Origin of the sequence: Halopseudomonas pertucinogena, from assembly GCF_014646575.1 — a bacterium.
GTDB classification, from domain to species: Bacteria; Pseudomonadota; Gammaproteobacteria; order Pseudomonadales; family Pseudomonadaceae; genus Halopseudomonas; species Halopseudomonas pertucinogena.
Genome location: NZ_BMNN01000005.1, coordinates 1 through 226,868, shown reverse-complemented (window position 1 = coordinate 226,868; position 226,868 = coordinate 1). Strand labels below are relative to the sequence as shown.

Genomic DNA, 226,868 nt, shown 5'->3' with positions numbered 1-226,868 from the left:
CCCTTGGCGCTCTGCCAGGCCCAGCTGCTCTTGCTCTTCTCGTGGCTTTCCTGGTGCAGGTCCTTGACGCCTTCGAAGCTGATGGCGCCGCCGCTGACCAGTTCCAGATCGGCGCCGCTGCGCAGTGTGGCGGCCTGGTAGGTCTGGTCACCTCCGCTGATCAGCGCCAGGTCACCCCCTGTGGTGATCTCGGTGCCCTGCTGAGTGATCCGGGTAACCTGGTCGCTACGGAAAGATTTGCGCCCGAAGGAGCCTTTGCTCTTCTTTTCGTAGAAGCTGTGATCCAGGTCTTCAGCCGCCAGCAGGGCCATCTGGTCGCCCGCCACCAGATAGGCTTCGCCGCCTGCCTCCAAGCGGCTGGACGAAGCGATCAGGTTGTTACCGGAGAGTATGGTGAGATCACCACCAGCCTGAATCTCACTCTGCTGCTGGGTGATCCCGCTGGTTTCACGGGTAACCTTCTTGTCGCTGCGCCGGTAGCGGTAGATGTCGTGCTGTTCGTTGGCAGCACTGGCGATCAGCACATCGCCTCCGGCCGCAAGGGTAAGGTCATCCCCGGCCTGAACCTGGCTGGCGATGATGGCCAGATCGTTGTCGGCGCTGGCCTGCAGGCTGCCCCCCACGGTTATCTCACTGCCGTGCTGGGTCACGCTGCCACGTTCTATGAAATGGCGGCGATCCTGACGCATCAGGTCGCTGCGTTCCTCCACGGCGCTGATGATCAGATCATTACCGGCGCTCAGCTGAGCATCGCCGCCAGCTTGCATCGCCCCGCCGATATTCAGCAGGTCGCGCCCAGGCGCCCCATCTGATCTACCAACTGCTCCAGTTCGCGCAGATTGAGCGGTTCATCCACCCGTCCTGGGAAGGCCATCGCCAGTTCGCGATCACTGGCCAGTGCCGAGCTGTCCAGTCCTTCCAACACCCCCTCGATGACGATGATCCGCAAGATGCCACTACCCAGGTCCTGCTCCGGCAGGTAGGCGCGCGCAGTCACATAACCGCGATCCAGATAGAAAGCGGTGACGGTCTTGAGAATATCGTTGAGCTGGGTTGTACCGAGGCAGCGATTGAGGAACTCGCCGAGCAGTTTCTCCTGCTCGGCTGGTGACATCAGCGTGGCGCCGGGGAGATGTATCTCATGAATATCGAAACAGACCGGTGGCTGTCCCTCGTCCCGTGGCAGGGGGGAGGCGCGCTCCCCCGGCAGGTTCTGCAGCGCTTCCAGGCGTCGGCGTTGCTCTTCCAGCAAGCGCTGCTGGCGGTCCTGGGCCAGATCACGGTCGGAGGGCAACGTTTGTGCTACGGCAGGACCTGTGGCCAGTGATATCAGCAACAGCGCGAGAAGACGCATAAACATGGTCACCCATCCTTGGGAATATAGTGAAGCCGCGGATTATACCCAGCCGTTATATCAAGGCAATACACCCCAAAAGAGTGTCTGCTGCTTCACTCGCTGGCAGCCACAACGGTTTCGGCACCGCTGCGCTGCAATATCGCCTGCAACCGTTCCAGCGTACTGCTCAACTGCTCTTCCTGTTCCATGCTGGTCAGCTGCAGGGTGTCGTTTTCGTCGCGCAGTTGCGCCAGTTCGCCTTCCAGCCGGCTGATGGTTTCCTGTTGGGCGCGGTTCTGCTGCAGCAGATCGTCGATCAGGCGTTCGAGTTGGGTGAGTGTGGTTTCAAGCATGCTTATACCCCCGGCAAAAAGCCGCAGAGGATAGCCGAAAGCGCCGCCGCCAGCCAGTTGCGGCACAGCGCCAGCTGCATCAGCCTGGGCTGGCACCATATAGATGAAGGAACAGGTCAACCACTACGTCCACATGCTGCCGGCGTTCGTGCTCGGTCATCCGCTCGCCATAGCCAACCAGCAGCCGGAAGTGGCTGTCCCCCTTGAGCAGGGTGAAGAACTGCCTGGCTGCTTCCAGCGGTTGATCGATGCTCAGCTCGCCCCGCGCGCAGGCCTGCGCCAGGATCACCACCATGCCATCGCACACTCGCTGCGGCCCTTCTTCGTAGAACAGCCGTGCGAGCCGCACATCCTGCCCGGCCATGCTCACCAGCAGCCGGTGGAGCGCGATGGATTCCTCGCTGTTGATGAGCACGCAGAAGGCATTGCCGATGCGCCGCAGTGTGCTGCGGATGTCGTCATGCTCCCGCTGGCCGAGGTACAGGTCGGGCAGCTGCGCTTCGCATACGGCGCGGATGGCCGCCGCGTAGAGGGTTTCCTTGTCGGTGAAGTGGCTGTACACCGTGAGCTTGGACACGCCGGCCTCGGCGGCAATGGCGTCCATGCTGGTGCCTTCGAAACCGCTGCGCAGGAACAGCAGCTGGGCGGCCTGCAGGATGGCCGCGCGTTTGGCCGGGTCTTTCGGGCGGCCCGGTCCCGGGCTGGTGGTCGTCTTTTCGGTCATTGCATTCAATACTGGACTGGCGAGTTCACTATTCATACTATACTCGCCAGTACACTTATTCCACCCGCTGATGGGACCGATCATGTTTCGCACCATTCTGCTTCCAGGCCTCGCCCTGCTAACCCTCCCGCTGCTGACCGCCTGCAGCGACCCGCCACCTGCCGAGCCGCCGCCGCGCCCGGCGCTGGTGGTTCAGCCCCAGCCGGCCACCGAGCGGGTGCAGAGCTATCCCGGTGAAGTCCGGGCACGAATCGAGCCGGAACTGGCCTTCCGCATCGGCGGCAAGGTGAGCAAACGTCTGGTGGATGCGGGCGACCGGGTGCGGCGTGATCAGCCACTGGCCGAGCTGGACCCCGAGGATGCACGCCTGCAACTGGAAGCCGCACGTTCTCAGGTGGCAGCCGCCCAGGCCAACCTGAACCTTGCGCAGGCAGAGCGGGACCGCTACCGGGCCCTGCTCGACCGGCAGATGATCAGCTCCTCGCAATATGACAATGCCGAGAACAGCTTCCGCTCGGCAGCAGCCCGACTGAAACAGGCCCGGGCCGAGTTCGACGTGGCGGAAAACCACGCTACCTACAGCGTACTGCGCGCACCGCGCGACGGGGTGATTGCCCGCCGCAGCGTGGAGGTCGGTCAGGTGGTGGCGGCCGGGCAGACGGTCTTCACCCTGGCAGCTGATGGCGAGCGCGAAGTGCTGTTCAGCCTGCCGGAAAAGAGCCTGGCTCACCTGCGTATCGGCCAGCCGGTGGAAGTCGAATTGTGGTCCCGTCCGGAACAGCGCTTTGCCGGCACCCTGCGTGAACTGTCGCCGGCGGCCGACCCGCAGTCGCGCACCTTTGCCGCCCGGGTCAGCTTTGATACCGACCAGCCAAACATCGAGACCGGCCAGAGCGCACGGGTGTTCATCCGCCAGGCCGATCAGGTCACGCTGGCGGTGCCGCTGGCGGCGGTCACGGCCGAGGCCGGGCAGAGCTTCGTCTGGGTGGTGGACCCAGAGAACCACCTGCTGCAACGCCGGCCCGTGACGCTGGGCGCCTATCACCAGGACCAGGCCACCATTACGGATGGCCTGCGGCCCGGCGACTGGGTGGTGGCCGCGGGCGTCCATATGCTGCGTGAGGGTCAGCAGGTGGTGCCGGTGGACCGGCAGAACCGCCAGCTCGACCTGGACGGAGAGTGACCGATGGCTTTCAACCTTTCCGCCTGGGCCCTGCGCAACCGCCAGCTGGTGCTGTATTTCATGCTGGTGCTGTCCGTCGCCGGGTTCATTTCCTACGGCCAGCTGGGCCAGAGCGAGGACCCGCCGTTCACCTTCAAGGCCATGGTGATCCGCACCGTCTGGCCCGGCGCCACCGCCGAGGAGGTCGCCCGCCAGGTGTCCGACCGTATCGAGCAGAAGGCGATGGAGACCGGTGCCTACCAGCAGGTGGTGTCCTACTCCCGGCCGGGCGAGTCGACCATCACCTTCATCGTCCGGGATGACCTGCCGCCGGCCGATATTCCCGAGCTCTGGTATCAGTTGCGCAAGAAGATCGGCGACATCCGCCACACCCTGCCGCCGGATATTGTCGGCCCCTTCTACAACGACGAATTCGGCACCACCTTCGGCAACATCTATGCACTCACCGGCGATGGCTTTGATTATGCGGTGCTCAAGGACTATGCCGAGCGCCTGCAGCTGCAGCTGCAACGCCTGCCGGACGTTGGCAAGGTGGAGCTGATCGGCGTTCAGGAGGAGAAGATCTGGATCGAGATCTCCAACCTGAAGCTGGCGACCCTCGGGCTGCCGCTGGCTGCGGTGCAGCAGGCCCTCCAGGAGCAGAACAGCCTGCGCGAGGCCGGCTTCTTCGAGACCCCTGCCGAGCGGGTGCGACTGCGGGTATCCGGGCAGTTCGAGAGCCTGGAGCAGATCCAGCAGTTCCCGATCCGGGTGGGTGACCGGACCCTGCGCATCTCCGATGTGGCCGACGTGCACCGCGGCTTCAACGATCCCATGGCGCCGCGCATGCGCTACATGGAACAGAACGCCCTGGGGCTGGCGGTGGCGATGAAGCACGGTGGCGATATCCTGCGCCTGGGCGATCGACTGGAATCCGAGTTCGAGCGCCTGCGTCAGACCCTGCCGCTGGGCATGGAGCTGCACAAGGTGTCCGACCAGCCTGAAGCCGTCCGTGACAGCGTGGGTGAGTTCGTCAAGGTGCTCGCCGAAGCGGTCGCGGTGGTGCTGCTGGTGTGCTTCTTCTCGCTGGGGCTGCGCACCGGCTTCGTCGTGGCCCTGTCGATCCCGCTGGTGCTGGCCATGACCTTTACCGCAATGAACTACTTCGGCATCGGCCTGCACAAGATTTCGCTGGGCGCGCTGGTGCTGGCGCTGGGCCTGATGGTGGACGACGCCATCATCGCGGTGGAGATGATGGCGATCAAGATGGAGCAGGGTTACGACCGGATCAAGGCAGCCAGTTTCGCCTGGACCAGCACCGCCTTCCCCATGCTCACCGGCACCCTGATTACCGCTGCCGGCTTTCTGCCGATTGCCACCGCCGCCTCGGCCACCGGCGAGTACACCCGGGCGATCTTCCAGGTGGTGACCATCGCCTTGCTGCTGTCGTGGATCGCCGCGGTCATCTTCGTTCCCTGGCTCGGCCACCGGCTGCTGCCGGACATGGCGGCACTGCATGCGAAAAAGCATGGCGGCAATCCCGCCGGCCATGATCCCTACTCCACCCGTTTCTACCAGCGGGTCCGTGGCACGGTGCGCTGGTGCGTCGAGCATCGCTGGCTGGTACTGGTATTGACCGCCGCCCTGTTCATCAGCTCGCTGCTGGCGTTCCGGCTGGTGCCCCAGCAGTTCTTCCCACCCTCCGCCCGGCTCGAGCTGATGGTCGATCTGACCCTCACCGAGGGGGCCTCGCTGCAGGCAACCGAGGCCCAGGCACTGCGTCTGGAGGAACGTCTGCGCGATCATCCGGGAATCGACAACTTCGTCGCCTACATCGGCACCGGCTCGCCCCGTTTCTACCTGCCGCTGGACCAGCAGCTGCCGGCCACCCGCTTCAGCCAGTTCGTGATCAAGGCCAAATCCATCGAGCAGCGGGAGGAAATCCGCAGCTGGCTGATGGAGCTGCTGGCCACCGAGTTCCCCGACCTGCGCGCACGCATCTCCCGGTTGGAGAACGGGCCGCCGGTGGGCTATCCGATCCAGTTCCGCCTGTCCGGCGAACATATCGACGAGGTTCGCCGCCTCGCCCGCGAGGTCGCCGAGCGGGTGCGGCAGAACCCGGCGGTGAGCAACGTTCACCTGAACTGGGAGGAGCCGAGCAAGATCGTCTATCTGGATATCGACCAGGAACGCGCCCGCGCCCTCGGGGTAAGCACCAGCGATGTATCGCGCTTTCTCGCCAGCCAGCTCACCGGCAGCCCGGTCAGCCAGTTCCGTGAAGGTGACGAGCTGATCGAGATCCTGTTGCGCGGCACCCCGGGTGAGCGTGAGGCGCTGGAGTTGCTGCCCAGCCTGGCGATTCCCACCGGCAGCGGGCGCAGCGTTGCGCTGGAGCAGGTGGCCACACTCGAATACGGCTTCGAGGAAGGGGTGATCTGGCGCCGCGACCGACTGCCGACGGTGACAGTGCTGGCGGACATTCCCGGCGCCGAGCAACCCGCTACCCTGGTGCAGCAGATACTGCCGACCCTGCAGCCGATCCGGGACCAGCTGCCCAGCGGCTTCCGCTTCGAGATCGGCGGCACCATGGAGGATTCGGCCCGCGGTCAGAAGTCCATCATGAAGGGGCTGCCGCTGCTCGGGCTGGTGATCATGACCCTGCTGATGATTCAGCTGCGCAGTTTCTCGCGCTCGATCATGGTCTTTCTGACTGCTCCGCTGGGGCTGATCGGCGTGACCCTGTTCCTGCTGATATTCCAGCAGCCGTTCGGCTTTGTTGCCATGCTCGGCACCATTGCCCTGTCCGGCATGATCATGCGCAACTCGGTGATTCTGGTGGATCAGATCGAGAAGGACATCGCCGCCGGGCATGACCGCTGGACCGCCACCATCGAGGCGACGGTGCGCCGGTTCCGGCCCATCGTGCTGACGGCCCTCGCCGCCATCCTGGCGATGATTCCGCTGTCGCGCAGCGTCTTCTTCGGTCCCATGGCAGTGGCCATCATGGGCGGTCTGACGATCGCTACCGCGCTTACCCTGCTGTTCCTGCCGGCGCTCTACGCCGCCTGGTACCGGGTGCGCCCGCCGCAGCAGGCGGCCCGCTGACAGCAAGGGGGCGCTGCGGGGCGCCCCCTTGCGGTCTCAGTGCTCCAGCGCGTACAGCCGGTTGCCCCGATGCTCCACCTGCTCGCCGATGCCGAACCCGGCCTTCGGCGAGCGCACTGTCCGGATCTGGCCGTCGTCCCCCCGGACTTCATAGGCGCGCTCCTCCAGGCCAACGGCCTGCTGCACCACCTTGCCCAGCAGCCAACCAGCTCCCGCGCCGGCCAGAGCGCCCAGCGGGCCGCCGGCTGCCCCGCCGATCATCAACCCGGTCGAGGCACCCACGCCTGCGCCCGCCGTGGTGTCCGCCGCCTCGCCGACCACCTCCGCTGCGCTCACCTTCGCAGCCCCCAGCACCACGCCCAGTACCACAACCGGAACCAGCATCCCTTTCAGGTATTTCATGTACACCTCTGCTCTGTGAATGTGCCGGTAAGCAATTCATGAAGTGTGCCAGCAGCGCAATTGACGGAAATCAAGGACCCGGCGCCCGCCAGTCGTCACATTAACAACCTGAAACCGGGTACAGACGCCCCGGGCGATGTGAAAACGACGACAGATGACTCCGATACCCCTCACCACCCTGCTGCCGCTGCTTGATGACCTGAGCCGGGACCTGCCCCAGGCCGAGCGCTACCAGCGGTTGCTGCAGACACTGCACAACTGTCTGCCCTGCGATGCACTCGCCCTGCTGCGGCTGGACGGGCAGCGGCTGGTGCCGGTGGCGGTACTGGGGTTGAGTGCCGACACCCTTGGTCGGCGCTTCCCGCTGGATGAGCATCCGCGCCTGCAGCGCATTCTCGGCCAGCAGCGCGCCACCCGGTTCGCTGCCGATTGCGACCTGCCAGACCCCTACGACGGTCTGATTCCCGGTAACAGTGGCCCGCTGCAGGTGCACGACTGCCTGGGTTGCCCGCTGTACATCGACGATCAGCCCTGGGGCGTGCTGACGCTCGACTCGCTGGACCCGGCGCGCTTCGGCCGCATCGACCTCGCCACACTGGAAGCCTTCGGCCATCTGGCGGCGGCCACGGTGAAGGCGAGCGAGCGCCTGCAGCAGCTGACGCATGCCGCCGAGCAGCAGCGCCGGTCCGCAGAGACCTGGCGGCGGGCGGCGGTACAGGTGCCGGGGCCGGAGCTGATCGGTGACAGTGCCGCTCATCAGCACCTGTTGGGCGAGATTGCCCTGGTCGCCCGCAGCCCGCTGACCGTGCTGATCTGCGGCGAAACCGGGACCGGCAAGGAGCTGGTGGCCCGGGCGGTGCATCGCCAGTCTGCGCGCCATGACAAGCCGCTGATCAGCATCAACTGCGCTGCCTTGCCGGAGTCGCTGGTGGAAAGTGAGCTGTTCGGCCATGTCCGCGGCGCGTTTTCCGGCGCCACCACAGCGCGGGCAGGCAAGTTCGAACTGGCCGACGGCGGCACGCTGTTTCTGGACGAAGTCGGTGAGCTGCCGCTGTCAATCCAGGCGAAACTGCTGCGGGTACTGCAGAGCGGCCAGTTGCAGCGTCTCGGCTCGGACCGGGAGCACCACGTGGACGTGCGCATCATCGCCGCCACCAACCGGGACCTGGCCAAGGCGGTGCGCGATGGGCGTTTCCGTGCGGACCTCTATCACCGCCTGAGTGCCTATCCGCTGCAGGTACCGCCCCTGCGCGAGCGCCAGCATGACATCCTGCTGCTGGCCGGTTATTTCATCGAGCAGAACCGCAGCCGCCTGCAGGTGCGCAGCGCCAGTCTTCGGGACGATGCGCAGCAGGCGCTGCTCGCCCATGACTGGCCCGGTAACGTGCGGGAACTGGAGCACCTTGTCAGTCGCGCTCTGCTTCGGGCACGCGCCCGGCACGGCGCGACACCGGCAATGCTGCAGCTGAACGCCGCGGATCTGGGCCTCTCCTCCGATGCTCGCCCTGCGCAGGCGTACCCGCCTCTGGAGTTGGCACCCCCTGGCTGCGGACTGCGTGAGGCCGTTGACAACTATCAGCGGCAGCTCATCGAAACGCTGATGAAGCGACACCGTGGCAACCTGTCAGCCACGGCCCGCGCACTGCAGATCGACCGCGGCAACCTGCATCGCCTGGCACGCCGGCTCGGCCTGGCCAGCCAGGCAAGGCCCGATCGCCAGGGAAAGATACCCGGATGATGCGCTTCGCTGAATCAGAACGCTGATTTGACACCCGTTTGATCGTGATCAAGTCTTGAAACCACTGGGCCATATTAAATTTACAACGCCCTCGATACGGAAGCTGCCATGATGTTGTCGAAAATCACCGGGGTTGTCAGCAGGGTACTGCTGGCCGCGGTGCTGATATCTGCCACTTTATTCCTCTCGCCCGCCTTCGCCGATCAGGCCCTTATCGAAGAGCGTATCGAGCAATTCTTCCCCCGTGCGACGGTGATTTCCGAGCCGGAAGGAGACTACGGCGTACGCACACTGACTGACGGCGTGGGCACCATTTACGGCTACGCCTTCGAGAGCATCAACGTCATCAATATCCCGGCCTACTCCGGCAAGCCGGTGAACATGCTGATCCTGATGGATACCGAGGGCGTGATTCAGGACGCCTATGTGCTGGAGCACCACGAGCCGATTCTGCTGATCGGCATTCCCGAACAGCGCCTGCATGACTTCAACGCCCTGTATCACGGCATCCGCGCCGACCAGCGGGTGGTGGTCGGGCGCTCCCGTGACCCCGGCGCCGTCACCGTGGATGCGGTATCCGGTGCCACCGTGACCGTCATGGTGATCAACGAGATCGTGATGCGCGCTGCCCATGAGGTTGGCGCCTCCCTCGGTCTGGTGCAGACCAACGTGGCCGCCCGCGGCCGGCCCTCCACCGTGCGCGAGGAGGTCTACGAGCCCGCCAGCTGGGCGGAACTGACCGGTGACGGCTCCATCCGCCGACTGCTGCTGACCAATGCCGATATCAACCGCGCCTTCCAGGGCACCGAGGCCGAGGGCATTGATGAGGCCCCCCCCGGAGCAGGCCGATGCGACCTTCATCGACCTGTACGCCACCTACCTCAACGTACCCACTGTGGGGCGCAACCTGCTTGGCGACAACCAGTACCGCTTCCTGATGGAGGACCTCAAGCCCGGCGAGCATGCCTTCGCGGTGCTGGGCAGCGGCCAGTATTCATTCAAGGGCTCGGGTTACGTACGCGGCGGCATCTTCGATCGGGTGCAGATCCGCCAGTTCGGCAATATCCACAGCTTCCGCGATCTGGACCATATCCGCCTGTACGACGTGATGGCCGAGGGCGCTCCGCGCTTCCAGGAAATGGCCATTTTCATCCTCCGTGAGGATGCCAATTTCGACCCCGGCACGCCCTGGGCCCTGGAGCTGCTGGTGCGCCGGCAGACCGGCCCGGTGGACAGCATCTTCGTCAGCTTCGAGCTGCCCTATGAAACGCCGGAGCAGTACATCGACCGGCCGGTACCGACACCGGAGGAGCTGCGCGCCATCGAGGAGGCCAACCGGCCGGTGTGGGTGAACATCTGGTATCAGAAGAGTTTCCAGGTGGGTGTCATCCTGGTTGCGCTGCTGCTGCTGACCATCATCCTGTTCTTCCAGGACAACTTCGCCCGCCACCCGAACTTCCTGCGCTGGCTGCGCCACGGCTACCTGACCTTCACGGTGGTCTTCATCGGCTGGTACGCGCTGGGCCAGCTGTCGATCGTCAACGTGCTGACCTTCGTCCACGCGCTGTTCACGGAATTCCGCTGGGAGCTGTTCCTCAGCGATCCGGTGATCTTCATCATCTGGACCTTTACCGCCGCCAGCATCCTGCTCTGGGGCCGGGGCGTTTTCTGTGGCTGGCTGTGCCCCTTCGGTGCGCTGCAGGAGCTGATCAACGAGATCGCCCGCAAGCTGAAGATCCCCCAGTACGAACTGCCCTTTGCCGTGCATGAGCGGCTGTGGGCGATCAAGTACATCATCCTGCTGGTGCTGTTCGGCATCTCGCTGGAGTCGATGATGCTGGCGGAAAAGGCCGCCGAGGTGGAGCCCTTCAAGACTGCCATCACCCTCAAGTTCGACCGTCAGTGGTGGTTCGTGCTGTACGCGGTGATCCTGCTGGTGGTGAACATCTTCACCCGCAAGGTGTTCTGCCGCTACATCTGCCCGCTTGGCGCGGCCCTCTCGGTATCCAGCCGGGTCCGGCTGTTCGACTGGCTCAAGCGCCGCAAGGAGTGTGGCAACCCCTGTCAGCTGTGCGCCAAGGAATGCGAGATCCAGGCCATTCATCCCGATGGGCACATCAACCACAACGAGTGCCACTACTGCCTCGACTGTCAGATGACCTATCACAACGAGAACAAGTGTCCTCCGCTGATTCTGAAGAACAAGCGCAAGACACGCGGCAAGAAACAGCCGGATGATCAGCTGATCCCGGTAGTGCAGGTAGTTGAACCCTGACCCCAAGGTCAACCAAGTGTGCAATCAAGGAGCTTGACTATGAGCGACAAGAGCAACAACCCTCCGGCCCTTCCGGAATCCAGAGGCATGAGCCGCCGGGGCTTCCTCGGCGCTGGTGCCGTGACCGGTGCAGCCGTGGCCGCCACCGCCTTCGGCGGTGCGGTCATGACCCGCGAGAGCTGGGCCCAGGCGGTCAGCGAGGCCCAGAAGAATGCCATGTCCAAGATTCACGTCGGTCCCGGTGAGCTGGATACCTACTATGGCTTCTGGTCCGGCGGTCACCAGGGAGAGGTACGGGTGTTCGGTGTGCCCTCCATGCGCGAACTCATGCGTATTCCGGTATTCAATATCGATTCGGCGACCGGTTGGGGGCTGACCAACGAGAGCAAGCGGATCATGGGAGACAGCGCCCGCTTCGCCAACGGCGACTGCCACCACCCGCACCTGTCGATGACCGATGGCAAGTACGACGGCAAGTATCTGTTCATCAACGACAAGGCCAACAGCCGCGTCGCCCGTATCCGTCTGGACATCATGAAGACGGACAAGATGGTCACCGTGCCCAACGTTCAGGCCATCCATGGGCTGCGTCTGCAGAAGGTGCCGCATACCAAGTACGTCTTCGGTAACGCCGAATTCATCATCCCGCATCCCAATGACGGCTCGTTCTTCGATATGGAGAACGAGAACAGCTACACCATGTACAACGCGATCGACGCGGAGACCATGGAAGTCGCCTGGCAAGTGATCGTCGAAGGCAACCTCGACAATACCGACATGGATTACACCGGCCGGTTCTGTGCCTCCACCTGCTACAACTCGGAAAAGGCGCTGGACCTGGGCGGTACCATGCGCAACGAGCGCGACTGGGTGGTGGTATTTGACGTGCATGCCATCGAGGCCGAGGTAAAGGCCGGCAACTTCATCACCCTGGGCGATTCCAAGGTGCCGGTAGTGGATGGCCGCCGCAAGGACGGCAAGAACAGCAAGGTCACCCGCTACATTCCGGTGCCGAAGAACCCCCACGGTCTGAACACCTCGCCGGACGGCAAGTATTTCATCGCGGCGGGCAAGCTGTCGCCTACCGTCTCCATCATCGCCATCGACAAGCTGCCCGACCTGTTCGACGACAAGTTCGAGGATCCCCGTGAGGTGATCGTCGCCGAGCCCGAACTGGGCCTCGGGCCGCTGCACACCACCTTCGACGGTCGTGGCAACGGCTACACCACGCTGTTCATCGACAGCCAGATCGTCAAGTGGAACATCGAGGAAGCGATTCGCGCGCACAACGGCGAGAACGTCAACTACATCAAGCAGAAGCTGGATGTGCACTACCAGCCGGGCCACACCCATGCCTCGCTGACCGAAACCAGCGAAGCCGATGGCCAGTGGCTGGTGGTGCTGTCCAAGTTCTCCAAGGACCGCTTCCTGCCGACCGGACCGCTGCACCCGGAGAACGACCAGCTGATCGACATCTCCGGCGACGAGATGATCCTGGTGCACGACGGCCCCACCTTCGCCGAACCACACGACTGCATCATGGCCCGCCGCGACCAGATCCGTACCAAGAAGATCTGGGATCGCGACGACCCCTTCTTTGCCGAAACCGTGAAGATGGCCGAGGCAGACGGCATCAACCTGACCACCGACAGCAAGGTCATCCGCGACGGCAACAAGGTCCGGGTATACATGGTCTCCATGGCGCCGTCCTTCGGGCTCAACGAGTTCACCGTCAAGCAGGGCGATGAGGTCACCGTGATCATCACCAACATCGACCAGATCGAGGACGTGACTCACGGCTTCGTTGTGGTCAACCACGGTGTGAGCATGGAGATCAGCCCGCAGCAGACATCGTCCATCACCTTCACCGCCGACAAGGCCGGGGTGTACTGGTACTACTGCAGCTGGTTCTGCCATGCTCTGCATATGGAGATGTGCGGCCGCATGCTGGTCGAGCCGGCCTGATGGCTACGTCCGGGGCGGACGCACCGCCCCGGACGCACGCGGCCTCGAGAACACCCACAACCTGCATCAAAGGAGCAGCATTGTTCACGCATCAGGCCAGACGCCGCCGGCTGGCGGCCACCATGCTACTGTGCGGTCTCTCCGCTACCATCCATGCATCACCCCAGACAATCGACAGCCTGCCGCTGCGGGCTGACGGCAACACCATGATCCTCCCCGCCGGGGACTATTCCGGCCAGTTCCTGCTTGACGAGCCGGTGCACCTGCGCTGCGAGCCCGGTGCCGTGCTGGACTCCGCCGGCAAGGGCAGCCTGCTGACCATCCGCGCCGCGGATGTGACCATCGAGGGTTGTACCCTGCGCAACTGGGGCGCCAACCTGACCGACATGAACGCCGGTATCTTCGTCGAGCCCAGCGCCACTGGCGTGACCCTGCGCAACAACGATCTGAGCGGGCCGAGCTTCGGCATCTGGTCGGACGGCACCCGACATCTGACGGTCGAAGGCAACCAGGTGGAAGGTGACCGCAACTATCGGTCCCAGGACCGCGGCAACGGCATCCACCTGATCAACACCAACGAGGCCCGCGTGGTCGACAACCAGGTACGCCATGTGCGTGACGGCATCTACCTGGGCAACTCCAACAACAACCTGATCGAAGGCAACCTCATGGAGGATCTGCGCTTCGGCATCCATTACATGTTCTCCCAGAGCAACCGGGTCATCGGCAATACCACCCGGCGCACCCGCACCGGCTACGCCCTGATGCAGAGCCGCATGCTCACCGTGGAGAACAACCGCTCCGAGGATGACCGCAACTACGGCATCCTGATGAACTTCATCACCTACTCGACCATCACCAACAACTTCGTCTCCAACGTGCAGCGTGGCCAGACCGGGGATGACAGCATGATCAAGGGCGGCGAAGGCAAGGCGCTGTTCATCTACAACTCGCTGTTCAACACCATCGAGCACAACCACTTCGAGCGCAGCAATCTTGGCATCCACCTGACCGCAGGCTCGGAGAACAACAAGATCAGCCACAACGCCTTCGTCGGCAACGAGCAGCAGGTCAAGTATGTCGCCACCCGTACCCAGGAGTGGTCGGTGGACGGACGGGGCAACTTCTGGAGCGACTATCTGGGCTGGGACCGCAACGACGACGGCCTGGGCGACGTACCCTATGAACCCAACGACAACGTCGACCGGCTGCTGTGGATGTATCCCCAGGTGCGCCTGCTGATGAACAGCCCGGCGATCCAGGTGCTGCGCTGGGTGCAGCGCGCCTTCCCGGTCATGAAGATGCAGGGCGTGCAGGACAGTCATCCCCTGATGCAGTTGCCCACCACCCATCTGATTCAACCTACACAGGAAGCCAATTGATGAATGCGGTTGATATCCAGGGCGTCAGTCTGCGCTACGGCAGGATGACTGCGTTGCGCCAGCTGAACCTTCATCTGGAAAGTGGCGAGGTACTGGGGCTGTTCGGCCACAACGGCGCCGGCAAGACCACCACCATGAAACTCATCCTCGGCCTGCTTGCCCCCAGCGAAGGCCAGTTGCGCGTGCTCGGCCAGGAACCGAACAACGCCGACGTCCGCCGCCGGATGGGCTACCTGCAGGAGAACGTGATGTTCTACCCGCAGCTCAGCGGCCGCGAGACCCTGCACCACTTCGCCCGGATCAAGGGCGCCGCCCGGCAGCAGGCCGACCAACTGCTGGAACAGGTAGGCCTGGCCCATGCCGCCGACCGCCGCGTGAAGACCTACTCCAAGGGCATGCGTCAGCGTCTGGGTCTGGCCCAGGCACTGCTGGGCGAGCCCCGTCTGCTGCTGCTGGACGAGCCCACCGTCGGGCTCGACCCGATTGCCACCCAGGACCTGTATGTGCTGATCGACAAACTGCGCCAGCAGGGCACCAGTGTGATTCTCTGCTCCCATGTGCTGCCCGGGGTGGAGGCGCATATCAACCGGGCGGCGATTCTCGCCGGCGGCCAGCTGGAAGCGGTGGGTACCCTGGCCAGCCTGCGCAACGAGGCTCAGCTGCCATCCCGCATCCGCGCCAGCGGTCTGCAACAGCGCGAACAGGTGCTGCAGAGCCTGAGCGTCAACGGCAGCACCTCGCGCCCCCTGGGCAGCGACAGTATCGAGTTCACCGGCAGCTCCGCCGTCAAGGTGCAACTGCTGCGCCAATTGCTGAATCAGGATCAGCCCAGTGATATCGAGATCCTCCAGCCGTCACTGGAGGACCTCTATCGCTACTACACCGAGCGCGCCGGTGCGGCCAGGGCAGCGGAGGATAAGGCATGAATCAGGTATGGAATATCGCACGCAAGGAACTCAGCGACGGCCTGCGCAACCGCTGGTTGCTGGCCATCAGTGTGCTGTTTGCGGTATTGGCGGTAGGCATTGCCTGGCTGGGCGCCGCGGCCTCCGGTCAACTGGGCTTCACATCGATTCCGGCGACCATCGCCAGTCTGGCCAGTCTGGCGACCTTCCTGATGCCGCTGATCGCCCTGCTGCTGGCCTATGACGCCATCGTCGGCGAGGACGAAGGCGGCACACTGATGCTGTTGATGACCTACCCCATCGGTCGCGGCCAGATCCTGCTCGGCAAGTTCGTCGGCCACGGGCTGATTCTGGCGCTGGCGGTCCTGATCGGTTTCGGCTGTGCCGCGCTGGCCATCGGGCTGCTGGTAGAGGATGTCGAGGTCAATCTGCTGGTATGGGCCTTCGGTCGCTTCATGCTGTCCTCCACGCTGCTGGGCTGGGCGTTCCTGGCGCTGGCCTACCTGCTCAGCAGTCTGGCCGGTGAGAAGTCCAGCGCCGCAGGGCTGGCACTCGGGGTGTGGTTCGTCTTCGTGCTGGTCTTCGATCTGGCATTGCTGGCCCTGCTGGTATTCAGCGAGGGCAAGTTCAACCCCGAGGTGCTGCCCTGGCTTCTGCTGCTGAACCCGACCGATATCTACCGGCTGATCAACCTCGGTGGCTTCGATGGGGGCAACGCCATCGGCGTGCTGTCTCTGGCCGAGGATCTGCCGGTTCCCGGTGCGGTGCTCTGGCTGTGCCTGCTGCTGTGGGCGGGCGTGGCTCTGCTGCTGGCCTACGCCGCCTTCCGGCGTCGCTCTGCCTGACATAACAAGAGGATAGAAAAACTGTCATGAAAAACCGTTACAACTTCCATCTGGGTTTTCTGCTGGTACTGCTGTTCGGCCTTTCCCTGGCGGGATGCGGAGACGATGAACAGACGCGGATTTCCTACGATCCGGTGGCCTTTCACGGCGATGACGAGTGCCATATCTGCGGCATGATCATCGCCGACTTCCCGGGGCCGAAAGGCCAGGCCGTGGAGCGCGATGGCGTACGCAAGTTCTGCTCCACGGCGGAAATGTTCAGCTGGTGGCTGCAACCGGAAAACCGCATCCTGGATGCGCGCCTGTACGTGCATGACATGGGCCGCAGCCACTGGGACCAGCCGGACGACGAGCATCTGGTGGATGCCACCCAGGCCTGGTATGTCAGCGGCACGCCGCTGAAGGGAGCGATGGGCGCCTCGCTGGCCGCCTTTGCCGACCGTGCCGCCGCCGAGGAGCTTGCCGCGCAGCATGAGGGCGCCGAGATCCTGGCATTCGACGATATCGACGAGGCATTCCTCGCGCAGGCCGCCGCAGCACAGCATGGAGGCATGGATCACATGCACCCGCCGATGGATTCACATGACAGTCACTCCGGTCACTAAAGGCCGGAGCACAGAGGAGTAGAGCAATATGATGGGCATCAGTATCTGGCAACTTCTGATCATCCTGCTGATCGTGGTGATGCTGTTCGGCACCAAGCGTCTGCGCGGTCTGGGCAACGACGTGGGCAGCGCCATCAGCGGCTTCCGCAAGGCGGTACACGAGGGCGAAAACACCGCGCCGGCGGTGGAAAACGAGAAGCTCAAGAGTCAGCAGTAGGGATTGATGCAGGCAACCAACCACAGCCGGTGGATGTCCAAAGGACACAGTCCTCTCGACGGAGCCCACCATGTCCAGCATCTGGCCGGTTGCCTGGCGACCTGATCCGCAATACCGCCGAGCGGTGGCGTACTTCTCGATGGAGTATGCCATTGACCATGCGCTGAAGATCTATGCCGGCGGCCTCGGCTTTCTTGCCGGCTCGCACATGCGCAGCGCCCACGACCTGCGCCAGAACCTGATCGGCGTCGGCATGCTGTGGAAGTACGGCTACTACGACCAGGTGCGCAATGATGACCAGACCATGCGGGTGCAGTTCCAGAAGAAGTACTACCCCTTCCTCCAGGAAACCGGCCTGCGCACCGAGGTGCTGGTCAACGGCCACCGGGTGGTGGTCAAGGCGCTGCTGCTGCCGCCGCAGGTATTCGGCACCGCGCCCATCCTGCTGTTGACCACCGACATTCCCGAAAACGATTACCTGGCCCGCACCATCACCCACCGGTTGTACGATACCGAACCTTCCACCCGGGTGGCACAGAGCATTGTGCTCGGCCTGGGCGGCGCGCAGCTGGTGGACCAGCTCGGCGGCGTCGCCACCTACCATCTGAACGAGGCCCATGCCCTGCCCCTGGCGTTCCACCTGCTTGCCCGTCTCGGCAGCGTGCAGAAAGTGCGCAAGCAGGTGGTCGTCACCACCCACACACCGGAGAAGGCCGGCAACGAGGAAAGCCCGTTCCGCTTCCTGCATGACATGGGCTATTTCGGCGGTCTGCCCGAGGCGGCCGTGCGGGAGGCTACCGGGATGCACGGAGAGACCTTCAGCCATACGCTGGCCGCATTGCGACTGGCCGGCCGTGCCAATGGCGTATCGCAGCTGCACGCCCGGGTCGCCACAGACATGTGGGCTGACCACCCGGGGGTGTGCCCGATCATCGGCATCAGCAATGCCCAGCATGCCGGCTTCTGGCAGGATCCCCTGCTGCGGCAGGCCCTGGACGACGGCGATGATGACGGCCTGGTCGATCGCAAGCGGGAGCTGAAACGACGCCTGTTCGAGGTGGTTGCCGATCAGACCGGCAAACTGTTCGACCCCCAGGTGCTGACCATCGTCTGGGCCAGGCGCTTTGCCGAGTACAAGCGCGCGGACCTGCTGCTGCATGACCTGTACCGCTTCAACCGGCTGATGGAGCAGCGGGAACTGCCGGTGCAGATCATCTGGGCGGGCAAGCCCTTTCCCTTCGATGCCAAGGCCGTCGAGCTGTTCAACAGTCTGGTACGCCTGTGCTGGAAGCACCCGCGTCTTGCGGTGCTGACCGGATACGAGATGTTGCTGTCGCGGCAGCTCAAGCAGGGGGCGGATGTCTGGCTGAACACACCGCGGCGGCTGCGTGAGGCGTCCGGCACCAGCGGCATGACCGCCGCCATGAACGGCGCAGTCAATCTGTCGATCAGCGATGGCTGGGTGCCGGAATTCGCCCGCGATGGCGAGAACTGCCTGCTGATCCCGCCGGCGGACCCGCAGCTGGATGCCGCCGACCAGGATGCCGAGGATTATCGTCAACTGATGGAGATCATCGAGGGCAGGTTGCTGCCGACCTATTACCGTCAGCCCGCCGCCTGGCTGCGACTGGTCAGGCAGGGCATGAGCGACGTGCTGCCCCACTTCGATTCCCATCGGCTTGCCCATGAGTATCATGTTCTCATGTACCAGTAGAAAACCGGAGGTGACCATGGCTACCGGATGGGCGCAGGACGGCGCCGTACAGGATCAGATTGATGATACCGTCAGCGACGCGGTGGAACGAGCCCGCAGCCGGCTGCCCGCCGGCGAGAGCCTGACCCACTGCGAGGAATGTGGCGCGGCCATCGCCGAGGCACGACGCCAGGCTCTGCCGGGCGTTCGCCTGTGCATTGCCTGTCAGAGCGAACGGGACAAGGAGCAGCACAACAGCGGCTATAACCGCCGCGGCAGCAAGGACAGCCAACTGCGCTGACCATCGCCCGCCATATCCGCCGAAGGAGCCACCGTGCCATCCAGTCCTGCCGCCAGCCCCTCTGCACGCTCCGTTCAGCTGACCGGCGCCGAAACCCTGTTCATGGTGATGAACAGCGGTTCGGGCAGGCGCAACTGCGAGGCGACACAGCAGGCGATCCGCGCCGCCTGCGCTGAAGCGGGCCGCCAGTGCGAGCTGATCGTGGTCGATCGTGGCGCAGACCTGCCGGGAGCCGCGGCGCGGGCGGTGCGGATGGCGCGCCAGACCTCCGGCGTGGTGGTGGCGGTGGGCGGCGACGGAACGCTGAACGCCGTGTGCCAGGCGGTGGTCGGCCAGGGCATCCCCTTCGGCGTCCTGCCCCAGGGGACCTTCAATTATTTCGGCCGCACCCACGGCATATCCCAGGACACCGAGCAAGCCGTGCACGAGCTGCTCTCCGCCCGCCTGGAGTACGTCAGTCTGGGGCGGGTGAACGACCGCTATTTCCTGGTCAATGCCAGTCTCGGGCTGTATCCGCGGCTGCTGGAGGACCGCGAACTGTACAAGCAGCGCTTCGGTCGCAGCCGCTGGGTGGCGCTGCTCTCGGCGCTGGTCACCCTCGCCCGCGCCCACCGTCAACTGGACATCCAGCTGGACCATGGCGGCCGGCATCAGCGCCTGCGCACGCCGACCCTGGTGGTGTGCAACAACCCGCTGCAGCTGCAGCAGATCGGCATTGATCCCGAGCCAGCAGACGACAGGGATCACCTGATTGCGCTGGCCTCCCGGCCGGTCGGCACCGGTGCGCTCTATCTGTTGCTGCTGCAGGGCATGCTCAGCCGCATGGGCGAGGCGGAGAATGTCATCAGTATCTGCTTCGAGAACATGACCACCTACCTGGGCAACCGCCCGCGCTGGGTCAAGGTGGCGGTCGACGGGGAAATCCTGCGGATGCGCACGCCGCTGCAGTTCAGTATCGAGCAGCAGGTACTGCCCCTGCTGATCCCGCGTACCGCCGAACCGCTGGAGCATCCATGACGCGCATCCTGCATCTGTCGGACCTGCACTTCGGCACCGAGAACCCTGCAGTGACCGAGGCGCTGTTGCGACTGGGGGAGGAACTGCAGCCCAGCCTCTACCTGCTCAGCGGGGACATAACCCAGCGCGCCCGCCGGAGCCAGTTCGCGGCGGCCAGGGCCTTCGTCGAACGGCTTCAGGTGCCCGTGCTGGCGGTGCCCGGCAACCATGACCTGCCGTTGTTCAACCTGCCCGCCCGGCTGCTGAACCCCTACGGCAATTACCGCCGGGCCTTCGGCAGCCAGCTGGAGCCCGTGCTCGAGACCGATCAACTGCTGGTGGCCTGCGTGAATACCACCCGGGCGGCGCGTCACAAGAATGGTGAAGTGTCTGCGGTGCAGATCCGGCGGGTCGAACAGCAGCTGCGCCAGGCCCGCAGCGCCCAGCTGAGGATAGTGATGATGCACCACCCGGTACGGGCGGTGGAGGAAACAGACGTGGACAACCTGCTGATCGGCCGGGATCAGGCGGTGCCCGCCTGGGTGGACGCCGGCATGGACCTGCTGCTGGCGGGGCATATCCACCTGCCCTATCAGGTGCTTCTGGGCGGCAGCCACCCGGAGCGCAGGGCCTGGGCCATCCAGGCCGGCACCGGCATCTCGGAACGGGTGCGCGGCGCCATTCCCAACTCGGTGAATGTCATCGAGTATTCACCCGGCACGCCCCGTCGCTGTCGCCTGACCCGCTGGGATCATGCTGCCGACCAGGGCCGCTTCATCCCCTGGCAGAGCATCGAGCTGGCGCTGGGCCCCTGAGCCGGGCGCGGCAACCGATTCCTAGAGTTCTGCGTTGTGGTAGATGTTCTGCACATCGTCCAGATCGTTGAGCATGTCGACGAACCGCTCGAACATCGGCCTGTCCTCGTCGCTGATCGGGGTGGAGGTCTGCGGCAGGAACTGGATCTCGTCCACCTCGAAGTCGATATCCCCCAGCGCATCGGTCAACGCCTGACGCGCCCTGGCATATTCGGTGTTGGGGGTGAACACGGTGATCAGACCGTTCTCGTTCTCGATGTCGGTGACATCCACGTCAGCCATCATCAGGGCCTCAAGCACCGCTTCCTCGTCATCACTGCGGAAGGCCAGGATGGCGCAGTGGTCGAACATGTGGCTGACACTGCCGGGGGTGCCCATCTTGCACCTGGTCTTGGTGAAGCAGTGGCGCACGTCGGCAATGGTACGGTTGGGGTTGTCGGTCAGGCACTCGACGATGACGATGCAGTTGCCCGGGCCGAAGCCCTCATACCGCGCAACGGCAAAATCCTCGCCGCCGCCGCCCGAAGCCTTGTCGATCGCCTTCTCGATCACGTGCGCCGGCACCTGATCCTTCCTGGCCCGCTCGATCAGCCCGCGCAGCGCCAGGTTGCCCGCTGGGTCGGTTCCGCCCGACTTGGCGCATACATAGATCTCCCGAGCGTACTTGCTGTAGATCTTGGTCTTGGCGTCGGCCGTCTTGGCCATGGATTCCTTGCGATTCTGATAGGCGCGTCCCATCGTGCAGTCCCGTTGATTGGAAAAGACCGGATTTTACGTCAGTTGTCCGGCCGGCTGGTGGTCTTTTTCCACCGGCTGGCAGCAACCGCCGGGCGGTCACGGATTGCCTGAACTCCCGCATCGGTTATCAGGTCTGAGTCTGTACCCCGAAGAGGTAGAGATGATGTTGGTTCGTTTTCCTGTATCCGCCTTCACCACAGCCGCTGCGCTGGCTCTGCTGCTGGTGTTGTCGGGCTGTGACCGCTGGCCGGATGATCCCCGCGACTCGCTGGCCGCTGCCGAGCAGCGTGGCGCGCTGAGAGTGGGGGTCGTCGCCAATCCGCCCTGGGTCGAACCGAACCCGCCAGGCGCACCCGGCGGTATGGAGAGTGAACTGATCAGCGAATTTGCCGACCAGCTCGGGCTGCAGGTGCAATGGCATCACGCTGGTGTGGAGCAGCAGATCGAGGCACTGAAGAACTTCGACCTGGACTTGCTGATCGGCGGCTTTTCGGCAGCCCATCCATGGCAGGCCGAGGTCGGCCAGACCTTCCCCTACTTCATCGACAATCGTCAGGACGGCGCGCGCGGCAAGCATCTCATCCTCAGCGCCCCGGGCGAAAATGCCCTGCTGATGGAGCTTGAGCGTTTCCTGTTCGACCATCGGGATCCACAGCGCTTCCTGCCCCGTCTGCGTGAGGCGTCGCCGCCATGAGAGTACGTCAGGGATACCGGCTGCCGCCCGAGAAGGAACGGCTGCTGAGAAAGGCGATCCGCCTGGAGTGGATCTCGATCTTCTTCGTGCTGAGTATCGTGCTGGCCATGTATCTGTCCATGGGCGCCTCCCAGGCGATGAAGATGGCCATGCTGGAGGACCTGCTGGCACTGATTCCACCGGTGGTGTTCCTGCTCGCCATGCGCGTGCGCCACCTGCCTCCCGACGAGCAACACCCCTACGGCCACAGTCGGGCGATATTGCTGGCCTTTCTTGCCGCCGCCGCGGCCATCCTGATGTTCGGCCTGTTCATGCTGACCAGCTCGCTGGGCAGCCTGCTCAGGCAGGAGCACCCGAGCATCGGCCACTTCCAGCTGTTCGACTGGCAGTATCCGATCTGGGGCGGCTGGGTCATGATCGCCGCGCTCCTCTATTCCCTCACCCCTCCGCTGATCCTCGGTCGGCTGAAACTGCCGCTGGCCAGGGCACTGCATGAGCGCACCCTGTACGCGGACGCAAACATGAACAAGGCCGACTGGATCACCTCCGCCGCGGCCATCGTCGGTGTGCTGGGCATCGGCATGGGCTTCTGGTGGGCCGACTCTGTGGCCGCGGCCATTATCTCGCTGGATGTCCTGAAAGACGGTGTCATGCAGTTGCGTACAGCCATGCGTACCCTCATGGATCAGCGACCCACCGACATCTTCAGCGGCGAACCGCTGGGTCTGGAACAGGCCATTGCCGAGTCGCTGCGCAGCGAGCCCGACATTCTCGACGTGGAAGCGCGCCTGCGCGAGGAGGGCCACCTGGTCGGAGGTGAAATCTTCGTGGTATTCGCGCCGGAGCAGCAGGTCGCCCATCGGGCACAGCAGCTGGTAGCCCAGGCGGCCGCACTGGACTGGCGGCTCTACGATCTCATCGTCATGCCGGTGGAGAAGATCCAACGCTGAACAGGAGTCCTGTCATGTGGAAACCGAACCCTGCACGAATGCAGACCCCGAGCAGCAGCTCGACCTTCTGGTGGTGCCGCCCCTTTGCGGTGCCCGAACAGTCCGTATGCAACTCGGCGCGCCGGCCTCCGTTGCCCGCCTGGCGACAGAAGGCCCAGCTCAAATAGCAGCAGGCACCGCACAACACGAAGGGGGCGGCGTGCTACCATGCGCGCCCGAGGCGGAACCCACCGTCTTTTTGTTGATATCGACACGGATACACAGTGCAAGTCTCCTCCCTCTGCTTTGATGTGGTGATCATAGGCGCCGGTGCCGCCGGGCTGATGTGCGCAGCCACCGCCGCCCAGCGTGGCCGGCGGGTGCTGGTGGTGGAAAAGGCCAACAGGCCGGGCAAGAAGATTCTCATGTCCGGCGGGGGGCGCTGCAATTTCACCAACTATCAGGTGGAACCGTCGAACTTCATTTCCGGCAACCCGCACTTCTGCAAGGCCGCGCTCAAGCGTTACACCCAATGGGACTTCATCGGCATGGTCGAGCGCCACGCCATTCCCTATGAAGAGCGCAAGCATGGCCAGCTGTTCTGCCGGGACTCGGCAAAGGACATTCTCAACATGCTGTTGGATGAATGCGCCCAGGCGGGTGTGGAGATCCGCATCCACTGCGATATCCTGGGTGTGGAGCCGCTGGAGGACCCACCCCTGCGCTACCGACTCACCTGTCACCAGCAGGAACGGCCACTGCGCATCGATTGCCAGTCACTGGTAGTTGCCAGCGGTGCGCTGTCGATCCCGACTCTGGGCGGCAGTGGCATCGGTTACCAGATAGCCGAACAGTTCGGGCTTCCCCTGATAGCAAGGCGCGCGGGTCTGGTGCCCTTCATGTTCACCGATCAGCTCAAGGGGCTGTGCGAGCGGTTGTCGGGCCTGGCTCTGGAGGTCACGGTGAGCTGCAACGGCCAGAGCTTCACGGAGAACATGCTGTTCACCCACCGGGGCATAAGCGGCCCGGCGATCCTGCAGATCTCCAGCTACTGGGAGGCCGGCGACCGGATCACCATCGACCTGCTGCCCGGTACCGACGCCCGGACCTGGCTGCGAGAAGCCAAGCAGCATCAGGCACGCCAGTTGCTCAGGACGGTACTGGCCGGGAAACTCGGGCGCGCACTGGTGACCGAGCTGCAGGAGCTGTGGTGGACCGAGGCGGGGGAACGGACACTGGCGGAGTTCAGCGACAAGCTGTTGATGGGCATCGCCGATCAGCTCAACGGCTGGGAGCTGAGGCCGTCAGGCACCGAGGGCTACCGCACCGCCGAAGTCACCCTCGGTGGCGTGGATACCGATGCGATCAGCTCCCGCACCATGGAGGCCAGACACTGTCCCGGGCTGTATTTCATCGGCGAAGTACTGGATGTCACGGGCCACCTGGGCGGGTTCAATTTCCAGTGGGCCTGGTCATCGGGCTACAGCGCCGGCCTGGTGGCCTGATCGGTCCGGCGACGCCACAGCGCATACAGCACCAATCCGGCCAGGATTGCATAAACCGTGTTGATGAAGGCGCCCGGATAGCGGCTGAAGAAGCTGCCCCCTGAGGCACTGTCGAAGGGCACCCTCACCAGCAGCTCTGCCCGGTTGAAAGCCGGCCCCCGGGCCAGCACCCGGCCGTTGGGGGCGGTCGCGACCGACGGCCCGTTGTTGATCAGGTGAACCATGGGCAGACGGTTCTCCACCCCGCGCAGGATCGACATGTTCCCGTGCTGCAGGGGCTGCGAGCTCTCACCGAACCAGTTGTCCTGGGACAGGAACAGCAGCACCTTGCCCGCCCCGTCATCGTCCACCGCCCCTGCGACGAAATCGTTAAAGGCCGCCTCGTAACAGACCATCGGCATCACCCGCATGCCGTTCAGCACAAACTCCACATGCTCGTCACCGGCGCCGAGCGGCCGCAGGAACTCGCCGAACACACGGTCGTTGATCGACCGCAGCAGCGGCCATGACCAGGGCTCGGGCAGATACTCGCCGAAGGGCATGCGCAGCATCTTGCGATAGCGGGCAGCGAGCTCGCCCTGGCCATCCAGCAATGCCACGGTGTTGTAGCTGGTCTGTTCGGCGTTCAGCCAGCGGCGCTCCACGTCATGGAAAATGAGCGGTACGCCGGTGCGGGCCACTTCCCGCCCGTAGCGCTGGCGCACCGAGTAGTTGTCGAAATAGCCCTTGTAGCGCGCTTCGGGCCAGGCCACCCACTCGGCGCCGGCTGCCACCAGCCGTTCCGTCGCTTCCATTTCCCAGGGGTACTCGCGGCTGTAGCCCGGGGGCGGCTCGGGTATGTCCAGAGTAATGGCGTCGTCGGGCTGCACCAGGCCGATGCGGCGGGTATCCCATTGCTGAATGCGCTGATCCCAGCTCTGTACCGCGACCAGGCCGTAACCCAGCCAGCCCAGCACCAGCAGCCAGGCCAGACGATTGGCAACGACCGACTGGGGGCCGGTGCGTACCGCACGCTTGATGACAAGCCGGTACAGCAGCACCGCAAACAGCGCCATCACCGCGTCCAGACCCGCTGCACCGGTCAGCTCGACCGCCTGCAGGGCGGGCAGGAAGTTGACCTGGCCATCGGCGAAGTGGGTCTTGAACAGCATCGGATAGAGCGCCATGACCGCCACCAGGCTGAGCGGGAAGGCCAGCAGCTCCCAACCGCCGAGGCGCAGCAGCAACCAGCGGTAGAGCATGCAGGCAAGCCCTATGCTCAGGCCGAGGTAGCCCCAGAACAGGGCGGCGAGCAGCACGCTGGTGGCTGGGCTGATCTGCTTGAGGTTCACCATGAACCCGGCCAACCAATAACTGCCGCCGGCGAAACAGACTGTACCGGCCACCCAGCCCAGCAGCAGCGCAGCCCGCGGCCCGGTGTCGCGCAGCGCCCAGAGCACAGGCAGCCAGGCGACCCAGCCAACCCAGTACAGCTGCGGGTGAAGCCAGGGTACACAGAGCATGAAACCGCCGAGACCGGCCAGCAGCAGGCGTGCCAGCATCAGCTGCTGGCCGACTTCCGGCTGGTCCACGGCCATCTCGCCGGTGCAGGAACCCAAGGTGCCGCGGGTCATGGCTCAGCTCCCCTCTCCTGATGGTCGATGCCCCCATCCTTTAATGTAATGGCCTGCACTTTCAATACCCTTTCCGAGTGAAGCCGCACCACCGGCAAAAGTCGTTTATGCTTGGGGCCGATTTGTCGCTTGAGGACTGATATATGCCCCACTGGATGACCGGCACCCTCACCTGCCTGCTCGTTCTGCTGAACACCCTGATCGGTATCGGCCCCATGATGGTGCTGGCCGTGATCAAGGTTGTGGTCCCGCACCAGGGTGTCCGCCGCTGGAGCTCCCGCTGGGTCATGTGGATCGCCGAGACCTGGGCCGAGATCAACAAGGCCATCTTCCGTCTCATGCTGCCTACCGTCTGGGACATACGCTATGACGCCGAGCTACATCGGGACCACTCGTACCTGGTGATCAGCAACCACCAGTCCTGGGTGGACATCCCGGCGCTGGTGCAGTCGTTCAACCGCCGGACGCCGTATTTCAAGTTCTTCCTGAAGAAGGAACTGATCTGGACCCCATTTCTCGGTCTGGCCTTCTGGGCTCTGGATTACCCCTTCATGAAGCGCTACAGCAAGGCTCACCTGGCAAGGCACCCCGAAGACCGCGGCAAGGACCTGGAAATCACCCGCCGGGCCTGCGAGAAGTTCCGCAACCTGCCGGTCACGGTGGTCAACTTCCTTGAAGGCACGCGGTTCACCGAGCAGAAGCATCGGGCGCAGGGCTCTCCCTACCGCCATCTGCTGCGGCCCAAGTCCGGCGGCATCGCCTTCGTTGCCGCCGCTCTGGGGGAGCAGATGCGCTCCCTGCTGGATGTCACCATTGTCTATCCGGAGCAGTCGCCGCCCGGCTTCTGGGCGCTGGTCAGCGGCAGAGTACCCAGGGTCCTGGTGGACATCCGCTCCCAGACATTGCCAGCCGACCTGTTCCACGGCGATTACAGCGAGGATCCCGCGTTCCGCAGTTACTTCCAGGGCTGGGTCAACAGCATCTGGGAGGCAAGGACCAACGTATCGCCGAACTGAAACGGGAGCTGCAGACCGTCTCGCCGCGGCATGATCGCCGATCCGACGAAAGGTAGCAAAATAAAGAGCCGCACCGCCCATTCTGTCGCAAAAGAATCACAGCATTGTTGAGCGCTTGGCAAAAAACATATAAATGAACCATTATCGGCCAGTTGCCTCAAAGCCCTTTGCTGGGCTGGAACGAAACCATCCTGAGTTGGCCATGGCACAAGGAAGAGTCGGAGTCGCAGGTGAGTGGTCACCGTGCGAGTAGTCCCTGCCCGTATTAGTCATTGGGTCCCGTGACCCCGAAACAGGCAGTGAGAAGATGAGCAACCGCGAGAAGAGCTGGCGCTGGGCCTACCAGAAAATACGCAGCTACCATGTATCCCCTCTGCAGGCCTGCTACAGGGCGACCCGCTACTGGCTGACGGGTGATACCGGCTCTTTCACCTCCCATGGCGGCTTTCGCAAGTCCCGCATCAGAAACTGACAATCCGCGATACCGCCAAAGCCATCTGTTACACTCTGCTGCCCTTTCCCTGCAGGTCCCTGATGTGAGCCATTCCCCGTTTGCCACCCTCCCTCTCCCCGCCGCGCTGCTGGACAGCATCAAGCGCCTCGGATACGAGCAGATGACGCCCGTGCAGAGCGCGTCCCTGCCCGTCATCCTCGCCGGCGGGGACCTGATCGCCCGCTCGCGCACCGGCAGCGGCAAGACCGCCGCATTCGGTATCGGCCTGCTGGCACCGCTCAACCCTGCATTCCTCGGCTGCCAGGCGCTGGTGCTGAGCCCCACCCGGGAGCTGGCCAGCCAGACCGCCGATGCCCTGCGTGCGCTGGCCCGGGGCATCGGCAACGTGAAGATCCTGACCCTGTGCGGCGGCACGCCCTTCGGTCCGCAGGCGGCCTCCCTTGAGCAGGGCGCGCAGATCATCGTGGGTACACCGGGGCGGGTGCGTGACCATCTGCAACGTGGCACGCTGGCACTGGACCGGCTCAACTGCCTGGTACTGGATGAAGCCGACCGCATGCTCGACATGGGCTTCATCGACGCCATCAGCGAAATCATCGAGGCCACGCCGGCACGGCGGCAGACGCTGCTGTTCTCCGCCACCTACCCGGCCGGCATCGAGAGCCTGGCCGGTCGCTTCATGCGTGATCCGCAGCAGGTGGTCATCGAGGACGCCGTTGTGGAGAACCCCATTTCCCAGCGCTTCTACGAGATCGATCCGGCCGAGCGCGCCCGGGCGGTACTGCGCCTGCTGGCCGGGGAACGTCCGCAACCCTGCATGGTGTTCTGCCAGACCCGGCAGCAATGTCAGGAACTTCAGCAGCTGCTCAACAGCAATCGGGTCAGTGCCCTGGCGCTGCATGGCGACATGGAACAGCGCGAGCGCGACCAGGTGCTCGCGCTGTTCGCCAACCAGAGTTGCAGCGTACTGGTCGCCACAGACGTGGCCGCAAGGGGGATCGATATCGAAGGGGTGGCTGCGGTGATCAACGCCGAGCTGTCGCCAGACCCGGCCGTGCATACCCACCGCATCGGCCGGAGCGGCCGGGCCGGTCAGCCGGGCCTGGCCCTGAGTCTGGTCGCACCTGCCGAGCAGGGCCGCGCGCGGCGCATCGAGGAAGCCCTGGGCGAACCGCTGGAATGGCATGCGCTGGATCGGCTGCCGGAGCGGCTGGACCCGCCGCTGCTGCCGCCCATGCGCACCCTTGCCGTGGCTGGTGGCCGCAAGGACAAGGTCCGCCCCGGCGACCTGCTCGGCGCCCTGACCGGCGACGCCGGCCTGCCCGGGGATGCCATCGGCAAGATCAGCATCAGCGATTTTCAGGCGCTGGTGGCGATACGCTGGGACCTGGCAAATACCGCGCTGGAGCGGCTGGAGGCCGGAAAGATCAAAGGCAGAAAGTTCAAGGTGCGGTTACTGTAACCCGGGAGCGTCGAACTCCACCTCCACGCAACGCATTCCCAGCAACCCCAGCGGCCGGGATGGAACCCGGCCCTCCGGAAAACCAGGATCGTCGAGTTCCGTCTCGACGCAGCGTACTCGCCGGCAACCCTGTGGCCGGGATGGAACCCGGCCCTCCTTGGGCGCGCCTCAGCCCAGTACGCGCAGTCCGCGCCGGGCTCTGGGCCTGGTCAGGTGGCCGAACAGCCAGCTGCCGATGGCAACCGCTACCAGTACCGCTGCCCATTGCCAGCCCTGGCCAGGCGTGGTGACGGCCAGCTGTGGCAGAAAACCATCCACGACCCTGTACGCAGCCCAGAGCCCCGCCGCTCCGGCCACCCCGAACAGCAGCCAGCGCCAGGGCCGGAATATCCGTGCCAGCGCTTCGGCGATCGGCAGGGTAATGATGAAGGCCGCCGCCAGCATCGCCGCCAGCGTCGGCAGCAGCTCCGGCAGCAGTTGCCAGGTGGCCGCGAGCCGCTCGCCAAAGGTGGCGGGTGCGTCGGCCAGGCCGGCCAGCTCTATCTGAGCCTGGGCCAAGCCCCCGAGAATGGTCGCCAGCAAAACCGCCAGCAAATAGAAGAGCGCTACGCGCAGTATCGCAACAGGTGACATCGCTTATTCCTTGTCAGGCAGATCCGGCAGATTGCGCAGGGATCGCTCATAGCCTTCCAGATCGAAGGGAGCGTCCTGCTCAAGCATCCGGTTGATATGAAAGGCCAGCACCTGGGCCATCAGATCCAGACTGTCGGCGCGCTCATAGCCCACCAGCGTCAGTTTGTTCAGGGTAGCCTGGGCAGCAGCGGGTGCACCCTCCGCCAGCTGGTTCTCTACCGCTTCCAGCAGCTTCTCGTGGGTGAATGCCGCGTCGGCATCGTCGTCGGATTGGGACATGTGTGGTCTCTGGTTTAACGGCCGGCGAGAGATCGCCGGCATGGGCGTTGTGTCAAAGGTTCCCGGGACGGCTGGAAGGCCGAGTTCCATCTCGGCCACCGGCGGTACCGGCGCGCACGCTTCGTCGAGATGGAACTCGACGATCCCAGACAGCTGGAAGGCCGAGTTCCATCTCGGCCAGCGGAGGTGCCGGCGCGCACGCCTCGTCGAGATGGAACTCGACAATCCCAGACAGCTGGAGGGCCGAGTTCCATCTCGGCCAGCGGCGGTGCCGGCGCGCACGCTTCGTCGAGATGGAACTCGACGGTCCCGGACAGCTGGAGGGCCGAGTTCCATTTCGGCCAGCGGCGGTACCGGCGCGTACGCTTCGTCGAGATGGAACTCGACAATCCCGGACGGCTGGAAGGCCGAGTTCCATCTCGGCCAGCGGCGGTGCCGGCGCATACGCTGCTTCGAGATAATCCCCGGCCCTTTCCGATGTCCCGATCCTCAGATCAGTTGATCTTCGGGTCCAGCTCGCCGCTCTCATAGCGCTGGTACATGGCTTCCAGGCTGATCGGCTTGATTTTCGATGCATTGCCGGCGGTGCCAAAGGCTTCGTAACGGGCAATGCAGATGTCACGCATGGCCTTGACGGTTTCGCTGAGCACCTTGCGCGGATCGAATTCGCTGCGGTTGTGAGCCAGGAAGCGGCGCATGGCACCGGTGGAGGCCAGACGCAGGTCGGTGTCGATGTTGACCTTGCGCACGCCGTACTTGATGCCTTCAACGATTTCCTCGACCGGCACGCCGTAGGTTTCCTTGATGTCGCCGCCGTATTCGTTGATCACCGCCAGCCACTCCTGGGGTACCGAGGAGGAGCCGTGCATCACCAGGTGGGTGTTGGGGATGCGCTCGTGGATCGCCTTGATGCGGTCGATGGCCAGGATGTCGCCGGTCGGCGGACGGCTGAACTTGTAGGCGCCGTGGCTGGTGCCGATGGCGATCGCCAGGGCGTCAACCTTGGTCTGCTTGACGAAGTCGGCGGCCTCTTCCGGATCGGTCAGCATCTGCTCCAGGTCCAGTGTACCTTCGGCACCGATGCCGTCTTCTTCACCGGCCTGGCCGGTCTCCAGGCTGCCCAGGCACCCCAGTTCGCCTTCGACCGAGACGCCGCAGGCATGGGCCATCTGTACGGTGCGACGGGTCACGTCGACGTTGTACTCGTAGCTGGTCGGCGTCTTGCCATCTTCGCCGAGCGAGCCGTCCATCATGACCGAGGAAAAGCCCAGCTGAATGGAGCGCTGGCATACCGCAGGGCTGGTGCCGTGGTCCTGGTGCATGCACACCGGGATGTGCGGAAACTCTTCGATGGCGGCAAGGATCAGGTGGCGCAGAAAGGGCGCACCAGCGTACTTGCGGGCACCGGCAGAGGCCTGGACGATCACCGGGGAGTCGGTCTTGTCAGCCGCTTCCATGATCGCGCGCATCTGCTCGAGGTTGTTGACGTTGAAGGCCGGGACGCCGTAGCCGTACTCGGCAGCGTGGTCCAGCATCTGGCGCAAGCTGATCAAAGCCATGATTGTATTCTCCGGTTAACTGAACTCATGAATCCGTGGTGTAGCCTGCCGCAGCAGACCATGTGCTGCAAGTGCCCGGGGTGGCCGGGCACTGCGTTGGCGATCAACTGCGTTGCTGCAGGATCTCTACCGCTGGCAATACCTTGCCTTCGACAAACTCGAGGAAGGCGCCACCGCCAGTGGAAATATAGGAAATGCGCTCGGCGACGCCGTACTTGTCGATCGCCGCCAGGGTGTCGCCGCCACCGGCGATGGAGAAACCTTCGCTGTCGGCAATGGCTTCGGCCAGCACCCGCGTTCCCTCGCCGAACTGGTCGAATTCGAACACCCCGACCGGGCCGTTCCACAGGATGGTACCGGAGGACTTCAGCAGCTCGGCAAAACTGGCCGCGGTCTGCGGGCCGATGTCCAGGATCATGTCGTCATCGGCCACATCGGCCACCCGCTTGACGGTGGCTTCGGCATCCTCGGCGAAGGCCTTGGCCACCACCACATCCACCGGCAGCGGCACGCTGACCTTCTCGGCAATGGCCCGGGCGGTGTCGACCAGCTCGGCTTCGTACAGGGATTTGCCCACCGGCAGGCCGGCAGCGGCAAGGAAGGTGTTGGCGATACCGCCGCCGACGATGAGCTGGTCGCACTTCTCGGACAGGGCGTTGAGCACGTCCAGCTTGGTGGACACCTTGGAGCCGGCAACGATGGCCGCCATGGGCTTGGCCGGCTTGTCCAGCGCGCGGGCCAGGGCGTCCAGCTCGGCGGCCAGCAACGGACCGGCACAGGCCACAGGGGCAAACCTGGCCACGCCATGGGTGGAACCCTGGGCGCGGTGGGCGGTGCCGAAGGCGTCCATGACGAAGACGTCGCAGAGCGCGGCATATTGTTTTGCCAGCTCGTCGGTGTTCTTCTTCTCGCCGTTGTTGAAGCGCACGTTCTCCAGCAGCACCACCTGCCCCGGCTGCACCTCGACGCCATTGAGGTAGTCACGCACCAGCGGTACCTCGCGGCCCAGCGCCTTGCTCAGGTAGTCGGCGACCGGGGCCAGGCTGTTCTCTTCACTGAACACGCCCTCTTCCGGACGGCCAAGATGCGAGCAGACCATCACCGCCGCGCCCTTTTCCAGCGCCAGCCTGATGGTGGGCAGGGAGGCAACAATCCGGGCGTCGCTGGCAACCTGACCGTTCTTCACCGGCACGTTGAGGTCTTCGCGGATCAGGACCCGCTTGCCCTCCAGGTTCAGTTCACCCATGGTCAGTACCGACATCTGCAGCTCCTTGTCAAAATCGAAATAGAAATAATCAGGAATTGGCCGGGTTGTCCTTGCCATCCAGCTTCCGCAGCCAGTACTGCGCCACATCCAGCATGCGGTTGGCAAAGCCCCATTCGTTATCAAACCACACCAGCAGGTTGACCAGCCGCGGGCCGGACATGCCGGTCAGGCTGCCATCGACGATCGCCGAATGCGGGTCATGGTTGAAATCACAACTGGCATGCTGCAACTCGGTATAGCCCAGCAGGCCGAAATACTCAGACTCAGATGCCTTTTCCAGCAGTCGGTTCACTTCTGCCACGCTGGTATCGCGGGTGGTCTGCAGGGTGATGTCCAGTGCCGAGACGTTGACCGTCGGCACCCGCATGGCCTTGGCCTGTACCCGGCCGGCCAGCTCCGGCAGCAACCGCTCGATCCCGCGCGCCAGCCCGGTAGAAACCGGGATGACCGACTGGAAGGCAGAGCGGGTGCGGCGCAGGTCGGCGTGATGATAGGCATCGATGACCGGCTGATCATTCATCGCCGAATGGATGGTGGTGATCGACACCTGCTCCAGACCCAGCTCGCGGTTGAGCAGATTCAGCACCGGCACGCTGGCGTTGGTGGTGCAGGAGGCGTTGGAAATCAGCCGGGCGTCGGTCGGCAGCAGGTCGTGGTTGACCCCGTACACCAGAGTGGCCTCCACCGCCTCGGCATTGGCCATCGGCTGGGAGAACAGCACCCGTGGCGCCCCGGCCTGGACAAACCGTTCGGCATCATCGCGTGTGGTGTACTGCCCCGAGCATTCCAGCAGCAGGTCGATATTCAGCGCCGCCCAGTCGATGTCTTCAGGCTGCGGTGCACAGAGCACCTGGACGCAGTGGCCGTTGATGTGCAGGCAGTCGCCGTCCACCCGCACCTCGCCGGGGAAGCGCCCGTGGGTGGAGTCGAACCGGGTCAGATACTCGACGCTGGCCTGGTCGGCCAGGTCGTTCAGGGCGACGATCTGCATGTGCTCGCCACCGCGCTCATGCAGGGCGCGCAGCACGCACCGCCCGATCCGGCCGTAGCCGTTCAGGGCGATGCGATAGGGTCGGGCGGCGGGCATGCTCACTCGTCTTCGAGCAGCTCTTCAGCCACCAGCAGGATGTTCTCCACGGTGAAGCCGAACTCCTCGAACAGCTGACCGGCCGGGGCCGACTCGCCGTAGGTGTGCATGCCGATGATGCGGCCGTCCAGACCCACGTACTTGTACCAGTAGTCGGCGTGGGCAGCTTCGATGGCGATGCGCGCGCCCACTTCCAGCGGCAGCACCTTCTGGCGGTACTCGGCGTCCTGCTGGTCGAACACGCTGGTACAGGGCAGGGACACCACGCGCACACGGCGGCCCTGCTCGTTCAGCCTCTCCCAGGCCTGCATGGCCAGGCCGACTTCCGAGCCGGTGGCGATCAGGATCAGTTCCGGCTCGCCGGCGCAATCCTTGAGGATGTACCCGCCGCGGGCGATGGCCGCTTCGGTCTCGTTGTCGCGGATATGGCACGGCAGGTTCTGCCGCGAGAAGATCAGCGCGCTGGGGCCGTCCTTGCGCTGCAGCGCGTGCTTCCAGGCCACTGCCGATTCGACGGTATCGGCCGGGCGCCAGGTGTCCAGGTTCGGCGTGGTGCGCAGGCTGGTCAGCTGTTCGACCGGCTGGTGAGTCGGGCCGTCCTCGCCCAGACCGATGGAGTCGTGGGTGAACACGTAGATCACCCGCTGCTTCATCAGCGCCGACATCCGCACCGCGTTGCGCGCGTATTCCATGAACATCAGGAAAGTCGCGCCGTAGGGGATCAGACCGCCGTGCAGGGCCACACCGTTCATGATGGCGGCCATGCCGAACTCGCGCACGCCGTAGTACATGTAGTTGCCGGAGGCATCTTCCTCGACCACCGGCTTGCAGCCGTTCCACAGGGTCAGGTTGGAGCCGGCCAGGTCGGCGGAGCCGCCCAGCAGCTCGGGCAGCAGCGGGCCGAAGAAATTCAGGCAGTTCTGGCTGGCCTTGCGGCTGGCGATGTTCTCGCCCTTCTCGGCCACTTCACGGATGTAGGCGCTGGCCTTCTCTTCGAAGTCCGCCGGCAGGTCACCGGCCATGCGCCGCTTGAACTCGGCGGCCAGCTCCGGGAATTCGGCCTCGTAGGCGGCGAACTTCTCATTCCACTGCTGCTCGGCGCGGGCACCGGCTTCGCGGGCATCCCATTCGGCGTAGATATCAGCGGGAATCTCGAACGGACCGTGGCTCCAGCCCAGCGCCTGGCGGGTCAGCGCGATCTCCTCCTCACCCAGCGCAGCGCCGTGGGAGGACTCCTTGCCCTGCTTGTTGGGCGAACCAAACCCGATGATGGTCTTGCAGCAGATCAGGGTCGGCTTGTCGCTCTTGCGCGCAGTCTCGATGGCGGTCCTGATCTCATCGGCGTCATGGCCGTCGACGTTGCGGATCACCTGCCAGCCGTAGGACTCGAAGCGACGCGGGGTATCGTCGGTGAACCAGCCGTGGACTTCCCCGTCGATGGAAATGCCGTTGTCGTCGTAGAAGGCAGTCAGCTTGTTCAGCCCGAGGGTGCCGGCCAGGGAGCAGACCTCGTGGGAAATCCCCTCCATCATGCAGCCGTCGCCGAGGAACACGTAGGTCTCGTGATCGACAATCTCGTGGCCGGGACGGTTGAACTGGGCGGCCATGATCTTTTCCGCCAGGGCGAAGCCCACAGCGTTGGCAATGCCCTGCCCCAGCGGTCCGGTGGTGGTCTCCACGCCGGGGGTATAGCCCAGCTCGGGGTGCCCCGGGGTCTTGCTGTGCAGCTGGCGGAAGTTCTTCAGATCGTCGATGGACAGGTCGTAGCCGGTCAGGTGCAGCAGCGAGTAGATCAGCATCGAGCCATGGCCGTTGGACAGCACGAAACGGTCACGGTCGGCCCACTGCGGGTTGCTCGGGTTGTGCTTGAGGAAGTCCCTCCAGAGCACTTCGGCGATATCCGCCATGCCCATTGGCGCACCCGGATGACCACTGTTGGCTTTCTGCACGGCATCCATGCTCAGGGCACGAATGGCATTGGCTCGGTCACGACGACTGGGCATGAACAACTCCTGTGATTTGCAAGACTGAGGGCGGAATCGGGCCAGGCCCGACGCGCCGGAAAGTGAAAGGACGGCATTTTCGCCCAAACCGCCGCGCCGGGCAATGAAAACCCGGCCGGCCCTGGCGCGGGACCGCCAATACGTGACGAGCGGGCCACTTGAACGACCGTATATCAAAATATTTTGATATAGCCATTGCAGCCCGCCCCGGCTACCTCTAGAATCCTCCCCCATGACCCACAGCGCCCCACTGCTTCTGGCCACCGACTCCGACACCGCACGCCTGGCAGCCTTTCTCAAGGCCGCCGGTGATCAGCTGCGCCTGGATATCCTGCGGGTGCTGCGCAGCGACTCCTTCGGGGTGCTGGAGCTGTCGCAGATCTTCGACATGCGCCAGTCCGGCATGAGCCACCATCTCAAGGTGCTGGCCAACGCGGGGCTGGTGAGCACGCGGCGCGAGGGCAATTCGATCTTCTATCGCCGCAGCCTGCCGGACACCGGCAGTCAGTGGCACGGGTTGCACGAGCAGTTGCTGGGTGAGCTGGATGCGCTGCCGATGGATGCGCAGCTGACAGCGGCGATTGCCGCCGTGCACGGCCAGCGTGGGGACATCTCCCGGCAGTTCTTCGCCCGCTTTACCGATGGCACACCGGCCCAGCAGGACCTGATTGCCCATTTCGGACTGTATCGCGAGCCGCTGCTGGGGCTGATCGACAGTCTCGAGCTGCCGGACCGGGCGCTGGCAATCGAGGTGGGGCCCGGCGAAGGCGGTTTTCTACCGGACCTGGCCGCCCGCTTCCGGCGCGTGCTGGCACTGGATAACGCACCGGCTATGCTGGAACGGGCGCAGCAGCTGTGCGCCGAGGCCGGGCTGGGCAATGTCGAGTGTCTGCTGGCCGATGCCCTGCAGCCACAGGCGCTGCCGGCGGCGGATTGCCTGGTATGCAATATGGTGCTGCACCACATGCCGGCACCGGCGGAGGCGCTGAAGCGCTTTGCCGATCTGCTGAAACCGGGCGCCAGCCTGGTGCTGACCGAGTTGTGCAGCCACGATCAGAGCTGGGTACGCGATACCTGCGGCGATCTGTGGCTGGGCTTCGAGCAGGATGACCTGGCCCGCTGGGCCGCAGATGCAGGATTAAGAACGGGTGTCAGCCTCTATCTGGGGCTGCGCAACGGATTTCAGATTCAGCTTCAACAATTTTCCAAGGACTAGAACCATGAGCGAATACGCTATCTTCACCTCCGAATCGGTCTCCGAAGGCCATCCGGACAAGCTGGCTGATCAGATTTCCGATGCCGTGCTGGATGCCATCCTCGCTGAAGACAAGCTCGCCCGCGTCGCCTGTGAAACCATGGTGAAGACCGGCGTGGCCATCATCGGCGGCGAGATCACCACCAGCGCCTGGGTTGATCTTGAGGATCTGGTCCGCCAGGTGATCAAGGACGTCGGTTACACCTCTTCGGATGTCGGCTATGACGCCGATACCTGCGGGGTGATCAACATCATCGGCAAGCAGTCCCCGGACATTGCCCAGGGCGTCGACCGGCAGAAACCCGAAGATCAGGGCGCCGGCGACCAGGGCCTGATGTTCGGCTATGCCAGCAACGAGACCGACGTGCTGATGCCCGCCCCCATCACCTTTGCCCACCGTCTGGTGGAACGCCAGGCCGAGGTGCGAAAGAACGGCATGCTCAACTGGCTGCGTCCGGACGCCAAGTCCCAGGTGACCTGCCGTTACGATAACGGCAAGGTGGTGGGTATCGACGCCATCGTGCTGTCGACCCAACACAATCCGGAGATCGAACAGGCGGACCTGCGTGAAGCGGTGATGGAAACCATCATCAAGCACGTGATTCCGGCCGAACTGCTGCATGCCGACACCCAGTACCACATCAACCCGACCGGCAAGTTCGTCATCGGCGGACCGGTGGGCGACTGCGGCCTGACCGGACGCAAGATCATCGTTGATACCTACGGCGGCATGGCCCGCCACGGTGGCGGCGCATTCTCAGGCAAGGATCCGTCCAAGGTCGACCGCAGCGCCGCCTATGCCGGCCGCTATGTGGCGAAGAACATCGTTGCCGCCGGCCTGGCCGAGCGCTGCGAGATCCAGGTCTCCTACGCCATTGGGGTGGCCCAGCCGACCTCGGTATCGATCAACACCTTCGGTACCGGCAAGGTGAGCGATGAGCGGATCGTGCAGCTGGTGCGCGAGCATTTCGACCTGCGTCCGTACGCCATCACCCGCATGCTCGACCTGCTGCATCCGATGTACCGCGCCACAGCAGCCTATGGCCACTTCGGTCGCGATCCTTACGAGATGACGGTCAAGGGCGAAACCTTCACGGCCTTCCCGTGGGAGATGACCGACCGGGCCGACGCCCTGCGGGCTGACGCAGGGCTTTAACGGCGATAGCTGTCGTGGCAGCCCTTGCAGCTCTGCTGCACCGCTGCCATGGGCTGGGCGACCTGCTCGGGAGTCTCAACACCCTCGCGGGTAACGGCCACCAGATCGGCCACCGCAGTGCGGTACTGGTCGATGGCACGCTGGAAATTCTCAGGATGTTTCCAGATCTCCGGGCGGGCCGCGTTGCGCTGTTTGGAATCGCCCGGCTCGGGGAAATGCTCCCACGGCAGCTCGACGGTCTCGGCCAGACCCTCGGCATGGGCAGCAAAGGCTTCGCCATCAAAGGGCAAACGCTCCGCGAGCATGCCACCCATCGGCTCGCTGTGGTGGAGGAACTGCTTGAACGCAGCCTGGCGTTTGCCTTCCGGCGAGTCAGGGTCGGCAGGACCGCCGCCGCAACCGGCCAGAACAAGGCCCAGGGTAGCGGCCAACAGAATTCGGGGATATGGAACTGACAACAGGTTTCTCCCTCGTTGAACACATTGAAAGGGTTATGAAATGACCCGCATAGCTTACATCCAATGGAGAGAATCATGAGCGCAGTCATGCAAGCAGATTTTTCCGACTACAAGGTAGCGGACATCACCCTGGCCGACTGGGGCCGCCGCGAGATCATCATCGCCGAGTCGGAAATGCCGGCACTGATGGCCATGCGCCGCAAGTACAAGGCCGAGCAGCCGCTCAAGGGTGCGCGTATCCTCGGCTGCATCCACATGACCATCCAGACCGCGGTACTGATCGAGACCCTGGTCGAGCTGGGTGCCGAAGTGCGCTGGTCCTCGTGCAACATCTTCTCCACCCAGGACCACGCTGCGGCGGCGATTGCCGCTGCCGGCATCCCGGTGTTCGCCTGGAAGGGCGAGACCGAGGAAGAGTACGAGTGGTGCATCGAGCAGACCATTCTCAAGGATGGCAAGCCGTGGGACGCCAACATGGTACTGGACGACGGCGGCGACCTGACCCTGATCCTGCACGAGAAATTCCCCCAGGTGCTGGAGAACGTCCACGGCGTGACCGAGGAAACCACCACCGGCGTGCACCGCCTGCTCGACATGCTGAAGAAAGGCACGCTCAAGGTACCGGCGATCAACGTCAACGACTCGGTCACCAAGAGCAAGAACGACAACAAGTACGGCTGCCGCCACAGTCTGAACGATGCCATCAAGCGCGCTACCGACCACCTGCTGTCCGGCAAGAAGGCACTGGTCATCGGCTACGGTGACGTGGGCAAGGGTTCGGCCCAGTCCCTGCGTCAGGAAGGCATGGTCGTACGGGTTACCGAGGCCGATCCGATCTGCGCCATGCAGGCCTGCATGGACGGCTTCGAGGTAGTCTCGCCCTACATCAACGGCGTCAACGACGGCACCGAGGCCTGCATCGATCGCGAGCTGCTGGGCAACACCGACCTGATCGTCACCACCACCGGCAACGTCAACGTCTGTGATGCCAACATGCTCAAGGCGCTGAAGAAGCGCGCCGTGGTCTGCAACATCGGCCACTTCGACAACGAGATCGATACCGCCTTCATGCGCCAGAACTGGCACTGGGAAGAGGTCAAGCCGCAGGTGCACAAGATCCACCGCACCGGCAAGGACAACTTCGATCCGGCCAACGATGATTACCTGATCCTCCTGGCCGAGGGCCGCCTGGTCAACCTGGGTAATGCCACCGGCCACCCCAGCCGCATCATGGATGGCTCCTTCGCCAACCAGGTGCTGGCTCAGATCCACCTGTTCAGGCAGGGCTACGCGAATCTGGACGCTGCGGCCAAGGCCGAGCTGCTGCGCGTGGAGGTGCTGCCCAAGGAGCTGGACGAGGAAGTGGCGCTGGAAATGGTCAAGGGCTTCGGCGGCGTGATTACCCGCATGACCCAACAGCAGGCCGACTACATCGGCGTACCGGTCAACGGCCCGTTCAAGCCCGACACCTATCGCTACTGAGGACGCACCCACATGGCCGGGATGGAACCCGGCCCTCCATTGGCCCGCGCCTTCTGGATACAGAGACAGAATATGAACAGCAACAACAGGATTCCCGTCAGCTTCGAGTTCTTCCCGACCAAGACCGAAGCCGGCCATGAAAAACTGATCGCTGCGGCCCATGTACTGGCCGAGCAGAAACCCGAGTTCTTCTCGGTCACCTACGGTGCCGGCGGCTCGACCCGCGATCGCACCCTCAATACCGTGCTGCAGCTGGATCAGCAGGTTAAGATCCCCACTGCACCGCATCTGTCCTGCGTCGGCGACAGCAAGGAAGAGCTGCGCAAGCTGCTCGACCAATACCGCGAAGCCGGCATCAGACGCATCGTCGCCCTGCGCGGCGATCTGCCCTCGGGCATGGGGCGCGCCTCCGGCGAGCTGCGCTATGCCAACGAGCTGGTGGAGTTCATCCGCGAGGAGACCGGTGATCATTTCATCATCGAGGTGGCTGCCTATCCGGAAGCCCACCCGCAGGCGCGCAACTTCGAGGAAGACCTGCAGAACTTCGTGCGCAAGGCCAAGGCCGGTGCGGACAGCGCCATCACCCAGCTGTTCTTCAATGCCGACTGTTATTTCCACTTCGTCGACCGGGTACGCAAGGCGGGGGTGGATATTCCGATCGTGCCGGGCATCATGCCGATCACCAACTACAGCGGTCTGGCGCGCTTTGCCGATTCCTGCGGTGCGGAAATTCCCCGCTGGATCCGCAAGCAGCTGGAGTCCTATGGTGACGACACGGCGAGCATCACCGCCTTCGGTACAGAGGTCGTCAGCGACATGTGCCGGCGACTGATAGACGGCGGCGCGCCGAGCCTGCATTTCTATACAATGAACCAGGCTGAATCCAGCCTGGCCATCCTGCGCAACCTGTAACAGCGCAGGCGATGGCGGCTGAAAAAGGCGTAGCGCCAGTGCGCTGCGCCCGCCCGCCGCAGCATTTTTCTCCGCGGTGAGTGACGTTTTCTGTTAGACTCGCCGCTCTCATCTTCATTTCGGCCGGACGGACAGCCCCTGTTCGCAAACGGCCATCACAGGGTTTATCTGAATGTCCTTTGCTTCTCTCGGCCTGTCCGACGCGCTTGTGCGTGCCGTGGCTGCCACCGGCTATACCACTCCTACCCCCGTCCAGCTGCAGGCCATTCCTGCGGTACTCGAGGGCCGCGACCTGATGGTTGCCGCCCAGACCGGCACCGGCAAGACCGCCGGCTTTTCCCTGCCGATCCTCGAACTGCTGTTCCCGAACGGCAAGCGCCCGGCTGACTACAAGCGGGTACCAAAGAAGGTCCGAGCGCTGGTGCTGACTCCGACCCGCGAGCTGGCCGCGCAGGTCCATGACAACATCCGCTCCTATGCTACCGAGCTGCAGCTGCACAGTGCCTGCATCTTCGGCGGCGTCGGCGCCAACCCGCAGATCAAGGCTCTGGCCCCCGGGCTCGACATCCTCGTCGCCTGCCCCGGCCGGCTGCTGGATCTGGTCGGCCAGCGTGCGGTGGACCTCTCCGCCGTTGAATATTTCGTCCTCGATGAAGCCGACCGCATGCTCGACATGGGCTTCATCCACGACGTGAAGAAGGTCATCGCCAGGCTGCCAGCCAAGCGTCAGAACCTGCTGTTCTCCGCGACCTTCTCGGCCGAGATCACCGAGCTGACCAATCGTCTGCTGCACAACCCGGCGCGCATCCAGGTCACCCCGCTGAATACCACCGTGGAGCGCATCGAGCAGCGCGTCTATCGCGTTCAGGCCGGTCACAAGCGGGCACTGGTCGCTCACCTGATCACCATGGGTGCCTGGGAACAGGTGCTGGTGTTCACCCGTACCAAGCATGGCGCCAACCGTCTGGCCGAGTATCTGGAAAAGAACGGCCTGCCTGCCGCTGCCATCCACGGCAATAAGAGTCAGAGCGCACGCACCAAGGCGCTGGCCGACTTCAAGGCGAACAGGATCCGGGTACTGGTTGCTACCGATATCGCCGCCCGCGGGCTGGATATCGACCAGCTGCCGCATGTGGTCAACTTCGAGCTGCCCAACGTGGCGGAAGACTATGTGCACCGTATCGGCCGTACCGGTCGCGCCGGTCGCAGCGGTGAGGCGGTATCGCTGGTCAGCCCCGACGAAGAGAAGCTGCTCAAGGCCATCGAACGTCTGACCCGGCAGAAGTTCGAGGAAGGTGATCTGCAGGGATTCGTGCCGCCGGCGCAGGCCGAGCTGAACAGCGATCGCCCGGAGCGTCCGCGCAGCAACACCGGTGGACGCGGCCGCAATCAGCGTCCGGCCGCTGCGGCGCCCCGCAGCCAGGGCCGCAATGACAAGCCCCGCAGCAACAGCGGCGGCAAGCCCCGCCGCCCGCAGCAGACGATGCCGGGCATCGCCGTACCGGAGGACGCAGTCGCCCGTGAGCGTCGCCTGCAAGCCATGGGTAACCGTGCGATACCGGAAACAGCTCCGGCCGCCGCGCCAAAGCGCCAGCGACCCCGTCGCGAAAAGCCCGCGCTGTTGAGCAACTGATTCACCCGGGCTCCGGCGATCGCCGGAGCCCATCCTTCTCTTCCCGCCTCCCTCTCTCCAGCTTCCTCAGTCCAGTTCCGAGCGGAAAAATCGTCGCGCCGGCACCCGATGGCCAGATAGTAGCCCGTAGCCGTCATACGAAATAATGTCAAAAGAAAATCGTGCACATTCGGGTTAACCAGCTATAGTCAGTATTCAAATATAAAAGTTCCCCAACTCACACAACAGGAGGATTCGGAGATGAAAAGCGCCTTTTCCATTTTCGCGCTTGTCACCATCATCAGTCTGCCTGTGCAAGCCCACCATCTGCAGCCTGTTCCCGAGGCGGGACTTTGGCGGAGCGAGAACAGGATACTCAACGGTTACAACGACCCACACAGGGTGACGGGCGATCTTCAGCCTGCAGAATTGACCAACGCCGACTACCAGGCGCTGATGAACTCAGCGGTCATCAAGACAGTTCCCGAAGTCACCATGGAATGCATGTCTGTCGCTCAGGCTGCCGGTCTCGGCCGTCTGGACAGCATGCAACGCATCATTCAGCGCAAGCTGCCGGATTGCCAGTTCGACCTGAAACAGACTGACCGCTCGACCCTGCGTATTCTCGGCCGCTGCGATAACAGTCAGGGGGCCACCGGAGAACTGCACGGGCTGGTGCAGATCATCAGCACCCGTGAAATCCACGCGTCCTTCATGGTGGAAGATCGGCTGCGCCCCGCCGGTGGCCTGCCGTTGAAACCCAATGCGAATCGCCAGCGCCATGAGATACACCGCTGGACTTCATCCGATTGCGGGCTGGCTCCAGCGCATGAACGGATTACCTTCTGAATTAGCTCATTCATGAGCGTCGGCTAGACTGGTAACCAGATCATAAAAGAAGGGCCAGTCCATGCTGAAACACTGCATTCTTGGTTTCGACTATTCGGAAAGCTGGGATAAGACCCTTGATCGCCTGCCGCCGATACTCGGACTGGCAGGCGTTGAGCGGCTGACGCTGGTGCACGCGGTAGATGCCACCCGCCGGGTCAACATAGAGGACAGCGAGGCCGTAGCGGCCGGGCATCTGGAAAAGCTCTCAGGCCGGCTGTCCGCGGAGCTGGGTATCCCCACCGGGTTCGAGGTGCGCCGGGGCTTCGCCGCCACCGAGCTCCACGAGGTGGCACGCCGGCTCAAGGCCGATGGCCTGATCGTGCTGAACCAGAGCCACTCGGCGGGGCGGGCACTGTTTTACGGCAACACAACCCTCAACCTGGCTCGCCTGACCCGGCTGCCACTGCTCATCATTCCCGCAGACGCCGCAGCTATCGAGCCTGAGGGCCTGATCATGCTCGCCACCGATGGCTCGCGCCCGGCGCAGGTGGCGCAGCGGGCGTTCGAACATTTCATCACCCCGGGTCGCCCCGGCCTGGTGCTCTGGGTCGAGACCGATGAATATGACAACAGGGCAGTGATTGATGAGCAGGTGTCCGCCCTCGTCAGCCGCCACGAACAGCTAGCGGTGCGGCATACAAAGGGCTCGGCGGTAAGGGAGATCGTCAAGACGGCCGCCGACGAGCAGGCGTCACTGCTGATCATCGGCAAGCGCGGCACCACGCCGATCCAGGACCTGATGATCGGCAGTACTGCCGAAGGTGTCGCACGGGAAAGTCGCCAGCCCGTGCTGCTGATCCCGGTCAACAGCGAACTGTAACGTAGAAGGCCCCGCTATCGGGGCCTTCGCATATCACGCCTCTGTGCAGCTCCGAGGGGGCAAATTACCTTGCAGGAGCCTCGGCTTCGGGGCGATTACTGCTGTAGTCAGAAAAACGCCTGCAACCCTGTCTGCGCCCGGCCCAGAATCAGCGCATGCACGTCATGGGTCCCTTCATAGGTGTTGACCACCTCCAGATTGACCACATGCCGGATCACGCCGTATTCATCGGAAATGCCATTGCCGCCCAGCATGTCGCGGGCCATCCGGGCGATATCGAGCGCCTTGCCGCAGGAGTTGCGCTTCATGATAGAGGTGATTTCCACCGCGGCGGTGCCCTCATCCTTCATCCGGCCGAGGCGCAGACAACCCTGCAGCGCCATGGTGATCTCGGTCTGCATGTCTGCCAGCTTCTTCTGGATCAACTGGGTCTGAGCCAGCGGGCGGCCGAACTGCAGACGATCCAGGGTGTACTGCCGGGCGGTGTGCCAGCAGAACTCGGCGGCGCCCAGTGCGCCCCAGGAGATGCCATAGCGGGCGGAGTTCAGGCAGGTGAAGGGGCCGCGCAGACCGGTCACACCCGGCATCAGGTTCTCTTCCGGAACGAATACATCCTCCATCACGATCTCGCCGGTGATCGAGGTACGCAGCCCGACCTTGCCCTTGATCGCCGGTGCGCTCAGGCCTTTCCAGCCCTTTTCGAGAATGAAGCCGCGGATCACGCCGTCCTCGGTCTTGGCCCAGACCACGAATACATCCGCGATAGGGCTGTTGGTGATCCACATCTTGGCGCCCTTGAGCAGGTAGCCACCCTCGACCTTCTTCGCCCGGGTCTCCATCGAGCCGGGATCGGAGCCGTGGTTCGGCTCGGTCAGCCCGAAGCAGCCGATGTATTCGCCGCTGGCCAGTTTCGGCAGGTATTTCTGCTTCTGCTCCGCGGAGCCAAATTCATTGATCGGCACCATCACCAGCGAAGACTGCACGCTCATCATCGAACGGTAGCCGGAGTCGACACGCTCCACTTCCCGGGCTATCAGGCCGTAGCAGACATAGTTCAGACCACTGCCACCGTACTCCGTGGGGATGGTCGCACCCAGCAGGCCCAGCTCGCCCATTTCGCGAAAGATATCGGCATCGGTCTGCTCATGGCGAAAGGACTCCAGCACCCGTGGCATCAGCTTGTCCTGGCAGTACTGCGCTGCCGAGTTGCGCACCATGCGCTCTTCTTCGGTGAGCTGTTGATCCAGCAACAGCGGATCCATCCAGTTGAAACTTGCTTTGGTATTAGCCATGGGTTCTCCGATCAATATTCGCATTCGAGCCTGGAGCGGCCCCTTCAGACCTGACACAGCCTAGTCTGCCCGACCTGTCGAGGCAAACGCGTTTTTTTCAGCCATCTGTGCTAATTTGGAATTCCGAAAAATGAAAGCCAGGCAATATCCATGCGCCGCAAGATTCCCCCTACCCAGGCTCTGATCTGTTTCGAATCTGCCGCCAGGCATGAAAGTTTTACCCGTGCCGCCGAGGAACTGGCCATGACCCAGAGCGCCGTCTGCCGTCAGATCGCCAATCTGGAGCGTTTCCTCGACGTTGACCTGTTCCGACGCACCCGCAGAGGCGTGCGGCTTACCGAGGCCGGTCAGACCTACAGTCGGCGCATCGCTAACCGACTTGACGCAGTGGAGCGCGACACCCTTTCGCTGATGGGCAACAAGGGTAGCGCCACCCTGGAGCTGGCCACAGTACCAACCTTCGGCACCCAGTGGCTGCTGCCACGGATGGGCCAGTTCGTTGTGCAACATCCGCATGTCACGATCAACATGACCAACCGCACCAGGCCCTTCCTGTTTGCCGATACGGAGTTCGACGCGGCCATCTATTTCGGCGATGGTGACTGGTCGGGAACGGAAGTGCACTTCCTCATGACGGAGTCGCCGGTGCCGGTATGCAGCCCGCAGCTGCTCGGTGGCCGGCCGGGATTGACACCGGAGCAGATCAGCCAGCTGCCGCTGCTGCAGCAATCCACCCGGCCCTATGCCTGGCGCCAGTGGTTCGAATCATGCGACATGCGCATCGAGCATGACCTCAACGGTACCCGGCTGGAACTGTTCTCCATGCTCGCCCAGGCGGCCATGCACGGCATGGGGGTGGCATTGATACCGCCCTTTCTCATCCGCAGCGAGCTGGAAAGCGGCCGCCTGGTGATTGCCAACCCGCACAGCTTCGACAGCAGCAATGCGTACTATCTGGTGATCCCCGAGCGCAAGGCCGAGTCAGCCACCCTGCAGGGATTCAGGGACTGGGTAATCGAGGAGGCCAGAGCCTACGTTCAGAGCCGGACCGGCTCCTGATCGGAGCACCTGGAGGAGCGAGTTCCATCTCGCCCCTCCTCGCGCGGGCGGATACGCCACTGGCCGGGATGGAACCCGGCCCTCCAGGGGGAGTGCTTTCTGGGCTAGCCTGCCTTTGAGCGGAGCCCAATGCACAAGAATGGTTAAAAAGACCAGAAGTGGCTGGGAGGGGCGAGTTCCATCTCGCCCATCCTCGCGCGGGCGGATACGCCGCTGGCCGGGATGGAACCCGGCCCTTCCGGGGTGGGTTCCGCGATGGGCTTACGGGGTGGCTGGCCTGGCGCTGCGTTACACGGCTGATGCCGTGGCGGGCATGCGGAAATAGACGCAGATCCGCTGATCATTCACCTCATGCACCCGGATATCCATCTCGTACAGGTCGCGCAGCACCTCATCGCGGATGATCTCGGCGGGGGTGCCCTGATAGGCCGGTCTGCCCCGACGCATGGCGATGATATGGTCCGAATAGCAGGAAGCGAAGTTGATGTCATGCAGCACCACTACCACCGTCTTGCCCTTCTCGTCGGCGGCGCGGCGCAGCAGCTGCATCATGTCCACGGCAAAGCGCATGTCGATATTGTTCAGCGGCTCGTCCAGCAGCACATAATCGGTGTCCTGACACATCACCATGGCCACATAGGCGCGCTGGCGCTGCCCACCGGACAGCTCGTCGATTGGCCGGTCGCGGTATTCGTTGAGCTGCAGATAATCCATGGCCTCATCCACATGACGCAGATCCGCGGCGGTCAGCCGTCCCCCGGAATGGGGAAAGCGCCCGAAGGCCACCAGATCCCGCACGGTCAGGCGCAGGGAGGTCTGATTGTCCTGACGCAGAATGGATAAACGCTGGGCCAGCACATTGCCGGGCGTACGGGTCACATCCATACCATCAACCAGTACCGTGCCGGCACTCATCGGCGTCAGCCGGCTGATCATCGACAGCAGGGTCGACTTACCCGCCCCGTTGGGCCCGATGATGGAGGTGAAGCCGCCCCTGGGAATGGTCAGGCTGACATCGTCCACCACCAGGGTGTCGCCGTAGCGTTTGGATACTCCACGGGTTTCAATCATTGTCTTACTCCGCGCAACAGCAGCGCTATGAACAGCAATCCACCGGCCAGCTCGATCACCAGCGCCAGCGGCAGGGTTGAGGACAGCAGGTGTTCCAGCAGCACCTGACCACCGACCAGACAGATGATGCCCGCCAGCACACTGGCCGGCAGTGTCCAGCGGTGGCGCTGGGTACCGGTAAACCAGTAGGCCAGGTTGGCAATTAGCAGACCGAAGAACAGGGTCGGCCCGACCAGTACCGTGGCCACCGAGACCATGATGGCTACCACCGCCATGATGCCCAGTACTACCCGACCATGGGCCACGCCCAGGTTGATGGCGATGTCCCGGCCCAGCGACAGTACATCCAGATAGCGCCGCCAGCGCAGCAGCAACAGCCCGGCCAGCGCCAGACCCAACGAAGACGCCCAGAGCAGGGAGGTATTGACTCGATTGAAGCTGGCCTGACGTACGCCACTGCTGATGCCGAATTCGCTGGGGTCAAGCACCCGCGCGCCCAGTTCAGCCAGCTCCCGGAACAGCATGCCCGCCAGCATGCCCAGCAGGATCATCAGGTGCAGACTGCGCACCGAGCCGGAAAATAGCAGGCGGAACGCCAGCAGCGCCACCGCCACCATCACCAGTACCTGCACGGCAAAGCGCAGTGAAGGCGGCCAGGCCGCCAGCTCCGCGCCACCCCACACCAGCAGCACCAAGGTATTGACCAGCACGAAGAGCACATCGAAGCCCATCAGCGCCGGGGTCAGCAGGCGGCTGTGGGTAATGGTCTGGAACAGCACGGTGGAGACGCCAATGGCGCAGGCGGTCAGCAGCAATGCCAGCAGGCGGCTGCCCCGGTGTTCGAGGATGAAGACCCAGTCGGTCTGCACATTCAGCGTCATGAAGCCGATCACGCACAGCACCGCCACCACCGCCAGCAGCCCAACCCGGGCCGCCGGTTGACGCCAGAGGCTCATGACCATTTCGCCCTCCCATGCAGCAGCACTGCAAGGAACACCGCACAACCGGCGATCGACAGCAGATTGGAGGACGGCACTTCGTAGGGATGGATCAGCAGCCGACCGAGCAGGTCGGCGGCCAGCAACAGCGCCGCGCCCAGCAGCGCGACCATGGGCACCGCCCGGCGCAGATTGTCACCGGCCAGCAGCCGCACCAGGTTCGGCGCGACCAGCCCGATAAAGGGGATCACCCCCGCGGTGACCACCACGCTGCCGACGATCATGGATACCAGCGCCACGCCGATGGCCATCAGCAGCGCGTAGTTGACGCCAATGTTGGTGGCAAAGTCGCGGCCCATACCGATCACGGTAAACCGATCGGCCAGCAGCATGGCCGCCACGGTCAGCCCGGCGGCAATCCACAGCAACTCATAACGGCCACGCAGCACGGCGGAAAAATCCCCGCTGTTCCAGGCCCGCAGGGATTGGGACAGATCGAAGTGATGGGCAATCAGCCCGCTCCCCGCGTGAATCACCCCGGCAATCACCAGCCCGACCAGCGGTACGATCAGCGCCGAGCGCAGCGGCATGCGTTGCAGCACGCCGAGAAACAGCACAATACCGCCTGCGGCAAAGGCGCTGACTGTCAGAAAGCGTGCCCACAGCGGCAGCCCGTTCGGCAGCACGATCGCCAGTGCCAGCATCCCCAATGCGGCGGCCGCCATGGGCCCGGTAGTCGAGGTGTCGACCAGCCGGTTACGCGCCATCATCTGCAGTATCGCCCCGGCCACTGCCAGCGCCGCACCGGCGAGGATCAGCGCCAGGGTGCGGGGCAGGCGGCTGGCAAACAGGATCTTCGACACCCGGTCATCCGGGTCAGCGGTCAGTACGTTGAGAAGGTTCATGCGGCTGGCACCGACGTTCAGGCTGCACAGCCCGAGCACCACTACCAGTACCAGCAACAGAAACGGCCAGAGGGCGCTCCCCCGGGAGGCCCTCTGTAATGAAGCGATGGAATCAGTCATGCATCCTGCCTGAACAACCTGCGAACGGAACAGCGCGAACCCGAATCCGCCCTGGATTCCCGCTGTGCGGGAAAGGTATCAGCGCCGCCTTCAGAGAGGGGCTATTCAGCGCGCAGCAGCAGCGGAGAACACCTTGATCAGTTCATCAACGCTGCGCTGCATTACGCCGATACCGCTGTTATCCAGCAGGTACCAACTGGCCGGGTCCAGATAGACGATCTGGCCCTTGCTGCCAGCGCTGGTCGCGGCAACCAGTTCGTTGTCCATCAGCTCGGCAGCGGCGGTGCCCTCGCGGCCGATGGCAGCATCACGGTCCATGACGAACAGCCAGTCCGGATCGGCTTCCAGCAGGAACTCGAAGGAGACCGACTGACCATGGCGGCCGGCCTTCAGCTCATCCACCGCCTGCTCGACACCGAACACATCGTGAATCAGACCGAAGCGCGTACCCTTGCCGAAGGCAGCCATCTTGCCACCGGTGGTCAGAATCAGCAGACCATCGCCCTGCTCCCTGGTCAGCTGACGCAGCTCCGCGACCGACGCCTTCAGCTGGGCCACCAGCTCGGCCGCCCTGTCCTGCTTGCCGAAGATCTCCCCCAGCAGCAGGGTATTGCGCTCAACGCTGCCCAGCAGATCGTTCGGATCCGGTGTCAGGTCGATGGTGGTGCCGAAAGCTGACACTTCTTCATATTTGCCCTGGGCCCGCCGGCCGAGAATGATCAGCTCCGGCTGAGTGTTCTTCAGCACTTCCAGGTCCGGCTCGAACAGCGAGCCGGCACGAATGAACTGGCCATCGCGGTACTGTTTCAGCATCTCAGGCGGGTTGGAGGAAGGGATACCTGCCACGGTCACGCCCAGCTGAGCCAGGGTGTCCAGTGTCGACCAATCCAGCACCACGACCTTCTGCGGCTGCACGGCCACCTCGGTCTGGCCGCTGGAATGCGCGATGGTCACGCTCTCAGCCTGAACGGCAGCGGCGCCCAGCATCATGCTCAGACACACGCAGGACACTGCGGCATAACGGGATACGGCTGACAGCATGACAACTCCTGAAAAGACGATGAGTGAGAATAGTTATTGTTTGCGATGCTATCAGAGCGAATCGCCAGGAGGCAATCGGCAGGCATGAAAAAAGCGAGCCGGAGCTCGCTTTTTTGCCATCGCGGCAACGTCTTACTTGCGGACGCCTTCGATGGTCAGGTCCAGCTCGACCACAGCAGAAGCCGGCCCGAGGTCCATGGAAACATCGTAGTCTGCCAGCTTGATGCTGGTAGTGCCGACAAACCCGGCGCGATAGCCGCCCCAGGGGTCCTCGCCTTCACCGATGAAGCGGGCGTCGATCACCACCGGCCTGGTCACACCGTTGAAGGTAAAGTCGCCAGTGACCTTCGCAGTGTCCTCACCGGTCACTTCCACGCCGGTGGAAACAAAGGTCGCCTGCGGGTGCTTGTCCACGTTGAGGAAGTCTGCGCTGCGCAGATGCTTGTCACGCTCGGCATGGTTGGAATCGATACTGGCGGTGTTGATGACCACCTCGACCCTGCTCTCTTCCGGCTTGTCGGCATCCCAGCTGAAGGAACCGTCAAAGTCGTTGAAGCGGCCGTGCAGCATGCTGAAGCCCATATGCCCGGTCTTGAAGTTGATGAAGGCGTGCTGGCCTTCCTTGTCGATTGCATAGTCAGCGGCGAACAGCGAACCGGAAACGGCCATCAAACCACCCAGCGCGATACCGGAAATGATCTTTTTCATGCTTGCTTCTCCTTTGAAGAGTTCAGTTGTCGCGACCGCAGACCGAGCATACGGCGCAGCGTGTCATCACGGTCGATGAAGTGGTGTTTCAACGCACCCAGTGCATGCAATGCAGCCAGCCCCAGCACCAGGATCGCAGCCCAGTAGTGAACGGCTCCGGCCCGGTCCGCCTGAGCGGGGAGCCCGGTCAACGTGGCCGGCACCTCAAACCAGCCGAAGAAGCTGATCCCCTGCCCTGTGGCCGTGGAGATCAGGTAACCGCTGATTACGATCACGAACAGCAGGAAATACAGCAATCCGTGGACCAGCGCCGCCAGGTTAAGCTCCCAGCGCCTGTGGTTGGGTAGTTGGCCCGGGCGTGGGTTGAAGCAACGCCAGAACATTCGCAACAGCAGCACGGCGAACAACGCCAGTCCTACACTCCGGTGCCAGAAAGGCGCGCTGCGGTACCAGGGGCTGTAATAACTCAGATCCACCATCCACAGACCCAGGATGGCGAGCCCGATCACCGTCAACGCGACCAGCCAGTGCAGCGCGATCGCCACCAGGCCATAGCCGCTGCGCGTATTTTTCCACTGCATTGAGGCGCTCCTTGTCAGTTGGTGCGGCCATCATACATCTGATATCAGACACTAAAAGCGCAAATAATGGCTCATATTGATCAGTAAAACAGATGTTTTCGAGCGGAAAGGGCGGAACAAGTCAGAAATGGGGGCACGGCTGACACCCACGACGGGTGTCAGCTCTGCCGCAGCGGTCAGCTGGGGAAGAACAGCCGCTTGAGCTCGGCACCCGGGTCAGGCGCACGCATGAAAGCCTCACCGACCAGGAAGCTGTAGACGCCGTTGTCCAGCATCAGCTCCACATCGGCGCGGCTGAGGATACCGCTTTCGGTAACGGCCAGACGGTCGGCAGGTATCTTCTCCAGCAGATCGAGGGTGGTATCCAGCGATACCTCGAAATCGTGGAGGTTCCGGTTGTTGATGCCGACCAGCGGTGTATCCAGCTGCAGGGCACGATCCAGCTCGGCGCGGTCATGCACCTCCACCAGCACATCCATTCCATGCTCAATCGCGGTGGCGTTCAGCTCCGCCATCTGCCCGTCTGCCAGCGAAGCCACGATCAGCAGCACGCAGTCGGCTCCCATGGCCCGGGCTTCGACTACCTGATAAGGATCCACCAGAAAATCCTTGCGGATCACCGGCAGGTTACAGGCGGCGCGGGCCTGTTGGAGATAGGCCGGGCTGCCCTGGAAGAAATCGATGTCCGTGAGCACCGAGAGGCAGGCGGCGCCACCCTGCTGATAACTGACGGCGATCTCGGCCGGATTGAAGTTCTCGCGAATGACGCCCTTGCTCGGCGAGGCCTTCTTCACCTCGGCAATCACCGCCGGGGTCTTCGCCTCGGCACGCTGGCGCAGCGCCTGGGCAAAGCCACGGACCGGACCGGCCTGAGCGGCCAGCCGTTGCAGTTCATCCAGACTCGTCCGGGCACGGTTTTCCTTCACTTCTTCGTACTTGCGGGCAACGATATTTTCCAGAATGGTTGGCAGGCTCATTTCTGCTGCGCCTCCTCGCGAAAGATTTCGGTGAACGAGGCGAGCTCGGCCATCTTTTCCCGGGCCATGCCGGAATACAACGCATCGGATGCCAGCTCCACGCCCTCCTTCAGGGTGGAGGCGACGTCGGCCGCGTAGAGCGCAGCGCCGGCGTTGAGGATGATCATGTCCGCAGCCTTTTCGCCATTCTCGGTCTCACGCTTGCCGAGCGCATCGCGAATCAGCTTCAGCGAAGCCTCGGGGCCGTCCACGGTGAGGCCGATCAGGCTGCGGCTCTTGATTCCCAGATCCTCCGGGCTGACTTCATACTCGGTGACCTTGCCGTCCCTGAGTTCAGCGATGTGCGTGGGGGACGCCAGGCTGATCTCATCCAGGCCATCGCGCGAGTGCACGATGAGCACATGTTCACTGCCCAGGCGGCCCATCACCTCGGCCATCGGCCGGCACAGCGCCTGGCTGAACACACCGATCACCTGGTGCTTGACCCCGGCCGGGTTGGTCATCGGCCCGAGCATGTTGAACAGCGTCCGCATGCCCAGTTCGCGGCGGGGGCCGACTGCGTGCTTCATCGCCCCATGGTGCGCAGGTGCAAACATGAAGCCGACGCCTACATGCTCGACACACCGTGCCACCTGCTCGGGGGTCAGGTCGAGATTGATGCCGGCCGCTTCCAGCAGGTCGGCGCTTCCGCTCTTGCCGGATACCGCCCGGTTGCCGTGCTTGGCAACCTGGCCGCCGGCCGCTGCCACGACAAAAGCCGCCGCAGAGGACACGTTGAAGATGTTCGCACCATCACCGCCGGTGCCGCAGGTATCGACCAGGTGATCACCCGGAATGGCCACGCTGGACGCCAGCTCGCGCATGGCCAGGGCCGCGCCGGTAATCTCGTCCAGGCTTTCGCTCTTCATGCGCAGCGCGACCAGCATGCCGCCGATCTGCGCATCGGTGCACTGGCCGGTCATGATCTGCCGCATCACGTCCTGCATCTCTTCGGTGGACAGGTCGATATGGCTGACGACCCGTGCCAGTGCTGTGGTGATATCCATTTAGTCTCTCCTGATCTTCAGCTGCGCATTCCGCCCTGCTGTTTGAGAAAGTTGGCCAGTAGTTCATGGCCCTGTTCGCTGAGGATGGACTCGGGGTGAAACTGCACCCCCTCGATCATGTACTGGCGATGGCGCAGGCCCATGATCTCGTCCATCGAGCCGTCGGCATGCTGCGTCCAGGCGGTGATTTCCAGGCAATCCGGCAGGCTGTCCCGACTGACCACCAGCGAATGGTAGCGGGTGACAGTGAGGGGGTTGGCCAGCCCGCGGAAAACGCCCTCTTCCCGGTGGTGCACCGGGCTGGTCTTGCCATGCATCGCCTGACGGGCGCGGATCACCTCACCGCCAAAGGCCTGGCCGATGCTCTGGTGGCCCAGGCACACTCCAAGGATCGGCAGCTTGCCGGCGAAGTGCTGCAGCACCTCGACCGACACGCCGGCTTCACTGGGCGTGCAGGGGCCTGGCGATATGACGATGCGCTCGGGCCGCAGCGCGGCGATCTCGTCCACGGTCAGTTCGTCGTTGCGCACCACCTTGATCTCGGCTCCCAGCTCGCCGAAATACTGCACCAGATTCCAGGTGAAGGAATCGTAGTTGTCGATCATCAGTAACATGACGCTCCCTCACTCCATGGTCTGTTCGGCAAGCGCCACCGCACGGAACATGGCACGTCGCTTGCTTATGGTCTCTTCCCACTCGGTCTCAGGAACCGAATCGGCGACGATGCCGGCACCGGCCTGAACGTGCAGCTCGCCGTGCTTGATCACTGCGGTACGGATGGCGATGGCGGTGTCCATGTTGCCATTCCATGCCCAGTAACCGACGGCCCCACCATAGACGCCGCGCTTGACCGGCTCCAGCTCGTCGATGATCTCCATGGCACGGATCTTCGGCGCACCGGAGAGCGTACCCGCCGGCAGGATCGCCCGCAGCGCATCCATCGCCGTCAGCTCAGGGCGCAGGCGCCCCTGCACATTGGACACGATATGCATCACGTTGGAGTAGCGCTCGATGACCATCTGCTCGGTCACCTGCACCCGGCCGATCTCGGCGACCCGACCAACGTCGTTGCGCCCCAGGTCGATCAGCATCAGGTGCTCGGCAAGCTCCTTTGCATCGGACAGCAGGTCCCGCTCCAGCGCCAGGTCTTCCTCTTCGGTGGCGCCACGGGGACGGGTTCCGGCGATGGGCCGCACCGTCACCTCGCCGTCCTCCACCCGGACCAGCACTTCGGGGGAACTGCCTACCACATGGAAATCATCGAAGTTGAAGAAATAGAGGTAGGGCGTGGGGTTCTGGCTGCGCAGGGCGCGATAGAGATCGATGGGGGCGGCGGTGAAATCGATGCTCATGCGTTGCGAGGGCACCACCTGCATGCAGTCACCGGCGAGGATGTAGTCCTTGATCCGCCTGACCGCTTCCTGATAGTTCTCGCGGGTGAAACTGGCACGGTATTCCGGCTCGCGCCCGGCAGCGCCGGCGAGATTCAGCCCGGGGCGCGGCGTGAAGGGGGCGGATAGGCGCCCCAGCAGATCATCCAGCCGCTGATTGGCCTGCTCCCACGCGGTGCCCGCGGCAATACCAGCGGCGGTGTCCGCCAGCACGATGACGTGCAGCTTGCCCGCCAGGTTGTCGAATACCACCACCTCGTCGGACACCATCAACAGGATGTCCGGATTGCCCAGCGGGTCGGGATTGGGTGACCGGCTCAGGCGAGGCTCGACGTAGCGCACACAGTCGTAGCCGAAATACCCCACCAGCCCACCGTTGAAGCGCGGCAGACCGGGCACATCCGGCACCCGGTAACGGGCCTTGAACTGCTCTACAAAGGCCAGCGGATCCTCGCACTCATGGGACTCGGTCTCGACCCCGTCCACCTGCACGCTGGCGGTGTGGCCATGGACCTTCAACAGCGTGCGCGCCGGCAGGCCGATGATCGAGTAACGCCCCCACTTCTCGCCTCCCTGTACCGACTCCAGCAGATAGGAATAAGGCGCATCCGCCAGTTTCAGATAGATGGACAGCGGGGTATCCATATCCGCCAGCACCTCACGGACTACGGGTACGCGGTTATGATCCTGGGCGGCCAGGCGGAGAAATTCTTCTTGGGTCATGATCAGCCTCACGGGCGGGTAGTTGTCACACACAAACCGAGGGCCTGCGCAGACGGCAGGCAGGAGAATTTCAGGTACGCCAACGCCAGCGGGCGAGCGCCTTCATCATTCCCATCAGTATGCGGTTGCTGACAAACACGGGCTGATCCATCGATTGAAGTAACTGTTCAAGACTATATGAGCGCATCGAGTGAATCAACCAGCAGGTCCGGCTGCTCTTCTTCGATGGGCCGGCCATGGTTGTAGCCGTAGCTGACCGCTACCACCTTCACACCGGCGGCCCTGGCCGCTTGCACATCGTTGCGCGAATCACCGACGAACAGGCTGTGCTGCGGGGCGACCCCAGCCTCCTGCATCACCCGAATCAGGCCGGCGGGGTCCGGCTTCTTCACCGGCAGAGTGTCGCCACCGATGATCCAGTCGAAGCTCCCCAGCCCCTTTTCTTCCAGCAGCGGAGCGACAAAGCGCTCCGGCTTGTTGGTGATCACTGCCAGCCTGACGCTGCGGCTGCGCAGCCATTGCAGCAGCTCGCTCACGCCGGGATACACGGTGGTGGCGTCGTGGCTGCCATCGTATGCCCGGAGAAAGTCCTGCAGTGCGAGCGCGGCCTCGTCGTCATCCACCCCTTCGTGTTCGATCGAACCCGCCAGCGCCCGGCGCACCAGCATGGGCGAGCCATTGCCGACCCATTCACGCACCCGCTCGACGCCTGCGGGCGGCCTGCCCCGCATTGCCAGCATCTGGTCAACCGCTGCCGCGAGGTCCGGCACCGAATCAATCAGCGTGCCATCCAGGTCGAACATCACCAGCTGCGGCAGCCCGCCGCCGAACAGCGTTGCAAGCATGTCAGCGGCTGACCTGGGCGAGCTCGGCGCGCATCTGGTCGATCACCGCCCTATAGTCCGGCGCATTGAAAATCGCCGAACCGGCAACAAAGGTATCGGCCCCGGCCTGGGCAATCTCGCGGATGTTCTGCGTATTGATGCCGCCGTCCACCTCCAGACGGATGTCGCGGCCGCTGGCGTCGATCAACGCCCGGGCTTCGCGTACCTTGTCCAGCGTGGCGGGGATGAATTTCTGCCCGCCGAAACCGGGATTCACGCTCATCAGCAGGATCATGTCGACCTTGTCCATCACATACTTCAGCGCATCCAGCGAGCTGGCGGGGTTGAATACCAGACCGGCTCTGGCACCACCGGACTTGATCAGCTGCAGCGAGCGGTCGACGTGATCACTGGCCTCGGGGTGGAAAGTGATATAGGAAGCGCCCGCCTCGAGAAAGTCGCCGATGAGTCGATCCACCGGGCGCACCATCAGATGCACATCGATCGGCGCCGTCACGCCATACTTGCGCAGCGCCGCGCAGACCATCGGACCTATGGTGAGGTTGGGGACATAGTGGTTGTCCATTACATCGAAATGGACGATATCGGCACCTGCCTCCAGCACCCGGTCGACCTCCTCACCCAGGCGAGCGAAATCGGCGGACAGGATGGAGGGGGCAATAGCGTAATCAGGCATGACAGACCTCAGGGGGATGATCGGAACCTGCTCATTCTAACCCGCTGGAGCCCTGCTGTGGGACCGCGGTCAGCGAATGCCGTGGTAGCGGCGCAGCCGCTCGTAGGCCTGCTGGATCTGATGAACCCGCTCGCTGGCGGTGGCCAGCTCGGCCGGGCTGGCTCCGGAGGCCACCAGCTTGTCCGGATGATAGCGGCTGAGCATGCGCCGGTAGGCCCGCTTGATCTGTTCCGGGCTGCTGTTCAGCTCCACACCGAGCAGGGTCGCCGCCTGCTGCAGTCTGCTGGTGGTCGGGACCGCAGCCGAGCCGCTGGCGGGGCGCCGCTGGTGACGCTGGCGCAGCCGCTGCTGCTCGGCCCTGCCCAGGCCGGCCCATTGGGCCCACTTTTCCAGCAGCTGCAGGGCCTCGCCATGGCGTGGCTGTACCAATGCCATGCGCCAGCACCCATCCAGCAGCTCGGCGCTGCGCTGCGGCTGCTGGCGGAACACTCGGCGAAGGCGTCGCTCCATGGCGGCACCAGACGCCTTGCCGGTATTGAAGTCAGCCATCGCCGCCAGCCGCTGCCCCTCGTTCAACCGATACTGCTGCATCAGTTCACGCGCCAGCTGAAGATGCTGCTCGGTGACCCGACCGTCCGCCTTGGCCACCCGGCCCAGGCACTGGAACAACATCTGCTCGAAGCCGGGGCGCATTCCCAGCCGCAACAGCAGATCGGACCATCGCGCCAGCCGCCAGTGCCGATCCAGCGCGTGACCCAGTACGCCGCCGAGGATGGCCGTCGGCACGCCGGCAATGAAGCCACCAAGCACCACACCGAGGAGGGTCAGCGGCCAGACCATGTCAGCCCCGCTCGGCCTGGATGCTGGCCTGCTGCAGGCGCTCCGGGGTGCCCACATCGATCCACTGCCCGGCGTGGATCTCACCGCTGACCAAACCCTGGTCAGCCGCCGTCCGCAGCAGGGGTGCCAGCGGCCGCGGCCCCCCGGGGAGCCCTTCGAAAAGAATCGGGGACAGAACCGATATGCCGCTGAAGGTCTGCGCCCGGCCCCGCTCGTCGTCGGTGGGATTGCTCACTGCGCCACCTTCCAGCAGGAAGTCGCCGCCCTGCTTGAACGGCGGGTTGGGCACCAGAACGAGATGGGCAAGCTTGCCCGGGGGCAGCCGCAGGTCGGCAAAGTCGACGTCGCACCAGATGTCGCCGTTGACCAGCAGAAAGGGCTCGGAGCCAAGTAATGGCAAAGCGCGGACAATGCCGCCAGCCGTTTCCAGCGGCTGCTCCTCGGCTGACCAGCTGATGCACACGTCCAGCGCCGAGCCGTCACCGAAGGCTTCCTCGAGCTGCTCGCCCAGCCAGGCGTGATTGATCACCAACTGGTCGATACCGGCCCTGCGCAGCGCTTCGATATGCCACTGGATCAGCGGCTTGCCGGCCACCGGCAACAACGGCTTGGGTGTATGCAGGGTCAGCGGTCGCATCCGCTCGCCCTTGCCGGCAGCGAGGATCATGGCTTTCATGGCCTACAGCTCCAGCCCGTCGAGCAGCCGTTGCAACGGCGCCAGTCGCGCCTCTCGCTCGCAGGCATCACGCAGGTAACCGATGAAGCGCGGAGCGTCTTCCAGGTAGCGTGGCTTGCCGTCGCGATAGCGGATACGGGCGAAGATGCCCAGCACCTTGAGGTGGCGCTGCACGCCCATCAACCGCGACTGGCTGATGAATGTCTGGAAGTCATCGGGCACCGGCACACCGGCGGCCAGTGCCGCTTCCCAATAACGCCTGACCCATGCCTCCCGCTGCTCGACGGGCAGATTGAAGAAGGCGTCGGCAAACAGGGAGGTCACGTCGTAACTGACGGGCCCGTACAGTGCGTCCTGGAAGTCCAGCACCCCCGGCTCCCCCGCCGAGGTCATCAGGTTGCGCGGCATGTAGTCCCGGTGAACGAACACCTGGCCCTCGGCCAGATGGCTCGCCAGAAGTACGCGGCAGAGAGCATCCCAATCCTCCTGTTCCGCCGCACTGAATCGGCGTTGCAGGTGCTCACCGACGTACCAGTCGGGAAACAGCTGCAGCTCGCGACGCAGCACCGCCTCGTCATACTCCGGCAGTACCCCGGGCCGACTGCGGGCCTGCCAGCGCACCAGCACCTCGATGGCCCCGGTGAACATGTGCTCGAACTGCTCTGCACTGATGCCGTCCTGGATACTCTCCAGATAGGTGCGCGCACCGAGATCCTCCATCAGCAGGAAACCCTGGTCCGGATCGGCTGCGAGGATCTCCGGTGTGTGCACACCGGCCTCGGCCAGCAGCTCGCCTATGCGCAGGAAGGGGCGCACGTCTTCCTGGGGCGGCGGCGCATCCATGATGATCAGGCTGCGCTCGCCATCGGACCAGCGGAAGTAGCGCCGGAAGCTGGCGTCCGTACTGGCGGGCAGCAGGCGCGCGCTGCGCACTTCTCCCCATCCCTTCTGCCGGTGAGCCCGGGCCAGGGCCGACGGCAGCCAGTCCTGCAACAGTTGCTGTCTCGCATCCATCAATTCGGTTCCTCGATGCCTTGGTGCCAGCGCTGGCTCTGGCGGCCAACAATGCTTTATTATCCACGATCTCTATTCAGAAACAGCACCCATATTGCAAATTGCCTCGCCGTTCACCTAGCGAGCCTGCACGCCGACTGGAAGACCGGATAATTATAATGCTCAACGCAAAACCTCCGTTTCGCCCCAAGCTCCCCCTGTTGCTCGCCAGTGGACTGCTGTTGGCACAACCCGTCAGCACCATTGCCAACCAGGTCGAATGCCGCCCCGGCGCCGACGGCGGCTGGGTCTGCAACCCGCTTGAGACCACCGGCAAGCTTCCTCCGCGCCCGGACAAACCGGTGGTTCGCAGTGACGAGCCTGCAGTGGAGGCAACCGTCCAGGCGCCGAGCCAGCGGGCAGCGCGTGAGGATGCGGAGCGCGCCGCCGAAGTGGACTTCAGCGAACTGGACTGGGTACCCCGGGACCGGCTGAGCGAAGCCCAGCGGGCAGCCATAGCCCCCTACTGCGGCGGTGACTACATCGAGCCCGAACGCATCGGCTACGACGACGACACGCCGTTCGACGAGCTGCCCATCTATGCCACCGCCGACTCCAGCAGCTTTGAGCAGAACCGCGACACCGGCACCCTGGAAGGGGATGTGGTGCTGCGTCAGGGGCGCCTGCAGGCCCAGTCCAACCAGGCCAGCTACGACCGGAACAATAATCTGGTCCGTCTGGAAGGTAACGTGCGGCTGCGGGATCAGGGCGTGCTGGTGCTGGGCAACGACGCCGAGATGCATGTGGATACCGGCGAAGCCAGGGTCAACAGCGTGCGCTATGTCGTGCATGAGGCCAGTGCCCGCGGCACCGCCGACAGCCTGCGGCGCCGGGATGATGCGGTCATCGTGATGACCGACGGCTCCTACACCACCTGCGAGCCCGGCAGCAACGCGTGGAGCCTGCACAGCGACGACATCGAGCTGGACCGGGAGAAGGGCTGGGGTGAAGCGCGGCATGTGACACTCAGGGTGAAGGACTTCCCGGTGTTCTATACGCCCTACATCTACTTCCCGATCGACGACCGCCGCCAGAGCGGCCTGCTGGTACCGAGCCTGTCCTACAGCAGCGACTCGGGCACCGAGTACACCCAGCCCTACTATTTCAACCTGGCGCCGAACTACGACGCCACGCTGTACCCGACACTGATGACCGATCGGGGCCTGCAACTCGAAGGCGAATTCCGCTATCTGACACCGCGCAGCGAGGGGCAGATCGGCGCGTCCGTCCTGGACGACAGGGAGGACGAGCGCGAGCTGCAGTCGGGCTATGAAGACCAGCGCTGGATGTACAGCTGGCAGCATGTCACGGATTTCACCCCGCGCCTGCGCGGCGAGGTGGATTACACCGACATCAGCGATTACTACTACTTCCAGGACCTGGACACCTTCCTCGGCATCAATCAGGGCGACTTTCTCGACCAGCGGGGCAGTCTCGCCTGGCAGGGCAACCACTACCGTGCCGCGCTGAATGTACAGGCCTTCGAACGTGCCACCATCACCGACATCACACCCTACGAGCGCCTGCCGCAGCTGACCCTGAACGGCACCCTGCCCTATCAGCCCGGCGGCCTGCGCTTTGACTACGGCACGGAGTTCGTCAGCTTCAAGCGCGATCTCATGAGTGGTTTCACCACGGACCGTGACGGCAATACCGGCACCCCGGCACACCGCTGGTATGACGACCGTCTCACCGGGCTGACCCGTGCCGAGGGCGAGCGGTTGCACCTGGAGCCGAGTGTCAGCCTGCCCCTGGACTGGGACTGGGGCTTCGTCAAGCCGACCGCCAAGTACGCCTATACACGCTACGACCTGTCGCTGGACAACACCGGGCGGACCACTCTGGGCCAGAGGGACGGGGTCTTCTACGAGAGCTTCGACAGCAACCAGGATCGCAGCGTGCCGATCTTCAGTGTCGACAGCGGGCTGTATTTCGACCGCCCCACCCAGTTGTTCGGTCAGACCTACAACCAGACCCTGGAGCCCCGGCTGTTCTACCTGTACGTGCCAGAGGAAGATCAGCGTGACATTCCGATCTTCGACAGCAGCGAGCCGGCCTTCAGCTATGCCTCGCTGTGGCGGGACAACCGCTTTTCCGGCCGGGACCGCATCGGTGATGCCAACCAGATCTCGCTGGGGCTGACCAACCGCTGGATCGACTCCAGGGGAGTGGAGCGGCAGACCTTCAGCATCGGTCAGGCCTACTATTTCCGGGACCGTGAAGTCCAGCTGCGCGGTATCGATTACCGCGACCGCCGTGAAGCCCAATCGTCGGAATCACCGGTTGCGCTGGTCTATCAGTACCGTCACAACGAAGACTGGCGTTTCACCTCGACCTTCAACTGGGATACCGACCAGAGCGAGACCCGCAGCGGCAGCGCCATGTGGCACTATCAGCCGGCGGACAACCCGCGCAAGATCCTCAACGTCGGTTACCGCTATCGCAACGAGACCATGCGTTTCGACCGCAATCAGGGTATCTGGACCACCAACCCGGATTACGGCCAGCCCGGCGACCCGGACTACATCGCCAACTACTACAAGACCGACCAGCATGACATTTCCTTCATGTGGCCGGTCTCCAACCAGTGGAGCCTGATCGGCCGCTGGCAGCGTGACTATGGCCGCAACCGCACCGTGGAAGCCTTCGGCGGTTTCGAGTATGACAGCTGCTGCTGGAAGCTGCGGGTGATCAACCGCTACTGGATCGACTACGATGAAACCAGCCTCAACCCGCGCCTCAACGACGAGCCGGATCGGGGTATTTTCCTGCAGGTTGTCTTCAAGGGCCTCGGCAATGTTGCCGGCGGCAGCATGGAAACGCTGCTTGAAGAGAGCATTACCGGTTACCGAGAGCGAGAATCCAATGCATTTTAAGCTACATCCGAAACTCATCGGCCTCTGCGCCGGGCTGCTGCTCAGTACCGGCATCCAGGCCCAGATGGTGGAACTGGACCGGGTCGCTGCGATCGTCGACAACGACGTGATCATGGCCAGCCAGGTCGAGCAGCGGATGAACACCATCCGTGCCCAGCTGGCCGAGCGTGGCGCCGGCGAGTTGCCTTCGGACGAGGTCATGCGCAACCAGGTGCTGGACCGCCTGGTACTGGAAAGCATCCAGCTGCAGATGGGCGAGCGGGCCGGCATCCAGATCGATGAAGGCACCCTGAACCAGACCATGGCGCAACTGGCCGAGCGTAACGGGGTGACCCTGGAGCAGTTCCGCGCCGCACTGGAGCGCGACGGCATCGATTATGGCCTGGCCCGCGAGCAGGTTCGCCGCGAGCTGATCATCAACCGGGTCCGCCAGCGCCGGGTTGCCGAGCGCATCCAGGTCAGCGACCAGGAAGTGCGCAACTTCCTCAATTCGGAGATGGGCCGTTACCAGACCGCCGCGGACTACCGCCTGGCCATGATCGTGTTGCCGGTTTCGGAGAATGCGACCAGCGAGGAGGCGCGCCGTCAGTCCGAGGCCGCCGATGAAATCTACCGTGAGCTGCAGGCCGGTGCCGACTTCACCAGCCTCGCGGTCAGCCGCTCCGGTGGCGAGCACGCTCTGGAAGGCGGCGAGCTGGGCTGGCGCAAGGCGGTGCAGCTGCCCCCCGCCTTCGTCAATGCAGTCGACGAGGTGGGCGTCGGCGGTATCACTCCGCCCCTGCGCTCCCCTGCCGGATATCACATCCTGAAATTGCTGGACAAGCGTGGTGGCGACAACCTGATGGTCAACGAGTACCGGGTTCGCCACATCCTGATCAAGCCCAGCGAGATCCGCAGCGAGGCAGAAGCGGCCCAGCTGATTCAGCGCCTGTACGAGCGGATCGGCAACGGCGAGTCCTTCGAGAACCTGGCCCGCGCCTTCTCCGAGGACCCCGGATCGGCGCTGAACGGCGGCTCGCTGGACTGGGTCATGCCCGACGCCATGGTCCCGGAATTCCGCGAGATGATGGTGGCAACGCCCCAGGGCCAGGTGTCCGCTCCGTTCCAGAGCCAGTTCGGCTGGCACATCCTGCAGGTCATGGATCAGCGGGAAGTGGACATGACCGACGAGATGCGCGAGCAGCAGGCCCGCAATCTGCTGCAGAACCGCAAGTTCGATGAAGAGTTGCAGACCTGGCTTCAGGAAATCCGCGACGAAGCCTACGTAGAGATAAAGAGTTAAGTGAGTGTCCTGTCCATTGCCCTGACTGCCGGCGAACCCGCCGGCATCGGGCCCGATCTGTGTCTGCAGCTGGCCACCGAGCCCTGCGCCCATCAACGCGTCATCATTGCCGACCCCGACCTGCTGGCCGAGCGCGCCAGCCTGCTGGGCCTGGATATCGAGTTGCTGCCCTACGACGCCGCACAGCCGGCCCGCGCCCAGCAGGCCGGACAGATCAGCGTCCTGCCAGTGCCGCTGACGGCCTCCTGCCAGCCCGGCAAGCTGAACCCGGCGAATGCCCGCTATGTCCTGGAGACCCTGCGCCTGGGCGGCCAGGGCTGCCTGGACGGTGAGTTCGCCGCCGTGGTGACCGCCCCCGTGCACAAGGGCGTGATCAATGATGCCGGCGTGCCGTTCTCCGGGCACACCGAGTTCTTCGCCGACCAGACCGGCACCCGGCAGGTGGTGATGATGCTGGCCTGCCCCGGTCTGCGAGTAGCCCTGGCCACCACTCACCTGCCGCTGCGTGAAGTGGCGGATGCCATCAACACCGAGTCGCTGGAGCGGGTGATCCGCATTCTTCAAGCTGATCTGCAGGACAAGTTCGGCATTGCCGAACCGCGCATCCTGGTCTGCGGACTCAACCCGCACGCCGGCGAGGGCGGTCATCTGGGTCGGGAGGAGATCGACATCATCATCCCGCTGCTGGAGCGTCTGCGCGGCGAGGGGATGGCTCTGGAAGGTCCGCTGCCGGCGGACACCCTGTTCACCGCGAAGCATCTGGACCACGCGGACGCAGTGCTGGCCATGTATCACGATCAGGGTCTGCCGGTGCTCAAGCACAAAGGCTTCGGCCAGGCGGTGAACATCACGCTCGGCATGCCCATCATCCGCACATCGGTGGACCACGGCACCGCCCTGGACCTGGCCGGCACCGGCCGCGCCGATGTCGGCAGTCTCAGGGTCGCGCTGGATACCGCCATCAGCATGATCGAAGCCCGGAGCAGACAATGAGTGAATTCGCTCCCCACCGCGCGCGCAAGCGTTTCGGTCAGAACTTCCTGCATGACCACGGCGTCATCAATCGCATCCTGCGTGCCATCGGCCCGCGCGAGGGTCAGCATCTGGTGGAGATCGGCCCCGGCCAGGGTGCGTTGACCGCCGGCCTGGTCGACAGCGGTGCACGTCTGGATGTGGTGGAGCTGGATAATGACCTGCATCCCCGTCTGCTGGCCATGTTCGGCCACAAGCCGCTGTTCACCCTGCATAAGGGCGATGCGCTGAAGTTCGACTTTCGCAGCCTGGTGCAGCCCGGCGAGAAACTGCGGGTGGTCGGCAACCTGCCCTACAACATCTCCACGCCGCTGATGTTCCACCTGCTGTCCCAGGCCGACTGCGTGGCGGACATGCACTTCATGCTGCAGAAGGAAGTGGTGCAGCGGCTGGCTGCCACCGCCGGCATGAACCATTACGGTCGGCTCGGTATCATGGTGCAGTACTGGTGTGAAGTGGAGCACCTGTTCGACGTCGGCCCCGGCGCGTTCAATCCGCCGCCCAAGGTCGACTCGGCGATCGTCCGGCTGACCCCCCACGCCCGCCTGCCGCATCCGGCCGACGATGTGGAGATGCTGGAGATCGTGGTACGCGAAGCCTTCAACCAGCGCCGCAAGACCCTGCGCAACACGCTCAAGCCGCTGATGGACGCCGATGCCATCGCTGCGGTCGGTATCGACCCGACCACACGCCCCGAGCAGGTCGATCTGGCCGGCTGGGTGCGCCTGGCCAACCAGCTGGCGCAGGCACGCCCACAGACCGCGCCGCCATCGAGCTGAACCATGACCGTCTACGCCGTAGGTGATATCCAGGGTTGCCTGAAGCCCCTGAAATGCGTGCTCGACAAGGTCGGGTTCAACCCCTCGCAGGATACCCTGTGGTCGGTTGGCGATCTGGTCAACCGAGGCCCCGCCTCGCTGGACACCCTGCGCTTCATCGACGGGCTCGGCAATGCCTGCATCAGCGTGCTGGGCAATCACGACCTGCATCTGCTGGCCTGCGCCCATGACCGCTCGCGGCTGCGCAAATCCGATACCCTGCTGCCCATCCTCAAGGCGCCGGACAGCGAGCAGCTGCTGGCCAACCTGCGCCAGCGCCCGCTCGCCCACCTGGACCGCAGCCGCAATATCATCATGACCCATGCCGGCATCCCGCCCGTCTGGAGCCCCGAGGAGACCCGCCAGTACGCCGCCGAGGTGGAAGCCGTCCTGCGCTGCGATCAGCAGCTGCCCGGTTTTCTCGCGGAGATGTACGGCAACGAGCCGGCTCGCTGGAATCCGCAGCTGGAAGGGACACCGCGCCTGCGGCTGATCACCAATTACCTGACCCGCATGCGCTTCTGCAAGGCAGACGGCACCCTGGAGCTGAAATCCAAGGACGCCCCCGATGAGCCACCCAAGGGGTATGCCCCCTGGTACCGCCACCCGCGCCGTGAGCCGGACGTACAGATCCTGTTCGGCCACTGGGCTGCCCTGGAAGGCAAGGTCGGGATACCCGGCATCCATGGGCTGGATACCGGCTGCGTATGGGGCAACCGGCTGACGCTGATGAACCTGGATACCGGTGAGCGGCTCCACTGCAAGTGCCGCCCCTGACCGTTCAAGGTAAATATTTTCTCCCTTTCCTGTCACCCTCGCCCAAAGCAACTATCCTGAAGTCAAGGCAATTAGAAAAAGCAGAGCCGGTCCGCCGGCTTCCGATAAAAGGGGAGCAGGCCGAAGCGCATCCCAGCTGCCTTCGGCACTTCTCCCGGGCCTTGTCTGACAAGCGGTAACGGGGGATTGCACATGTCGAGATCTTCGCCCTTCACTGCGTGGCAGGTGGGTTCCTACCCGGAAGCCCCGGACCTCAACCCTGGTAACAGCGAGGTCATGCCATGAGCATATTCAGTCACTTCCAGAATCGTTTCGAGACCGTTCAGCAGGAGGAGATGTCCCTCCAGGAATACCTTGAACTGTGCAAGGCCGACCCTTCGACCTATGCGTCGGCCGCCGAGCGATTACTGATGGCGATCGGCGAGCCGGAGCTGATCGATACCTCGCTTGATCCGCGTCTGTCGCGCATCTTCTCCAACAAGGTAATCAAGCGCTACCCGGCCTTTGCCGACTTTCACGGCATGGAGGATGCGGTGGAGCGCATCGTGTCCTTCTTCAAGCACGCCGCCCAGGGGCTGGAAGAGCGCAAGCAGATTCTCTACCTGCTCGGGCCGGTGGGCGGCGGCAAGTCCTCCATTGCCGAGAAGCTCAAGGCGCTTATGCAGCAGGTGCCCTTCTATGCGATCAAGGGGTCGCCGGTGTTCGAATCGCCGCTGGGGCTGTTCAACGCCGCCGAGGATGGCCACATCCTCGAGGAGGATTACGGCATCCCACGGCGCTATCTCAACAGCATCATGTCACCCTGGGCAGTCAAACGCCTGCACGAGTACAACGGCGACATCAGCCAGTTCCGCGTGGTCAAGCTGTACCCGTCGATCCTGCAGCAGATCGCGGTGGCCAAGACCGAGCCGGGTGACGAGAACAACCAGGACATCTCTGCGCTGGTGGGCAAGGTGGATATCCGCAAGCTGGAGGAATTCCCGCAGAACGACCCGGATGCCTACAGCTATTCCGGTGCGCTGTGCCGGGCCAACCAGGGCCTGATGGAATTCGTCGAGATGTTCAAGGCGCCGATCAAGGTGCTGCACCCGCTGCTGACCGCCACCCAGGAAGGCAACTACAACAGCACCGAGGGCCTCGGCGCACTGCCCTTCAACGGTGTGGTCCTGGCCCACTCCAACGAATCGGAGTGGCACACCTTCCGCAACAACAAGAACAACGAAGCCTTCATAGACCGGATATACATCGTCAAGATCCCCTACTGCCTGCGGGTCAGCGACGAGATCCAGATCTACCGCAAACTGCTGGCCAACAGCTCCCTGTCCAGCGCCCACTGCGCGCCGGACACCCTGAAGATGCTTGCCCAGTTCAGCGTGCTGTCGCGCCTGAAGGAGCCGGAAAACTCCAACGTCTACTCGAAGATGCGCATCTACGATGGCGAGAACCTGAAGGACACCGACCCCAAGGCCAAGTCCATCCAGGAGTACCGTGACGCCGCTGGCGTCGACGAGGGCATGAGCGGACTGTCCACCCGTTTCGCCTTCAAGATCCTTTCCAAGGTGTTCAACTACGACAACACCGAGGTCGCGGCCAACCCGGTGCACCTGCTGTATGTGCTGGAACAGCAGATCGAGCAGGAGCAGTTCCCGGCCGAGGTCAGCGAGCGCTACCTGCGCTTCATCAAGGAATACCTGGCGCCGCGCTACGTCGAGTTCATCGGCAAGGAAATCCAGACCGCTTATCTGGAGTCCTACAGCGAATACGGTCAGAACATCTTCGACCGCTACGTGCTGTATGCCGACTTCTGGATCCAGGACCAGGAATACCGCGATCCGGACACCGGCGAGATCCTCGATCGCAGCGCCCTCAACGAGGAACTGGAAAAGATCGAGAAACCGGCCGGCATCAGCAATCCCAAGGACTTCCGCAACGAAATCGTGAACTTCGTGCTGCGTGCCCGCGCGCACAACAACGGCAAGAACCCGACCTGGCTCTCCTACGAGAAGCTGCGCGTGGTCATCGAGAAGAAGATGTTCTCCAATACCGAGGATCTGTTGCCGGTCATCAGCTTCAACGCCAAGGCATCCACCGAGGATCAGAAGAAGCACAACGACTTCGTCACCCGCATGGTGGAGCGGGGCTATACCGAGAAACAGGTGCGTCTGCTCTCGGAGTGGTACCTGCGGGTACGCAAGGCGCAGTAGTCTGAGGTTATCGGGAGAAGCCCATGAGCTATGTGATTGACCGTCGACTGAACGGCAAGAACAAGAGCACGGTCAACCGCCAACGCTTTCTGCGGCGCTACAAGGCGCACATCAAGAAGGCGGTGGAAGAGGCGGTCGGCCGGCGCTCCATCACCGATATCGACCATGGTGAGCAGATCAGCATTCCGGCACGGGATATAGACGAACCCATCTTCCACCACGGCCCCGGCGGCCGGCAGACGCGCGTGTTCCCGGGCAACCGGGAGTTCGCTACCGGCGACCGTATCCCCCGCCCCGAGGGAGGCGGGGGCGGCGGCGCGGGCAGTCAGGCCGGCAACAGCGGTGAAGGGGAAGACGATTTCGTGTTCCAGATCACCCAGGAGGAGTTCCTCGACTTCATGTTCGAGGATCTCGCCCTGCCCAACCTGATCAAGCGCCACCTGACCGGGACCGATACCTTCCGCACCGTGCGTGCCGGGTTCAGCCAGCAGGGCAACCCGTCCCGGATCAACGTGGTGCGCTCGATGCGCGCCGCCCAGGCGCGGCGCATTGCCCTGTCCGGCGGCAGCCGCGCGCGATTGCGCGAGGCGGTGAAGGAGCTGGAGCAGCTGCGCCAGCAACAGCCGGACAACCTCATCGACATCCGCGAGCTGGAGCTGGAGATCGAACAGCTGCGGGCGCGCATCGACAAGGTGCCCTTCCTGGACACCTTCGACCTGCGCTACAACCTGCTGGTCAAGCACCCCGACCCCAGCTCCCGTGCGGTCATGTTCTGCCTGATGGACGTCTCCGGCTCCATGACCCAGGCCACCAAGGACATGGCCAAGCGTTTCTACATCCTGCTGTACCTGTTCCTGCAGCGCAGCTACGAGCGGATCGAGGTGGTATTCATCCGCCACCACACCAGTGCCAAGGAGGTGGATGAAGAGGAATTCTTCTATTCCCGGGAAACCGGCGGCACCATCGTCTCCAGCGCCCTGCGGATGATGCAGCAGATCATCGCCGAGCGCTATTCGCCGGCGGAGTGGAACATCTACTGTGCCCAGGCCTCGGACGGCGACAACTGGAACGACGACTCGCCGATCTGCCGGGAACTGCTGGTCCGCCAGCTGATGCCCGCCATGCAGTATTACTGCTACGTGGAGATCACGCCGAGGGAACATCAGGCCCTGTGGTACGAGTACGAGAAGGTTGCCGAGCTGTTCCCGGACAGCTTCGCCCAGCAGCAGATTGTCGATGCCGGTGATATCTATCCGGTATTCCGCAAGCTGTTCCAGAAGAGGATGGCCACATGAGTCGACAGCCCATTTCCAGCGGGTCGGAATGGACCTTCGAACTGATCCGCGAGTATGACCGCGAGATCGGGCGCATCGCCCACGATATCTACGGCCTGGACACCTACCCCAACCAGATCGAGGTGATCACCGCCGAGCAGATGATGGACGCCTATGCCTCGGTGGGCATGCCGCTGGGCTATCACCACTGGTCCTATGGCAAGCACTTCCTGCATACCGAAAAACACTACAAGCGCGGGCAGATGGGCCTGGCCTACGAGATCGTGATCAACTCCGATCCGTGCATCGCCTATCTGATGGAAGAGAACACCATGACCATGCAGGCGCTGGTGATCGCCCACGCCTGCTACGGTCACAACTCCTTCTTCAAGGGCAACTACCTGTTCCGCAGCTGGACGGATGCGGGCTCGATCATCGATTACCTGGTGTTCGCCAAGCAGTACATCACCCAGTGCGAGGAGCGTTACGGCATCGACGCGGTGGAAGACCTGCTGGACTCCTGCCACGCGCTGATGAACTACGGCGTGGACCGCTACAAGCGCCCTGCTCCCATTTCGGCGGAGGAGGAGCGCCGCCGCCAGCAGGAGCGGGAGGAATATCTGCAGCGCCAGGTCAATGACCTGTGGCGCACCATCCCGGTCAACCCCGACACCCATGACCGCCGCCAGCAGGAATCACGCTATCCCAGCGAGCCGCAGGAGAGCCTGCTCTACTTCATCGAGAAGAACGCGCCGCTGCTGGAGCCCTGGCAACGGGAGGTGGTGCGCATCGTGCGCAAGGTGGCGCAGTATTTCTATCCCCAGCGCCAGACCCAGGTGATGAACGAGGGCTGGGCCACCTTCTGGCATTACACCCTGCTCAACCACCTCTATGACGAGGGCAAGGTCACCGACGGCTTCATGATGGAGTTCCTGCAGTCCCATACCAGTGTCATCTACCAGCCGCCGTTTGACAGCGACTGGTTCAGCGGCATCAATCCCTATGCGCTGGGCTTTGCCATGATGCAGGACATCCGCCGCATTTGCGAGAATCCCACCGCCGAGGACCGTCTCTGGTTTCCCGACATCGCCGGTGGCGACTGGCTGGAAACCCTCAAGTTCGCCATGCGTACCTTCAAGGATGAGAGCTTCATTCTGCAGTACCTGTCGCCGCGGGTAATCCGCGAGCTCAAGCTGTTCGCCATTGTCGACGACGAAAAGGACGATCACCTGCAGGTGGCCGCCATCCACGACGACGCCGGCTACCGCCGCATCCGCGAGCTGCTCGCCGCCCAGTACAACCTGGGCAACAACGAGCCCAATATTCAGGTCTGGGAAGTGGATCGCCGCGGCGACCGCTCCCTGACCCTGCGCCACCAGCGTCACGAGGGCAAACCCCTGGGGCAGACCACCGAGCGCATGCTCAAGCACCTGCACCGCCTGTGGGGCTTCGACATCCATCTGCAGAGCTGGGATGGCGATACCCTCAGGGACGAACAACACATGCCGCCCCGCCCAGCGGCCGAAGAACAGAAACTGCCCCGCTTCGACATGAATATCCCACCCATCTGACCGGAGGCCGCGGCCCCGCGGCCTGCCCCCACACAGAACTTCTCACACAGACGCGCTGTTCCCTACCCTATATGCACCTCCCGTGTTACCTGACGGGCCCCTGTCCACTCCCTGTGGGAGCCGCGACCCCGCGGCGATCGGCGCGCACCGCGCGCCCGGCCAACCCAGCCATCTTGCGACAACCCCACCTCACCCCCTAAGCTTGCCCGATGAAAACAGACTTCCATACCTACCTGGTCGGCGGCGCCGTGCGCGACCAGCTGCTTGGCGTGCCCTGGCACGAGCGTGACTGGGTAGTGGTCGGCGCCGCCCCAGAGCAGCTGCTGAACCTCGGCTTCCGCCCGGTCGGCCAGGACTTCCCGGTATTCCTTCACCCGCAGACCGGAGAGGAATACGCCCTCGCCCGAACCGAACGCAAGAGCGGTCGCGGCTACGGCGGTTTCACTTTCCATGCCACCCCCGAGGTTACGCTGGAAGAGGACCTGCAACGCCGCGACCTGACCATCAACGCCATGGCCATGGACGACCAGGGCAAAATCATCGACCCCTATGGAGGCCAGCAGGACATCGCTGACCGCCTGTTGCGGCATGTATCGCCGGCTTTTGCCGAAGACCCCCTGCGGGTGCTGCGGGTTGCCCGTTTCGCCGCCCGCTATGCGCCGCTGGGCTTTCGCGTGGCTGACGAGACGCTGCAGCTCATGCGCGAGCTGGCCGAGTCCGGCGAGCTGCGGGAGCTGACACCCGAGCGCAGCTGGAAGGAAATCAGCCGGGCGCTGATGGAAGATCGCCCGGACGTCTTCATCCGGGTGCTGCGCGATTGCGGAGCCCTGGCAGAGCTGCTGCCGGAAGTCGACTGCCTGTTCGGTGTACCGCAGCCGGAGGCCCATCATCCGGAGGTCGATACCGGCGAGCATGTGCTGCTGGTGCTGCAACAGGCTGCACGCATGCAGCTGCCACTGGCGGCGCGCTGGGCCTGCCTGCTCCATGATCTGGGCAAGGGTCGCACGCCGGAGCGTTTCTGGCCGAAACACCATGGTCACGAGAGCAAGGGGCTGGCCGCGGTCAAGGCGGTAAACCAGCGCAGCAAGGCGCCGCGCGAATGTCAGGAGCTGGCGCTGCTCACCTGTGAGTATCACACCCACTGCCATCGGGCCCTGGAGCTGAAGCCGGGCACGCTGATGAAGCTGTTTCGCGCCTTCGATATCTACCGGCGGCCGGAACGCTTCGAGCAGTTTCTCGGCGCCTGCGAAGCCGACGCCCGCGGGCGGACCGGGCTGGAACAACGTGAGTATCCGCAAGCCGATTTTCTGCGCGGAGCCGCCGCAGCGGCGCGCTCGGCGCAGGTGCAGCGGCTGCTGGAGCAGGGCTACCAGGGAGCGGAACTGGGGAAACAGATGGAGCAGGAGCGGTTGCGGCTGGTGAGTGCGTATTGTCAGGCCAGTCGCTCGGCGGTGAAGCCTGAGTGAGGGGCCAGCGCCGATACTGTGCCGGGCCCCCGGGGCCGCTGACGCGGCCCGATCGCCCCGAGGTCGGGGCTCCTACCGATGGGGCGCGAGACAGCAAATTCTTGAACACCTGCACGAAACCCTGGCTTTGCGTAGGAGCGGCGACCCCGCCGCGATTGGCGTGCAACGCACGCCCGCCCTGTCAGGCAGCACCACTGCCTGGTATTACCTCCGTCTCCGGCAGTGCCTGCCGCAACAGCCAGTCCGGCGTCAACGGCTGTTGCCGCCAGTCAAAGGCGACCGGCCAGACCTTCTGACGACCCTGCCAGCCCAGCCACACCGACGCTGCGCTCTGCCCGCTGTCGGGAATGCTCAGCTGCGGGGCCAGCAGCGCCAGCGGCCACAGAACAAAGGCGTTGCGGTAGATTTCCGGGCGCGGCAGCTGGATGCCGTCATGGCAACCGGTCAGTTCACCGTATAGCAGAATATCGATATCCAGCGTGATGCGCCCCGGCACTGTCTGCTCACGGCGACCGCAGGCGGCTTCGATGGCTTTCAGGGCGGCGTTCAGGTCCGTCAGCTCCAGGGCGCAATCAGCCGCCACCGCCATGTTATAGAAGCGCGTGCCGAGAATGCCGACCGCATCACTCTCGAATACCGGCGAGAGCTGCAACGGCCCCAACAACTGCTCCAGCGCATCCAGCCCGCGAGCAAGATAATGTTCGCGGTTGGTATTGCTGCCGATGCCGAGGTAGACCCGCGTCATGCGCGGCACTCCCCCCGTTCAATGACCACACCCACGCCGCCGGTCGCCTGGGTAACGGCTCCGGGCTTGTTGATCCTCAGGCGCACCCAGGGCACATGGAATTCGGACATCAACAGCGTGGCCAACCGCTCGGCCAGGGTCTCCACCAGTTCGAAGCTGCTGGCGCGGACATATTCCAGCACGCGGCGACTGACCGAAGCGTAATCCAGCGCCAGATTCAGGTCATCGGTTTCGGCTGCCGGGCGAATGTCCCACCCCATTTCGAGATCAACCACCAGCCGCTGCCGGATGGTCCGCTCCCAGTCGTAGGCGCCGATCACCGCGTCGACCTCCAGCCCTCTGATAAAAACCTGATCCATTGTTTGCTCCTGTATGACTACAATGGCCTTTCACCCAAAGCGGCAAGGTACCATGAGCCTCGAATTCATCCTGCTGTCGTGTGCTGCCTACCTGCTCGGTTCGATCTCCTTCGCCGTGCTGCTGGCCCGACTGAGCCGCCAGCCGGACCCGCGCAGCTTTGGCTCACGCAATCCGGGCGCCAGCAACATGCTGCGGCTGGGCAAGCGCTGGCTGGCCATTGCCACCCTGCTCGGTGACACGGGCAAGGGCGCGCTGGTGGTATGGCTGGCCGCCCGACTCGGCTTCGAGCCGGTACAACAGGCCTGGGTAGGGCTTGCTGCCCTGGCCGGCCACATACTGCCGCTGTATCACCGCTTCCATGGTGGCAAGGGCGTTGCCACCGCCGCCGGCGTCCTGCTGGTGCTGTCCTGGCCTGCCGCCGCTCTGACAGCGCTGGTCTGGGTCGGCGTTTTCGCCCTGCGGGCCACTGCTTCGCTTGCGTCACTGGCAGCCTGCGTCGCCCTGCTCCCCTGGACGGCCTGGCACAGCCCCGAACTGCAGATCCCGATCAGCCTCATGGCGCTCGTCGTGGTACTGCGCCACCGGCTGAATATCGGCCGGCTGATAGCCGGCAACGAGAACCGCTTCAGGTTCTGAGCCGTCTAGCTGACGATAGCCGGCAACTGTTCCAGCGGCCAGCGCGCCCGCGGCGACAGTCCCTGCTCATCCTGCTGACCTGCCATGAGACGCTGGCAACCGGCGTAAGCGATCATCGCACCGTTATCCGTACAGAATTCAGGACGCGCATAGAAGAGCTCCCCGCCCAGGCCCCCCGCCATTTTTTCCAGCGATGCCCGCAGGCGCCGGTTGGCGCTGACGCCTCCGGCAATCACCAGGCGCTTGAGCCCGCTCTGCTTCAACGCCCGTCGGCACTTGATGGTCAGGGTGTCGACAACGGCCTGCTCAAAGGCAAGGGCGATGTCGCTGCGGGTCTGCTCCTGGGCATCGCCGGCCTGCACACAGCTCTGCCAGGTATTCAGGGTGAACGTCTTGAGGCCGCTGAAACTGAAGTCCAGGCCGGGACGGTCGGTCATCGGGCGGGGAAACACGAACCGCCCCGGCGCTCCCTGCTCGGCCAGCCTGGCAATCTCGGGGCCGCCGGGATAGCGCAGCCCCATGAGTTTGGCGGTCTTGTCGAAGGCTTCGCCGGCGGCGTCGTCCAGCGACTCGCCAAGCAACTGGTAATGGCCGATGCCGTCTACCCGCACCAGCTGGGTATGACCGCCGGACACCAGCAGCGCAACGAACGGAAACTGCGGCGGACGCTCTTCGAGCATGGGCGCCAGCAGGTGGCCTTCCATGTGATGCACCCCAAGCGCCGGCACCTGCCAGGCGTAAGCCAGGGCACGGGCGAAGGCACCGCCTACCAGCAGCGCGCCGACCAGTCCCGGTCCGGCGGTATAGGCGATGCCGTCCACATCCTGACGCTGCACGCCGGCGCGCTCGAGCACCTCGCGCACCAGCGGCACCATGCGTCTGACATGGTCGCGGGAGGCCAGCTCGGGCACCACGCCGCCGTAGATGCGGTGCAGATCGATCTGACTGAACAGGGCGTCCGCCAGCAGGCCGCGCTCGCTGTCATACAGCGCAACGCCGGTTTCATCACAGGAAGTTTCAATACCCAGAACACGCATGGAATCAGGAGGGCCGGTCAGCTTGGAAAGAGGCGTGCATGATAATCCCCATGCCCCCCTCAGACCAGCCCTTCCTGTCAGCTGCTCAGCGCATGTCCTGGAATCGGTGGGGTGCCGCAGCCAGAGCCAGCCCTGCGCCGCCGGGTCCGGCGTATATGTTGCTGGTGATGTTGGCAGGTGAAGCCAGCAGGGTTACGCCATGATCCCGACAGGTCTGCTGCAGCCGGTCGAAGCCCGGCAGATCTGCCATCTCCTGCTCCTCCATCCCCGCAGAGAACACCACATAGGGCGACAACAGGCCCTTGCGGATACAGCCACAGGCATAGTCGATCATTCTTTCCACCGCCGCTTCGAAACTGCGGGCGCGGAACACGGGCCCGCCCTGATGGCCCTGCCCCCAGATCACCGGAGTCACCTTGAGATGCCGTGCAAGAAATGCCGATACCGCCGACACACTCTTTTCACCCCGCGACAGGCTGCGCTGGCGGATGTAGTCCAGATCCCGCGGGATCGCGCAGCCATATATATGCTGGGTAAAGTCATCCACCTGCTGACGCAGGGCATTCTTGCCCACGCCCTGCCTGATCAGATGGACGGTGTGCGCCGCCAGCAAACCCTGACCGGCGAACACGGTACGGCTGTCAACGACACGCATGGCGAAGCGCCCGCTCAGCCCGGCCGCTTCCCGGTACGGCTTGTAGCCGGCGATGATGCGGTGCATGGCCTCGTTGGCATTGTCATGGATATCGCTACGCGCCCGGGCAATGGTCTCGAGGAACGCGAAATCGTACTGGGTGACCACCTCGCGCATGAACAGATCGTGAATCTGCTCGGGAGTGAACGCCGCCGTTTCGGCCTGATGGCCGAGGGACATGCGACCGCTGGTATAGAAGCGCCGGGTAGTGACCGGGTCGTGGTCGTCGACGAACGTCTCGCCATCAACCCGGACGGTCACCGGCAGAATGAAGATATTGTTTTCCTGGATGAAGGAGTACGGCAACTCGCATGCCGAATCCACGATCAGACCTACGCGCATCCCACTCTCCCTGGTGACTGCCGATGCTGGATTCCATCGATAGATTTCTGTTGCTGCCTCGTATTCTGTTTCAAAGCTGAGACAGCCTCAAGAAGCTCCTGATCACCCATAAGGGTGACGCATAGGAAGGCGAACAAGGATACCGGCGACCCGGGGATTCACCCATCCATACCCTTTGCATTTCGCCGACAAAGAAGGTAATATCCGCTCCCCTTGAAATGCGATTGCTCTGACTCGCTCAGGGCTATTAACCACAGTTTCCGAGAAAGGTACGAAATGCCTGCCGTCAAAGTTAAAGAGAACGAACCCTTCGACGTCGCCCTGCGTCGTTTCAAGCGCTCCTGCGAAAAAGCCGGCGTTCTGGCTGAAGTCCGTCGCCGCGAGTTCTACGAGAAGCCCACCACCGAGCGCAAGCGCAAGGCAGCTGCAGCCGTCAAGCGTCACGCCAAGAAGCTGCAGCGCGAGAACCGTCGCCGCGAGCGCCTGTACTGAGTTCAGTTACAGCGTCCTGCCGGGCCTGATCGCAGGCCCGCCGAGCACGACCTTCCGCGCTGGACGCCTGAACCTGCATTGATAGCCATTATCTCCGGCCTTCCTTTCAACAGGGAAGCAGCTGGATTTTCGTGTTTCCTACGTATGCTATCATTCCGCCCCTGATTCACTCACCAACCTTCGCAAGGCAGGATGCATGGCCGGGCTGATCCCGCAGGGCTTCATTGACGATCTTCTTGGACGCACCGACGTGGTCGAGGTGGTCGGCTCACGGATCAAGCTGAAGAAGACCGGCAAGAACTGGTCCGCGCTGTGCCCGTTCCATAACGAGAAATCCCCCTCGTTCAGCGTCAGCCCCGACAAGCAGTTCTATTACTGTTTCGGCTGCGGCGCCGGCGGGAACGCCATCGGCTTCCTGATGGATTTCGAGCGGCTGGATTTCCCGCAGGCGGTGGAGGAGCTGGCTCGCCAGGCCGGTGTCGAGGTACCCAGGGAAGAGCGAAGCGATCGTCGCGGGCCCCGCCCCAGTCGTCAGGACAGTCCGCTGTACCCGGTGCTGGAAAATGCCGCCGCGTATTACCGTCAGCAGCTCAGGCATCATGCCCAACGCCGACGCGCGGTGGACTACCTGCAGCAACGGGGCCTGTCGGGGCAGATCGCCAAGCTCTATGACCTGGGCTTTGCTCCACCCGGCTGGAACAACCTGATGAGCCACCTGGCCACGGATAATACCGAGGAGAAGGTACTCATCGAGGCCGGGCTGGTAGTGGAGAACCCGGACAGCGGCAAGCGCTACGACCGCTTCCGCGACCGCATCATCTTCCCCATCCGCGACAGCCGCGGGCGGGTCATCGGTTTCGGCGGCCGGGTGCTGGGCGACGACAAGCCCAAGTACCTGAACTCCCCCGAAACGCCGGTGTTCCAGAAGGGCCGGGAGCTGTATGGCCTGTACGAGGCCCGCCGCCAGAACCGTCAGCTGAACGACATTCTGGTGGTGGAAGGCTACATGGATGTGATCGCACTGGCCCAGCACGGCGTCACCAATGCGGTCGCCACACTCGGCACGGCCACCAGCGAAGAGCATCTCAAGCGGCTGTTCCGCGTGGTCAACACCGTCATCTTCTGTTTCGACGGGGACAATGCCGGTCGCCAGGCAGCCTGGCGTGCGCTGCAGTCCTGCCTGCCGGTACTGGAGGACGGGCGTCACGTGCGCTTCATGTTCCTCCCCGAGGGCCAGGACCCGGACAGCCTGATCCGCCATGAGGGCCAGGACGCCTTCCGGGCCCGGATGCAGCAGCAGGCTCAGCCCCTGACGGAGTACATGTACCGCCACCTTGCCGAAGAGGCGCCGCCGACCAGTCTCGAAGGCAAGGCGCATCTGGCCACACTGGCCCTGCCGCTGATCGAGCAGGTGCCGGGCAGCCTGTTGCGGCGCCTGCTGCGTCAGGCCCTGCAGGAACGCACGGGCATGGCGCTGGATGATCTGGCCCAGCCTGCCCCGCCACCGGCAGCTGTCACAGCGCCGCCGGCGGTGGACGACGAGTACGATCCGGGCTACGCCGACCCCGGCGACTATCGTCATTACGACGAGGCGCCGGACTGGGACAGCCGGGCGGCCATCAGCCGCTCCAGCCCTGCCCCGCGCGCGAAGCGGCCCGAGGCCAGCCGATCGGTGGAAAGCCCGGTAATGAGCGCTGCCCGTATTCTGCTGCACAACCCGCACCTGGCGGGGCTGGCGCAGCAGGCCAGTTCGCTGGCCAATGAAGGGGACGAAGAGGCCCAGCTGCTGATCGCGCTGATCGACACCCTTCAGAAAAACCCGAAACTGACGACAATAGAGTTACTGGCGAGGTGGCACGGGACGGCTCTGGGAGTGGAGCTGAACCGCCTGGCGGAAAAGGAGTGGCTGCTGAATATTCCCACTGCCAACCTTGAACAACAGTTTTTCGACACTATAAATAGATTGATGGCGGGGCAAATCGACCGCCAGATTCAGCACCTCCTCGACAAGTCGGCTCAGACCCCACTCACCAACGAGGAGAAACAGCAGCTGCGGGAGCTAATCGCCCACCGGCATACACCAACTGCCGGTAGCTGACAATACGTCAACTGGCCAGGCGACCCTGTTTCAGGGTATAATCCGCAGCTTACTTTTTTGCACACCAAGGCATCCACATAGGGTTGTTATGTCCGGAAAAGCGCAACAGCAATCCCGTCTCAAAGAGCTCATCGCCCGCGGTCGCGAGCAGGGCTACTTGACCTACGCGGAGGTCAACGATCATCTGCCGGAGGATATCTCAGATCCGGAGCAGGTTGAAGACATCATCCGCATGATCAATGACATGGGAATCACCGTCTTCGAGACTGCACCTGATGCAGATGCCCTGCTGCTGGCAGACAGCGACGCCGACGAGGCCGCTGCCGAAGAAGCCGCCGCCGCGCTGGCTGCGGTAGAGAGCGACATCGGGCGCACCACCGACCCGGTACGCATGTACATGCGTGAGATGGGTACTGTCGAACTGCTGACCCGCGAAGGCGAGATCGAGATCGCCAAGCGCATCGAGGAAGGCATCCGCGAGGTCATGGCGGCCATCTCCATGTTCCCCGGCACGGTCGACGGCATTCTCACCGAATACCAGCGCATCGCCGAGGAAGGCGGGCGCCTGACCGATATCTTCAATGGCTACATCGACCCGGATGACGATGGGCTCTCCGGCACCGATAACGCGGTGGTCCCCGCCGCTGCGGCCAAGCCGAAGGACGAGAAGAAAGCCTCCGACGATGACGAGGAGGAAGAGGAAGACACCGAGGACGATACCGAGGAAGAGACCGATGGCGGTCCCGACCCGGAGATCGCCCGCCAGCGTTTCGGCGCTGTGCAGGAGCAGCTGGAGAAAGTCCGCAAGGTACTCAAGGCCAAGAAAGGCGACCGCAGCCACCCCGACGTGGTGGCGGAGATGGAAACCCTCGCCCAGCTGTTCATGCCGATCAAGCTGGTGCCCAAGCAATACGACGCACTGGTGGCCCGTGTTCGCGGGGTGCAGGATGATATCCGCGCCCGGGAACGTGCCATCATGCAGCTCTGTGTGCGTGATGCCCGCATGCCCCGCGCCGACTTCCTGCGCTCCTTCCCCGGCAACGAGACCAACGAGAAGTGGATCGACGAGGTGCTCGCCAAGAAGCCTGCCTACGCCGACGCCCTGGCTGCCCTGCAACCGGACATTCTCCGCCAGCAGCAGCAACTGATCGCCCTGGAACAGGACGCTCAGTTGACCATCGCTCAGGTCAAGGACATCAACCGTCGCATGTCGATCGGTGAAGCCCGCGCCCGTCGCGCCAAGAAGGAGATGGTCGAGGCCAACCTGCGTCTGGTGATCTCCATTGCCAAGAAGTACACCAACCGCGGCCTGCAGTTCCTCGACCTGATCCAGGAAGGCAACATCGGCCTGATGAAGGCGGTGGACAAGTTCGAATACCGTCGTGGCTACAAGTTCTCGACCTATGCCACCTGGTGGATCCGCCAGGCGATCACCCGCTCGATCGCCGACCAGGCACGCACCATCCGTATTCCGGTGCACATGATCGAGACGATCAACAAGCTCAACCGCATCTCCCGGCAGATGCTGCAGGAGATGGGCCGCGAGCCCACTCCGGAAGAGCTCGGCGAGCGCATGGAAATGCCCGAGGACAAGATCCGCAAGGTACTGAAGATCGCCAAGGAGCCGATCTCCATGGAGACCCCGATCGGGGACGACGAGGATTCGCATCTGGGCGACTTCATCGAGGACAGCACCATGGAATCGCCGATCGACTCGGCCACCGTGGAAAGCCTCAAGGAAGCCACCCGCGAAGTACTTTCCGGTCTCACCGCACGGGAAGCCAAGGTACTGCGGATGCGCTTCGGCATCGACATGAACACCGATCACACCCTGGAAGAGGTCGGCAAGCAGTTCGACGTCACCCGGGAGCGGATCCGTCAGATCGAAGCCAAGGCCCTGCGCAAGCTGCGCCACCCCACCCGCAGCGACCATCTGCGCAGCTTCCTCGACGAGTAAGCTTGCCTGCACCATCGAACGCCCGGCTCTGCCGGGCGTTCTCGTTTCTGCCCTGCCACCATAAAACCTGTGCTGCGCCTCGATTTTCTCCTATCCTGCTTCGACCACCCGAAAGTGTGGCCAACAATAATAAGAGGAACGGAACATGCGGCAGTATCTGCAGCGTAGAAGTCTCGTACAACTGGGCCTGATCGGCACCGCCCTGATGCTGGGCGCCTGCAAGCTGGGCGGAGGCGGCGGCAGCAGCTCATCTCCCGCCCCGGACAGGGGCTACCAGGCGACCATCGAAAGAACCACCTATGGCATTCCGCACATCACCGCAGAGGATTTCGGCGGTGCAGGGTACGGCCACGGTTACGCCATCGCCGAGGACAACCTCTGCGTGCTGGCCGACGCCTTCGTGACCTTCCGCGGAGAGCGCTCACGCTTCTTCGGGCCCGATGCACCGGCCTCGGAGATGAGCACCTTCGGCACGCCTCCCAACCTGGAGGCGGACTTCTTCTTCAGGTTCATAGTGAATGACCAGCAGGTGGCCCGGTTCAGAGAAGCCCAGTCCGCCGATGTGCTGGAACTGCTGAGCGGCTTCACCGCCGGTTACAACCGTTACGTTCGGGAGATCCGCGACGGCATGCACCCGGGCCGCCATGAAGCCTGCCGGGATGAAGAATGGTTGGCGACCACCACCGAAGACGACCACATGCGCCGCCTCGTGAGCCTCAACCTGGCCGCCAGCAGCGCCAACTGGGTCGAGGAAATCGCCAGCGCTCAGCCGCCGCAGGCCGCCGCTGCCACCCGCAGCCTGATGCGCAGCGCCCCGCCCCAGCCGGATATCGATCCGGAGCGTTTCAGGCTGGGCCGCAAGGAAGGCATCGGCAGCAATACCTATGCCTTCGGCAGTGATACCACCGAAACCGGTCGCAGCCTGCTGTTCGCCAACCCCCACTGGTACTCGTCAGGCATCGACCGCTTCTACCAGGTCCATATGACCGTGCCGGGCAAGATGGATATCTTCGGTGCATCGATCATGGGCTCGCCCATGGTGCAGATGGGCTTCAACAACAATATTGCCTGGGCCCATACGGTCTCCACCGCCTACCGCTTCACTCTCTACCAGCTGCAGTTGGTCAGCGGCGACCCGACCCGCTACGTCCATGATGGCGTGGAAAAGGCTCTGGAAGCTGTTGAGCTGACGGTGCAGGTCAGACAGGAGGACGGCTCGCTGTCACCCGTTACACGCACGCTGTATCGGTCCGTATACGGGCCGATGATCAACCTCGCGGCCCTGGGCCTGCCGGCATGGAACGAACAACTCGCCTTTACCTTGCGTGACGTGAACCTGGAGAACACCCGCGCGTTCGAGAACTTCTTCGCGTGGAACCAGGCCGAGTCACTGAACGAGTTCTTCGACATCATCCAGCAGCAGGTGGGCATCCCCTGGGTGAATACCACAGCGATCGGTCGTGATGACTCTCGCGCTCTGTATTCCGATATCACCGCAGTGCCTAACGTGCCTGACAGCATGCTCGCGGAATGCCTGGCGCAACCTCTGGGGCCCATCGTGATTCAGGTAGTCCCCGGCCTGCCCCTGCTCGATGGCAGCCGCAGCGCCTGCGACTGGCGTACCGACGCTGATTCCCGGCAGCCCGGGGCGTTCGGCCCGAGCAACCTGCCCCACCTGTTCACTACCGATTACGTCGCCAACATGAATGACAGTTACTGGCTGAGCAACCCTGACCAGCGGCTTACCGGCTTCGACGGCATCATCGGGCGGGAGGACTACCAGCAGACCCTGCGTACCCGCCTGGGGCATATCATGGTCAGGGAGCGGCTGGCCGGTCTGGACGGCCTCCCTGGCGATCGCGCCAGCAGCGAGAACATCCGCAAGCTCGTGTTGAACAGCCGGGTCTACAGCGCAGAGTTGCTGAAGGACGACGTACTGGACACTGCCTGCACGGGCGCGCTGACTGCCAGCGAACGGCAGGCATGCGACATCCTTGCCAACTGGGATAACACCGGTGAACTGGATGCCGTCGGCGCCCATATCTGGACCCGCTTCTGGGAAACGGTTCAGGAGCAGCAGTTGAACCTGTACGCCACCCCCTTCGACCCGGCCCAGCCTCTGGACACACCCGCCGGGCTGAATCCCGCCATATCCGCCGACATCCGCTCTGCCTTCTCGGCTGCGGTGGCGGACCTGGTGGCCGATGGCGTTCCCCTCAACGCCCGGCTGGGTGACCTGCAGTTCTTCCCGAAACCCGACGAGTCCATTCCCCAGTTCGGCGGCGAGGGCAGCGAAGGCTACTTCACCGTGCTGCGTAACAGCCACCTGCATGTGGTGGATTTCCCGGAGGACGGGCCCGTTCGCGGATACACCCTGTTGAGCGGCTCCCAGTCCACCGACCCGAACAGCCCCCACTACGCCGACTACAGCAAGGCCTATTCGGAGAAGCAGTGGCATGCGCTGCCCTTCACCCGGGAACAGATAGAGACCGCACGCATTTCATCGATCGAGATAGAGGAGTAGCACCCGCCCCGCAAGGCGCCCATGGGCGCCTTGCATTCCTCCCCGTGCGGATGCACAGCAGCCTAGCCACAGCCCACCGCAGCCCGTATAATTCGCGACTGTTGCAAATCGGGGGCCTATAGCTCAGTTGGTCAGAGCAGTCGACTCATAATCGATTGGTCGCAGGTTCAAGTCCTGCTGGGCCCACCATTCCTGCTATAAGCGAATACATCACTCGCTTATTCGAAAGCCCTTACACTCCTTGCCTGCCCCCTCAGGGAAAAAGTATCCAAACCCACCGCTACGCGACATCTGAGCGACCTGCTGGAAAAAGACTGTCTCGTTCGGCTACCGGGCGGCGGTCGCAGCACGCGGTATCAGATCAATCACACCTCGTGAAACAACTAGTCGACTGATCAATTCCCGACTAGCCTGCTATGACACGGCGCCAGCCCGTGTCGCCGAAAAGGAGCAGGCCCATATGAAAGCCACACTGTTGCTGCTGTTGAGTTTCCTGTCACTGTCCGTACATGCGCTGGAAATGGGCGAGAGGCTGGATCGCTGGACGCTGCCGGACCAGTTTGACCAGCCCTTCGAGCTGAACGATGGGGTGAAGGTCATTCTCGTTGCCAGCAGCACCGGCGCGGCGCGCGTGGTGGACGCGGCAATCAAGACGGAGCCCGAGGGGTATCTGGAAGCGCGGCAGACAATCTATATCGCCGACATTACCCATATGCCCAGGCTGGTGGCCAACCGGGTGCTGGTGCCCTCCATGCGTGATGCCAACTATCGCATTCTGCTGGACCGTGAGGGCCAGGTGGCCTCAGGCTACAACCCTGACCGGGGTGAGGTGCTGTGGCTGAGACTGGAGAACGGCGCGCTGCGCGAGCGGCGACAATTCGCTTCAGCGGACCAGCTGAAGGATGCGCTGGATCAGTTGGCGTCGACGAGGCAGTAGTCATCAGACGATATGCGGCCTATCCCATGGGCAACCGAGCAGGTTTTCAATGAGCATCGCTATTAACACACTGGTTTTCTTTATCACTCTGGCCGGAATGGAAGCCTTTGCCTGGTGGGCGCATAAATATGTGATGCACGGTTGGGGCTGGGGCTGGCACAGGTCGCACCATGAGCCCCGCGAGGGCTGGTTTGAGAAGAATGATCTGTATGCGGTGGTATTTGCAGCTGTGGCGATAGCGCTGATCGCGTTCGGTACGGGCGGTTGGCATCCTCTGGAGTGGGTCGGCGCGGGGATGACGGCTTACGGTTTTCTGTACTTTCTGGCCCATGACGGGCTGGTGCACCGCCGCTGGCCGTTCCGCCATGTGCCGCGCAGCGGCTACCTTAAACGCCTCTACCAGGCGCATTTGATGCACCACGCGGTGCGTGGGCGTGAGGGCTGTGTTTCCTTTGGTTTTCTTGTCGCGCCGTCGGTCGCCACGCTGAAAAGGCAGTTGCGTGAATTGCACGACGGGCCGCTCAACAAGGCGGCTGGCGAGGCCGTGTCCAGAGAGCCCCACGGGGTCTGATCTGGAACCGACGGGAGGCCAGCGCCTGTACCGCGCCCGCCGTCACCAACCGCAGTTTGTCCCCCTTGCTGGTCGACACGCGCTGATCCCACGCGGCGGCGCCTCTGGCTTTCACCTTGATTCCGATCTCCCGGTAGACGCCCCGCGCGGTGGCGATGGCCCAGGCCGAGCGCAGCGGCAGCGCCGGCAGGCCCTGGTTGGCGGAGGCGTAGTAGGGCTCGGCCAGGTCGACCAGGCGTGCGGCCAGTCGGGCCACCGCTGGACGGTGTGCCGGCAGTGCAAGCTCTTTTCGGGGCACGCCTTCTTCACTCAGCCACTGCGCCGGTAGATAGCACCGATCGTTTCTGGCGTCCTCGACGATATCCCGGGCGATGTTGGTCAGCTGAAATGCCAGCCCGAGGTCGCAGGCGCGATCGAGCGTGGCTTCGCCCTTCGCGCCCATGATCACGGCCATCATCAGCCCGACCACCCCGGCCACGTGGTAGCAGTACTCAAGGGTGTCGTCGATGGTGATGTATTCGCGTCCATGCACATCCATGGCGAAGCCCTGCAGATGCTCCTGCGCATATCGTTCGGGCAACGCATGCCGCTGTGCCACTTCCTGCAACGCGGCGAACGCGGGGTTGCTCATCGGCTCGCCAGCGTATGCCCGGCGGGTCAGTTCGACCAGTTCGGCCAGCCGTTGCTCGCTGCCCTCGGCGCTGCCTCCGGTCTGGCCGAAGCCCAGCTCCTGGCCATCGACCACATCGTCGCAGTAGCGGCACCAGGCGTAGAGCATGATTGCGCTGCGACGGGTAGCCGGATCGAACAGCCTGGCCGCCGCGGCGAAGCTTCTGGAGCCCACCTGGATTGTATGAGCAGCGTGTTCCACCAGCGCGTCGGTCATGCGTTCAGTTGCTCCATCATCAGTTCAGCGGTGGCCTTGGCGGAGCCGACGACTCCGGGCACCCCCGCACCGGGATGTGTACCCGCGCCCACCAGATACAGGTTGGTGATTGTTCCGTCGCGGTTATGCGGTCTGAACCAGGCGCTCTGGGTCAGGATCGGCTCCAGTGAAAAGGCCGATCCCAGATGCGAGTTCAGCTCATCGCGAAAATCCACTGGCGTAAAGAAGCTGCTGGTGACCAGATGCTCGCGCAAGCCGGGAATGTAATGCTCCTCCAGGTAGGCCAGAATGCGATCACGATACCTGGGCCCCTCCACTTCCCAGTTGATGGGCGCGTTGCCCAGATGCGGTACCGGTGCGAGTACGTAATGGGCACTGTGACCGGGCGGCGCCAGTGACGGGTCCGTCACACAGGGCGCATGAAGATACAGGGAAAAGTCATCGGCCAGGGTGTCGTGATTGAAGATTTCCTGGATCAGCTCACGGTAGCGCGGCCCGAAACACACCGTATGGTGCTGCAGGTTCCCGGGCACCTTGTTCAGGCCGAAATAGATGACAAACAGCGACATGCTGAAGCGCTTGGACCTGAGGGATCTGGCCTTGCTCACGCCGCGGGGATGATGGCCCAGCAGGCGCTCGTAGGTATGCACCACATCGGCATTGGATGCGAGAGCGTCTGTGCTGAAAACGCGCCCGTCCTTCGCCTCGACGGCCTTGACCCGGCCATCCTCAACATCGATGCGCGCCACTTCGGCATTGAGCTCGACGGTGCCGCCCAGCTCCTCGAACAGCCTGACCATGCCCTGCACCAGCGCGCCGGTACCACCCCTGGGAAACCACACGCCCCACTTGCGTTCCAGCGCGTGGATCAGGGTGTAGATGGATGAGGTTGCAAAGGGATTGCCGCCCACCAGCAGCGAATGGAAGGAGAACGCCTGACGCAGATGTTCGTCCTTGATAAACCGCGAGACCATGTCGTACACGCTGCGCCAGGCTTGCAGTCTGGCCAGCTGGGGACCGGCGGCGACCATATCGCGGATGGTCAGAAAGGGCACAGTGCCAAGCTTGATATAACCCTCCTGAAATACCGCCTGGGAGTACGCCAGAAAGCGGCGATAGCCTTCTACGTCGTCCGGGTTGCGTTGCTCAATCTGCCGATCCAGTGCCTGCTGATCATTCAGGTAATCGAAGGGCGGCGCGTTCTCCCAGCAGAGCCGGTAGAAGGGCTCGACCGGCAGCAGTTCGACATAATCGCTCATCGCCCTGCCGGCCAGCGTGAACAGTTCTTCCAGCGCTGAAGGGTCAGTGATGACGGTAGGGCCTGCGTCGAACACAAAGCCCTGATCCTCGTAGACATAGGCCCTGCCGCCGGGCTTGCCGCGCTTTTCCAGTACCGTGACCTGATAGCCGCCGGCCTGTAGTCTGATGGCCAGAGCCAGCCCGCCGAAACCGGCGCCGACCACCACTGCGCGCTTGGGTTGGGTCATGCACTGATCCTGATTTTCCGAGGTTGGGTAAGACCGGCTGCCCTGATGGCCTGGCCAAGGGGGACCGGCGGCTTGCCGGAAACGATGCGCAGCTTGTCCAGCGGTGTCAGGCGTCCGGCGTAGAAGCGACTGATAAGACCTGCCTGCAGCCCGTAGAAACGCTGCATGACCTTCCAGCGGTCACCGGGCTTGCCGGCCAGAAACAGCATGCGGTTAAGCAGCCGGAAGAAGCCCTGACGCCGCCACTCCCGCTCTGCTTCAAGCGCCACAATGCGCGCCAGCGCAGCCGCGCTGAGGTCCGGCGCGGAGGCGATGCGCTCGGCCAGCCGCACGGCGTGGGGCAAGGAGTACCCGGTGGTCGGGTGAAACAGACCGGCACGCAGGCCGCTGACCGGCTGGCCGGCGTGATCATGCCAGAAGGCCGAGAGGTCTCCGGCAAGGGTGATCGGCAATACGCCCTGCTCCTCGCGCAGCACCTCGACAGTCGACCAGCCCCGCGCCTGCGCGTAAGCGCTTATATTCCCGCGCAATCGGGCCGCGTCGATGACCGGACCGTCGACATAGTGGGTGTCTTCAATCAGCAACGTATCGGCGGAAAACGGCAGCACGTAGACAAAGCGATAACCCTGCCCCTGCTCGACGCTGGCATCCATCAGGATCGGCTCGGTCAGCCCGTGGGGACGCGACAGCCGGACCTCCTGGCCGACAAAGCCCTGGTATCCCAGCGCCAGATGCGGGCTGGATTGCGCGCCACGCCCGTCGATGACTGCACCGGCCTCGAGCACCTCGCCATCCTCCAGCGTCACCGAGGTGGGGGTCAGCTGGGTTATGCGCGCCCCGGTGCGTACCTGCCCGGCCAGCGTCCGGCTGAGCACGCGGGCGAAGTCATGCGCTGCGATGCTCATGTAACCGCCGGGCAGCCGGCGTCGGCGCTCCGGAAAGATCACCTGATACCCATCCCAGCGATGGCTGACAAGCGGAGCCAGCCAGGCATGCTGCGCGGGGGTCAGGTCGGCCTCATGGAAGGACCAGGTATGATTACCACCGAGCCTGTCACCCTGCTCCAGCAGCAACACCTTCAGGTCCGGGCGCTGCTGATGCAGGCGCCAGGCAATCAGTCCATTGGCCAGCCCTGCGCCGGCCAGCATGACATCGTAGCGCACCGTCACCGCCGGCCCTCCGCCAGCACCGGCCTGCCGGTGCGCATCACTGCTTCGACAATATCGGCGGCGACCGGGGTGCCGCCCGCCGCCTCAACCTCAGCGCCGAGCCGGGCCAGATTGCCGGCGAAGCCGGTATCGTTCAGCAACCGCTGCAGCAAGGTACTCATTGCCGCGCTGGAGCAGAAGCGTGCCGAAGCCCTGAGACCGACACCCGCGTGGCACACCCGCGCGGCAACGCCGGCCTGGTCGAAGGCAATCGGCAGAGCCAGTACCGGCGTGCGGGCCACCAGGGCGTCCATCACCGTATTGAGCCCCCCGTGGGAAACCACCGCATCGGCCCGCGCCAGCGCCGCGCGCTGCGGCGCGAAGTCCGTCACCCAGGTAGCACCTTCCCGTTCCAGCACGCGGGCCTGTGCTGCATCCAGCCCGTTGCAATGGGCCAGCAGCAATTGCACATCCAGCCTGCGGCAGGCCCGTGCGATACGCCTGAACACTCCGTAGCGCTGGCCCAGAAGAGTGCCGAGCGAAGCAAACACCATGGGTTTGCCCGCTGTCACGGCGTACGGCAGCGGTGGTTCGGCGCCAATGTCAGCACGCAGCGGGCCCACGTGATGGAAATGCGCGGGCAGCGCAACGCGGGGAAACTCGAAGCCCGGCACTGTCTGGCTTATCTGGGCCAGCGGCGAGAGACACTGGTGCAAGCCGTCGCGGGGAGACAGACCCAGCGCCGCTGCGTGCTCGGCAATCACCCGACGGTGACGCCTCATTATCCAGTCGTAAACCCGGGTACTGCCCTGATACATCTGCCGGGAGCGCTCATCCTCGCCGTAGGCCATGGGCATTACCGGCAACGGCACGCCGGGCTCGCGGTTCACCGGCAGGGCGCAGGCCACCGAGACGTACGGCAGGTCCAGTGCCTCCGCCACCATGCCGCCAGCCGCCTCCATCTGGTCACAGATCAGCGCGTCGACCTGCAGGGCTGACAAGGCGGCGGGCAACTCCCGGCAGAGCATATCGGTTGTGCGCGCCATGTCGGCGATCAGCCGTCTGAGTCCGGTCAGGCCGCCTGGATTGGCCGCGTAGCGCAGCGTCTGCGCCAGACTGCCCGCCGGGTGCGAGGTCAACCCAACCGCATGAAAGTGGATCAGCGGTGAATCCAGCCAGGCCGCCGCGTCCTGCTGGTGAACGAAGGTGACCCGGTGCCCGCGGCTGACCAGCTCCACGCCCAGCGCCTGCAGCGCACGGAAATGGCTGGGCAAGGCCGGGGCAACGACCGCGAAATGCGTCATGCCGGACCGCTCAGCGGCACGCCGTCCAGACTCAGGGGCGCACGTCGCAACGCAGCCAGGTCGGCGCTGCCGGTGCAGAAGCAGGCGATGCGCAGCTGCCGGATAAGCACCTCGAAATGGGCGATCACCGCCTCGGTGGACCGGGTAGCGCTGTGCAATACCGCAGCGGCCTGGCCGACCATGTCCGCGCCCAGACGGATGGCCTTGGCCGCGTCCACCCCGTTGCGAATGCCGCCGGAGGCGATCAGGGGCGTGGCCGGCAGGGCCTGGCGCACCTGCACTATGGCCTGGGTGGTCGGGATTCCCCAATCGGCGAAGGCCATGGCCACCTGCCGATCCGCCTCACTGAGCGCCCGCTCGGCCTCTACCTGCGCCCAGCTGGTGCCGCCGGCGCCCGCCACATCGATTACCGACACACCCACCTCCACCAGCGACCGCGCCACCGCAGCGGAAATACCGGCGCCCACCTCCTTGACGACCACCGGTACCTGGCAGCGCTGCACGACTGCGCCGATCGCCTCAAGCACCCGGCGCCAGTCCCGATCTCCGCCGCCTTGCACCGCTTCCTGCAGCGGGTTGAGATGGATGATGAGGGCATCCGCGCCAATCATTTCCACCGTCCTGCGCGCCCAGTCCGTACCGGACCCATCGGCCAGCTGGGCCGCGCCGATGTTGGCCAGCAGGGGCACGTCGGGTGCAAGGCTGCGCAGCTCCCGGGTCAGGCCGTGATCGATTCCGGACTGCACAGCTACTCTCTGGGAACCTATCGCCAGAGCGATACCCAAAGCCTGGGCGGCCTCGGCCAGATGGCGGTTGATGCCCTCGGCCCGCGCGGCACCGCCGGTCATCGAGCTGATCAGCAAGGGGGCACGGAGGGTTCGGCCCAGAAACCGGGTGCTGAGATCCACCGCGTCAAGGTTCAGCTCGGGCAGCGCACAATGCTCGAGCTGATAACGAGCGAACTGGTTACCGGAAGGTGAGGGAGTTCTGTGCGGGTCGAGCACGATGTCCAGATGGTCGTTCTTGCGGCTAACCAGATCACCATCGCTCATGCCAGGCATAGCTCCGAAGGAAGGATTATTGTGAGCGAATCCATGCAGGATTCCGATTGCACGGCTTTAATGGCTGATGGCAGCGCCCTGCTCTGTCGGTCGCCGCCGTTCAGATTGACCAATTACAGTCCAGTAACCCGCAAGACGCAAACAGGAAGCTGCCCGGGAGCCTTCATATGAACCAGTTATCTGCGGCAGTCAGCTCTGACCATGATTGCAGTATTCGGACGATCAGAGCCAGGATCGATGCGCGCCTGGCGGAAATGCTGGCCGGCGAGGATCTGAACACCCCTGTCAGTGCCGCCATGCATCGAGGCACGCTTCCTGCCGGCAAGCGCGTGAGGCCCATTTTACTGATCCTGGCCGCGCGGGATCTGGGCCATGACTCCGCGGCGCTGATCGATCTTGGCTGCGCCATCGAGATGGTGCATGCCGGCTCCCTGATCGTCGACGATCTGCCGTGCATGGACGACGCCTCCCTGCGCCGCGGGCAGCCCACCATACACCGGCGCTTCGGCGAGGATGTGGCGATACTGGCGACGGTCGGGTTGCTCGCCAGGGCATTCGCAACGGTGGCCTCGCTGGAGCCGGTTGACTCCGGTGTCCGCGCCAGACTGGTCAGCTGTCTGCCCGAGGCCGTCGGCACCCAGGGGCTGGTACGTGGCCAATATGAGGATCTGCACGAGGGGCTTCGGGCGCGTTCCGCCAGCGCCATCACGACCACCAATGAATTGAAGACCGGTGTGCTGTTCAGCGCCACGCTGCATATGGCCGGCCTGATCGCCGGGGCAAGTGAGGCACAGCAGCACAATCTTCATCGCTTCGCCATCGAGCTGGGCCACAGTTTTCAGCTGCTGGATGACCTGACCGATGGCGAGCCGGATACGGGCAAGGATGCAAACAAGGACCTGGGCAAATCGACACTGGTGGGCTTGCTTGGGGCGGAGGCCGCCCGCCAGCAGCTGGTTGGCCACCTGACCCGGGCCGACGCCTGGCTCACCCGGGTGTACGGTGCGGACGGCCAGGTCAGCCGCTATATCCGATCATTGTTTGCCGCGGCGCTGCCAGCCCCGCAGCAGAGCAGCCGAGCCTATTTCCACGACGGTGGCATTCGCTGAAAAGGACACTGCCCGGCTCAGCTGGACAGCTCTGCTGCCGAGCCTGGCAGTTCTCGGGTGCCGGCCTCCACACCCGGCCTCTTGAGGGCCCAGGTCATGACCATCACCACCAGTGCCCCCGCCACCATGCACACCCAGGCCCACTCCAGCGCCCCCAGGCTGTCGCGGATGACCCCCGCCAACAGAGGCATGAGTGCGGCGATGGTGTAGCCGCCGCCCTGGACGAAGGCCAGCAAGGCGCCGGCCCGCGCAGGCGAGTCGGCGTGGTCGAGAGTGACGATCAGCTGCAGCGGGAACAGCGCGCCGATACCCAGGCCCACCAGAATGACGGCGGGAAGCATGAGCGATACCGGTGCCAGGATCAGGCACCCCAGTCCGCCGAGAATGAGGCAGATGACCCCCGACAGCAGCGGCCGCCGGTCGGGAAAGCGATGAACCAGTGCGGACACCGCCAGCCCGGCCACCACTTCCATTGCGGAGACGGCGCCAAGCAGGTAGCCGCCGTGGGCAGCGGGAAAGCCCAGATCGATGTAATACACCGGCAGCCAGGCAAGAACCAGCGTGTAGGCGCTGGTGCCAATACCGAAATACATCAGCAGCATCCAGGCCTTGCGGTCGCGATAGGGCAGTAGCGGTACTTCGCTGTGACGCTGGTGCCCGCCGGCGAAGCGCAGCCAGGCGAGCAGCGCCAGCAGTGCCGGCAACATGGCAGCCCCCAGCACCAGCTTCCAGCCGCCCAGCTCTGCCGCCGGCGCCGCGCCGGCCGCGGCCAGCACCGCGCCGCCCATGATGCCGGTAGTGAACAGCCCCATCAGCGACCCGGCCCGTTCGGGGTGATGGCGTTTCAGCCAGGCCGGCATCAGTGCCTGCACCATGGCGATGCCGGTGCCGGCCACGGCGGCCGAGACGATCATCGGGCCGGTGGAGTCGATCACAAAGCGCGCCGCACTGGCAAGCACGATCAGCAGCATCCCCAGCGCGATCCCCCGCACCTCTCCGATGTTGCGCTGCAGCCAGGGGCCGGCCAGTGCGCAGACACCCATCAGCACCACCGGCAGGGTGGTGAGAAGGCTGGCCTGGGTGCTGTTGAGACCGAGATCGCCCTGCAACATGCCCAGCAGGGGGCCAACCGCCGCCATGATCGGGCGCAGGTTCAGACCAATGAGCAATGCAAGCACGGCGACGAGCGCGTACCGGGGAGTATGAGACATGAATATTCCGGGGAGGGAGTGAAACAGCGGCCGATTTTAACATATTCGCCCGCTGCGCGCCGCCCGTCAGAAGCTGAGGGTAGCCGAGACCCAGTAGCGCCGGCCCTCGTCGACCATCCAGTTGCCATCCAGGCCATCGAAGCGGCCCCGCTCATCCACCGCCACGATCCGGTCGCTCAGATTGAGCACGGCGGCGCTCAGGCTGACATCTTCCGTCACCCTGTAAGTCGCGCCCAGGTCCACGGTGGTACTGGCGCTCCGCTCCCGGCTGCTCACCGCACCGTTACGAAACCCGGTGTAGTACTGCCTGCCCTCATAGTTGGCGCGAATGTAGGTGCTCAGCTGTGCCAGCGGGTTCCATTCAAGCCGCAGGTGCGCCATGTGCTCCGGCGTCTTGTCCAGTGGCTGACCGTCCAGCGAGCTGCCGTCAAAGGCGGGCTCGCCACCCCCGCGGCGCTCGGAATCGGTATAGGTATAGTTGCCGCTGAGCAGCCAGTCGGCGTGCAGCGGCAGGGCAGCACTGAGCTCCACCCCGCGGATGCGTACCTCGTCGATGTTGTCGTAGACATACAGCGGCCGGGCCGGATTCCCCGGGTCGGCCTGGCCCGAATCGTAACTGACCACCTTGTTCTCGAAATCGTTGTTGAACAGGGTCAGGCCGAAGCTGCGGGCCATCGCTGCCGTCGTAGCGGATGCCCAACTCCTGAGTGGTGCTCTCTTCCGGCTCCAGATCCGGATTACCGCACAACGGACCACGGGGCAGCGAGCTGCCGCCAGTGGTCATGCAGTACTCGGCGGTGACCTGACGCAGAGTCGGCGCCTTGAAACCGCGGGCCAGGCCGGCGCGCAGCGTCCACTCCGGGGTCAGGCTGTAGTTGGCGTAGAGGCGTGGCGTGATGTACTGCTGCACAAGGCAGGGATCGATAACATCATCATCGAAAGACAGTCCGCTGACTACGTGCAGAGCCGTATCCGCGCCGGCATTCTGGAGCAGGGTATGGTTGATCTGCTGCGCGAAGCCGGTGTCAGCGAGCGCATGGAAAGCGAAGGGATCGAGCATGACGGCTTCGAGATGGCTCTGGATGGTCGCCGCGTGCGTATCGACCTGAAGCGGCTCACCTCCGGCAAGTCGGTCATGGTCTATGGCCAGACCGAAGTCACCCGGGACCTGATGGCGGCCCGTGCCGCCAGCGGCCTGACCACCCTGTACGAAGTACCGGACGTGGCGCTGCATGAGCTCAAGGGTGAGAGCCCCTACCTGACCTTCACCCACGAAGGCCAGCCGGTGCGCCTGGATTGCGATTACGTCGCCGGCTGCGACGGTTTCCACGGCATTGCCCGCCGCTCCATCCCGGAGGATTCGATCAAGACCTTCGAGCGGGTTTACCCGTTCGGCTGGCTGGGCCTGCTGTCCGACACCCCACCGGTGAGCGAGGAGCTGATCTATGCCACTCATGAGCGCGGCTTCGCCCTGTGCAGCATGCGTTCACCGACCCGTTCGCGCTATTACCTGCAGGTAAGTCTGGACGAGAAGGTCGAGGACTGGAGCGACGAGCGTTTCTGGAGCGAGCTGAAAAGCCGTCTTCCTGCTGAAACGGCCGCCCGGCTGGTAACCGGACCATCGCTGGAGAAAAGTATCGCCCCGCTGCGCAGCTTCGTGGTCGAACCCATGCAGTACGGGCGCCTGTTCCTGGTGGGTGACGCTGCGCACATCGTGCCGCCGACCGGCGCCAAGGGACTGAACCTGGCCGCCAGCGACGTGAATACCCTGTACCGGATCATGACCAAGGTCTACCAGGAGGGCCGTATCGGCCTGGTGGAACGCTACTCCGAAATCTGCCTGAAGCGGGTCTGGAAGGCCGAGCGCTTCTCCTGGTGGATGACCTCGGTGCTGCACCGCTTCCCCAGCATGGACGGCTTCAGTCAACGCATGCAGAGCAGCGAACTGGACTATTACGTGGGATCACCCGCAGGGCAGACGACCATTGCCGAGAACTACGTCGGCCTGGCCTACCAGCAGGTCGAGTAACCACCGCTGGCCGGCCCCACCATCAGGCGGGGCTGGCCGGAACTCAGTGCAGCTTCATCCGCGGATTGGTTCGTTTGCCGATGCGGTCGTTGAGGATCAGCAGGCCGGTGCGGAAGATGCCGTACAGCGCCATCTGGTGCATGCGGTACAGCGACACGTAGAACACCCGCGCCAACCAGCCTTCGACCTTGACGTTACCCATGACACTGCCCATCAGGTTGCCCACGGCACTGAACCTGGCCAGGGATACCAGCGAGCCATAATCCTTGTACCGATACTCCGGCAGCGGCTTGCCTTCCAACCGGTTCCTCAGCGATTTGGCCAACAGGGTGGCCTGCTGGTGGGCCGTCTGTGCCCGCGGCGGTACATTCCTGTCACTGCCATCACCCATCGGGCAGGCCGCACAATCGCCAAGTGCGAAGATGTTCTCATCCCGGGTTGTCTGCAGGGTCTGGCTGACCACCAGCTGATTGATCCGGTTGGTTTCCAGACCGTCGATGTCCTTCATGAACGACGACACGCGAATACCGGCGGCCCAGACTTTCAGGTGCGCCGGGATCAGCGTGCCGTCAGCGGTGATCATGCCTTCGGCTGTCACCTCTCTGACCGGCGACGAGGTGCGCACCACCACGCCGAGCTTTTCCAGCTGTGTGTGCACAGCGGTGCCAATGCGTTCGGGCAGCGCGGGGAGTACCCGAGGCCCTGCCTCGATCACGTTGATATTCATGTCCTGCGGCTGGATGGCACTGAGCCCATAGGCCGCCAGCTCTTCCGAGGCATTACGCAGCTCCGCCGCCAGCTCCACGCCGGTGGCCCCGGCGCCGACGATGGCAATATCCAGGCGGTTACCGTCTCCCTTTCGGGCATGGGCGCTGAGGTAATGGCCGAGCAACTGGCGGTGCAGGTTCAGCGCCTGACCGGTCTCGTCGAGGAAGAAGCAATGGTCGGCAGCGCCCTTGGTGCCAAAATCATTGGTCACACTGCCGATCGCCAGCACCAGGGTGTCGTAACCCAGCGTGCGGGCCGGCACCAGCTCGCGGCCTTCCTCATCCAGCGTGGCCGCCAGGCTGATCTCTCTGGCCGCCCGATCCAGTCCCTCGAAGCGGCCGAGCTGGAATTCGAAGTGATTCCACTTGGCCTGAGCCAGGTAGTTGAGCTCGTTATCGGTACTGTTGAGCGAGCCGGTGGCCACCTCATGCAACAGCGGCTTCCAGATATGGGTGAGATGCGCATCCACCAGGGTGATATGCGCCTTGCGTTTTCTGCCCAGGGCGCGGCCGAGCCGGGTAGCCAGTTCCAGACCACCCGCGCCGCCGCCTACGACGACTATCCTATGTAACATCAGAACCACTCTAGCTGAGAGATGGCCGCCCGCTCACCGGGCAGCCAATCAGAAAACCCGCGACTGGCTGACACGCCAGCAGGCTGGTCAGTCCAGTACCTTTTCCGTACCCGCATCCCGTGGCGTCAACAGCAGATACAGCGCCGGCACCACGAACAGCGCCAGCACCGAGACGGAGACCAATCCGAATATGATCACCAGAGTGAGCGGCCGGTAGAACGCACTGCTGATCGCCAGAGGTATCAACCCGACGATGGTGGTGATGGCCGTGGTCAGCAGCGGGCGCAGTCGCCGCGCCGAGCCGGCCGCAGCCGCTTCGGGAATGCTCATGCCATCCTGAATGAAACGGTTCATGGTATCGACCATTATGATCCCGTTGTTGATGGCAATGCCGATCAATGATACCAGACCGATCATGGCGAAGAACGAGAAGGTGATGCCGAAGATCCAGAATCCCAGGGCAGTCCCTATGATCGCCAGGGGCATGGTGGCAAAGATGATGAAGGCCTGACTGAAACTGTTGAACAGGATGACCAGAACGCCCACCACCAGGACGATGGCGATGACCAGGGCGATCAGCGCCGAGCCGAAGGTCTCGCTGGTGTCCGCCGCTTCCCCGCCGATAACGCTGCGGTATTCCGCGGGCCATTGCTGCTGCAGTTCATTCAGCCGGGGCTGGATGTCGGCGATGATCTCGCCGACGGTGCGGCCCTCGTTCTTGCCCATGACGGTGATGGCCCGCTCGCCGTTGACGTGGGAAATGGCAATGGCTGCCTCTGAATGGGTGGGCTTGAGCAGCTGCTGCATGGCGAAGGAGCGGCCATCCTGGGTGAATACCCGCACCCGCGACAGCTCCTCGGTGTTGCGCGGTCCTCCTGCTTCTCCTGGACGGCTTGGCCACTCGGTGCCCAGACGTATGTCGATATTGTCATCGGCGTCATCGGTGACGAAGGTACCAATCTCGTCGGAACTGAAGGCAATGCGCAGTTGCGACGCCAGATCCCCATGATCGATGCCGAGGAAGTTGGCCGCCTCACGGTCCGGCTGCAGAGCCAGCTGCGGCTTGAGCATGCCGATGTTGTCCCGCACGTCCACCACTCCGGCGGTCTCCGACAGCAGCGCCTGCACCTGACGGGACAGTTCCTGCAACCGATCCATGTCCGGGCCGATCAGCTGGATCTCGATCGGGTCGCCGGAGGTGGGGCTGGCTGACTCGGAAACCACCAGCAGCTGCGCCGCGGCGACCCGCTCCCGCAGGAATGCCGACAGCTCCCGACGCAGCTCGTCAGCCAGTTCGAAGGATTGCGCATCACGCTCTTCCTCCGGGCGGAAGATGGCGGAAAAACCGATGAAGTTCTCCGCCTCGCTGGGCTGCAGATTCGCCGCCATCGAGCCACCGGCAAACGGGCTCTTGAGGCCGACCAGCTTGACCACACTTTCCAGGTAGGGCTTCTCGCGCAGGATCGCTCCCACCTCGTCGGCAATCTCCTGGGAGGTGGCCAGTTGCACGGTTGGCGGCAGTTCGATGTTTATACCCAGGCGCTGGCCATCGGTGGGCGGAAACAGCTCGACCCTCGCCTGACTGAATGCCAGCATGGACACCACGAACAAGGCCAGTGCCCCGATCACCCACAGCCAGGACTGACGGCGACTGCGCACCACCCACCGGGCATTCCAGCTTTCCAGCGCGTTGACCGCCCGGGCGGTGACGCGGTCGGAATAGCCCTGCTTGCTGCGCTCCGTCGCACGCTGCCTGCCCAGCAGTACCCGCGACAGCGGCAGCGAGCACAACATGGCGACGATATAGGCGAGCACCAGACAGACCACGGTCGTGGTCGGCAGCACCCGGATGAACTCACCTACCGTGCCGCTGATCGACATCAATGGTGCCAGCGCGAGGATGGTGGTGATCTGCGCGGCAAAGGCCGCCAGCCCGTAGCGCTCGACCGTCGCCAGCACGCCCTGGCCGAAGGTCTTGCCGTTGTTGTAGATCTCGTCGTGCAGGCCCTCGAGCAGGATGATGAACACGTCGACAATCATTACCAGCGCAATGACCATGCCGATGACCACCAGCTCGTTGAGCGAATAGCCCATCAGCAGGATCACCAGCAGCACCCCGGCAAAGGTCACCGGCACCGACAGACCGGCGATGACGGCTTCGCGCCAGGCGATGGTCAGCAGCAGGATGGCGAACACAACGAGCATGGTCTGCAGTGCACTGACAAACACGTCGGAAAGCGAATCCCAGATCTGTTCGGCCTCGTCCTGGGTGATGGTGTAGTCCAGGCCCGATGGCCAGGAGCCCTCGTTGCGCATGCTCTCCAGGGTGCTGCGCAGCGTCTCGACCAGACCGACCGTGTCGCCGCCGGGTGACTTGCGTACCGACAGCTCCAGCGACTCGGCATATTCACCGCCTTCGGCACTGAAGAACGCGCGGGTCGTTTCGGTTTCCTGCATGCGCCGCACGGTAGCCACCTCATCAAGACGCACCGGGCGCCCGGCTCCCACGCCACTGAGTCGCGCCACCGGCAGCGCCCGCAAATCGTCCACGTCACGGAAGCGCCCTTCAAGCCGAACCACCGCACCGATATCATCGCTGCGTATCTCGCCGAACGGCTGCTCCACGTTGGCCTGCTGGACGGCGTTGCGTACCGCCGAGGGCGACAGTCCCAGCGCCAGCATGCGCTCCGGCCGCAGCAGGATCTGCACTATCTCCTCCCGCTCGCCACCGATGTTGACTTCATCAATGCCCGGCAGACGCTCCAGCTGATCCTGGACGCGGCGGGCCTGCTGATTCATGGTCGCCGAGCCGGCATCGCCGTGCAGGGTAAAGGTCAGGATCGGCAACATATCCACAGACGCCTGTTCGATGGCGGGCCGCTCCACGTCCTCCGGGAGTTCCGCTTCGGCATCGGCCACCGCCGCGCGCAGCCGGGTCATGGCGTCCACCGGATCAGCCGAGGCATCAAACTCCACCGAGACCACGGAAAACGAATCGTAGGAGGCGCTATCCACCTTGCGCACGCCCTCCAGGGTGGTGACCTCATCCTCGATGATGTCGGTGACCTGCTCCTCCATGGTGCGTGGGTCGGCGCCGGGCCAGGCGGTGGTGATGGTCGCCTGGGGGATGTTCAGGTCCGGCAGCGATTCCTTTACCAGTTGCAGGTAGGCCATCCAGCCGCCGAGTACCAGGGTGATCAGCAGCAGGATGCCGAAGATCGGCTGCAGGAAGAAGAACCTTGCCAGGCGGTGGGCGTTGCGCACCTCTTCGGTTTCCACCGGACGCTCCCGTTCCGGCCGGTCCTCGCGGTCAGGGGCTGCGGTCATGGCTGCTGCCCGTCCGCACCGAGAACATGTACCTGCTGGCCGTCGTGCAGGGCGGCGCGGCCGTCCGTCACTACCTGCTCGCCCTGCTCCAGACCGTTGAGGATGGCGCGATACCCGCCGGCCTGCTGACCCAGCTCGACCCGACGCTCGGTGGCCCGCGACGTGTCACGATTGACCACCAGGACGAAGGCCTGGTCATGGCGGAAACGCAGTGCTTCCTGGGGTACGGCAAGCACATCGGGCTGTTCCGGCATGGCGATCCATACGGCGACGAACTCCCCGTCCTGCAGACGCGGATTTTCGCCCTCGGTATGCACGATCACTTCGAAGGTGCGGGTCTCGGGGTCCAGCGAGGGGCTGACCGCATGCACCCGACCACGCACGTGGTCCTGCGCCAGCAGCGGGTCGAGGTTCTGCCCGTCCCGCGGTGGCGCGTCACCGATCACCGCGTCGGCTCCGACGCTGATCCTGCGGTAGTCGTAGGATGGGAGGTCGACCCGGATCTCGAAGCGGTCGGGGTCTATCACCAGCGCCGGCACGGTCCGCAGCGCGTTCTGTTCGGTGTTGGTCTGCACCACGCTGGGCATGAAGTAGCGGCCCTTCTCGACGTTCAGCCGTGCCAGCACGCCATCGATCGGCGATACCAGCCGGGACTCGTTCACCGTCAGCCTGGCCTGCGCCAGCTGGGCGCGACTGTTGTCACGGATGGCCCGCGCCTGCTCGACCTGAACTACCGCCTGGTCCAGCTCCTGCTGCGACGCGGACCTCTGCTCGACCAGCGTTTCATAACGCCGCTGGGTGACCTGCGCCAGCGACAGATTGGCCTCTGCTTCGGCAAGGCTGGCACGGGCGGCCTGCAGCTCCGCTTCCACGCGATCCGGTGCCTGATGGGCGATCACCTGCCCGGCCCTGACCGGACTGCCGACTTCCAGATCTTCATCAACGAAGGTGACCATGCCCTGCTGGGTAAAGGTGAGGAACTCCCGCTGGCGGGACCGGGCCGTGCCCTGGCTGTACACCCAGGCCTGCAGCTTACGGGGCTCCACTGCCACCACGTTGACACTGACCGGCTGGGTCTGACCGCTGCGCTGTTGCCCGGCAGCAGCCTCTCCCGTGGAATCGGGCTCGCTGTCGCCGCCGCAGGCGGACAGCCCCAGCAGGCAGATGAATAGCAGAGGAAGAAGCGGCGCGGAACGGGTCTGGGATCTGATCATGGCGTGGCGGCTGTCCTGGCGGTGGTGTCCTGAATGGGGTGGTGCTCGGTTGTGATCGGGTATTGCTCGAAACCGCCGCCCAGCGCCAGATGCAGGGCGATGCGGTTTTCGATGCGGGCGTGGCGTGCGGTGAGATAGGCGCTACGGCCGTCCAGCGCCCGCTGCTGGCTTTCCAGCACATTGAGGAAAGGGTCGATGCCCTGCTGATAACGGTTGAATGACACCCTTACCGCTTCCTCGGCGGCACCGGCGGATGCATCCAGACTGTCTTCCCGGCGCTGCAGGACGGTATCCACCGCCAGCAGGCTTTCCACTTCGGCAAGGGCGTTGAGCGCGGTTTCGACATAGCCTCCCAGGGCCTCGGCCTGCTGCCCTTCGGCGATGTCCACCTGGGCGACGAGACGCCCGCCCTGGAACACCGGCTGCATGACCTGACCGGCGATGGACCAGACGAAATTGCTGCTGTCGAACAGACCGTCCCACTCGCTGCTGGCATACCCTGCCGAGCCGTTGAGCGAGATGGACGGAAGGAAGGAACGCTCGGCCGCGCCGAGCTGATAGCCGGCGGCCAGCAGGGCCAGCTCCGCGGCGCGTACATCGGGGCGTCGTTCCAGCAAGCGGGCGGGCACGCCTGCGCTTGGCGCCGCAGGCACATCCGGAAGCGTGTCGGCAGTGCGGCTTTCGCCATCGGGGTAATATCCCAGCAACACGTCCATCTGCCGCAACGCGCGCGCCAGCGCCTCGTTACGCTGCTCCAGGCCGGCCCGGGCGGATTCCAGATTGGCCTCGGCCAGCATGCCGTCTGCGGGCGAGGCGATGCCGGCAGCCACGCGGTTGCCGATCTGCCGGGACATCTCGGCCAGCGACTCGACGGTACGCTCCGACAGCTCCACCTGGGCCCGCGCATGGACGATCTCGTAATACAGCGGTGCAACCTGCGCGGCGACCGACTGACGTACCCCGCGCAGCTGTTCGGCGCTGGCGAGGAACTCGGCGCGGGCAGCAGAGTCGAGCGCCGACAGCCGCCCCCACAGGTCCAGCTCCCAGCTCACGTCGAGCGATGCATTGTGATTATTGCTGATGAAGGTCATGTCATCGGCCAGTTCGCCCAGCGGACCGGCCATGGCGCCGAGGTTCTGCCGCTGGCGGGCGCTGCTCAGGCCGACACCGGCCTGCGGCAGCCGGTCCGCTCGGCCCTGACGGATCCGCGCTTCAGCCATCCGCGCCCGGGCCACAGCCTGGGCTATGGCGGGATTGCGCACCAGCGCGGTTTCCACGAGCTGGTCCAGCTCGGCATCGCCGAACTCGCGCCACCAACGCTCGTTCCGCTCAAAGGAGGCGGACAGATCGGCCTGGAAGGTTTCCGGGAGGGCGAAGGGCAGCTCCGGCTCGGCGGGCGGCGAGACACTGCAGGCGCTGAACAGTACTGCCGAAGCGGTGAGGATAATGCGGGGGAGTGCCCTGTTGATGCTGGAACCCATTCGCCGTCCTTTTTCTGGCATCTGAATGAATCTCTCTCAGCCATTGAGAGTGGCATTTGTGTCAATAGTTCTGCAGCGCTCCGGGGCAGTCGCTCCCCTTGTCGGTCAGCGCCGCCGCAGCTGCCTGTACCAGGGGCGCAGTGTCTGCTGTTCCGGTTCCGGCCAGTTGATCTTCTTGCTCTCGCATTCCACGATACCACTGGCGCCCAGCCGCAGTCGCCAGCGCTGGGCCGAGGTGTGCCGCGCACCGGGTTCGTTGAAGATCAGCAACAGATTGTAATCGTGCTGCTTCTCGATCGGGTGGGCTTCGATGCTGGCAAAGGGCTCCTCTGCGTCGGCTGAAGCGAACAACCGATTGCGGGTGGGTTCGATCAGTTCGCACAGCGGTTCACAGTCCAGATTGAGCCGCTCCTGGATCTCGTTCTGTTCCAGCGCATCACGGGTCATGTTGAGCTGGGTGCGATAGCAGACGATATGCCGCTCCTCCGTGGCCCACTTGCCGGCGTTCTCCAGTATGTCCCGGGGCAGGTCGTTGACCTTGCAGTAGTCCAGCCAGACCGCCTGCTGAGCCATCAGCTGATTGGTGTAGGGCATCAGCAGACGGTTCTTCCAGCGCGGGCGGCCCTTGCGCAGCCAACGGGTCACCATGGTAATGAGGTCATCGCGCAGCAGGTCGCGGATGCCGTAGATCATGGCGATACCCAGCAGCAGCGTTATCGACAACTGGCTGCCCGTGCGGGCATTGAACAGTATGTAGGTGAACAATCCCATGATCAGGGTGGTAGTCGCGGCCTTCACCAGTTTGCGGGTGCCCTCGCCCAGCTCGGTGCGCTTGGAGCGCAGCAGTACGGGATATTCGAGCAGCCGGTGATAGAGGCTCATGCGGTTCCATACACGGGTCGGCTTGCCATGGAAGTCCGCCAGATACTCGCGCTCCTTGCGGATCCGGTACTCCTCCAGCAGAAATTCCTCGATGGACTCGCGCAGGTCGGCATCCAGCTCCTCATAACCCGCGAGGGTCATGCATTCAAGCAGGAACTGCTCGGCATACCAGGAGAAGTAGATGTCCATCTGCCGGAAATAGCGTTGCTGCCCGGTCTGCTCCGGAACGGTACGGCGCAGCCGCGAGGCATAGGTCTCGGTCAGGCGCAGGGCCCGGGCAATGGGCTCGGAAGCGGCTGCACCACTGCTCTGCAGCTGCTGGCGCAGCCGATCCATCGAGGCGGTATAGCGGAACAGCCAGGAACCATAGGTGATTTCATAATGTGGCGATAACAGCGCGAAGGTGCTGTCTTCCTTGCTGGCCCGCTCCTGGGCCGGCAGTCCGAGCAGACCGAAGCGGTGCAGCAGGGCACTGAAGTAGAACTGCTGCTCGGTCATGGTCCAGGCCGAGAAATTGCTTTCGTGGGGTGTGAAGAGATACAGCTCGATCCGGTAACGACCCGGCTTCTTCAGGGTACGGGTCAGCTGCACACGGTAATCACCCTTGCGCTTGAGCGAGAACAATCGCAACCCTCCCCGGCCGGACTCTGGAACACCTTGCAGGCGCTCATTCTATCACGGCGGCGGGCCGCTGACCCCGACGGGCGGGTGGCGCAGCGTTGACCAATAAAGAAACCCCTGCAAGCAAGACCGTATGGTCTCCCTTGCAGGGGTTGCAGTAACGTCCTGGTCGTCCTTAACGTCTGCTACATCCTGTAGCTCGTCCCTGTCCCTTCCTTTCTGCGTCGCTTCCTGCGGTGCGTCCCTACGATTTGAATAGTACGCAGGCAACCGGGCGTTACCTAGAGGCGATCACCGCCGGCTGCTGTAGGTTATGGCCTACAGCAGCTCAAAGTGTCTCAGAACTGAGACGCATCCATCTCGAACAGCACCTCGCTGCCGGCGCGGACCGATTCACTCAGCGAGTGGATGCGCGGCAGCAACCGCTTGAAGAAGAACCGGGCGGTGGACAGTTTGCCCTGGTAGAAACCGTCGTCTTCTCCAGCAGCCAGCGCGACCCGGGCCATGCGAGCCCACATGTAGGCATAGGCCGTATAACCGAAGGTGTGCAGGTACTCCACCGAGGCGGCACCCACTTCGTTGGGGTTGCTGGCGCTGCGTTCAATCACGTATGCGGTCAGCTCCCGCAGATTGGTCAGCGCCGCCTGCAGCGGCTGGACAAATTCGGCCAGCTCGGCGTCACCGTTGGCGTCGATAAAGCCCTGAATCTCGTCGGCAAACACCTGGAAGAAGGCGCCGCCATTGGCGACGGTCTTGCGGCCCATCAGGTCCAGCGCCTGGATGCCGTTGGTGCCCTCATAGATCTGCGCGATGCGCACGTCCCGCACCAGCTGCTCCTGGCCCCATTCACGGATGTAGCCATGGCCGCCGAACACCTGCTGGCCATGGACGCAGCTTTCGAAGCCGATATCGGTGAAGAAGGCCTTGGCCACCGGCGTAAGCAGTGCCACCAGGTCCTCGCCCTTCTTGCGGATCGCCTCGTCCTCGGCAAACTTGCTGATGTCCAGCTGCATGCCGACGTAGGTCGAGAACGCACGGCTGCCCTCGGTCATCGCCTTCATGGTCAGCAGCATGCGGCGCACATCCGGATGCACGATGATGGGGTCGGCGGCCTTGTCCGGTTGCACCGCGCCGGTCGGGGCACGGCTCTGGATACGCTCGCGGGCGTATTCCACCGCGCTCTGGTAGGACGCCTCGGCGCTGCCGATGCCCTGAATGCCGATCGACAACCGCTCGTAATTCATCATGGTGAACATGGCGTTGAGGCCCTTGTTCAGCTCGCCGATCAGATAGCCCCTGGCACCGTCGAAGTTCATCACACAGGTGGCCGAGCCCTTGATGCCCATCTTGTGCTCGATGGAGCCGCAGGTGACGCTGTTGCGCTCACCCAGGCTGCCGTCTTCGTTGACCAGGAACTTGGGCACCAGAAACAGCGAGATGCCCTTGGGCCCGGCCGGAGCATCCGGCAGCTTGGCCAGAACCAGGTGGATGATGTTCTCGGTCAGATCATGCTCGCCGCCGGTGATGAAGATCTTGGTACCGGTGACCGAATAGCTGCCGTCAGCTTCCGGCACCGCACGGGTGCGGATGATGCCCAGATCGGTACCTGCATGGGGCTCGGTCAGGCACATGGTACCGGCCCAGGTACCGGCGTACATGTTGGGCAGGAATTTGCGCTTGAGTTCTTCGCTGCCGTGGGCATCCAGCGCCAGGGTGCTGCCGGCGGTCAGTGCGATATAGAGGGCAAAGCTGCTGTTGGCGCCGTAAAGCATTTCCTCCACCTGCACCCCCAGCGTCTTGGGCATGCCCATGCCGCCAAACTCGGGATTGCCGCCCAGCCCTACCCAGCCGCCTTCGGCGTAGGTGGCGTAGGCTTCCTTGAAGCCGGTGGGGGTGGTAACGACGCCGTCCTTCCATACTGCGCCTTCTTCATCGCCGCTGCGGTTCAGCGGGGCGATCGTCTGCGAGGTGATCTTGCCGGCTTCTTCCAGCATGGCGTCGGCCATTTCCGCATCGATGGCACCATTCAGGCCGGGCAGGCTCTGCCACAGCTTGTCGGCTTCGAAAACCTCATTCAGCACGAAACGGATGTCACGCAGGGGGGCTTGGTACTCGGCCATGGGAACTCCTCAGCAACAATCAATAAGCCGGATCAACCGGGTCAATGGGCTTGATTGTAGACTGAGAACATTTCCATGGATAGCGTCTTGTTGTGACTTTTATTCTTATATCAGTCACATCCAAGACCAGCCAGCAAGACGGATCCAGCGGTTGGGGTTCCGTTGCGTCAGGATGAGAGGCGACGGAGCTTGCCGGCTGGGCCGTCACGACACGCCGCAAGTACGTCCCTGTAAGCTCATTGATGCCATCCCTGGCATCAAACGGTCGTGCCAGCCCAACCGGCAAGCTCCTCCACTATATTTCGTGCTGCGGCGCGCATGCTCACAGCCACTCCGAGTTTCTGGGCCGGAGGGTTCTGCGCCTCTTCGGGACCGTCTGCGGCCAGGGATGGCCGTAGACGAGCGCCATGGATGGCGGGTTGCGAGTCCCGAAGAGGCGCAGCACCCTTCGGAACCCTGCACAAAATGCCCCACCACTCGAAGAGATCAGAACTGCTCGGCACTCAACTGCATCAGCGTATCCGCACCCGCCTCCAGCGCTGCGACATGGGCCTGAGCACGGGGCAGAAGACGCTTGAAGTAGAACTCTTGAGTAGCCAGCTTGGCCTGATAGAACGCGGTCTCCGAGGTGCCGGCGTCCAGCTTCTGCTGGGCGACGACCGCCATTTTCAACCAGAAGAAGGCATGGATGACGTAGCCGGAGAACATCAGGAAGTCCATGGCCGCCGCGCCGACCTCCTCGCGGTTCTGCATGGAGCGCACGGCGATCTGCTGGGTCAATTCACCCCACTGTCTGTTCAGCTCGGCCAGCCTGGCGACGTAGGCATTGAGCTGCGCATGGCCTTCATTGGCCTGGCAGAACATGTGAACCTGTTTGGAGAACGCCCGCAGCAGTTTGCCCTGGCTCATCAGCACCTTGCGGCCCAGCAGGTCCAGCGCCTGGATGCCGTTGGTGCCTTCGTAGATCGGCGCGATACGGCAGTCGCGCACCTGCTGCTCCTGACCCCACTCGCGGATGTAGCCATGGCCACCGAACACCTGCATGCCCAGCAAGGTGGCTTCCAGCCCGGTCTCGGTCATGAACGCCTTGCAGATCGGTGTGAGGAACGCCAGCTGGTCCTCGGCAGCGCTACGTACGGCCTCGTCGCTCGAATAGTGCGCATCATCCAGCAGCTGCGCGGTGTAATAGGCCAGCGCGCGGTTGCCCTCGTTGAAGGCTTTCATGGTCAACAGCATGCGGCGCACGTCCGGGTGGACGATGATGGGGTCGGCCGCCTTTTCCGGCTCTGCGGGGCCGGACAGCGAACGCATCTGCAGGCGGTCTTTGGCGTAGGCGACGGCGTTCTGGTAGGACACCTCGCCGTGGCAGAGGCCCTGCATGCCGGTACCCAGCCGGGCGCTGTTCATCATGGTGAACATGCAGTTCAGCCCCTTGTTGATCTCGCCGATCAGGAAACCGGTGGCGCCGTCGAAGTTCATCACGCAGGTGGCGGAAGCCTTGATGCCCATCTTGTGCTCGATGGAGCCGCAGACCACGCCGTTGCGCTCACCCTTCTCGCCGTTGGCGTCAGGCAGGAACTTGGGCACGATGAACAGCGAGATGCCTTTGGTACCGGCCGGTGCGTCGGGCAGCTTGGCGAGTACCAGGTGCACGATATTTTCAGCCATGTCGTGCTCGCCGGAGGAGATGAAGATCTTGGTTCCGGTGACGGCGTAGGTGCCATCCGGTTGTGGCACGGCGCGGGTCTTGATCAGGCCCAGGTCGGTACCGCAGTGGGGTTCGGTAAGGCACATGGTGCCGGTCCAGTGGCCCGGTACCAGCTTGTTGAGATACAGCTCCTTCTGCTCCTGGGTGCCGTGGGCGCGAATGGCCGCAGCGCAGCCGTGGGTCAGGCCCGGGTACATGTTCCAGGCATAGTTGGCCGAGGCGGTCATCTCGTTGACCACAAGGCCCAGCGAGGCCGGCAGACCCTGACCGCCGAACTCCACCGGACCGCTCATCGCCGCCCAGCCGTTATCCACGTATTGCTGGTAGGCTTCCTTGAAGCCCTTCGGGGTGGTCACGACGCCGTTCTCGAAATGGCAGCCCTCCTCGTCCCCGGTGCGGTTCAGCGGTGCCAGCACTTCCGCTGCGAACCTGGCGCTTTCTTCGAGAACCGCGTCCACCACATCCGGGGTCGCATCTGTCAGGCCGTGGGTCGCATAGGTGCCAGCGAAATCGAACACTTCATCCATGAGAAAGCGCATGTCGCGCAGGGGGGCTGTGTAACTGGGCATCTCGGTACTCCGGAAGATTGGGGCAGTTTCATACGGACGTTTGACCCTAATGGCCCATTGACCGACCAGTCAATGGAAATGTCTTTCCATCAAGTCGCTTGATAGAGGGGCATAACACAGGCAGCATGAAACCGACATTCACTCATTCGGGTGCTCCATGACCTCTCTGGCCGATCTGCATTTCGATAACCGCTTCGCGCGTCTGGGCGACGTTTTCTCCAGCCGTGTGGTACCCGACCCGTTGAACAATCCGCGACTGGTGGTCGGCAGCGCCGATGCCGCGGGGCTGCTCGGGCTCAACCCCGCCGAGATGGAAGATCCGCTGTTCACCGAGCTGTTTTCCGGACAGAAGATCTGGAAGGAGGCAGAGCCGCGGGCGATGGTCTATTCCGGCCACCAGTTCGGCGTGTACAACCCGCAGCTCGGCGATGGCCGTGGTCTGCTGCTGGGCGAAGTGGTCAATCCCGGTGGCGAGCACTGGGACCTGCATCTCAAGGGCGCGGGCAGCACGCCCTTTTCGCGCATGGGTGACGGCCGCGCGGTGCTGCGCTCGTCGATCCGGGAATTCCTCGCTTCCGAGGCGCTGCCGGTACTGGGCATTCCCAGCAGCCGGGCGCTGTGCGTGACGGTGGGTGACAACCCTGTCTACCGGGAACGCAAGGAACGGGCCGCCATGCTGGTACGGCTGGCCCGTTCGCATATCCGCTTCGGCCATTTCGAGTTCTTCTATTACAACGACCGGGAGGACGACCTGCGACGGCTGGTCGATTTCACCCTGCAGACCTGCTACCCGTATTGTCAGCATGAACCGCAGCCGGTACTGGCGATGTTCCGGACGGTGGCCGAGCGCACCATGCACATGGTCGCCCGCTGGCAGGCCTACGGCTTCTGTCACGGAGTGATGAATACCGACAACATGTCGATCCTGGGCATCACCTTCGATTTCGGCCCCTACGCCTTTCTCGATGAATATGATGCCGGTTACATCTGCAATCACTCCGACCACGCGGGGCGCTACGCCTTCAACCGCCAGCCGGTGATTGCCCACTGGAACCTGGCGTGCCTGGCCCAGGCCCTGGTGCCCTTTATTGATGTGGAAGTTCTCAAGGCCGAACTGGGCAACGCCATGCCGTTGTATGAAGCCGAATACCGTCGGCTGATGAACGCGCGGCTGGGCTGGGCCGGCCAGCGGCCGGAGGATGACGAGCTGCGCAACGAGCTGCTGGCCCTGATGCAGGGCAGCGCGGCGGACTACCATATTGCCCTGCGGCTGCTGGCCGAGGACGACCCGCAGGCCCGCGACCAGTTCATTGACCGGGAGGCCTTCGATCGCTGGCTTGTCCGTCACCGGACCCGGCAGGCGGTCGACGAGTCCGCCATGGCCGGGCGGCTGGCCTGCAATCCGGTATATGTCCTGCGTAACTATCTGGCGCAGCAGGCGATCAGCGCTGCCGAAGAGGATGACTTCAGCGAGGTGCGGCGGCTGCATCAGATCCTGCGCGAGCCCTTTATCCGCGTGCCGGGGCAGGAAGCGTATGCGGCGCCCCCTCCCGATTGGGGTCGTCGGCTTGAGATCAGCTGCTCATCCTGAACATCTTTCTTATATCAATCAAGAATAAGAAAATCATTTTACGGTCTTGGACAGACTAAGGCCCACCCGTTAGCGTATACCCCCATCGAGGTTCCCCTCCGCGGAACCGATACCTCAAGCGAGATTCTGGTACCGATGAGCTGGGATACCCTTTCCATGGCCGGCGTGGCTGCACTGCTGTGCTGGGTGATGTACGCATTCGTACGGGAGAAGCACAGCCCCGATGTTGTGGTCGGCATCGCGGTGGCCGTGCTGCTGGCCACCACACTGCTGACCCCCGGCGAGGTGCTGAGCGTGCTGTCCAACAGCGCCCCGGTGACCATCGCCTGCATGTTCGTGCTCTCCGCCGCGCTCGAGCGCACCGGCTGTGTTGACCGTCTGGGCAGTATCCTGGCACGCGTGGGTGGCACCAGTCCCACGCGCATGCTGTTCGCGCTGCTGCTCACCGCGATGCTGCTGTCGTCCTTCATCAACAATACACCGGTCGTTGCGATCCTCACGCCGGTCGCCGTCACCCTTGCCGCCCGGGTGGGCAGCAAGGCATCGAAGATGCTGATCCCGCTGTCCTACGCCACCATTCTCGGCGGCACCATGACCATGATCGGCACCTCGACCAACATCCTGGTCGACGGTGTCGCACGCCAGCATGGCATGGCGCCCTTCGGCATGTTCGAGATCAGTCTGGCCGGCGCGCTCTTCGCCGGGCTTGGTCTGGGGTTCATCATGCTGTTCGGCAACCGTCTGCTGCCCGACCGGGACAGCCTGTCCGAGCGCCTGCGCCCACAACGCAGCCGTACCTTCATGACCGAGCTGCTGGTGCCCCAGGGCTCGCCGGTGATCAACCGCAGCCTGGCCGAGGCCCAGCTCAATGGTGACAGCGGTATCCGGGTGCTGAAGATCTTCCGTGGGGACGACGAACTGTCCACTCCGCTGAACACCACCACGCTCAGTGCAGGCGACCGGCTGATCCTGCATGCGGGCATGCGCGACTTCGTCGAACTGCGCCAGAACGGGGTGCTGGAGTTCAACCGCGACCAGAACTTCGAGACCATCTCCACGCGGGACGTAGTGCTGGCAGAGGCCGTGGTGGCCCGCAGCTCACGCTACATCAACCGCCCCATGCGCGACCTCAACCTGACCGCGCGCTATGGCATTCATGTGCTGGCCGTACACCGTCAGGACGAGCACATTCAGGACAACCTGGACGACTTCGAGCTGCAGTTCGGGGATGTGATGCTGGTCGAGGGCTCTCCGGCGCAGATCCGCAAGTTTGCCGATAACGGAGACCTGATCAGTCTGAACACCGTGCAGGAACGCGCGTACCGTCGCAACAAGGCGCCGATCGCCATCGTCTCGGTGCTGGCGGTGATGGTACTGGCAGCGTTCGGCGTGATGCCCATCGAAGGGCTGGCAATCATTGCCGCTGCGGTAGTGGTGGCTACCGGCTGCCTGGAAATCGAAGATGCCTACAAGGCTATCGACTGGAAGATCCTGGCGCTGATCTTCGGCATGCTGGCCATCAGTATTGCCATGAACAAGGTCGGTCTGGTCGATAGCATCGTCGCCCAGGTGATGAGTCTGTCACCGCTGCTGGGACCGTTGTTCATGCTGTCGTTTATTTACCTGCTGACCTCGATCCTGACCGAAATCGTCAGCAACAATGCGGTGAGTGTCTTGCTGACTCCCATTGCCATCGGTGTCGCCCTGCAATTGGGTGCCGACCCGCGGCCCTTCGTTGTCGCCGTCATGTTCGCCGCCAGCGCCAGCTTCGCCACCCCGATCGGGTATCAGACGAATACCTTCGTCTACAGTGCGGGGGGGTACAAGTTCATCGACTTCGTACGTATCGGCATGCCGATGAACCTGATCATGTGGGCGGCCGCAACACTGGTAATACCGCTGATCTGGCCGTTGTTCCCGGCCTGAAGCTGCGCTCCATCTGCAGCATGGGAAGCCAACCGCAAGCCGCGTTGGCCGGGATGGAACCCGGCCCTCCCGGACAGTTGCGGAGGCGCTCATGCCGGGAAGGTCGAGTTCCATCTCGACCGTTCGGGGTCAGCGGCAAACCCGGGCGGCCGGAAATTCGGCCCTCCCAGGTCGCCGGTCAGACCTTTGCCGCTTCCAACGCCTGCTCGAGGTCGGCCAGAATGTCATCGATATGCTCGATACCGATCGACAGGCGCACGAGATCCCGCGGCACGCCGGCCTTCTCCAGCTCGTCGTCATCCAGCTGACGGTGGGTGGTCGAGGCCGGGTGACAGGCCAGCGATTTGGCGTCGCCGATATTCACCAGCCGCAATACCAGTTTCAGAGCATCAATGAACCGGGCGCCGGCCTCCTGACCGCCCTTGATGCCGAACGACAGGATCGCTGCCGGCCTGCCGCCCAGATAACGCTGGGCCAGGTGGTGGTCCGGGTGATCCTTGAGCCCGGCATACTGGACCCACTCCACCTGCGGATGCTGCTGCAGGTACTCGGCGACCTTCTGCGCGTTCTCGCAGTGACGCTCCATGCGCAGGCTCAGTGTCTCCAAGCCCTGCAGAATCAGGAAGGTATTGAAAGGCGACAGCGCCGCGCCCATGTTGCGCAGCGGCACTACCCGGCAGCGGCCGATGAAGGCCGCCGGGCCGAAGGCTTCGGTGTAGACCACACCGTGATAGGAGGGATCCGGCGTGTTCAGCAGCGGGAAACGGTCCTTGTGCTCGGCCCAGGGAAACTTGCCCGAATCCACTATCATCCCGCCGATGCTGTTGCCATGACCGCCGATGTACTTGGTCAGCGAGTGCACCACGATATCGGCACCATGCTCGAAGGGCCGGCACAACACCGGCGTCGCCACGGTATTGTCGACGATCACCGGCACACCGTGACGGTGCGCCACGTCGGCCAGCGCCTGCAGGTCGACGATATTGCCCGCCGGGTTGCCGATCGACTCGCAGAACACCGCCTTGGTGTTCTCGTCGATCAGTGCCTCCAGCGCAGCAATATCATCGTGGGGAGCCATGCGAACCTCGATACCCTGACGCGGCAAGGTGTGCGCGAACAGGTTGTAGGTACCGCCGTACAGCTTGGCAATGGAAACGATATTGTCGCCGACCCCGGCAATGGTCTGGATGGCATAGGTGATTGCCGCCATGCCGGACGCCACCGCCAGGGCACCCACCCCGCCTTCCATTGCCGCCACCCGCTCTTCCAGCACCGCGTTGGTCGGGTTGGTGATGCGCGTGTAGATGTTGCCGGGCACCTTGAGGTCGAACAGGTCAGCGCCATGCTGAGTACTGTCGAAGGCGTAGGAGGTGGTCTGATAGATTGGCACCGCCACCGCCCTGGTGTTCGGGTCAGGGCTGTATCCAGCGTGTACTGCCAGGGTTTCAAGTTTCATTATTGTTTTCTCCCTCGGGTAACGCGGTGTCAGATCACCGCGTTTGGATCATGGTACTTGGCGGACAACTCGTGCACGGCCTCGATGAACGCACCGGCATGGGCCGGGTCGACTTCAGGGGTGATGCCATGGCCCAGGTTGAATACGTGGCCATTGCCCTTGCCGTAGCTGGCCAGGATGCGCTCGACCTCGGCGCGGATGGTCTTCGGACTGGCGTACAGTACCGACGGGTCCATGTTGCCCTGCAGCGCCACCTTGGAGCCCACCCGCGAACGGGCCACGCCGATATCCATGGTCCAGTCCAGGCCCACGCCATCGGCTCCGCAGTCAGCAATGCTCTCCAGCCACAGGCCACCGTTCTTGGTGAACACGATCACCGGTACGTGGCGACCGTCATGCTCGCGGATCAGGCCGCTGATGATCTTGCGCATGTAATCCAGCGAGAAGGTCTGGTAGGCATCCCAGGACAGGTTGCCGCCCCAGGTATCGAAGATCTGCACCGCCTGGGCGCCGGAGCGGATCTGCTCGTTCAGGTAGGCGGTCACCGACTGCGCCAGCTTGTCCAGCAACAGGTGCACGGCCTCGGGCTGGTCGTACATCATGGCCTTGATCTTGCGGAAGTCCTTGGAACTGCCGCCCTCGACCATGTAGGTGGCCAGCGTCCAGGGGCTGCCGGAGAAGCCGATCAGGGGTACCCGGCCATTGAGCTCGCGGCGGATGGTGCTGACCGCATCCATCACGTAACCCAGGTCCTTGCGCGCATCGGGGATCGGCAGGGCTTCGATATCCGCTGCGGTGTCGATGCGCTTGCGGAACCTGGGGCCTTCACCGGTCTCGAAATAAAGGCCCAGGCCCATGGCATCCGGGATCGTCAGAATGTCGGAAAACAGGATGGCCGCATCCAGCGGGTAGCGCTCCAGCGGCTGCAGGGTAACCTCGCAGGCCATCTCGGGGTTCATGCACAGCCCCATGAAATCACCGGCCCGGGCGCGGGAGGCGCGGTATTCCGGGAGATAACGACCGGCCTGGCGCATCATCCACACCGGGGTCACATCCACAGGCTGGCGCATCAGCGCACGCAGAAAACGGTCATTCTTCAATTCAGACATGAAATCGGTATCCAGTTGCGAAAATGGCGACCATTGTAACCGTTATCGCAACGAAGATAACGTGGCGGGCGCCAAACGGGTGCGACGGCTTGTCTCGGGTTGTTTCCGGGAGCGTGGCCGGTTGGGGCGGGAGCTGCGATCAAAAACGGGCGGCCGGTGGCCGCCAATCGCCCCGGGGCCGAGGCTTCCCACCATCGAGGTTCGACAGCAGACAATCGAAGTTCAACGGCAGGAGGGTGCGCTCACCTGCCGGCAGCGCCGCTTGCGCAACCGGCACATGGGTGACATCTCAAACCGGGAACATGGGTTACACCTCCCCTGCTTGCCAATAGCATGGGCTGATCTTCCTCGCCCATACCGTAACTTATGTAACCCGGTCGCCGGTCTGGTCTGTTACCCATGTTGCCGGTTTGCATACCCCTCTCCCCTTGCGGGAGAGGGGTCGGGGGAGAGGGGGGCGGTCAGACGCCGAGGTAATCCAGGATGCCTTCGGCAGCCTGCCGGCCTTCCCAGATGGCGGTGACCACCAGGTCCGACCCTCGAACCATGTCTCCCCCGGCAAATACCCTGGGGTTGCTGGTCTGAAACCTGTAGCGCGACTGCTCGGGGGCGATGACCCTGCCCTGGCTGTCCACCTCCACCTGCACGTCTGCGAACCAGTCCGCCGGGCTTGGGCGAAAGCCGAAGGCGATGATGACAGCATCGGCGGGGAGAATCTGCTCCGAGCCGGGGATCGGCTCGGGGCTGCGACGCCCCCTGGCGTCGGGCTCACCCAGTCTTGTTTCGATGACCTTGATGCCTTCGACCCTGCCGTTACCGACGATCGCCAGCGGCTGGCGGTTGAACAGAAACTTCACGCCTTCATCCCGGGCGTTCTTCACCTCCTTGCGCGAACCCGGCATGTTTTCCGCATCCCGGCGATAGGCGCAGGTAACCGATTCGGCGCCCTGTCGGATCGAGGTGCGGTTGCAGTCCATGGCGGTGTCGCCGCCGCCCAGCACCACCACGCGCTTGCCCTTCATGTCGATGAAGTCGTCCGGCGACCTTTCGAAACCCAGATGGCGGTTGACGTTGGCCACCAGAAAATCCAGCGCATCGTGGACCCCCGGCAGGTCCTCGCCGGGGAAGCCACCTTTCATATAGTTGTAGGTGCCCATCCCCATGAACACGGCGTCGTAATCCTTGAGCAAGCGATCAATGCTGATATCCCGGCCGACCTCGGTATTCAGCCGGAACTCGATACCCATCCCGGAGAACACCTCGCGCCGGCGTGACATGACGGTTTTCTCCAGCTTGAATTCGGGAATGCCGAAGGTCAGCAGACCGCCGATTTCCGGATTGCGGTCGAATACCACGGGGGTGACCCCGGCACGCACCAGCACATCCGCACAGCCCAGTCCGGCCGGGCCCGCACCGATAATCGCCACTCGCTTGCCGGTGGGTATGACGCGGGACATGTCCGGACGCCAGCCCATGGCAAAGGCGGTATCGGTGATGTACTTCTCCACCGAGCCGATGGTCACCGCGCCGAAGCCGTCATTCAGGGTGCAGGCGCCCTCGCACAGCCGGTCCTGCGGGCACACCCGGCCACAGACCTCCGGCAGGGTATTGGTCTGGTGGCACAGTTCGGCGGCTTCGATGATGTTGCCTTCGGACACCAGCTTCAGCCAGTTGGGAATGTAGTTGTGGACCGGGCACTTCCATTCGCAGTAGGGGTTGCCGCATTCCAGACATCGATGGGCCTGCTCGGTCGCCTCCTGCGGCTTGAACAGTTCGTTGATTTCGATGAAGCGGGTCTTGCGATGACGCAAGGGACGCTTCTGCGGCTCCTGGCGGGCCACTTCGACGAACTGGAAGTCATTGTTCACACGCTCACCCATGTTGCACCTCTCGATAAATTCGTATTCCTGCGCGGCGTCCGGTGCGCCGACCCCGTTATGCCCGGGTGGGGTGTCTGGAAGGTCGAGTCCCATCTCGACCATTCGGAGCCAGCCGCAACCCCAGCTGGCCGGGGCGGAACCCGGCCTTCCATGTCCCTACTGCGGGTTGGCCAGGGTGGTTTTCAGCAGCGCCCGCAGGCTCGCGGCCTTGGGCTTGACCAGCCAGAAGCGGCGTATGTGGTTGTCCAGATCCTCCAGCACCTCGGCGCCCCATGCGCTGCCGGTTTCCTCGACGTATTCGGTCAGCACGCCGGTCAGGTGATTGCGGTAGGCTTCCATGGCTTCGCCACTGATGCGCTGCAGCTCCACCAGTTCATGGTTGAGCCGGTCGAACAGGCTGTTGTCCAGATCCAGCACGTAGGCGAACCCGCCGGTCATGCCGGCACCGAAGTTGTAACCGGTCCTGCCGAGCACGCAGACCATGCCGCCGGTCATGTACTCGCAGCAGTGGTCACCGGCACCCTCGATCACCGCGTGGCAACCGGAGTTGCGTACGGCAAAGCGCTCGCCTGCCACCCCTGCTGCAAACAATTTGCCGCCGGTGGCACCGTACAGACAGGTGTTACCCATGATGGCGGTCTGCTCGGAGCGGAACGGACTGCCCGCCGGCGGTACCAGCACCAGCTTGCCACCGGTCATGCCCTTGCCGACGTAATCGTTGGCATCGCCTTCCAGGTACATGTGCAAGCCTCCGGCGTTCCATACCCCGAAGCTCTGCCCGGCGGTGCCGCTGAAGCGGAAGGTGACCGGGGCGCAGGCCATGCCCTGGTTGCCATGGCGGCGGGCAATCTCTCCGGAGACCCGCGCACCGATGGAGCGATCGCAGTTGGTGAGCGTCATCTCGAACTGCGCCCCGCTGGCGGCCTCGATCGCCGGCCGGGCCAGCTCGACCATGCGCTCGGCGGTCGCTCCCTTGTCGAACGGATCGTTGCCTTCGACCTGGCAGTACTGGGGCCGGTCTGCCGGCACCGCATCGCTGAACAGCAGCGGCCTGAGATCCAGCCCGCGCTGCTTGCCGGTGGCGCCGGGCAGAATCTCCAGCAGCTCGGTGCGGCCGATCAGATCCTGCAGCCGGCGCACGCCCAGCTTCGCCATCCACTCGCGGGTTTCGCTGGCGACGAAGGTGAAGAAACTCATCACCATCTCGACGGTGCCAATGTAGTGGTTGTCCCGCAGATTCCTGTTCTGCGTGGCAATGCCGGTGGCACAGTTGTTCAAATGGCAGATACGCAGGTACTTGCAGCCCAGCGCAATCATCGGCGCGGTGCCGAAGCCGAAGCTTTCCGCGCCCAGGATTGCCGCCTTGACCACATCCAGCCCGGTCTTCAGCCCCCCATCGGTCTGCACCCGCACCCGTCCGCGCAGGTCGTTGCCGCGCAGGGTCTGGTGAGCTTCGGAGAGGCCGAGCTCCCAGGGGGAGCCTGCATACTTGACCGAGGTCAGCGGCGAGGCGCCGGTGCCGCCGTCGTATCCGGAGATGGTGATCAGGTCGGCATAGGCCTTGGTCACGCCGGCGGCGATGGTGCCTACCCCCGGCTCGGCGACCAGCTTGACCGAGACCAGCGCCCGGGGATTGACCTGCTTGAGGTCGAAGATCAGCTGGGCCAGATCTTCGATGGAATAGATGTCATGGTGCGGCGGTGGGGAGATCAGCGTCACACCCGGGACGGCATAGCGCAGCCGGGCGATCAGGTCGTTGACCTTGCCGCCGGGCAGCTGCCCGCCTTCCCCCGGCTTGGCGCCCTGGGCCAGCTTGATCTGCAGCACCTCGGCATTGACCAGATATTCCGGCGTGACCCCGAAGCGCCCGGAGGCGACCTGCTTGATCTTCGAGTTGCGCGTGGTGCCGTAACGGGCAGGATCCTCCCCACCCTCCCCGGAATTGGAGCGGGCACCGAGGCGGTTCATCGCCTCGGCAATCGCCTCATGCGCCTCGGGTGACAGGGCCCCCAGCGAGATCCCAGCCGAATCAAATCGCGGGAACAGCGATTCCAGCGGCTCTACATCCTCCAATGGTATGGGCGTGCAGTCGGTGCGCAGTTGCAGCAGGTCGCGCAGCATGGCCACCGGGCGCTGGTTCACCAGTGCTGCATAGTCGAGATAGCGCTGGTAGCTGCCACCCTGCACCGCCTCCTGCAATACCTTGACCACGTCCGGGTTGTAGGCGTGATACTCGCCGCCGTGCACATACTTGAGCAGCCCTCCCTGGCCGATGGTCTTGCGTGGATTCCAGGCCGCGGCGGCGAGCAGCGCCTGGTCAGCCTGCAGATCGGCGAAGCCGGCACCCTGAATACGGCTGGGTACACCGCGGAAACACAGATCAACCACCTCATCCGCCAGACCCACCACTTCGAACAGCTGGGCGCCGCGGTAGGACGCCACCGTGGAAATGCCCATCTTCGATAGTATCTTCAGCAGGCCCTTGGCGATGCCCTTTCGATAGTTCTTGAACACCTCATAGAGGTCGCCGATGACTTCTCCGGTGCGCACCAGGTCGGCGAGCACATCGTAGGCGAGCCAGGGATGGACGGCGGACGCACCGAAGCCGATCAGCACGGCAAACTGGTGGGGGTCGCGGGCCGTCGCGGTTTCCACCAGGATGTTGCAGTCGCAGCGCAGCCCCCGTTCGATCAGATGATGGTGTACCGCGCCCACCGCCAGCGCCGCATGAACCGGCAGCCGGCCCGGTGCTACGGCCCGGTCGCTGAGTACCAGCAGGGTCTTGCCGGCACGCACCGCAGCCTCGGCCTGTTCGGCGATACCGGTGACGGCAGCGGCCAGCGGCACCTGTTCATCGACGTTGAGGTCTATCAGATGATGGTCGAACCCGGGGCGGTCCAGCTGCAACAGGGTGCGCCACTTGGCCGGCGAGATGATCGGGCTGTTGAGAATGGCCCGGTTGGCATGGTCCGGGGTCTCCTCAAACACATTGCGCTCGGCACCCAGGCAGGTTTCCAGTGACATGACCACCGCCTCGCGCAGCGGGTCGATGGCCGGGTTGGTCACCTGGGCAAACTGCTGCCGGAAGTAGTCGTATACCGAGCGAACCCGACTGGAAAGCACAGCCATGGGCGTGTCATCGCCCATTGAACCGACCGCCTCCTGGCCGTTTTCGCCGAGCGGCCGCAGGATCTGGTCCCGCTCCTCGAAGCTGACCTGAAACATCTTCATGCATTGCTGCAGGTGTTCCGGCTCGAGAAACTGCTCGCCGCCGGCGCTGTCGTCCAGAGTGCCCTGGATGCGCAGCGCCTGCTGCTTCAGCCACTTGCGATAGGGGTGCCGGGATTTCAGGCGGCTGTCCACATCATCGGTATGCAATACCTCGCCGGTATGTGTATCCACCGCGAGGATCTGGCCCGGGCCAACCCTCCCCTTGCTGATCACGTCCTCGGGGCGGTAGTTCCACACCCCGATCTCCGAAGCCAGGGTGATATAACCGTTGCGGGTAATCACATAGCGCGCCGGGCGCAGGCCGTTGCGATCCAGCAGGCAGACGGCGTGTCGGCCTTCGGTGAGCACTATCCCCGCCGGGCCATCCCAGGCCTCCATATGCATGGAATTGAATTCGTGGAAGGCGCGCAGATCGGCGTCCATGGTTTCCATGTTCTGCCAGGCAGGTGGCACCACCATGCGTACGGCACGGAACAGGTCCATCCCCCCGGTCAGCAGCAGTTCGAGCATGTTGTCCATGCTCGAGGAGTCCGAGCCTGTGGTGTTGACCAGCGGCGCCAGGCTTTCCAGATCCGGCAGCAACGGGTTGGCGAACTTGTTGCGCCGCGCGTGGGCCCAGTTGCGGTTGGCAGTGATGGTGTTGATCTCGCCGTTATGCGCCAGCAGGCGGAACGGCTGTGCCAGCGGCCAGCGCGGCAGCGTGTTGGTGGAAAAGCGCTGATGAAACACGCAGATCGCGGTTGCCATGCGCTCGTCCCCGAGGTCGGGGTAGAAGCGGGTCAGGTCAGCCGGCATCATCAGACCCTTGTAGGAAATCACCCGACTCGACAGGCTGCAGATATAGAAGTCGCCGTCCGACTGCATGGCGATTTCTGCCTTGCGACGCACATGGAACAGGCGGATGGCGAACTGCTGATCGTCCAGACCTTCCCCGCCCAGGAACACCTGGTGTATCGCCGGTCGGCAGCTCTGCGCGAGTGGACCCAGCACCTGGTCGTCGACCGGTACAAGTCGCCAGCCGAGCACGGCCACCTGCTGATCGGCACAGACCTGTTCAAAGGCGGAGCGCGCGCGCTGCTGCGCCGCGTCGGTTACGCCGGTGAACACCATGCCCACCGCATATTGCTCAGGTAACTCCTTTCCCAGATCGTCCCGGGCCACGGCACGCATGAACTGATCCGGCATCTGCAGCAGCAGACCGCAACCATCCCCGGTCCGCCCATCGGCATTGATCCCACCGCGGTGGGTCATGCAGGTGAGCGCCTCGATGGCAGTCTGCAGCAGATGACGACTGGGCTGACCCTGCATCTGGGCGATCAGTCCGAAGCCGCAGTTATCCCTGAATTGGTCCGGTTGGTAGAGGCCTGCTTGCATAAATACGCTCTCGGTATACGTCATTTTCGCGATGTCCGAAAACGAGTTTACACAGGCATATTCCGCCTAACAACGATTTTTGTCCGAAAAATATATGCAAATGTCGTCACCAGGAAAGCATTTTTTAGTTTACACGATCCGTTTTGAACCAAAAAAGGGCATAAGAGGGCACTCTGCCCTCCAATGGTGCAAAGAACGGCTCAGAATGGGGAATGAAAAGAATGCGGAGTATCTTGAAGCGACGGGAGCGGTCGGCCTTCGCGCCCCGGATAGCCGGGACGCAAAGGCGTGATCAGCGCAACGAGCGGGAAGTGAAGATCAGCGCAGGGACTGCTGAATGCTGGCCATGCTTCGTGGCCACGGGTTCTGCTTCTGCAGCGCCGCTGGCAGCGCGGCGATGCCCTGCATCGCCTGCGTGCGAGTACTGTAGGCCCCTTGGGTGACTACAAACCACGGCTTGCCTTCATGTTCGGTTTCGAACAGACCGAGATCAGCCACACCGGCCTGGCGGCTGACAAACTCCAGGGCAGCCTGACGCGATCGGGTGCCCAGCAGCTGCAGGGCATATTCTGTCGCTGGACGCTCCCGGTACCAGCCGGCCTTATGATACTGCCCCGCGCCTGCCTGGCCAGCGCCCGTCGCAGCCGCCGCAGGGGGCGTCACCGGGGCTGGCGGCGGCGCGTCAGCGGCCACGCGTGCGGTTTCCTGCTCAGCTGCAGGGGCTGACGGCTCGGCTGGCTCAGCCGGTTCAGTGGAAGGGTCCGGTGCACGCTCTGCCTGGGCCGCCGGAACCGGAGAAGGAGCCTCCACCAGCTGAGGAGCATCCCGCTGTGGCGGCTCGGGCAAGGCTACCGGTGCGGGCAGTTCGCCCTCTGCTGTGGCCGCAGGTGCACGGGTCACCTGCGCGGCTGCCAGCGGCTCGCCATCCGGCTCCTCGACTATGCGCTCCAGCGCACTGGAGGAATCTCCCGGCATCTGCAGAACAGGCGCTCGGGCGCTATCGGTCACATCTACCGTGGCAACCTGGTCGGGCAGAGTCAGAACCGTACGGGTCGGCTCCGGCTCGTCCCCTCCCATCATCCAGGCAATCCCGACACCCGCGCCAACCAGTACCAGCGCGACCAGCGAGCGCACCGGCAATACCACACCGCGCGGGCGCTCGGCACGCAGGGGTTGCTGCACCTCCTCCAACATCACCTGGCGTGCGACACGGTTGATATCTGCGGGCCAGCCTGCGCTCTGCTCATGGATACGCGCGACCTGCCCATCATCCAGTAATTCGATGCCCTGCCCGGCGGCCTCCAGGCGCTGGCTCAGGTAGCCGCGGGTTTCTTCCAGGGTAAGCGGCTGCAACTCGACCAGATGCAGCCAGGCACTGTCACCGGGTAGTTCCACCGCTTCCAGCGCGGCAACGATGGTCTCCTCGGCGAACAGGAACACCCGGGGCGCGGCGCGACCGGACTGGCTCAACTCGGCCAGCATCTGCACGGCCTCCTGCTCCAGGTGATGCGCATCATCAATCACCAGATAGAGCTGCATCCCGGTAGCATGCAACTGCTCTGCCCGTTCGAGCAGCGACGGCATGTCGGAACAGCCCATGGCCTGGCATATCAGGCGCTCCAGTCCCGCTGCGTCGGCATATTCGCGGCCGGAGCTGACCACGCACTGAACCTTGTCCCGGTTGCAGCTGGCGACCATGGCCTGACGCAAGAGCGTCTTGCCTGCCCCCTCCGGCCCTACCACCACCTGCAGCTGCTCGGAAAAATGAGCCATGTGATGCAGCTGGGCCAGGACCGGCTTGCGGCCAGGCGTGAAGAACCGGAACCCTGCCGGACGCGGAACAAAGGGATCATGTTGCAACTGATAATGCAGGAGAAACTCTTCGGCATCTGCCATGTCATCGACTTCCATCGCCGTACGCCCCATCACTGACCCACCCCGGCCAGAATCCCGTCCAGTACCGCCGCCTCGAAATCAGCAGTCACCACTGCCTCCCCCAATTGCCGCAGCAATACCAGACGCAGCTGCCCGTCGAGTACCTTCTTGTCTACTGCCATCAGTTGCCTGAAGTCATCTGCCAACATCCCGCGCGGGGGAGCGGTCGGCAGCCCGGCTCTGGCAATCAGATCAATGCCTCGCCGGCAATCCTCAGCCGGCAGCCAGCCCAGCTCGCGGGACATTTCCAGCGCCATGACCATGCCGGCCCCCACTGCCTCGCCGTGCAGCCAGGTACCATACCCCTGATGCGCCTCGATGGCGTGTCCGAAGGTATGTCCAAGGTTGAGGATGGCTCGCACACCGCCTTCGCGCTCATCGGCCGCGACGACTTCAGCCTTGATGGCGCAGGAGCGGGCGATGGCTTCGGTAATCAGCGCCGGGTCCAGCTTACGCAGCGACGGCATGTGCTCCTCAAGCCAGGCGTGAAAACCGCTGTCTCGGATCAGGCCATATTTGATGATCTCGGCAAGCCCGGCGCTGACCTCCCTGTCGGGCAGCGTTTTCAGGCTGTCGGTATCGATCAGCACCGCCCTGGGCTGGTAGAAGGCGCCGATCATGTTCTTACCAGCAGGATGGTTGATTCCGGTCTTGCCACCCACCGAGGAGTCGACCTGGGACAGGAGCGTGGTGGGAATCTGGATGAAGTCGACGCCCCGCTGATAGCAGGCTGCAGCGAAACCCGTCATGTCACCGACCACCCCTCCCCCGAGTGCAATCAGCGTGGTTCGACGATCATGGCGCGCGTTCAGCAGCGCATCGAAGATCTGCTGCAGGGTAGACCAGTTCTTGAATGCCTCGCCGGTGGGCAGAATCACTGGCAGCAGCGAATAACCGGCCAGCGTCTGGCACAGGCGCTCGAGGTAGAGGGGAGCAACGGTGTCATCGGTGACGATGCATACCTGCTTGCCGGCAATGTGCGGAGCGAGCAGATCGATCTGGTCGAGCAGGCCGGCGCCTATATGGATGGGATAACTGCGATCATCGAGATTAACGGTCAATTGCTGCATGGAACTCTCCCTGACAATGCCGCTAGGATACAACAGTCGCGCCTCTGACGGGCACAAAGCGGATATCAGTCGGACTCGCGTTCCAGCTGGGCAACGATGGTGTTGACGACGACCTTGGGGCCGCGCTGGTCGGTATCTATCACCAGATGGGCGATTTCACGATAGAGGGGTTCGCGCCTTTCCATGAGCTCACGCAGGACCTTTTCCGGGTCGGCCGTCTGCAACAATGGCCGCTGGCGGTCCTTGGCTGTTCGTTGCAGCTGCTGTTCAACGCTGGTGCGCAGGTAGACCACCAGACCGTTGGACGCCAGCGCCCTGCGATTGGCCTCACGCATGACGACACCGCCGCCGGTGGCAAGAACGATGCCTCGCTCCTGCACCAATTCGGAGATCATGGCTTCTTCACGTTGCCGGAAGCCCTCTTCCCCTTCCACATCGAAGATCCAGGGAATGTCGGCTCCGGTTCTGGCTTCGATCTCCCTGTCGGAATCCTTGAAGGGATAATGAAGCTCCTTTGCCAGCAGGCGCCCGATGGTACTCTTTCCTGCCCCCATCGGGCCTACCAGAAACACATTACGCAAAGGGATTACCTGGCAAGACTGATAGCTCCGTTGTTGATGATACGGGGGGTCAGGAATACCAACAGCTCGGTCTTGCTCTCGAAGCTGATATCCCGACGGAAGGCTCGACCTACCACCGGCAGGTCTCCCAGGAAAGGCACCTTTTCCTGACTCTTTTGCGATTCACTGGAAAATACCCCACCGATCACAATGGTCTCGCCGTCGGACACAAGAATTTTGGCAGTCACTTCATTCTTGCGAATCATCGGCACACCATTCACATCGCGACTGAAGTCCGGCTCGTCCTTGGTTACGATAACATCCATGATTACCTGATTATCAGGAGTAATTTGCGGTGTAACCTCAAGCGAGAGCACAGCTTCAGCAAAGGCGGTAGTAGTCGCCCCGCTGGAGCTTGCTTCCTGGTATGGGATCTCGGCGCCCTTGAGGATCCGAGCTGTCTCCTTATCCGAGGTTACCACCTTCGGTTGGGAAATAATTTCGCCGTTACCAGAACTTTCCATGGCGGAGAGTTGCAGATCGAGAATCGCATTATCGGTGATAAAACCTATGCCAATACCTGAAGTGGCCCCGAGAACCCCCATATCAACAAAAGGCGTATTGAATGGCACCTCCGGTATTCCCAGGAAACCCGCCGTGGTACGAGACACTTCGGTCGTGCTGCCGTCCGGATTAGTCACCGTGACGGGGTTAGGATCATCAACAATTCCGATACTGCTGTTGCGCGGCTGACCACCGTAGGTATTGAACCGGCTCCCCAGATTCACGTTACCGCCCCAGCGAACACCCAGTGCCTTGTCGAAGCCGACGTTGGCTTCGACGATGCGCGCCTCGATCATGACCTGACGCACCGGAATATCCAGCTGGGTCACGATGCGGCGCAGCTCATCCAGGCGATCCTGGGTTTCCAGCGCGATGATGCTGTTGGTGCGGTCGTCGACAGTGATGGACCCGCGCTGCTCGCCACCGCTGGTGACGGAGGCAAACAGAGTGGCGATGTCCGACGCCTTGGCGTAGTTCACCTGAATCAGCTCACGGCGCAGCGGTGCCAGCTCGGCGATCTGCTTCTGGGACTCCAGCTCCTGGCGCTCGCGCGCAGCAATTTCTTCGGCCGGAGCAACCAGCAGTACGTTGCCGACCTGACGCTTGTCCAGACCCTTGGTGCGGAGCACCAGATCCAGCGCCTGGTCCCATGGCACGTTCTGCAGGCGCAGGGTGATGCTGCCCTGCACGGTGTCACTGGCGACCAGGTTGAGGTCGGTGAAGTCGGCAATCAACTGCAGGACCGAGCGCACCTCGATGTCCTGGAAATTGAGGGAAAGCTTTTCGCCGGTATAACTGAAGGCGTCAGCGCGGCGCTGTTCGACCTCGGTCTGGGTCAGCGGCTTGAAACTGACGATCAGCCGGTTGTCGGTCTGATATACCAGATGCTCGTAGAAACCGGTCGGCTCGATATTGATGGTCGCATCCGCACCGGAGGTATTTGCATTGACGAAGTTGACCGGTGTGGCGAAATCCTTCACGTCCAGCCGTACGCGCAGCTCGTCAGGCAGCTCGGTGGAAGGGAACACCAGCCGCACACGGCCGCCCTGCTCCTGCACATCCACGCGGATGGATGGATCCGACAGATCAATGATGACGTTGCCTTCGCCCTGCTCGCCACGCTGAAAGTCGAGACTGCGGATGGCACGGGCACCGGTGACAGCCGCCGGGCTGGATACCGCCGGCTCATCCGCTCCACGCCAGGCGCTTCTGCTGGCCTGGGACTGGCTGCCAGTTGCGGTTGGCGCCGCTGCGGTATAGCCGGGCGCCTCACCGGCGCCGACCAGAATATACAGATTGTTACCCTCGGCCCGGGTAGCGTAAGGGGCCAGATCGGTCAGATTGATGATCAGGCGGGTACGATCATTCGCTTCGACAACTGTTACGCTGCGGGTATTGCCCAGGCCCAACTCGCGATTGCGCTCGCCCAGACGGTTCTTGACACCCGGCAGGTCGATGGCGATACGCGCAGGCTGATCGATGGTGTAGCCTTTCGGCGCAGCGGTTACCGGCTCGTCGAAGGTCAGCTTGAGTTCTACCCGCTCCCCGGGCAGCGACGCCACATCAAGCTTCTGAAGGTCTGCGGCCAGGGCCAGCGGGCTGAGCAGCGCAAGCACGGCTGCTAATGAAAACTTCCTGGTTAGAGGCATTTGATTGCGTTCCACGCGCGACTGTTTACAGTTCATGTTATCTCTCCCTGGTTGACCTTATCCGCGCTCAGGCAAGCTGAGGGTTCGCGGTCGCTCCAACCAACCACCTTCACCATCCGGGACTATCTCAACGACATCGACACGACCTTCCTCGATGCTGGTGACCCGGCCGTGGTTGCGGCCCAGGTAGTCGCCGATCTTGACTCGATGCACGCTGCCCGCACCGCGGATCAGCGCCTGCATGCCTTGTTGATTGCTGAGCACGCCGACCATTTCGAAGCCTTCGATATTGAAGCCTTCGAGGAATTGTCTCGGGCGGTCCTCATCCGGTTTTATATCCTGCGAACCACGCTCGCGCTGCGACAGGTCGATACGGACCGGTGGCTGGAACGGGCTGCGCAGGGAACTGGCACTGTAGGTGAATGCCTCATAGGGTCTGACCTGGGGCAGCGGCTCGATGGCCCCCGCCGGTCGCGCCCTGGTTTCTTCCATGAACACCTGCAGATCATTGAACTCGTTGCTGCCGCAGCCGGCGAGCAGGCTCGCACCCACCACCAGCACGGCACCCGCGAACGGTCTGAATACGCTCATTGCTGACCTCCCGCTTCGTTGTAACGGTAGGTCTTGGCGACGATGTTCATCTTCAGCAGATCAGGATTGCCGGCACTGATCGGCTCGATATCGAAGTCGTGCAGCGTGACGATGCGCGGCAGGCCGGCGACGCTGCTGACGAAGGTGGCGATATCATGGTAGTTGCCCTGCACCACGATGTGGATCGGCAGCTCGATATAGAATTGCTGGGCCACTTCCGGCTGCAGCGTGATGGACTCGAACTCCAGGCCGCTGTTGAGACCCATCTGGGTAATATCCTCAAGCAGACCGGGAACCTCGGTGTCGCTCGGCAGTTGCTTCAGCAGGGTGCCGAAACGCTCCTCGATCTCCACCAGCTGTGCCTTGTAGGCTTCCAGATTGGCAGCCTTGAAGGACTTGTCCGCAAATTCCTTGCGCAGGGTCACTTCCTGGCCCTCGGTCCGCTCCAGGCGGGCCTGCAGATCCTTGAGATGGAAGTGATAACCGAGGAACAGCAGCACCGCGAATACCACGACGGCGACGATGACCTTCAGTGCTCCCGGCCAGGACCCGATATTGTTGAAGTCAAGGTCGTTGATATCGACCTTCTTCAGACTCTCCATGGATTGAGCAAAACTCATTGCTGCTGTTCTCCCTCAGCGGCTTCCGCGCCCGGCTCGGTCTGACGGACCGACATCTCGAACACGTTGGCCTGATCCAACGCTCCCTGGGTGACCGCCTTCACCGCAGTCAGGTTCGGCGCCGTCAGCCAGTCAGAAGCATCCATCTGACGCATCAGGTTGGATACCCGGCTGTTCGACTCGGCACCGCCCTTGATATTCACTACCGACCCCTTCATGTTGACGGAAGTGAAATACACGCCATCGGGCATGGTACGCACCAGCTCATCGAAGACCCGCACGATGATCGGACGGTTGCCCTGCAGGTCCTGGATGATCTTCATCCGGTCCAGCAGTTGCGTTCGACGCGCCTGCAGCTGTTCGATTTCCTTGATGCGGCCATCCAGCAACTGGATTTCCTTGCGCAGGAAGTCGTTGCGTGCGTTCTGGTGGTCGATCTTGCCGTTCAGATTGCGGTCGGCCAGGAAAACCAGCAGCCCGGCAACGATCACTATCAGGACAAGAATGGAGAGAAACTGCTTCTTGCGCTCTTCCCTGAGCTGCTCGCGCCAGGGTAACAGGTTAATGCGAGCCATCAGTCGAAACTCCTCATTGCCAGACCACAGGCGATCATCAGCGCCGGCGCGTCATTGCTCAGCGCAACTGCGTTCACCTTGTTCGAGAGGGTCATGTTTGCAAAGGGGTTTGCCACCAGCGTGGCAGTGCCGAGCTTCTGCTGAACCAGCTGATCCAGCCCCGGAATCGATGCGGTACCCCCTGCCAGCAGGATGTAGTCGACGTCGTGGTACTGCCCCCCGGCGAAGAAGAACTGCAGCGAACGGGATACCTGCTGGACCACCGCTTCCTTGAACGGGCGCAGCACTTCGGCTTCGTAGTCGTCCGGCAGACCGCCCTGCTTCTTGGCGAGACCGGCCTCCTCCTGGGACAGGCCGTAGCGGCGCTGAATCTCGTCGGTAAGCTGCTTGCCACCGAACAGTTGCTCGCGGGTGTAGATGGTGCGGCCACCGCTCAGCACGCTGAGGGTCATCATGGTGGCGCCGATGTCGATGACCGCAATGGTCATGTCCTCGGCGTTACCGTCGAGCTGATCGATGACCAGTTCACAGGCCCGCTCCATGGCATAGGCTTCGACTTCCACCACCTTGACGTCGATGCCCGCCAGCGCCAGGGCGGCTTCGCGGATATCCACGTTTTCCCGACGGCAGGCGGCAAGCAGCACCTCGACGCGATCGGGGTTGCGCGGCGCGACGCCCTGCACCTCGAAGTCGATGGCCACTTCATCAAGGGGATAGGGAATGTACTGATCGGCTTCCAGCGCGATCTGTTCTTCCATCTCGTTGTCATCGAGACCGGCGTCCATCTCGATGATCTTGGTGATCACCGCGGATCCGGCTACCGCCACCGCCGCCTGTTTCAGCGGCGTGCGCGAGCGGGCCAGAACCTTTTCCAGGGTCTGACCGACGGCTTCGAGCTCGACGATATTCTTTTCTGCCACCGCACCGGGGGGGAGAGGTTCAACCGCATACGCTTCCACCTTGTAGCGGTTCCCTGTTCTGCTGAGTTCCAGCAACTTCACTGTCGTGGAGCTGATATCGATACCCAACAGCGTGTTCGATTTTTTCTTGAGGAGCCCTAGCACAAGCCAATTTCCTATCAGCATCCGCCACTTACGGGCGGTTCGTATTTGACCACATTAAATAACAGTCCTTGTCCCAGCGCAAATGGCTAATTGGAAAAAAAAGAGCTTATAATGCGGACTGTTAACCCGTTCTCAACCCTTCATCCGTAAACAGTTTCATTTAACAGGGAAATGATCAATCCCTCATGCGCCTTCTAATTGTTCTTTTCTGGCTGCTGGTTGCCGCAGCAAGTGGTCCGCTGCTCGTCCTTAGCGGCGTTGCCCTGGCCCTCAGCCCCAGCCTTCCAGATGTAGATACACTGCGCGATGTCAAATTGCAAACCCCTTTGCGCATTTACAGCAAAGATCACAAGCTGATCGCCGAATTCGGTGAAATGCGTCGCCTGCCCATCAGCTTCGAGCAGATTCCCCAGGGGTTCATCGACGCCCTGCTGGCTGCCGAGGACGACAACTTTCTCCACCATCACGGGGTCGATCCGGTCAGCCTGCTGCGGGCTGCCAGTGAACTGGTGAGCACCGGGCAGATTCAGACGGGCGGCAGCACCATCACCATGCAGGTGGCGAAGAACTTCTTTCTCACCAGCGACCGGGTATTCTCGCGCAAGCTGAACGAGATCCTCCTGGCGTTGCAGATCGAGCGTCAGCTGAGCAAGCGCGAGATCTTCGAGCTGTATGTGAACAAGATATATCTGGGCAATCGCGCCTATGGTATCGAAGCGGCCGCACATGTCTATTACGGCAAGCCCATTGCCGAACTCCCGCTGGCCGAGCTGGCGATGATCGCCGGCCTGCCGAAGGCGCCCTCCGCCTTCAATCCGGTAGCCAACCCCGAACGCGCCCGCATCCGCCGTGACTGGATCCTGTCGCGCATGCTGCAGTTGGGCAGCATCGATCAGGCTACCTACGAGGAAGCCATTGCCGCTCCGGTCAGCGCACGCAATCACGGCGCCAATCCCGAGCTTGAAGCGCCCTATGTAGCGGAAATGGCCCGCCTCGAGATGATCGAACGCTTCGGCACCGCCGCCTATACCGACGGCTACCACGTCTACACGACTGTCGACAGCAAGCTGCAGGAACAGGCCAACCGGGCGCTGCGCAAGGGGCTGATCGATTACGACCGGCGTCATGGCTACCGCGGCGCGGAAGCCAATCATGCGGATGTCGCCCCTGCGGAATGGCCGCGCCTGCTGCGCGGCTATCCGAGCCTCGGCGGTCTGCGCGCGGCGATCGTCAGCGAAGTGGGTGCACAGGGAGCCAGCATCGTTCTGCGCAATGGCGAGACCAGCACCATCGCCTGGGAGGACATGCGCTGGGCCCGTCCCTATCTGAGCGCCAACAGCATGGGGCCCCAGCCGGGCAAGCCGGCCGACGTGGTGCAGCCCGGCGATGTGATCCGGGTGCAGTCAGCCGGCGAGCCCGGCAGCTATGTGCTTTCCCAGCTTCCCCAGGCCCAGAGCGCACTGGTGAGCCTGTCGCCGCAGGACGGCAGCATAGTGGCCCTGACCGGTGGCTTTTCCTTTCTGCAGAGCAACTACAACCGGGTAACCCAGGCCCGACGCCAGCCCGGCTCGGCATTCAAGCCGTTTCTCTACAGCGCGGCGCTGGATCATGGTTATACCCCTGCCAGCCTGACCAACGATGCCCCCCTGGTATTCAATGACGGTCATCAGGAAGAGGACTGGCGCCCGCGCAACTCCGGCGGCGACTTCCTCGGCCCCATCCGCCTGCGTGAAGCGCTGTACCGCTCGCGCAACCTGGTTTCGGTGCGCCTGATGATGGACATCGGTGTAGACGAGGCACTGACCTATATCGAACGCTTCGGCTTCAGCCGCAGCGATCTGCCGCGCCATCTTTCCTCCTCGCTGGGCACACCCGAGCTCACCCCGCTGCAGATGGCCGTCGGCTATGCCCTCATCGCCAACGGAGGCTATGCAGTCAGCCCCTGGCTGATCGAGCGCATCGAGGACGCCGAGCAGAACGTGATCGACTTCACCCGGCCGGTGGTCACACCGGAAGCCGCTCCGGCACAGCAGGCGCGGATCAACGCCTACAGCGGGCTCACCACGGATGAGGCACTGCCCCAGCCGGAACTCGCCGAGCAGGTCATCGACCCGCGCACTATCTATCAGCTCAACAGCATGCTGCAGGACGTGATCACCCGTGGCACCGGCTCCCGCGCACGGGCGCTGAATCGCCAGGATCTGGCAGGCAAGACGGGCACCACCAATGACCAGAAGGACGGCTGGTTCGCCGGTTACAACGGCGATTATGCGACCGTTGTCTGGGTAGGGTTCGACCAGCCGTCGCCGCTGGGCAGGCGCGAATACGGCAGCACCACCGCACTGCCGATCTGGACCGACTTCATGGCGGCCGCGCTGGAGGGGCGTCCCGAGCACAGTCAGCCGCAGCCCGAGGGGCTGGTGAGCGTGCGCATCGACCCCTACACCGGGCGCAGCGCCCGCCCCGGTACACCGGGCACACTGCTTGAGATCTTCAAGGAAGAAGACATGCCACCCTCCTACAGCGAACTGGAGATTGGCGGCTACAGCACCGAGGATGCCCTCACCCCGCTCGAACTGTTCTGACCTCCCACCCGCTGCGCAGCGGGTGCACCCATCGTGACTGATTCTGCGCCATTCGCCTCGGCAATCATGCTGTCATTGGCGTGAAAGCGCTTTAATGTCGTCTGCATACCGACAAGAACAATGCAGGTGACCACATGCACGAGCGCGACTACCTCGACCGACTTCGCGAACTGCAACAGGCCGTCTGGCCGACCGGCCAGCCCCGGGAACCCCAGTACCCGCTGGGCCAGCGCCCCCTCACCCACTACCTGAAGCACTGGGGGCAGAGCGTCCCGGACAAGCCCGCCGTGCGCTTCTACGGGCACGACCTGAGCTACGCCGAACTCGATGACCTGAGCAGCCGCTTCGCCACCTTGCTGCTGGATAAAGGCGTGCAACCCGGCGACCGGGTGGCCGTGTATCTGCCCAACTGCCCGCAGCTGCATATCGTCTTCTACGGCATCCTCAGGGCCGGCGCCGTGCACTGCCCGGTCAGCCCGATGGCCACACCGATGGAGCTGGCCTACCAGTTGAAGGACTGCGGCGCCCGGGTCATCGTCAGCTTCGATCAGCTGCTGCCGGCAGTGCGCCAGGTAGCCGAGGAATACCGGCTGCGCCTGCTGATCAGCACCAGCCTCTCGGAATTATGCCCGGCTGAGCCGCCCTTTGCCGTACCCGATCTGCTGCTGGCACCCAAAGTGCCGATCACCGACACTATCGATCTGCTGCCCGCGCTGGCAGATATCGAGCCGCGCACCGATCTGCCCGAGCCCATGCTGGACGAGATTGCCGCGCTGAATTACACCGGCGGCACCACAGGTCTGCCCAAGGGCTGCATCCATACCCATGGTGACATGCTCTACACCTGCGCCAGCTTCCTGCCAGCCGCACTGGGCCTGGACAGCGAGCGAGTCAGCCTCAACTTCATGCCCGAATTCTGGATCGCCGGCGAGAACGCCGGGCTGCTGTTTCCGGTGTTCGGCGGCACCACCCTGGTGTTGCTGGCCCGCTGGGACGCACTGGCGTTCATGGGCGCCGTGCAACACTACCGGGTCAATCACACCGGGCTGCTGGTCGACAGCGCAGCGGAGATTCTCGATCACCCGCAGCGCAACGAGTTCGACCTCAGCTCGCTGCAGGTCACCAGTTGCGTGTCCTTCATCAAGAAACTGACCCCCGAGTACCGCCGCCGCTGGCGCGAGCTGACCGGCTGCACCCTGTTCGAGACCAGTTTCGGCATGACCGAGACCCACACCTGCGACACCTTTACCGCCGGCTTGCAGGAGGGCGATTTCGACCTGAAATCCGCACCGACCTTTGTCGGCCTGCCGGTGCCCGGCACCGAATTCAAGGTCTGCGATTTCGATACCGGCGCACTGCTGCCGCTGGGCAGCGAAGGTGAGCTGTGCGTGCGCTCGCCTTCCCTGCTCAAGGGCTATTGGAACAAACCCGAGGCCAGCGCCGAGGCGCTGCGCGACGGCTGGCTGCATACCGGCGACAGCGGCGTGATCACCGAGCAGGGGTTTATCCGCTATCTGGGGCGGCGCAAGGAGATGCTCAAGGTCAACGGCATGAGCGTGTTCCCGGCGGAGCTGGAAGCCATGCTCGGTCAGCACCCCGACATTACCGCCTCAGCGGTGATCGGTCGGCCGGACCCGCGTCGCGGCGAAAGCCCGCTGGCCTTTGTCGTGGCCAGACCCGGCAGCGGCCTGAGCACCGACAGCCTCGCCGCCTGGTGCCGCGAGGTCATGGCCAGCTACAAGGTGCCGGAACTCCGCCTGGTCGACTCCCTGCCCATGACCGCCACCGGCAAGGTCAAGAAGAATGAACTCAAGGAATGGATCTGATGCCCTTCAAACGTCTGCTCATCGCCAACCGTGGCGAGATTGCCATTCGCCTGGCCCGGGCCGCCGCGGAGCTGGATATCCCAAGCGTCGCGGTGTATTCGGAAGATGATGCCCAGTCCCTGCACCTGCGCAAGGCTGACACCGCCGTTGCCCTGCAAGGGCGCGGAGCTGCCGCCTACCTGGATATCGAACAGCTGGTCGCGCTGGCCCGGGAACACGGCTGCGATGCCGTCCACCCCGGTTACGGCTTTCTCAGCGAGAGCGCGGAATTTGCCCGCGCCTGCGCGGCAGCCGATATCACCTTCATCGGCCCCGATCCGGGAGTACTGGACTGCTTCGGCGACAAGGCCAGCGCCCGGCGGCTGGCCGAGGAACAGGATGTGCCGCTGGTGCAGGGCACCAATCAGGCCACCAGTGTGGAACAGGCTCAAGCGTTCTTCGCGCAGCTGCCTCCGGGCAGCGCGGTGATGCTCAAGGCCCTGGCGGGCGGCGGCGGCCGGGGCATGCGGGTGGTGCAGGATCCGGCGCAACTGGAGGAGGCCTTCACCCGTTGCAGTTCCGAGGCCCGGGCGGCCTTCGGCAGTGGTGAGCTGTATATCGAACGGCTGATCCGCCGCGCCCGGCATATCGAAGTACAGATTGCCGGAGATGGCCAGCAGGTTGTTCACCTGTGGGAGCGCGACTGTACCCTGCAGCGCCGTCACCAGAAGTTGCTGGAAGTGGCACCGGCGCCCGGCCTGGCCCCGCGGTTACGCGAGCAGATGCTCGATGCCGCGGTAAAACTGACCAGCGCGGCGGGCTATCGCGGTCTGTGTACCGTGGAATTCCTGGTGGATGAGGACAGCGGCGACTTTGTATTCATGGAGTCCAACCCGCGCATCCAGGTCGAGCACACGGTCACCGAAGCCGTCACCGGACTGGATCTGGCCCAATTGCAGATCCGCCTGGCCGCCGGTGCCACTCTGGCCGAGCTGGGTCTGACCCAGCAGCAGGTGCCCGCTCCCCGGGGCTTTGCCGTACAGCTGCGCATCAACCTCGAAGCCATGCAGGCCGACGGCAGCGCTCGCCCCAGCGGTGGCACCCTCAGCGCCTACGAGGCCCCGGGCGGGCACGGCGTACGAGTGGACGGCTACGGTTACAGCGGCTACACCACCAACCCCGGATTCGATTCCCTGCTGGCCAAGCTCATCGTGCATGCCGATGCGGACTACCCGGCGGTGCTGCGCCGCGCCTACCGAGCCCTGTGCGAGTTCCGCCTTGAAGGCGTGACCAGCAATCTGCATTTTCTGCAGAATCTGCTGCAGCATCCCGAGGTACAGGCCAACCGGGTCACCACCGGTTTTATCGAAACCCATGCCGGCGCGCTCACCGGTGCCAGCGACAAGCCCCACCCCCATCTGTTTGCGCAAACCAGCCCCCTCAGCCAGGCCAACCGCCCGGCCGGGCACCAGCCCCCCGCAGGCAGCCAGGCGCTGAACACACCGGTGCAGGGCGTACTGGTCAGTCTTGACGTTCAACCTGGCGACAGCGTCAGCGTTGGCCAGCAGATCGCCGTGCTGGAAGCGATGAAGATGGAGTTCGTGGTCAGGGCCGAGTGCAGTGGCACCATCCGCGAACTGGCAGCCCTTCCGGGGGATAACCTGTTCGAAGGCAGTCCGCTGGTATTCATCGAAGCCACCGGCGACAGCGCCGACCAGCAACTCAGCGAAGAACAGATCGACCTGGAACATATCCGCGCCGACCTCCTGGAAGTGCTGGAGCGCCGGGCCCAGCTCACCGACGAACGGCGCCCGGAGGCCGTTGCCCGGCGCCGCAAAACCGGCCAGCGCACCGCCCGGGAGAACCTCGCCGACCTGCTGGATGAGGGCAGCTTCATGGAGTACGGCGGCTTCGCCCTGGCCGCCCAGCGCACCCGCCGCAGCCACGAGGACCTGCTGAAGATGAGCCCGGCCGACGGCCTGATCGCTGGTATCGGTACGGTGAATGCCACACTGTTCGGTGCCGAGGCCGCCCGCTGCATGGCCATGAGTTACGACTACACGGTATTTGCCGGCACCCAGGGGGTAATGAACCACAAGAAGACTGATCGGATGCTGGAGCTGGCCGAACAATGGCGCCTGCCGCTGGTGCTCTACGCCGAAGGGGGCGGTGGTCGACCAGGGGATGTGGACAAGGTCGGCGTGGCCGGCCTGGACTGTACCACTTTCATGCGCATGGCCAGGCTCAGCGGCCAGGTGCCGCTGGTCGGTGTGGTCTCCGGCCGCTGCTTTGCCGGTAACGCTGCCCTGCTCGGTTGCTGCGACGTAATCATCGCCACCCGCAACGCCACCATCGGCATGGCCGGGCCGGCGATGATCGAGGGCGGCGGTCTGGGCAGCTATACCCCCGAAGAGGTCGGCCCCACCAGCATGCAAGGGCCCAACGGGGTGATCGATGTACTGGTGGAGGATGAAGCCGAAGCCACCCGGGTAGCCAAGCAGTACCTGTCCTACTTCCAGGGCGATCTGCCCGGCGGCGAATGCACCGACCAACGCCTGCTGCGTCATCTGATTCCGGAGAACCGCCTGCGGGTCTACGATATCCGTGAGGTCATCCGCGCGCTGGCGGACACCGGCTCGGTACTGGAGCTGCGCCGCGAGTTTGCCCCGGGGATGATCACCGCTCTGGTGCGCATCGGCGGCAAGGCTTTCGGCCTGATGGCCAACAACCCCATGCATCTGGGCGGCGCCATCGATGCCGCCGGCGGAGACAAGGCCGCCCGCTTCATGCAGCTGTGCCAGGCCCATGGTCTGCCGATGGTCTCGCTGTGCGACACCCCCGGCTTCATGGTCGGCCCGGAATCGGAGCAGCAGGCCACGGTGCGCCATGTCTCGCGCATTTTCGTTACCGCCGCCAGCCTGAGCATTCCGTTCTTCACCGTAGTGCTGCGCAAGGGCTACGGGCTCGGCGCCCAGGCCATGGCCGCCGGCAGCTTCCACGCGCCCATGTTCACCATCGGCTGGCCGAGCAGCGAATTTGGCGCCATGGGGCTTGAGGGCGCAGTCCGCCTCGGGTTTGCCAAGGAGCTGGCAGCGCTGGAAGACCCGGCCGAACAGAAGGCGCTGTTCGACAAGCTGGTAGGCGAACTGTACGCCCGGGGCAAGGGCATCAGCATGGCCAGCTTCCTGGAGATAGATGCGGTGATCGATCCCGTGGAGACCCGCGATTGGCTGTTGCGCGGGCTGAACTCGACGCCGCCGGAGGCGCTGCAGGCGGGAACGAGACCGTTTGTTGATACCTGGTAGGTGGCCCAGCCTCCCATCGGGGGGCGGATAGGATACAAATCGTTATTCCCCGACCCGCAGGTATCTGATGCCCTCACCCGTTACCGGCTGATGGCTGGCGATGATCAGCAGGCCATCGGCCTGGCGCCGTATCAGCGAGGCCATCACCCTTTCCCGGGTTGCTTCATCCAACCCGGCGAAGGGCTCGTCCAATAACAGGATCGGCCGTTCGGCCAACAGCAGGCGGGCCAGGGCGATGCGCCGGGCCTGGCCTCCGGACACGGCGGTGCCGAGCTCTCCGGGCAGCAGCGCCAGCTGCTGCGGATGGTTTCTCACCCAGTCCGCCAGCGCCACGTCCTCCAGTGCCTGCCACAGCTGGGCGTCGCTGGCCTCGGGGTTGCCCAGCCGCAGGTTGTCCGCCAGCGACAGGTCAAAGATGTCCACATCCTGCGGCAGCCAGCCCATGACCCGCCGCAGGTCCCAGTGTTCGAGGGGCCGGCCGTTGAGCAGGCAACGCCCCTCATAAGCCAATGGCTCCCCTGCCAGCAACTGCAGCAACGTGGATTTGCCACCACCGGACGGTCCATGCAGCAACAGTACCTCGCCCTGCTGCAGTGCAAGATTCAGCCCCGTGGCGCCGTTGATCGCACCGGGCCAGCGCACGCCCAGGCGCTCCCATTGCATCGAGAAGGGCGCAACCGGACGCGGGCTCACCCGCGGTTCGGCAATCGGGTCGTGTCCCGCCATCCCGTTGACGCGATCCCTCGCCGTCTGGCTCAGCCCCAACGCGACGAAGCTGCCCGCCAGCGGCAGCAGCGCCTCGCTGAGCCCCAGCAGCGCCAGCACACCTGCCAGCAGCAGGGGCACGGACACTGCTCCTGCGTCAAGCAGCGGCCAGCCCTGCCAGACAAGTGCCAGCAAGGCGGCGCCCAGCGCCCATTGCTGGAACAGCGTAAGCAGGCTGATGAGCTGCTGTTGCCGATCCTGCTGCGCCAGATGTTGCTGGTCGATCCGGGTGAAGTCCCCGGCCCGCTGGGGCCAGCGCTGCCACAGCAGCAGAGGCGTAAGCAGATGCAGGCTGTCCAGCAGATAGGCCCGGCGACGCTCGTTTCGCTCCACGTCATCCCGCGCCAGCTGACCCCCACGCCAGTAGCCGAGCCAGGGCATCAGCCAGGCCAGCAGCAGACCGGGCAGTGACCACAGCATGAGGGTCAGGTCCAGCCAGGCGAGAAAGCCGAGCATGATGATGAGCATCAGGCTTGCCCAGGCCCAGGGCAGCAGCACCCGGAGGGGAAACTGATCCAGCAGGTCGATATCGGATACCAGCCGATGCATTGCCTCGCCGCTGCGATCGGGCAACGCCCGCGCCTGGCCGATGCGGCGAAACAGCCCGGCACGCAGATCACGCAACAGCCCCAGGGCAGCATGATGCGAGGCCAGCCGCTCACCATAGCGCCCGAGCGTGCGGGTCAGCGCCAGCAGGCGAATGACCGCGGCAGGCCGGAAGATATCCAGCACATAGCCGGCGGCCAGGCCAGCCATGGCTGATGCCGTGATGAACCAGCCGGACAAGGCCAGCAGAGCGATGGCAGAGAACAGCGCGACACCGCCCAGCAGCAACGCCAGCAGCCAGCCGGCGCGGCGCGTCTGCAAAAGGTGGCGCAGACGTATCGGCTGTCGCGTCCGGGGGGCCTGTTCAGTCATCCTTCACCCCCAGCGATAGGCGCCGCTCGATCCAGTCCAGCCCCTGATCCCCATGACTGACAAGCAGCAGCGTGCGGCCGCGGCTCAGCCGTTCGAGCAGTCCGCCTATGACAACAGAAGTATCCACATCCAGATGCCCCAGGGGTTCGTCCAGCAGCCATACCGGGGTATCGCGCAGCAGCATGCGGGCCAACGCCAGCCGGCTGAGCTGACCGCCGGACAGACCCAGGCCGCGCTCGCCCAGCGGTGTGTCCAGCTGCAGCGGCAATCGACTGAGCAGCGGCCACAGTTCTACCTGTTCCAGCACATGGATCAGTTGATCATCGCTCGCCTCAGGGACGGCCAGCCGCAGGTTATCTGCCACCGTGCCGGGCAGCAGCTCCGGTTGCTGGGCGAGGTAGCTGACCTGGGAGTGCCAGGCCGGACGGGGGAGTGCGTCAAGCGGCTGGCCGTCGATCAGGAGTTCGCCCTGATACGGGAGAAACCCCAGCAGGGTGTGTAGCAGGGTGGATTTGCCGCTGCCGCTGGGGCCCTGTATGAGAACGCGGTCGCCGGGGTTCAGTTTCATGTCCAGTGGCAGCAGGCGCGCGGGCATGTCGGGGTCTCTTACGGTGAGGGCGTGGCAGGCTATGGTCGGTGGGCTTGCCGGCCTGGCGGCCGGTATCGCCGCGGGGTCGCGGCTCCTACGGGGCGGGAGCATCATCGCTGCGGGGTCGCGGCTCCCGCGAGGCGATACGGGGTCCTGCGGTGGCACAGAAGCGAATTGCAGCAGCGGGAGCATTTCGGTCACCGCGGCCTGGGCTTCGGCGCGGGCGTGGTAATCGCTGCCGAGCTGACGCAGGGGTGCATAGAATTCCGGGGCCATTAACAGGATGAACAGCGCGCTCTGGTAGGGCACCGGGGCCTGGCCCTGGCTCCAGGGCAGCATGCCCAGAAGACCCATGCCCAGGTACAAAGCCAGCATGGCGATGGCAATCGAGGCAAACAGCTCCAGCACCGCGGTGGAAAGAAAGGCCAGACGCAGCACGCCCATGGTGCGGCTGCGGTAATCCTCTGCGGCCTGCTCCACCGCACGCTGGGCAGTGGGCAGCGCCTGCAGGTGGCGCAGGGTGCGCAGGCCGCGCAACAGATCGAGAAAGCGCCCGCTCATGCGCCCGAGGGCCACAAACTGGCGCTGACTGGCATTGGCCGCCGTCTGCCCCAGCAGCACCATGAACAGCGGCACCAGCGGTGCGGTCAGAAGCAGCAGCAGGGCCGCCAGCAGGCTGTGCCAGGCGGTGGCCACCAATACCATCAGCGGCACCAGCACCACCAGCTGGCGCTGAACCTGGTAACGGCTGATATAGCCGTCGAGTGCGTCAACCTCTTCGAGTACCTGGCTGGCCAGCTGGGCATCCGGTCCGATCAGACGCCGCGCAGGCCCCAGCGAGGCCAGACTCTGCATGAGCATCTCCCGCAGCTGGCGGCGGGCCTGCCAGCTTGCATGCTGACTGAGGCGCTCGCGGCCGAACTGCAGCACCGGGCGCAGCAGCAGACAAAGCAACAGCACCGGCAGCCAGGCAGCCTCCGGTGGCGACACCGGGGCAGCCCCGTGCCAGACCTGCAACAGATAGCTGAACAGGGCAGCGAGTATCCAGCTCTGCAGTATGAACAGCACGGCGCCGAGCAGCGCCAGCAACAGCGCAGCGCGCAGCCAGTGCTGCTGGCCCTTCAGCAGCTGGTCCAGCCAGCGGCCGACCTCATCTCCCTGGCGCACGAGAGTATCCCTAGTGATAGCCCTCGCCCGCCCGCACCTTGCCGCGGAACACCCAGTAACTCCAGGCCGTATAGGTGAGAATCACCGGTATCACGAACAGCATGCCCACCAGCAGGAACAGCTGCGAGCCCGGTGCCGAGGCCGCATCCCAGAGGGTGTAATTCGGCGGCACCACATAGGGCCATTTGGTGACCAGCAGACCCAGAAAGGTAAACACGAACATGCCCATGGTGGCGATGAAAGGCCGTACCTGATAGCGACGCCGGATGCTGCGCCACACCTGCCAGGCGAACACCAGCGCCAGCACCGGGAAGATCCAGATGATGCGTATCACGCTGAACCAGCGCTCGAAGGCCGAAGGGTCGACCAGTGGCGTCCACACGCTGACGATGGCAAACACGCCGAGCACCACCAGCAGCAACCAGGGCGCGAGCCGGTAGGCCCAGTCCTGGATATAGCCTTCGGATTTCATGATCAGCCAGGTGCTGCCAAGCAGCATGTAGCCTGCCAGCAGCCCGAGGCCGGTAAGTACGGTAAATGGTGAAAGCCAGTCCAGCGCACCGCCGACATAGCGACCATCCACGGTATTGAAGCCCTCGATATAGGTCCCCACCACCGCCCCCTGGGCAATCGCCGCCACCATCGAGCCGCCGGCAAAGGCCCAGTTCCACAGGTTGCGCGAGCGCTGCGCCTTGAAACGGAACTCGAACGCCACGCCACGGAAGATCAGCCCCGCCAGCATCAGAAACACACCGATGTAGAGCGCAGGCATGAATACCGAATACACCAGCGGGAAGGCGGCCAGCAGGCCCGCGCCCGCCAGGATCAGCCAGGTCTCGTTGCCGTCCCATACCGGTGCCACCGAGTTCATCATCACGTCACGGGCCTCTTCATCGGGGGCGAAGGGGAAGAGAATGCCCACGCCCAGATCGAAGCCGTCCATCAGGACGTACATCATGATGCTGAAGGCGATGATCACCGCCCAGATAATGCTCAGATCAATGCCATGCATGGGGCTCGCCTCCCTCTTCGATGCGAACGTGGCTGGCCGACAGCGGACGCTTGGGCCGCTCGATGTCATGAACGTCATCCGGCCCGGTGATGCTTTCGACACCGGCACGCAACACCCGCATCAGATAGTAGATTCCCGCGCTGAAGATCGCCGCGTAGACCGTGATGTAGCCCAGCAGGGTGAACAGCACCATCGGACCGGTGAGTGAGGGGGTAAGGCCGTCCAGCTGGTTCATCTGTTCATAGACCAGCCAGGGGAAGCGTCCCACCTCGGTGACGACCCAACCGCACAACACCGCCACGAATGGCGTGAACGCCATCAGCCGCAGGGTGTTGAGGAACCAGGGCTGCCGCCAGTAACGGTCGCCCTTGCGCAGCACCAGGCCGGCCAGCGCACAGCCGATCATCAGCAGACCGATTCCGACCATGATGCGGAAGGCCCAGAACACGATCCAGACCGGTGGCCGCTCCTCCGGGGCTACCGTCTTGAGACCGGGTATCTCGCCGTTCGGATCATGGGTCAGGATCAGGCTGCCCAGCTTCGGAATACCTATCTCGAAATGGTTGCGCTCGGCTTCCTGATCCGGGATGGCGAACAGCAGCAGCGGCATTCCACGTACCGTCTCCCAGTTGCCTTCGATGGCAGCAATCTTGATCGGCTGATGCTCCATGGTGTTCAAGCCGTGGAAGTCACCGATCACCGCCTGTGCCGGCGCGCCGATCAGGATCAGCCACAGGCACATGGACAGCGCCCGGCGGTTGGTCTCCACCTCTCGCCCGCGCAGCAGGTACCAGGCGCTGACGCCCGCCACCACGAAGGACCCGGTGAGGAAGGAAGCCACTACCATGTGGGCGAAACGATAGGGGAACGAGGGGTTGAAGATCGCCTGACCCCAGCTGGTGACACCGAACACGCCGTCCGCCAGTTCAGTACCGGCCGGGGTGTGCATCCAGCTGTTGGCCGCCAGAATCCAGAACGCGGAGATGAAGGTGCCCAGCGCCACCATGCACGCCGAAAACAGATGCATGCCCGGTGGCACCTTGTTGCGGCCGAACAGCAGCACGCCGAGGAAGGCGGCCTCGAGGAAGAACGCGGTCACCACCTCGTAACTGAGCATCGGCCCGATGAAGTTGGCCGCCGCGTAGGAGAAGTTGCTCCAGTTGGTGCCGAACTGGAAGGACATGACAATGCCCGACACCACCCCCATCGCGAAGGCCACGCCGAATACCTGGATCCAGAACTGGGACAGGCGTGTCCATGCCGCATTGCCCGTTCGGAAGGCAAGCAGCTCGAGGAAGGCGATGAAGGTCGCCAGGCCTATGGTGAATACCGGAAAAATGGCGTGAAAGCACACCACAAAAGCAAACTGCAGGCGGGATAGCAGCAGCGGATCGAGTTCCATCTGTGCAGCTCCTTACTGTACTGGATTCAGGCCCACACGGCCGAACGAGCGCAGAGTTTCTGACAGGGAACAGCAGGAGGCGTTCCCGGCATCTTCGGCCGGGAACGGAAACCACCAGCTCAGAACATGAACCACACAGCCACCGCCACCGGCAGCAGCAGTGCCGTGGCAATACCCATCAGGCTCATGGCCAGCGCCGCGAAGGCGCCGGTTTCGTCGCCCTCTTCCAGCGCGCGGGAGGTGCCCACCGCGTGGGCGGCCAGCCCCAGCGACATCCCCCGGGCCGACGGCTCGGTCACGCCGGTAACGGTCAGCAGCCAGGGCCCCATCAGCGCCCCGAGTACTGCGGTATACATGACAAAGCCCGCTGCCAGCGCAGCGATACCACCGACCTGTTCGGCTACCGCCATGGCGATTGGCGTGGTCAGGGACTTGGGTGCCAGGGTCATCAGCATGGTGAAATCGGCCCCCAGCAGCCAGGCCAGCAGCAGAGTCAGTATGGTAACGAACAGCCCGCCCACCATGAGGCTGATCATCACCGGCCAGAAATACTGCCGTATACGCCGCAGGTTGTGGTACAGCGGCACGCCAAGCGCTACGGTCGCCGGCGCCAGCAGCATGGTCAGCGGAAACACCGCGTCGCGGTAGACCGGATACTCCAGCCCGAGCAGCCACAGCGCCGGGATCAGCAGCGCGATGGCGACGATGAGCGGATGCAGCAGCGCCATACGGGTCCGCTCATAGAGTGCCTGCCCCAGCTGGTAGACACCAAGGGTAAGCCCGATCAGAAACAGCGGGTGCGCCACCACCGCGGCCCAGGCCATGGACAGCGCGTTCATGCCCCCTCCCTGCGCGCCTGGCGCCGCACCAGAAACTGCATCAGGTGCCCGGTCAGCGGCACCACAAGGATGAACGAGACAGTCAGGCTGATCAGGATCGCCGCGGCATCGGCAGCTATCTCTGAGCCGTACATCATGATCCCGGTAGCCGGTGGTGTCAGCAGCAGCGGCAGAAAGCGCAGCAGGCCGGACGAGGCCGTCTCCACCGACTCGCTGACACTGCCGCGCACCCGCAGGAATATCACCAGCAACACCATGCCGATGATGGCACTGGGCAGAAAAGGAAGAAAAAGCACATTAAGGGCCGTGCCCAGCAGCTGAAACAGGATCAGCCAGCTCAACCCGCGTATCAACAACATCCCGACTCGTCCTCGAACATGACCGCAATATGGCCTCGACTGAAGCAAGGCCTGCCCCCGGCGGCGCGGTTGGGGTATGCTCCCCCGCCGCGAGCTTCAAACCATATCACCGATGCTCTCCACTGCAGCACCCCAACCGCAAAAAAAGCCCACCGTTCAGAATGGGCAGCTACAAGGCTTGACAGACACATGACTGATGAAGATCTGGTTTTCCAGAGCTATGGCCGTTGCTGCAGGAGCAGCAGCTTCTTTGAGGACTTCTACGCGAGCTTTCTGACCAGCTCACCGGAGGTAGCCGCCAAGTTTGCAGGTACCGACATGACCGCGCAGAAGCACCTGTTGCGCGCCGGCATTCTCAACCTGGTGCTCTATGCGCGCGGCCTGCCGCCCACCAAGCTGAAGGCGCTGGCCGAATCCCACTCCAGGGAGAAGCTCGATATCCAGCCGCACCTGTACGATTACTGGCTCGACGCCCTGTTGCTGACCATCCGCAAGCACGACGGCGAAACCGATCAGGCCGGGCTGGAAGCCTGGCGACGGGTCCTGGGCAAGGGGATCGAGGTAATCAAGGCAGGCTACTGACAGCACACCGCTGGCAGTTTAATATGGCGCGCTTCGTCAATCAGCAGCCGGAAATCATCCATGCGCACACTGATCAAGGGCGCCGCAGCGGCGGGCCTCGCAATAGCCAGCGGTCTAGCCACCGCCTCCCCTCTGCTCTGGCAGGACAACAGCCTGACCTATCTCTACGGCCAGGACTTCGAGGTCGACCCGGCCATCCAGCAGGCGGTGACCTTCGAGCACGTCAGCGGCTGGAGCGTCGGCGACCTGTTCGTGTTCGTCGACAGCATCCATTACAACGGTGCCAAGGACGCAGCGGGCAATAACAGTACCTGGTATGGCGAGATCGCCCCGCGTCTGTCCTTCGGCAAGATCAGCGGAAAGGAACTCGGATTCGGCCCGATCACCGATGTCCTGCTGGCCGGCACCTATGAGCGCGGCCGCGGTGACATCAAGAACTACCTGCTCGGGCCCGGCTTCGACCTGGCCGTTCCCGGTTTCGACTACCTGCAGCTGAACACCTACTACCGCCATTCCGATTCACCGGAAGGCGTGCGCGGCTCATGGCAGATCACCCCGGTGTGGGGCATCACCCTGCCGGTGGGCAGGTCGGACATCCTGATTGACGGCTACATCGACTGGATCGTCGACAATGACGGGGATGGCAAGCAGGCCAACTTCCACTTCAATCCGCAGGTCAAATACGACCTGGGCAAGGCACTGGGCTGGCAGCCGAAGAAGCTGTACGCGGGTATCGAATACAGCTACTGGAAAAACAAGTACGGCATCAAGGACAGCAGCGCCTTCGATACCGATCAGAGCGTGACCAACCTGCTGGTCAAGGCACACTTCTGACAAGCCGCCGGGGCCAGCCGCATCGGCGGCCCCGGCTTTACGGCGCTACAGACTCACCACCCGAATGATGCGCGCGCCGATGGTCGTCAATACCACGGCGGAACCGGCCAGCATCAGCGCCACACCCGCACCCTTGTCCCTGAAAGTGTATCCCGTACCCAGAAGTGCAAAACCCAGCACCAGCAGGGCCAGCATCAGGTGCAACGCATCGTTGGAATTCATTTGTAGCTTCCCGGTTCAGCCGACCGTGACTGCATGACACGGCCCAGAGCGCTCCATGGTAGCCGCCTCGTATGGCGGAGCCAAGGCAGGCGCTGCCACATCGCCTACGGCAGGGCCTGCACGCCTGACAGCAGGGCGACAAGGTCCTCCAGCTCGATGGCCCGACCGTTGAGGCTGAGGGCCCCACCGGTATAGCTGAGCTGGGTCAGAATGTTGTCACCTTCCACCCGCCCCAGTTGCAGCATCTCGGCCATGCCGGCGACCATTTCCGCCATCATCACCGCCTCCTGCTCCACCGCAGCCAGATCGGCCCCCGGCTGGAACAGCGCCTTGTGACGAATCATGTCCATCAGCATGGGTTTGGAGAGCACCAGCCGGGCCTCGAGGTTGCCGATCAGCTGCGGGACCAGCATGGCGGGCGGCAGCTCCAGTGACAGTGGCCGATCCAGCTCGACTCCCAGACTGAGGCGACTCTCGCCGTTGGCGGTGCGTATGGCAAAGTTGTCCAGGGACACACGCGGATGGCGTTCAAGGAGCTGCTCCAATGCCACCTGGGCCTGCTCGTGGGTCTCCCGGGGGTGGTCATCCTGCTCGCCGACGACCGCGCTGTTGTAGATGCCGGCCAGTTCCAGCAGGGCCTGCGGGTCGAGCCGGCTCAGTGTCCAGCCCATGTCCACCGAGCCCAGCCGGGCGGCGCCATAATTGACCGAACCCAGCCGGTAGTTCAGCTGTACACTGGCGCCGTCGTCGCTGAGCGCGGTGACATCGGTCTGCAGCATCTCGTTCAGCACCAGCGCCGGCTGGCCATCGATGACCGCCGCCAGCTGATCCACCTCGACCTTGCCCGTACCCAGGTAGAGCCCGGAATCATCCCGGGTCCGGTCCAGGGCGAAATCCACCCCCACGAGGCTGACACGGGCGTCGCCATTCAGCTCCAGCGAGTCCACCCGGCCTTTCAGTCTCAGGGTCTCGGCTGTCGTATCGGTACTGTACAGGGCCGACAGGCCGGAAAACGTGCCGGTTGAGGTCGCACCGCTCCAGCTCAGCGGTGCCAGCGCGATCTCGCCGTTGATACCGCCGCCGTATCCGACGTTGCTGATCATCGCCACCGGAGCGCGCCCCCCGCTCGCTGCGAACAGGCCAGCCAGACGTTCGGTACGCTCCAGCTCGGCATTGCTCACCGCCATCACCGGCCAGATCTTGAACGAAGTCAGACGGGATAAGGGCAGCGGGCCGTGTTCGATATGGTCGCGGACGAAGATATCCAGGTCTGTTTCACCCTCGGCCGACTGCATGACCAGGCGGTAGCGGGCCTTGCTGCTGAACACGCCCTGCTGGAAATCGACCAGTTGCAGGGAGACCTCTGCCTCTGGAAACTGGCTGGCCAGCTGCACATTGCCCTGTTCGATATTCTGCCGCAGCACACCTTCAAGCTGCGTGCCGGTGTACCAGGCGCCCGCCGTCCCTGCGACTGCCGTGGCCATCAATACTGTAATTGCGATCCCTGCTTTACCCATGATGCTTCCTTACTTGATGTGGATTTTGACTGTCGGGTCAGTCATGAGCCGTCAATTTGACACAGCTTCATATAAAAATCATCAGCGCGGTATAGTGATGCTCCATCCGCCGTCCCACCACGCGGCCTCCCTGCAGTATCGAAGGAAACACATGCCCTACCTGATCGCCGTTACCCTGCTATGGGCCTTCTCGTTCAGCCTGATCGGCGAGTACCTCGCCGGGCAGGTGGACAGCTATTTCGCAGTACTCACCCGCATTCTGCTGGCCTGCCTGCTGTTTCTGCCGTTACTGCGCCCTGGCAGGGTGCCCCGCGGCGTGACCGCCGGCCTGCTGGGCATCGGCGCGCTGCAGTTCGGGGTGACCTATATATGCCTGTACCTGTCGTTCGAGTTGCTGACGGTGCCGGAAGTTCTGCTGTTCACCATTTTCACCCCCCTGTACATCGCCCTGCTGGACAATGCCCTGCGCCGACAATTCAGCATCGGCCCGGTAGTGGCCACCCTGCTGGCCGTGCTGGGCGCCGGCATCATCCGCTACGATGGCATCAGCGATGCCTATATGAAGGGCTTTCTTCTGCTTCAGCTGGCCAACCTGGCCTTTGCTGCCGGTCAGGTGGGCTATGCTCATCTGATCCTGCATAACCGGGTCAGCTCCCGTCAGCAATGGGAGAATTTCGGGCTGTTCTTCATCGGCGCACTGCTGGTCGCCCTGCCCGCCTGGCTGCTGCTGGGCAATCACGAGCGGATGCCCACCACGTCATTGCACTGGGGAGTGCTCGGCTGGCTTGGGCTGGTGGCTTCGGGGCTTGGATTCTTCTTCTGGAACCGCGGCGCGACTCAGGTCGACGCCGGGACGCTCGGCATCATGAATAACGCATTGATTCCGGCGGGACTGCTGGTCAACCTGCTGATCTGGAATCAGCAGGCCGACCTGCTGCGCCTGGCAATAGGTGGCGGGGTGATCGGACTGTCGCTCTGGCTCAATGCCCGCTGGAACGACTGGAGTGCACGCCTCAGAAAATCAGCATCAGCAGACCGATGATGACCAACAGGCCGACCAGGAAGATGATGCCTACGGTGCTGGCGAGAAACTTGAGCATGGAAGACTCCCCTTTGTGATCTGGTAAAGATTTCGACTCGCCCGCCCGCCGCACAGTTCAGCTTTTCTCCCGGCAGGCAGGCTCCCGCTCACTTTCTGTCGGGCAGAATCCGGCTCAGTACCTGTTTTGCCGACTGCTTGATGATCCCTGCCTGATCCGGGTCCCCCTGCAACAGGGCGGACGCAAAGGTTCGGGCCTGCTCCAGCTTGATATGGGGCGGCAGGGGTGGTACGTCCGGGTCGGTCTTGAACTCGATCACCACCGGGCGATCGGCGGCCAGTGCCTCCTCCCAGGCGGCTGCCACCCGGTCTTCCCGGTCGACGAAGATCCCCTTGAGACCGATGGATTCGGCAAAGCGGTGGTAGGGTACGTCGGGTATATTCTGCGAGGCCTCGAACTTCGGATCGCCCTCCATCGCCCGCTGCTCCCAGGTCACCTGGTTGAGGTCCTCGTTGTTGAACACCGCGCAGATCCACTGCTTGTTGTCCCACTCCTGCCAGTACTTGGCCACGGTGATCAGCTCGGCCAGGTTGTTCATCTGCATCGCCCCGTCGCCCACCAGCGCCACCACCGGCCGGTCGGGGTGGGCGAACTTGGCAGCGATGGCATAGGGCACCGCGGCGCCCATGGAGGCCAACCCGCCGGACAGGGAGCCGAGCATGTCCCGGCGCATCTTCAGATCCCGGGCATACCAGTTGGCGCAGGAGCCGGAATCGCAGGTGACCACCGCGCGATCGGGCAGGCGTGGCGACAGCTCGAACACCACCCGCTGCGGGTTGATCGGGTTGGCCTCCACCATGGCGCGGGCTTCCAGGGTCTTCTCCCAGCCCTCGCGCCAGGCTTCCACCTTCGAGCGCCAGCTGCGATCGGTCTTTTCGTCGAGCAGTGGCAGCAGCCGGCGCAGGGTTTCCGCCGAGTCGCCCTGCAGACAGACCTCCATCGGATAGCGGATGCTCAGCATGTCCGCCTTGATATCGATCTGCACGCCTCGGGCCTTGCCCTCCTCCGGCAGATATTCGGCATAGGGGAAGCCCGAGCCTACCATCAGCAGGGTGTCGCACTCGTTCATCAGCTTATAGCTCGGCTCGGTGCCGAGCATGCCGATGGAGCCGGTCACCCAGGGCAGCTCATCCGGTAATGCCGCCTTGCCGAGCAGGGCCTTGGCCACCCCGGCACCGAGCTTGTCGGCTATCTGGATCACTTCATCGGTTGCCTCCAGCGCACCGGCGCCGACCAGAATCGCGACCTTCTTCCCGGCATTCAGCACTTCGGCTGCCATCTCCAGATCTTCCTGATGGGGCACCACCAGCGGCCGGCTGTAGCCGATGCCGGAGAACACGAAGCCGTGGGAGCGCTCTGGCTCGGTGTACTCTGCTTCCTGCAGGTCATTGGGCAGGATGATGGTGGCTATCCGACGCTCGCCGAAGGCCACTCGAATGCTCCGGTCCACCAGGTGCCGCACCTGCGCCGGCGCGCTGGCCTGCTGCACGAAGGAGCCCGATACGTCCTTGAACATCGAAACCAGATCCAGCTCCTGCTGGTAATGGCTGCCCAGACTGCTGCGCGCCTGCTGGCCGACAATCGCCAGCACCGGCATATGATCCATGCGCGCGTCATACAGACCGGTAATCAGGTGGGACGCCCCCGGACCGGAGGTTGCCAGGCACACCCCCAGCCCGCCGGAGAACTTGGCATCGGCCGAGGCCATGAAGGCTGCCATTTCCTCGTGGCGCGCCTGGATGAAGCGGATCTTGCCATTGGCCCGATTGAGCGCGCCCATCACGCCATTGATGCCGTCGCCGGGGTAGCCATAGATGCGGCGCACGCCCCACTGATACAGGCGCTCCACGAGATAATCACTGACGTTGGCAGCCATGGGGAACCTCCTCGGGATGATGCGGGCGATGGGTACTGAAGCTTGTGACCGGGCACAGGATGAGGGGGTTCAGCCGAAGTTTGCTGATCCCGGCGTATTTGCCTGACTGATGAGATTGCGTCCGGCGAAGGAAATGCGGATGCTCGGATCACCAAGACATTCTCCGATGCACGAGCCCGATAATGACCAAGACCAACAACGACTCGATCTTCACCTGCACCCTGTCCCCGCGTTATACCGACCTGGACAACTGGCGGCACGTGAACAATTCGCGCATCTATCAGCTGCACCAGGAAGTGCGCATGCGCGCCCACATGCAGCAGTTCGGCCCGGACGCCTGGTTCTCCGACGAGGTACGCCTGCGCCCGCTGCGCACCAACACCCAGTTCCGCCAGGAAACCTTCTACGGCGAGGATATCCAGGCGCAGCTGCGGGTAATCAGCGTTCACCAGGACAGCTTCCATGTGCTCAGCGAGCTGTACCAGGGCGGACGTCTGGTCGGCACCCAGGACGCCCTGATGGGCGCCACCCAGCAGGGTCAGCGCACCGTGCTGCCGGATGACATCCGCGAACGGCTCAGCGCCCTGGCCACTGGCGAGGAAGCGACCCTGCCGGAAACGGCGTATCTGAACCAGCTGCACCACGCCCACAACTTCCCGGTGCGCCAGCAACTGACCCCGCGCTTCTCCGACATCGACGCCGACAGCCAGCGCAGCGAAGCGGCGCTGGGCCGCTATATGGAACAGGCGCGCTTCGGCGGCATCCGCCAGCTGGATTTCGAGGGGTTACGGGTGATGGTGGCGGCGGTGGATATCAGTTTCACTGACTACCACATGAGCTGGACGACCATGGAGCTCGCGTCAGGGATCAGTCAGATCGGTAACAGCTCGTTCCGCTTCACCGGCTGTGCGCTGCACAAGGGCGAGGTGCAGGTGGCGGCGTCGAGTGTGATGGTGGTGATAGATCCGGATACCGGCCGACCGGCGCCGCTGCCGAGGGGGTTGAGGGAGCAGTTGGAGGGGTGGGTGATCGGGTGAGGGGGAGCGGGGTTAAACTCAACCCCGATCCCCACCCGCCACCGGCAGCACCGTCCCGGTGATATAACTCGCCGCATCCGACGCCAGGAACAGAATAGGTTCAGCCTGCTCATCCAGCGTTCCATACCGATGCATGAAGCTGCTGTCATTGGTCTGCTTGATCAGCGTCTGGTACCAGGCTTTCTCCTGCTCGCCCTGCTCCTCGGTATTGCGTGGGGTCAGGCGCGGTGGTGCTTCGGTGCCGCCCGGAGCAGTCGCGTTGACGCGGATGCCCTGCTCGGCATATTCGAACGCCAGGTTCACCGTCAGTCCATTCACCCCGGCCTTGGCTGCGCCGTAGGGCACGCGCATCAGGCCACGGGTGGCCACCGAGGAAACGTTGACGATGGCGCCCTTCTGCTGCGCGACCATGTAAGGCAGTACCGCCCGGCAGCACCACAGGGTCGGAAACAGCGAGCGCTGGATTTCCTTCTGGATCTGCTCGGGTTGATAGTGCTCATAGGGCTGGGCCCAGATGGTGCCGCCGACGTTGTTGATCAGCACGTCGATGCGGCCATACTCCCGGTGGGCAGCCGCCATGATACTCTCGGCGCCCTCCCAGGTTTCCAGGTCAGCCTGCAGCGACAGGACCTCCATTTCCTGTTGCCGCAGTTCAGCGGCCACCTCATGCACATACCCGGCAATATCCACCAGCACCAGCCGGCCGCCCTCGGCGCCGGCCAGTTCGGCCACCCGCTTGCCGATGCCCTGGGCGGCACCGGTGATGGCCATCACCTTGCCGCTGAAGCGGGGAGTCATGCTGCCTCCTCGGCCGCCACGCTGGGGGTGAAGCGCTCGTAGTGGAAGGACGCCGGCTCGATCCCTTCCTCGCGGAAGTAGCCCAGCACCGCATCAACCATGGGCGGCGGGCCGCACAGGTAGACGTCGACATCACCGTCGTTGATCGGCGCGTCTTCCATGTGGTTGGTTACATACCCGGTACGCGGGTGCCCGCTCTGCGCATCGGCCACCACCGTCTTGAAGGTGAAGCTCTCGATGTCTGCGGCATAGGCTTCCAGCGCCTCGACCGCTACCAGGTCTTCATCATTGGTCACGCCGTAGATCAGGTGAACCGGCTGGCTGCTGCCGCTGGCCTTGAGGTGCTCCAGCATGGACAGGAAGGGCGCCAGACCGGTGCCACCGGCCAGCATCAGCAGCGGACGGCCCACCGGGCGCAGGTAGAAGATGCCCATCGGGCCGGCCAGCGTGACCTTGTCACCGGTCTTGGCCTGACCGACCAGCCAGGAGCTCATCAGCCCGCCCGGCACGTTGCGGATCAGGAAGCTCAATTCCCGACTGCCGGGGCGCGAGCTGAAGGAGTACGCGCGGGTTTCGCTGGTGCCGGGTACGGTGATGTTCACGTACTGGCCGGGCAGGAAGGCGATGTCTTCATCGGCGGTGATCTTCAGCTCGATCGCCGTCGGCGAGATCAGGTTGACCTCACTGACCGTACCCGTGGTTTCCAGATGACCGGTCTTGCACAGCGTCGACGCCGCGGGAATGGTCACTACGCAGTCGCTGGAGGGGACCATCTGGCAGGTGAGGATCATGCCCTGCTCGGCCTCGTCGTCGGTCAGCGCTTCTTCGATGTACTCGTCGCCCAGCTCGTAGCTGCCCTGCTGGCAGGCGCCCTTGCAGGTGCCGCAGACGCCATCGGAACAGTCCATCGGCAGGTTGATCTTGTTGCGATAGGCCGCGTCCAGCACGGTCTCGCCTTCGTTGCAGTTGATGAAGCGGGTCACGCCGTCTTCAAAGTTCAGTGCAATGTTGTAACTCATGTCGGTGGCTCCTGAGCGGTACGCCCGGTCATCACAGGTGGTAGATATCGATCACCTGGTTGATGTAATCGTTGTTCAGAATGACCTTCTTCTCGGTGATCACCGGCTGCTCGCCGCTGGTATCCAGTGTCAGGAAGGCAGTACCGAAGAACATCTGGGTCTTGTGGTAGCGGTGGCTGTTGGTCTGCCAGTTGTAGCGCAGCTTCACCGTGCTCCCTTCCTGCTCGAGAATCTCGATGTTAGTACGCAGGTGAGTGGTGCGCGGCTCCGGCATGGAGCTGGCACTGGAGCGCTCGGTCTTGATGCGGTATACCCGATCCTCCAGCCCGGCACGGTTGGGGTAGTAGATCAGCGACAGCTCGGTCTGCGGGTCCTCGGTGAGGGTGTCCTCATCGTCCCAGCAGGGCATCCAGTAGGTGGCGTCCTCGTGGTAGCAGGTCAGCCACTCATCCCACTGGCGGTCATCCAGCAGGCGCGCTTCGCGGAAGATGAACTGCTGGATCTGTTCGAAATTCATGCTCATGCCGATGCCTCCTCGCTGCTCAGCGCAATGAACCGTGCCCGCTCGCTCTCAACCGCGCGCAGCATTTCATCCACCCAGTACTGATGGTGTGTCACGTACAGGCCTTCGTCTTCCGGCTTGGCGCCGCTGAGCAGCGGGTTCATGCCGATGGCCTTTGCGGCTTCGTCGGGACCTTCGATCCAGTGGGCCGCACCGCGGCTCATGTCGTTCCAGCGCAGGCCTTGCGCCTGATAGCCTTCCTGACAGGCGCGGAATTCCTCCAGGTCATCCGGCGTGCCCATGCCGCTGACGTTGAAGAAATCCTCGTACTGACGGATGCGCTTGGCACGCAGCTCGGGGGCCTCACCCTTCGGCGCCCAGCAGAAGATGGTGATCTCGGTCTTGGTCGGCGAAATCGGACGCAGCACGCGAATCTGGGTGGAGAACTGGTCCATCAGATAGGCGTTGGGGTACAGGCACAGGTTGCGGGTGGTGTTGACGATGTTGTCCGCACGCGCCTCGCCGAGCTTCTCCTTCAGGCGTTCATGGTGGGCGTAGATCGGCCGCACTTCGGGGTTCTTCAGCTCGGTCCAGAGCATCATGTGACCGTTCTCGAAGGAGTAGAAGCCGCCGTCGCCGGACCAGCCCTTGGCGTCCACCGCCGCGGTGCCGCCCTTCTCATAGTTGCGCTGACCCATGGTGGACAGGTAGTTCCAGTGCACGGTGCCCACGTGGTAGCCGTCGGCACCGTTCTCGGCGGTCAGCTTCCAGTTGCCGTCGTAGGTGTAGGTCGAGGTGCCGCGCAGCACTTCCAGACCCTCCTCACACTGGTCGACGATCTGGTCAATGATCCGGGCGCTCTCGCCGAGGTATTCCTCCAGCGTGGAGACGTCAGCATTCAGGCTGCCGAACAGGAAGCCGCGGTAGCTCTCGAAGCGCGGCAGGCGCTTGAGGTCATGGGAACCGCCGGTGTTGAACTGCTCCGGATAACCGCCCTTCTTCTCATCCCGCGCCTTGAGCAGCTTGCCGTCGTTGCGGAAAGTCCAGCCGTGGAACGGGCAGGTGAAGGACGACTTGTTGCCCCGCTTCTTGCGGCACAGGGTAGCGCCACGGTGCGAACAGGTGTTGAGCAGCGCCTGCAGCTCCCCGTCCTTGGTGCGGGTGATCACCACCGGCTGACGACCTACGGTCAGCGTGAAATAGTCACCGGGATTCGGTACCTGGCTCTCATGGGCCAGGAACACCCAGTTGCCTTCGAAGATGTATTTCATCTCCAGCTCGAACAGCTGCTCATCGGTGAACGCCCGGCGGTCGCCACGGTAGCGCCCGGTTGTCGGATCGGCTTCCACCGCACCGCGGATCAGACTTTCGATTTGATCAAGTTGACGAGTCATGACGTAACTCCCCTTGTTGTTGTCAGGCGGTGGCTTCTTCCAGGGCACGCGGGCGGGCGTGGCGATCCTGCAGGTCGGCCTTGTCGGTGCGTACCAGCTCGATGTTGAACTCGACCTCGGTCACCGGGCCGGTCACACCGAAACGCGCACCTTCGGCGGAGTGCTCCACCCGGTTCGCATCCACCACCAGCTCATCGCGAGTGGCAAAGGCGAAATCGTCGTAGGTGTACTCATCACCGGCCAGGTTGATCTGGGTGGTCAGGTGCTTGTGACCGGGCGCTTCCACGAAGTAGTGGATGTGCGCCGGACGGCGGCCGTGACGGCCGAGCAGGTCGAGCAGGCGCTGGGTGGAACCGTCCGGCGGGCAGCCATAGCCGGCGGGAATGATCGACTGGGCAACGTAGCGGCCTTCGGCATCGGTCTTGATGCGACGGCGCAGGTTGTAGTCGCTCTGGGATTTGTCGAAGTAGGAGTAACCGCCGTGGGCATTGGCATGCCAGATGTCCACCACGGCATTGGCAATCGGGTTGCCCTCGGTGTCGGTGACCCGGCCCTTGATCAGCATGGTTTCCGAGGTGGTGTCGGTACCGTCATCCATACGCGCAAAACCTTCGCACAGCGGCGCGCCGGCAACGAACAGCGGGCCCTCGATGGTGCGCGGGGTACCGCCCGCCAGGCCGGCGGCCTCGTCCTCGGCATCCATGCGGATGTCCAGGTACTTGTCCATGCCCAGACCGGGCGCCAGCAGCGCCGCCTCATTGTTCTTGCCCAGCTGGCTGACATAGTCGACGGCGGTCCAGAACTCCTCCGGAGTCACGTCAAAGTCCTCGATCAGCTGGAAGATATTGCTCATGAAGCGGTGAACGATCTTCTTGGTGCGCGCATCGCCACCTTCGGTGTGCAGGCCTGCAACCTTGTGCAGCAGTTCTTTTACTTCTTCGGTGTGCATAGTCTTGACAGTCATGGTTCTTTCCTCGTACTTGTTCTTGTCTGGATCACGTCTCTCGAGCTCGCAATCTCATCAGGGGGCGGTGCCACCTTGTCCGCTGGCACCAGAGGTTCCGCCTGGCCTCAGCGGTCGCCCTCGTGGATGGACGATGGGTGGCGACACAGAGGCGCAACCGTGATGTCCATGTAGGGGAACAGCGGCAGATTGCTGATCAGCTCCTGGAGTTCTGCGTTATCTGCCACATCGAAAATGCTCACGTTGGCGTAGCTGCCGGCCACCCGCCACAGGTGACGCCACTTGCCCTGACGCTGCAGGTCCTGGGCATAGGCCTTCTCCCGCGCCTTGATCTCGTTGATGACGTCCGCATCGATGTCGTGCGGGATGTTCACCTTCATCTCAACCTTGAACAGCATGGGTATCTCTCCTTACTTGCGGCGGTATTCAGCCAGCTTGTCTTCATCGATCTCGACGCCCAGCCCCGGGCCGGTCGGCAGATCAACACCGTTTTCGTGGTATTTGAGCGGTTGCACCACGATGTCGTCCTTCATCAGCAGCGGGCCGAACATCTCGGTGCCCCACTGCAGGTGATCCAGGGTCGCCCAGGCATGCAGCGACGCGGCGGTACCGATGGTGCCCTCCAGCAGCGTGCCGCCGTACAGGCCGATGCCCGCCGCCTGGGCCACGGCCGCCTGTTCCAGCGCACGCAGCGGACCGCCGGCCTTGGCGATCTTCATCGCCACCGCACCGCTGAAGCCTTCCGCGGCCAGCTTGTACATATCGGTGGCATCGGCGACGGCCTCGTCGGCCAGGATCGGGATATGGAATTTCGCGGACAGGCGCGCCAGGGCGGCGAAGTCCTTCATGGGCGTGGGCTGCTCGACCAGATCGATACCAGCCGCCTGCAGTTCGGCCATGCCGCGGGCGGCGGTCGACTCGTCCCAGGCCTGGTTGACGTCCACCCGCACGCTGGCCTCGTCGCCCACCGCCGTCTTGATCGCGGCAACGTGACGTACGTCCTCCATCAATGGGCGCGAGCCGATCTTCAGCTTGAAGTCGCAGTGCCGACGGGCCGCGATCAGCGTCCTGGCCTCGTCGATATCCCGGTCGGTATCACCACTGGCCAGGGTCCAGAGCACCGGCAGGTGCTGTCGCACAGCGCCACCAAGCAGCTCAGCCAGGGGGCGATTCAGGCGCTTGCCCATGAGATCCAGCAGCGCGGTTTCGATGGCGGACTTGGCGAGATTGTTGCCACGGGTACTACGACCAAGGTCTACCCTCAGGGTATTGATGTTGGTCGCCGGCTTGCCGATCAGCTGTGGTGCGAGATAGGCGTCGATGGTAAGTTTGACGCTCTCGGGGCTCTCCGGGCCGTAGGCCAGACCGCCGATAGTGGTCGCCTCGCCAAGCCCTTCAAGACCGTCAGAATCCCTGATGCGCACGATGACCATGCTCTGTACGCCCATGGTAGCCATCGAAAGCTTGTGCGGCCGGATGGTCGGTATATCCACCAGGACGGCTTCGATGGACTGGATAGTGGCGGTCATTTGGCTCTCCGGAATCGGTAACAATGAAACTGTGATTCCGACGATATGAAGTTTTTATTACGCCGACCAATATTGAATAAGTAGACAGCAATACCCTGGAGGTATGGATGGAGCTCAGACACCTGCGTTACTTCGTCGCAGTCGCGGAACAACGCAACTTCACCCGAGCGGCAGAAAAGCTGTTCATCGCCCAGCCACCACTGACCAGGGCGATTAAACAGCTGGAAGAAGAGATCGGCGTGGAGTTGTTCATCCGCAAGGCCAGAGGTCTGGAGCTGACCTCTGGCGGCAGCTATTTCCTCGTCCATGCCCAGCAGATACTCGACAAGGTAGAGGCGACGGTCGCCGATACCCGCCGCATCGCGTTGAACCGCAAGACCATCTTTTCCATCGGCTTCGTGCCTTCGGTCTTCTACGGGCAACTGCCGCTCATGGTGCGGCGCCTGCGGCAGAACAAGAACCTGGAGATCGTCCTCCACGAGCTGAAGACCCGCGAACAGGTCGAGGCGCTCAAGGCCGGCAGGATCGATATCGGCTTTGGCCGCATCCGCATCGAGGACCCGGACGTCGAACAGGAAAAGCTGTTCGACGAGCCGCTCATCGCGGCCCTGCCCGTGGGGCATCCGCTTACCATTCGCCCTCCCAGCATGAAGGAGCTGGCAGAGGTCAATATGATCGCCTTCCCCGCCACCGCCGGGCCCAACTTCGCCGACCTGACACTCGGCCTGTTCCGCCGGCGCGGCCTGAAGGTCAACATCATCCAGCAGGTCAACGACCTGCAGACGGCACTGTCACTGGTCGCCTCGGAGATGGGTTTCACCCTGGTACCGGAACAGGTGAGGCGGCTCCAGCGTGAAGGCGTGGAATACATGCCGCTGGCTGATGATCACATCACCGCACCGGTACTGGCATCCCGGCGCGCCGGAGAAAACCCCAACGCCATCATGCGCCTGACCAACACCATCCTTGCGGAGCTGGTAGAAAACCGCCTCACCGGGCGCTACCCCTGACCGGACCGATGCTGCGCCACATGTTCGACTTTCATCGCAAATGCACACGGCCCCCTTGACGGGCCACGATGCCGGGTCGCAACATGTTCGGCTATCAAACAGCAGTTCACATAACGAACTTCTGCCAATATTCATCGAACGGGAGAACGCCATGACGTTTTGCATGCACAAGGGCCGCACCATCAGCTATCGCCTGCTGGGCGACAGCGCAAAGCCGCTGCTGGTACTTGCCCATCCGCTGGGCATGACCCAGGGCATCTGGGACGACATGCTGCCAGCACTGCTGGATAACTTCCGGATCATCACCTGGGACCTGCCCGGCCACGGCGCCAGCAGCGCCTGGCCTGAAGAAGCCGGTGCCATCGAAGCGCAGGACCTGGCAGAAGAAGCGCTGGCGCTCGCTGAAATTGCCGGCGCGCAGACCTTCCATTTTGCCGGCACCTCCATTGGCGGCGTCATCGGCCAGCAACTGCTGAGCCAGCACCCCGACAGGCTGCTGTCCGCCACCCTGACCAACACCGGCCCGGTCATCGGCACCCCCGACGGCTGGCTGCAGCGCTCCGTCGCGGTAATGGAACAGGGCCTGGAAGCCATGGCCAAGGACATCGTCCCCCGCTGGTTCGGCCCCCGCGCCTGTGAACAACAGCCGGCTCTGATCGACGGCTGGCGCGTCCAGCTGGGCCGCACCGACAAGCGCAGCTATGCCCTGCTGTGTGAGATGCTCGGAAGGTGCAACTTCACAGAAGCCTTCAAGGGCAAGCAACTGCCCAAGGTCAATGTGATTGCCGGTACCGATGACGTCGCGACGCCGCCGAGCTCGCTGGAAGCGCTCTCCAGCGCACTGGGCGCAGCAGCGCCGCTGGTATGGGAAAATGTCGGGCATGTGCCGGCAGTAGAGTGCCCAGAGAAGATGGCGGAGCTGCTGGTCAAGCAAACCGCCTGACTGGAAAGGCGGCGCAACCTGGCTGGTTGCGTCGCCGTGCCGATAGTAACCAACACCCCAACTCCTCTCCCATCCGAGCACCGAGCCCGGAGCCTTCAGTTAGCTTTAGCAAATGTGATTACTAATTTAGTAACGGCCGATCGAGGCCCTTACCAAAACTTAGCCGAGAAACACCTGCTCCCTGTGCTGCTGCACGAGTTGCGGATCTGGACTGAACCGCTCCGGCAGTTCAATCTTCTGGCCCTCAACAGACTGGAAGTGTGTCTGCAGCGGTGGCTCGGGCCTTTTCAGCGCTACGGACAACACCACCCGCCAATCTTCGTCTAATGTGATCAATCCTTGATCAAAAGCACGGTCATACAGCGCGGACAGGCAAAGGCCATTGTGAGGGTTGAGGCGATTAGCTTTGTCCTGGCGCCAGGGGACGATATGGCTCGCCAGCAATAAGCGCGGCTCGGCTAGGCCGGTTATGCAGCAACGGCTTTGGTAACTGGAGAGCACGGTTCGGCGAAAGAACGCTTGGCCTATGCGTTGCTGAATAATTTGGGCTCGGGTTTGGCCGGTGTAGTCGGGCAGTTGGTCATCGACATGGAGCGAAGTGAAGGCAGTCGTATCGCCAAGGGCTTCTCGGATGCGATTAGCCTCCATGACCAGCCCCTCCCAGTTGGAATGGAACTCATCCCAGACCGCCTGGTCGAGCTTTGACGCTCCGCTCAGGCCCTTACGGCCGGAACCAACGATAACTGGATCCAAGCTCGCCAGGTTGACTAGTTTCATCGCGACGGCCGAAGGGGTGCGGCCAATAAGGTTGGCCAGGGCGATAACCTCTGGGTTGCTATGATGCAACCGGCCAAAGGGCAATTGGCAGTAGAGGTGAAAAGCCAGTTTCACCTGCTCTTCTGTCCATGCTTTCCTTGTCATAGCGGGCTCCATTGGTATTCTCTGCAATCATGATTACGCACCCATCATTTAACCAGCCGCTGATCCAGCTCAAACGCCACTGGCTTCACCGTCCTCAGACAATTCTTGAACGTCGGATGATTCACATTAAGGATCACATTGCTCTCGATGGGGATGACTGTGCTGGGAATGACGAGGGCAACGCCGTCACCCGAATCTATCCAGCCTTTTCCCATTGTCATTGTGCTCAACGGAGGCGGGTCGTTTCTCCAGTCGCGGGGTAGATCCTTGTCGGCAAGATAACGGATCTCGGCTATCGGCACCTCGATGGTGAGCAGCACGAATGCCGGCAGCGGCCCGGTCGATTGCAGGTGCACCAGTGTCTCCAGCGTGGCAAGTGATGCACTGCCGGCAGCGTATACGCAGGGCACGCCCTTGGGGTTCCAGCGGCCACCGAACTTCATCGAGCCGTCGCCCGAGAAAGCCTCATCAACATACTGGCGTTTGACGATGCGGTAGTAGGTGGCTACCTGGCTCATCAGGTGATGATCCCGTGCTCAATCCGCGCGATCAGATCCAGCACTGCGTTGGTACCCACGCTGGTCGATATCAGCTCGCTTGGCTGTTTGCCTCCCAGCGCCTTGGCCGGCGTTTCGAGCCAGCGAATTGCCGCGGCCCTGTCACCTTCGAATAATGACTCAGCTGCCATCAGAATTTTCGCGTAGCGAACTATCCGATCGCTTTCTTCGGCACTGAACCGGCCGCCCTTGGCCCGCCTGTCCAATGTGGCGGGAGGAATGCGCAGGATGGCTGACAGCTGTTTCTTGTTGTGGCTGACGACGTTCATCAGTTTCTGGAAGGTGCCCCAGGTCAGGCCCTGTTCCACCGCCTGGTGCAGATCCTGGGTGCTGGCGCCCAACCCCAGCTCGGTGAGAATCGCGGTGCTCATGATGCCTGAGCGCTGGAGGTCGCTATTCTGCGGCGTGGGTATGTAGCGTTGGGCCATGGCTTGAAGCCTCACAATATGATTTTAAATACACCACATGATTATCGGCCGGTCTTTCATGAAGAGCAATGCCGACAGCAGAGCGCCTGGTGGACGCCCTGTTGCCGGCTGGGATTTATACTCGCTCGATCAGCATGGCAATCCCCTGCCCCACACCCACACACATGGTGCAGAGCGCGTAGCGGCCGCCGCTGCGCTGCAGTTGCAGGGCAGCAGTCATCAGCAGGCGCGCGCCGGACATGCCCAGCGGGTGGCCCAGGGCGATGGCGCCGCCGTTGGGGTTGACCCGCGCGTCGTCGTCCTTGATGCCGAGCTCGCGCATGACGGCCAGGCCCTGGGCAGCGAAAGCTTCGTTGAGTTCGATAACGTCGATCTGGTCGATGGTCAGGCCCTGCTTGTCCAGCAGTTTGCGTACCGCCGGGACCGGGCCGATGCCCATGATCCGCGGCTCGATGCCGGCGGTGGCCATGCCGAGCACCCTGGCAACCGGCTTGAGGCCGTGCTTCTGTACCGCGGCGGCACTGGCGACCAGCATGGCGGCGGCACCGTCATTGACGCCGGAGGCATTACCCGCGGTGATGCTGCCGTTCTCGCGGAAGGGAGCAGGCAATGCGTTGAGCTTTTCGATGGTGGAGGCACGGGGGTGTTCGTCCTTGTCGAAGATCAACGGCTCCTGCTTGCGCCGGGGAATCTCGATGGCGACGATCTCTTCATCGAAGATACCCTCTGCCTGGGCCTTGGCGGTCTTTTCCTGGGAACGCAGGGCGAACAGGTCCTGGTCTTCCCGGGAGATGTTGAACTGCTCCGCCACGTTCTCGGCGGTCTCGGGCATGGAGTCGATGCCGTACTGCTTCTTCATCAACGGGTTGACGAAGCGCCAGCCGATGGTGGTGTCTTCGATTTTCTGACCACGGGCGAAGGCGCTGTCGGCCTTGCCCATGACATAAGGCGCGCGGGACATGGACTCGACGCCACCGGCCAGTACCAGGTCCATCTCGCCGGCCTTGATGGCACGGAAGGCGGTGCCGACTGCGTCCATGCCGGAGCCGCACAGGCGGTTGATGGTGGTGCCGGGCACGCTGGTCGGCAGACCGGCGAGCAGCGCGGACATGCGGGCAACGTTGCGGTTGTCCTCCCCGGCCTGGTTGGCACAGCCCATGATGACTTCTTCGATGGCTTCCGGGTTCAGCTCGGGAGCCTGAGCCAGTACGGCCTCGAACACGCGGGCGGCCAGGTCGTCCGGTCGCACGCTGGACAGGGTGCCGCCAAAGCGGCCGATGGCCGAGCGCTTGGGGTTACAGATAAATACGTCAGTCATGTCGACTCCTCAGTTGCCGGCGTGGTGAGCTTCGGTACGAGCCTTGAGTTCGCGCAGCACCATCAGCTCCTGTTCTGTGGGCGCCGGTGTGGTATCCAGCTGGTCGGCAAAGCGGATCTCCCAGCCAGTCGCCTCGATCACCTGCTCGCGGGTGACGCCGGGGTGCAGGGAGGTCACTACCAGCTCCTTGGTCTGCTCATCCGGTCTGAGGATGCACAGGTCGGTAATGACCACAGTCGGGCCACGGCCGATGTTGGGCACATTGTCCCGTGCCTTGCCGTCGCGACCGAAGCCGACGGTGGTGATGAAATCCACGTCCTTCACGAAGGTGCGCTTGGAGTGCTTGACGGTGATGAACACTTCGCGGGCGTTGGTGGCGATCTCCGGCGCACCGCCACCACCCGGCAGACGCACCTTGGGATTGCGGTAGTCGCCGATGAGGGTGGTGTTCAGGTTGGCGTAGCGGTCAATCTGCGCGGTGCCGAGGAAGCCGACGCTGATATGGCCGCCCTGCAGCCAGTAGCGGAACATTTCCGGAACCGACACTGTGGTCAAAGCCGAAGAGCACAGCTCGCCGTCGCCGATGGACAGCGGCAGTACGTCGGGCGCGGTCTGCAGGGTGCCGGATTCATAGATCAGGGTGATGTCGGGAGCGTGGGTCAGGCGCGCCAGGTTGGCTGCCTCACTGGGCAGGCCGATACCGACGAAGCAGGTCATGTCGCTTCGCAGAGCCCGCGCGGCGGTGATGCTCATCATTTCCGAGGAGGTGAATTCGGTAGTCATCTCAGGCGGCTCCTTTCTCGAATACGTTCTCTTTCAGCCAGTTCTGGAACAGCTCGCGGTCACGGGCGATGCCGTCCCAGTTCTTGTAGAAGGCGTTGTCGCGCTCGTAATAACCCAGCGCATAGGAGGGCGCCGCGCCCCGCTCTGCCACGGCGATGGCAGTGATAGCCCAGCTGGGAATAACGCAGGCGTTAACCGAGGCACCGAGATCATCAACGATCTCTTCCACGGTCACGATGCTGCACTTGGCTGCCAGCACTGCTTCCTTCTGTACTCCGACGATCCCCTCGACCAGCACGTTGCCCTTGCGGTCGGCACGCTGGGCGTGGATGACGGTGACATCCGGGCGTATCGACGGTACCGCCGCCAGGCGTTCGCTGGTGAAGGGGCATTCAATGAATCGGATCTGGTCGTTGACCATGGGCAGATCGCTGCCGATGTAGCCGCGCAGCACAGCGAGCGGCAGGCCGGCCGCGCCGGCTTCAAAGGCGTTGGCCATGGCGGCATGGCTGTGCTCGACCAGCTCCAGCGGGCGCGGCCAGCCCGCTTGCACGGCGTCCCGCATGCGGTGCAGCGAGCCGACGCCGGGGTTGCCACCCCAGGAGAAAATCAGTTTTTTCACGCAGCCGGCGCCGATCAGCTGGTCGTAGACCAGGTCCGGCGTCATGCGGATCAGGGTCAGGTCACGCTTTTCCTGGCGGATGATCTCGTGGCCGGCGGCGAAGGGAATCAGGTGGGTGAAGCCTTCCATCGCGACGGTATCTCCGTCCTTGATCAGGGTTTTCACCGCGTCCTGCAGAGAGAGGAATTCTGCCATCACTTGTCTCCTGAAGCGGCTCTGCGCTTTGTTCGTAGTGCGAACTTATGTTCTACTTGCGAACATGATGTCGGAGATGCTGCTGCTCCGTCAACTCCCACCTTGGTCGAATTCGGAATATCCACCCAGTGTTCGGACTGCGAACAGTGTTAAGATCCGCAGCATTCTTGATGGAGGAGGGCCTCGCTCTGGACAACAAACTCAAACCCGGGGACCGCGATTACGTGGCGGCGCTGGCCTCAGGCCTGCAGATTCTCAGGGCATTCGATGCCGAACATTCGCGCCTGACCCTGACCGAAATGGCCGGACTGACCGGCATGGACCGGGCCAAGGCGCGGCGTTTTCTGCTGACGCTGGAGTCGCTGGGGTATGTCCGGCGCGACGGGCGATACTTTGAACTGACGCCACGGGTGCTGGAGCTGGGCCATGCCTTCCAGGCGTCCAATCAGTACCGGGCGGTGATCCAGCATTACCTCCAGGACATCACCGCAGAGATCGGCGAGTCGTCCTCGCTCAGCGTGCTGGATGGAACCGAGGTGGTCTATGTGGTGCGCTCGGCGGCTCCCCACCGGCTGATGGCCATCACCTTGTCGCCGGGCACCCGGCTGCCGGCGGCCTATACCTCCATGGGTCGCGTACTGCTGGCGCAACTGCCCGATGCGGAACTCGACGCGCGACTGGATCAGGTGGCCTTGCAGGCACATACCCCTCATTCACTGACCAGCAAGCGCGCCCTGCGGGAGGACATTCTCAAGGTGCGCAAACAGGGGTACAGCATCGTCGATCAGGAGCTGGACCTGGGTCTGCGTTCAGTCGCCGCTCCGGTATTTGCCGGCAATGGCGATCTGCTCGGCGCGGTGAACATCAGCACCAACGCTGCGCGGGTGCCGCTGCCGATGCTCCGGGAGGATTACCTGCCGCGCCTGCTGCAGCTCGCGGAGACCGTGCACAAGACGGTGCAATCAGCGGCGGGCTGAATAACCCGGGCCGGGAATCGCTCTGGGGTCTATGCTTCCAGTTACACCTTTAGTCGTTGGCGGGGTGGCCAGACGTTGACCCAGCCGCTATATTCCGCCCCCAAGGTGTGTCGCCGCGATGTTGCGGTAAGGACAGGTTTTTGCGTGGGTCGGGCCGCCCGCGCTGGAGACTCCAGATGACCCACCCTCATTCCGGGCAGGATTTGCCTCGTGCCCAGCTTTTTGCTCAGCGGGCCTTTGCCACCGTTGAGCGCTTCATGCATATCCAGGCTTCCAGCGGCATCGTCCTGCTGGTGGCTGCCGCCATCGCCCTGATCTGGGCCAACTCTGCCTATGCTCCTTCCTATCACGAGTTGTGGCACATACCGCTGTCCATCGGCCTGGGCAACGTCACCTTCTCCCAGCCGCTGCACTTCTGGGTGAATGACGTCCTGATGACAGTGTTCTTTCTCGTGGTGGGCATGGAGGTCAAGCGGGAGATCCACGAAGGTTCGCTGAGCAATCTGCGTCAGGCAATGCTGCCGATCGCTGCGGCTGCCGGAGGCGTAGTGGCGCCAGCGTTGATCTACGTGGCGCTCAACCACGGCAGCGCCGGGCTGGACGGCTGGGCCATACCCACTGCCACGGATATTGCCTTCGCGGTAGGGCTGCTGGCCCTGCTGGGTCGTTCGATTCCCAGCAACGTACGGATCTTTCTGCTGGCACTGGCGATCATCGACGATATTGTCGCGATTCTCATCATCGCGCTGTTCTATTCCGAAGGCCTCAACCCGAGCGGTTTCATGGTCGCCGGCGTTGGCGTACTGATGGTGCTGGCACTGCAGAAGATGGGCATCGGCAACGCCTTCGCCTATGTATTTCCCGGTGCGGTGCTGTGGATCGGCATGCTGATGACCGGTGCCCACCCGACCCTCGCCGGCGTGGTGCTTGGCATGATGACCCCGGTAATCCCGGTGCGCCTGCGCGAACGGCCTCTGGAAATGCTCGCACGGGTGGCCAGTGAGCTGACCGGGCGTGCCTCCACGGCAGGTCGTGACCTGGAGAGCATGAGCGCCCATCTGCGCTCGCTGCGCCTGGCACAGCGCGAAATCATGCCGCCGGTGGTGCGGGTGCAGCATGCCTTGCATCCCTGGGTGGCCTTCGGAGTAATGCCGATCTTCGCCCTTGCCAACGCCGGCATCACTCTGGATGGCATTGATCTCACGGTCGATGGCGCACAGTGGGTCACCATAGGCGTGATAGCCGGGCTTGTGCTGGGCAAACCCCTGGGTATTGTGGTTATGGCCTGGCTGATGGTGCGCCTGAGACTGTGTACATTGCCGGTGGGCGTGAGCTGGGGAGGCATCTGGCTTGTGAGCCTGTTCGCCGGGGTCGGCTTCACCATGTCGATCTTTATCGGCATGCTGGCCTTCACTGATCCGAACCTGCTGGGTGCAGCCAAGCTGGGCGTGCTTGTCGGCTCGGTGATCGCCGCTGTGCTCGGGCTGATGACCGGCTTTGTCCTGCTGCGGCGCAGGGCGCGCGCCACCGCGGTTTGATGTTGGAACTGCCCGCCGCCAGGGAGGGTGGCGGCGGGCAGGTTCGATTCCCCGTCCCCGTTACGGTATAGTCAGCGCCCCAAGCAAGCCTCTTACCAGACAGAACCGACTATGACCTTCTCGCAGCCTACGCCGCCGTAGCGTTCCCCTCTCAACGTCATCTTCACTGCTGTCCAGCGGGCGACCAGCCTGCGCCTCAATCGACAGCTTCTGCCGTTTTTCCCGCGCCGGCCTGATGCCATCCACGCGCCTGCAGTTGAGACAGAACATGCTTTACACCCTGAAACAGGAATGGTTTTCCAACATCCGCGGAGACATTCTCTCCGGCCTGGTGGTTGCTCTGGCACTGATTCCCGAGGCCATCGCCTTCTCCATCATTGCCGGCGTCGACCCCAAGGTCGGACTGTACGCCTCCTTCTGTATCGCCGTGGTGATTGCCTTCACCGGCGGTCGTCCCGGCATGATCTCCGCCGCCACCGGTGCCATGGCACTGCTCATGGTGACCCTTGTGCGTGAACACGGGCTGGAGTATCTGCTGGCCGCCACCCTGCTGTGCGGTGCGCTGCAGATTCTGGCCGGGTATCTGAAGCTGGGCGGGCTGATGCGCTTCGTCTCGCGCTCGGTGGTGACCGGCTTCGTCAACGCGCTGGCCATTCTCATCTTCATGGCCCAGCTGCCGGAGCTGGTGAACGTGACCTGGCATGTCTATGCCATGTGTGCAGCGGGCCTGGCCATCATCTATCTGTTCCCCTACGTGCCGCGCATCGGCAAACTGCTGCCCTCGCCGCTGGTATGCATCCTGACGCTCACCGCCGTGTCGCTGTATCTGGGGCTGGATATCCGCACCGTTGGCGATATGGGCGAGCTGCCGGACACCCTGCCGGTGTTCCTCTGGCCGGATGTGCCGCTGAACTTCGAGACGCTGGCGATCATCTTCCCCTACTCCGCCGCGCTGGCTGTGGTCGGCCTGCTGGAGTCGATGATGACCGCGACCATCGTCGATGACCTGACCGACACCCCCAGCGACAAGAACCGCGAGTGCAAGGGCCAGGGCGTGGCCAACATTGCCTCCGGCCTGATGGGAGGCATGGCCGGCTGCGCGATGATCGGCCAGTCGGTGATCAACGTGAAATCGGGCGGGCGTACCCGCCTGTCCTGCCTGATTGCCGGGGTCGTGCTGCTGATCCTGGTGGTCTTTCTGAGCGACTGGGTCCGGCAGATTCCGATGGCCGCGCTGGTCGCGGTGATGATCATGGTGTCCATCGGCACCTTCAGCTGGGCCTCGGTGCGCGACCTCAAGCGCTATCCGCTGTCGACCAACATCGTCATGCTGGTGACCGTCGCCGTGGTGGTGTGGACCCACAACCTTGCCTTCGGTGTACTGGCCGGCGTGCTGCTGGCCTCGCTGTTCTTTGCCAACAAGGTCGGGCATTATCTGGCTATCAGTTCCACCCTGGATGCGTCAGGCAGGCAGCGAACCTACAAGGTGACCGGGCAGGTGTTCTTCAGCTCCGCGGACAAGTTCATCGGCGCATTCGACTTCAGGGAAGTACTGGACAAGGTGGTGATTGACCTGAGCAGCGCGCACTTCTGGGACATTACCGCGGTATCCTCGCTGGACAAGGTAGTCATCAAGTTCCGCCGCGAGGGCACCGAAGTGGAAGTGCTCGGGCTCAACCAGGCCAGCGCCACCATCGTCGACCGCTTCGGCGTGCACGACAAGCCGGACGCCGTCGACAAGCTGATGGGCCAATGACGAGAGGACGCTCACATGACCGATATCATCGCCTGCATTGATGGCTCCCGCTCCGCCCCGGCGGTATGCGATTACGCTGCCTGGGCCAGCCAGCAACTGGATGCCCCGCTGGTCCTGCTGCATGTGCTCGATCGGGCGCTGTATCCACAGTCCGACGACCTGAGCGGAAATATCGGTATGGACAGCCGCGAGCAGCTGCTCGAAGAGCTGGCCCGGCTGGACGAGAAGCGCGCCCGACTGGCCCGCGAGCAGGGCGAACTGACCCTAAGGGCCGCCTGTCAGCGCGTGGTGGATGCGGGCTACGCAGCGCCACAGGCCATGCACCGCCATGGCAATCTGGTCGAGACGCTGATGGAGCAGGAAGAGAACATCCGCCTGCTGGTGATCGGCAAGCGCGGCGAGGACAGCACCCGGCCGAGCCAGCTGATCGGCAGCCAGCTGGAGAATGCCATACGCAGCATGCGCCGCCCGGTACTGGTCACACCTACCGAGTTCCGCATCCCGCGCAGCGTGCTGCTCGCCTTCGATGGCAGCGCCACCGCCGACAAGGGCATCGATATGATCTGCGCCAGCCCCCTGCTGCGTGGCCTGCCGATCCACCTGGTGATGGTGGCGGCGCAGAGCGACAGGCACCGGCAGCAGCTGGATGCCGCCGCCGAGCGGCTGCGAGGCGCCGGCTACGAGACGCACACGGCGCTGCTGTCCGGCGAGGTAGAGGACACGCTGCTGGGCTATCAGCAGGAGCATCAGCTGGATCTGCTGGCAATGGGCGCCTACGGCCATTCGCGCATCCGCGAATTCTTCATCGGCAGCACTACGACTACCATGCTGCGACGGTGTACGACGCCATTATTGATGTTGCGCTGAAGACTGCAGCAATAAAAAAGGCCCGCATTTCTGCGGGCCTTTTGCATGGTGGTGCCGGCACCAGGAGTCGAACCCGGGACCTACTGATTACAAGTCAGTTGCTCTACCAGCTGAGCTATACCGGCGCGGGTTTGCATTATATAGAGTCGGCAGCAACTGTAAAGCTCGGGCATGCCTGAAACGGCAAATTCAGCGCTCGGTGCGGCCATTCGTCACTTGTGCACTACTTCTCGCCCAACACTTGATGATCAGCTCGTAAGTCATTGTTTCCGCGTATCGTCCACACTGATCATTTTCTGTACGCCTCGCTGTAAGCCGCGTCACCAAAGGCTCACAGGGGGTTACCAAGCGGCCATCAACAGTCTTATGCACAACGTTCGGGGATAACTGAGCAACACTGAAATCTGTGGATAACTCTGTGCGCAACCGGTTCACTGGTTGGGAGTTAGCTGTGCCGGCCTTTCCGCCACCAGCAGCAGGTTACGAGGCGTCAGATGCTGTGCACAGAACTGCCCAAGCTCCACGCGGTAGCCCTGCTCCTGCAGAAACAGTGCCCGGTCCAGCAACAGCCAGACCTCCAGCGGCCGGCGGAACAGGCCGGGGAGAAGTTCGAGGTTGCGTACCTGTGCCAGGCGCTCCCAGCCCTGCTGCTCCAACGCCGCCCAATCGGGCGGCTCCGGCAGCCGCAGGCCATGATGCGCGGCCAGATCCCGACAGAACGGTGCGATGCCCTGTCTGAAGGCGGCCTCCGGTCGCGGCGGGGTCGGCAGGTAGCTGTCCACTTCCCTGGCCTGGCGCTGCCAGATATCGAATGCCAGTCGCCACGCCATGGACTGGTCGCGCAGACGGCGAACCCGCTGGCCGGCGGTGACGCTTTCCTGAAGGGGGAGGCCCAGCTCCTCCCTCGTCAACCTGAGCTGACTGTCGCAGGCAGCTCGGGACAGGGGCTGGTAATGGTCTGTACTGATGCGGTTATAGCAGCACGGTGACAGCGCCAGCTGGCTGCATCCCCGCGCTGCGGCTACCTGCAGCAGGGTCATATGCAATTCACCACAGGCATGCAGGGCGACGACGCTGTGCTGCGGTTGCAGGTGTTGCCAGCTATCTGGCGCGAGTACATCCGCATCGAGGTGCTGGCTGGCTATTCCCAGCTGCAGCCCGAGCTCGGCGCCCTGCCTGTTCAAGGCAGGGTCCCGCTCAAGACAGGTCAGCGGCTGGCCACCCTGCCAGGCCAGCAGCCGGCCAAGGTGCCCCTTGCCGGCGCACCAGTCGAGCCAGTGTCGGGTCGGCAACTGCCAGCGTTGCCGGGCCTGGTCGGCGAACAGCGTGATCTGCTGCCATTTTCGACCCGGTACATGTCTGCTCAGCAGGTCAGGCAATGCTGCGGCAGGCGGAGCTTCCCATGTCGGCAATTCGGCCAGCCGCTGGGCCTGCACTGCGAGGCGGGCAAAGGGTTCGGGAGCATCCAGCCACTGCGGCTGGTTGTGCGCGGCTTCAGCCTGTTCCAGCGAGCGGCTGCGCAGCCAGCGGGCAAGTTGGGGGTAATCCGCTTCCCATGGCAGGACGGGGATCGTGAAGGGGCGTGGCCGCCAGATGCCCTGGTGTTCAAGCAACCAGGCATCCAGTTCGGCAAAGCGGGCAGCGTAGTCGATGCCCGCTTCAGCGGCTGCGGCTGGCATCCACTTTCAGCCAGCGTTCGAGCAGCCTGAACAGCTGGGTGAACACCAGGGTGATGACCAGATAGATCAGGCCGGCAATCAGGAAGAACATCTCGTACTGATAGGTCCGCGCGTTGAGCGTGCGCACCACGCCCATGATGTCCAGCAGGGTCACCGTGTAGACCACGGCGCTGGCCTTGAGCATCAGGATGACTTCGTTGCCGTAGGCCGGCAGGCCGATGCGGATCGCCCGCGGCAGGATGATGTGCTGCAACGCCTGGCGCTTGGACATGCCCAGCGCCCGGGCCGCTTCCACTTCACCGGGCGGTACCGCCTGGATGGCGCCGCGCAGGATCTCGGCGATATAGGCGGCGGTATGCAGGGTCATGGTGATCAGCGCGCACCAGTACGGCTCGCGCAGATAGGGCCAGAGCGCGCTCTCGCGCACCACCTGGAACTGCGACAGCCCGTAGTACACGAGAAACAGCTGCAGCAGCAGTGGCGTGCCGCGGAAGAAGAAGATGTAGCCGTACGGCAGCGCCCGTACGTACCAGTGCCGGGAGGCGCGCCCCAGGCCCAGCGGGATGGCGAAGAACAACCCCACCACTACCGCGATGCCGACCAGCTCCAGGGTGACCAGGGTGCCTTCCCACAGCATCGGCGCCCAGCGGACGATCATTTCCCAACGTTCAGCCCAGGTCACAGTTCGGTCCTCGCATAACCGCGGTTGGCCCGGTGTTCAAACCAGTGCAGGGCCGCCATGATGATCACGGTCAGGCCGAGGTAGATCAGCGCCGCCATGAAATAGAAGGTGAAGGGCTCCTTGGTCGAGTTGGCTGCCACCTGCGCCTTGCGCATGACCTCCTCCAGTGAAATCAGCGAGACCAGCGCAGTATCCTTGAGCAGGATGAGATAGAGGTTGCCAAGCCCCGGCAGCGCCACCCGCCACAACTGCGGCAGGGTGATGCGCCAGAAGATGCGCGGCCGGGACATGCCCAGTGCCAGCCCCGCCTCGCGCTGGCCCGGCGGCAGCGACAGCAGCGCACCGCGGAACACTTCGGTGGCATAGGCACCAAAGCAAAGGCCCAGGGCAATGGTGCCGGCCAGAAACGGGCTGAGGGTCAGGTACGGATTACCGAAGTGGCTGCCCAGCCAGTTCATCATCGAGGTGGTGCCGTAGTAGGCCATCAGCACCCACAGGGTCTCGGGTACCCCGCGCACCACCGAGGTATAGAAACCGCCGATTCCGCGCAGCGCGACATTGTTGGCAATCTTGGCGCTGGCACCGAGCAGGCCCAGCAGCAGGCCCAGCGCGACCGAGGCCAGCGACAGGCGTATGGTCATCCAGGTCCCTTCCAGAAGGGCCGGACCAAATCCGTGTAATTCAGGCATGAGAGTAAGGTCTGATATGCGCAACCGGGCCCCTCAGGGCCCGGTTATCCGTCAGCGGATGCTGAAGGGGAAGTACTTCGCGTTGATTTTCTCGTAGGTGCCGTCTTCGATGATCTCGGCCAGCGCCTTGTTCAGGCGCTCGCGCAGCGGGTCGCCCTTGCGTACGGCAATGCCGATCTTGTCATCATCGAACACCGGATCATCCTTGAACTCGAAATCGGCACCGGCTTCGGTCTGCAGCCATTCGTACTGCACGAAGACGTCCGCCAGCACACCATCGATACGGCCGGAGGCCATGTCCAGATACGCGTTCTCCTGGGTGTCATACAGGCGAATGCTGACCACGTCGTCGAGGTTTTCTTCCAGCCACTGACCGGCAATGGTCGCGCGCTGGGCGCCGATGGTCTTGCCCTTGAGATAGTCCTCACTCACCGTGAAGTCGCTGTTCTTCGGCGCGACGAACTGCAGCTTGTTGGTGTAGTAGGGTTCGGTGAAGTCCACCGCACGCTTGCGCTCCTCGGTGATCGACATGGAGGCGACCAGGAAGTCGAAGCGACGGGTGTTCAGTGCCGGAATGATGCCATCCCAGTCGGAGGTCACCACGCTGCACTCGGCGCCCATCTTCTCGCACAGGGCGTGGGCGATATCCAGGTCGAAGCCGACCGCCTTGCCGGTGTTGTCGATTTCGTTGAAGGGAGGATAGGCGCCTTCGGTACCGATGCGCAGCTTGTCGGCCGCCACTGCCTGACCACCCAGGAATACGGCGGCCAGGGCCGCCAGGAGAACTGCCTTGTAGCTCTTCATCGATACTGCTCCTTCTTATGGCTGGACATGAACTGTCTGCAACGCTCGGATGTGGGGTTATCGAACACCTGTTCCGGCGTACCCATCTCTTCCACCTGGCCCTGATGCAGAAATACCACCTTGCTGGACACCTGGCGGGCAAAGCTCATTTCGTGAGTCACCAACAGCATAGTACGTCCTTCCTCGGCCAGCGCCCTGATCACCATCAGGACCTCATTGACCATTTCCGGGTCCAGTGCGGAGGTGGGCTCGTCGAACAGGATCACCCGCGGCTTCATGGCCAGGGTGCGGGCGATGGCGGCCCGCTGCTGCTGGCCACCGGAAAGCTGTGAGGGGAAGGCGTGACGCTTGTCGGCAATGCCGACCTTCTCCAGAAACACCTCGGCAGCGGCAATGGCATCAGCCTTGGACTGGCCGAGCACCCGACGGGGCGCCTCGATGATGTTGTCGAGGATGGTCATGTGCGGCCACAGATTGAAGCTCTGGAAGACGAAGCCGACCCGGGCGCGCAGCCGGTTGATCTGGGCATTGTCTGCGGCGACCAGCGCACCATCGCGGCGCGGCTTGAGCCTGAGCTCTTCGCCGGCCACCAGGATCTGGCCCTTGTGGGGATTTTCCAGCAGATTGATGCAGCGCAACAGGGTGCTCTTGCCGGAACCGGATGAGCCGAGGATGGAAATCACGTCGCCGTCGTGGGCGACCAGGTCGATACCCTTGAGCACTTCAAGGTCGCCGTAGCGCTTGTGCAGGTTACGCACTTCGAGAGCTGGAGGTGTCACGTAAAAGTATCCAAAGTGAAGCAATGCCGCAAAGCTAGCACAGCCGCTGGGTCTGACCAACAGTCAGGATGGCCTTCCCGATAAAAGTCGCACAAATGAAAAAGCCCGCTGGGATGAGCCAGCGGGCCTGGAATAATGGTGCCCGGGGACGGAATCGAACCGCCGACACGGGGATTTTCAATCCCCTGCTCTACCGACTGAGCTACCCGGGCAACGGGGCGCTATTAAACGATTCGGGGCGATACATGTCAAGCATCGCCCGCAAATATTTTACTTTTATCAGCCGCTTAGGCTGAAGGGGGCACATACCCCTCGGCCTGGGCGTACTCTTCGCCGGCCAGGAACTTGTCCATTTCCTGCTGGATGAACCTGCGATCCTCGGCGTCCATCATGTTCAGACGACGCTCGTTGATCAGCATGGTCTGGTGCGCCTGCCATTCATCCCAGGCCTTCTTCGACACGTCGCGGAAGATTTCCTCCCCTTTGGGGCCGGGGTAAGGCGGGCGTTCGAGGCCAGGCAGTTCCTGTTTGTATTTACGGCATAAAACCATGCGTGACATGGGCATCTCCTCTCAGGCAGCCAGAATCCGCTCTACCCGCTCGAGCAGTTTGCTGACCGGTGCGGCCAGGCCCAGGCGGGTGGGCTGGCGCAGGTTATACCAGAGCTGCCCGGCTTCGGCCACGCCGGATGTCGGCTGCACGCGCACCAGCAGCGGCTGGATATCAAGGTGAAAATGGCTGAAGGTGTGCCGCAGCGGCTCCAGCTCCTGCTGCTGGCGCAGTTGCCAGCCGTTCTGTTGCAGCAGTTGCTCGAGCTCGCCGCGGTCATCCAGCTGGGGAGGACACCAGAGCCCGCCCCAGAGGCCGCTGTCCGGCCGGCGCTGCAACCAGATGTCGCCATCCGGGTTGACCATCAGCGGCATGATGCACTGGCGTACCGGCAGGGCCTTGCGCGGCTTGGAGTGCGGGTAGGCAGTGGGCGTGCCCAGCCTGCGCGCCTCGCAACCGGCCTGCACAGGGCACAGCAGACAGGATGGTTTGCTGCGGGTGCACAGGGTGGCGCCCAGGTCCATCATCGCCTGGGTGTAGTGGTTGAACCGCCGGGGCGGCGTGTACCGCTCGGCAATCTCCCACATCCGGTCCTCCACCGCCCTTGTTCCCGGCCAGCCTTCCACCGCGTGGTAGCGGGCCAGCACGCGCTTCACATTGCCGTCGAGAATCGGTGCGCGCAGCCCCATGCTCAGGCTGGCGATGGCCCCGGCCGTGGAGCGGCCGATGCCCGGCAGTGCCTGCAGTGCATCGACGCCCACGGGAAACTCGCCACCGTGCTCATCCACCACTATCTGCGCGGTCCTGTGCAGGCTGCGCGCGCGGCTGTAGTAGCCCAGCCCGGTCCACAGATGCAGCACCTCATCGGCGTCCGCCGCTGCCAGCGCCTGCACATCCGGCAAGGCCCGCATGAAACGCGCGTAGTACGGGATCACCGTAGCCACCTGGGTCTGCTGCAGCATGATCTCCGAAACCCACACGCGGTAAGGTGTCATGTCCTGCTGCCAGGGCAGGTCCTTGCGCCCGAACTGGTCATACCAGGTCAGTACCGCGCGGGAAAATTCCTCACTCACCGGTTGAACAACCCTCTGATGGCGTCGCGCACTTCCGGTGCCTTGTCGCCCAATTTCTCTTCCAGCTTCTCGCTGACCTTGTCCTCGATCTTGCGCTCGGCCTCGTTGCGCAGCAGCTGACCGGCGATACGGGTGACGCCCTGGGTGTCCACCCCGCAGCTCTTCGCCGCGTTGTGCAGGTAGCCCTCGCAGCGCAGCGGCCACTCGATGCCGACATAGCGCTCGTTGATCCGGCACGCCGGATCGGGCATCTCCCGCTGATCGCCCTGCAGCACCAGGCCGACACCGTAATCAAGGCGTTGATCCGGCAGATTGATGTCCCCGTTGCCGCGGGCGGTTATCCCCGGCAGCGCTGCTGTCAGGTCGCGGCTCTGCACTGTACCGTTGACGATCCGGAAGCTGCCGCTGAGTGTGTCGAAGGGCGTGGTGTCGGCACCGAAGTCCGAGCTCAGCTGTTCGCGGTTGGCCAAGGCGATGGCCTGACACAGCCGGTGCTCGAGATTCACCCCGAGCAGGGCTCCGTCCGCCACATCGAAGCGCGCTTCACCGTTGAGGGCATTGACCCAGCTGCGCACGCTGTTGCCCTGGGTCTTCAGGTTCAGCTCGAGGTTGAGCCGCCCCCGGAACTGCTCCGGAACCTCGTAGGCCCGCTGCAGTGCCTGGGAATCCATGCCGGAGAGGCTGGCGGTCAGGCTGATCGGCGCGGGCATCCGGCCGGCATTGATCGTTCCGCTGGCAGCGAACTGTCCGCCGAATACGCCGCCCTCGAACTGGCGCAGCTGCAGATGGCCGTCACGGGCCTGCAGCGCCATGCGGAACGGGCTGATGCGCTGGCCGGTGAGCTGCACCTGCTGCATGTCCAGACTGCCGACCACGTTCAGGCCGGCGAGGGTTTCCATTGGCAGCACCGACTCATTGCTCCAGGGCTCCGGCGCTGCCTGAGAGCTGCTGCCTCCCTGAGCGGCTGCCGGGGCGGAGGCCGGCGTCGCTGCGCTCTCTCCCGCGGACGGCGGCGGCAGATAGTGATCGATGTTCAGGCTGGATCCGGCAAGATCGAAGCGCAGCGCCTGCGTCTCGAAGCTGGCAAGCCCCAGGCTGCCGGTCATTTCGGTACCATCGACCACCAGCTGCATGTTGTTGAGCATGAGGCTGTCGGCACTGCCATCAATCTCGCCGCTCAGCGCAACCTTGCTCAGGGCGTCGGCGCCGGCCATTTCCGGAAGCGACTGACCCAGCGCATGCATCAGCTTTCTGGCGTCGAATTCGGCGACATTGATGTTTCCGGCCAGCTGCATGTCTCCATCAAGCTGGGAGGCGCTGACGGCTCCGGTGGCGCGCAGGTCGGCCAGCGACAGGCGCAGTTGCTGCAGTTCGGCAGTCTGCGCGGCGAGGTCGATGACGCTGTCCCCCTGCAGGCGCATGCCCACCGCACGGCCGTTGAAGGGGTCGCCGCTGGCATCGAGCCTGAGGTCGAAACCGTCGAGCTGATAACGCTCGGCCTGCAGATCGAAACTGGCCACGGTGTTCAGGTCGATGCGCACGCGCATGGCCGGCTGGGTAGTGGTCAGCAGGCCCAGAAACTCGACGTCGAAGGCCTCCCCTTCCAGCAGCGCGCCGGTGCTGAGATTGACCTCCTCGAGCACGATGCGCTGATCCTTCTGGCGATCCACGTAGTTGATCCGCGCATTGGTGATGCGCACGCTCTGTACGGTGACGTCGAGCTCGCCATGCTGCTCGGCCTCCTCCTCCGCTGCGGCGCGCCCTTCCTCCACCGCTTCGCCTTCCTCCGCCGGGTCGCCCTGAGGCCCTATGCTCGACCAGTTGGCGGCGCCATTCTCGTCCACTTCCAGGTTCAGGGTGATGCTGTCCAGAATCACGTCACTCATGCGCAACTGGCGGCGCAGCAGTGGTAATACCTCGACCCCCAGGCCCATGCTGCCTACCTGCGCCAGCGGCTGCGCGGGCTGGTCCACCGGCGCAATGCCGACTTCCTGCAGTTCGATACCCAGCCAGGGGAACAGTGACCAGCCGATCTCACCGCCCAGGGTGAGCTCGACGTTCGCCTGTTCGCGGGCGGCCTGCTGTATCTGCTCCTTGTAGTCGTTGGGGTCGAACATGCGGGTGAGGAAGAACAGCACTCCCACCGCCAGAACGACAAGAGCGAGGACCACCAGACCGACGATTCTGGCTAGCTTTTTCATGGGGACTCCGGCAAATCGCTGTGATCAGGAAACATTAATGGTTGTGTCGTCAGGTTACCACCCGGCAGCAACACCATGCGCTAGGATAGACTTCCGATTTCACCGGAGTTGCTCACCCATGGCATGGATCATCATCGGCCTGCTGACCGGTCTGCTCGTGCTGCTGACACTGTTACCGCTGAGCCGGCATACCGCCTGGTGGGTGCGCGTGTGGGATTTTCCCCGGCTGCAGCTCGCGACCCTTGCCGCTCTGCTGATCGTCGCCGCGCTCGCGTTGCTGGATCTGGCCCATCCCGCAAGCTGGGCGCTGCTCGGGGCGGCGGCGACCTGCCTGGCCTGGCAGGCCTGGTGGATCCTGCCCTATACCCGGCTGTGGCGAAAGGAGGTCCGCTGGGCGGTGGAAGACGGCAGACCCCTGCGCATTCTGGTCGCCAACGTGCTGGAAACCAACCGACGCCACGAACTGCTGCTGGGCCTGATCCGGGAGCATCAGCCCGACATCTTCGTCACCCTGGAGTCCAACGCGCGCTGGCAACAGCAGCTGGACAGGCTGAGTGACTACCCGCACCGGGTCGCCTGTCCGCTGGAAAACCTCTACGGCATGCACGTGTACTCCCGCCTGCCGCTGCACGACGCCGAAATCGCCTGGCTGGTGGAGCAGGACGTGCCGTCCATCCATACCCTGGTCGAGCTGCCCGGTGGCCACTCTGTCCAGGTGCACTTCCTGCACCCTGCACCACCAAGCCCGACGGAGAACGACGAATCCACCGAGCGCGATGTGGAGCTGCTGCTGGTCGCCCGGCGCATCGAGAACAGCCATGCGCCAATCATCGTCACCGGTGATCTGAACGATGTCGCCTGGTCCACCACCACCCGCCTGTTCCGCAAGATCAGCGGTCTTCTCGACCCCCGTGTCGGCCGGGGCATGTTCAACACCTTCCATGCCGACCACTGGTTTCTGCGCTGGCCGCTGGACCATATCTTCCACAGCAGCCATTTCACCCTGGCCGGCATCCGGCGCTTGCCGCACATCGGCTCGGATCACTTCCCGGTACTGGTCGATCTGCGCTACCACCCTGCCGAGCTGGATCAGCAGGGCCTGGATGCCGACGCGCAAGACCGGGCCCTGGCGCAGGAGAAGCTGCAGCAGGAGGACGCGACTCCCGGTGAAGTACCCGCTCCCGGTCGCCAATCCCGGCTTTCTATAGCCCCGGGCCATGGCCAGCACGTATAATGCCGGCCCCTGAATTACATATTTGTGGAGAATCGCCATGATGGAGCGCAAGGCAAGTGTCGAGCGCAACACCTCGGAAACCCAGATCAAGGTGGAGATCAACCTGGACGGTACCGGCCAGGCCCACTTCGACATCGGTGTTCCCTTCCTCGAGCACATGCTGGATCAGGTTGCCCGGCACGGGCTGATCGACATGCACATCGAATGTCGCGGCGACCTGCACATCGACGATCACCACACCGTGGAAGATGTTGGCATCACCCTCGGCCAGGCCTTTGCCAGGGCAGTGGGCGACAAGAAGGGTCTGCGCCGCTACGGCCACTCCTACGTACCGATGGACGAGGCCCTGTCCCGCGTGGCGCTGGACTTCTCCGGGCGCCCGGGTTTGCAGATGCACGTGCCTTTCACCCGCGCGGTGGTCGGCAAGTTCGATGTGGACCTGTTCCAGGAGTTCTTCCAGGGCTTCGTCAACCATGCACTGGTAACCCTGCACATCGACAACCTGCGCGGGCAGAACACCCACCACCAGATCGAGACGGTGTTCAAGGCCTTCGGCCGCGCGCTGCGCATGGCGCTGGAAATCGACCCGCGCATGGGTGACCGGATTCCCTCGACCAAGGGTTCGCTGTAAATGGGATCAGTCGCCGTCATCGATTACGGCATGGGCAACCTGCATTCGGTTGCCAAGGCACTGGAACACGCCGGTGCCAGACAGGTGCTGGTCACCAGTGAACCGCAGCAGATTCTGGATGCAGACCGGGTAGTCCTGCCGGGCGTGGGGGCTATCCGCGACTGCATCACGGAAGTGCGCCGGCTGGGGCTGGACCAGGTGGTGCGCCAGCTGGTGGAGGAGAAGCCCCTGCTCGGCATCTGCGTCGGCATGCAGATGCTGCTCGAGCACAGCGAAGAGAATGGCGGCGTGGACGGGCTTGGCCTGTTCCCCGGTGCAGTGAGATTCTTCGGCGACAACCTGACCGAAGAGGGCCAGCGCCTGAAGGTGCCGCACATGGGCTGGAATCAGGTCAAGCAGACCATCGACCACCCGCTGTGGCACCGCATCGAGCAGGACGGCCGTTTCTACTTCGTGCACAGCTATTACGCCCGTCCGGGCAAGCAGACCCAGATGGCCGGGCGCTGCCATTACGGCGTGGATTTTGCCGCCGCACTGGCCCAGGACAATATATTCGCCACCCAATTCCACCCGGAAAAGAGCCACACCAATGGCCTGCAGCTGCTGCAGAACTTTCTGGCCTGGGATGGACGCTGGTAAAAAGGAACGCAACATGCTGATTATTCCCGCTATTGATCTGAAGGACGGCGCCTGCGTGCGCCTGCGTCAGGGGCTGATGGACGATGCCACGGTATTTTCCAACGACCCGGTGGCCATGGCCGCCCGCTGGGTTGAGGCCGGCTGCCGCCGCCTGCACCTGGTCGACCTCAACGGCGCCTTCGAAGGCAAACCGGTCAATGGCGACGCGGTGACCGCCATTGCCCGGCGCTACCCCGACCTGCCGATCCAGATCGGCGGCGGCATCCGCACCCTGGAAACCATCGAGCATTATGTGCGCGCCGGCGTCAGCTACGTGATCATCGGCACCAAGGCGGTCAAGGAGCCGGCGTTTGTCGGCGAGGCCTGCCGCGCCTTCCCCGGCAAGGTCATCGTCGGCCTGGATGCCAAGGATGGCTTCGTTGCCACCGACGGCTGGGCCGAGGTCAGCGAACTGCAGGTGATTGATCTGGCCAGGCGCTTCGAGGCCGATGGCGTGTCCGCGATCGTCTATACCGACATCGCCAAGGACGGCATGATGCAGGGCTGCAACGTCGAGGCCACCGCAGCGCTGGCCAATGCCACCAGCATCCCGGTGATCGCCTCCGGCGGCATCCACAACCTGGGTGACATCCAGCAGCTGCTGGATGCCCGCGCCCCGGGCATCATCGGCGCCATCACCGGCCGTGCCATCTACGAAGGCACCCTGGACGTGGCCGAAGCCCAGGTCCTGTGCGACCGCGCCGCCAACTGACATCACCGGAGAAACAGCCATGACGCTGGCCAAACGCATCATCCCCTGCCTGGACGTGGAAAACGGCCGCGTGGTCAAGGGCGTGAAGTTCGAGAACATCCGCGACGCCGGCGACCCGGTGGAGATCGCCCGACGCTACAACGAGCAGGGCGCCGACGAGATCACCTTCCTCGACATCACCGCCACCCATGAGGGCCGCGATACCACCCTGCATACCGTCGAGCGCATGGCCAGCGAGGTGTTCATCCCGCTGACCGTGGGCGGTGGCGTGCGTACCGTGCAGGACATCCGCAACCTGCTCAATGCCGGTGCAGACAAGGTGTCGATCAACTCGGCGGCGGTATTCACCCCCGAATTCGTCGGCGAGGCAGCGGACCGGTTCGGCTCCCAATGCATCGTCGTGGCCATCGACGCCAAACGCGTCTCCGGCCCCGGCGAGCCTGACCGCTGGGAGATCTTCACCCACGGCGGCCGCAAACCCACCGGGTTGGACGCAGTGGAATGGGCGAAGAAGATGGAAAGCCTCGGCGCCGGTGAGATCCTGCTGACCAGCATGGATCAGGACGGCGTCAAGAGCGGCTATGACCTCGGCGTCACCCGCGCCATCAGCGATGCGGTGGGCGTGCCGGTGATTGCCTCCGGCGGGGTGGGCAACCTGCAGCACCTGGCTGACGGCATCCTGCTGGGCGGGGCTGATGCGGTGCTGGCAGCGAGCATTTTCCACTTCGGTGAATACACCATTCCGCAGGCCAAGGCGTATCTGGCGGAGCGGGGGATTGAGGTCAGACTCTGAGGTAGTCTGGGATCGCCCCCTCTCCCCAGCCCTCTTTCGCGAGGGGAGAGGGAGCTATCCGCAGTTGCCGCCGCCGCATATGTTCGGCCTGCGCGCTCCGCATTCAGCATGGATACGGAGTATCGTCCGCGAGTCACCCCTCGCCCCTCGCGGGAGAGGGGCCGGGGGAGAGGGGGAAGCCGGTAAGAACCTCCTCACTCCCTGCCCAACAACTCCACCACATCCACCACCTCAACTCCCTCCTCGGCCATCAGATCTCCGCTCAACCGCCACTCCAGAAACTCCAGCGTCTGCGGATAGGGATGCCCGATGACCAGCGCCTGCCCTTCCCGCCGCGCCACCTCCAGCGCTCGGTCAAAGGCCCGGCCGATGGCCTCGGCACTGCGCTCGTTATCGAGAAACACATTGCGCGACAGGTGCGGCACACCCGCCGCTTCGGCGGCGAAGGCGGCCTGGGTGTGGTGGGTGGTGCGGCTGTCGATGAAGAACAGTTCCCGTTCGCGCAGCACCTGCATCACCTGATCCATGGCCGGCCGCTCGGCGGTGAGGCGGCTGCCCATGTGATTGTTCAGGCCGCGGATGTGGCCGAAGCTGTCCAGATTGGTGCGCAGTACCTGCTGCAGTTCCGCGGCCGGCATGCCGCTGTACAGACCGCCGGGGCCGATGGACAGTCCGGCGCCATTCTCCATCGGTTGATGCAGGATCACCGTACGCCCGCGGGCGGCGGCTTCCTCGGCCAAGGTGCGGGCCGCCTGGGTGTGGGGGAGGATGGCCAGTGAGACGGGCTCCGGCAGGGCGAGCAGGCGGCGTCCCTGAGTCAGGCTGTGCCCCACGTCGTCAATGAGGATGGCGATGACGGGATACTCGCCCGCCATGCCGGACACCGGCGCAGAGACCGGTTCGGATGGCAGCGCGACAGGAGGCTGGTCTGGCTCCGGCGGCAGCTCCGTGGCCGGCGCGGGTTGGTGCTGGGCGTGCTCCAGCTCGATCCAGCGGGCTCGCAGCTCATCCATATGGGCCGCGTCGGCACGGCGCTCGGTGGCCTCGTCGAAGGTCTCGTCGCTGACGGATTCGCGCTCGGGCGCCGACGTGTCGGGGTCACCGCAGGCTGCCAGCCCGAGCGCCAGCAGCAGGACCAGCCATTGCCTCATCTTGCGCGGGTGATGTTCAGCCCCTTGAGCAGATTCAAGGCCTGATTCAGCTGGTAATCGGCGGCACGCTCCGCCTCGGCGCCCGTGACCGGAGTGCGCAGCCCGGGCTCGGCCTCGCCCGATCCGTTGTTCAGGTGTCCGAGCAGGTCCACTTCACGATAGCCGCCACCCTCGTCTTCGCTGCGCGTCAGCTGGGCACGATCCACGCGGATATCGGGCACTATCCCCTGGGCCTGGATGGAGCGGCCATTGGGCGTGTAATAGAGCGCGGTGGTGAGCTTCAGGGCGCGGTCATTGTTCAGCGGCAGCACCGTCTGTACCGAGCCCTTGCCGAAGCTGTCGGTGCCCATGATCACGGCACGGCCACGATCCTGCAGGGCGCCGGCGACAATTTCCGAGGCCGAGGCGGAGCCGCCGTTGATCAGCACCACCAGCGGGATGTCGCCGCCGGGGTTGCCCGAGGTGGCATTGAAGCGCAGCTCGGTATTGGCCAGCCGGCCCTTGGTGTAGACGATCAGGCCCCCGGTCAGGAAGGCATCCGCCACCTCAACTGCCGACTGCAACACGCCGCCGGGATTGTTGCGCAGATCCATCACCAGGCCCTTGAGGTCGCCTTTCTCCTTCAGCGCTGCCAGACTGCGACGCACCTCGTCTCCGGTATTGTTCTGGAACTGGGTGATGCGCAGGTAGGCGTAACCGGGCTCCAGATCTTCCACGCGGACGCTGCGCACCTTGATCACTGCGCGCTCCAGCTGCACATCGAAGGGTCTGCCGGTGCCACGCACCAGGGTCAGCTTGATCTTCGAGCCCGCCGGTCCGCGCATGCGATCCACCGCATCCATCAGGCTCATGCCCTTGACCGGATGATCATCGATCTTGACGATGAGGTCGCCCGGCTCGATACCGGCGCGGGAGGCGGGGGTGTCATCAATCGGGGAGATGACCTTGATGAAGCCGTCCTCCTGACCGACCTCCAGGCCCAGGCCACCGAACTGACCGGTGGTGGTGTCCTGCAGGCCCTGGAAGGCTTCCGGCTCAAGGTAGGCGGAGTGGGGATCGAGCCCTTCGAGCATGCCGCGAATGGCGTTCTCCAGCAGGGTGGCGTCGTCCACCTCCTCGACATAGGAGGTACGGATGCGCTCAAGTACTTCGGTGAAGGTGCGCAGTTCATTCAGCGGCAGGGGCGCGGGGGGCTCCCCCTCCTGAGCCTGCACGGGAAGCACACCGAGCAGCAGCACCAGGCTGGCAATGGTCAGGTTACGCACAGCGGTCATCTAAACTCTCCCCCGTCAGAACATCATCCTGGAAATATCGGCAGATCTGCGTTGCTGAAACCGCCCTTGCCCCGGTTCATCCTGATCCTGTGCAGCCTCGCGGCCATGTGAAGCATGAACGAGGGTACGGCTTTTTTCAAAGCTTTATCAGCCTGGCAGCATACACCAGACGGCGGGATCAAGGGGTTGGCCACGGTGGCGAATGGAAAAATACAGCGCCGGCTCGCCGAGACCGCCGCTGTTGCCGACTGTCGCGATGGCTTCGCCGGGCTGCACCCAGCTGCCGACCTCGCGCAGCAGGCTCTGGTTATGTCCGTACAGGCTGAGATAACCGTTGCCATGGTCCAGGATGAGCAGCAGCCCCGAGCCGCGCAGCCAGTCGGCGAAGACCACCCGGCCACCATGCACCGCATGTACCCGGGTCCCCTCGCTGGCTCCGATCAGCAGACCATCCCACTTCAACCGCCCATCGCTGCCACGCTGGCTGCCGAAACGCGCGCGTATCGGGCCGCTTACCGGCAGCGGGAGCTTGCCCCTGGCCTGGGCAAACGGCATGCTGCCGGCCGGCGTCGGAATGCTGGTGATGGCCTCGTCGAGCTTCTTGATGAGTGCGGCCAGCTCAGCCCGCTCCGCCTCCCGGCGCCTGACTTCCTGCTGCTGATCGCGGCTGCGCTCGCGCAGGCTGGCCAGCGCGGTGCTGCGCTTTTCCCGCTCGGCCTCCAGCGCGCTGCGGCGCTGCGCCAGGGCCTCGCGGTCACGCTGCAGAACGCCCTGCTGCTCGGCGATCTGCTCGCTGGTCTGGCGGATCTGCTCGATTGTCAGGGTGTAGCGGTTGATCTCCTCCACCCTGGCCTGGTTGAAGTCGCCGTAGTAGCGCATCATGCGCGCCATTCGCGACGGATCATCCTGGTTGAGCAGCATCTTCAGGTAGTCCTGACGGCCAGCCATGTAGGCAGACCGCACCTGACGGGCGATTTGTTCCTGCTGGGCCTGCAGCGCGTTCTGCAGCGCCGCAGCCTGCTGCTCCAGCGACTGCAGTCGCGCTTCGCCTTCGCCGATCTCCCGTTCGATATCCGCCGCTTCGCGGCGCAGCCGGCCGATCTCGCTCTCGCTGTCCCGCAGTTGCCTCTCCACCCCGGACATTTCCTGCCTGAGCCCGTCGAGCATCCGCTTGAGGCGCTTGATCTCCGCCTCGGTCTGTTTCAGCTCGGCCCGGGCGGCACTGGCATCCTGCTGGGCCACCACCGGCTGGGGCACGGCAGCCAGCAGAAGCAGGGCGGCCAGCCAGCCGACCGCTGCCCGCGGCTTGCCCCTATGCCGGCCGAAGGTCAAGGGAGAGACCCTCAGGAGTGCAGGGTGAGAATGGAGCGGCCGGTCATCTCGCTCGGCTGCGGCAGCCCGAGCAGGGTCAGCACGGTCGGCGCCACGTCGGAGAGAATCCCGCCGTCGCGCATGCTGACCTGCCGCGGGCCGACGTAGACGAAGGGTACCGGCTCGCAGGTGTGGGCCGTGTGCGCCTGACCGGTGCTGGCATCGGCCATCTGCTCGACGTTGCCGTGGTCGGCGGTGATCAGCGCCTCGCCGCCGACCTTCTGCAGCGCGGTCTCGATGCGAGCGATGCAGTTATCAAGACATTCCACGGCCTTGACCGCGGCGTCGAACACACCGGTATGACCGACCATGTCGCCGTTGGCGTAGTTGACGATGATGACGTCATAGCGCTGTTGCTCGATGGCCTCGACGATACGGTCGGTGACCTCCGGCGCACTCATCTCCGGCTGCAGGTCGTAGGTCGCAACCTGGGGCGAGGGGATCAGGATGCGCTCCTCCCCCTCGAAGGGCTCCTCGCGGCCGCCGGAGAAGAAGAAGGTCACATGGGCATATTTTTCCGTTTCCGCGATACGCAGCTGGGTCTTGCCCTGCTTCGCCAGGTACTCGCCAAGCACGTTGTTCAGCGTCGACGGCGGGAAGGCGCAGGGCGCAGGGATATCCGCGGCATACTGGGTAAGCATCACGTAGCCGGCCATGTTCAGCTGACGCTGACGGGCGAAGCCAGCGAAATCGGGTTCGACGAAGGCGCGGGTCAGTTCCCGGGCGCGGTCGGCACGGAAGTTCATGAAGATCACCGCATCGCCATCTTCGACCCGGACCGGCTCGCCGATCACCGTGGCCTTTACGAATTCATCGCTCTCGTCACGGGCATAGGCCGCTTCCAGTCCGGCAGCGGCGGTTTCGGCACGGAACATCCCCTGCCCCTCGGTAATGAGGTTGTAGGCGGCTTCGACACGATCCCAGCGGTTGTCACGGTCCATGGCGAAGTAACGGCCGATCAGCGTGGCGGTGCGGCCCTTGCCCAGGCGCTGGTAGGTCTGCTCCAGCAGATCGAGCGAGGGCGCTGCGCTGCGCGGCGGCGTATCGCGACCATCCAGGAAGGCATGCACCTGGATCTGGCTGGCGCCACGGCGGGCGGCGAGATCGATCATGGCGACGATCTGTTCCTCGTGGCTGTGCACACCGCCCGGCGAGACCAGGCCCATGATATGCACCGCCCGGCCAGCGGCCACGGCCCTGTCGACCGCCGCACAGATGGCCGCGTTGTCGAAGAAGTCGCCATCGGCGATGGCCTTGGTCACCCGGGTGAAGTCCTGGTACACCACCCGGCCAGCGCCGAGGTTCATGTGCCCCACCTCGGAGTTGCCCATCTGGCCGTCCGGCAGCCCCACATCCATGCCAGAGCCGGAAATCAGCGTGCGTGGCGCGCTCGCCCACAGGCGATCCCATACAGGTGTATTGGCGGCCATGATGGCATTGGACTCGGGGGACTCGCTGTAGCCGAATCCATCCAGAATCATCAATACCACGGGTTTGGGAGCTGCTGTCATCCGATTACTCGCTGTGTGATAGAGGTAAGAGGAATTGTCTGCCGTGCCGGCAGGATGCTGCCGCAAGTTTACTTGCCCGGGTCCGGCGTGTCATGCCCGGCAATGGTTCTGCAGCTGCGGAGGGCTGTGTATACTGGCGGCCCTCAATACGGTAGCGGATTTTACTTCTATGCAGTTTCTACAACAGCTTATCGAATTCATAGGCAATCATTATTGGCTGACCGGCGCCTTTCTGGTTGTACTTGCGCTGCTGATATTCACCGAGGGCCGCAAGTCCGGCAAGGCGCTGACTTCCCAGCAGGCGACGGCACTGATCAACCGCGAGAACGCGCTGGTGGTGGATGTGCGTCCGAAGAAGGAGTTCGCCGCCGGGCATATTGTCGATTCGATCAACATTCCTCTGGACAGTTTCGCCACCCGCATGGTCGAACTGGACAAGTACAAGGAAAAACCCATCATTCTGGCCTGCGCCAACGGCCAACATTCCGGCGCTGCGTCCAGACAGCTCAAGGCAGCTGGCTATACGCAGATAAGCCGATTGGCACATGGAATCAGTGGTTGGCGCGCAGACAATCTGCCCCTGGTTAAATGACATGACTGACATCACCATCTACAGCAGCAACTATTGCCCATACTGCATCCGTGCCAAGCAACTGCTCGGCAGCAAGGGCCTCGCCTTCAACGAAGTGGTGGTTGACGGCCAACCTGATCTGCGTGCGGAAATGGCCCGCAAGGCCGGCCGCAGCTCAGTGCCTCAGATCTGGATAAACGGCACGCATGTAGGTGGTTGCGACGATCTGATAGCGCTGGATCGCAGCGGCAAACTGGATACAATGCTGGCAGGCTGATTGCCTCCACGGACACAACAAGGATTGAACATGGCTGAAGAACAACAGAACGCAACCGCCAATGGCGCCAACCAGCCGCAGGTGCAGTTTGCCCTGCAGCGCATCTATGTGAAGGACCTGTCCTTCGAATCCCCGAAGGCCCCTGCGGTGTTCCAGGCCCAGTGGAATCCGCAGGTTAACCTGGACCTGAACACCCGCCACAACAAGCTGCAGGACGACATCTACGAAGTTGTGCTGAGCCTGTCGGCCACCGTCACCAACGGTGCCGAGGAGGTGACCTTCATCGCCGAAGTCCAGCAGGCCGGCATCTTTGCCATCTCCGGACTGGACGAGAACTCGATGCGCCACACCCTCGGTGCCTTCTGCCCGAACATCCTGTTCCCCTATGCCCGCGAGGCGATCGACAACCTGGTATCCCGGGGCAGCTTCCCTCCCCTGATGCTGGCGCCGGTCAACTTCGACGCCCTGTTCGCCCAGGCCGAACAGCGTCGTCTGGCCGAGGCCGAACAGGCCAACGCCTGACGGCTACCCTTCTGCCGCCACCCACGGCAGAAGGGCCGACTTTCAACTCCCACGTCGCTCCGGCCCTATGGATATGCGCATGACCCTGCCTGCCTCCCGCCCGCTTCATCTCATCGCCTTCATCGTCTGCGTGATGCTGCTGGCAACGGCCTATTACATGGAGTACGTCATGGGGTTGCTGCCCTGCCCGTTGTGCATCGTGCAGCGCTTTGCCTTCCTGCTGATCGGCCTGGTGTGCCTGGCTGCGGTGCTGCACAACCCCCAGCCCCGTTCTGGCCGCAGGCGCAGCCTGGCGGCGCGCGGCTATGCCGCTGGCGTGCTGCTTCTCGGCGTGTTCGGCGCCGCCACCGCCGGCCGCCAGGTCTGGCTGCAGCACCAGCCCGCCGATCAGTTGCCCTCCTGTCTGCCCAGTCTCGACTACATGATCGACGTGCTGCCAGTGGTGGAAATGCTGACGCTGCTGTTCAGCGGCACCGCAGACTGTGCCAGGGTGACCTGGACCTTCCTCGGCCTGAGCATCGCCGAATGCACCCTGCTGGCCTTCATCGGCTTTGCGCTGTTCGGGCTCGTCCAGCTGCTGCGGGGCGAGGACTGACGGCGCTTGATACCGGCACACCGACTGGCCTATTCTGTTCGTCCCACGGGAACAGCCATCCCTATAACGCTCACAAGGCAAGACGAGGTGGACCATGCTGGAAAGGTGCAAAACAGCCCAGGAACGCTGGGGCGGAGTCGACAGACTCATTGATCGCTGGCTTGCTGATCGAAAGGAACTCGTGGAGCACTACATTGCGTTGCGCGATCGGACTGCGCCGGATACCAGCCTGCAACAGCAACTCAACCTCTTCTGCAGTGCCCTGCTCGATTATGTGTCGGCAGGGCATTTTGCTGTTTATGAACAACTGGTGCGCGGCGCCGAGGAAGCCGGCAACGAGCGCGCACTCGAACTGATGTCCCGGGTGATGCCGCGCATCGAGACCATTACCCAGTTCGCGGTGATCTTCAACGACTATTACGGCGCCGAGACCAAGCGGGTACTCAAGGAAGACGTCATGCAATCGCGGCTGCTGAAGATGGGCGGCCTGCTGGATGAGCGCTTCGAGCTGGAAGACTGCCTGATCGAGATACTGCACACCGCCAACCGCACCCCCGAGTGTGTCAGCGAAACAGTGGAGTAGAGCGTGCCGGAAAAAGACAGAAAAACCGAAGCAGCGGTCCAGACACCGCTGCATCTGCTGCAGGTGCTGACGCGCACGCTCAACGATCACCTTGCCGAAGCCTGTGACCAGGCCCAGACGGATGCGCGCAAGGTGCTGGAAAAGCTCGACCGCGAACAGCAGAAGATCGCCGAGAAGCTTGAGCAGACCCAGCAGAAGCTCGCCGGGGACAACGCTGACGGCGCGTCCTCGGACAAGCGTCAGGGCAAGCTGAATGAACTGAACGAACGGATGGAGGCCGTCAGGCGGGCACGCAGCGAGGCGGAGGATTATGTCCGCCAGCTGCAGAACGATGTGCGCCAGACCCTGCGTCTGGCCAAGGGCCTTGAGCGAATCGATCACCAGGCGAGCCAGGCGATCGAGAAGCGCAACAACCCGGAAGCAGCTGCCGCCAGGCGTCCTGCCGGTCGCCGCTCGCGGGGCCGTCGGCCGGCAGCGGCGTCAGGGGAGGCGGCTCAACCGGCTGTACCACCGGAGCCGCAGGGCTAGCCGGCGAGGGCGGCAGAGGCGAGGGTGTGCAGACGGACATCCTGCGTGCTGCCGCAACATCGGGCCAGATGCGCCAGCACACAGTCGCGCGGCGCTTGCCCGGTGCCGGCTGCGCCGGCGCATAACCGCTCGAGCACAGTGAGCTGATGCCATTCGGCGGCAAGCTCACAGGCCTTGACCTGCTCATACAGCGCAGCGACATCAGGGTTGCCCGCCAGCCCCCGGCGGACCTGCCGCAGCGGCTGGATCACCCTCTCCCGCCAGGGCCTCTGGGCTGCGTGCAGTTCCTGCCATAGCTGCGGCTCAGCCTCACGCTGCTGTCGGCCCAGCCAGCAGGCGCTGAGCATCAGCAGCACGTCCTGTCCCGCTTCGTCCTGCAATTCCAGCAGCAGTGTCTGCATGCCCGGCTGCCCATACAGCCAGCCGGCATAATCAGCCAGTCCGGCCATCGCTTCACTCCCCGACGCTGATATACTCCGCGCCATGATAAAGATTGAATCCCTGACCCTGCAACGCGGCCCCCAGCGGCTGCTCGACAGCGCCGACCTGACCCTGCACGCGGGCCAGAAGGTGGGCCTGCTCGGCACCAATGGCGCGGGCAAATCCAGCCTGTTCGCCCTGCTGCGTGGCGAGCTGACCGCCGACGCCGGTAACTGCTACCTGCCGCCGGACTGGCGCATCGCCCACATGCGCCAGGAGATCGACGATCTCGAGCGCATCGCCGTGGACTATGTACTGGACGGTGATCAGCGCCTGCGGCGGATCCAGCAGCAACTGGCCGCGGCCGAAGCGCAGCAGGATGCGACACAGCTTGGCACCCTCTATGCGGAACTGGAAGCCCACGACGGCTTCAGCGCCGACAGTCGCGCCCGTACCCTGCTGGCCGGGCTGGGTTTCACCGCTGAGCAATGCGAGTCGCGGGTCGGCGAATTTTCCGGTGGCTGGCGGATGCGCCTGAACCTGGCCCAGACGCTGATGAGCCCATCCGACCTGATGCTGCTCGACGAGCCCACCAACCACCTGGATCTGGACGCCATCCTCTGGCTCGAGGACTGGCTGAAGAGTTACCCCGGCACGCTGCTGTTGATCTCCCATGACCGTGACTTTCTCGATGCGGTCGTCGAGCACATCGTGCATGTGGAATCGCGCAAGCTGACGCTCTACCGTGGAGGCTACAGCCAGTTTGAACGCACCCGCGCAGAGCGGCTTGCCCAGCAGCAGGCAGCCTTCGAGAAGCAGCAGGCCCAGCGCGAGCACATGCAGAAGTACATCGCCCGCTTCCGCGCCCAGGCCACCAAGGCCCGTCAGGCGCAGAGCCGCCTGAAGGCACTGGAACGCATGGAGCTGCTGAGCCCGGCCCATGTGGACTCGCCATTCAACTTCAGCTTCCGCGAAGCCGACAATCAGTCCAACCCGCTACTGGATCTGCGCGAAGGCACGCTGGGTTATGACGGCCAGGCGATCCTGCAGAACGTCAAGCTGCAGCTGGCGCCGGGCGCGCGCATCGGCGTACTCGGTCCCAATGGTGCCGGCAAGTCGACCCTGATCAAGACCCTGGCCGGGTCGCTGCCACTGATCGCCGGCGAGCTTAAGACCGGCGAGCACCTGGCGATCGGTTATTTCGCCCAGCACCAGCTCGACAGCCTCGACCCCAAGGCCAGCCCGCTGCTGCACCTGGCCCGACTGGCGCCACAGGCCCGCGAGCAGGAGCTGCGCAACTTCCTCGGTGGCTTCGATTTTCACGGCAGCCGGGCGGAGGAGCCGGTATTGCACTTCTCCGGGGGCGAGAAGGCGCGCCTGGCACTGGCGTTGATTGCCTGGCAGAAGCCCAACCTGCTGCTGCTTGACGAGCCGACCAACCACCTGGACATGGAGATGCGCCACGCCCTGACCCTGGCGCTGCAGGCGTTCGACGGGGCCATGCTGCTGGTGTCCCACGACCGCGCACTGATCCGCGATACCACTGACGAGCTGTGGCTGGTCGCCGATGGCCGATTGCAGGTCTACGACGATGATCTGGACAGTTACACCCGCTGGCTGGCCCAGTTCCGCCAACAACAGGCCAGCGCTGCCAATCCGCCGACCAGCGAAGCTGCTGCACCCAAGCTCGACGCCAAGGCCCAGCGCCGCCTGGCCGCCGAGCAGCGCCAGCGCCTGGCGCCACTGAAGAAGGCCGCCGACCGGCTCGAACAGCAGCTCGACAAGGCGCAGCAGGAAATGGCCGGCATCGAGACCGAGCTGGCCGATAACGACATCTACAGCGACAGCCAGCGCGAGCGGCTGAAGGCCCTGCTCGGCCGCCAGGCTGACTGCCGCCAGCGGATCGAGGAGCTTGAGCTGCAATGGCTGGAGGCCCACGAGGCGCTGGAAGAGCTGCAGGCCCAGCTGACGGAGGCCTCATGACTCTGTGGATCGATGCCGACGCCTGCCCGCGCCCGGTGCGCGAAATCATGCTGCGCGCCGCGCGGCGCCGCGGGTTGCAACTGGTGCTGGTGGCCAACACGTCGCTGGGTCTGCCGGCAGCGCCCGGAGTGCGTCAGGTAGTGGTACCGGGGGGCGCGGACGTCGCGGACCTGTACATCATCGAGCATGCCGTGCCGGGGGACCTCGTGGTAACGGCGGATATTCCGCTGGCCGACGGCCTGGTCACCCGCAACATCACCGCCATCAACCCCCGCGGAGAGGTCTATGACAAGGGCAGCATCGGCGAGCGGCTCGCCGTACGCAACCTGATGGACGAACTGCGCGGTGCCGGCCTCGCCGGCCGCGGCGGTCCGGCACCTTACAGCGACAAGGACAAACAGGCCTTCGCCAACGCCCTGGACCGCCTGCTCGCCAAAGGCCTGGGCAAGTAATACTGCACAACGGCCAGCCCCGCGCTAACCCAGCAGCGCCCCGCCCTCTCGGGAAGATCGAGTTCCATCTCGACCCAACAGCCTAGCAGCAACCCAAATGGCCGGGATGGAACCCGGCCCTCCCGGCACCGCGCCCCGCCAGCCGCGCTCCCACACCCAGCAGCTCTCTCCCTCCGGGAAGGTCGAGTTCCATCTCGACCCGACAGCCTCGCAGCAACCCAATGGCCGGGGTTGAACCCGGCCCTCCCGGTTCAGCTCCCCCACGGTGCCCTGAGGGGCGTTCAGTCGCCGAACGCTTCCTCATCCAGTTCGCACAGGCAGGCGACGGTGTCGTACTGCGCCGCCTGCACCGTGCGGCCCTGCAGCAGGGCCTGGAGGACCGGCTCGATGAAGCTGCTCTCGGCATTGCAGCTGGCACCATCGCTGTAGGGCCCGACGTAGGCGAGCTTGCCGCTGGCGTCCCAGATGGCCACCGAAGGGCCGCCGGGCCAGCCGGCCCATGCCTGCGGCAGTGGCCAATGCGGCAGCTCCGCCAGGATGTCGCCACGACCGCCGGGCGAACTCCCCGCCCGGGCGAAGCGTACGCCCTGCGCGCCGAAACGCCGGGTCATCTCGTTGATGTAGGCCTCATGACCGGCGTTGCAGGGACATTCGTTCTGCCAGACATGCACCACCTGGACCTGGCCACTGCTGAAAGGCGCTGCCACCTCTACTCCGGCAAAGAATGCAGGCCGCTCGAAGGTGCGCTCATGCCGGCCATCCAGCCACCACCAGGCCCAGCCGATCGCGATTATCCAGATACCGGCCAGCAGCCAGCGGACGCCCCATGTCTTCATTTATCACCTTCAATAATCGATTGCGGAAGTCCGCCCGCCAGCCATATGATGGCACTGGGCTAGCCTTCTTCTGCCAACCTCCGCACATCCTGCGAAGCTGGCGCTTTCAACTGACGCGCAGGAGTTCTAGTCTTATCGGTCACGCTGGAACATGTCCGTTACCCCCGCAGTGGAGACGGACAAGGATGAATTCCGCACCATGCACACCGAGTTGAACACATTCTCCCTGGCCCTCGCGCTGGTGCTGGTTACCCTGGGCATGACCCTGGTCCTCATCATGGCGGCGTGGCATTCGGGCAGTGAAAAGGGGTTGCGCCACTGGGCGCTGGGCAATCTCGCGCTGACCATGGGGCTGGTATTGAACATCAGCCAGGGCCTGCTGCACCACAGTATCTCGCAAATTCTCGCCGCCGGGCTGATGGCGCTCGGGCTGGGAGTGATCTGGCTGGGGGTGAGGGCCTTCAAGGGCTCGAGCCAGCCCCAGGCCGGCCCCATATTCGCCGCAGTACTGGTCATGCTGCTGCTCGCCTATTTTCACTACATCCAGGACAGCGCCATCGCCCGTCAGGCCAGCATCGGCATCTGCCTCGGAGTCCTGGCGCTGCTCTCGGCCCGCGAGCTGCTGGTACCCGCCCGCCCCCCATTGCGACGGGCCTACTGGTTCACCGGCGGCATCATGCTGTTGAGCGGGTTCGGCCTGCTGGCGCGCGCAGCGCTGGGCGCCGAGCAGACACTGATATCTGCCACCGAGATCAATCTCGAGCGGAGCCTGCAACATGCTACCCTGCTCGGGGTGATGGTGGCCCAGATCGGCATGGCCGGCGGCTTCATCCTGATGACCCATTACCGCACCATGCTGGCGCTGCAGCAGTTGTCCGAACATGACCCGCTGACCGGCACCCTCAATCGCCGCAGCATGCATGATCGTGCCCAGGCGGTGCTGGAAGGCGCCATGCACGAGGAGCTTCCCGCCACCCTGGTGATGGTCGACGCCGATCACTTCAAGCGCATCAACGACGAGTTCGGTCATCAGACCGGCGATGCGGTGCTCTGCCACCTGGTCACCCGCATCCGCCAGCACATGCGCAGCAACGACCTGCTGGGGCGGTTCGGCGGTGAGGAGTTCGTGCTGCTGCTACCCGGTCTGGATGCCGGCGACGCGCAGGAAGTGGCCGAGCGCATCCGCACCGCCATCTGCAGCCACGCCGAGCCCATCTCCGACCAGGCGGTGGTGCTGAGCGTCAGCCTCGGCGTCGCCAGTACCGATATCTATGGTCACGACTACACCGCGCTCGTGGCGGCCGCAGACTCGGCGCTCTACCGCGCCAAGGCAATGGGCCGCAACCGTGTTGAGGTCAGCACCGAACCCTGTGACGAGCTGCGCGACAACATGGCCCTACGTTTACTGTCTCAATTCCGTCATAATCTCGACGTATAAGGAAGACCTGAGCCACTCCGGCCTGGTCGCAGCGACAACCTCCACCTGCCCACCCCGCCGCTCAGCCGGTCTTCCACTCCGCCATTCTGACCGGTGTTCAGACACCCAGGGAGCCATCGTGACATTTCAACCTGCCCAACGCCCCTTCCCCCTCTCCCGCATGCGCCGTGCGCGCAAGGACGACTTCTCCCGCCGCCTGATGCGCGAAAGCCGCCTGACCACGGACGACCTGATTTACCCGGTGTTCGTTCTCGAGGGTAATCAGCAGCGCGAGCCGGTGGCCTCCATGCCGGGTATCGAGCGGTTGTCCATCGACCTGCTGCTGGAAGAGGCGGCCGAACTGGTCGAGCTGGGCCTTCCCGCCGTTGCGCTGTTCCCGGTGACACCCGCTGCGGCCAAGTCGCTGGACGCGGCCGAGGCGTGGAACCCGGAGGGCCTTGCCCAACGGGCTACCCGCGCGCTCAAGCAGCGCTTCCCTCAGCTGGGGGTGATTACCGACGTGGCGCTGGACCCCTTCACAACCCACGGCCAGGACGGCATCATCGATGAGCAGGGATATGTGCTCAATGACGTGACCGTCGAGGCGCTGGTGAAGCAGGCGGTGTCCCATGCCGAGGCCGGCGCGGATATCGTGGCTCCGTCCGACATGATGGACGGCCGCATCCTGGCGATCCGCGAGGCACTCGAGGAGGCGGGCCATATCGATACCCGTATCCTCGCCTACTCGGCCAAGTACGCCAGCGCCTACTACGGCCCGTTCCGCGATGCGGTAGGCTCAGCGGCGAACCTGGGCAAGGCCGACAAGTCTACCTATCAGATGGACCCGGCAAACAGCGACGAGGCCCTGCACGAGGTAGCCATGGACCTGTCCGAGGGCGCCGACATGGTGATGGTCAAACCCGGCATGCCGTACCTGGACATCGTTCACCGGGTCAAGGAGCATCACAAGGTGCCCACCTTCGTCTACCAGGTCAGCGGTGAGTACGCCATGCACCAGGCCGCCATTGCCAATGGCTGGCTGAGCGAGGCGGTGATCATGGAGTCGCTCACGGTGATCAAGCGGGCCGGCGCCGATGCCATTCTCACCTATTACGCAAAACACGCAGCCCGGCAATTGCGCGGGCGCAACTGATACCAGAGGAAGATGATGCGGGACGCCACCAGCGAGCCGGATTGGCCGCAGCAGGACACCACAGTTACGCAGCTTGCTGCAGAGCCCGAACCGCCGGCTGCCGCGCTTCCGGTGCCGGTGGAGCCGATCGTCCCCTCGCTGGATTCCCCCGAGCTGTACATCCACCGGGAGCTGTCCCAGCTGCAGTTCAATATCCGCGTGCTGGAGCAGGCGCTGGATGAGTCCTATCCGTTGCTGGAGCGGCTGAAGTATCTGCTGATCTTCTCCAGCAACCTGGACGAGTTCTTCGAGATCCGGGTGGCCGGGCTCAAGCAGCAGATCACCTTCGCCCGGGAACTGACCGGCGCGGATGGCCTGCAGCCGCATCAGGTGCTGACCAAGATCAGCGAGATTGCCCACCAGCAGGTGCAGCGCCAGTACGCAATACTCAACGACATCCTGCTGCCGGAGCTGGCCCGCCAGAAGATCCGCTTCATCCGCCGTCGCCAGTGGACATACAAGCAGACGCTATGGGTCAGGCGCTTCTTCCGTGCCGAGATCGCACCCATCATCAGCCCGATCGGCCTGGATCCCACCCATCCCTTCCCGCTGCTGGTGAACAAGAGCCTGAACTTCATCGTCGAACTGGAGGGGGTGGATGCCTTCGGCCGGGACAGCGGTCTGGCCATCATTCCGGCTCCACGCTCGCTGCCGCGGCTGATCCGCGTGCCCGACGAGCTGTGCGACGGCGGTGACAACTTCGTGTTCCTGTCCTCAATGATCCATGCCCATGCCGACGACCTGTTCCCCGGCATGAAGGTACGCGGTTGCTACCAGTTCCGCCTGACCCGCAACGCCGATCTCGATGTCGACCCGGACGAGGTGGACGACCTGGCGCGTGCCCTGCGCGGCGAGCTGCTGTCACGCCGTTACGGTGATGCAGTGCGGCTGGAGGTAGCAGACAACTGTCCCAAGCACCTGTCGGACTTCCTGCTGAAGCAGTTCGGCCTCAGCGAGTCCGAGCTGTATGAGGTCAACGGCCCGGTCAACCTGACCCGGCTGTTCTCCATCACCGGGCTGGACAATCGCCCGGAGCTGCAGTTTCCACCGTTCATTCCCGGCATTCCCAGGATTCTGACCAACCCGGACAACCTGTTCCCGGCAATCCGCAAGCAGGACATCCTGCTGCTGCACCCCTACGAGTCCTTCAGCCCGGTGGTCGACATGCTGCGCCAGGCAGCACAGGACCCCAACGTGCTGGCAATCAAGCAGACGCTGTACCGCACCGGGGCCAACTCGGAAATCGTCAATTCGCTGGTGGACGCGGCGCGCAATGGCAAGGAGGTGACCGTGGTCATCGAACTGCGCGCGCGGTTCGACGAGGAATCCAACCTGCAGCTGGCCAGCCGCCTGCAGCAGGCCGGCGCGGTGGTCATCTACGGTGTGGTCGGATTCAAGACCCACGCCAAGATGATGCTGATCCTGCGCCGGGAAGATCGCGAGCTGCGCCGCTACGCCCACCTGGGCACCGGCAACTACCACGCGGGTAACGCCCGGCTGTATACCGACTACAGCCTGCTGACCTCCGACCTGGCCATGACCGAAGACGTGCACAAGCTGTTCAATCAGCTGATCGGCATGGGCAAGGCCCAGCGCATGAAGAAGCTTTTGCAGGCGCCCTTCACCCTCAAGCGCAAGCTGCTGGAGCTCATCAACCGCGAGGCCCTGGCCGCCCAGGCGGGAAAACCCGCGCACATCATCGCCAAGGCCAACTCGCTGACTGACGTGAAGGTGATCAAGGCGCTGTACAAGGCCTCCCAGGCCGGCGTGAAGGTGGAGCTGATCATCCGCGGCATGTGCTGCCTGCGACCGGGCATCGCGGGCGTATCGCACAATATCAGTGTGCGCTCGATCATCGGCCGGTTCCTCGAACACAGCCGGATGTATTACTTCCTCAACGAGGGGGAGGAACAGATCTGGCTGTCCAGCGCGGACATGATGGAGCGCAACCTCGACAAGCGGGTCGAGAGCTGTTTCCCGCTGGAGGGCAAGAAGCTGGTCAGCCGCGCCAAGCAGGAGCTATTGCTGTATCTGAGCGACAACACTCAGGCCTGGCTGCTTCAGCCGGACGGCAGCTACCTGCGCAGCACGCCCACCGGCAACCAGAACCCGCGCAGCGTCCAGGCCACCCTGCTGGAGAAGCTCGCCAGCTCGTCTCAGAATACCGTCAGCCTGTAGCCGATCTTCGCCCAGTAGCCGGCTTCCTGGGCGAAGTCGGCCTGGGTGAGCGGATTCTGCTCCAGCCAGCCCGGCGGAAAGTACAGCGTGAGGCCGCTGTCGTCGGCCTCGGCTTCCAGCGCGGGCATGTCCTGATAGCCGCGGATATGGTGATAGAGAATTGCCAGCCGCAGCAACATGCACAGCCGGCGCAGCGCCGGCCCCTCTTCACCCAGCTCGGCAATTTTCTCATCGGACGGCAGGTTGCGCCTGTGCCCGCGCACCAGCAGCGCCATGGACTGCTGCTCCTGGCGGGAGAAGCCCGGCAGGTCGGCGTGCTCGATCAGATAGGCACCGTGCTTGTGGTACTGGCTGTGGGCGATGTCCAGACCCACTTCGTGAACCCGGGCGGCCCAGCGCAGCAGGTCGGCATGCTTGCTGTCGGTCAGCCCCCAGGCGTCGGCCACCCGGCCGAGCAGGCTGGCGGCCTTCTGCTCCACCCGGGCTGCCTGTTCCTGATCGACATGGCTGCGCTCGGCCAGCGCCGTCAGCGAACGTTCGCGCACATCCTCATGCTGGTGGCGGCCAAGCAGCTCGTAGAGCACGCCTTCGCGCAGGGCGCCCTCCGAATGCACCATGGTCTGCACGTTGAGGGCGTCGAACAGCGCCTCCACAATGGCCAGCCCCGAGGGCAGAATCCCCCGCCGCTCCGCCTTCAGCCCGGCCAGGGTCAGCCGATCAACATGACCGGCCTTGAGTACCCTGCGCTTGAGCCGCTGCAGCCCCTCGCGGGTTACCTCGCCATTGCTCAGACCGGCTCCACGGATGCACTGCCCGACCGCGCGGATGGTGCCCGACGCACCGACGGCCTCGGTCCAGCCCATCCGCTGGATGTTCTGCTCGATCGGCATCAGCTCAAGCCGCGCCGCCGTGTAGGCTTGGGAATAGGCACGCTCGCTGATGCGCCCATCGGGGAAGAATTGCCGGGCAAAGGAAACGCAGCCGATATGCAGGCTCTCCCGCAGCAGCGATTCGAAACGCTCGCCGATGATGAACTCGGTACTGCCTCCACCGATATCCACCACCAGCCGCTTGCCTTCGTCATCGGCCAGGGTGTGAGCCACGCCGAGGTAGATCAGGCGGGCCTCCTCGCGGCCGGAGATGACGTCCACCCGGTGGCCGATGATCTCCTTCGCCCGGCGTAGGAAATCGGCCCGGTTGCGGGCGACCCGCAGGGTACTGGTCGCGACGATGCGCACGGCGCCGGACGGCAGACCATTGATCATCTGGGCGAACCGTCGCAGACAGTCCAGTCCGCGCTGCATCGCATCTTCAGCCAGGTTGTCGTTCTCGTCCAGACCGGCGGCCAGTTGAACCTTCTCGCCCAGCCGCTCGACAATGCGCACTTCACCATGGTCAACCCTGGCCAGTACCATGTGGAAGCTGTTGGAGCCCAGATCGATGGTCGCCACCAGTGGCGAATCCAGCTGCTCATTCTGCGCCATGCGCGTTTCCCCTGTTGAACGTGGCGAGATTCTACCCAACCATCGGGACGCTTGTCCGCCCGATGCGACAAACAGGCCGGGATCGCCATCGGGGCAGCGGCGTTTCACACTTCCCCGGGGGAATGCTATTATCGTCCTCATCCGCGCCTGGCGAACCTTTTCTGGAGATACTCATGAGTGATTTGATCGTGCACGTGACCGATAGCAGCTTCGAGTCTGAAGTGCTGAAGGCCGACGGCCCTGTTCTGGTCGATTACTGGGCCGAATGGTGTGGCCCGTGCAAGATGATTGCCCCGGTACTGGATGACATTGCCCGCGACTATGAAGGCCGGCTGAAGATCTGCAAGCTGAACATCGACGAGAACACCGACACCCCGCCCAAGTACGGCGTACGCGGCATCCCGACGCTGATGCTGTTCAAGGACGGCAATGTCGAGGCGACCAAGGTCGGCGCCCTGTCCAAATCCCAGCTGGCTGCTTTCCTCGACAGCAACATCTGATTTTCCCGCCATCCCCGGCTCGCCGGGGATGGATTTTGTTGGTCACAGCTGTAGACGACGCCGCCGAGCGGTGCTAGATTTGCTTTCCAACTCCCTGTCGCACCCTGCGGCAACTGGCTTCCCTACTTGCCAAACCATCGCCCCATCCCCACATGGCGGCTGTTACTAACCCCGTCCTGCCGATAGACACCTCACTTACTCACCGAACCTATGAACCTGACTGAACTCAAGCAAAAACCCATAACTGAACTTCTCGAACTCGCCGAGCAGATGGCCCTGGAAAACATGGGTCGTTCGCGCAAACAGGATGTGATCTTCGCCATCCTGAAAAAGCACGCGAAGGGCGGCGAAGACATTCACGGCGATGGCGTCCTGGAGATTCTGCAGGATGGTTTCGGTTTTCTGCGCTCTGCCGACTCCTCTTATCTGGCAGGCCCCGATGATATCTATGTGTCCCCGAGTCAGATCCGCCGCTTCAACCTGCGTACCGGCGACACCATTTCCGGCAAGATCCGCCCGCCGAAGGATGGCGAGCGCTACTTTGCGCTGCTGAAAGTCGATTCGATCAACTTCGACCGGCCGGAGAACACCAAGAACAAGATCCTGTTCGAGAACCTGACTCCCCTGTTCCCGGATGAGCGTCTGGTGATGGAAGCGGGTAACGGCTCCACCGAGGACCTGACCGCCCGGATCATCGACCTCTGTGCGCCTATCGGCAAGGGCCAGCGCGGCCTGCTGGTCGCCCCGCCCAAGGCGGGCAAGACCCTGATGCTGCAGAACGTGGCATCGAACATTTCCCGCAACAACCCCGAGTGTCACCTGATCGTCCTGCTGATCGACGAGCGGCCCGAGGAAGTGACCGAGATGCAGCGCACCGTGCGCGGCGAAGTGGTCGCCTCCACCTTCGACGAGCCGCCGGCGCGTCACGTGCAGGTTGCCGAGATGGTCATCGAGAAGGCCAAGCGCCTGGTCGAGCACAAGAAGGATGTGGTCATCCTGCTGGACTCCATCACCCGCCTGGCCCGTGCCTACAACACCGTGATTCCCAGCTCCGGCAAGGTGCTGACCGGTGGTGTCGACGCCCACGCCCTGGAAAAACCCAAGCGGTTCTTCGGCGCGGCCCGCAACATCGAGGAAGGCGGCAGCCTGACCATCATTGCCACTGCACTGGTTGATACCGGCTCGAAGATGGACGAAGTGATCTACGAGGAATTCAAGGGCACCGGCAACATGGAGATCCACCTGGATCGCAAGATTGCCGAGAAGCGCGTGTTCCCCGCCATCAACATCAACCGCTCCGGCACCCGCCGCGAAGAGCTGCTGACCAGCGAAGACGAGCTGCAGCGGATGTGGATCCTGCGCAAGATCCTGCACTCCATGGACGAGATTGCCGCCATCGAATTCCTGCTGGATCGTCTGAAGGACACCAAGACCAACGACGAATTCTTCATGTCGATGAAGCGCGCCAAGAACTGATCCCAGCTGCCAGCGGCACGCTGTCGACGGTGCATGACATGCCGTCGCAGCGTGGCCCGACCGCCGCCGCGCCGTCGGCTGCCGCCTCAACACACCCTCGCAGGCAGCGCGCCTGATCACCCATCAGCTCGCCGCCTGCAGCCCCGAGACCTGAAGCTGCCATGCAATATTCCGATCTTCGTGACTTCATCAAGGGCCTGGAACAGCGCGGTGAACTCAAGCGCATCCAGACTCCCGTCTCCCCTGTTCTGGAAATGACCGAAGTCTGTGACCGGGTGCTGCGCAAGGCTGGCCCGGCGCTGCTGTTCGAGAACCCCACCGGTTTCGACATGCCGGTGCTGGGCAACCTGTTCGGCACGCCGGAACGCGTCGCCATGGGCATGGGCGCCAGTGACGTCAGCGAGCTGCGCGAGATCGGCAAGCTGCTGGCCTACCTGAAGGAACCCGACCCGCCGAAGGGCTTCAAGGACGCCTGGTCCAAGCTGCCGCTGGTAAAGAAGGTGATCTCGATGGCCCCCAAGGTAGTGCGCGATGCGCCCTGCCAGGCCACCGTCCTTGAAGGAGACGATGTCGATCTGTCCCGTATTCCGGTGCAGACCTGCTGGCCCGGCGATGCCGGACCGCTGATCACCTGGGGGCTGGTCATCACCCGCGGTCCGAACAAGGACCGACAGAACCTGGGTATCTACCGCCAGCAGGTGATCGGGCGCAACAAGGTGATCATGCGCTGGCTCAGCCACCGTGGCGGGGCGCTGGACTTCCGCGAATGGTGCGAGAAGCACCCCGGTGAGCCCTTCCCGGTCGCCGTGGCCCTGGGCGCCGACCCTGCCACCATCCTCGGTGCGGTTACCCCGGTGCCCGATACCCTATCCGAATACGCCTTTGCCGGCCTGCTGCGCGGCCAGCGCACCGAGCTGGTCAAGTGCCGCGGCTCCGATCTGCAGGTGCCTGCCAGTGCCGAGATCGTTCTCGAGGGCGTGATCCACCCGGGCGAGATGGCCGATGAGGGCCCCTTCGGTGACCACACCGGCTACTACAACGAGGTGGACCGCTTCCCGGTATTCACCGTCGAGCGCATCACCCAGCGCGAGAAACCGATCTACCACAGTACCTATACCGGCCGCCCGCCGGATGAGCCGGCGGTGCTGGGTGTGGCACTGAACGAGGTGTTCGTGCCCATCCTGCAGAAGCAGTTCCCGGAGATCACCGATTTCTATCTGCCGCCCGAGGGCTGCTCCTACCGCATGGCGGTGGTGTCGATGAAGAAGCAGTACCCCGGCCACGCCAAGCGCGTGATGCTCGGTGTATGGAGCTTTCTGCGCCAGTTCATGTACACCAAGTTCGTCATCGTGGTGGATGACGATATCAATATCCGGGACTGGAACGATGTGATCTGGGCCATCACCACGCGCATGGATCCCAAGCGCGATACCGTGATGATCGACAATACCCCTATCGATTATCTGGATTTCGCCTCGCCTACATCCGGGCTGGGGAGCAAGATGGGGCTGGATGCCACCAACAAGTGGCCCGGTGAAACCACCCGCGAGTGGGGCACCGCTATCGTCCAGGACCCCGCCGTGCAGCAGCGCGTGGATGCCCTCTGGCACGAACTGGGAATCGATTGATGAAGGTTACCCTGCAGCCCTCCGGGCATGTCATCGAACTGTTGCCGGGCGAGCGCATCATCGATGCGGTCCGCCGCCTGGGCTTTGACGCGCCGCAGAGCTGTCGCAACGGCAACTGCCATATCTGTGCCGCCAACCTGATCAGCGGTCGGGTTTCGCAGAACGGCACCGAGCGTACCCGCGGCGAACTCTACACCTGCATTGCCGAGCCGCTGGAAGACTGCGAGGTGGAATGGCAGGGCGTGCTGGCGCCGGACGAGCTTCCGGTGCGCAGTCTCGCCTGCCAGCTGGTCGAAATCCAGGACGTTGGCGGTGACGTGTGCCGTGTGCTGCTGCGCACCCCTGCGGGGAAGCCCCTGCGCTATCACGCCGGCCAGTACCTGCTGCTGGAGCGACCGGACGGCGAACTGTCAGCATTTTCCATAGCCTCGGCGCCCCATGAGGAGCGACTGCTCGAGCTGCATATCCTGCTGCGGGAAGACAGTACCCGCGCGCTGGTCGAGCACATTCGCGAGCAGCGCATGGTACGGGTGCGCGCGCCGCTGGGGGACTGCTGCCTGCCGCGCCTGCCGCAACGGCCACTGGTGATGGTGGCTGCCGGCACCGGACTGGCACAGATGCAGAGCCTGACCGAATTCTGCCTGCATGAGGGCTTCACCCTGCCCATGCATATGTACTGGGGCGTACGTCACCCCGGGGATTTCTACAGCGCGCCGCATTGGCAGCATTGGCAACAGCAGGAGAATGTGTACCTGCATCAGGTGGTCAGCGATACGCCGGACTGGCCTGGTCGTCAGGGCATGCTCTGTGAAGCCGTCTGTGAGGATCTGGCCGTGCTGGCGGACTACGACATCTATCTGTGTGGCTCACCGCCCATGGTCTACGCGACCCTGGACGCCCTGCTCGCCGCCGGGGCGGTGCGGGAGCAGATCCACTCCGATGTCTTCAGTTACGCGCCGCGGGAAGATTGAGCCGCGACCGGCGCGGGCCTGACGCCCCGCCGGCGGCGCCGGTCGATTACCGTCATGCCCGACTGGGTTGCGGCAGTTCCGGCAGGTCGTGGACCATCAGCGCGAAGCCCTGGCGCAGCATCTTCTGCGCAGCCTGATGCTCGCCCATATGCTCCAGCAGGCGCACCAGTTCGGCACAGGTCTGGATATCACGGCGGTTGGCAAAGCTGGACTCCAGATACTCTCTCGCCTTGCCCCACAGATGATTGCGCAACGCCAGCCGGCCCAGCGCCAGCAACAGGGTGGCGTCATGGGGATGCTCCGCCAGCCAGGCTTCGGCCGAGCTCAACTGGCGGGCCGGATCGGCGCCGCGAACCAGCCCGTAGATATGCACCAGCCGGTCGCTGTAGCGGTCGTTGAGCGCCTCGCGCAATACCTTCTCCGCATGCACTTCCGCCCCTGATGCCCGCAGCTGCAGACTGTAGGTCTCCAGCAGGGTGGAATCCTGCTTCAACGGTTTCGGCAACTTTTCCCACACCCGGCTGACCGGGTTCGCCTCGCCGGTGACCACATCCTCGGTGCGCTTGCCAGCCTGCACCAGCAATGCGCTGTAGACCCGCTTCTCCAGCGCCAGCTGATCCGCCTCGCTGTGCAGACGGTGGCGACGCAGCTCCGGCAGCAACTGCTCCAGCCGCTCCCAGTCCTCGAGCCGCAGATACAACTGCCCCATCAGCTTGATCGCATACAGGTGCCGGGGATGGTCCTTGCGCACCCGGGTCAGCGTCGCCAGTGCCTGTTCCAGCTGACCTCTGGCGATCTGCAGCTGTGCCTGGGTGACGGCAATCGCCACGTCGGCGTTCGGTGTGGATTCATGGGCCTCACGCAGCAGGTTGTCCGACTCGCGGTAGTCCTCCAGCTCGTGGGCGGCACGGGCCGCTGCCAGATAATTGATCAGTGGCTGGTCGGCGTGCGGGGCGGAACGGCGCAGCAGCTTGAGGCTGTTCGCCCAGTGCCCTTCGGCAAATTCCAGCAGCCCGCGGGTGGTGACCTGGTTGGCCCGCCGCGCACGGTTGCGCCGGGACCAGGGGTTAACCCGGCGGCTGGACGCGCTGGCCAGCCGCACCAGCGCCCGCAGCAGGTTGAGCAGCAGCCACAGCGCGAGCAGGAAGGCCAGCCCTACCCAGATACTGGTTTCCACCGACATGTTGCGCCAGGCAATCAGCAGGTATCCCGGGTCCTCCGCCACCGCCATGCCCAGCAGGGCGGCGACCAGCAGCACCACCAGCACCGCCACATAGCTCTTACTCATCGGCGCTCTCCCCGCTGCCACTGGCCGGCGCCCTGCGGCTCTGGATGTAACTGGCCAGCCCCTGCTGCAGCGGCGCGAGGTCGGGCGGAGTCACCGTGATCGGCTCCGCTGTTAGACGCTCCAGGCGGCTGCGCATCGCCCGGACCTGCGGGTTCTCCATCTCGAAGAACTGCTCGAGCATGCCCGCGGCCCGTTCCATGCTGGCCTGGTAGACCTCGCCCTCGCCCCGCAATACTGCCCACTGGGCCTGCTCCAGAGTGAGCTGCAGGGTGCGCCGCACGCGCTGCATCTCCGCCTCGTCCAGCAGCGGGGTGATCACCTTGCCCCGCTGGAAGTCCACCCGCACATAACGCTCCAGTCGCATCAGCATGCGTTCGCCACGGGTACGCCGGGCCAGCCGGTCCTCGAATTCCTCTTCGGGAGTGACTTCATCGGGATCGAACACCGGGACCGGCAGGGCTACCAGGCTGTCCACCTGCTCGTGCAGGGCCGCCAGCTTCAGATAGATACCGGCCCGGTCCACTACCGGCAGCGCCTCGAGCTGGGTCTGGTAACGGGCCAACTGCTCGCGCACGGCGAACACGCCGCTGTCGGGCTGGTCCTGCAGGATATCGTCCACCGCTTCAAGCAGTTCCCTGGCGGAGCTTACATCCTGTGCGGCGAGCAGCCGCAGTGAGGCCAGTCGCAGCAGGTACTCCGCCTCGGCCAGCTTCCAGTCAGCCCGGGCATCACCCTGCAGATCGCTGAGCCGCTGGCTCAGCGCCTGCTGGCTGCGCTGCAGGTCGGCCACCAGCCGCTGCGACTGCTGCCAGCCATCGGCATCGGGCAGACCTTCGAGACGCTCGGCCGCACTGTTGCGACTCTGCCGCTGGGCGTTGGCCAGCTCGGTCAGGCGGTTTTCCAGCTGCGCCAGATCGGATTGCCGCGCCTCGCCCTGTTGCCTGTCCTCATACCATTGCCAGCCGGAAACCCCCAGCGCAGCGGCGGCAAGGAGCAGAGCCAGCACTGCCACGCCACGATTGCCATTACCGCGAGCGCCGCGCCGGCTGCTCCGGGACGGGGCAACGGGGGGCGGCAGCGAAGCGGATGCCGACTTGCGCCCTGCCCCGTCGGTAGTGGTCCTCTCTGCAGACCCGCCGGCGGCGGCAGGCTCCGGCTGCTGCGGCTCGCCGCGCTGATTGTTATCGTTGTTCGGTTCCACGCTGTTCCCCCTATGGCGTGATTGGGTGGGCCAGGATGGCGGCGATGACGCTGTCGTCATCGGCCCCATCGCAGGACACCACATCGGAGCAGCCCAGCTGCCGCGCCAGGCCGGCGACGCGCTCGCCCGGCACCCAGCAACGCCAGTGTCGCTGGCGCTCCCAGTCTGATCCAGCCGCACGCTGCCAGTGCTGCAGCGCCTGGCCACTGAGTATCACCACCCCGCTGCAGCCCTCGGCAGCTGCTGCGGCAAGATCCTGCTCCAGAGTCGCCGGCATGGTCCGCTGATAGAGTTCGAGCAGATCCACCCGGCCGCCGGCCCCGCGGATGGTCACGGAGAAGTGCTCGCGACCGCCCACCCCGCGCCAGATCAGCACCCGCAGATCGGGCAGCCCCAGCAGTCTTTCCCATGCCGGCAGGCGCAACAGCGCCTCACTGTCCTGGCCGTCCAGCGGAAACTGCACCGGCAGGCCATATTCCTGAAGTACCGCCGCCGTACCCGGGCCCACAGCGAACCATTCGATGCCCACCGGAGGCTGGGGCCAGCAGGCATCCAGCCGTTCCAGACCGAGCCTGGCAGCAATCGGGCTGACTGCCATGACCGCGTGGTAGCGGTCCAGCTCCAGTATCAGGCTGCGCTGCTGCGGCGTCTCCTCCTGCGGCTCGATCTGCAGCAGCGGCAGGCTGCGCGCAGCGATGCCGAGCTGCTCAAGGCGAGGAATCAGGCGCTGGTTGTCTTCCGCGGAGCGCGTCAGCAGCACCGGACTCACTTGCCTTCGGCCTCCTGATACACCGCATCGAGGATCTGCTGGGCGCCCTGGCGCAGCAGATCCTCGGCCACTGCCACACCCAGCTTCTCGGGCTCGTTTTCCGGCCCCCGGGCTTCGGCAGTCAGCAGGCGGCTGCCATCGGGCTCGCCCACCATCCCGCGCAGCCACAGCTCGCCATCGGCGCGCTCGGCATAGCAGGCGATGGGCACCTGGCAGCCGCCGTTCAGATGGCTGTTCAGCGCCCGCTCGGCGCGTACCCGCAGCGCGCTGTCGGTATCATTCAGCGGCGCCAGCAGCTCGTGCAGCTCGGTATCGTCGGTGCGACACTCGATGCCCACCGCGCCCTGGCCGCCGGCGGGCAGGCAGATCTCGGTGGACAGCGTGCTGCGGATGCGATCATGGAAGCCCAGACGACGCAGACCGGCGGCGGCCAGAATGATGGCGTCGTAATCGCCGGCATCCAGCTTGGCCAGCCGGGTGTTGACGTTGCCGCGCAGGAAGCGGATCTTCAGATCCGGGCGTCGGGCCATCAACTGGGCCTGGCGGCGCAGGCTGGAGGTGCCCACCACGCTGCCCTCAGGCAGTGCGTCAATGGATTCGAAATCATTGGAAACGAAGGCGTCACGAGGGTCTTCCCGCTCGCAGATGACGTAAAGCCCCAGCCCCTCGGGGAACTGCATGGGCACGTCCTTCATGGAATGCACCGCCAGGTCTGCCTCGTTGGCCAGCATGGCTGACTCCAGCTCCTTGACGAACAGGCCCTTGCCGCCGATCTTGGCCAGCGGCGAGTCCAGCAGCTGGTCGCCACGGCTTACCATGGGCACCAGACTGACGGTGAGGTGCGGATGAAAATGTTCAAGGCGCGCCTTGACGTACTCGGCCTGCCACAGGGCCAGGGCGCTCTTGCGGGTGGCAATTCGCAGATGTCGACTCATGGGATTCTCGTCCTGTATCAACAGGCATGATACGCCATGCCCCGGCTATCATCCATGCGCGCCCCCTCCGCCGTGCTCAGAGCTGCTCCATCAGTTTGCGCAGGCCGGGCACGTGCCGGCGGCTGACCGTCAGGGTTTCCTCGGGCAGGTCGCGCAGATGCAGATGGAAGTGCCCCATGGAGGTGCGCTGCAGCCGGCCGATGCGATCCCGCGCCACCAGCGCATTGCGGTGGATGCGCACGAACTGCTCGCCGAACTCGTCCTCCAGCGCCTTGAGCGGTTCGTCCAGCAGCAGCTCGCCGTTGGTATGGCGCAGGGTCACATACTTGTGATCGGCGATGAAATACAGCACATCCTCGATCGGTACCAGTTCCACTCCCTTGCGCGTGCGCGCACTGATGTGGCTGCGCGCCTGCTGGGTTTCGCTGGCGATGCCGGCCCGGCCCAGACTGGCCAGCTGCATGCGATTGAGCCGCTGGGCCTTGCCCAGCGCCTCGGCAAGATCCTCACTGCGTACCGGCTTGAGCAGGTAGCCGACGGCGCTCACGGCAAAGGCTTCGAGGGCGTACTCGCCGTGGGCGGTGCAGAACACCACCGCCGGCGCATCCGGCATCTCGCACAACCGTGCGGCCGCCTGCAGTCCGTCCATGCCCGGCATGCGGATGTCCAGCAGGACGGTGTCCGGATGCAGCTTTTCCACCAGCTCCAGCGCTTCCTGGCCGTTGGCTGCCATTTCCGGCAGGGCGGTATACCCGGGCAGCGCGGATACCAGCCTGGCCAGGCGTTCCCGTGCAAGAGGTTCATCATCGGCGATCAGTACTTTCATGCCTGAATGACTTCCTGTGCGTTAAGTGATTGGTTGCCTACAAGGATAGACCAGCCTGCTGAAGTAGCGCGGCCCATCCTGCCACGCTTCCACCCGGGCAGTGGGCCCGAACAGCGCGGCCAGGCGGGCACGTATGTTGTCCAGCGCCATGCAGGCACCACGGTGTTCTGATTGCTGTGGACAGCTGTTGGATACCAGCAGTTCAACGCTGCCGTTGCGATAGTGGCCGGTAACCTGAATGTCGCCACCGTCCACACTGGGCTGGAGACCGTGCAGAATGGCATTCTCCAACAGGGGTTGCAGGGTCAGCAGCGGCATCGGCAGATCGGGCGGCAACTCATCCACCTGCCAGTCCATCCGCAGACGCCCCCCCAGGCGGTACTCCTCGATCCGCAGATAACCGCGGCACAGCCGGTACTCCTCGGCCCAGGTGGCGACCGCCTCGGCATCGCTCAGATTGGCGCGGAACAGGTCGGACAGGTCCAGCACGGCGCTCTCGGCCTTGTCCGGCTGGCTGCCGATCAGGCTGACGATGCTGTTGAGACTGTTGAACAGGAAGTGCGGGCGGATCCGTGACTGCAATGATTGCAGGCGCGCCTGCAATGCGGCCTGGTTGTGCATCTGCCACTGCTGCTGCAGATAGAAATAGCGCAGCAGCAGGCTGGTCATGATGGCAGCGATGAGCCCATGGCGCAGCAGTTGCTCGCCGCGCAGCACCGGCATTCCGGTCATGCCCTGCTGCAGCACCCAGTCAGCCAGCACGGTGAACAGCAGGGTCAGGCCGACCACCACCGTGTAGCAACCGGCAATGGCCGCTCCCATGGACCGCCGGCGCATCCAGCTGCGCAACGGACACAGCAGCGCGGCGGACAGCAGCACGATCCACTGCACGAACAGCGAGGCGAGGGCCAGCTGCAGCCAGTCGAAACCATCGGGGGCGGGCTGGGCAAGCACCCAGACCAGCACCATGAGTTCTGCCAGTACCACCAGGGTAAACACCGAAACCGAGGAGCAGAGGTCGGGAAGGAAGAACTCCTTCCCGCGTTGGGGCTTGCTCAACAGTGACCAGAATCCGTTCTTCATCCGCGCAGTCTCCGCCAGCGGGCACCAAGGGTGCTGGGACAAGTGATATCCTATGCGTTTTCTCACTTCATTGCAGCGGAACCCTCCGACCCATGAGCCAAGATCAGACTACCAACCAATCCTGGGGCGGCCGTTTCAGCGAGCCGGTGGACGCCTTTGTCGCCCGCTTCACTGCCTCGGTCGATTTCGACAAGCGCCTGTACAAGCATGACATCCAGGGCTCCATCGCCCATGCCACCATGCTGGCGAAGGTCGGCGTGCTCAGCGAGGCCGAGCGCGACAGCATCATCGAGGGGCTGGAGGCGATCCGCGCTGAAATCGAAGCCGGCCAGTTCGACTGGCGGGTCGATCTGGAAGATGTGCACATGAACATCGAGGCGCGCCTGACCGAGCGCATCGGCATCACCGGCAAGAAGCTGCACACCGGCCGTTCGCGCAACGATCAGGTAGCCACCGATATCCGCCTGTGGCTGCGCGAGGAAATCGACATCATCGTAGGCGAGCTGGAGCGCCTGCAGCGCGGCCTGCTGGATCAGGCCGAGCAGCATGCCGAGGTCATCATGCCCGGCTTCACCCACCTGCAGACCGCCCAGCCGGTGACCTTCGGCCATCATCTGCTGGCCTGGTTCGAGATGCTCTGCCGCGACCGCGAGCGGTTGCTGGACTGCCGCAAGCGGGTCAACCGCATGCCGCTGGGCTCGGCAGCACTGGCCGGCACCACCTACCCCATCGACCGTGCGCTGACCTGTGAGCTGCTGGGCTTCGAGGCGATTTCCGGCAACTCCCTGGACGGCGTCTCCGACCGCGATTTCGCCATCGAATTCTGCGCCGCTGCGGCGCTGGCGATGATGCATCTGTCGCGCTTTTCAGAGGAGCTGGTGCTGTGGACCAGCGCCCAGTTCAACTTCATCGAGCTGCCCGACCGCTTCTGCACCGGCTCCTCCATCATGCCCCAGAAGAAGAACCCCGACGTGCCCGAACTGGTCCGCGGCAAGTCCGGCCGCGTCTACGGCCACCTGATGGGCCTGCTGACCCTGATGAAAAGCCAGCCGCTGGCCTACAACAAGGACAACCAGGAAGACAAGGAACCGCTGTTCGACGCTGTAGATACCCTGCGCGACAGCCTGCGCGCCTTTGCCGACATGATCCCGGCGATCCATCCGAAGGTCGAGGTGATGCGTGAAGCAGCCCTGCGCGGCTTCTCCACCGCCACCGACCTGGCCGACTATCTGGTACGCAAAGGCATCCCCTTCCGCGACTGCCATGAAATCGTCGGGCATGCGGTGAAGTACGGCGTGGACAGCGGCAAGGACCTGGCCGAGATGAGCCTGGACGAACTGCGCCGCTTCAGCGACCAGATCGAGCAGGACGTGTTCGAGGTGCTTACCCTGGAAGGCTCGGTGAATGCCCGCGACCATATCGGCGGCACCGCACCGGCGCAGGTGCGTGCTGCCGTTCAGCGCGGTCGCGAGTTGCTGGGTCGGTAATAGTCAACGCACGCTGTGCCAGCTGGATTGATGTGGCACAGCGTGAGCGACCAGCAGAAACCCAGACCCGGATGACCACTCACTGATCAACCACTGCTTCCCACACTCCCTAGTGACTGCGAACTGACTCACAGCTTGGCCCACTGAACCACTCCCACAGCCGCCGGTTTGATATAACGGCACCTTTGTTCTTCAGACAAGGGACACAGGATGTTTGCCCCCGCCGACCAACCGCACTTCACCCTGACCCTGCCGGGCATCGACCACGACTTCAAGGTACTGGCCTTCCGTGCCCGCGAGGCGATCAGCCAGTGCTACCGTATCGAACTGCAGCTGGTCAGCGACCAGCCCGATCTGGACCTGGAAGCCCTGCTGCAACACAACGCCTGGCTCGATCTGGGCAACGGCACCGGCCTGCACGGGCTGATCCACCACGCCGCCATCGGCGAGTCCGGCAAGCGCATGACCCGCTACCGGCTGGAGCTGGTACCGCACCTGCACTACCTGTCCCTGCGCCACAACCAGCGCATCTTCCAGCACCTGACCGTACCGCAGATCATTGCCCGAGTGCTCGAAGATCACGGCATCCAGAGCGACGCCTTCCAGTTCCAGCTGGGAAGCGACTATCCAGAACGGGACTACTGCACCCAATACGACGAAAGCGACCTGCACTTCATCCAGCGCCTGTGCGAGGAAGAGGGCATCCACTACCACTTCCGCCACAGCCAGGACGGCCACCTGCTGGTGTTCGGCGATGACCAGACCGTATTTCCGCGCCTCGCCCCGGTCAGCTTTGACCAGGGCAACGGCATGGTCGCCGACGAGCCGGTGATCAAACGCTTCGGCGTAAGACTGGAAACCCGCACCAGCCGCGTCACCCGCCGCGACTACGACCCCAACAAGGCCCGCCTGCAGCTGGAAAGCCAGGCCCGGGCCGAACAGCTGCCCGACCTGGAAGACTACGACTACCCCGGCCGCTTCACCGACCGCAGCCGCGGCAAGCAACTGGCCCAGCGCACCCTGGAACGCCACCGCAGCGACTACCACCAGGCCACCGCCCACAGCGATCAGCCTACTTTGCGCAGCGGCCACTTCCTCGAACTGCAAGGCCACCCCAGAACCAGCTGGAACGACCTCTGGCTGATCACCGAGCTACATCACGAAGGCAAGCAGCCGCAGGTTCTAGAGGAATCTATAACCAGCTCAGAGTTACCGGCCGGCACCGATTTTACTACCTCTCCCCTCGCGGGAGAGGGCTGGGGAGAGGGGGAAAAGTCCTGGGCCAAGGAGGACCCCACCTTCACCCAAGGCTACCGCAATCACTTCACCGCCACCCCCTGGGCCACCCCCCACCGCCCAGCCCGCGCTCACCCCAAGCCAAAAGTACTGGGCACCCAGACCGCCACCGTCACCGGCCCCCAAGGCGAAGAGATCCACTGCGACCCCCAGGGCCGCATCAAGGTCCAGTTCCACTGGGATCGCGAAGGCCAGGCCGACGCCAACACCAGCTGCTGGTTAAGGGTGGCCAGCAACTGGGCCGGCAACCACTGGGGCAGCGTCACCATCCCGCGCATCGGCATGGAAGTGCTGGTCAGCTTCCTCGAAGGCGACCCGGACCAGCCACTTGTCAGCGGCTGCCTGTACAACAGCGCCCACCCGGTGCCCTACGAACTGCCCGAGCATAAAACCCGAACAGTCTTCAAAAGCCTGAGCAGCCCCGGCGGCAATGGCTTCAACGAATTGCGCATCGAGGACCGGGCCGGTGAGGAACAGATCTTCATCCACGCCCAGCGCGACTGGGACCAGAACATCCAGCACGACCAGCACATCCGCGTCGGTAACGAGCGCCACGAACGCATCGAAGCCAATCGCTACACCGAAAACCTGGCCGAAGAACACCACACCACCGATGCCGACCGCAGAACCGAGATCAAGGCCGACGACCACCTGACCGTCGCCCACCACCAGCACATCAAACTCGGTCAGGGCCAGTTCATCGAGGCTGGACAGGAAATCCACCTGTCCAGCGGCATGAAAGTGGTGCTCGAAGCCGGTAGCGAAATCACCTTCAAGGTGGGTGGCAGCTTCGTCAAACTTGATCCCGGTGGGGTGACTCTGGTCGGGCCGAGCGTAAAGATGAATTCCGGCGGCAGCCCAAGTCAAGGCACCGGAGCCACGCCGTTGGTGCCAGGCGAGAGTGTGGCGCCCGAAGTGGAAGAAGGAGGCATTGTGTTAGTGCCCGCGCAGCGTCAGGCATTGATGCAAGCAGCGCCGCGCTGCGCCATTTGCCAACTATCTGAACAGCCGGGTCTGGCAGCGGAAAGGATTGGGTGATGAGCGCAAACGCCCAGTCATATCTGCTGTTCGACGGTGTACTGCGCGAGCAACTGCTGCCGTGGCTGTATATGCAGGATGAGCCGCTGGAAGTCGAACCCCTCTACGCACGGACTCGCTGGAGCGAGTTGGCCGATATTGGCCCGGTGCTGGTGCAACCGCTCTCGGCCCAGGGGCTGCTGACGAACGTCGAGCGTGATCCGGCACTGCAGGCGTGCGCGTCAGTACTGCGCAGCAAAGCGCCCATGCTGACGGTTGCCGACCATCTGCGCCAGTTTATACAGGTCAGCGATGCCCTGGGGAGTGACAGTCTGTTGCGTTTTGCCGACCCGCTGGTGGCTCAATACTGGTTGGCCAGTTACAGCCCGCAGGCACTGGCTGCTGTGCTGGGGCCGATAGATGAGTGGCAGCTGGCTACCCACAAACCTCGTTGGCAAGTGCAGGAACAGACGCAATGGCTCAGCTTTCATTCGTCTATGCCGACGAACAGCTTATTGGGCCTCAAGCCAGGTCATCTGGAAGAACCCCAGATTGATGCGCTGGAGCTGGCCTATCAGAGGCGCTTTGCTGACCGGCTTGATAGCTGGTTTGAGCAGACCCAACCTGACTTCAGGGACAAGCAGGGCAATCATTGGGGCGACTGGATTGCCCGACAATATCAGGCCGCCCAAGCCTGGGGGTTGACGACCGAACGTAGTATCGCCATCTGGTTGGAACTGCATGCTCGGCTCGGCGAGGAGGTGTGCAGTGCTGAGGATGGCCTGTATGCCATCTGGCTGGCCGACAACCCTCATATGACGCGCGTCCCCCCGGATACACGTATTCAGGCTTTCGAAGCCGATTCTCTCAACTGTCAGCAAAAGGGACTCTCATGACGGCCGCACATCCACTATCCCTCGCGCAGGCCCAACGCAATCAGCAGTTCGAAGACAAGCCCGCCAGCGCCAATGCACAATGCCCGCTGCGCGCACAGGAAGTGGCGATCTTCCCGGTACGCTATGCGCTGGATGAATCACCACCTAAAGGGTCTTCACAGGGCCCAAACCCCTTGCCGCCAGGTTTTGACGCCGCGCATCTGCCGTCTCTGGAGTCGCGCAGCTATACGCTGCGCCAGTTGCGTGATGGCTGGCTGTACGTCTGGGATGAAATCGCATCCACTTTTCATGAGTACCGCGTACAGGGCCACCAGTTCACCCGCATGGTCTGGGGCGAGCGAGAGCTGGGGCAGGATGTGCGTGACAATCCTGGCGAAACCCTACCTTATCTGCTTTATCCGCGAAGCAGTCGTCTGCGTCTGGCTTACTCGCCGGTGCAATGGACGTGGCGTATCTGCGAACGGATGCGCAGCAATGCCCAACAGCAGGCACAGTGGATGCGTCATCTGGATCTGCGCAATTACTGCAACAGCCTGGAGGTCGCCCATGGCGCCCCATTGCGCACCCTGGCCGATGCCGTAGCCGATATCAGCAGCGCTGGAGCTGTCCCCAATTTCGAAACGACGTTCGTGCCTGCCACAGGGGAACCGAACAGTGAGCACCCGGCCATGCAGGTCAAACCCGGCATCAGTGACGCTCTGGTGCTGGGCGCGGTCCCGGATCAGGACACCGCATTGTTCATCGCGCTGGATGATCCTCTGGCAGTCATTCAGGATCTGAACATGCAGCTCAACGGTCGCCTGGCTGAGATCGGTGAGTTTGACATGCAACATCGCAACACCATTCAAAGTGCTCTGGCTGTGCATCAGGCCTGCGGTGTCGACCTGGACGCAGTCATGCCAACGGCGGTGAAGGGCGATCTGCAGCAGCGGCTTGCATTTACTGCGGATGCCCATCGCTTTCTGAGCAGTTATGCCACAGCGCATAGTGTGTATGTTGATTTCGCCGGGGCTAACGCCGCCTCGCGTGCGCACCAGATTGATATAGCTATCATGCGCGACAAGTGGCAGGTCTCGCACAACCACCCGGCATGGGGTGAGCTGGCCGAAGACTGGCGGGCCAAGGACGCCTGGCGCAACGATGTGCGCTATGACGAAGTCTGCATTTTTCTAAATGAGAGGGCCGATGAACTACTGCGTCTGCGCCACCACGTGCGGGTTTCCGAGACTGATCTGACTCGCTGGCTTGAGTCCCTGAGACCGGAAGCCGAAGCGCTGTTCTACGACACCTGCAACGCACAGCAGAGCGCAGAACTGCTTGAGTGGGTTGAGGGAATCGCCCAGAGCCTGGGGGGCTGCAGCAGCGACGAAGTGGACGCACCCGCGCAGAACAACAGCATCATGCGGTTGGCCAGGCTCGAATTCCAGGGGCAGGCATGGTTGTATCGCCAGATGACGGAAGAGAACAGTCTCATAGGTCTGGCCTTGTTCAATTTCAATAGCGAGCTGGCCCAGGCCCTGGAACAGATGGCCTACAACTACACCACCACCGGCACGATCGATGGCCTGGGGAATCAGTCGGACACCAGCGGCCAGATCAATACCGGGAGCGACTTCTGGCAGCGGACGCTCAAGGGCGTAGAGGATGTTCAGGGGCTGCTCAGTCTGGAGGTGGTGCAGAACAGCCGCCTCTACCGCTCCCTGTCCGAGACAGCTCGCATGAGCATGGACGCTCTGCGTCAGGCCACTCTTCAACGCGCCAGTGAAGTATGGAATCGGTTGTCGACCCTGTTCCTGCCGGCGCTCAAGGCTTTGGCCAACAATCCGACGACGGCGGTGCGGGTGCTGCGCTTTTCGCTCACCCAGATTGTGGTGAGCCATGAGGTTTCTGACATTGTAGCCCTGAAGCTCAACAGGAACTTCGCCCGTGAGCAGCAGCAATGGACCATGGACCAACAGGCAATAGCCAAGCAGCGGCGAGGTCAGCGGGGAACACTGCGAAGGTCAGGCAACTGGTACGACAAGAAGTCAGCACGCCAGGACCTGCGTGCACTGGATGCGGCGCTGCAAGACCACTACAGCAACCGGCCCCGGCATGTATATGGCGTACTGCATGTATATGGCGTACTGAAAGGCCAATCACGCAGCACCACGGTCAGCGTCCAACAGCTGGAGGTGTTGCTGTTCACGGTCGGCCAGTCCGAAATGCAGACCCAGCTGCACCTCAAGGCAACCAGCCCAGCCGCCTATGCCGCGCGCACCAAGGCCTGGGTTGATGTCAACCTGGGTGGAACCTTGCCGGTACTGCTTGCCGGCCTCGGCCTGTGGAATTTGATGGTGACCACCCGAGCGGTGCATCACGACGGTTACCTCACCGGTGAGGAAAAGAACCAGCTGCTCACTTCGCTGGCTACAGCGGGCTCGTTGTTGATGGCGCTGATGGTGATGCCGATGTGGGCGCGGGTGGGGAATATGACAGGTGTAATTCGGGGGCAGACACTGGAGTTGACCCAGGCAGGGGCGCGTGTCTGGCTGAAGGCGGACAAGCTTTCCCACGCCAAGCTCGCCCAGCGCCTGATTGCTCGCACCGCAGGCATGGCCGCACTGAATGTCATCGCGGCAGCCAGCGAGATTGTGCAGGTCAGTCGACAGATGGAGCGGGCGACCAGTCACGAGCAAACGAGGGCGCTGGAAATTCAACGCTATGCTTTGTCTGCGATGGCTATCGGCGCTGCAATCCAGGTTGGCGGCAGCCTTTCAGGTCTTTACTTCAACTTTGCCTGGGTCATGGGCGGCTGGATGATTGGCTTACTGGCTATTGTAGGGCTGGTCTATCTGGTCGCCAGCGTACTAGTCAGCCTTTATCATCGGGAGGGTTTGCGACTCTGGCTGTACCAGTGCTACTGGGGCAAGGCCGCCATCCCCATGGATGACACCGATGAAGCCCACGGGCAGAGTCTCTGGCAACTGGCGCAGATATGTCTGACCCCGGACGTGAGTGTTCGCTCGACCAATAACCCTTACTGGAACGGGCTCGATGGTGCCTGGTTGCAGATCAGCCTCCCTGCCCAGTTGGCAGGCCAGGGTTGCGAGATCAAGGCCGTATTTGTACGCAAGACAGGCGGGTTTCTGGCCAGCAGAAGCGTGATCGCCCTGGAGCAGCAGGTATACGACCGCCTGGGCGGTGGCTACTGGAGCCCGGCGCTGGGGGATGACCCGCTGTCGAATATGCCCCCGGTCGGCCATAACGACAAACTTCCGGGCGACCATGATTATTCCGCGGATGCCAGCCATTACCATTGGCGCACATGGATACCGGTCAGTGGTGCGTCCTATGTCGAGCTGGAACTGAGTTACCCGGAACTGGATAAGGCGCGTGAACCCATGCGTTTTATGTTCAGGGCCAAGCTGATGAATGCCCCCCGAACCGCCGAGCTGATCAGCGACCCACTGTCGAATAGGCCGGTGGAAGGTGAGTTTCTCTCACGCACTGCCATACAACCACAAATGATTACCCTGCCCGCACCCTTTATGGAGACTTCAGATGTTCTCACGCAAACCCCTGACCCTGCCGCCCCAGCTGGACTGGCAGTACAAGGACGAACCGGCCCTGGCCGAGTGGTCATTGAGGGCGCGGGCCTATAATACGGATGTTGCCAATGGACTGTGCGTAGGAGTTTCCCTGATTGCTATACCAATGGCTATTTGGCTGGGGTTTGACATTGATCGCCCCCTATTCTGGCAACTGTCGTTAACAATATTCGGCCTACTTTTATTTGGCTTAATGATATTCAGCATAACCCACCAGACAACCAAGTTCGCCTACCGGCTGACCGCTTCCGGGCTGGAGTTCTGTGAATGGAAGGAATTCCCCGAGTGGCTGCCCCGGCTGCTGAAGTGGGCGGCCGGCATCACCTGCGTGTTCATGCTGATGCTGGCCACGATACACCCGGCGGCATTGATTGGCGCCATAGCAGGGCCGGGGATGATGGGGCTGATGTATCTTAAAATGGGCACGTCGAGTCAGTTCCGACGCATGCATGAGCGGTTTCATCAGGGTTTTCACCCGTGGACTGACTTCACCAAGATGACGGTGTTTCGGCGGCGCTCCATCATTGGGCTGCACTTCGAGTGGTACAACCCTGAGGGTGATGGCGGCAAGGGTCGAATGATCCCTTGGGAGGAGCTTCTCTACTGCCGCAAATTCCAACTTGACGAGCTGATCGCTATCATCCGCGCGCAACTACCCGAATCCACGCCCTATGAAGAGGCCTATATCCCTATCTATGCCTGATGGGGTGATGCTGCCCAATAAAAAGAAGTTGCCAGCCGAACGTTAGTTGCTGGCTGCATGGAGACTTCAGATGTTCTCACGCGACCCCCTGACCCTGCCGCCCCAGCTGGACTGGCAGTACAATGATGAACCGGCCCTGGCCGAATGGTCATTGAGGGCGCGAGCGTATAACACGGATATTGCAAATGGGCTTTTTGTTATTTTTGCACTGATTTCATTAGCAGCCGCCTATTGGCACAGTACGTTGGGCGGCTATCATGTCGTGGTTGATATCCTGCTCTTTGCTGTTCTCAGTGGTGTTGCTTTAAGCATGACCCACCAGACAACCAAGTTCGCCTACCGGCTGACCGCTTCAGGGCTGGAATTCTGCGAATGGAAGGAGTTCCCCGAGTGGCTGCCTCGGATGCTGAAGTGGGCGGCCGGCATCACCTGCGTGTTCATGCTGATGCTGGCCACGATACACCCGGCGGCATTGATTGGCGCCATAGCCGGGCCGGGCATGATGGGGCTGATGTATCTGAAAATGGGGACGTCGAGTCAGTTTCGTGAAATGCATGAAAGGTATCGGCATAAAGTTCAGCCCTGGAGTGACTTCACGAAGATGATCGTCTTCCGGCGGCGCGCGATCATAGGTTTGAGCTATTCCTACTACAACCCCGAAGCTGAACTCGAAGACAAGTTGATCCGCGCCACGCGCAAGATCTACTGCCGCAAAGCCCAACTCGACAATCTGATCGCGATCATCCGTGAGCAACTACCCGAATCCACACCTTATGAAGAGGCCTACATCCCTATCTATGCCTGATAAAGGGGCGGCCGGCCTTCCCGGAGTGGCGATGCTGCTTCTGGCCACGGCGCACCTGGCGGAACTGGCCGGTGCTATTGCGGGGCCGATGTTGATGGGGATGATGCACCTGCCCAGGCCGGGGCTGCCGTTCAGCGCGGTCGCGCCCTGCTTGCAGAGTAAGTGCTACGCAACTGATCGCCGTGACGGCGGTCAGTTGCGCAGTTGATCAGCTGATCAGACCTTCGGCCTTCATCGCCGCCTGAACTGCGGGCCGTTGGGCGATGCGGGCACTGTAGTCGGCCAGTACCGGCCAGGGTGACAGATCGACCTTGACCAGCTTGCTCCAGCCCAGAATGGTGAACAGATAGGCATCGGCGATGCTGAATTCGCCGCCCAGCAGGTACTGTCTGTTCTCAAGCTGGCCGGCAATATATGCCAGACGCTTGCCCAGCCCCTGCTTCACCTGCTCTCTCCACTCCTCCGGCATGGCCGGATTGAACAGCGAGCCGAAGCCCTTGTGCAGTTCGGTTGTGATGAAATTGAGTTTCTCCTGCAGCCGATAGCGTTCCATGCTGCCTGCCGCCGGCGCCAGCTTGCGCTCCGGTACCTGATCGGCGAGATAGGCCAGAATCACCGCCGCTTCGGTCAATACCTCACCATTGTTCAACGCCAGGGCGGGGACGTAGCCGTTGGGGTTGATCGAGGTATAGTCTGTACCATCAGCGGTTTTCTTGGTGGCCAGGTCGACCTGCTCCTTGTCGAAGGAAAAACCACCCTCAATGAGTACGATATGGACCGCCATGGAACAGGCGCCCGGGCTGTAATACAGCTTCATATGAATCTCCTCCAGGGTAGTGATTCAGACGATCGAGTCGAACCGTGAACGGTTTCGACTCGACAGTCATCATACCTCAGATGGGTGAAACCTGTTTTACAGCCCCCCCCCCGGATCACAGCGCCGCGCTGACCGACAGCACGAAGCCGCCCTGCCCTTCATCGCCGTAGCTGCCGCTGACCAGCTCGTATTCCCCGGCTTCGAGGTACAGTTCGAGCATCGCATTGGTGCCACCCGAGCTGTCGTCATCCTCCATCATCAGCCCCTGCCCATCGAGCCGCAGTACGGCATCGAATTCCGAGGAGCGCAGACCGATCCGGTACAGGCCGCTTTCCGTGATCTGCAGGCGGCTGCGATGGGCTTCGCCCGTGGCAAGGCGGCCGACACGGGTATCAGCAGGCGCGACATGCTCGCCCAGCGGGCTGACCGGACTGATCTGCGCCTGCAGGCTGAAGATGCCGTCCTGGCTGCCCAGTTGCGATGCCTTGACCCGGTAGGTCCCCGGTTCCACCACGGCGCTGATCAGCGCGTCACGGTTGCCGCCACCGTCGTCGTCACGCACAGCCACACCGGGGCCGTGCAGTTCCAGCAGGCTGTCCATGTCCCGTGAGCGCATGCTCAGCTCCAGCAGGCCCGCCTGCTCGATCACCAGGCGATAGGTCTGGGCCTGCCCCGCCAGCAGGCCGGTATATTCCCTGCCCACTTCCAGCGCGGCGCCGTCGCTCAGATCGACGCCGTCCGGCAACTGGCGCTGGGTGATGCTCAGGGTATAGATGCCCTGGGCCCTTTCCTCAACGCCATCGACAATCACCTGGTAATCACCCGCCGCAAGTCGCGTGTACAATCTGGAATCGGTGTTGCCGGCGCCATCATCGTCGCTCAGATTGATCCTGTTACCACGCAGCTTCAGCAGGGTATCCAGTTCATCGGAGCGCAGCAGGATTTCATAAAGCCCTTCATCGGCAATCTTCAATGTGTACTGGTTGCCGGTGCGGGCGTCGCCAGCCTGCAGCCGGCCGAGAATATCCGCGCCCGGATGCAGCTCACCTTCGTTGGTCACGTCGGCGGTACTGACCTCCAGCTGGAAAGGCCCGAAATCTTTGGCATCCCTGCCACTGACCGCCAGCCGATAGGTACCGTCCTGTTCCGGCTGGATATACAGCTTCCCTGGCCGCGGCCCGCCCACCGGGCGGTTGTCCTCGGTCAACAGCAGGAGAACCGGCTCCTGCAGCGCGCCGCTGCTGCTGACGCGGTAGAAGGTATCAGCCTGCAACTGCAACCCGAAGCTCTGGCTGCGCGAGCCATCATTCAGGTTGACGGCACTCTGGCTAGTCAGCTCGCCCTTCAGCGTGGCCGGCATGGCAGCGACCGGAGCCGATGCGGGCTCGGCCTGGCGGGGTTCATTACAACCGGAAAGCAGGATCGCAACGCCTGCCAGAGGCAGGGCTACGGCACGAAAAGCGAAGCGCATGGGGTGTCCTTATCATTGGCTCAAGGCAGAACTGCCCGGCAAGCCGGGCAGGGCAATGAACTATAATACGAACCCTTCTGCGGCGGGAGCCGCTACGCTTAAACCGCCGGCTGCTGCTGGGTGATGCAATGGATATTGCCGCCCCCCAGCAGTATCTCCCGCCCCGGCACCATTACCACCCGCCGCTCGGGGAACAGCCCCTCCAATGTCTGCCTGGCGGTGTCGTCCTGCGGATCATCGAAGGATGGCGCAATGATGCCGCCGTTGACGATCAGGAAGTTGATGTAGGACCCAGCCAGGCGAATGGAGGGGTCACGCGGCTGGCTGCCAGCGGCCGGCTCGACCCCGGCGCACTCCTCCTCGCTGGCATGGATCGGCCCGGGAATCGGCATCCTGTGTACAGTCAGTGATCGGCCCTGGGCATCGACCGCCTGCTCCAGTACCGCCAGCGCCGCCTGGCAACGGGAATAGTTGGGGTCTTCGGGGTCATCCGTCCAGGCCAGCAGCACTTCACCGGGGCGGACGAAGCAACAGAAATTGTCGACGTGGCCATCGGTCTCGTCGTTGTACAGCCCTTCCGGCAGCCAGATGATGCAGTCCACACCAAGATAATCGCGCAACATCTGCTCGATCTCGTGCCGTTGCAGATGAGGGTTGCGGTTGGGGTTGAGCAGGCATTCCTCGGTAGTGATCAGCGTGCCTTCCCCGTCCACATGGATGGCTCCGCCTTCCAGCACGAAGCCCTCGGTGCGGTAACGCGGGCAGCGTTCCAGCCCGAGTATCTTGTCGGCCACCTGATCGTCCCTATCCCAGGATGAATACAGCCCTCCGTTCAAGCCGCCCCAGGCGTTGAACACCCAGTCCACGCCGCGCAGCCCGCCCTGGCCATTGGTAACGAAGGTCGGGCCTGTGTCGCGGACCCAGGCATCATCGCTGCTGAGTTCAACCACGCGGATGGCTGGATGGTCCAGCAACTGGTTGGCCCGGGCATACTGCGCCGCCGACACCCCGACGGTAACCGGCTCGAAACTGGCGATCGCCTTCGCCACCTCGGCAAAGGCCACCTGCGCCGGCTGGCCGCCAAGCCGCCAGTTGTCCGGCCGCTCGGGCCAGATCATCCAGGTCTGGCTGTGCGGCGCCCACTCGGCGGGCATGGCGTAACCGTCGGCGCGGGGCGTGCTGTGCAGGGTGTACATGAATCAGGACTCCAGCGAACCGTCCAGGGTCTTCAGCGGCCCGTACAGGTTCGGCCGGCGGTCGCGGAACACGCCCCAGGCGGAACGGATATGCTCCAGCTGGTCCAGGTCGAACTGCTGCACCAGCACGGTCTCGTCCCGGTCGTTGGCTTCCTGTACTTTGGCGCCGAACTGGTCGGCAATGAAGGACGCACCGTAGAAGGTGATGTCGTACCCGTCCTGCTCCTCCAACCCGACCCGGTTGCTGGCCACCAGCGGCATCAGGTTGGCGCCGGCATGGCCTTGCTGCACCCGCTGCCAGTGATCCTTGGAGGTGATTGATGAGTCATGGGGCTCGCTGCCGATGGCCGTCGGATAGAACAGGATCTCGGCGCCCTGCAGCGCCATCGACCGGGCACACTCGGGGAACCACTGGTCCCAGCAGATCCCCACGCCGATGGTGGCGTAGCGGGTCTTCCATACCTCGAAGCCGGTATCCCCAGGGTTGAAGTAGTACTTCTCGTGGTAACCGGGGCCATCGGGAATGTGGCTCTTGCGGTACACACCCAGATTGCGGCCATCGGCGTCGATAATGGCGATACTGTTGAAACGCGCCCGACCGCTCAGCTCGAAGAAGCTGATCGGCAGTACCACTTCCAGCTCTTTGGCAACCTTCTGGAAATGGGCAATCGCCGGATTCTCGTCCGTAGGCGTGGCCATCTGCAGATATTCAGGATTGGGCTTCTGGCAGAAATACGGCGTCTCGAACAGTTCCTGAATCAGGATGATCTGCGCCCCCCTGGCAGCAGCCTGACGCACCAATTGTTCGGCTTTGGCGATATTGGCCTGGCGATCCCAGCTACAGCTCATCTGGGTGGCGGCGACGGTAACGAGGCGGGGCATGGCATTCTCCGGTAGAAAGGATCATGGGATACAGCATAACCCATGACCCCTTCCCCGGCAGTGACGTTCCTGTGCAAACCGGCAACATAGGTAACAGATCAGACCGGCAACATGGGTTACACAAGTTACGGTATGGGCAAGGAGGACCAGCCCATGCCCTGGCAAGAGACTTGT

193 protein-coding genes, 3 tRNA genes and 5 pseudogenes are annotated in these 226,868 nt (G+C 63.6%); 90 read left to right on the top strand and 111 right to left on the bottom strand.

Annotated elements, in window-relative coordinates:
- The 4 genes from IEW63_RS11985 to IEW63_RS11970 form a co-directional block, all read right to left on the bottom strand.
- A partial coding sequence (locus IEW63_RS11985; RefSeq protein ID WP_188636864.1) for a hemagglutinin repeat-containing protein occupies window positions 1-767 on the bottom strand: 767 nt, incomplete at its 3' end.
- A 14-nt stretch (window positions 768-781) separates the two neighbouring features.
- Window positions 782-1,360, bottom strand: a complete 579-nt coding sequence (locus IEW63_RS11980; protein WP_188636863.1) for a POTRA domain-containing protein — start codon at window positions 1,358-1,360, stop codon at window positions 782-784.
- An 89-nt stretch (window positions 1,361-1,449) separates the two neighbouring features.
- On the bottom strand, window positions 1,450-1,689 hold the full coding sequence (locus IEW63_RS11975; protein WP_188636862.1) for a hypothetical protein: 240 nt from the start codon (window positions 1,687-1,689) through the stop codon (window positions 1,450-1,452).
- A 79-nt stretch (window positions 1,690-1,768) separates the two neighbouring features.
- Entirely contained in the window at window positions 1,769-2,413 is a 645-nt protein-coding gene (locus IEW63_RS11970) for a TetR/AcrR family transcriptional regulator (RefSeq protein WP_188636861.1), read from the bottom strand.
- A gap of 82 nt (window positions 2,414-2,495) precedes the next feature.
- On the opposite strand from IEW63_RS11970, the gene IEW63_RS11965 reads away from it, so the two are divergent.
- Both IEW63_RS11965 and IEW63_RS11960 read left to right on the top strand, forming a co-directional pair.
- A complete protein-coding gene (locus IEW63_RS11965; RefSeq protein ID WP_188636860.1) occupies window positions 2,496-3,596 on the top strand; it encodes an efflux RND transporter periplasmic adaptor subunit in 1,101 nt (366 codons plus the stop codon).
- Window positions 3,597-3,599: 3 nt separating this feature from the next.
- Window positions 3,600-6,680 carry an efflux RND transporter permease subunit gene (locus tag IEW63_RS11960; protein ID WP_188636859.1) on the top strand — a complete coding sequence of 1,027 codons (3,081 nt, stop codon included), beginning with the start codon at window positions 3,600-3,602 and terminating at the stop codon, window positions 6,678-6,680.
- Between the two features lie 36 nt (window positions 6,681-6,716).
- Here IEW63_RS11960 and IEW63_RS11955 read toward each other — a convergent pair whose 3' ends face one another.
- Window positions 6,717-7,082: a hypothetical protein gene (locus tag IEW63_RS11955; RefSeq protein WP_229710497.1), complete on the bottom strand. Its 366-nt coding sequence runs from the start codon at window positions 7,080-7,082 to the stop codon at window positions 6,717-6,719.
- Window positions 7,083-7,236: 154 nt separating this feature from the next.
- On the opposite strand from IEW63_RS11955, the gene norR reads away from it, so the two are divergent.
- The 12 genes and pseudogenes from norR to IEW63_RS11895 all read left to right on the top strand — a co-directional run bounded on the left by norR (window position 7,237) and on the right by IEW63_RS11895 (window position 20,819).
- Window positions 7,237-8,820, top strand: a complete 1,584-nt coding sequence (gene norR, locus IEW63_RS11950) for a nitric oxide reductase transcriptional regulator NorR (RefSeq protein WP_188636858.1) — start codon at window positions 7,237-7,239, stop codon at window positions 8,818-8,820.
- A 108-nt stretch (window positions 8,821-8,928) separates the two neighbouring features.
- Window positions 8,929-11,095 (top strand): annotated as a pseudogene (gene nosR / locus IEW63_RS11945) (transcriptional regulator NosR).
- 39 nt (window positions 11,096-11,134) lie between these two features.
- Complete coding sequence (gene nosZ, locus IEW63_RS11940) at window positions 11,135-13,060, top strand: TAT-dependent nitrous-oxide reductase (RefSeq protein WP_188636857.1); 1,926 nt, start codon at window positions 11,135-11,137, stop codon at window positions 13,058-13,060.
- An 80-nt stretch (window positions 13,061-13,140) separates the two neighbouring features.
- A complete protein-coding gene (locus IEW63_RS11935) occupies window positions 13,141-14,442 on the top strand; it encodes a nitrous oxide reductase family maturation protein NosD (RefSeq protein ID WP_373288230.1) in 1,302 nt (433 codons plus the stop codon).
- A complete protein-coding gene (locus IEW63_RS11930; protein WP_188636856.1) occupies window positions 14,442-15,368 on the top strand; it encodes an ABC transporter ATP-binding protein in 927 nt (308 codons plus the stop codon). Before IEW63_RS11935 ends, IEW63_RS11930 begins: the two co-directional genes overlap by 1 nt.
- Window positions 15,365-16,192 carry an ABC transporter permease subunit gene (locus tag IEW63_RS11925; protein ID WP_188636855.1) on the top strand — a complete coding sequence of 276 codons (828 nt, stop codon included), beginning with the start codon at window positions 15,365-15,367 and terminating at the stop codon, window positions 16,190-16,192. Before IEW63_RS11930 ends, IEW63_RS11925 begins: the two co-directional genes overlap by 4 nt.
- A gap of 26 nt (window positions 16,193-16,218) precedes the next feature.
- Window positions 16,219-16,797 carry a nitrous oxide reductase accessory protein NosL gene (locus IEW63_RS11920; protein WP_188636854.1) on the top strand — a complete coding sequence of 193 codons (579 nt, stop codon included), beginning with the start codon at window positions 16,219-16,221 and terminating at the stop codon, window positions 16,795-16,797.
- A 28-nt stretch (window positions 16,798-16,825) separates the two neighbouring features.
- Complete coding sequence (gene tatA / locus IEW63_RS11915; RefSeq protein WP_188636853.1) at window positions 16,826-17,014, top strand: twin-arginine translocase TatA/TatE family subunit; 189 nt, start codon at window positions 16,826-16,828, stop codon at window positions 17,012-17,014.
- A gap of 70 nt (window positions 17,015-17,084) precedes the next feature.
- Complete coding sequence (gene glgP / locus IEW63_RS11910) at window positions 17,085-18,728, top strand: alpha-glucan family phosphorylase (protein WP_188636852.1); 1,644 nt, start codon at window positions 17,085-17,087, stop codon at window positions 18,726-18,728.
- 16 nt (window positions 18,729-18,744) lie between these two features.
- The gene (locus tag IEW63_RS11905) at window positions 18,745-19,008 is read left to right on the top strand and encodes a DksA/TraR family C4-type zinc finger protein (RefSeq protein WP_188636851.1); all 264 of its coding nucleotides are present in this window, start codon (window positions 18,745-18,747) and stop codon (window positions 19,006-19,008) included.
- 33 nt (window positions 19,009-19,041) lie between these two features.
- The gene (locus tag IEW63_RS11900; protein WP_229710487.1) at window positions 19,042-20,025 is read left to right on the top strand and encodes a diacylglycerol/lipid kinase family protein; all 984 of its coding nucleotides are present in this window, start codon (window positions 19,042-19,044) and stop codon (window positions 20,023-20,025) included.
- The gene (locus IEW63_RS11895) at window positions 20,022-20,819 is read left to right on the top strand and encodes a metallophosphoesterase family protein (protein WP_188636850.1); all 798 of its coding nucleotides are present in this window, start codon (window positions 20,022-20,024) and stop codon (window positions 20,817-20,819) included. The genes IEW63_RS11900 and IEW63_RS11895 overlap by 4 nt, the downstream gene beginning before the upstream one ends.
- A 21-nt stretch (window positions 20,820-20,840) precedes the next feature.
- On the opposite strand, the gene IEW63_RS11890 is transcribed toward IEW63_RS11895, so the two are convergent.
- Complete coding sequence (locus IEW63_RS11890) at window positions 20,841-21,557, bottom strand: YebC/PmpR family DNA-binding transcriptional regulator (protein ID WP_188636849.1); 717 nt, start codon at window positions 21,555-21,557, stop codon at window positions 20,841-20,843.
- A gap of 160 nt (window positions 21,558-21,717) precedes the next feature.
- Here IEW63_RS11890 and IEW63_RS11885 point away from each other — a divergent pair, with 160 nt between their 5' ends.
- The 3 genes from IEW63_RS11885 to IEW63_RS11875 all read left to right on the top strand — a co-directional run bounded on the left by IEW63_RS11885 (window position 21,718) and on the right by IEW63_RS11875 (window position 24,685).
- Window positions 21,718-22,251 carry a transporter substrate-binding domain-containing protein gene (locus tag IEW63_RS11885; RefSeq protein WP_188636848.1) on the top strand — a complete coding sequence of 178 codons (534 nt, stop codon included), beginning with the start codon at window positions 21,718-21,720 and terminating at the stop codon, window positions 22,249-22,251.
- The gene (locus IEW63_RS11880; protein WP_188636847.1) at window positions 22,248-23,201 is read left to right on the top strand and encodes a cation diffusion facilitator family transporter; all 954 of its coding nucleotides are present in this window, start codon (window positions 22,248-22,250) and stop codon (window positions 23,199-23,201) included. Before IEW63_RS11885 ends, IEW63_RS11880 begins: the two co-directional genes overlap by 4 nt.
- Window positions 23,202-23,524: 323 nt before the next feature.
- Complete coding sequence (locus IEW63_RS11875) at window positions 23,525-24,685, top strand: BaiN/RdsA family NAD(P)/FAD-dependent oxidoreductase (RefSeq protein WP_229710498.1); 1,161 nt, start codon at window positions 23,525-23,527, stop codon at window positions 24,683-24,685.
- Here IEW63_RS11875 and lnt read toward each other — a convergent pair.
- Window positions 24,661-26,298: an apolipoprotein N-acyltransferase gene (lnt, locus tag IEW63_RS11870; protein WP_188636845.1), complete on the bottom strand. Its 1,638-nt coding sequence runs from the start codon at window positions 26,296-26,298 to the stop codon at window positions 24,661-24,663. The genes IEW63_RS11875 and lnt overlap by 25 nt on opposite strands.
- A gap of 143 nt (window positions 26,299-26,441) precedes the next feature.
- Between lnt and yihG the strand changes: the two are divergent.
- The 3 genes and pseudogenes from yihG to dbpA all read left to right on the top strand — a co-directional run bounded on the left by yihG (window position 26,442) and on the right by dbpA (window position 29,230).
- A pseudogene (gene yihG, locus IEW63_RS11865) lies at window positions 26,442-27,370 on the top strand (1-acylglycerol-3-phosphate O-acyltransferase, YihG family).
- Between the two features lie 251 nt (window positions 27,371-27,621).
- The gene (locus IEW63_RS11860) at window positions 27,622-27,786 is read left to right on the top strand and encodes a hypothetical protein (RefSeq protein ID WP_188636844.1); all 165 of its coding nucleotides are present in this window, start codon (window positions 27,622-27,624) and stop codon (window positions 27,784-27,786) included.
- A gap of 64 nt (window positions 27,787-27,850) precedes the next feature.
- Window positions 27,851-29,230, top strand: a complete 1,380-nt coding sequence (gene dbpA, locus IEW63_RS11855; protein ID WP_188636843.1) for an ATP-dependent RNA helicase DbpA — start codon at window positions 27,851-27,853, stop codon at window positions 29,228-29,230.
- A gap of 168 nt (window positions 29,231-29,398) precedes the next feature.
- Here dbpA and IEW63_RS11850 read toward each other — a convergent pair whose 3' ends face one another.
- From IEW63_RS11850 to tkt, 6 genes are all read right to left on the bottom strand, one after another.
- A complete protein-coding gene (locus IEW63_RS11850; RefSeq protein WP_188636842.1) occupies window positions 29,399-29,863 on the bottom strand; it encodes a hypothetical protein in 465 nt (154 codons plus the stop codon).
- 3 nt (window positions 29,864-29,866) lie between these two features.
- A complete protein-coding gene (locus IEW63_RS11845; RefSeq protein ID WP_188636841.1) occupies window positions 29,867-30,142 on the bottom strand; it encodes a hypothetical protein in 276 nt (91 codons plus the stop codon).
- 494 nt (window positions 30,143-30,636) lie between these two features.
- Window positions 30,637-31,701: a class II fructose-bisphosphate aldolase gene (fba, locus tag IEW63_RS11840; RefSeq protein ID WP_188636840.1), complete on the bottom strand. Its 1,065-nt coding sequence runs from the start codon at window positions 31,699-31,701 to the stop codon at window positions 30,637-30,639.
- A 103-nt stretch (window positions 31,702-31,804) separates the two neighbouring features.
- Window positions 31,805-32,962 carry a phosphoglycerate kinase gene (locus IEW63_RS11835; protein ID WP_188636839.1) on the bottom strand — a complete coding sequence of 386 codons (1,158 nt, stop codon included), beginning with the start codon at window positions 32,960-32,962 and terminating at the stop codon, window positions 31,805-31,807.
- A 34-nt stretch (window positions 32,963-32,996) separates the two neighbouring features.
- On the bottom strand, window positions 32,997-34,055 hold the full coding sequence (gene epd, locus IEW63_RS11830; RefSeq protein WP_188636838.1) for an erythrose-4-phosphate dehydrogenase: 1,059 nt from the start codon (window positions 34,053-34,055) through the stop codon (window positions 32,997-32,999).
- Window positions 34,056-34,057: 2 nt separating this feature from the next.
- A complete protein-coding gene (gene tkt, locus IEW63_RS11825) occupies window positions 34,058-36,058 on the bottom strand; it encodes a transketolase (RefSeq protein ID WP_188636837.1) in 2,001 nt (666 codons plus the stop codon).
- Between the two features lie 232 nt (window positions 36,059-36,290).
- Between tkt and IEW63_RS11820 the strand changes: the two genes are divergently transcribed.
- Both IEW63_RS11820 and metK read left to right on the top strand, forming a co-directional pair.
- Window positions 36,291-37,274: an ArsR/SmtB family transcription factor gene (locus IEW63_RS11820; protein WP_188636836.1), complete on the top strand. Its 984-nt coding sequence runs from the start codon at window positions 36,291-36,293 to the stop codon at window positions 37,272-37,274.
- A 4-nt stretch (window positions 37,275-37,278) separates the two neighbouring features.
- Window positions 37,279-38,469, top strand: coding sequence for a methionine adenosyltransferase (metK, locus tag IEW63_RS11815; RefSeq protein WP_188636835.1), 1,191 nt, complete (start codon window positions 37,279-37,281; stop codon window positions 38,467-38,469).
- Here the strand turns inward: metK and IEW63_RS11810 are convergent.
- Window positions 38,466-38,900 (bottom strand): c-type cytochrome, encoded by a 435-nt coding sequence (locus IEW63_RS11810; protein ID WP_188636834.1) that lies wholly within the window; start codon window positions 38,898-38,900, stop codon window positions 38,466-38,468. The two genes, metK and IEW63_RS11810, sit on opposite strands and share 4 nt — an antisense overlap.
- Before the next feature lie 102 nt (window positions 38,901-39,002).
- Here IEW63_RS11810 and ahcY point away from each other — a divergent pair, with 102 nt between their 5' ends.
- The 5 genes and pseudogenes from ahcY to IEW63_RS11785 all read left to right on the top strand — a co-directional run bounded on the left by ahcY (window position 39,003) and on the right by IEW63_RS11785 (window position 44,644).
- The gene (ahcY, locus tag IEW63_RS11805; protein ID WP_188636833.1) at window positions 39,003-40,409 is read left to right on the top strand and encodes an adenosylhomocysteinase; all 1,407 of its coding nucleotides are present in this window, start codon (window positions 39,003-39,005) and stop codon (window positions 40,407-40,409) included.
- 72 nt (window positions 40,410-40,481) lie between these two features.
- Window positions 40,482-41,321 carry a methylenetetrahydrofolate reductase [NAD(P)H] gene (gene metF, locus IEW63_RS11800; RefSeq protein ID WP_188636832.1) on the top strand — a complete coding sequence of 280 codons (840 nt, stop codon included), beginning with the start codon at window positions 40,482-40,484 and terminating at the stop codon, window positions 41,319-41,321.
- A 172-nt stretch (window positions 41,322-41,493) separates the two neighbouring features.
- Window positions 41,494-42,798: pseudogene (locus tag IEW63_RS11795) on the top strand (DEAD/DEAH box helicase); the annotation flags it as partial.
- A 396-nt stretch (window positions 42,799-43,194) separates the two neighbouring features.
- On the top strand, window positions 43,195-43,782 hold the full coding sequence (locus IEW63_RS11790) for a DUF3617 family protein (protein WP_188636831.1): 588 nt from the start codon (window positions 43,195-43,197) through the stop codon (window positions 43,780-43,782).
- Between the two features lie 61 nt (window positions 43,783-43,843).
- Window positions 43,844-44,644 (top strand): universal stress protein, encoded by an 801-nt coding sequence (locus IEW63_RS11785; RefSeq protein WP_188636830.1) that lies wholly within the window; start codon window positions 43,844-43,846, stop codon window positions 44,642-44,644.
- Window positions 44,645-44,751: 107 nt separating this feature from the next.
- Here IEW63_RS11785 and IEW63_RS11780 read toward each other — a convergent pair whose 3' ends face one another.
- Window positions 44,752-45,936, bottom strand: a complete 1,185-nt coding sequence (locus IEW63_RS11780) for an acyl-CoA dehydrogenase (RefSeq protein ID WP_188636829.1) — start codon at window positions 45,934-45,936, stop codon at window positions 44,752-44,754.
- A 150-nt stretch (window positions 45,937-46,086) separates the two neighbouring features.
- Here IEW63_RS11780 and IEW63_RS11775 point away from each other — a divergent pair, with 150 nt between their 5' ends.
- Window positions 46,087-46,995, top strand: coding sequence for a LysR family transcriptional regulator (locus IEW63_RS11775; protein WP_188636828.1), 909 nt, complete (start codon window positions 46,087-46,089; stop codon window positions 46,993-46,995).
- Between the two features lie 288 nt (window positions 46,996-47,283).
- On the opposite strand, the gene IEW63_RS11770 is transcribed toward IEW63_RS11775, so the two are convergent.
- The 15 genes from IEW63_RS11770 to IEW63_RS11700 all read right to left on the bottom strand — a co-directional run bounded on the left by IEW63_RS11770 (window position 47,284) and on the right by IEW63_RS11700 (window position 60,547).
- Window positions 47,284-48,066, bottom strand: coding sequence for an iron ABC transporter ATP-binding protein (locus tag IEW63_RS11770; RefSeq protein ID WP_188636827.1), 783 nt, complete (start codon window positions 48,064-48,066; stop codon window positions 47,284-47,286).
- Window positions 48,063-49,022, bottom strand: coding sequence for an iron chelate uptake ABC transporter family permease subunit (locus IEW63_RS11765; protein ID WP_229710485.1), 960 nt, complete (start codon window positions 49,020-49,022; stop codon window positions 48,063-48,065). The genes IEW63_RS11770 and IEW63_RS11765 overlap by 4 nt, the downstream gene beginning before the upstream one ends.
- Entirely contained in the window at window positions 49,019-50,029 is a 1,011-nt protein-coding gene (locus IEW63_RS11760; protein ID WP_188636825.1) for an iron chelate uptake ABC transporter family permease subunit, read from the bottom strand. The genes IEW63_RS11765 and IEW63_RS11760 overlap by 4 nt, the downstream gene beginning before the upstream one ends.
- A 105-nt stretch (window positions 50,030-50,134) precedes the next feature.
- Entirely contained in the window at window positions 50,135-51,070 is a 936-nt protein-coding gene (locus tag IEW63_RS11755) for a siderophore ABC transporter substrate-binding protein (RefSeq protein WP_229710483.1), read from the bottom strand.
- Between the two features lie 132 nt (window positions 51,071-51,202).
- Window positions 51,203-51,778, bottom strand: coding sequence for a YceI family protein (locus tag IEW63_RS11750; protein ID WP_188636824.1), 576 nt, complete (start codon window positions 51,776-51,778; stop codon window positions 51,203-51,205).
- A complete protein-coding gene (locus tag IEW63_RS11745; protein ID WP_188636823.1) occupies window positions 51,775-52,359 on the bottom strand; it encodes a cytochrome b in 585 nt (194 codons plus the stop codon). The genes IEW63_RS11750 and IEW63_RS11745 overlap by 4 nt, the downstream gene beginning before the upstream one ends.
- Window positions 52,360-52,535: 176 nt before the next feature.
- Complete coding sequence (trpC, locus tag IEW63_RS11740) at window positions 52,536-53,336, bottom strand: indole-3-glycerol phosphate synthase TrpC (RefSeq protein WP_188636822.1); 801 nt, start codon at window positions 53,334-53,336, stop codon at window positions 52,536-52,538.
- Entirely contained in the window at window positions 53,333-54,382 is a 1,050-nt protein-coding gene (gene trpD / locus IEW63_RS11735; RefSeq protein WP_188636821.1) for an anthranilate phosphoribosyltransferase, read from the bottom strand. The genes trpC and trpD overlap by 4 nt, the downstream gene beginning before the upstream one ends.
- A 17-nt stretch (window positions 54,383-54,399) precedes the next feature.
- Window positions 54,400-54,996 (bottom strand): anthranilate synthase component II, encoded by a 597-nt coding sequence (locus tag IEW63_RS11730; protein WP_188636820.1) that lies wholly within the window; start codon window positions 54,994-54,996, stop codon window positions 54,400-54,402.
- Window positions 54,997-55,005: 9 nt separating this feature from the next.
- Window positions 55,006-56,496 (bottom strand): anthranilate synthase component I, encoded by a 1,491-nt coding sequence (gene trpE, locus IEW63_RS11725; RefSeq protein WP_188636819.1) that lies wholly within the window; start codon window positions 56,494-56,496, stop codon window positions 55,006-55,008.
- Window positions 56,497-56,669: 173 nt separating this feature from the next.
- A complete protein-coding gene (locus IEW63_RS11720; protein ID WP_188636818.1) occupies window positions 56,670-57,341 on the bottom strand; it encodes a phosphoglycolate phosphatase in 672 nt (223 codons plus the stop codon).
- Window position 57,342: 1 nt separating this feature from the next.
- A complete protein-coding gene (gene rpe, locus IEW63_RS11715) occupies window positions 57,343-58,017 on the bottom strand; it encodes a ribulose-phosphate 3-epimerase (protein WP_188636817.1) in 675 nt (224 codons plus the stop codon).
- A 69-nt stretch (window positions 58,018-58,086) separates the two neighbouring features.
- Window positions 58,087-58,857 carry a DnaJ domain-containing protein gene (locus IEW63_RS11710; protein WP_188636816.1) on the bottom strand — a complete coding sequence of 257 codons (771 nt, stop codon included), beginning with the start codon at window positions 58,855-58,857 and terminating at the stop codon, window positions 58,087-58,089.
- A gap of 1 nt (window position 58,858) precedes the next feature.
- Complete coding sequence (gene murU / locus IEW63_RS11705; RefSeq protein ID WP_188636815.1) at window positions 58,859-59,533, bottom strand: N-acetylmuramate alpha-1-phosphate uridylyltransferase MurU; 675 nt, start codon at window positions 59,531-59,533, stop codon at window positions 58,859-58,861.
- A 3-nt stretch (window positions 59,534-59,536) separates the two neighbouring features.
- On the bottom strand, window positions 59,537-60,547 hold the full coding sequence (locus IEW63_RS11700) for an aminoglycoside phosphotransferase family protein (protein ID WP_188636814.1): 1,011 nt from the start codon (window positions 60,545-60,547) through the stop codon (window positions 59,537-59,539).
- 158 nt (window positions 60,548-60,705) lie between these two features.
- Between IEW63_RS11700 and IEW63_RS11695 the strand changes: the two genes are divergently transcribed.
- The 9 genes from IEW63_RS11695 (at window position 60,706) to IEW63_RS11655 (ending at window position 73,886) form a co-directional block, all read left to right on the top strand.
- The gene (locus IEW63_RS11695; RefSeq protein ID WP_188636813.1) at window positions 60,706-63,462 is read left to right on the top strand and encodes an LPS-assembly protein LptD; all 2,757 of its coding nucleotides are present in this window, start codon (window positions 60,706-60,708) and stop codon (window positions 63,460-63,462) included.
- Window positions 63,452-64,744 (top strand): peptidylprolyl isomerase, encoded by a 1,293-nt coding sequence (locus IEW63_RS11690; RefSeq protein ID WP_188636812.1) that lies wholly within the window; start codon window positions 63,452-63,454, stop codon window positions 64,742-64,744. Before IEW63_RS11695 ends, IEW63_RS11690 begins: the two co-directional genes overlap by 11 nt.
- Window positions 64,745-65,737, top strand: a complete 993-nt coding sequence (pdxA, locus tag IEW63_RS11685; RefSeq protein ID WP_188636811.1) for a 4-hydroxythreonine-4-phosphate dehydrogenase PdxA — start codon at window positions 64,745-64,747, stop codon at window positions 65,735-65,737.
- On the top strand, window positions 65,734-66,555 hold the full coding sequence (gene rsmA, locus IEW63_RS11680) for a 16S rRNA (adenine(1518)-N(6)/adenine(1519)-N(6))-dimethyltransferase RsmA (RefSeq protein WP_188636810.1): 822 nt from the start codon (window positions 65,734-65,736) through the stop codon (window positions 66,553-66,555). Before pdxA ends, rsmA begins: the two co-directional genes overlap by 4 nt.
- 3 nt (window positions 66,556-66,558) lie before the next feature.
- Entirely contained in the window at window positions 66,559-67,371 is an 813-nt protein-coding gene (locus IEW63_RS11675) for a symmetrical bis(5'-nucleosyl)-tetraphosphatase (RefSeq protein ID WP_188636809.1), read from the top strand.
- A gap of 281 nt (window positions 67,372-67,652) precedes the next feature.
- Window positions 67,653-69,575 carry a PrkA family serine protein kinase gene (locus tag IEW63_RS11670; protein ID WP_188636808.1) on the top strand — a complete coding sequence of 641 codons (1,923 nt, stop codon included), beginning with the start codon at window positions 67,653-67,655 and terminating at the stop codon, window positions 69,573-69,575.
- 23 nt (window positions 69,576-69,598) lie between these two features.
- Window positions 69,599-70,870, top strand: a complete 1,272-nt coding sequence (locus IEW63_RS11665) for a YeaH/YhbH family protein (RefSeq protein ID WP_188636807.1) — start codon at window positions 69,599-69,601, stop codon at window positions 70,868-70,870.
- Window positions 70,867-72,420, top strand: coding sequence for a SpoVR family protein (locus tag IEW63_RS11660; protein WP_188636806.1), 1,554 nt, complete (start codon window positions 70,867-70,869; stop codon window positions 72,418-72,420). The genes IEW63_RS11665 and IEW63_RS11660 overlap by 4 nt, the downstream gene beginning before the upstream one ends.
- A gap of 209 nt (window positions 72,421-72,629) precedes the next feature.
- Window positions 72,630-73,886, top strand: coding sequence for a multifunctional CCA addition/repair protein (locus IEW63_RS11655; protein ID WP_188636805.1), 1,257 nt, complete (start codon window positions 72,630-72,632; stop codon window positions 73,884-73,886).
- A 181-nt stretch (window positions 73,887-74,067) separates the two neighbouring features.
- Here the strand turns inward: IEW63_RS11655 and folK are convergent, their stop codons facing one another.
- Both folK and folB read right to left on the bottom strand, forming a co-directional pair.
- The gene (folK, locus tag IEW63_RS11650) at window positions 74,068-74,631 is read right to left on the bottom strand and encodes a 2-amino-4-hydroxy-6-hydroxymethyldihydropteridine diphosphokinase (protein ID WP_188636804.1); all 564 of its coding nucleotides are present in this window, start codon (window positions 74,629-74,631) and stop codon (window positions 74,068-74,070) included.
- Window positions 74,628-74,990 carry a dihydroneopterin aldolase gene (gene folB / locus IEW63_RS11645; protein WP_188636803.1) on the bottom strand — a complete coding sequence of 121 codons (363 nt, stop codon included), beginning with the start codon at window positions 74,988-74,990 and terminating at the stop codon, window positions 74,628-74,630. Before folB ends, folK begins: the two co-directional genes overlap by 4 nt.
- Before the next feature lie 52 nt (window positions 74,991-75,042).
- On the opposite strand from folB, the gene plsY reads away from it, so the two are divergent.
- The gene (plsY, locus tag IEW63_RS11640; protein ID WP_188636802.1) at window positions 75,043-75,627 is read left to right on the top strand and encodes a glycerol-3-phosphate 1-O-acyltransferase PlsY; all 585 of its coding nucleotides are present in this window, start codon (window positions 75,043-75,045) and stop codon (window positions 75,625-75,627) included.
- Between the two features lie 5 nt (window positions 75,628-75,632).
- Here plsY and tsaD read toward each other — a convergent pair whose 3' ends face one another.
- Window positions 75,633-76,664, bottom strand: coding sequence for a tRNA (adenosine(37)-N6)-threonylcarbamoyltransferase complex transferase subunit TsaD (tsaD, locus tag IEW63_RS11635; protein ID WP_188636801.1), 1,032 nt, complete (start codon window positions 76,662-76,664; stop codon window positions 75,633-75,635).
- 85 nt (window positions 76,665-76,749) lie between these two features.
- Window positions 76,750-77,700 (bottom strand): DegV family protein, encoded by a 951-nt coding sequence (locus IEW63_RS11630; protein WP_188636800.1) that lies wholly within the window; start codon window positions 77,698-77,700, stop codon window positions 76,750-76,752.
- Between the two features lie 276 nt (window positions 77,701-77,976).
- Here IEW63_RS11630 and rpsU point away from each other — a divergent pair, with 276 nt between their 5' ends.
- The 8 genes and pseudogenes from rpsU (at window position 77,977) to IEW63_RS11590 (ending at window position 86,279) form a co-directional block, all read left to right on the top strand.
- Window positions 77,977-78,192 (top strand): 30S ribosomal protein S21, encoded by a 216-nt coding sequence (gene rpsU / locus IEW63_RS11625; protein ID WP_036989131.1) that lies wholly within the window; start codon window positions 77,977-77,979, stop codon window positions 78,190-78,192.
- Between the two features lie 196 nt (window positions 78,193-78,388).
- Window positions 78,389-80,290 carry a DNA primase gene (dnaG, locus tag IEW63_RS11620; RefSeq protein ID WP_188636799.1) on the top strand — a complete coding sequence of 634 codons (1,902 nt, stop codon included), beginning with the start codon at window positions 78,389-78,391 and terminating at the stop codon, window positions 80,288-80,290.
- Between the two features lie 88 nt (window positions 80,291-80,378).
- The gene (gene rpoD / locus IEW63_RS11615) at window positions 80,379-82,247 is read left to right on the top strand and encodes an RNA polymerase sigma factor RpoD (RefSeq protein WP_188636798.1); all 1,869 of its coding nucleotides are present in this window, start codon (window positions 80,379-80,381) and stop codon (window positions 82,245-82,247) included.
- Window positions 82,248-82,392: 145 nt separating this feature from the next.
- A complete protein-coding gene (locus IEW63_RS11610; RefSeq protein WP_188636797.1) occupies window positions 82,393-84,771 on the top strand; it encodes a penicillin acylase family protein in 2,379 nt (792 codons plus the stop codon).
- 112 nt (window positions 84,772-84,883) lie between these two features.
- Window positions 84,884-84,960, top strand: a tRNA-Ile gene (locus IEW63_RS11605).
- Window positions 84,961-85,032: 72 nt separating this feature from the next.
- Window positions 85,033-85,149 (top strand): annotated as a pseudogene (locus tag IEW63_RS11600) (DUF4172 domain-containing protein); the annotation flags it as partial.
- 82 nt (window positions 85,150-85,231) lie between these two features.
- On the top strand, window positions 85,232-85,708 hold the full coding sequence (locus tag IEW63_RS11595; protein WP_188636796.1) for an FAD/FMN-containing dehydrogenase: 477 nt from the start codon (window positions 85,232-85,234) through the stop codon (window positions 85,706-85,708).
- A gap of 49 nt (window positions 85,709-85,757) precedes the next feature.
- On the top strand, window positions 85,758-86,279 hold the full coding sequence (locus IEW63_RS11590) for a sterol desaturase family protein (RefSeq protein WP_188636795.1): 522 nt from the start codon (window positions 85,758-85,760) through the stop codon (window positions 86,277-86,279).
- On the opposite strand, the gene crtB is transcribed toward IEW63_RS11590, so the two are convergent.
- From crtB to fni, 5 genes are read right to left on the bottom strand one after another with little or no spacing between them, the layout of a single operon-like run.
- Window positions 86,230-87,165 (bottom strand): 15-cis-phytoene synthase CrtB, encoded by a 936-nt coding sequence (gene crtB / locus IEW63_RS11585; protein ID WP_188636794.1) that lies wholly within the window; start codon window positions 87,163-87,165, stop codon window positions 86,230-86,232. The genes IEW63_RS11590 and crtB overlap by 50 nt on opposite strands.
- Window positions 87,162-88,652, bottom strand: a complete 1,491-nt coding sequence (locus tag IEW63_RS11580; RefSeq protein ID WP_188636793.1) for a phytoene desaturase — start codon at window positions 88,650-88,652, stop codon at window positions 87,162-87,164. Before IEW63_RS11580 ends, crtB begins: the two co-directional genes overlap by 4 nt.
- Window positions 88,649-89,821 (bottom strand): lycopene beta-cyclase CrtY, encoded by a 1,173-nt coding sequence (crtY, locus tag IEW63_RS11575; protein WP_188636792.1) that lies wholly within the window; start codon window positions 89,819-89,821, stop codon window positions 88,649-88,651. Before crtY ends, IEW63_RS11580 begins: the two co-directional genes overlap by 4 nt.
- Entirely contained in the window at window positions 89,818-91,104 is a 1,287-nt protein-coding gene (locus IEW63_RS11570; protein ID WP_188636791.1) for a glycosyltransferase, read from the bottom strand. The genes crtY and IEW63_RS11570 overlap by 4 nt, the downstream gene beginning before the upstream one ends.
- Window positions 91,101-92,156: a type 2 isopentenyl-diphosphate Delta-isomerase gene (gene fni / locus IEW63_RS11565; RefSeq protein WP_188636790.1), complete on the bottom strand. Its 1,056-nt coding sequence runs from the start codon at window positions 92,154-92,156 to the stop codon at window positions 91,101-91,103. Before fni ends, IEW63_RS11570 begins: the two co-directional genes overlap by 4 nt.
- A 176-nt stretch (window positions 92,157-92,332) precedes the next feature.
- Here fni and IEW63_RS11560 point away from each other — a divergent pair, with 176 nt between their 5' ends.
- A complete protein-coding gene (locus IEW63_RS11560; RefSeq protein ID WP_229710482.1) occupies window positions 92,333-93,274 on the top strand; it encodes a polyprenyl synthetase family protein in 942 nt (313 codons plus the stop codon).
- Window positions 93,275-93,291: 17 nt separating this feature from the next.
- Here the strand turns inward: IEW63_RS11560 and IEW63_RS11555 are convergent, their stop codons facing one another.
- From IEW63_RS11555 to IEW63_RS14765, 3 genes and pseudogenes are all read right to left on the bottom strand, one after another.
- The gene (locus IEW63_RS11555; RefSeq protein ID WP_188636789.1) at window positions 93,292-94,485 is read right to left on the bottom strand and encodes an MFS transporter; all 1,194 of its coding nucleotides are present in this window, start codon (window positions 94,483-94,485) and stop codon (window positions 93,292-93,294) included.
- A 66-nt stretch (window positions 94,486-94,551) separates the two neighbouring features.
- Entirely contained in the window at window positions 94,552-95,160 is a 609-nt protein-coding gene (locus tag IEW63_RS11550) for a TonB-dependent receptor domain-containing protein (protein WP_188636788.1), read from the bottom strand.
- Window positions 95,161-95,218: 58 nt separating this feature from the next.
- Window positions 95,219-95,395: pseudogene (locus tag IEW63_RS14765) on the bottom strand (TonB-dependent receptor domain-containing protein); the annotation flags it as partial.
- On the opposite strand from IEW63_RS14765, the gene pobA reads away from it, so the two are divergent.
- Entirely contained in the window at window positions 95,387-96,514 is a 1,128-nt protein-coding gene (gene pobA, locus IEW63_RS11540; protein ID WP_188636868.1) for a 4-hydroxybenzoate 3-monooxygenase, read from the top strand. The pseudogene IEW63_RS14765 and the gene pobA sit on opposite strands and share 9 nt — an antisense overlap.
- Window positions 96,515-96,557: 43 nt before the next feature.
- Here pobA and IEW63_RS11535 read toward each other — a convergent pair whose 3' ends face one another.
- The 7 genes from IEW63_RS11535 to IEW63_RS11505 all read right to left on the bottom strand — a co-directional run bounded on the left by IEW63_RS11535 (window position 96,558) and on the right by IEW63_RS11505 (window position 109,778).
- On the bottom strand, window positions 96,558-97,856 hold the full coding sequence (locus IEW63_RS11535; protein WP_188636787.1) for an NAD(P)/FAD-dependent oxidoreductase: 1,299 nt from the start codon (window positions 97,854-97,856) through the stop codon (window positions 96,558-96,560).
- An 87-nt stretch (window positions 97,857-97,943) separates the two neighbouring features.
- A complete protein-coding gene (locus tag IEW63_RS11530; RefSeq protein ID WP_188636786.1) occupies window positions 97,944-101,183 on the bottom strand; it encodes an efflux RND transporter permease subunit in 3,240 nt (1,079 codons plus the stop codon).
- Window positions 101,180-102,397, bottom strand: a complete 1,218-nt coding sequence (locus tag IEW63_RS11525; RefSeq protein ID WP_188636785.1) for an efflux RND transporter periplasmic adaptor subunit — start codon at window positions 102,395-102,397, stop codon at window positions 101,180-101,182. The genes IEW63_RS11530 and IEW63_RS11525 overlap by 4 nt, the downstream gene beginning before the upstream one ends.
- Window positions 102,394-103,878 (bottom strand): efflux transporter outer membrane subunit, encoded by a 1,485-nt coding sequence (locus tag IEW63_RS11520; protein ID WP_188636784.1) that lies wholly within the window; start codon window positions 103,876-103,878, stop codon window positions 102,394-102,396. The genes IEW63_RS11525 and IEW63_RS11520 overlap by 4 nt, the downstream gene beginning before the upstream one ends.
- Before the next feature lie 105 nt (window positions 103,879-103,983).
- Complete coding sequence (locus IEW63_RS11515) at window positions 103,984-105,384, bottom strand: hypothetical protein (RefSeq protein ID WP_188636783.1); 1,401 nt, start codon at window positions 105,382-105,384, stop codon at window positions 103,984-103,986.
- Between the two features lie 335 nt (window positions 105,385-105,719).
- A complete protein-coding gene (locus tag IEW63_RS11510) occupies window positions 105,720-107,501 on the bottom strand; it encodes an acyl-CoA dehydrogenase C-terminal domain-containing protein (protein ID WP_188636782.1) in 1,782 nt (593 codons plus the stop codon).
- A 486-nt stretch (window positions 107,502-107,987) separates the two neighbouring features.
- Window positions 107,988-109,778, bottom strand: a complete 1,791-nt coding sequence (locus tag IEW63_RS11505; protein WP_188636781.1) for an acyl-CoA dehydrogenase C-terminal domain-containing protein — start codon at window positions 109,776-109,778, stop codon at window positions 107,988-107,990.
- Between the two features lie 157 nt (window positions 109,779-109,935).
- Here IEW63_RS11505 and selO point away from each other — a divergent pair, with 157 nt between their 5' ends.
- Both selO and IEW63_RS11495 read left to right on the top strand, forming a co-directional pair.
- Entirely contained in the window at window positions 109,936-111,369 is a 1,434-nt protein-coding gene (selO, locus tag IEW63_RS11500) for a protein adenylyltransferase SelO (RefSeq protein ID WP_188636780.1), read from the top strand.
- Between the two features lie 135 nt (window positions 111,370-111,504).
- A complete protein-coding gene (locus tag IEW63_RS11495; RefSeq protein WP_188636779.1) occupies window positions 111,505-113,295 on the top strand; it encodes an SLC13 family permease in 1,791 nt (596 codons plus the stop codon).
- 178 nt (window positions 113,296-113,473) lie between these two features.
- Here IEW63_RS11495 and IEW63_RS11490 read toward each other — a convergent pair whose 3' ends face one another.
- The 12 genes from IEW63_RS11490 to IEW63_RS11435 all read right to left on the bottom strand — a co-directional run bounded on the left by IEW63_RS11490 (window position 113,474) and on the right by IEW63_RS11435 (window position 130,973).
- Window positions 113,474-114,751, bottom strand: coding sequence for a bifunctional O-acetylhomoserine aminocarboxypropyltransferase/cysteine synthase (locus tag IEW63_RS11490; protein ID WP_188636778.1), 1,278 nt, complete (start codon window positions 114,749-114,751; stop codon window positions 113,474-113,476).
- Window positions 114,752-114,780: 29 nt separating this feature from the next.
- A complete protein-coding gene (hemE, locus tag IEW63_RS11485) occupies window positions 114,781-115,860 on the bottom strand; it encodes a uroporphyrinogen decarboxylase (protein WP_188636777.1) in 1,080 nt (359 codons plus the stop codon).
- 461 nt (window positions 115,861-116,321) lie between these two features.
- The gene (locus IEW63_RS11480) at window positions 116,322-117,740 is read right to left on the bottom strand and encodes a glutamate synthase small subunit GltD family protein (protein ID WP_188636776.1); all 1,419 of its coding nucleotides are present in this window, start codon (window positions 117,738-117,740) and stop codon (window positions 116,322-116,324) included.
- A gap of 156 nt (window positions 117,741-117,896) precedes the next feature.
- Window positions 117,897-122,345: a glutamate synthase large subunit gene (gene gltB, locus IEW63_RS11475; protein WP_188636775.1), complete on the bottom strand. Its 4,449-nt coding sequence runs from the start codon at window positions 122,343-122,345 to the stop codon at window positions 117,897-117,899.
- A 318-nt stretch (window positions 122,346-122,663) separates the two neighbouring features.
- Window positions 122,664-124,271 (bottom strand): AAA family ATPase, encoded by a 1,608-nt coding sequence (locus IEW63_RS11470; protein WP_188636774.1) that lies wholly within the window; start codon window positions 124,269-124,271, stop codon window positions 122,664-122,666.
- The gene (gene aroB, locus IEW63_RS11465) at window positions 124,271-125,350 is read right to left on the bottom strand and encodes a 3-dehydroquinate synthase (RefSeq protein WP_188636773.1); all 1,080 of its coding nucleotides are present in this window, start codon (window positions 125,348-125,350) and stop codon (window positions 124,271-124,273) included. Before aroB ends, IEW63_RS11470 begins: the two co-directional genes overlap by 1 nt.
- 65 nt (window positions 125,351-125,415) lie before the next feature.
- Complete coding sequence (aroK, locus tag IEW63_RS11460) at window positions 125,416-125,931, bottom strand: shikimate kinase AroK (RefSeq protein WP_188636772.1); 516 nt, start codon at window positions 125,929-125,931, stop codon at window positions 125,416-125,418.
- 5 nt (window positions 125,932-125,936) lie between these two features.
- A complete protein-coding gene (locus tag IEW63_RS11455) occupies window positions 125,937-128,123 on the bottom strand; it encodes a type IV pilus secretin PilQ (protein ID WP_188636771.1) in 2,187 nt (728 codons plus the stop codon).
- Between the two features lie 57 nt (window positions 128,124-128,180).
- Complete coding sequence (locus tag IEW63_RS11450; RefSeq protein ID WP_188636770.1) at window positions 128,181-128,714, bottom strand: pilus assembly protein PilP; 534 nt, start codon at window positions 128,712-128,714, stop codon at window positions 128,181-128,183.
- On the bottom strand, window positions 128,711-129,334 hold the full coding sequence (locus tag IEW63_RS11445; protein WP_188636769.1) for a type IV pilus inner membrane component PilO: 624 nt from the start codon (window positions 129,332-129,334) through the stop codon (window positions 128,711-128,713). Before IEW63_RS11445 ends, IEW63_RS11450 begins: the two co-directional genes overlap by 4 nt.
- Entirely contained in the window at window positions 129,331-129,909 is a 579-nt protein-coding gene (locus IEW63_RS11440; RefSeq protein WP_188636768.1) for a PilN domain-containing protein, read from the bottom strand. Before IEW63_RS11440 ends, IEW63_RS11445 begins: the two co-directional genes overlap by 4 nt.
- The gene (locus IEW63_RS11435; RefSeq protein WP_188636767.1) at window positions 129,909-130,973 is read right to left on the bottom strand and encodes a pilus assembly protein PilM; all 1,065 of its coding nucleotides are present in this window, start codon (window positions 130,971-130,973) and stop codon (window positions 129,909-129,911) included. The genes IEW63_RS11440 and IEW63_RS11435 overlap by 1 nt, the downstream gene beginning before the upstream one ends.
- A 185-nt stretch (window positions 130,974-131,158) precedes the next feature.
- Here IEW63_RS11435 and IEW63_RS11430 point away from each other — a divergent pair, with 185 nt between their 5' ends.
- From IEW63_RS11430 to IEW63_RS11420, 3 genes are all read left to right on the top strand, one after another.
- Window positions 131,159-133,558: a penicillin-binding protein 1A gene (locus IEW63_RS11430; RefSeq protein ID WP_188636766.1), complete on the top strand. Its 2,400-nt coding sequence runs from the start codon at window positions 131,159-131,161 to the stop codon at window positions 133,556-133,558.
- Window positions 133,559-133,692: 134 nt separating this feature from the next.
- On the top strand, window positions 133,693-135,384 hold the full coding sequence (locus IEW63_RS11425) for an AMP-binding protein (RefSeq protein WP_188636765.1): 1,692 nt from the start codon (window positions 133,693-133,695) through the stop codon (window positions 135,382-135,384).
- Entirely contained in the window at window positions 135,384-138,668 is a 3,285-nt protein-coding gene (locus IEW63_RS11420) for an acetyl-CoA carboxylase family protein (RefSeq protein WP_188636764.1), read from the top strand. Before IEW63_RS11425 ends, IEW63_RS11420 begins: the two co-directional genes overlap by 1 nt.
- Before the next feature lie 42 nt (window positions 138,669-138,710).
- On the opposite strand, the gene IEW63_RS11415 is transcribed toward IEW63_RS11420, so the two are convergent.
- From IEW63_RS11415 to IEW63_RS11390, 6 genes are all read right to left on the bottom strand, one after another.
- Window positions 138,711-140,351 carry an amino acid ABC transporter ATP-binding/permease protein gene (locus IEW63_RS11415; RefSeq protein ID WP_188636763.1) on the bottom strand — a complete coding sequence of 547 codons (1,641 nt, stop codon included), beginning with the start codon at window positions 140,349-140,351 and terminating at the stop codon, window positions 138,711-138,713.
- Complete coding sequence (gene cydD, locus IEW63_RS11410; RefSeq protein WP_188636762.1) at window positions 140,344-142,107, bottom strand: thiol reductant ABC exporter subunit CydD; 1,764 nt, start codon at window positions 142,105-142,107, stop codon at window positions 140,344-140,346. The genes IEW63_RS11415 and cydD overlap by 8 nt, the downstream gene beginning before the upstream one ends.
- Window positions 142,108-142,117: 10 nt before the next feature.
- A complete protein-coding gene (cydB, locus tag IEW63_RS11405; RefSeq protein ID WP_188636761.1) occupies window positions 142,118-143,119 on the bottom strand; it encodes a cytochrome d ubiquinol oxidase subunit II in 1,002 nt (333 codons plus the stop codon).
- Window positions 143,106-144,521, bottom strand: coding sequence for a cytochrome ubiquinol oxidase subunit I (locus IEW63_RS11400; protein ID WP_188636760.1), 1,416 nt, complete (start codon window positions 144,519-144,521; stop codon window positions 143,106-143,108). The genes cydB and IEW63_RS11400 overlap by 14 nt, the downstream gene beginning before the upstream one ends.
- Before the next feature lie 119 nt (window positions 144,522-144,640).
- A complete protein-coding gene (locus tag IEW63_RS11395) occupies window positions 144,641-145,345 on the bottom strand; it encodes an LrgB family protein (protein WP_188636867.1) in 705 nt (234 codons plus the stop codon).
- Window positions 145,346-145,356: 11 nt separating this feature from the next.
- Window positions 145,357-145,716: a CidA/LrgA family protein gene (locus tag IEW63_RS11390; protein WP_188636866.1), complete on the bottom strand. Its 360-nt coding sequence runs from the start codon at window positions 145,714-145,716 to the stop codon at window positions 145,357-145,359.
- Window positions 145,717-145,908: 192 nt separating this feature from the next.
- Here IEW63_RS11390 and IEW63_RS11385 point away from each other — a divergent pair, with 192 nt between their 5' ends.
- Complete coding sequence (locus tag IEW63_RS11385; protein WP_188636759.1) at window positions 145,909-146,301, top strand: globin; 393 nt, start codon at window positions 145,909-145,911, stop codon at window positions 146,299-146,301.
- A 60-nt stretch (window positions 146,302-146,361) separates the two neighbouring features.
- Window positions 146,362-147,135, top strand: coding sequence for an outer membrane protein OmpK (locus IEW63_RS11380; protein WP_188636758.1), 774 nt, complete (start codon window positions 146,362-146,364; stop codon window positions 147,133-147,135).
- Window positions 147,136-147,180: 45 nt separating this feature from the next.
- Here IEW63_RS11380 and IEW63_RS11375 read toward each other — a convergent pair whose 3' ends face one another.
- Window positions 147,181-147,357, bottom strand: a complete 177-nt coding sequence (locus IEW63_RS11375) for a hypothetical protein (RefSeq protein WP_188636757.1) — start codon at window positions 147,355-147,357, stop codon at window positions 147,181-147,183.
- A gap of 104 nt (window positions 147,358-147,461) precedes the next feature.
- Complete coding sequence (locus IEW63_RS11370) at window positions 147,462-148,874, bottom strand: YdgA family protein (RefSeq protein ID WP_188636756.1); 1,413 nt, start codon at window positions 148,872-148,874, stop codon at window positions 147,462-147,464.
- 151 nt (window positions 148,875-149,025) lie between these two features.
- On the opposite strand from IEW63_RS11370, the gene IEW63_RS11365 reads away from it, so the two are divergent.
- Complete coding sequence (locus tag IEW63_RS11365) at window positions 149,026-149,916, top strand: carboxylate/amino acid/amine transporter (protein WP_188636755.1); 891 nt, start codon at window positions 149,026-149,028, stop codon at window positions 149,914-149,916.
- On the opposite strand, the gene IEW63_RS14785 is transcribed toward IEW63_RS11365, so the two are convergent.
- Both IEW63_RS14785 and IEW63_RS11360 read right to left on the bottom strand, forming a co-directional pair.
- A complete protein-coding gene (locus tag IEW63_RS14785; RefSeq protein WP_158023955.1) occupies window positions 149,888-149,974 on the bottom strand; it encodes a small membrane protein YohP in 87 nt (28 codons plus the stop codon). The two genes, IEW63_RS11365 and IEW63_RS14785, sit on opposite strands and share 29 nt — an antisense overlap.
- A gap of 88 nt (window positions 149,975-150,062) precedes the next feature.
- On the bottom strand, window positions 150,063-151,850 hold the full coding sequence (locus IEW63_RS11360; RefSeq protein ID WP_188636754.1) for a thiamine pyrophosphate-requiring protein: 1,788 nt from the start codon (window positions 151,848-151,850) through the stop codon (window positions 150,063-150,065).
- Between the two features lie 182 nt (window positions 151,851-152,032).
- Here IEW63_RS11360 and IEW63_RS11355 point away from each other — a divergent pair, with 182 nt between their 5' ends.
- Window positions 152,033-152,887: an acyl-CoA thioesterase gene (locus IEW63_RS11355; protein ID WP_188636753.1), complete on the top strand. Its 855-nt coding sequence runs from the start codon at window positions 152,033-152,035 to the stop codon at window positions 152,885-152,887.
- 18 nt (window positions 152,888-152,905) lie between these two features.
- On the opposite strand, the gene benD is transcribed toward IEW63_RS11355, so the two are convergent.
- The 7 genes from benD to IEW63_RS11320 all read right to left on the bottom strand — a co-directional run bounded on the left by benD (window position 152,906) and on the right by IEW63_RS11320 (window position 159,093).
- On the bottom strand, window positions 152,906-153,685 hold the full coding sequence (gene benD, locus IEW63_RS11350; RefSeq protein WP_188636752.1) for a benzoate diol dehydrogenase BenD: 780 nt from the start codon (window positions 153,683-153,685) through the stop codon (window positions 152,906-152,908).
- A complete protein-coding gene (gene benC, locus IEW63_RS11345; RefSeq protein ID WP_188636751.1) occupies window positions 153,682-154,704 on the bottom strand; it encodes a benzoate 1,2-dioxygenase electron transfer component BenC in 1,023 nt (340 codons plus the stop codon). The genes benD and benC overlap by 4 nt, the downstream gene beginning before the upstream one ends.
- Window positions 154,705-154,735: 31 nt before the next feature.
- The gene (benB, locus tag IEW63_RS11340) at window positions 154,736-155,227 is read right to left on the bottom strand and encodes a benzoate 1,2-dioxygenase small subunit (protein WP_188636750.1); all 492 of its coding nucleotides are present in this window, start codon (window positions 155,225-155,227) and stop codon (window positions 154,736-154,738) included.
- Window positions 155,224-156,600, bottom strand: a complete 1,377-nt coding sequence (locus tag IEW63_RS11335) for a Rieske 2Fe-2S domain-containing protein (protein WP_188636749.1) — start codon at window positions 156,598-156,600, stop codon at window positions 155,224-155,226. Before IEW63_RS11335 ends, benB begins: the two co-directional genes overlap by 4 nt.
- Before the next feature lie 22 nt (window positions 156,601-156,622).
- Entirely contained in the window at window positions 156,623-157,564 is a 942-nt protein-coding gene (catA, locus tag IEW63_RS11330) for a catechol 1,2-dioxygenase (RefSeq protein WP_188636748.1), read from the bottom strand.
- A gap of 107 nt (window positions 157,565-157,671) precedes the next feature.
- Window positions 157,672-157,962: a muconolactone Delta-isomerase gene (catC, locus tag IEW63_RS11325; RefSeq protein ID WP_188636747.1), complete on the bottom strand. Its 291-nt coding sequence runs from the start codon at window positions 157,960-157,962 to the stop codon at window positions 157,672-157,674.
- 12 nt (window positions 157,963-157,974) lie between these two features.
- Window positions 157,975-159,093 (bottom strand): muconate/chloromuconate family cycloisomerase, encoded by a 1,119-nt coding sequence (locus IEW63_RS11320; RefSeq protein WP_188636746.1) that lies wholly within the window; start codon window positions 159,091-159,093, stop codon window positions 157,975-157,977.
- Window positions 159,094-159,200: 107 nt separating this feature from the next.
- On the opposite strand from IEW63_RS11320, the gene IEW63_RS11315 reads away from it, so the two are divergent.
- Entirely contained in the window at window positions 159,201-160,103 is a 903-nt protein-coding gene (locus tag IEW63_RS11315; protein WP_188636745.1) for a LysR family transcriptional regulator, read from the top strand.
- A gap of 151 nt (window positions 160,104-160,254) precedes the next feature.
- Window positions 160,255-161,046, top strand: a complete 792-nt coding sequence (locus IEW63_RS11310; RefSeq protein ID WP_188636744.1) for an alpha/beta fold hydrolase — start codon at window positions 160,255-160,257, stop codon at window positions 161,044-161,046.
- 159 nt (window positions 161,047-161,205) lie between these two features.
- Here the strand turns inward: IEW63_RS11310 and IEW63_RS11305 are convergent, their stop codons facing one another.
- From IEW63_RS11305 to IEW63_RS11280, 6 genes are all read right to left on the bottom strand, one after another.
- Complete coding sequence (locus IEW63_RS11305) at window positions 161,206-161,967, bottom strand: HNH endonuclease (protein WP_188636743.1); 762 nt, start codon at window positions 161,965-161,967, stop codon at window positions 161,206-161,208.
- Window positions 161,968-162,011: 44 nt separating this feature from the next.
- Complete coding sequence (locus IEW63_RS11300; RefSeq protein ID WP_188636742.1) at window positions 162,012-162,485, bottom strand: RES family NAD+ phosphorylase; 474 nt, start codon at window positions 162,483-162,485, stop codon at window positions 162,012-162,014.
- Complete coding sequence (locus IEW63_RS11295; protein WP_188636741.1) at window positions 162,485-162,952, bottom strand: Xre family toxin-antitoxin system antitoxin; 468 nt, start codon at window positions 162,950-162,952, stop codon at window positions 162,485-162,487. Before IEW63_RS11295 ends, IEW63_RS11300 begins: the two co-directional genes overlap by 1 nt.
- A 115-nt stretch (window positions 162,953-163,067) precedes the next feature.
- A complete protein-coding gene (gene pcaF / locus IEW63_RS11290; protein ID WP_188636740.1) occupies window positions 163,068-164,270 on the bottom strand; it encodes a 3-oxoadipyl-CoA thiolase in 1,203 nt (400 codons plus the stop codon).
- A 9-nt stretch (window positions 164,271-164,279) separates the two neighbouring features.
- Complete coding sequence (locus IEW63_RS11285) at window positions 164,280-165,053, bottom strand: CoA-transferase subunit beta (protein WP_188636739.1); 774 nt, start codon at window positions 165,051-165,053, stop codon at window positions 164,280-164,282.
- Between the two features lies 1 nt (window position 165,054).
- Window positions 165,055-165,870, bottom strand: a complete 816-nt coding sequence (locus tag IEW63_RS11280) for a CoA transferase subunit A (RefSeq protein ID WP_188636738.1) — start codon at window positions 165,868-165,870, stop codon at window positions 165,055-165,057.
- A 170-nt stretch (window positions 165,871-166,040) separates the two neighbouring features.
- Here IEW63_RS11280 and IEW63_RS11275 point away from each other — a divergent pair, with 170 nt between their 5' ends.
- The 4 genes from IEW63_RS11275 to IEW63_RS11260 all read left to right on the top strand — a co-directional run bounded on the left by IEW63_RS11275 (window position 166,041) and on the right by IEW63_RS11260 (window position 171,008).
- Window positions 166,041-166,847 (top strand): IclR family transcriptional regulator domain-containing protein, encoded by an 807-nt coding sequence (locus tag IEW63_RS11275; protein WP_188636737.1) that lies wholly within the window; start codon window positions 166,041-166,043, stop codon window positions 166,845-166,847.
- A 176-nt stretch (window positions 166,848-167,023) separates the two neighbouring features.
- Window positions 167,024-168,385, top strand: coding sequence for a Na+/H+ antiporter NhaA (gene nhaA, locus IEW63_RS11270; RefSeq protein ID WP_188636736.1), 1,362 nt, complete (start codon window positions 167,024-167,026; stop codon window positions 168,383-168,385).
- Window positions 168,386-168,653: 268 nt separating this feature from the next.
- Window positions 168,654-170,141 (top strand): SulP family inorganic anion transporter, encoded by a 1,488-nt coding sequence (locus tag IEW63_RS11265; protein ID WP_188636735.1) that lies wholly within the window; start codon window positions 168,654-168,656, stop codon window positions 170,139-170,141.
- 15 nt (window positions 170,142-170,156) lie between these two features.
- Window positions 170,157-171,008, top strand: coding sequence for a universal stress protein (locus IEW63_RS11260; protein ID WP_188636734.1), 852 nt, complete (start codon window positions 170,157-170,159; stop codon window positions 171,006-171,008).
- A gap of 49 nt (window positions 171,009-171,057) precedes the next feature.
- Here IEW63_RS11260 and IEW63_RS11255 read toward each other — a convergent pair.
- From IEW63_RS11255 to IEW63_RS11210, 10 genes are all read right to left on the bottom strand, one after another.
- Window positions 171,058-171,133, bottom strand: a tRNA-Thr gene (locus tag IEW63_RS11255).
- A 306-nt stretch (window positions 171,134-171,439) separates the two neighbouring features.
- Entirely contained in the window at window positions 171,440-172,687 is a 1,248-nt protein-coding gene (locus tag IEW63_RS11250; protein ID WP_188636733.1) for a methyltransferase, read from the bottom strand.
- Window positions 172,668-173,345 carry an ABC transporter permease gene (locus IEW63_RS11245; RefSeq protein ID WP_188636865.1) on the bottom strand — a complete coding sequence of 226 codons (678 nt, stop codon included), beginning with the start codon at window positions 173,343-173,345 and terminating at the stop codon, window positions 172,668-172,670. The genes IEW63_RS11250 and IEW63_RS11245 overlap by 20 nt, the downstream gene beginning before the upstream one ends.
- Before the next feature lie 20 nt (window positions 173,346-173,365).
- Entirely contained in the window at window positions 173,366-174,058 is a 693-nt protein-coding gene (locus tag IEW63_RS11240; protein ID WP_188636732.1) for an ABC transporter permease, read from the bottom strand.
- Window positions 174,059-174,109: 51 nt separating this feature from the next.
- Window positions 174,110-174,862 carry an ABC transporter substrate-binding protein gene (locus IEW63_RS11235; protein ID WP_188636731.1) on the bottom strand — a complete coding sequence of 251 codons (753 nt, stop codon included), beginning with the start codon at window positions 174,860-174,862 and terminating at the stop codon, window positions 174,110-174,112.
- Window positions 174,859-175,641 carry an ABC transporter ATP-binding protein gene (locus IEW63_RS11230; RefSeq protein WP_188636730.1) on the bottom strand — a complete coding sequence of 261 codons (783 nt, stop codon included), beginning with the start codon at window positions 175,639-175,641 and terminating at the stop codon, window positions 174,859-174,861. The genes IEW63_RS11235 and IEW63_RS11230 overlap by 4 nt, the downstream gene beginning before the upstream one ends.
- A 136-nt stretch (window positions 175,642-175,777) precedes the next feature.
- A tRNA-Phe gene (locus IEW63_RS11225) sits at window positions 175,778-175,853 on the bottom strand.
- Window positions 175,854-175,928: 75 nt separating this feature from the next.
- On the bottom strand, window positions 175,929-176,201 hold the full coding sequence (locus IEW63_RS11220) for an oxidative damage protection protein (RefSeq protein WP_188636729.1): 273 nt from the start codon (window positions 176,199-176,201) through the stop codon (window positions 175,929-175,931).
- Window positions 176,202-176,213: 12 nt separating this feature from the next.
- The gene (mutY, locus tag IEW63_RS11215) at window positions 176,214-177,263 is read right to left on the bottom strand and encodes an A/G-specific adenine glycosylase (protein WP_188636728.1); all 1,050 of its coding nucleotides are present in this window, start codon (window positions 177,261-177,263) and stop codon (window positions 176,214-176,216) included.
- Entirely contained in the window at window positions 177,260-179,464 is a 2,205-nt protein-coding gene (locus IEW63_RS11210; protein WP_188636727.1) for an AsmA family protein, read from the bottom strand. The genes mutY and IEW63_RS11210 overlap by 4 nt, the downstream gene beginning before the upstream one ends.
- A gap of 118 nt (window positions 179,465-179,582) precedes the next feature.
- Here IEW63_RS11210 and IEW63_RS11205 point away from each other — a divergent pair, with 118 nt between their 5' ends.
- Genes IEW63_RS11205 through hisF form a run of 5 tightly spaced genes read left to right on the top strand, consistent with a single transcriptional unit; the run spans window position 179,583 to window position 183,512 of the window.
- Window positions 179,583-180,698, top strand: coding sequence for an endonuclease/exonuclease/phosphatase family protein (locus IEW63_RS11205; protein ID WP_188636726.1), 1,116 nt, complete (start codon window positions 179,583-179,585; stop codon window positions 180,696-180,698).
- Window positions 180,699-180,735: 37 nt separating this feature from the next.
- Window positions 180,736-181,329: an imidazoleglycerol-phosphate dehydratase HisB gene (gene hisB / locus IEW63_RS11200; RefSeq protein ID WP_188636725.1), complete on the top strand. Its 594-nt coding sequence runs from the start codon at window positions 180,736-180,738 to the stop codon at window positions 181,327-181,329.
- Window positions 181,330-181,968, top strand: coding sequence for an imidazole glycerol phosphate synthase subunit HisH (hisH, locus tag IEW63_RS11195; RefSeq protein ID WP_188636724.1), 639 nt, complete (start codon window positions 181,330-181,332; stop codon window positions 181,966-181,968). It begins immediately after the preceding gene.
- A gap of 13 nt (window positions 181,969-181,981) precedes the next feature.
- A complete protein-coding gene (hisA, locus tag IEW63_RS11190) occupies window positions 181,982-182,719 on the top strand; it encodes a 1-(5-phosphoribosyl)-5-[(5-phosphoribosylamino)methylideneamino]imidazole-4-carboxamide isomerase (protein ID WP_188636723.1) in 738 nt (245 codons plus the stop codon).
- A 19-nt stretch (window positions 182,720-182,738) separates the two neighbouring features.
- The gene (gene hisF / locus IEW63_RS11185) at window positions 182,739-183,512 is read left to right on the top strand and encodes an imidazole glycerol phosphate synthase subunit HisF (protein ID WP_188636722.1); all 774 of its coding nucleotides are present in this window, start codon (window positions 182,739-182,741) and stop codon (window positions 183,510-183,512) included.
- A gap of 194 nt (window positions 183,513-183,706) precedes the next feature.
- On the opposite strand, the gene IEW63_RS11180 is transcribed toward hisF, so the two are convergent.
- From IEW63_RS11180 to gpmI, 4 genes are all read right to left on the bottom strand, one after another.
- Window positions 183,707-184,663 carry a divergent polysaccharide deacetylase family protein gene (locus IEW63_RS11180; RefSeq protein ID WP_188636721.1) on the bottom strand — a complete coding sequence of 319 codons (957 nt, stop codon included), beginning with the start codon at window positions 184,661-184,663 and terminating at the stop codon, window positions 183,707-183,709.
- Window positions 184,660-185,937 (bottom strand): S41 family peptidase, encoded by a 1,278-nt coding sequence (locus tag IEW63_RS11175; protein ID WP_188636720.1) that lies wholly within the window; start codon window positions 185,935-185,937, stop codon window positions 184,660-184,662. Before IEW63_RS11175 ends, IEW63_RS11180 begins: the two co-directional genes overlap by 4 nt.
- Window positions 185,938-186,084: 147 nt before the next feature.
- Complete coding sequence (locus IEW63_RS11170) at window positions 186,085-187,269, bottom strand: murein hydrolase activator EnvC family protein (protein ID WP_188636719.1); 1,185 nt, start codon at window positions 187,267-187,269, stop codon at window positions 186,085-186,087.
- An 11-nt stretch (window positions 187,270-187,280) separates the two neighbouring features.
- Window positions 187,281-188,819 (bottom strand): 2,3-bisphosphoglycerate-independent phosphoglycerate mutase, encoded by a 1,539-nt coding sequence (gene gpmI / locus IEW63_RS11165; protein WP_188636718.1) that lies wholly within the window; start codon window positions 188,817-188,819, stop codon window positions 187,281-187,283.
- A 169-nt stretch (window positions 188,820-188,988) separates the two neighbouring features.
- Between gpmI and IEW63_RS11160 the strand changes: the two genes are divergently transcribed.
- The 6 genes from IEW63_RS11160 (at window position 188,989) to IEW63_RS11135 (ending at window position 191,895) form a co-directional block, all read left to right on the top strand.
- On the top strand, window positions 188,989-189,411 hold the full coding sequence (locus IEW63_RS11160; RefSeq protein WP_188636717.1) for a rhodanese-like domain-containing protein: 423 nt from the start codon (window positions 188,989-188,991) through the stop codon (window positions 189,409-189,411).
- A 1-nt stretch (window position 189,412) separates the two neighbouring features.
- Window positions 189,413-189,667, top strand: coding sequence for a glutaredoxin 3 (gene grxC / locus IEW63_RS11155; protein ID WP_188636716.1), 255 nt, complete (start codon window positions 189,413-189,415; stop codon window positions 189,665-189,667).
- A 30-nt stretch (window positions 189,668-189,697) separates the two neighbouring features.
- Window positions 189,698-190,189 carry a protein-export chaperone SecB gene (secB, locus tag IEW63_RS11150; protein WP_188636715.1) on the top strand — a complete coding sequence of 164 codons (492 nt, stop codon included), beginning with the start codon at window positions 189,698-189,700 and terminating at the stop codon, window positions 190,187-190,189.
- Between the two features lie 79 nt (window positions 190,190-190,268).
- A complete protein-coding gene (locus IEW63_RS11145; protein WP_188636714.1) occupies window positions 190,269-190,784 on the top strand; it encodes a disulfide bond formation protein B in 516 nt (171 codons plus the stop codon).
- Between the two features lie 94 nt (window positions 190,785-190,878).
- Window positions 190,879-191,367 (top strand): sigma D regulator, encoded by a 489-nt coding sequence (rsd, locus tag IEW63_RS11140; protein WP_188636713.1) that lies wholly within the window; start codon window positions 190,879-190,881, stop codon window positions 191,365-191,367.
- A gap of 3 nt (window positions 191,368-191,370) precedes the next feature.
- Complete coding sequence (locus IEW63_RS11135) at window positions 191,371-191,895, top strand: hypothetical protein (RefSeq protein ID WP_188636712.1); 525 nt, start codon at window positions 191,371-191,373, stop codon at window positions 191,893-191,895.
- Here the strand turns inward: IEW63_RS11135 and IEW63_RS11130 are convergent.
- Complete coding sequence (locus IEW63_RS11130; RefSeq protein ID WP_188636711.1) at window positions 191,892-192,344, bottom strand: TIGR02444 family protein; 453 nt, start codon at window positions 192,342-192,344, stop codon at window positions 191,892-191,894. The genes IEW63_RS11135 and IEW63_RS11130 overlap by 4 nt on opposite strands.
- Before the next feature lie 34 nt (window positions 192,345-192,378).
- Here IEW63_RS11130 and IEW63_RS11125 point away from each other — a divergent pair, with 34 nt between their 5' ends.
- Window positions 192,379-194,298 carry an ATP-binding cassette domain-containing protein gene (locus tag IEW63_RS11125; protein WP_188636710.1) on the top strand — a complete coding sequence of 640 codons (1,920 nt, stop codon included), beginning with the start codon at window positions 192,379-192,381 and terminating at the stop codon, window positions 194,296-194,298.
- On the top strand, window positions 194,295-194,750 hold the full coding sequence (locus tag IEW63_RS11120) for a YaiI/YqxD family protein (RefSeq protein ID WP_188636709.1): 456 nt from the start codon (window positions 194,295-194,297) through the stop codon (window positions 194,748-194,750). Before IEW63_RS11125 ends, IEW63_RS11120 begins: the two co-directional genes overlap by 4 nt.
- Window positions 194,751-195,031: 281 nt before the next feature.
- On the opposite strand, the gene IEW63_RS11115 is transcribed toward IEW63_RS11120, so the two are convergent.
- The gene (locus IEW63_RS11115; RefSeq protein WP_188636708.1) at window positions 195,032-195,586 is read right to left on the bottom strand and encodes a DUF6436 domain-containing protein; all 555 of its coding nucleotides are present in this window, start codon (window positions 195,584-195,586) and stop codon (window positions 195,032-195,034) included.
- A gap of 151 nt (window positions 195,587-195,737) precedes the next feature.
- Here IEW63_RS11115 and IEW63_RS11110 point away from each other — a divergent pair, with 151 nt between their 5' ends.
- From IEW63_RS11110 to ppk1, 3 genes are all read left to right on the top strand, one after another.
- Window positions 195,738-197,024 (top strand): GGDEF domain-containing protein, encoded by a 1,287-nt coding sequence (locus IEW63_RS11110; RefSeq protein WP_188636707.1) that lies wholly within the window; start codon window positions 195,738-195,740, stop codon window positions 197,022-197,024.
- Window positions 197,025-197,142: 118 nt separating this feature from the next.
- Window positions 197,143-198,156 carry a porphobilinogen synthase gene (hemB, locus tag IEW63_RS11105; RefSeq protein ID WP_188636706.1) on the top strand — a complete coding sequence of 338 codons (1,014 nt, stop codon included), beginning with the start codon at window positions 197,143-197,145 and terminating at the stop codon, window positions 198,154-198,156.
- A 15-nt stretch (window positions 198,157-198,171) separates the two neighbouring features.
- Window positions 198,172-200,373, top strand: coding sequence for a polyphosphate kinase 1 (gene ppk1, locus IEW63_RS11100; RefSeq protein ID WP_308423607.1), 2,202 nt, complete (start codon window positions 198,172-198,174; stop codon window positions 200,371-200,373).
- Here the strand turns inward: ppk1 and ppx are convergent.
- Window positions 200,352-201,857 carry an exopolyphosphatase gene (gene ppx, locus IEW63_RS11095; protein ID WP_188636704.1) on the bottom strand — a complete coding sequence of 502 codons (1,506 nt, stop codon included), beginning with the start codon at window positions 201,855-201,857 and terminating at the stop codon, window positions 200,352-200,354. The two genes, ppk1 and ppx, sit on opposite strands and share 22 nt — an antisense overlap.
- Before the next feature lie 173 nt (window positions 201,858-202,030).
- On the opposite strand from ppx, the gene trxA reads away from it, so the two are divergent.
- The 4 genes from trxA to IEW63_RS11075 all read left to right on the top strand — a co-directional run bounded on the left by trxA (window position 202,031) and on the right by IEW63_RS11075 (window position 206,432).
- Complete coding sequence (trxA, locus tag IEW63_RS11090; protein WP_188636703.1) at window positions 202,031-202,357, top strand: thioredoxin TrxA; 327 nt, start codon at window positions 202,031-202,033, stop codon at window positions 202,355-202,357.
- A 210-nt stretch (window positions 202,358-202,567) separates the two neighbouring features.
- Window positions 202,568-203,833 carry a transcription termination factor Rho gene (rho, locus tag IEW63_RS11085; RefSeq protein WP_188636702.1) on the top strand — a complete coding sequence of 422 codons (1,266 nt, stop codon included), beginning with the start codon at window positions 202,568-202,570 and terminating at the stop codon, window positions 203,831-203,833.
- A gap of 161 nt (window positions 203,834-203,994) precedes the next feature.
- Window positions 203,995-205,461, top strand: a complete 1,467-nt coding sequence (ubiD, locus tag IEW63_RS11080) for a 4-hydroxy-3-polyprenylbenzoate decarboxylase (RefSeq protein WP_188636701.1) — start codon at window positions 203,995-203,997, stop codon at window positions 205,459-205,461.
- Entirely contained in the window at window positions 205,461-206,432 is a 972-nt protein-coding gene (locus IEW63_RS11075) for a 2Fe-2S iron-sulfur cluster-binding protein (protein ID WP_188636700.1), read from the top strand. The genes ubiD and IEW63_RS11075 overlap by 1 nt, the downstream gene beginning before the upstream one ends.
- 52 nt (window positions 206,433-206,484) lie before the next feature.
- Here the strand turns inward: IEW63_RS11075 and IEW63_RS11070 are convergent, their stop codons facing one another.
- The 6 genes from IEW63_RS11070 to IEW63_RS11045 form a co-directional block, all read right to left on the bottom strand.
- Entirely contained in the window at window positions 206,485-207,720 is a 1,236-nt protein-coding gene (locus IEW63_RS11070) for a heme biosynthesis HemY N-terminal domain-containing protein (protein WP_188636699.1), read from the bottom strand.
- The gene (locus tag IEW63_RS11065) at window positions 207,713-208,921 is read right to left on the bottom strand and encodes a uroporphyrinogen-III C-methyltransferase (protein ID WP_188636698.1); all 1,209 of its coding nucleotides are present in this window, start codon (window positions 208,919-208,921) and stop codon (window positions 207,713-207,715) included. The genes IEW63_RS11070 and IEW63_RS11065 overlap by 8 nt, the downstream gene beginning before the upstream one ends.
- A gap of 10 nt (window positions 208,922-208,931) precedes the next feature.
- On the bottom strand, window positions 208,932-209,690 hold the full coding sequence (locus IEW63_RS11060; RefSeq protein WP_188636697.1) for a uroporphyrinogen-III synthase: 759 nt from the start codon (window positions 209,688-209,690) through the stop codon (window positions 208,932-208,934).
- A complete protein-coding gene (gene hemC, locus IEW63_RS11055) occupies window positions 209,687-210,625 on the bottom strand; it encodes a hydroxymethylbilane synthase (protein ID WP_188636696.1) in 939 nt (312 codons plus the stop codon). Before hemC ends, IEW63_RS11060 begins: the two co-directional genes overlap by 4 nt.
- A 76-nt stretch (window positions 210,626-210,701) precedes the next feature.
- Window positions 210,702-211,451, bottom strand: a complete 750-nt coding sequence (locus tag IEW63_RS11050; RefSeq protein WP_188636695.1) for a LytR/AlgR family response regulator transcription factor — start codon at window positions 211,449-211,451, stop codon at window positions 210,702-210,704.
- A gap of 21 nt (window positions 211,452-211,472) precedes the next feature.
- Window positions 211,473-212,534 (bottom strand): sensor histidine kinase, encoded by a 1,062-nt coding sequence (locus tag IEW63_RS11045; protein WP_188636694.1) that lies wholly within the window; start codon window positions 212,532-212,534, stop codon window positions 211,473-211,475.
- Window positions 212,535-212,626: 92 nt separating this feature from the next.
- Between IEW63_RS11045 and argH the strand changes: the two genes are divergently transcribed.
- From argH to IEW63_RS11010, 7 genes are all read left to right on the top strand, one after another.
- Window positions 212,627-214,021, top strand: coding sequence for an argininosuccinate lyase (gene argH / locus IEW63_RS11040; RefSeq protein WP_188636693.1), 1,395 nt, complete (start codon window positions 212,627-212,629; stop codon window positions 214,019-214,021).
- 210 nt (window positions 214,022-214,231) lie between these two features.
- Window positions 214,232-216,355: a type VI secretion system Vgr family protein gene (locus IEW63_RS11035; RefSeq protein ID WP_188636692.1), complete on the top strand. Its 2,124-nt coding sequence runs from the start codon at window positions 214,232-214,234 to the stop codon at window positions 216,353-216,355.
- Window positions 216,355-217,230, top strand: coding sequence for a DUF4123 domain-containing protein (locus IEW63_RS11030; protein ID WP_188636691.1), 876 nt, complete (start codon window positions 216,355-216,357; stop codon window positions 217,228-217,230). The genes IEW63_RS11035 and IEW63_RS11030 overlap by 1 nt, the downstream gene beginning before the upstream one ends.
- Window positions 217,227-220,874: a T6SS effector BTH_I2691 family protein gene (locus IEW63_RS11025; protein WP_188636690.1), complete on the top strand. Its 3,648-nt coding sequence runs from the start codon at window positions 217,227-217,229 to the stop codon at window positions 220,872-220,874. The genes IEW63_RS11030 and IEW63_RS11025 overlap by 4 nt, the downstream gene beginning before the upstream one ends.
- Window positions 220,774-221,523, top strand: coding sequence for a hypothetical protein (locus IEW63_RS11020; RefSeq protein WP_188636689.1), 750 nt, complete (start codon window positions 220,774-220,776; stop codon window positions 221,521-221,523). The genes IEW63_RS11025 and IEW63_RS11020 overlap by 101 nt, the downstream gene beginning before the upstream one ends.
- Before the next feature lie 70 nt (window positions 221,524-221,593).
- Window positions 221,594-222,328 (top strand): hypothetical protein, encoded by a 735-nt coding sequence (locus IEW63_RS11015; RefSeq protein ID WP_188636688.1) that lies wholly within the window; start codon window positions 221,594-221,596, stop codon window positions 222,326-222,328.
- A 31-nt stretch (window positions 222,329-222,359) separates the two neighbouring features.
- Complete coding sequence (locus tag IEW63_RS11010; RefSeq protein WP_188636687.1) at window positions 222,360-222,536, top strand: hypothetical protein; 177 nt, start codon at window positions 222,360-222,362, stop codon at window positions 222,534-222,536.
- Here IEW63_RS11010 and gstA read toward each other — a convergent pair whose 3' ends face one another.
- The 4 genes from gstA to aguB form a co-directional block, all read right to left on the bottom strand.
- The gene (gene gstA / locus IEW63_RS11005) at window positions 222,537-223,145 is read right to left on the bottom strand and encodes a glutathione transferase GstA (protein ID WP_188636686.1); all 609 of its coding nucleotides are present in this window, start codon (window positions 223,143-223,145) and stop codon (window positions 222,537-222,539) included.
- A gap of 115 nt (window positions 223,146-223,260) precedes the next feature.
- Complete coding sequence (locus IEW63_RS11000) at window positions 223,261-224,616, bottom strand: hypothetical protein (RefSeq protein ID WP_188636685.1); 1,356 nt, start codon at window positions 224,614-224,616, stop codon at window positions 223,261-223,263.
- A 98-nt stretch (window positions 224,617-224,714) separates the two neighbouring features.
- The gene (aguA, locus tag IEW63_RS10995) at window positions 224,715-225,812 is read right to left on the bottom strand and encodes an agmatine deiminase (RefSeq protein ID WP_188636684.1); all 1,098 of its coding nucleotides are present in this window, start codon (window positions 225,810-225,812) and stop codon (window positions 224,715-224,717) included.
- Window positions 225,813-225,815: 3 nt separating this feature from the next.
- Window positions 225,816-226,694, bottom strand: coding sequence for an N-carbamoylputrescine amidase (gene aguB, locus IEW63_RS10990; protein ID WP_188636683.1), 879 nt, complete (start codon window positions 226,692-226,694; stop codon window positions 225,816-225,818).
- Window positions 226,695-226,868 lie beyond the last annotated feature (174 nt).

Bases quoted from the DNA above. Each gene is read 5' to 3' on its own strand.
- IEW63_RS11980 (WP_188636863.1), bottom strand. From the start codon at position 1,360: ATGTTTATGCGTCTTCTCGCGCTGTTGCTGATATCACTGGCCACAGGT.
- IEW63_RS11975 (WP_188636862.1), bottom strand. From the start codon at position 1,689: ATGCTTGAAACCACACTCACCCAACTCGAACGCCTGATCGACGATCTG.
- IEW63_RS11970 (WP_188636861.1), bottom strand. From the start codon at position 2,413: ATGACCGAAAAGACGACCACCAGCCCGGGACCGGGCCGCCCGAAAGAC.
- IEW63_RS11965 (WP_188636860.1), top strand. From the start codon at position 2,496: ATGTTTCGCACCATTCTGCTTCCAGGCCTCGCCCTGCTAACCCTCCCG.
- IEW63_RS11960 (WP_188636859.1), top strand. From the start codon at position 3,600: ATGGCTTTCAACCTTTCCGCCTGGGCCCTGCGCAACCGCCAGCTGGTG.
- IEW63_RS11955 (WP_229710497.1), bottom strand. From the start codon at position 7,082: ATGAAATACCTGAAAGGGATGCTGGTTCCGGTTGTGGTACTGGGCGTG.
- norR (WP_188636858.1), top strand. From the start codon at position 7,237: ATGACTCCGATACCCCTCACCACCCTGCTGCCGCTGCTTGATGACCTG.
- nosZ (WP_188636857.1), top strand. From the start codon at position 11,135: ATGAGCGACAAGAGCAACAACCCTCCGGCCCTTCCGGAATCCAGAGGC.
- IEW63_RS11930 (WP_188636856.1), top strand. From the start codon at position 14,442: ATGAATGCGGTTGATATCCAGGGCGTCAGTCTGCGCTACGGCAGGATG.
- IEW63_RS11925 (WP_188636855.1), top strand. From the start codon at position 15,365: ATGAATCAGGTATGGAATATCGCACGCAAGGAACTCAGCGACGGCCTG.
- IEW63_RS11920 (WP_188636854.1), top strand. From the start codon at position 16,219: ATGAAAAACCGTTACAACTTCCATCTGGGTTTTCTGCTGGTACTGCTG.
- tatA (WP_188636853.1), top strand. From the start codon at position 16,826: ATGATGGGCATCAGTATCTGGCAACTTCTGATCATCCTGCTGATCGTG.
- glgP (WP_188636852.1), top strand. From the start codon at position 17,085: ATGTCCAGCATCTGGCCGGTTGCCTGGCGACCTGATCCGCAATACCGC.
- IEW63_RS11905 (WP_188636851.1), top strand. From the start codon at position 18,745: ATGGCTACCGGATGGGCGCAGGACGGCGCCGTACAGGATCAGATTGAT.
- IEW63_RS11895 (WP_188636850.1), top strand. From the start codon at position 20,022: ATGACGCGCATCCTGCATCTGTCGGACCTGCACTTCGGCACCGAGAAC.
- IEW63_RS11890 (WP_188636849.1), bottom strand. From the start codon at position 21,557: ATGGGACGCGCCTATCAGAATCGCAAGGAATCCATGGCCAAGACGGCC.
- IEW63_RS11885 (WP_188636848.1), top strand. From the start codon at position 21,718: ATGATGTTGGTTCGTTTTCCTGTATCCGCCTTCACCACAGCCGCTGCG.
- IEW63_RS11880 (WP_188636847.1), top strand. From the start codon at position 22,248: ATGAGAGTACGTCAGGGATACCGGCTGCCGCCCGAGAAGGAACGGCTG.
- IEW63_RS11875 (WP_229710498.1), top strand. From the start codon at position 23,525: ATGTGCGCAGCCACCGCCGCCCAGCGTGGCCGGCGGGTGCTGGTGGTG.
- lnt (WP_188636845.1), bottom strand. From the start codon at position 26,298: ATGACCCGCGGCACCTTGGGTTCCTGCACCGGCGAGATGGCCGTGGAC.
- IEW63_RS11860 (WP_188636844.1), top strand. From the start codon at position 27,622: ATGAGCAACCGCGAGAAGAGCTGGCGCTGGGCCTACCAGAAAATACGC.
- IEW63_RS11850 (WP_188636842.1), bottom strand. From the start codon at position 29,863: ATGTCACCTGTTGCGATACTGCGCGTAGCGCTCTTCTATTTGCTGGCG.
- IEW63_RS11845 (WP_188636841.1), bottom strand. From the start codon at position 30,142: ATGTCCCAATCCGACGACGATGCCGACGCGGCATTCACCCACGAGAAG.
- fba (WP_188636840.1), bottom strand. From the start codon at position 31,701: ATGGCTTTGATCAGCTTGCGCCAGATGCTGGACCACGCTGCCGAGTAC.
- IEW63_RS11835 (WP_188636839.1), bottom strand. From the start codon at position 32,962: ATGTCGGTACTGACCATGGGTGAACTGAACCTGGAGGGCAAGCGGGTC.
- epd (WP_188636838.1), bottom strand. From the start codon at position 34,055: ATGCCCGCCGCCCGACCCTATCGCATCGCCCTGAACGGCTACGGCCGG.
- tkt (WP_188636837.1), bottom strand. From the start codon at position 36,058: ATGCCCAGTCGTCGTGACCGAGCCAATGCCATTCGTGCCCTGAGCATG.
- IEW63_RS11820 (WP_188636836.1), top strand. From the start codon at position 36,291: ATGACCCACAGCGCCCCACTGCTTCTGGCCACCGACTCCGACACCGCA.
- metK (WP_188636835.1), top strand. From the start codon at position 37,279: ATGAGCGAATACGCTATCTTCACCTCCGAATCGGTCTCCGAAGGCCAT.
- ahcY (WP_188636833.1), top strand. From the start codon at position 39,003: ATGAGCGCAGTCATGCAAGCAGATTTTTCCGACTACAAGGTAGCGGAC.
- metF (WP_188636832.1), top strand. From the start codon at position 40,482: ATGAACAGCAACAACAGGATTCCCGTCAGCTTCGAGTTCTTCCCGACC.
- IEW63_RS11790 (WP_188636831.1), top strand. From the start codon at position 43,195: ATGAAAAGCGCCTTTTCCATTTTCGCGCTTGTCACCATCATCAGTCTG.
- IEW63_RS11785 (WP_188636830.1), top strand. From the start codon at position 43,844: ATGCTGAAACACTGCATTCTTGGTTTCGACTATTCGGAAAGCTGGGAT.
- IEW63_RS11780 (WP_188636829.1), bottom strand. From the start codon at position 45,936: ATGGCTAATACCAAAGCAAGTTTCAACTGGATGGATCCGCTGTTGCTG.
- IEW63_RS11775 (WP_188636828.1), top strand. From the start codon at position 46,087: ATGCGCCGCAAGATTCCCCCTACCCAGGCTCTGATCTGTTTCGAATCT.
- IEW63_RS11770 (WP_188636827.1), bottom strand. From the start codon at position 48,066: ATGATTGAAACCCGTGGAGTATCCAAACGCTACGGCGACACCCTGGTG.
- IEW63_RS11765 (WP_229710485.1), bottom strand. From the start codon at position 49,022: ATGAGCCTCTGGCGTCAACCGGCGGCCCGGGTTGGGCTGCTGGCGGTG.
- IEW63_RS11760 (WP_188636825.1), bottom strand. From the start codon at position 50,029: ATGACTGATTCCATCGCTTCATTACAGAGGGCCTCCCGGGGGAGCGCC.
- IEW63_RS11755 (WP_229710483.1), bottom strand. From the start codon at position 51,070: ATGCTGTCAGCCGTATCCCGTTATGCCGCAGTGTCCTGCGTGTGTCTG.
- IEW63_RS11750 (WP_188636824.1), bottom strand. From the start codon at position 51,778: ATGAAAAAGATCATTTCCGGTATCGCGCTGGGTGGTTTGATGGCCGTT.
- IEW63_RS11745 (WP_188636823.1), bottom strand. From the start codon at position 52,359: ATGCAGTGGAAAAATACGCGCAGCGGCTATGGCCTGGTGGCGATCGCG.
- trpC (WP_188636822.1), bottom strand. From the start codon at position 53,336: ATGAGCCTGCCAACCATTCTGGAAAATATCGTTGCCCGCAAGTACGAA.
- trpD (WP_188636821.1), bottom strand. From the start codon at position 54,382: ATGGATATCACCACAGCACTGGCACGGGTCGTCAGCCATATCGACCTG.
- IEW63_RS11730 (WP_188636820.1), bottom strand. From the start codon at position 54,996: ATGTTACTGATGATCGACAACTACGATTCCTTCACCTGGAATCTGGTG.
- trpE (WP_188636819.1), bottom strand. From the start codon at position 56,496: ATGACCCAAGAAGAATTTCTCCGCCTGGCCGCCCAGGATCATAACCGC.
- IEW63_RS11720 (WP_188636818.1), bottom strand. From the start codon at position 57,341: ATGCTTGCAACGCTGTTCGGCGGCGGGCTGCCGCAGCTGGTGATGTTC.
- rpe (WP_188636817.1), bottom strand. From the start codon at position 58,017: ATGCCTGATTACGCTATTGCCCCCTCCATCCTGTCCGCCGATTTCGCT.
- IEW63_RS11710 (WP_188636816.1), bottom strand. From the start codon at position 58,857: ATGGTCTGGCCGCTGACCCTCCTCGGTGTGGTGCTTGGTGGCTTCATT.
- murU (WP_188636815.1), bottom strand. From the start codon at position 59,533: ATGAAAGCCATGATCCTCGCTGCCGGCAAGGGCGAGCGGATGCGACCG.
- IEW63_RS11700 (WP_188636814.1), bottom strand. From the start codon at position 60,547: ATGGATGCGAGACAGCAACTGTTGCAGGACTGGCTGCCGTCGGCCCTG.
- IEW63_RS11695 (WP_188636813.1), top strand. From the start codon at position 60,706: ATGCTCAACGCAAAACCTCCGTTTCGCCCCAAGCTCCCCCTGTTGCTC.
- IEW63_RS11690 (WP_188636812.1), top strand. From the start codon at position 63,452: ATGCATTTTAAGCTACATCCGAAACTCATCGGCCTCTGCGCCGGGCTG.
- rsmA (WP_188636810.1), top strand. From the start codon at position 65,734: ATGAGTGAATTCGCTCCCCACCGCGCGCGCAAGCGTTTCGGTCAGAAC.
- IEW63_RS11675 (WP_188636809.1), top strand. From the start codon at position 66,559: ATGACCGTCTACGCCGTAGGTGATATCCAGGGTTGCCTGAAGCCCCTG.
- IEW63_RS11670 (WP_188636808.1), top strand. From the start codon at position 67,653: ATGAGCATATTCAGTCACTTCCAGAATCGTTTCGAGACCGTTCAGCAG.
- IEW63_RS11665 (WP_188636807.1), top strand. From the start codon at position 69,599: ATGAGCTATGTGATTGACCGTCGACTGAACGGCAAGAACAAGAGCACG.
- IEW63_RS11660 (WP_188636806.1), top strand. From the start codon at position 70,867: ATGAGTCGACAGCCCATTTCCAGCGGGTCGGAATGGACCTTCGAACTG.
- IEW63_RS11655 (WP_188636805.1), top strand. From the start codon at position 72,630: ATGAAAACAGACTTCCATACCTACCTGGTCGGCGGCGCCGTGCGCGAC.
- folK (WP_188636804.1), bottom strand. From the start codon at position 74,631: ATGACGCGGGTCTACCTCGGCATCGGCAGCAATACCAACCGCGAACAT.
- folB (WP_188636803.1), bottom strand. From the start codon at position 74,990: ATGGATCAGGTTTTTATCAGAGGGCTGGAGGTCGACGCGGTGATCGGC.
- plsY (WP_188636802.1), top strand. From the start codon at position 75,043: ATGAGCCTCGAATTCATCCTGCTGTCGTGTGCTGCCTACCTGCTCGGT.
- tsaD (WP_188636801.1), bottom strand. From the start codon at position 76,664: ATGCGTGTTCTGGGTATTGAAACTTCCTGTGATGAAACCGGCGTTGCG.
- IEW63_RS11630 (WP_188636800.1), bottom strand. From the start codon at position 77,700: ATGCGCGTAGGTCTGATCGTGGATTCGGCATGCGAGTTGCCGTACTCC.
- rpsU (WP_036989131.1), top strand. From the start codon at position 77,977: ATGCCTGCCGTCAAAGTTAAAGAGAACGAACCCTTCGACGTCGCCCTG.
- dnaG (WP_188636799.1), top strand. From the start codon at position 78,389: ATGGCCGGGCTGATCCCGCAGGGCTTCATTGACGATCTTCTTGGACGC.
- rpoD (WP_188636798.1), top strand. From the start codon at position 80,379: ATGTCCGGAAAAGCGCAACAGCAATCCCGTCTCAAAGAGCTCATCGCC.
- IEW63_RS11610 (WP_188636797.1), top strand. From the start codon at position 82,393: ATGCGGCAGTATCTGCAGCGTAGAAGTCTCGTACAACTGGGCCTGATC.
- IEW63_RS11595 (WP_188636796.1), top strand. From the start codon at position 85,232: ATGAAAGCCACACTGTTGCTGCTGTTGAGTTTCCTGTCACTGTCCGTA.
- IEW63_RS11590 (WP_188636795.1), top strand. From the start codon at position 85,758: ATGAGCATCGCTATTAACACACTGGTTTTCTTTATCACTCTGGCCGGA.
- crtB (WP_188636794.1), bottom strand. From the start codon at position 87,165: ATGACCGACGCGCTGGTGGAACACGCTGCTCATACAATCCAGGTGGGC.
- IEW63_RS11580 (WP_188636793.1), bottom strand. From the start codon at position 88,652: ATGACCCAACCCAAGCGCGCAGTGGTGGTCGGCGCCGGTTTCGGCGGG.
- IEW63_RS11570 (WP_188636791.1), bottom strand. From the start codon at position 91,104: ATGACGCATTTCGCGGTCGTTGCCCCGGCCTTGCCCAGCCATTTCCGT.
- fni (WP_188636790.1), bottom strand. From the start codon at position 92,156: ATGAGCGATGGTGATCTGGTTAGCCGCAAGAACGACCATCTGGACATC.
- IEW63_RS11560 (WP_229710482.1), top strand. From the start codon at position 92,333: ATGAACCAGTTATCTGCGGCAGTCAGCTCTGACCATGATTGCAGTATT.
- IEW63_RS11555 (WP_188636789.1), bottom strand. From the start codon at position 94,485: ATGTCTCATACTCCCCGGTACGCGCTCGTCGCCGTGCTTGCATTGCTC.
- IEW63_RS11550 (WP_188636788.1), bottom strand. From the start codon at position 95,160: ATGGCCCGCAGCTTCGGCCTGACCCTGTTCAACAACGATTTCGAGAAC.
- IEW63_RS11535 (WP_188636787.1), bottom strand. From the start codon at position 97,856: ATGTTACATAGGATAGTCGTCGTAGGCGGCGGCGCGGGTGGTCTGGAA.
- IEW63_RS11530 (WP_188636786.1), bottom strand. From the start codon at position 101,183: ATGACCGCAGCCCCTGACCGCGAGGACCGGCCGGAACGGGAGCGTCCG.
- IEW63_RS11525 (WP_188636785.1), bottom strand. From the start codon at position 102,397: ATGATCAGATCCCAGACCCGTTCCGCGCCGCTTCTTCCTCTGCTATTC.
- IEW63_RS11520 (WP_188636784.1), bottom strand. From the start codon at position 103,878: ATGGGTTCCAGCATCAACAGGGCACTCCCCCGCATTATCCTCACCGCT.
- IEW63_RS11510 (WP_188636782.1), bottom strand. From the start codon at position 107,501: ATGGCCGAGTACCAAGCCCCCCTGCGTGACATCCGTTTCGTGCTGAAT.
- IEW63_RS11505 (WP_188636781.1), bottom strand. From the start codon at position 109,778: ATGCCCAGTTACACAGCCCCCCTGCGCGACATGCGCTTTCTCATGGAT.
- selO (WP_188636780.1), top strand. From the start codon at position 109,936: ATGACCTCTCTGGCCGATCTGCATTTCGATAACCGCTTCGCGCGTCTG.
- IEW63_RS11495 (WP_188636779.1), top strand. From the start codon at position 111,505: ATGAGCTGGGATACCCTTTCCATGGCCGGCGTGGCTGCACTGCTGTGC.
- IEW63_RS11490 (WP_188636778.1), bottom strand. From the start codon at position 114,751: ATGAAACTTGAAACCCTGGCAGTACACGCTGGATACAGCCCTGACCCG.
- hemE (WP_188636777.1), bottom strand. From the start codon at position 115,860: ATGTCTGAATTGAAGAATGACCGTTTTCTGCGTGCGCTGATGCGCCAG.
- IEW63_RS11480 (WP_188636776.1), bottom strand. From the start codon at position 117,740: ATGGGTGAGCGTGTGAACAATGACTTCCAGTTCGTCGAAGTGGCCCGC.
- gltB (WP_188636775.1), bottom strand. From the start codon at position 122,345: ATGCAAGCAGGCCTCTACCAACCGGACCAATTCAGGGATAACTGCGGC.
- IEW63_RS11470 (WP_188636774.1), bottom strand. From the start codon at position 124,271: ATGGGGCGTACGGCGATGGAAGTCGATGACATGGCAGATGCCGAAGAG.
- aroB (WP_188636773.1), bottom strand. From the start codon at position 125,350: ATGCAGCAATTGACCGTTAATCTCGATGATCGCAGTTATCCCATCCAT.
- IEW63_RS11455 (WP_188636771.1), bottom strand. From the start codon at position 128,123: ATGCCTCTAACCAGGAAGTTTTCATTAGCAGCCGTGCTTGCGCTGCTC.
- IEW63_RS11450 (WP_188636770.1), bottom strand. From the start codon at position 128,714: ATGAGCGTATTCAGACCGTTCGCGGGTGCCGTGCTGGTGGTGGGTGCG.
- IEW63_RS11445 (WP_188636769.1), bottom strand. From the start codon at position 129,334: ATGAGTTTTGCTCAATCCATGGAGAGTCTGAAGAAGGTCGATATCAAC.
- IEW63_RS11440 (WP_188636768.1), bottom strand. From the start codon at position 129,909: ATGGCTCGCATTAACCTGTTACCCTGGCGCGAGCAGCTCAGGGAAGAG.
- IEW63_RS11430 (WP_188636766.1), top strand. From the start codon at position 131,159: ATGCGCCTTCTAATTGTTCTTTTCTGGCTGCTGGTTGCCGCAGCAAGT.
- IEW63_RS11425 (WP_188636765.1), top strand. From the start codon at position 133,693: ATGCACGAGCGCGACTACCTCGACCGACTTCGCGAACTGCAACAGGCC.
- IEW63_RS11420 (WP_188636764.1), top strand. From the start codon at position 135,384: ATGCCCTTCAAACGTCTGCTCATCGCCAACCGTGGCGAGATTGCCATT.
- IEW63_RS11415 (WP_188636763.1), bottom strand. From the start codon at position 140,351: ATGACTGAACAGGCCCCCCGGACGCGACAGCCGATACGTCTGCGCCAC.
- cydB (WP_188636761.1), bottom strand. From the start codon at position 143,119: ATGCATGGCATTGATCTGAGCATTATCTGGGCGGTGATCATCGCCTTC.
- IEW63_RS11400 (WP_188636760.1), bottom strand. From the start codon at position 144,521: ATGGAACTCGATCCGCTGCTGCTATCCCGCCTGCAGTTTGCTTTTGTG.
- IEW63_RS11395 (WP_188636867.1), bottom strand. From the start codon at position 145,345: ATGGCCTGGGCCGCGGTGGTGGCGCACCCGCTGTTTCTGATCGGGCTT.
- IEW63_RS11385 (WP_188636759.1), top strand. From the start codon at position 145,909: ATGACTGATGAAGATCTGGTTTTCCAGAGCTATGGCCGTTGCTGCAGG.
- IEW63_RS11380 (WP_188636758.1), top strand. From the start codon at position 146,362: ATGCGCACACTGATCAAGGGCGCCGCAGCGGCGGGCCTCGCAATAGCC.
- IEW63_RS11375 (WP_188636757.1), bottom strand. From the start codon at position 147,357: ATGAATTCCAACGATGCGTTGCACCTGATGCTGGCCCTGCTGGTGCTG.
- IEW63_RS11370 (WP_188636756.1), bottom strand. From the start codon at position 148,874: ATGGGTAAAGCAGGGATCGCAATTACAGTATTGATGGCCACGGCAGTC.
- IEW63_RS11365 (WP_188636755.1), top strand. From the start codon at position 149,026: ATGCCCTACCTGATCGCCGTTACCCTGCTATGGGCCTTCTCGTTCAGC.
- IEW63_RS14785 (WP_158023955.1), bottom strand. From the start codon at position 149,974: ATGCTCAAGTTTCTCGCCAGCACCGTAGGCATCATCTTCCTGGTCGGC.
- IEW63_RS11360 (WP_188636754.1), bottom strand. From the start codon at position 151,850: ATGGCTGCCAACGTCAGTGATTATCTCGTGGAGCGCCTGTATCAGTGG.
- IEW63_RS11355 (WP_188636753.1), top strand. From the start codon at position 152,033: ATGACCAAGACCAACAACGACTCGATCTTCACCTGCACCCTGTCCCCG.
- benD (WP_188636752.1), bottom strand. From the start codon at position 153,685: ATGACTCCCCGCTTCAGCGGCAAGGTGATGGCCATCACCGGTGCCGCC.
- benC (WP_188636751.1), bottom strand. From the start codon at position 154,704: ATGAGTTACAACATTGCACTGAACTTTGAAGACGGCGTGACCCGCTTC.
- benB (WP_188636750.1), bottom strand. From the start codon at position 155,227: ATGAGCATGAATTTCGAACAGATCCAGCAGTTCATCTTCCGCGAAGCG.
- IEW63_RS11335 (WP_188636749.1), bottom strand. From the start codon at position 156,600: ATGACTCGTCAACTTGATCAAATCGAAAGTCTGATCCGCGGTGCGGTG.
- catA (WP_188636748.1), bottom strand. From the start codon at position 157,564: ATGACTGTCAAGACTATGCACACCGAAGAAGTAAAAGAACTGCTGCAC.
- catC (WP_188636747.1), bottom strand. From the start codon at position 157,962: ATGCTGTTCAAGGTTGAGATGAAGGTGAACATCCCGCACGACATCGAT.
- IEW63_RS11320 (WP_188636746.1), bottom strand. From the start codon at position 159,093: ATGACCGCCACTATCCAGTCCATCGAAGCCGTCCTGGTGGATATACCG.
- IEW63_RS11315 (WP_188636745.1), top strand. From the start codon at position 159,201: ATGGAGCTCAGACACCTGCGTTACTTCGTCGCAGTCGCGGAACAACGC.
- IEW63_RS11310 (WP_188636744.1), top strand. From the start codon at position 160,255: ATGACGTTTTGCATGCACAAGGGCCGCACCATCAGCTATCGCCTGCTG.
- IEW63_RS11305 (WP_188636743.1), bottom strand. From the start codon at position 161,967: ATGACAAGGAAAGCATGGACAGAAGAGCAGGTGAAACTGGCTTTTCAC.
- IEW63_RS11300 (WP_188636742.1), bottom strand. From the start codon at position 162,485: ATGAGCCAGGTAGCCACCTACTACCGCATCGTCAAACGCCAGTATGTT.
- IEW63_RS11295 (WP_188636741.1), bottom strand. From the start codon at position 162,952: ATGGCCCAACGCTACATACCCACGCCGCAGAATAGCGACCTCCAGCGC.
- pcaF (WP_188636740.1), bottom strand. From the start codon at position 164,270: ATGACTGACGTATTTATCTGTAACCCCAAGCGCTCGGCCATCGGCCGC.
- IEW63_RS11285 (WP_188636739.1), bottom strand. From the start codon at position 165,053: ATGACTACCGAATTCACCTCCTCGGAAATGATGAGCATCACCGCCGCG.
- IEW63_RS11280 (WP_188636738.1), bottom strand. From the start codon at position 165,870: ATGGCAGAATTCCTCTCTCTGCAGGACGCGGTGAAAACCCTGATCAAG.
- IEW63_RS11275 (WP_188636737.1), top strand. From the start codon at position 166,041: ATGGAGGAGGGCCTCGCTCTGGACAACAAACTCAAACCCGGGGACCGC.
- nhaA (WP_188636736.1), top strand. From the start codon at position 167,024: ATGACCCACCCTCATTCCGGGCAGGATTTGCCTCGTGCCCAGCTTTTT.
- IEW63_RS11265 (WP_188636735.1), top strand. From the start codon at position 168,654: ATGCTTTACACCCTGAAACAGGAATGGTTTTCCAACATCCGCGGAGAC.
- IEW63_RS11260 (WP_188636734.1), top strand. From the start codon at position 170,157: ATGACCGATATCATCGCCTGCATTGATGGCTCCCGCTCCGCCCCGGCG.
- IEW63_RS11250 (WP_188636733.1), bottom strand. From the start codon at position 172,687: ATGCCAGCCGCAGCCGCTGAAGCGGGCATCGACTACGCTGCCCGCTTT.
- IEW63_RS11245 (WP_188636865.1), bottom strand. From the start codon at position 173,345: ATGATCGTCCGCTGGGCGCCGATGCTGTGGGAAGGCACCCTGGTCACC.
- IEW63_RS11240 (WP_188636732.1), bottom strand. From the start codon at position 174,058: ATGCCTGAATTACACGGATTTGGTCCGGCCCTTCTGGAAGGGACCTGG.
- IEW63_RS11235 (WP_188636731.1), bottom strand. From the start codon at position 174,862: ATGAAGAGCTACAAGGCAGTTCTCCTGGCGGCCCTGGCCGCCGTATTC.
- IEW63_RS11220 (WP_188636729.1), bottom strand. From the start codon at position 176,201: ATGTCACGCATGGTTTTATGCCGTAAATACAAACAGGAACTGCCTGGC.
- IEW63_RS11210 (WP_188636727.1), bottom strand. From the start codon at position 179,464: ATGAAAAAGCTAGCCAGAATCGTCGGTCTGGTGGTCCTCGCTCTTGTC.
- IEW63_RS11205 (WP_188636726.1), top strand. From the start codon at position 179,583: ATGGCATGGATCATCATCGGCCTGCTGACCGGTCTGCTCGTGCTGCTG.
- hisB (WP_188636725.1), top strand. From the start codon at position 180,736: ATGATGGAGCGCAAGGCAAGTGTCGAGCGCAACACCTCGGAAACCCAG.
- hisH (WP_188636724.1), top strand. From the start codon at position 181,330: ATGGGATCAGTCGCCGTCATCGATTACGGCATGGGCAACCTGCATTCG.
- hisA (WP_188636723.1), top strand. From the start codon at position 181,982: ATGCTGATTATTCCCGCTATTGATCTGAAGGACGGCGCCTGCGTGCGC.
- hisF (WP_188636722.1), top strand. From the start codon at position 182,739: ATGACGCTGGCCAAACGCATCATCCCCTGCCTGGACGTGGAAAACGGC.
- IEW63_RS11180 (WP_188636721.1), bottom strand. From the start codon at position 184,663: ATGAGGCAATGGCTGGTCCTGCTGCTGGCGCTCGGGCTGGCAGCCTGC.
- IEW63_RS11175 (WP_188636720.1), bottom strand. From the start codon at position 185,937: ATGACCGCTGTGCGTAACCTGACCATTGCCAGCCTGGTGCTGCTGCTC.
- gpmI (WP_188636718.1), bottom strand. From the start codon at position 188,819: ATGACAGCAGCTCCCAAACCCGTGGTATTGATGATTCTGGATGGATTC.
- IEW63_RS11160 (WP_188636717.1), top strand. From the start codon at position 188,989: ATGCAGTTTCTACAACAGCTTATCGAATTCATAGGCAATCATTATTGG.
- grxC (WP_188636716.1), top strand. From the start codon at position 189,413: ATGACTGACATCACCATCTACAGCAGCAACTATTGCCCATACTGCATC.
- secB (WP_188636715.1), top strand. From the start codon at position 189,698: ATGGCTGAAGAACAACAGAACGCAACCGCCAATGGCGCCAACCAGCCG.
- IEW63_RS11145 (WP_188636714.1), top strand. From the start codon at position 190,269: ATGACCCTGCCTGCCTCCCGCCCGCTTCATCTCATCGCCTTCATCGTC.
- rsd (WP_188636713.1), top strand. From the start codon at position 190,879: ATGCTGGAAAGGTGCAAAACAGCCCAGGAACGCTGGGGCGGAGTCGAC.
- IEW63_RS11130 (WP_188636711.1), bottom strand. From the start codon at position 192,344: ATGGCCGGACTGGCTGATTATGCCGGCTGGCTGTATGGGCAGCCGGGC.
- IEW63_RS11125 (WP_188636710.1), top strand. From the start codon at position 192,379: ATGATAAAGATTGAATCCCTGACCCTGCAACGCGGCCCCCAGCGGCTG.
- IEW63_RS11120 (WP_188636709.1), top strand. From the start codon at position 194,295: ATGACTCTGTGGATCGATGCCGACGCCTGCCCGCGCCCGGTGCGCGAA.
- IEW63_RS11115 (WP_188636708.1), bottom strand. From the start codon at position 195,586: ATGAAGACATGGGGCGTCCGCTGGCTGCTGGCCGGTATCTGGATAATC.
- IEW63_RS11110 (WP_188636707.1), top strand. From the start codon at position 195,738: ATGTCCGTTACCCCCGCAGTGGAGACGGACAAGGATGAATTCCGCACC.
- ppk1 (WP_308423607.1), top strand. From the start codon at position 198,172: ATGCGGGACGCCACCAGCGAGCCGGATTGGCCGCAGCAGGACACCACA.
- ppx (WP_188636704.1), bottom strand. From the start codon at position 201,857: ATGGCGCAGAATGAGCAGCTGGATTCGCCACTGGTGGCGACCATCGAT.
- trxA (WP_188636703.1), top strand. From the start codon at position 202,031: ATGAGTGATTTGATCGTGCACGTGACCGATAGCAGCTTCGAGTCTGAA.
- rho (WP_188636702.1), top strand. From the start codon at position 202,568: ATGAACCTGACTGAACTCAAGCAAAAACCCATAACTGAACTTCTCGAA.
- ubiD (WP_188636701.1), top strand. From the start codon at position 203,995: ATGCAATATTCCGATCTTCGTGACTTCATCAAGGGCCTGGAACAGCGC.
- IEW63_RS11075 (WP_188636700.1), top strand. From the start codon at position 205,461: ATGAAGGTTACCCTGCAGCCCTCCGGGCATGTCATCGAACTGTTGCCG.
- IEW63_RS11070 (WP_188636699.1), bottom strand. From the start codon at position 207,720: ATGAGTAAGAGCTATGTGGCGGTGCTGGTGGTGCTGCTGGTCGCCGCC.
- hemC (WP_188636696.1), bottom strand. From the start codon at position 210,625: ATGAGTCGACATCTGCGAATTGCCACCCGCAAGAGCGCCCTGGCCCTG.
- IEW63_RS11050 (WP_188636695.1), bottom strand. From the start codon at position 211,451: ATGAAAGTACTGATCGCCGATGATGAACCTCTTGCACGGGAACGCCTG.
- IEW63_RS11045 (WP_188636694.1), bottom strand. From the start codon at position 212,534: ATGAAGAACGGATTCTGGTCACTGTTGAGCAAGCCCCAACGCGGGAAG.
- argH (WP_188636693.1), top strand. From the start codon at position 212,627: ATGAGCCAAGATCAGACTACCAACCAATCCTGGGGCGGCCGTTTCAGC.
- IEW63_RS11035 (WP_188636692.1), top strand. From the start codon at position 214,232: ATGTTTGCCCCCGCCGACCAACCGCACTTCACCCTGACCCTGCCGGGC.
- IEW63_RS11030 (WP_188636691.1), top strand. From the start codon at position 216,355: ATGAGCGCAAACGCCCAGTCATATCTGCTGTTCGACGGTGTACTGCGC.
- IEW63_RS11025 (WP_188636690.1), top strand. From the start codon at position 217,227: ATGACGGCCGCACATCCACTATCCCTCGCGCAGGCCCAACGCAATCAG.
- IEW63_RS11020 (WP_188636689.1), top strand. From the start codon at position 220,774: ATGTTCTCACGCAAACCCCTGACCCTGCCGCCCCAGCTGGACTGGCAG.
- IEW63_RS11015 (WP_188636688.1), top strand. From the start codon at position 221,594: ATGTTCTCACGCGACCCCCTGACCCTGCCGCCCCAGCTGGACTGGCAG.
- IEW63_RS11010 (WP_188636687.1), top strand. From the start codon at position 222,360: ATGCTGCTTCTGGCCACGGCGCACCTGGCGGAACTGGCCGGTGCTATT.
- gstA (WP_188636686.1), bottom strand. From the start codon at position 223,145: ATGAAGCTGTATTACAGCCCGGGCGCCTGTTCCATGGCGGTCCATATC.
- IEW63_RS11000 (WP_188636685.1), bottom strand. From the start codon at position 224,616: ATGCGCTTCGCTTTTCGTGCCGTAGCCCTGCCTCTGGCAGGCGTTGCG.
- aguA (WP_188636684.1), bottom strand. From the start codon at position 225,812: ATGTACACCCTGCACAGCACGCCCCGCGCCGACGGTTACGCCATGCCC.
- aguB (WP_188636683.1), bottom strand. From the start codon at position 226,694: ATGCCCCGCCTCGTTACCGTCGCCGCCACCCAGATGAGCTGTAGCTGG.